The organism is Chitinophaga sp. W3I9 (assembly GCF_050434025.1).
Classification (GTDB): Bacteria; Bacteroidota; Bacteroidia; order Chitinophagales; family Chitinophagaceae; genus Chitinophaga.
In genome coordinates this window covers 3,309,398-3,540,083 of the sequence record NZ_JBNPWC010000001.1, presented here as the reverse complement: position 1 = coordinate 3,540,083, position 230,686 = coordinate 3,309,398, and the positions used below count along the sequence as shown (strand labels likewise).

Annotated in this window: 179 protein-coding genes (2 of these 179 cut by a window edge); 82 read left to right on the top strand and 97 right to left on the bottom strand. The window is 47.5% G+C overall.

The window, feature by feature from the left end:
* Positions 1–1,047: the 5' portion of a cellulase family glycosylhydrolase gene (locus QFZ51_RS14750; RefSeq protein ID WP_429046781.1), read on the bottom strand. 684 nt of this gene lie to the left of the window's left edge; only the first 1,047 of its 1,731 coding nucleotides appear in the window; it begins with the start codon at positions 1,045–1,047; its stop codon lies beyond the left edge, outside the window.
* Between the two features lie 184 nt (positions 1,048–1,231).
* Between QFZ51_RS14750 and QFZ51_RS14745 the strand changes: the two genes are divergently transcribed.
* Both QFZ51_RS14745 and QFZ51_RS14740 read left to right on the top strand, forming a co-directional pair.
* Entirely contained in the window at positions 1,232–4,090 is a 2,859-nt protein-coding gene (locus tag QFZ51_RS14745; RefSeq protein ID WP_429046780.1) for a triple tyrosine motif-containing protein, read from the top strand.
* A 113-nt stretch (positions 4,091–4,203) separates the two neighbouring features.
* Positions 4,204–5,442: a multidrug effflux MFS transporter gene (locus QFZ51_RS14740; protein ID WP_429046778.1), complete on the top strand. Its 1,239-nt coding sequence runs from the start codon at positions 4,204–4,206 to the stop codon at positions 5,440–5,442.
* Here the strand turns inward: QFZ51_RS14740 and QFZ51_RS14735 are convergent.
* Positions 5,439–6,164, bottom strand: a complete 726-nt coding sequence (locus tag QFZ51_RS14735; RefSeq protein ID WP_429046776.1) for an SDR family oxidoreductase — start codon at positions 6,162–6,164, stop codon at positions 5,439–5,441. The two genes, QFZ51_RS14740 and QFZ51_RS14735, sit on opposite strands and share 4 nt — an antisense overlap.
* Positions 6,165–6,235: 71 nt before the next feature.
* Positions 6,236–6,832, bottom strand: a complete 597-nt coding sequence (locus tag QFZ51_RS14730; protein ID WP_429046774.1) for a Crp/Fnr family transcriptional regulator — start codon at positions 6,830–6,832, stop codon at positions 6,236–6,238.
* A 58-nt stretch (positions 6,833–6,890) separates the two neighbouring features.
* Between QFZ51_RS14730 and QFZ51_RS14725 the strand changes: the two genes are divergently transcribed.
* Together QFZ51_RS14725 and QFZ51_RS14720 are read left to right on the top strand one after the other, a co-directional pair.
* The gene (locus QFZ51_RS14725) at positions 6,891–7,235 is read left to right on the top strand and encodes a TfoX/Sxy family protein (protein ID WP_429046772.1); all 345 of its coding nucleotides are present in this window, start codon (positions 6,891–6,893) and stop codon (positions 7,233–7,235) included.
* 106 nt (positions 7,236–7,341) lie between these two features.
* Positions 7,342–8,574, top strand: coding sequence for a cation:proton antiporter (locus tag QFZ51_RS14720; protein WP_429046770.1), 1,233 nt, complete (start codon positions 7,342–7,344; stop codon positions 8,572–8,574).
* 221 nt (positions 8,575–8,795) lie between these two features.
* On the opposite strand, the gene QFZ51_RS14715 is transcribed toward QFZ51_RS14720, so the two are convergent.
* On the bottom strand, positions 8,796–10,952 hold the full coding sequence (locus tag QFZ51_RS14715; RefSeq protein ID WP_429046768.1) for a glycoside hydrolase family 3 N-terminal domain-containing protein: 2,157 nt from the start codon (positions 10,950–10,952) through the stop codon (positions 8,796–8,798).
* A gap of 130 nt (positions 10,953–11,082) precedes the next feature.
* Here QFZ51_RS14715 and QFZ51_RS14710 point away from each other — a divergent pair, with 130 nt between their 5' ends.
* Positions 11,083–12,204, top strand: coding sequence for an aminotransferase class V-fold PLP-dependent enzyme (locus tag QFZ51_RS14710; RefSeq protein ID WP_429046766.1), 1,122 nt, complete (start codon positions 11,083–11,085; stop codon positions 12,202–12,204).
* Positions 12,205–12,415: 211 nt separating this feature from the next.
* Here QFZ51_RS14710 and QFZ51_RS14705 read toward each other — a convergent pair whose 3' ends face one another.
* Positions 12,416–13,249 (bottom strand): aldo/keto reductase, encoded by an 834-nt coding sequence (locus tag QFZ51_RS14705; protein WP_429046764.1) that lies wholly within the window; start codon positions 13,247–13,249, stop codon positions 12,416–12,418.
* A gap of 576 nt (positions 13,250–13,825) precedes the next feature.
* Here QFZ51_RS14705 and fusA point away from each other — a divergent pair.
* Positions 13,826–15,901 (top strand): elongation factor G, encoded by a 2,076-nt coding sequence (fusA, locus tag QFZ51_RS14700; protein ID WP_429046762.1) that lies wholly within the window; start codon positions 13,826–13,828, stop codon positions 15,899–15,901.
* A 55-nt stretch (positions 15,902–15,956) separates the two neighbouring features.
* Here the strand turns inward: fusA and QFZ51_RS14695 are convergent, their stop codons facing one another.
* A complete protein-coding gene (locus QFZ51_RS14695; RefSeq protein ID WP_429046759.1) occupies positions 15,957–16,553 on the bottom strand; it encodes a nuclear transport factor 2 family protein in 597 nt (198 codons plus the stop codon).
* A 67-nt stretch (positions 16,554–16,620) separates the two neighbouring features.
* Complete coding sequence (gene dusB, locus QFZ51_RS14690) at positions 16,621–17,658, bottom strand: tRNA dihydrouridine synthase DusB (protein ID WP_429046757.1); 1,038 nt, start codon at positions 17,656–17,658, stop codon at positions 16,621–16,623.
* Between the two features lie 305 nt (positions 17,659–17,963).
* Between dusB and QFZ51_RS14685 the strand changes: the two genes are divergently transcribed.
* From QFZ51_RS14685 to egtD, 5 genes are all read left to right on the top strand, one after another.
* The gene (locus tag QFZ51_RS14685) at positions 17,964–19,352 is read left to right on the top strand and encodes a mercuric reductase (protein ID WP_429046755.1); all 1,389 of its coding nucleotides are present in this window, start codon (positions 17,964–17,966) and stop codon (positions 19,350–19,352) included.
* A gap of 34 nt (positions 19,353–19,386) precedes the next feature.
* Entirely contained in the window at positions 19,387–20,325 is a 939-nt protein-coding gene (locus QFZ51_RS14680) for an ABC transporter ATP-binding protein (RefSeq protein ID WP_429046753.1), read from the top strand.
* A gap of 9 nt (positions 20,326–20,334) precedes the next feature.
* Complete coding sequence (locus QFZ51_RS14675) at positions 20,335–21,903, top strand: ABC transporter permease/substrate-binding protein (protein ID WP_429046751.1); 1,569 nt, start codon at positions 20,335–20,337, stop codon at positions 21,901–21,903.
* A gap of 12 nt (positions 21,904–21,915) precedes the next feature.
* A complete protein-coding gene (gene egtB / locus QFZ51_RS14670) occupies positions 21,916–23,067 on the top strand; it encodes an ergothioneine biosynthesis protein EgtB (RefSeq protein ID WP_429046750.1) in 1,152 nt (383 codons plus the stop codon).
* Between the two features lie 89 nt (positions 23,068–23,156).
* Positions 23,157–24,146: an L-histidine N(alpha)-methyltransferase gene (gene egtD, locus QFZ51_RS14665; RefSeq protein ID WP_429046748.1), complete on the top strand. Its 990-nt coding sequence runs from the start codon at positions 23,157–23,159 to the stop codon at positions 24,144–24,146.
* On the opposite strand, the gene QFZ51_RS14660 is transcribed toward egtD, so the two are convergent.
* Positions 24,143–24,613 carry a DinB family protein gene (locus tag QFZ51_RS14660; protein WP_429046746.1) on the bottom strand — a complete coding sequence of 157 codons (471 nt, stop codon included), beginning with the start codon at positions 24,611–24,613 and terminating at the stop codon, positions 24,143–24,145. The two genes, egtD and QFZ51_RS14660, sit on opposite strands and share 4 nt — an antisense overlap.
* 217 nt (positions 24,614–24,830) lie before the next feature.
* Here QFZ51_RS14660 and QFZ51_RS14655 point away from each other — a divergent pair, with 217 nt between their 5' ends.
* The gene (locus QFZ51_RS14655; protein ID WP_429046744.1) at positions 24,831–27,533 is read left to right on the top strand and encodes an outer membrane beta-barrel protein; all 2,703 of its coding nucleotides are present in this window, start codon (positions 24,831–24,833) and stop codon (positions 27,531–27,533) included.
* Positions 27,534–27,754: 221 nt separating this feature from the next.
* Here the strand turns inward: QFZ51_RS14655 and QFZ51_RS14650 are convergent, their stop codons facing one another.
* The gene (locus tag QFZ51_RS14650; RefSeq protein ID WP_429046743.1) at positions 27,755–28,615 is read right to left on the bottom strand and encodes an OmpA/MotB family protein; all 861 of its coding nucleotides are present in this window, start codon (positions 28,613–28,615) and stop codon (positions 27,755–27,757) included.
* Positions 28,616–28,898: 283 nt separating this feature from the next.
* Between QFZ51_RS14650 and QFZ51_RS14645 the strand changes: the two genes are divergently transcribed.
* On the top strand, positions 28,899–29,924 hold the full coding sequence (locus QFZ51_RS14645) for a LacI family DNA-binding transcriptional regulator (protein WP_429046741.1): 1,026 nt from the start codon (positions 28,899–28,901) through the stop codon (positions 29,922–29,924).
* A gap of 215 nt (positions 29,925–30,139) precedes the next feature.
* Here the strand turns inward: QFZ51_RS14645 and QFZ51_RS14640 are convergent, their stop codons facing one another.
* From QFZ51_RS14640 to QFZ51_RS14630, 3 genes are all read right to left on the bottom strand, one after another.
* Positions 30,140–31,369 carry an alkaline phosphatase family protein gene (locus QFZ51_RS14640; RefSeq protein ID WP_429046740.1) on the bottom strand — a complete coding sequence of 410 codons (1,230 nt, stop codon included), beginning with the start codon at positions 31,367–31,369 and terminating at the stop codon, positions 30,140–30,142.
* A 112-nt stretch (positions 31,370–31,481) separates the two neighbouring features.
* Positions 31,482–33,650 (bottom strand): DPP IV N-terminal domain-containing protein, encoded by a 2,169-nt coding sequence (locus QFZ51_RS14635; RefSeq protein ID WP_429046739.1) that lies wholly within the window; start codon positions 33,648–33,650, stop codon positions 31,482–31,484.
* Positions 33,651–33,686: 36 nt separating this feature from the next.
* A complete protein-coding gene (locus tag QFZ51_RS14630; protein ID WP_429046738.1) occupies positions 33,687–34,634 on the bottom strand; it encodes a hypothetical protein in 948 nt (315 codons plus the stop codon).
* A gap of 152 nt (positions 34,635–34,786) precedes the next feature.
* On the opposite strand from QFZ51_RS14630, the gene QFZ51_RS14625 reads away from it, so the two are divergent.
* The 12 genes from QFZ51_RS14625 (at position 34,787) to QFZ51_RS14570 (ending at position 44,058) form a co-directional block, all read left to right on the top strand.
* Positions 34,787–36,052, top strand: coding sequence for a dihydroorotase (locus tag QFZ51_RS14625; protein WP_429046737.1), 1,266 nt, complete (start codon positions 34,787–34,789; stop codon positions 36,050–36,052).
* 11 nt (positions 36,053–36,063) lie between these two features.
* A complete protein-coding gene (locus QFZ51_RS14620) occupies positions 36,064–36,612 on the top strand; it encodes a DUF4199 domain-containing protein (protein ID WP_429046736.1) in 549 nt (182 codons plus the stop codon).
* Positions 36,613–36,665: 53 nt separating this feature from the next.
* Positions 36,666–37,664, top strand: a complete 999-nt coding sequence (locus tag QFZ51_RS14615; RefSeq protein ID WP_429046734.1) for a glycosyltransferase family 2 protein — start codon at positions 36,666–36,668, stop codon at positions 37,662–37,664.
* Positions 37,665–37,694: 30 nt separating this feature from the next.
* Positions 37,695–38,831, top strand: coding sequence for a glycosyltransferase (locus QFZ51_RS14610; RefSeq protein WP_429046732.1), 1,137 nt, complete (start codon positions 37,695–37,697; stop codon positions 38,829–38,831).
* A complete protein-coding gene (locus QFZ51_RS14605; RefSeq protein WP_429046730.1) occupies positions 38,809–39,933 on the top strand; it encodes a dehydrogenase in 1,125 nt (374 codons plus the stop codon). Before QFZ51_RS14610 ends, QFZ51_RS14605 begins: the two co-directional genes overlap by 23 nt.
* Before the next feature lie 28 nt (positions 39,934–39,961).
* Positions 39,962–40,540, top strand: a complete 579-nt coding sequence (locus QFZ51_RS14600) for a D-sedoheptulose-7-phosphate isomerase (protein ID WP_429046728.1) — start codon at positions 39,962–39,964, stop codon at positions 40,538–40,540.
* Positions 40,537–41,232, top strand: coding sequence for a nucleotidyltransferase family protein (locus tag QFZ51_RS14595; RefSeq protein ID WP_429046726.1), 696 nt, complete (start codon positions 40,537–40,539; stop codon positions 41,230–41,232). Before QFZ51_RS14600 ends, QFZ51_RS14595 begins: the two co-directional genes overlap by 4 nt.
* Positions 41,229–41,750 carry a D-glycero-alpha-D-manno-heptose-1,7-bisphosphate 7-phosphatase gene (locus tag QFZ51_RS14590; RefSeq protein ID WP_429046724.1) on the top strand — a complete coding sequence of 174 codons (522 nt, stop codon included), beginning with the start codon at positions 41,229–41,231 and terminating at the stop codon, positions 41,748–41,750. Before QFZ51_RS14595 ends, QFZ51_RS14590 begins: the two co-directional genes overlap by 4 nt.
* Positions 41,751–41,776: 26 nt before the next feature.
* Entirely contained in the window at positions 41,777–42,751 is a 975-nt protein-coding gene (locus QFZ51_RS14585; protein ID WP_429046723.1) for a hypothetical protein, read from the top strand.
* A gap of 9 nt (positions 42,752–42,760) precedes the next feature.
* Positions 42,761–43,150 carry a hypothetical protein gene (locus tag QFZ51_RS14580; protein ID WP_429046722.1) on the top strand — a complete coding sequence of 130 codons (390 nt, stop codon included), beginning with the start codon at positions 42,761–42,763 and terminating at the stop codon, positions 43,148–43,150.
* Between the two features lie 100 nt (positions 43,151–43,250).
* Complete coding sequence (locus QFZ51_RS14575) at positions 43,251–43,622, top strand: VOC family protein (protein WP_429046720.1); 372 nt, start codon at positions 43,251–43,253, stop codon at positions 43,620–43,622.
* Positions 43,623–43,632: 10 nt separating this feature from the next.
* Positions 43,633–44,058 carry a MarR family winged helix-turn-helix transcriptional regulator gene (locus QFZ51_RS14570; protein ID WP_429046719.1) on the top strand — a complete coding sequence of 142 codons (426 nt, stop codon included), beginning with the start codon at positions 43,633–43,635 and terminating at the stop codon, positions 44,056–44,058.
* Between the two features lie 72 nt (positions 44,059–44,130).
* Here QFZ51_RS14570 and QFZ51_RS14565 read toward each other — a convergent pair whose 3' ends face one another.
* The 4 genes from QFZ51_RS14565 to QFZ51_RS14550 are packed head-to-tail and all read right to left on the bottom strand — an operon-like array spanning position 44,131 to position 49,863.
* Positions 44,131–46,668 carry a DNA gyrase/topoisomerase IV subunit A gene (locus QFZ51_RS14565; RefSeq protein ID WP_370911395.1) on the bottom strand — a complete coding sequence of 846 codons (2,538 nt, stop codon included), beginning with the start codon at positions 46,666–46,668 and terminating at the stop codon, positions 44,131–44,133.
* 17 nt (positions 46,669–46,685) lie between these two features.
* Complete coding sequence (locus QFZ51_RS14560; protein WP_429046718.1) at positions 46,686–47,090, bottom strand: hypothetical protein; 405 nt, start codon at positions 47,088–47,090, stop codon at positions 46,686–46,688.
* The gene (locus QFZ51_RS14555; protein WP_429046717.1) at positions 47,087–47,947 is read right to left on the bottom strand and encodes a DUF1835 domain-containing protein; all 861 of its coding nucleotides are present in this window, start codon (positions 47,945–47,947) and stop codon (positions 47,087–47,089) included. Before QFZ51_RS14555 ends, QFZ51_RS14560 begins: the two co-directional genes overlap by 4 nt.
* 8 nt (positions 47,948–47,955) lie before the next feature.
* Positions 47,956–49,863, bottom strand: a complete 1,908-nt coding sequence (locus tag QFZ51_RS14550; RefSeq protein ID WP_429046716.1) for a DNA topoisomerase IV subunit B — start codon at positions 49,861–49,863, stop codon at positions 47,956–47,958.
* 336 nt (positions 49,864–50,199) lie between these two features.
* Between QFZ51_RS14550 and QFZ51_RS14545 the strand changes: the two genes are divergently transcribed.
* Positions 50,200–50,349 (top strand): hypothetical protein, encoded by a 150-nt coding sequence (locus tag QFZ51_RS14545; protein ID WP_429046715.1) that lies wholly within the window; start codon positions 50,200–50,202, stop codon positions 50,347–50,349.
* A 290-nt stretch (positions 50,350–50,639) separates the two neighbouring features.
* On the opposite strand, the gene QFZ51_RS14540 is transcribed toward QFZ51_RS14545, so the two are convergent.
* Together QFZ51_RS14540 and QFZ51_RS14535 are read right to left on the bottom strand one after the other, a co-directional pair.
* Entirely contained in the window at positions 50,640–51,308 is a 669-nt protein-coding gene (locus QFZ51_RS14540) for a response regulator transcription factor (protein ID WP_079468073.1), read from the bottom strand.
* Positions 51,309–51,356: 48 nt separating this feature from the next.
* A complete protein-coding gene (locus QFZ51_RS14535) occupies positions 51,357–54,458 on the bottom strand; it encodes a triple tyrosine motif-containing protein (protein ID WP_429046714.1) in 3,102 nt (1,033 codons plus the stop codon).
* Between the two features lie 146 nt (positions 54,459–54,604).
* Here QFZ51_RS14535 and QFZ51_RS14530 point away from each other — a divergent pair, with 146 nt between their 5' ends.
* Together QFZ51_RS14530 and QFZ51_RS14525 are read left to right on the top strand one after the other, a co-directional pair.
* Positions 54,605–55,708 (top strand): WD40/YVTN/BNR-like repeat-containing protein, encoded by a 1,104-nt coding sequence (locus QFZ51_RS14530; RefSeq protein WP_429046713.1) that lies wholly within the window; start codon positions 54,605–54,607, stop codon positions 55,706–55,708.
* A 254-nt stretch (positions 55,709–55,962) separates the two neighbouring features.
* Positions 55,963–58,359: a glycoside hydrolase family 31 protein gene (locus QFZ51_RS14525; protein WP_429046712.1), complete on the top strand. Its 2,397-nt coding sequence runs from the start codon at positions 55,963–55,965 to the stop codon at positions 58,357–58,359.
* A gap of 646 nt (positions 58,360–59,005) precedes the next feature.
* Here the strand turns inward: QFZ51_RS14525 and QFZ51_RS14520 are convergent.
* From QFZ51_RS14520 to QFZ51_RS14435, 18 genes are all read right to left on the bottom strand, one after another.
* Entirely contained in the window at positions 59,006–59,605 is a 600-nt protein-coding gene (locus tag QFZ51_RS14520; RefSeq protein WP_429046711.1) for a toxin-antitoxin system YwqK family antitoxin, read from the bottom strand.
* A 352-nt stretch (positions 59,606–59,957) separates the two neighbouring features.
* Positions 59,958–60,869: a DUF4382 domain-containing protein gene (locus tag QFZ51_RS14515; protein WP_429046710.1), complete on the bottom strand. Its 912-nt coding sequence runs from the start codon at positions 60,867–60,869 to the stop codon at positions 59,958–59,960.
* 795 nt (positions 60,870–61,664) lie between these two features.
* Positions 61,665–63,599, bottom strand: coding sequence for a 1,4-alpha-glucan branching protein GlgB (glgB, locus tag QFZ51_RS14510; protein WP_429046709.1), 1,935 nt, complete (start codon positions 63,597–63,599; stop codon positions 61,665–61,667).
* 147 nt (positions 63,600–63,746) lie between these two features.
* Positions 63,747–65,546, bottom strand: coding sequence for a DEAD/DEAH box helicase (locus QFZ51_RS14505; RefSeq protein WP_370911385.1), 1,800 nt, complete (start codon positions 65,544–65,546; stop codon positions 63,747–63,749).
* Between the two features lie 123 nt (positions 65,547–65,669).
* Positions 65,670–66,986: a 30S ribosomal protein S12 methylthiotransferase RimO gene (gene rimO / locus QFZ51_RS14500; RefSeq protein WP_429046708.1), complete on the bottom strand. Its 1,317-nt coding sequence runs from the start codon at positions 66,984–66,986 to the stop codon at positions 65,670–65,672.
* Between the two features lie 217 nt (positions 66,987–67,203).
* Positions 67,204–68,085 carry a cupin-like domain-containing protein gene (locus tag QFZ51_RS14495; RefSeq protein ID WP_429046707.1) on the bottom strand — a complete coding sequence of 294 codons (882 nt, stop codon included), beginning with the start codon at positions 68,083–68,085 and terminating at the stop codon, positions 67,204–67,206.
* Between the two features lie 207 nt (positions 68,086–68,292).
* Positions 68,293–69,255: a signal recognition particle-docking protein FtsY gene (gene ftsY, locus QFZ51_RS14490; RefSeq protein ID WP_429046706.1), complete on the bottom strand. Its 963-nt coding sequence runs from the start codon at positions 69,253–69,255 to the stop codon at positions 68,293–68,295.
* A 360-nt stretch (positions 69,256–69,615) separates the two neighbouring features.
* A complete protein-coding gene (locus QFZ51_RS14485) occupies positions 69,616–69,789 on the bottom strand; it encodes a DUF4295 family protein (RefSeq protein WP_079468085.1) in 174 nt (57 codons plus the stop codon).
* Positions 69,790–69,863: 74 nt separating this feature from the next.
* Positions 69,864–70,046: a 50S ribosomal protein L33 gene (gene rpmG / locus QFZ51_RS14480; RefSeq protein WP_370911381.1), complete on the bottom strand. Its 183-nt coding sequence runs from the start codon at positions 70,044–70,046 to the stop codon at positions 69,864–69,866.
* 30 nt (positions 70,047–70,076) lie between these two features.
* Positions 70,077–70,313 (bottom strand): 50S ribosomal protein L28, encoded by a 237-nt coding sequence (gene rpmB, locus QFZ51_RS14475; RefSeq protein WP_079468087.1) that lies wholly within the window; start codon positions 70,311–70,313, stop codon positions 70,077–70,079.
* A 192-nt stretch (positions 70,314–70,505) separates the two neighbouring features.
* Positions 70,506–71,093, bottom strand: coding sequence for a carboxymuconolactone decarboxylase family protein (locus QFZ51_RS14470; protein ID WP_370911380.1), 588 nt, complete (start codon positions 71,091–71,093; stop codon positions 70,506–70,508).
* Between the two features lie 111 nt (positions 71,094–71,204).
* Positions 71,205–71,759 (bottom strand): peroxiredoxin, encoded by a 555-nt coding sequence (locus tag QFZ51_RS14465; protein ID WP_133810274.1) that lies wholly within the window; start codon positions 71,757–71,759, stop codon positions 71,205–71,207.
* Positions 71,760–72,762: 1,003 nt separating this feature from the next.
* The gene (bshB1, locus tag QFZ51_RS14460; RefSeq protein WP_429046705.1) at positions 72,763–73,491 is read right to left on the bottom strand and encodes a bacillithiol biosynthesis deacetylase BshB1; all 729 of its coding nucleotides are present in this window, start codon (positions 73,489–73,491) and stop codon (positions 72,763–72,765) included.
* 35 nt (positions 73,492–73,526) lie between these two features.
* Positions 73,527–74,021, bottom strand: coding sequence for a hypothetical protein (locus QFZ51_RS14455; RefSeq protein ID WP_429046704.1), 495 nt, complete (start codon positions 74,019–74,021; stop codon positions 73,527–73,529).
* A gap of 46 nt (positions 74,022–74,067) precedes the next feature.
* Positions 74,068–74,691 carry a DUF4294 domain-containing protein gene (locus tag QFZ51_RS14450; RefSeq protein ID WP_429046703.1) on the bottom strand — a complete coding sequence of 208 codons (624 nt, stop codon included), beginning with the start codon at positions 74,689–74,691 and terminating at the stop codon, positions 74,068–74,070.
* Positions 74,692–74,771: 80 nt separating this feature from the next.
* Positions 74,772–75,773 (bottom strand): alpha/beta hydrolase, encoded by a 1,002-nt coding sequence (locus QFZ51_RS14445; protein ID WP_429046702.1) that lies wholly within the window; start codon positions 75,771–75,773, stop codon positions 74,772–74,774.
* 132 nt (positions 75,774–75,905) lie between these two features.
* Complete coding sequence (gene ccsA / locus QFZ51_RS14440; protein WP_429046701.1) at positions 75,906–78,389, bottom strand: cytochrome c biogenesis protein CcsA; 2,484 nt, start codon at positions 78,387–78,389, stop codon at positions 75,906–75,908.
* A 72-nt stretch (positions 78,390–78,461) separates the two neighbouring features.
* The gene (locus QFZ51_RS14435; protein WP_370911374.1) at positions 78,462–78,860 is read right to left on the bottom strand and encodes a cytochrome c maturation protein CcmE; all 399 of its coding nucleotides are present in this window, start codon (positions 78,858–78,860) and stop codon (positions 78,462–78,464) included.
* A 239-nt stretch (positions 78,861–79,099) separates the two neighbouring features.
* On the opposite strand from QFZ51_RS14435, the gene QFZ51_RS14430 reads away from it, so the two are divergent.
* From QFZ51_RS14430 to QFZ51_RS14420, 3 genes are read left to right on the top strand one after another with little or no spacing between them, the layout of a single operon-like run.
* Entirely contained in the window at positions 79,100–80,143 is a 1,044-nt protein-coding gene (locus QFZ51_RS14430; protein WP_429046700.1) for an agmatinase family protein, read from the top strand.
* 16 nt (positions 80,144–80,159) lie between these two features.
* Entirely contained in the window at positions 80,160–80,747 is a 588-nt protein-coding gene (locus tag QFZ51_RS14425) for a hypothetical protein (protein ID WP_429046699.1), read from the top strand.
* Between the two features lie 19 nt (positions 80,748–80,766).
* Positions 80,767–82,062 carry a radical SAM protein gene (locus QFZ51_RS14420; protein ID WP_370911371.1) on the top strand — a complete coding sequence of 432 codons (1,296 nt, stop codon included), beginning with the start codon at positions 80,767–80,769 and terminating at the stop codon, positions 82,060–82,062.
* 59 nt (positions 82,063–82,121) lie between these two features.
* On the opposite strand, the gene QFZ51_RS14415 is transcribed toward QFZ51_RS14420, so the two are convergent.
* Both QFZ51_RS14415 and QFZ51_RS14410 read right to left on the bottom strand, forming a co-directional pair.
* Positions 82,122–83,009, bottom strand: coding sequence for an AraC family transcriptional regulator (locus QFZ51_RS14415; RefSeq protein ID WP_370911368.1), 888 nt, complete (start codon positions 83,007–83,009; stop codon positions 82,122–82,124).
* Between the two features lie 70 nt (positions 83,010–83,079).
* Positions 83,080–84,306 (bottom strand): MFS transporter, encoded by a 1,227-nt coding sequence (locus tag QFZ51_RS14410; RefSeq protein WP_429046698.1) that lies wholly within the window; start codon positions 84,304–84,306, stop codon positions 83,080–83,082.
* A gap of 142 nt (positions 84,307–84,448) precedes the next feature.
* Between QFZ51_RS14410 and QFZ51_RS14405 the strand changes: the two genes are divergently transcribed.
* The 3 genes from QFZ51_RS14405 to QFZ51_RS14395 all read left to right on the top strand — a co-directional run bounded on the left by QFZ51_RS14405 (position 84,449) and on the right by QFZ51_RS14395 (position 88,280).
* Positions 84,449–85,336: a hypothetical protein gene (locus QFZ51_RS14405; RefSeq protein ID WP_370911366.1), complete on the top strand. Its 888-nt coding sequence runs from the start codon at positions 84,449–84,451 to the stop codon at positions 85,334–85,336.
* A 183-nt stretch (positions 85,337–85,519) separates the two neighbouring features.
* Positions 85,520–86,989, top strand: a complete 1,470-nt coding sequence (locus tag QFZ51_RS14400) for a DUF5723 family protein (RefSeq protein ID WP_429046697.1) — start codon at positions 85,520–85,522, stop codon at positions 86,987–86,989.
* 1 nt (position 86,990) lies between these two features.
* The gene (locus QFZ51_RS14395; RefSeq protein WP_429046696.1) at positions 86,991–88,280 is read left to right on the top strand and encodes a bifunctional folylpolyglutamate synthase/dihydrofolate synthase; all 1,290 of its coding nucleotides are present in this window, start codon (positions 86,991–86,993) and stop codon (positions 88,278–88,280) included.
* Between the two features lies 1 nt (position 88,281).
* On the opposite strand, the gene QFZ51_RS14390 is transcribed toward QFZ51_RS14395, so the two are convergent.
* The 5 genes from QFZ51_RS14390 to fbp all read right to left on the bottom strand — a co-directional run bounded on the left by QFZ51_RS14390 (position 88,282) and on the right by fbp (position 91,899).
* On the bottom strand, positions 88,282–88,839 hold the full coding sequence (locus QFZ51_RS14390) for an NUDIX hydrolase (protein ID WP_429046695.1): 558 nt from the start codon (positions 88,837–88,839) through the stop codon (positions 88,282–88,284).
* Positions 88,840–88,851: 12 nt separating this feature from the next.
* Positions 88,852–89,379 (bottom strand): YfiT family bacillithiol transferase, encoded by a 528-nt coding sequence (locus QFZ51_RS14385; protein WP_429046693.1) that lies wholly within the window; start codon positions 89,377–89,379, stop codon positions 88,852–88,854.
* Between the two features lie 15 nt (positions 89,380–89,394).
* Positions 89,395–90,159: an ABC transporter ATP-binding protein gene (locus QFZ51_RS14380; protein WP_079468105.1), complete on the bottom strand. Its 765-nt coding sequence runs from the start codon at positions 90,157–90,159 to the stop codon at positions 89,395–89,397.
* Positions 90,160–90,241: 82 nt separating this feature from the next.
* Positions 90,242–90,730 (bottom strand): CAP domain-containing protein, encoded by a 489-nt coding sequence (locus QFZ51_RS14375; RefSeq protein ID WP_200817195.1) that lies wholly within the window; start codon positions 90,728–90,730, stop codon positions 90,242–90,244.
* A gap of 158 nt (positions 90,731–90,888) precedes the next feature.
* A complete protein-coding gene (gene fbp, locus QFZ51_RS14370; protein WP_429046692.1) occupies positions 90,889–91,899 on the bottom strand; it encodes a class 1 fructose-bisphosphatase in 1,011 nt (336 codons plus the stop codon).
* Positions 91,900–92,038: 139 nt separating this feature from the next.
* Between fbp and QFZ51_RS14365 the strand changes: the two genes are divergently transcribed.
* From QFZ51_RS14365 to QFZ51_RS14355, 3 genes are all read left to right on the top strand, one after another.
* Complete coding sequence (locus QFZ51_RS14365; RefSeq protein WP_429046691.1) at positions 92,039–93,307, top strand: aspartate kinase; 1,269 nt, start codon at positions 92,039–92,041, stop codon at positions 93,305–93,307.
* Between the two features lie 74 nt (positions 93,308–93,381).
* Complete coding sequence (locus QFZ51_RS14360) at positions 93,382–93,660, top strand: hypothetical protein (protein ID WP_429046690.1); 279 nt, start codon at positions 93,382–93,384, stop codon at positions 93,658–93,660.
* Between the two features lie 55 nt (positions 93,661–93,715).
* A complete protein-coding gene (locus QFZ51_RS14355) occupies positions 93,716–96,160 on the top strand; it encodes an outer membrane beta-barrel protein (RefSeq protein ID WP_429046688.1) in 2,445 nt (814 codons plus the stop codon).
* Here the strand turns inward: QFZ51_RS14355 and QFZ51_RS14350 are convergent.
* From QFZ51_RS14350 to QFZ51_RS14285, 14 genes are all read right to left on the bottom strand, one after another.
* Entirely contained in the window at positions 96,157–97,596 is a 1,440-nt protein-coding gene (locus tag QFZ51_RS14350; protein WP_370911357.1) for an NADH-quinone oxidoreductase subunit N, read from the bottom strand. The two genes, QFZ51_RS14355 and QFZ51_RS14350, sit on opposite strands and share 4 nt — an antisense overlap.
* Complete coding sequence (gene nuoM, locus QFZ51_RS14345; protein WP_429046685.1) at positions 97,583–99,034, bottom strand: NADH-quinone oxidoreductase subunit M; 1,452 nt, start codon at positions 99,032–99,034, stop codon at positions 97,583–97,585. The genes QFZ51_RS14350 and nuoM overlap by 14 nt, the downstream gene beginning before the upstream one ends.
* Positions 99,035–99,057: 23 nt before the next feature.
* Positions 99,058–100,947, bottom strand: coding sequence for an NADH-quinone oxidoreductase subunit L (gene nuoL, locus QFZ51_RS14340; protein ID WP_429046684.1), 1,890 nt, complete (start codon positions 100,945–100,947; stop codon positions 99,058–99,060).
* A gap of 13 nt (positions 100,948–100,960) precedes the next feature.
* Positions 100,961–101,269, bottom strand: coding sequence for an NADH-quinone oxidoreductase subunit NuoK (gene nuoK / locus QFZ51_RS14335; protein WP_079468113.1), 309 nt, complete (start codon positions 101,267–101,269; stop codon positions 100,961–100,963).
* On the bottom strand, positions 101,266–101,796 hold the full coding sequence (nuoJ, locus tag QFZ51_RS14330) for an NADH-quinone oxidoreductase subunit J (protein ID WP_370911354.1): 531 nt from the start codon (positions 101,794–101,796) through the stop codon (positions 101,266–101,268). Before nuoJ ends, nuoK begins: the two co-directional genes overlap by 4 nt.
* On the bottom strand, positions 101,793–102,308 hold the full coding sequence (gene nuoI / locus QFZ51_RS14325; protein WP_429046682.1) for an NADH-quinone oxidoreductase subunit NuoI: 516 nt from the start codon (positions 102,306–102,308) through the stop codon (positions 101,793–101,795). Before nuoI ends, nuoJ begins: the two co-directional genes overlap by 4 nt.
* 10 nt (positions 102,309–102,318) lie before the next feature.
* Positions 102,319–103,269 (bottom strand): NADH-quinone oxidoreductase subunit NuoH, encoded by a 951-nt coding sequence (nuoH, locus tag QFZ51_RS14320; protein ID WP_370911352.1) that lies wholly within the window; start codon positions 103,267–103,269, stop codon positions 102,319–102,321.
* Between the two features lie 4 nt (positions 103,270–103,273).
* The gene (nuoG, locus tag QFZ51_RS14315; RefSeq protein ID WP_429046681.1) at positions 103,274–105,967 is read right to left on the bottom strand and encodes an NADH-quinone oxidoreductase subunit NuoG; all 2,694 of its coding nucleotides are present in this window, start codon (positions 105,965–105,967) and stop codon (positions 103,274–103,276) included.
* On the bottom strand, positions 105,948–107,228 hold the full coding sequence (nuoF, locus tag QFZ51_RS14310) for an NADH-quinone oxidoreductase subunit NuoF (RefSeq protein ID WP_429046680.1): 1,281 nt from the start codon (positions 107,226–107,228) through the stop codon (positions 105,948–105,950). The genes nuoG and nuoF overlap by 20 nt, the downstream gene beginning before the upstream one ends.
* 2 nt (positions 107,229–107,230) lie before the next feature.
* Entirely contained in the window at positions 107,231–107,578 is a 348-nt protein-coding gene (nuoE, locus tag QFZ51_RS14305) for an NADH-quinone oxidoreductase subunit NuoE (RefSeq protein WP_429046679.1), read from the bottom strand.
* A gap of 129 nt (positions 107,579–107,707) precedes the next feature.
* Positions 107,708–109,453 carry an NADH-quinone oxidoreductase subunit C/D gene (gene nuoC, locus QFZ51_RS14300; protein WP_429046678.1) on the bottom strand — a complete coding sequence of 582 codons (1,746 nt, stop codon included), beginning with the start codon at positions 109,451–109,453 and terminating at the stop codon, positions 107,708–107,710.
* Positions 109,454–109,540: 87 nt separating this feature from the next.
* On the bottom strand, positions 109,541–110,179 hold the full coding sequence (locus QFZ51_RS14295; protein ID WP_370911347.1) for an NADH-quinone oxidoreductase subunit B: 639 nt from the start codon (positions 110,177–110,179) through the stop codon (positions 109,541–109,543).
* 45 nt (positions 110,180–110,224) lie between these two features.
* Positions 110,225–110,707 carry an NADH-quinone oxidoreductase subunit A gene (locus tag QFZ51_RS14290; RefSeq protein WP_429046675.1) on the bottom strand — a complete coding sequence of 161 codons (483 nt, stop codon included), beginning with the start codon at positions 110,705–110,707 and terminating at the stop codon, positions 110,225–110,227.
* A 253-nt stretch (positions 110,708–110,960) separates the two neighbouring features.
* A complete protein-coding gene (locus tag QFZ51_RS14285) occupies positions 110,961–111,404 on the bottom strand; it encodes a CBS domain-containing protein (protein ID WP_079468123.1) in 444 nt (147 codons plus the stop codon).
* A gap of 653 nt (positions 111,405–112,057) precedes the next feature.
* On the opposite strand from QFZ51_RS14285, the gene QFZ51_RS14280 reads away from it, so the two are divergent.
* From QFZ51_RS14280 to QFZ51_RS14265, 4 genes are all read left to right on the top strand, one after another.
* Complete coding sequence (locus tag QFZ51_RS14280; RefSeq protein ID WP_429046673.1) at positions 112,058–113,473, top strand: sensor histidine kinase; 1,416 nt, start codon at positions 112,058–112,060, stop codon at positions 113,471–113,473.
* Positions 113,460–114,149 carry a response regulator transcription factor gene (locus QFZ51_RS14275; protein WP_429046671.1) on the top strand — a complete coding sequence of 230 codons (690 nt, stop codon included), beginning with the start codon at positions 113,460–113,462 and terminating at the stop codon, positions 114,147–114,149. The genes QFZ51_RS14280 and QFZ51_RS14275 overlap by 14 nt, the downstream gene beginning before the upstream one ends.
* 81 nt (positions 114,150–114,230) lie before the next feature.
* Complete coding sequence (locus QFZ51_RS14270; RefSeq protein WP_429046669.1) at positions 114,231–116,738, top strand: outer membrane beta-barrel protein; 2,508 nt, start codon at positions 114,231–114,233, stop codon at positions 116,736–116,738.
* 25 nt (positions 116,739–116,763) lie between these two features.
* Complete coding sequence (locus tag QFZ51_RS14265) at positions 116,764–117,387, top strand: GLPGLI family protein (protein WP_429046668.1); 624 nt, start codon at positions 116,764–116,766, stop codon at positions 117,385–117,387.
* 54 nt (positions 117,388–117,441) lie between these two features.
* Here the strand turns inward: QFZ51_RS14265 and QFZ51_RS14260 are convergent, their stop codons facing one another.
* The 14 genes from QFZ51_RS14260 to QFZ51_RS14195 form a co-directional block, all read right to left on the bottom strand.
* Positions 117,442–119,253, bottom strand: a complete 1,812-nt coding sequence (locus QFZ51_RS14260; RefSeq protein WP_429046666.1) for a glycoside hydrolase family 35 protein — start codon at positions 119,251–119,253, stop codon at positions 117,442–117,444.
* A gap of 79 nt (positions 119,254–119,332) precedes the next feature.
* Positions 119,333–120,172 (bottom strand): endonuclease/exonuclease/phosphatase family protein, encoded by an 840-nt coding sequence (locus QFZ51_RS14255; protein WP_429046664.1) that lies wholly within the window; start codon positions 120,170–120,172, stop codon positions 119,333–119,335.
* Positions 120,173–120,174: 2 nt separating this feature from the next.
* Positions 120,175–121,140, bottom strand: a complete 966-nt coding sequence (locus QFZ51_RS14250) for a BT_3987 domain-containing protein (RefSeq protein WP_429046662.1) — start codon at positions 121,138–121,140, stop codon at positions 120,175–120,177.
* Positions 121,141–121,169: 29 nt separating this feature from the next.
* Positions 121,170–122,960, bottom strand: a complete 1,791-nt coding sequence (locus QFZ51_RS14245) for a RagB/SusD family nutrient uptake outer membrane protein (protein WP_429046660.1) — start codon at positions 122,958–122,960, stop codon at positions 121,170–121,172.
* A gap of 53 nt (positions 122,961–123,013) precedes the next feature.
* Positions 123,014–126,361 (bottom strand): SusC/RagA family TonB-linked outer membrane protein, encoded by a 3,348-nt coding sequence (locus QFZ51_RS14240; protein WP_429046658.1) that lies wholly within the window; start codon positions 126,359–126,361, stop codon positions 123,014–123,016.
* Positions 126,362–126,409: 48 nt separating this feature from the next.
* Positions 126,410–127,354 (bottom strand): FecR family protein, encoded by a 945-nt coding sequence (locus QFZ51_RS14235; protein ID WP_429046656.1) that lies wholly within the window; start codon positions 127,352–127,354, stop codon positions 126,410–126,412.
* Between the two features lie 64 nt (positions 127,355–127,418).
* Complete coding sequence (locus QFZ51_RS14230; protein WP_429046654.1) at positions 127,419–128,003, bottom strand: RNA polymerase sigma factor; 585 nt, start codon at positions 128,001–128,003, stop codon at positions 127,419–127,421.
* 289 nt (positions 128,004–128,292) lie between these two features.
* Positions 128,293–129,990: a GMC oxidoreductase gene (locus QFZ51_RS14225; protein WP_429046652.1), complete on the bottom strand. Its 1,698-nt coding sequence runs from the start codon at positions 129,988–129,990 to the stop codon at positions 128,293–128,295.
* A gap of 80 nt (positions 129,991–130,070) precedes the next feature.
* Positions 130,071–131,768, bottom strand: a complete 1,698-nt coding sequence (locus QFZ51_RS14220; protein ID WP_429046650.1) for a GMC oxidoreductase — start codon at positions 131,766–131,768, stop codon at positions 130,071–130,073.
* 30 nt (positions 131,769–131,798) lie between these two features.
* A complete protein-coding gene (locus QFZ51_RS14215) occupies positions 131,799–132,374 on the bottom strand; it encodes a gluconate 2-dehydrogenase subunit 3 family protein (RefSeq protein ID WP_429046648.1) in 576 nt (191 codons plus the stop codon).
* A gap of 179 nt (positions 132,375–132,553) precedes the next feature.
* Positions 132,554–133,303: a L,D-transpeptidase family protein gene (locus QFZ51_RS14210; protein ID WP_429046646.1), complete on the bottom strand. Its 750-nt coding sequence runs from the start codon at positions 133,301–133,303 to the stop codon at positions 132,554–132,556.
* Between the two features lie 263 nt (positions 133,304–133,566).
* Positions 133,567–134,400 (bottom strand): hypothetical protein, encoded by an 834-nt coding sequence (locus QFZ51_RS14205; protein WP_429046644.1) that lies wholly within the window; start codon positions 134,398–134,400, stop codon positions 133,567–133,569.
* 969 nt (positions 134,401–135,369) lie between these two features.
* Positions 135,370–136,500 carry a 4-hydroxyphenylpyruvate dioxygenase gene (hppD, locus tag QFZ51_RS14200; protein ID WP_429046642.1) on the bottom strand — a complete coding sequence of 377 codons (1,131 nt, stop codon included), beginning with the start codon at positions 136,498–136,500 and terminating at the stop codon, positions 135,370–135,372.
* Positions 136,501–136,549: 49 nt separating this feature from the next.
* Positions 136,550–137,707: a homogentisate 1,2-dioxygenase gene (locus tag QFZ51_RS14195; protein WP_429046640.1), complete on the bottom strand. Its 1,158-nt coding sequence runs from the start codon at positions 137,705–137,707 to the stop codon at positions 136,550–136,552.
* 820 nt (positions 137,708–138,527) lie between these two features.
* On the opposite strand from QFZ51_RS14195, the gene thrA reads away from it, so the two are divergent.
* The 5 genes from thrA to rpe all read left to right on the top strand — a co-directional run bounded on the left by thrA (position 138,528) and on the right by rpe (position 145,016).
* Positions 138,528–140,972 (top strand): bifunctional aspartate kinase/homoserine dehydrogenase I, encoded by a 2,445-nt coding sequence (gene thrA / locus QFZ51_RS14190; RefSeq protein WP_429046638.1) that lies wholly within the window; start codon positions 138,528–138,530, stop codon positions 140,970–140,972.
* A 65-nt stretch (positions 140,973–141,037) separates the two neighbouring features.
* Positions 141,038–141,964, top strand: a complete 927-nt coding sequence (locus QFZ51_RS14185; protein WP_370911326.1) for a homoserine kinase — start codon at positions 141,038–141,040, stop codon at positions 141,962–141,964.
* Between the two features lie 21 nt (positions 141,965–141,985).
* Positions 141,986–143,281: a threonine synthase gene (gene thrC / locus QFZ51_RS14180; RefSeq protein WP_429046636.1), complete on the top strand. Its 1,296-nt coding sequence runs from the start codon at positions 141,986–141,988 to the stop codon at positions 143,279–143,281.
* Between the two features lie 24 nt (positions 143,282–143,305).
* Positions 143,306–144,316, top strand: coding sequence for a tetratricopeptide repeat protein (locus tag QFZ51_RS14175; protein ID WP_429046633.1), 1,011 nt, complete (start codon positions 143,306–143,308; stop codon positions 144,314–144,316).
* Between the two features lie 34 nt (positions 144,317–144,350).
* Positions 144,351–145,016, top strand: a complete 666-nt coding sequence (gene rpe / locus QFZ51_RS14170; protein WP_370911323.1) for a ribulose-phosphate 3-epimerase — start codon at positions 144,351–144,353, stop codon at positions 145,014–145,016.
* Here rpe and QFZ51_RS14165 read toward each other — a convergent pair.
* Both QFZ51_RS14165 and QFZ51_RS14160 read right to left on the bottom strand, forming a co-directional pair.
* Positions 144,997–145,386 carry a response regulator gene (locus QFZ51_RS14165; RefSeq protein ID WP_370911322.1) on the bottom strand — a complete coding sequence of 130 codons (390 nt, stop codon included), beginning with the start codon at positions 145,384–145,386 and terminating at the stop codon, positions 144,997–144,999. The two genes, rpe and QFZ51_RS14165, sit on opposite strands and share 20 nt — an antisense overlap.
* 9 nt (positions 145,387–145,395) lie before the next feature.
* Positions 145,396–148,047, bottom strand: coding sequence for a PAS domain-containing sensor histidine kinase (locus QFZ51_RS14160; protein ID WP_429046631.1), 2,652 nt, complete (start codon positions 148,045–148,047; stop codon positions 145,396–145,398).
* A 174-nt stretch (positions 148,048–148,221) separates the two neighbouring features.
* On the opposite strand from QFZ51_RS14160, the gene purE reads away from it, so the two are divergent.
* From purE to QFZ51_RS14140, 4 genes are all read left to right on the top strand, one after another.
* On the top strand, positions 148,222–148,761 hold the full coding sequence (gene purE, locus QFZ51_RS14155) for a 5-(carboxyamino)imidazole ribonucleotide mutase (RefSeq protein ID WP_370911320.1): 540 nt from the start codon (positions 148,222–148,224) through the stop codon (positions 148,759–148,761).
* Positions 148,762–148,860: 99 nt separating this feature from the next.
* Complete coding sequence (locus tag QFZ51_RS14150; RefSeq protein ID WP_142685064.1) at positions 148,861–149,817, top strand: PhoH family protein; 957 nt, start codon at positions 148,861–148,863, stop codon at positions 149,815–149,817.
* A 262-nt stretch (positions 149,818–150,079) separates the two neighbouring features.
* Complete coding sequence (locus QFZ51_RS14145) at positions 150,080–150,562, top strand: hypothetical protein (RefSeq protein ID WP_429046630.1); 483 nt, start codon at positions 150,080–150,082, stop codon at positions 150,560–150,562.
* A 229-nt stretch (positions 150,563–150,791) separates the two neighbouring features.
* On the top strand, positions 150,792–151,331 hold the full coding sequence (locus tag QFZ51_RS14140; protein WP_370911317.1) for an inorganic diphosphatase: 540 nt from the start codon (positions 150,792–150,794) through the stop codon (positions 151,329–151,331).
* Between the two features lie 208 nt (positions 151,332–151,539).
* On the opposite strand, the gene QFZ51_RS14135 is transcribed toward QFZ51_RS14140, so the two are convergent.
* Positions 151,540–152,313: a C40 family peptidase gene (locus QFZ51_RS14135; RefSeq protein ID WP_429046628.1), complete on the bottom strand. Its 774-nt coding sequence runs from the start codon at positions 152,311–152,313 to the stop codon at positions 151,540–151,542.
* Between the two features lie 92 nt (positions 152,314–152,405).
* On the opposite strand from QFZ51_RS14135, the gene QFZ51_RS14130 reads away from it, so the two are divergent.
* The 4 genes from QFZ51_RS14130 (at position 152,406) to QFZ51_RS14115 (ending at position 155,079) form a co-directional block, all read left to right on the top strand.
* A complete protein-coding gene (locus QFZ51_RS14130; RefSeq protein ID WP_429046627.1) occupies positions 152,406–152,981 on the top strand; it encodes a hypothetical protein in 576 nt (191 codons plus the stop codon).
* Positions 152,971–154,053 (top strand): tetratricopeptide repeat protein, encoded by a 1,083-nt coding sequence (locus QFZ51_RS14125; RefSeq protein WP_429046625.1) that lies wholly within the window; start codon positions 152,971–152,973, stop codon positions 154,051–154,053. Before QFZ51_RS14130 ends, QFZ51_RS14125 begins: the two co-directional genes overlap by 11 nt.
* Before the next feature lie 73 nt (positions 154,054–154,126).
* Positions 154,127–154,708, top strand: a complete 582-nt coding sequence (locus tag QFZ51_RS14120; protein WP_370911313.1) for an RNA polymerase sigma factor — start codon at positions 154,127–154,129, stop codon at positions 154,706–154,708.
* A 17-nt stretch (positions 154,709–154,725) separates the two neighbouring features.
* The gene (locus QFZ51_RS14115) at positions 154,726–155,079 is read left to right on the top strand and encodes an anti-sigma factor family protein (RefSeq protein WP_370911312.1); all 354 of its coding nucleotides are present in this window, start codon (positions 154,726–154,728) and stop codon (positions 155,077–155,079) included.
* A gap of 37 nt (positions 155,080–155,116) precedes the next feature.
* Here the strand turns inward: QFZ51_RS14115 and QFZ51_RS14110 are convergent, their stop codons facing one another.
* The gene (locus tag QFZ51_RS14110) at positions 155,117–155,596 is read right to left on the bottom strand and encodes a nucleoside deaminase (RefSeq protein WP_429046624.1); all 480 of its coding nucleotides are present in this window, start codon (positions 155,594–155,596) and stop codon (positions 155,117–155,119) included.
* Positions 155,597–155,704: 108 nt separating this feature from the next.
* Positions 155,705–158,305 carry an ATP-dependent chaperone ClpB gene (clpB, locus tag QFZ51_RS14105; protein ID WP_429046623.1) on the bottom strand — a complete coding sequence of 867 codons (2,601 nt, stop codon included), beginning with the start codon at positions 158,303–158,305 and terminating at the stop codon, positions 155,705–155,707.
* Positions 158,306–158,509: 204 nt separating this feature from the next.
* Here clpB and QFZ51_RS14100 point away from each other — a divergent pair, with 204 nt between their 5' ends.
* Both QFZ51_RS14100 and QFZ51_RS14095 read left to right on the top strand, forming a co-directional pair.
* Positions 158,510–160,843: a right-handed parallel beta-helix repeat-containing protein gene (locus tag QFZ51_RS14100; RefSeq protein ID WP_429046622.1), complete on the top strand. Its 2,334-nt coding sequence runs from the start codon at positions 158,510–158,512 to the stop codon at positions 160,841–160,843.
* Positions 160,844–161,182: 339 nt separating this feature from the next.
* Positions 161,183–162,463: a DUF937 domain-containing protein gene (locus QFZ51_RS14095; protein ID WP_429046620.1), complete on the top strand. Its 1,281-nt coding sequence runs from the start codon at positions 161,183–161,185 to the stop codon at positions 162,461–162,463.
* Between the two features lie 44 nt (positions 162,464–162,507).
* Here the strand turns inward: QFZ51_RS14095 and QFZ51_RS14090 are convergent, their stop codons facing one another.
* Both QFZ51_RS14090 and QFZ51_RS14085 read right to left on the bottom strand, forming a co-directional pair.
* On the bottom strand, positions 162,508–164,421 hold the full coding sequence (locus tag QFZ51_RS14090; RefSeq protein ID WP_429046619.1) for a DUF3857 domain-containing protein: 1,914 nt from the start codon (positions 164,419–164,421) through the stop codon (positions 162,508–162,510).
* 3 nt (positions 164,422–164,424) lie between these two features.
* Positions 164,425–166,422, bottom strand: a complete 1,998-nt coding sequence (locus QFZ51_RS14085; RefSeq protein ID WP_429046617.1) for a transglutaminase domain-containing protein — start codon at positions 166,420–166,422, stop codon at positions 164,425–164,427.
* Between the two features lie 84 nt (positions 166,423–166,506).
* On the opposite strand from QFZ51_RS14085, the gene queG reads away from it, so the two are divergent.
* A complete protein-coding gene (gene queG, locus QFZ51_RS14080) occupies positions 166,507–167,421 on the top strand; it encodes a tRNA epoxyqueuosine(34) reductase QueG (RefSeq protein WP_429046615.1) in 915 nt (304 codons plus the stop codon).
* Here the strand turns inward: queG and QFZ51_RS14075 are convergent.
* The gene (locus QFZ51_RS14075) at positions 167,418–168,218 is read right to left on the bottom strand and encodes a hypothetical protein (protein ID WP_429046614.1); all 801 of its coding nucleotides are present in this window, start codon (positions 168,216–168,218) and stop codon (positions 167,418–167,420) included. The genes queG and QFZ51_RS14075 overlap by 4 nt on opposite strands.
* A gap of 456 nt (positions 168,219–168,674) precedes the next feature.
* Here QFZ51_RS14075 and QFZ51_RS14070 point away from each other — a divergent pair, with 456 nt between their 5' ends.
* The 10 genes from QFZ51_RS14070 to QFZ51_RS14025 all read left to right on the top strand — a co-directional run bounded on the left by QFZ51_RS14070 (position 168,675) and on the right by QFZ51_RS14025 (position 187,556).
* The gene (locus QFZ51_RS14070; protein ID WP_429046613.1) at positions 168,675–172,685 is read left to right on the top strand and encodes a two-component regulator propeller domain-containing protein; all 4,011 of its coding nucleotides are present in this window, start codon (positions 168,675–168,677) and stop codon (positions 172,683–172,685) included.
* Between the two features lie 486 nt (positions 172,686–173,171).
* Entirely contained in the window at positions 173,172–173,621 is a 450-nt protein-coding gene (locus QFZ51_RS14065) for a DUF4968 domain-containing protein (RefSeq protein ID WP_429046611.1), read from the top strand.
* Positions 173,551–176,019: a TIM-barrel domain-containing protein gene (locus QFZ51_RS14060; protein WP_429046610.1), complete on the top strand. Its 2,469-nt coding sequence runs from the start codon at positions 173,551–173,553 to the stop codon at positions 176,017–176,019. The genes QFZ51_RS14065 and QFZ51_RS14060 overlap by 71 nt, the downstream gene beginning before the upstream one ends.
* Before the next feature lie 70 nt (positions 176,020–176,089).
* Positions 176,090–176,644: a carboxypeptidase-like regulatory domain-containing protein gene (locus tag QFZ51_RS14055; protein WP_429046609.1), complete on the top strand. Its 555-nt coding sequence runs from the start codon at positions 176,090–176,092 to the stop codon at positions 176,642–176,644.
* A complete protein-coding gene (locus QFZ51_RS14050; RefSeq protein ID WP_429046607.1) occupies positions 176,577–179,219 on the top strand; it encodes a SusC/RagA family TonB-linked outer membrane protein in 2,643 nt (880 codons plus the stop codon). The genes QFZ51_RS14055 and QFZ51_RS14050 overlap by 68 nt, the downstream gene beginning before the upstream one ends.
* A gap of 12 nt (positions 179,220–179,231) precedes the next feature.
* Positions 179,232–180,791 carry a RagB/SusD family nutrient uptake outer membrane protein gene (locus QFZ51_RS14045; protein ID WP_429046605.1) on the top strand — a complete coding sequence of 520 codons (1,560 nt, stop codon included), beginning with the start codon at positions 179,232–179,234 and terminating at the stop codon, positions 180,789–180,791.
* Between the two features lie 26 nt (positions 180,792–180,817).
* Positions 180,818–181,576, top strand: coding sequence for a hypothetical protein (locus QFZ51_RS14040; RefSeq protein ID WP_429046604.1), 759 nt, complete (start codon positions 180,818–180,820; stop codon positions 181,574–181,576).
* Positions 181,577–181,837: 261 nt separating this feature from the next.
* Entirely contained in the window at positions 181,838–182,383 is a 546-nt protein-coding gene (locus QFZ51_RS14035) for an RBBP9/YdeN family alpha/beta hydrolase (protein ID WP_429046603.1), read from the top strand.
* Positions 182,384–182,625: 242 nt separating this feature from the next.
* Entirely contained in the window at positions 182,626–184,455 is a 1,830-nt protein-coding gene (locus tag QFZ51_RS14030) for an alkaline phosphatase (RefSeq protein WP_429046602.1), read from the top strand.
* 350 nt (positions 184,456–184,805) lie between these two features.
* A complete protein-coding gene (locus QFZ51_RS14025; protein ID WP_429046601.1) occupies positions 184,806–187,556 on the top strand; it encodes a glycoside hydrolase family 2 TIM barrel-domain containing protein in 2,751 nt (916 codons plus the stop codon).
* Here QFZ51_RS14025 and QFZ51_RS14020 read toward each other — a convergent pair.
* The 3 genes from QFZ51_RS14020 to QFZ51_RS14010 all read right to left on the bottom strand — a co-directional run bounded on the left by QFZ51_RS14020 (position 187,548) and on the right by QFZ51_RS14010 (position 189,303).
* A complete protein-coding gene (locus QFZ51_RS14020) occupies positions 187,548–188,252 on the bottom strand; it encodes an NUDIX hydrolase (protein ID WP_370911295.1) in 705 nt (234 codons plus the stop codon). The genes QFZ51_RS14025 and QFZ51_RS14020 overlap by 9 nt on opposite strands.
* Positions 188,253–188,329: 77 nt before the next feature.
* Complete coding sequence (locus QFZ51_RS14015) at positions 188,330–188,992, bottom strand: HAD family hydrolase (protein WP_429046600.1); 663 nt, start codon at positions 188,990–188,992, stop codon at positions 188,330–188,332.
* A gap of 152 nt (positions 188,993–189,144) precedes the next feature.
* Entirely contained in the window at positions 189,145–189,303 is a 159-nt protein-coding gene (locus QFZ51_RS14010; protein WP_429046599.1) for a hypothetical protein, read from the bottom strand.
* Between the two features lie 19 nt (positions 189,304–189,322).
* Between QFZ51_RS14010 and QFZ51_RS14005 the strand changes: the two genes are divergently transcribed.
* Positions 189,323–190,123: an alpha/beta fold hydrolase gene (locus QFZ51_RS14005; protein ID WP_429046598.1), complete on the top strand. Its 801-nt coding sequence runs from the start codon at positions 189,323–189,325 to the stop codon at positions 190,121–190,123.
* A gap of 22 nt (positions 190,124–190,145) precedes the next feature.
* Positions 190,146–190,991: a hypothetical protein gene (locus QFZ51_RS14000; RefSeq protein ID WP_370911293.1), complete on the top strand. Its 846-nt coding sequence runs from the start codon at positions 190,146–190,148 to the stop codon at positions 190,989–190,991.
* On the opposite strand, the gene QFZ51_RS13995 is transcribed toward QFZ51_RS14000, so the two are convergent.
* The 4 genes from QFZ51_RS13995 to QFZ51_RS13980 are packed head-to-tail and all read right to left on the bottom strand — an operon-like array spanning position 190,985 to position 196,887.
* Positions 190,985–192,091 carry a sensor histidine kinase gene (locus QFZ51_RS13995; protein WP_429046597.1) on the bottom strand — a complete coding sequence of 369 codons (1,107 nt, stop codon included), beginning with the start codon at positions 192,089–192,091 and terminating at the stop codon, positions 190,985–190,987. The genes QFZ51_RS14000 and QFZ51_RS13995 overlap by 7 nt on opposite strands.
* Positions 192,088–192,642: a chemotaxis protein CheB gene (locus QFZ51_RS13990; protein ID WP_429051589.1), complete on the bottom strand. Its 555-nt coding sequence runs from the start codon at positions 192,640–192,642 to the stop codon at positions 192,088–192,090. Before QFZ51_RS13990 ends, QFZ51_RS13995 begins: the two co-directional genes overlap by 4 nt.
* Before the next feature lie 38 nt (positions 192,643–192,680).
* The gene (locus tag QFZ51_RS13985) at positions 192,681–193,502 is read right to left on the bottom strand and encodes a CheR family methyltransferase (RefSeq protein WP_429046596.1); all 822 of its coding nucleotides are present in this window, start codon (positions 193,500–193,502) and stop codon (positions 192,681–192,683) included.
* A 7-nt stretch (positions 193,503–193,509) separates the two neighbouring features.
* Complete coding sequence (locus QFZ51_RS13980; RefSeq protein ID WP_429046595.1) at positions 193,510–196,887, bottom strand: response regulator; 3,378 nt, start codon at positions 196,885–196,887, stop codon at positions 193,510–193,512.
* Positions 196,888–197,153: 266 nt separating this feature from the next.
* On the opposite strand from QFZ51_RS13980, the gene QFZ51_RS13975 reads away from it, so the two are divergent.
* Genes QFZ51_RS13975 through QFZ51_RS13950 form a run of 6 tightly spaced genes read left to right on the top strand, consistent with a single transcriptional unit; the run spans position 197,154 to position 206,741 of the window.
* On the top strand, positions 197,154–197,525 hold the full coding sequence (locus QFZ51_RS13975) for a response regulator transcription factor (RefSeq protein ID WP_370911289.1): 372 nt from the start codon (positions 197,154–197,156) through the stop codon (positions 197,523–197,525).
* A 4-nt stretch (positions 197,526–197,529) separates the two neighbouring features.
* Entirely contained in the window at positions 197,530–198,684 is a 1,155-nt protein-coding gene (locus QFZ51_RS13970; RefSeq protein ID WP_429046594.1) for a HEAT repeat domain-containing protein, read from the top strand.
* Entirely contained in the window at positions 198,684–200,117 is a 1,434-nt protein-coding gene (locus tag QFZ51_RS13965) for a glycosyltransferase (protein WP_429046593.1), read from the top strand. Before QFZ51_RS13970 ends, QFZ51_RS13965 begins: the two co-directional genes overlap by 1 nt.
* 15 nt (positions 200,118–200,132) lie before the next feature.
* A complete protein-coding gene (locus QFZ51_RS13960) occupies positions 200,133–201,620 on the top strand; it encodes a glycosyltransferase family 2 protein (protein WP_429046592.1) in 1,488 nt (495 codons plus the stop codon).
* Positions 201,621–201,631: 11 nt separating this feature from the next.
* Complete coding sequence (locus QFZ51_RS13955; protein ID WP_429046591.1) at positions 201,632–204,493, top strand: tetratricopeptide repeat protein; 2,862 nt, start codon at positions 201,632–201,634, stop codon at positions 204,491–204,493.
* 22 nt (positions 204,494–204,515) lie between these two features.
* On the top strand, positions 204,516–206,741 hold the full coding sequence (locus QFZ51_RS13950; protein WP_429046590.1) for a DUF4838 domain-containing protein: 2,226 nt from the start codon (positions 204,516–204,518) through the stop codon (positions 206,739–206,741).
* A gap of 41 nt (positions 206,742–206,782) precedes the next feature.
* Here the strand turns inward: QFZ51_RS13950 and QFZ51_RS13945 are convergent, their stop codons facing one another.
* Positions 206,783–207,685, bottom strand: coding sequence for a helix-turn-helix domain-containing protein (locus QFZ51_RS13945; protein ID WP_429046589.1), 903 nt, complete (start codon positions 207,683–207,685; stop codon positions 206,783–206,785).
* Between the two features lie 66 nt (positions 207,686–207,751).
* Positions 207,752–208,756, bottom strand: coding sequence for an aldo/keto reductase (locus QFZ51_RS13940; protein WP_429046588.1), 1,005 nt, complete (start codon positions 208,754–208,756; stop codon positions 207,752–207,754).
* A 191-nt stretch (positions 208,757–208,947) separates the two neighbouring features.
* On the opposite strand from QFZ51_RS13940, the gene QFZ51_RS13935 reads away from it, so the two are divergent.
* From QFZ51_RS13935 to QFZ51_RS13915, 5 genes are all read left to right on the top strand, one after another.
* Positions 208,948–209,565 carry a TetR/AcrR family transcriptional regulator gene (locus QFZ51_RS13935; protein WP_429046587.1) on the top strand — a complete coding sequence of 206 codons (618 nt, stop codon included), beginning with the start codon at positions 208,948–208,950 and terminating at the stop codon, positions 209,563–209,565.
* A gap of 157 nt (positions 209,566–209,722) precedes the next feature.
* Positions 209,723–211,093: a TolC family protein gene (locus QFZ51_RS13930; RefSeq protein ID WP_429046585.1), complete on the top strand. Its 1,371-nt coding sequence runs from the start codon at positions 209,723–209,725 to the stop codon at positions 211,091–211,093.
* Between the two features lie 10 nt (positions 211,094–211,103).
* On the top strand, positions 211,104–212,147 hold the full coding sequence (locus tag QFZ51_RS13925) for an efflux RND transporter periplasmic adaptor subunit (protein ID WP_429046584.1): 1,044 nt from the start codon (positions 211,104–211,106) through the stop codon (positions 212,145–212,147).
* Between the two features lie 11 nt (positions 212,148–212,158).
* A complete protein-coding gene (locus tag QFZ51_RS13920) occupies positions 212,159–215,293 on the top strand; it encodes an efflux RND transporter permease subunit (RefSeq protein WP_429046583.1) in 3,135 nt (1,044 codons plus the stop codon).
* A gap of 65 nt (positions 215,294–215,358) precedes the next feature.
* On the top strand, positions 215,359–215,874 hold the full coding sequence (locus tag QFZ51_RS13915) for a hypothetical protein (protein WP_370911277.1): 516 nt from the start codon (positions 215,359–215,361) through the stop codon (positions 215,872–215,874).
* 46 nt (positions 215,875–215,920) lie between these two features.
* Here the strand turns inward: QFZ51_RS13915 and QFZ51_RS13910 are convergent, their stop codons facing one another.
* The gene (locus QFZ51_RS13910; RefSeq protein ID WP_429046582.1) at positions 215,921–216,790 is read right to left on the bottom strand and encodes an aldose 1-epimerase family protein; all 870 of its coding nucleotides are present in this window, start codon (positions 216,788–216,790) and stop codon (positions 215,921–215,923) included.
* Between the two features lie 103 nt (positions 216,791–216,893).
* On the opposite strand from QFZ51_RS13910, the gene QFZ51_RS13905 reads away from it, so the two are divergent.
* Positions 216,894–217,610: a 3-ketoacyl-ACP reductase gene (locus QFZ51_RS13905; RefSeq protein WP_370911275.1), complete on the top strand. Its 717-nt coding sequence runs from the start codon at positions 216,894–216,896 to the stop codon at positions 217,608–217,610.
* Positions 217,611–217,664: 54 nt separating this feature from the next.
* Here QFZ51_RS13905 and QFZ51_RS13900 read toward each other — a convergent pair whose 3' ends face one another.
* Both QFZ51_RS13900 and QFZ51_RS13895 read right to left on the bottom strand, forming a co-directional pair.
* Positions 217,665–218,447 (bottom strand): porin family protein, encoded by a 783-nt coding sequence (locus tag QFZ51_RS13900; protein ID WP_429046581.1) that lies wholly within the window; start codon positions 218,445–218,447, stop codon positions 217,665–217,667.
* Between the two features lie 30 nt (positions 218,448–218,477).
* A complete protein-coding gene (locus QFZ51_RS13895) occupies positions 218,478–219,218 on the bottom strand; it encodes a lysophospholipase (protein ID WP_429046580.1) in 741 nt (246 codons plus the stop codon).
* A 162-nt stretch (positions 219,219–219,380) separates the two neighbouring features.
* Between QFZ51_RS13895 and QFZ51_RS13890 the strand changes: the two genes are divergently transcribed.
* Positions 219,381–219,797: a hypothetical protein gene (locus QFZ51_RS13890; RefSeq protein WP_370911272.1), complete on the top strand. Its 417-nt coding sequence runs from the start codon at positions 219,381–219,383 to the stop codon at positions 219,795–219,797.
* On the opposite strand, the gene xrtN is transcribed toward QFZ51_RS13890, so the two are convergent.
* The 6 genes from xrtN to QFZ51_RS13860 form a co-directional block, all read right to left on the bottom strand.
* Positions 219,787–221,100 (bottom strand): exosortase N, encoded by a 1,314-nt coding sequence (gene xrtN / locus QFZ51_RS13885; RefSeq protein ID WP_429046579.1) that lies wholly within the window; start codon positions 221,098–221,100, stop codon positions 219,787–219,789. The genes QFZ51_RS13890 and xrtN overlap by 11 nt on opposite strands.
* A gap of 23 nt (positions 221,101–221,123) precedes the next feature.
* Positions 221,124–223,634 carry an XrtN system VIT domain-containing protein gene (locus QFZ51_RS13880; RefSeq protein WP_429046578.1) on the bottom strand — a complete coding sequence of 837 codons (2,511 nt, stop codon included), beginning with the start codon at positions 223,632–223,634 and terminating at the stop codon, positions 221,124–221,126.
* Positions 223,635–223,734: 100 nt separating this feature from the next.
* Complete coding sequence (locus tag QFZ51_RS13875; protein WP_429046577.1) at positions 223,735–227,691, bottom strand: alpha-L-arabinofuranosidase C-terminal domain-containing protein; 3,957 nt, start codon at positions 227,689–227,691, stop codon at positions 223,735–223,737.
* Between the two features lie 12 nt (positions 227,692–227,703).
* Positions 227,704–229,521, bottom strand: a complete 1,818-nt coding sequence (locus QFZ51_RS13870) for a glycoside hydrolase family 127 protein (RefSeq protein ID WP_429051587.1) — start codon at positions 229,519–229,521, stop codon at positions 227,704–227,706.
* Positions 229,522–229,546: 25 nt separating this feature from the next.
* Positions 229,547–230,119, bottom strand: a complete 573-nt coding sequence (locus QFZ51_RS13865) for a beta-L-arabinofuranosidase domain-containing protein (protein ID WP_429046576.1) — start codon at positions 230,117–230,119, stop codon at positions 229,547–229,549.
* 352 nt (positions 230,120–230,471) lie between these two features.
* Positions 230,472–230,686 carry the 3' portion of a putative Ig domain-containing protein gene (locus QFZ51_RS13860; RefSeq protein ID WP_429046575.1) on the bottom strand. The gene runs 2,026 nt beyond the window's last position, so only the last 215 of its 2,241 coding nucleotides appear in the window; the start codon falls outside the window, past its right edge; the stop codon is at positions 230,472–230,474.

Genomic DNA, 230,686 nt, shown 5'->3' with positions numbered 1-230,686 from the left:
GACCCCCATCTTTTTCAGCTGCCACCATGCCCAGCCGATATCATTGCTTTCTGCCATACTGATAGTATGGGTGAACCAGTTATTGGAGTTTTCCCCCGATTCCCCCAGCCACAACGGGAGGTTATATTGCGCCCGTAAATCCAGGAAATTCTGGATAGAAGCGGTATTGGTGAAGTTGCCGTATTTGTGAAAGCTGATCACCATGTTATTATCCCACGCAGGCAGTATGCCCTTGTAATTATTCCCGAAACCATTTCCTTCTATAATGATGATATGCTGTTGATCTACTTCCCGGATGGCTTTGGTGATGGCTGTCATCAGCTGTTTCAGGGGAATGTTCTTTGTTTCTTTGGTGCCCCTTTTATCCCCGGCGTCTTCAAATCCCCAGTTAGGTTCATTGATAATATCATAACCGCCTATCCAGGGTTCGTTGGCGTAACGCGCTGCCAACTTGCGCCATAAGGCAATGGTTTTATCCCGGTTAGCCTGGCTTTCCCAGAGAGATGGCTTTTCGGGGTGCCTGTCGGAAATAGGCAGATCGTTCCCCTGCCCACCAGGTGCAGCATGCAGATCAAGGATCAGGTACATATGATTGGCCTTACACCAGTTCAGTAGGGAGTCGGTCAGTGCAAACCCTTTTTCCAGCCAGGTATTTTGACCGGCAACCGGCTCCTCATCTGCCGGCAGCGTGTACAGGTTGAAGTGCATGGGCAGGCGAACGGAATTGAACCCCCATGCCGCCATCGAGTCAATATCCCTCCTGGTGGTATGATTGGTAAGCCACGCATCATAAAATGCCTGTGTTTTTTCAGGCCCTATCAGTTCCCGGATCTTTTCGCGGATCCTGTATTGCTGGCCGATATTACCCAGGCGGAACATATAGCCCTCCTGCAACATCCAGCCTCCGAGGCCCATTCCCCGGAGGATCACCTGCTCGTTTTTTTCATTAACAATAATGTGGCCGCGGGTTTTCAGATATCCCTGCCCGTTACCAGGCAGCACAGAAGCCAGCAATAACGTGAGTGCTATAACGTGGAATTTCAGCATGTACAGTGTCTCTTTAAAAAGAAAAATAAGAATATCCAAGATCCCTATTTAAAAGCATAAAATCATTTCCGGCACTACGTCATTTCTACTTCAAAGGACATTAAAACATTGATAGCTAATCTATCTTCATTACATCTTACCTACATCAGCAAAAAAATTTTACATTTAGTAAAACGCTTTTTAGATGAAGCATTTGTTGTTGCTGGCCCTTTTATTCCACGGAAAAATATTATTAGCCCAGAATACAATCGGACTACCCGCTGTGGTGAATTTCAGCAAAGCCCAATACCAGGGAAATGGGCAAACCTGGGACATTGATGTTGACCATAATGGCATCCTGTATTTCGCCAATAATGAAGGGCTTCTTACCTTCAACGGCAATTACTGGAAGCTTTACCCCGTACCCAACAACACCCGCCTGCGAGCAGTAAAAGTGGCGCCGGACGGGAAGATTTATGTTGGCGCACAGGACGACTTCGGGTATTATCTGCCCAATAAAAATGGTATCCTGGAATATACTTCTCTCAAAAAGTATATCCCCGCCGGGCAAACAGAATTTGCAGACATCTGGAATATTGCATTATTCAACAATGGCGTTTACTTCAAAAGCAACAATAAAATATTCGGCTGGCGTAACCGGCAGATAGACGTGTACGATGCCCCCGTAGAATGGAAAATAATGGGCAGCACGGCCCATGGCCTTTACGCGCAGGACCTGAAACAGGGACTGCTGAAATTATTAAACGGTAAATGGCAACCTGTTTGCACCGGCTTCCAGGGCAAATCTCTCCTGGTCACCGCTTTCCTGGAAGAAAAAAGTGATACCCTGCTGGTTGCCACCCTCAAGGATGGCCTTTTCCGTATCACCGGGCAACAGTTACTCCCGCTGCAAACAGCAGCAGATAGTGTTTTCCGGAGCAGCCGTATTTATTGCGCCATCCCGCTGGGTAACGGCCAGCTGGCGGTGGGCACCTTCTCCAAAGGATGCTTTATCATCAATGCCAATAATGGCAGCGTGATCCAGCAATTCAGCATGGACGAGGGCCTTCAGAATAATAATGTGCTCCGCCTGTTTGCTGATCCCCGCCATAATATCTGGCTCGCGCTGGACAACGGTATCGATCAGCTGCGTTACAATACCGCCATTAAACAGATACTGCCCGCCAAACATAATTCGCTTACCACTTATGCGGCAAAGGTGTTTAATCAGCGCCTTTACATCGGCACTTCCGATGGACTATACAGCACACCACTGGACACCGTTGCAGACCTCAGCTATTCCAAAGGCAACTTTCAGCCGGTGGCCAACACCCGTGGCCAGGTATGGAACCTTTCTGCTATCGGCTCCCACCTGCTGATGGCCCACCAGGAAGGAACGTTTGAAATCACCGGCAACAAGGCTGCTGCAGTGCTGAAAGACCTGGGCTGCTGGGCCTACCTGCCGCTTTCCAACAACATACTTACCGGCTGTTATAATGGCCTGGCTATTATCCGCTATAACGGCCCACAGGTGCGTGTCAACCGGCACGTCTCCGGTTTATACGAATCCCTCCGCTTCCTGGCGATGGACCCACAGCAACGTATCTGGTCCTCCCACCCCTACCGCGGTGTATACCTGCTCACCCTAAAAAATGACACCGCCCTGAGCTACCGCTTGTTCACGCAAAAAGACGGGCTGCCGTCCACCTACAATAATTACGTTTTCCGTATTCAACAACGGATGGTAGCCGCCACCATGAAAGGCATTTATGAATTTGATGAAGCCCGGCAGCAATTTGTTCCGTCGCAGGGATTGTTTGCCCCGCTGAAAAATGCAGCGGTGCAATATCTTTCGGAAGACAGCAGCGGCAACATCTGGCTGGTGGCAGATAAAAAGCCGGGAGTATTGAAACCACGGCAGCAAACAATTACCTGGTTCCCCGAACTCACCGGGAAGATCGTTGGCGGCTTTGAGTTCATTTATCCTTTTAATGAGGAGAATATCTTTTTTGGCGGCGACAAAGGCATTTATCATCTCAACTATAAAAAATACTCCCGTCATGATGCCGGCCTGTCGGTATTACTCGGACAAATAAAAGCCACCAACCGGAAAGACACTCTGCTGTATGGCGGCTACCAAACGGCCGGTACGCAGCCGCCAGTGGTACTCCCGAATGCGTTCAACAGTTTTCATTTTGAATATACGGTTCCCCCGGCAGAACAAGGCAATCATATTACTTACAGCTATCAGCTGGCCGGCTTCGATAAACAACCCGGCGAATGGACCGCCAAAACAGAAAAAGAATATACCAATCTCCCTTACGGAAAATATACTTTTTGGGTAAAGGCAAAAGATAACCTCGGCAATATCTCCGCTCCCGCCAGTTATTCTTTTACCATTTTACCCGCCTGGTATCAAACCTATATAGCGAAGACGGTGTATATACTGCTGCTCGCGGGGCTGATCTGGTACCTGTACCGGCGTCAGAAGAAAAAATTTGCTGCACAGAAAGACAAACATCTGCAGGAACAACAACATCTCATTTTTCAACACCAGCTGGAGCTGGAAAGAAACGAGAAACAGCTGATCCGGCTGCGCAATGAAAAACTGGAATCAGACGTACAACATAAAAATAAAGAGCTGGCCACCGCCACGATGCACCTGGTACAGAAAGGCAAACTAATATCCAATATCCGTGAAGAGCTGATACAAAGCGTAAAGAAAACCAATGACCCCGAAGCGCTTCCTTCTTTCAAAAAAGTGATGCGGTTATTTGAAGAAGCAGAGAATAACGAGGAAGACTGGGCGCAGTTCTCCCAACACTTTGATGAAGTGCATAACAACTTCCTGCGCACCCTTAAAAAACAATACCCGGATTTGACCACCACTGATCTTAAACTTTGTGCCTACCTGCGCATTAATCTTACCACCAAAGAAATAGCCCAGTCGATGGGTATTTCCGTACGCGGCGTGGAAACCAGCCGGTACCGGCTTCGCAAGAAACTGAACATCCCCGGCGAAACAGGACTGTATGATTTCCTGATCAATATTACACAGGAATAAATACGCGAATGCTTGTCTCCCCACGGTAAAATCAAAGAAGATAACAGTCACATCACCCGAAGGGGCGTATTTCTTCTTACTTTTGCAGGGAAATTTTTTAAAGCCATATTATTTTGACCAACGAACTTTCAAAATCGAAATATTTCTTTCTTATCCTGATTCTCGGTACGCTCACAGCACTAGGCCCTTTCTCGATCGACATGTATCTTCCCGGCTTTCCGGCTATAGGAAAGGATCTGGGAGTAGATCCTACCAGGGTGGCCTTATCGCTTTCGAGCTTTTTTATTGGGATTTCAGCAGGACAATTACTATATGGTCCGTTGCTCGACCGGTTTGGCAGGAAGAAGCCGCTATTCATAGGACTCGTGCTGTATGTGATTTCTTCTATCAGCTGTATGTATGTGTCTTCCCTGAACGGGCTTATTATCCTCCGCTTTATCCAGGCTATAGGCAGCTGCGCCGCGGCAGTAGCTTCTGTTGCGATGGTGCGTGACCTCTTCCCCGTGAAAGACAATGCCAAAGTATTTGCACTGCTGATGCTCGTAGTGGGAACGTCCCCCATGATTGCCCCTACCGTGGGCAGTTATGTAACCAGCGCCTTTAGCTGGCACGCAGTATTCCTGGTACTGGGCGTTATGGGCGCACTGATCCTGATAGCCACCATCCTCTGGCTGCCGGAAAGTTATAAGCCGGACACGTCGATGTCACTGAAGCCTGGTCCCATTATCAGCAACTTCCTGTCGGTGGTGAGTGAACCACAGTTTTATACCTACACTTTTGCAGGCGCAGTTTCTTTCTCAGGACTGTTCGCTTATGTATCAGCTTCCCCCCAGGTGTTTATGGATATTTATAAGCTCAGTGACAAAGCGTATGGTTGGATCTTTGCAGGCCTTTCGGTAGGACTGATCGGTTCCAGCCAGGTGAACAGCCTGTTGTTGAAACGGTTCAGCAGTCAGCAGATAGTACCGGTGGCGCTGCTTTGTCAAACCATCACCGGGCTTGTTTTCATTGTCTGCGCCTGGAATAATTTTTTATCATTACCCGGTATCATCGTATTGTTGTTCATCTACCTTTGCTGCCTGGGCTTTATCAATCCCAACACGACAGCATTATCGCTCGCCCCGTTCAGTAAAAATGCGGGCAGCGCATCTTCCCTGATGGGCGCCACACAAATGGGAATAGGTGCGCTTGCCTCCACGGTGGTAAGCCTGTATAACACGCACACGGCTACGCCGATGGCGATCACCATGTGCGGCACTTCCCTGCTGGCACTGTTTATATTACTGGTATGCCGCCGGAATATCAAAACGGCTGTGGCAGCGGCGCCTGGCGCCGCTACCATTGCGCATTAAACCAGTACGGCGCCGCCATCTGCCACTACTATCTGCCCCGTGCTGAATCCATTCTGCATCAGGTATAAATAAGTTTGCGCAATATCTTCCGGCTGCCCCACGCGGCCTGCCGGAAGCATGCCGGCAGCCTGTTGATACATGGCTTCGCGATCGGCCTCCGGCATTCCTGCCCAGAGTGCTGTTTTCACAATACCAGGCGACACCGCGTTTACACGTATAGGCGCCAGTTCGATGGCCAGCATGCGGGTGAAGCCCTCCATAGCGCCACAAATGCAGGCACCGGCGGCCCATCCCTGCTGTGGCCTTAAATTGGCGATGCCGGTAGTCAACACCACTGATCCCCCTGGCAATATATTTTTACTGCCATACTTTACGGCATTGAATGCACCGAAAAAACGTAATTGAAATGCTTCCTGCAATTCCGCGGCTGTAAGGCTTTCCACCTGCCCGAACGGGAAGGCGCCACCTGCTGTAAATACCAGATGATCAAAGGCGCCTGATGTGCGAAAGAAGTCACGCACCGCTGCTTCACTCCCCAGATCCAGCGCAAAGCCCTGCGCAGTTCCGGGTAACGTCGCCAATGCTTTATTTACTCTTTCAAGATTACTGGAAACAATGATCACCGTTGCACCCGCCACCGCTGCCGCCTGTGCCGTTGCCAAACCAATGCCGGCCGAACCGCCCAATACCAATACTTTTTTTCCTGTCAGATCCGTATTCATAATTATAATTTTTTATGAACACAAAATTCGGCAGCCGGCAGCAGGCGTCATTTAACAAATGGTAAAAAGCATTAAAGGCGGCCATTTTTCCTGATCCGGCTGAGCGACTGCTGCGTAATACCCAGGAAAGACGCAATAGTACTCAATGGTACACGGGAAACAATATCCGGTTCCTTTTGCAGGAAATACCGGTAACGCTCCGAGGCATCCAGTCCCAGGTATTCGTTCCGGGCCAGCACCTTTTCCAGCAAGCCTTGCCGGGTAATCTGATCTATCAGGGATCTGAGGTAAGGGATTTTTTCGTATAGCCTCATGAGGTATTCCTTATGCAATACAATTACAGCCGCATCACATACCGCCTCCAGTACGTAAGGCGAGGGCGTTTCTTCGAGGTAACTGCCCAGTATGGTGGCACACTTATTTTCTTTCAGAAAAAATATGGTAATATCCTCTCCGTCATCCGTATACTTTACCAGGCGCAATATACCTTCACAAATGAAGAACAGCTCCCGTGGCACTTTGCCCTCCGGCAATAACACCGCTCCTTCCTTCACCTGTTGCACAAATAACCCTTCGGATAACAGCTGCCAGTCGTCATCAGACACCGGATGCAGCTGCTTCAGGAAGCGGTAAAAAGTATCCAATCCTGCCATAGTTATAAATTTCATTACAATATTATGGTAATTAAAGGAAGTCGTACCTTTATATCTCCCAAAAAATAGCTCAATGGCATTCAATGAAAAACTCGCTGATCGCGTACGCGAAATTCTTTATGCTTCCACCGATAACATCACGGAAAAGAAAATGTTTGGTGGCCTGTGTTTCATGGTAAACGATAAAATGTGCGTAGGCGTACGGCCCGATAAAATGATGGTAAGAATTGATCCTGCTAAATCAGACGAGGCAGTCGAATCCTCTTCCGGCGCCGAAGCAATGATTCATGGGGGCAAAGAAATGAAAGGATTTATTTTTGTAGATGAAGGTGAGCTGCACACAAAAAAACAATTACAATACTGGATTAAAATGGCATTAGAATTTAACGTAAATGCTAAGTCTTCCAGGAAAAAATAATCCTATAATGCCGTGGGACTTTGATTTGCTACATTTTTTTCTACCTTTAAAACTACTGTAGCAACAATAGGAACCTGATTTTTTAACCGGCATTATTCGATTACTTATGAACACATTTACGCTGATAACGGCTTTAGTTACCATTAGTGCATTAATTTCCTACATCAACAACCGATTCATTAAACTTCCCGGAACCATAGGTGTGATCGTGGTTTCGCTGTTATTATCTTTACTGATTTCCCTGACGGGTAAAATTTTCCCCGGCGCATTCACTTTTATTAAAGATGTCACCAACGGTATTGATTTCACCGGTACGCTGCTGGACGTAATGTTAGGCTTCCTGCTTTTCGCCAGCGCATTGCATTTCGATTTCAATAAACTAAAAGCACAGCGGTATCCCGTGCTGGTATTGAGTACCGTAGGGGTTATCGGCTCCACTTTTATATTCGGATTCCTGTTGTACTGGGCCACTGAACTGCTGCACATCGACATCCCGCTGGTATACTGCCTGTTGTTTGGCGCACTCATTTCACCTACCGATCCGGTAGCCGTATTATCGATCTTAAAAAAATCAAAAGTCCCGCCCGCCCTTGAAACCATTATTGGGGGCGAGTCTTTACTGAATGATGGTACTGGCATCCTGTTATTTGTGATCCTGAAAGAAGTAGCCGGGCAAACAGATAGTCATGTTTCTCTATCACATGCTGCCGCCCTGTTTTCGCAGGAAGTATTCGGCGGCATCCTGCTGGGTGTTGTTTCCGCTATTGTGGCTTACAGGACCATGAAGCGTGTAGACGACTTCAATATCATTGTAATGGTATCCTTATCCATGGTAATGGTAATTTCTGTGGTAGGCGCTATACTGCACGTATCTATTCCACTGGCGGCCGTTTCCGCCGGATTGATATTGGGTAATACTTCCCTGGGAACAAAAAATGCAGAAGAAATACAACACTATTTTCACAACATATGGAGTCTCATCGATGAACTGCTGAACACCATCCTCTTTGTGATGATCGGGTTGCAGATTGTGATCATGCCCTTCCTGCAAAACTATTGGTTCACCGGTTTAATGGCCACCGTATTTGTACTGATTGCGCGGGCGCTGAGTATTACCATCCCCGCCATTGTATTAAAGCGCTCCCTGAAAACAAATTATAAAAGCATTACCATATTGGTTTGGGCCGGACTGCGTGGGGGCATCTCCGTTGCACTGGCGCTATCGTTGCCGGAATCTCCCTATAAGGAAATTATCCTCTCTGCCAGCTACTTTGTGGTACTTTTCTCTATCATAGTGCAGGGACTCACGCTAAAGAAAGTAGTCGACCGAATGGCGTAGAGCGGATGTTGTCTTTCCCGCTGATTACGCTGATTTTACTGATTACCCGGATTTTTACTTTTGGATTTTTTTCAGATTTTTAGATTTTCTTAAAGTAATAATTAAGGGAGATAAAAGCGAATATATCCGCTGCTATCTCCCTTAATCCTTTATAAAATCAAAAGTAAAAATCCGGGTAATCAGTAAAATCAGCGTAATCAGCGAGAAAGACAAAATCCGCGTTATCTCACGCGGAACTGCTGCGACAACACGAAGTTGTCTGAACTCTTTCCTATATTGATCGTATACGTGCCTTTGTATAGCTTCCACGCGTGTTGCTGCAAATCCCATTTCTGCAACTCTGCTGCTGGCAGTGCCAGTTCCACGATTTCTTCTCCGCCTTTGTTTACACGAACACGTTTAAATGCTTTCAATTCCTTTACCGGCATGCGTTCCATATCCGGATAGGTGATGTAGGCCTGCACTACTTCGTCGCCATCAAAGGCGCCGGTATTTTTAACGGCTACGGATACACGGATGGTATCTTTGCTGCGGTATTCTTTTGCAGGCGTTGCACGCCAGGTATAATCAAATTTCGTATAGCTGAGGCCGTAGCCAAAAGGATATGCTGATTTACCTTTAAAATAACGGTAAGTACGGTTCTTCATGCTGTAGTCCTTATAGTCGGGCAAGTCCTGCAGGGATTGATAAAATGTAACAGGCAACCGCCCTGCGGGCGAATATTTTCCAAAGATGATATCTGCGAGGGCATTACCACCCTGTTCTCCCGGGTACCACGCCAGGATCACTGCATCTGCATAGGGAGCAATGGCAGATACGTCTACCGCACTGCCGGCAGTAATTACCGCAATGATGGGCTTCTTATGCGCTTCCCTTAATTTTTTCATGAACAGAATCTGGGAGCGGGGCAGGCTCAGCGTATTTTTATCGCCGCCGGACGAGGACAGGAAAGCGTCACCTTCTTCTCCTTCCAGCAGAGGCGTTAAGCCGATCACCGCTACCGTTACATCGCAGTTCTGCGAAGCCCAGATACCACCAAAATGCAGGGTATCTGTAAAGTCGCATCCCTGGTCGTATTGCATGGCCATACCCGGACCTGCAGCCCTGGCCAGGCCAGCGGCAAAAGTGACCATGTTACCCGATACACCGTGATAGTTGCCCATCAGTGCTTCCAATGATGCAGAATTGGAGCCGGTCACCAGCATGGAAGCATATTTATCCGGACTTAAGGGTAATACACCATCATTTTTAAGCAATATCATGCTTTCCCTGGCCGCTTCACGGGCCAGTTGGGCGTGATAGCCGTTATTTACACTATCTGCGCCATATCCGTTATAAGGACTTTCCGCGGGCGCATCCAGTAATCCCAGCTTTATGCGCGTACGCAGTGTGGCACTCAGGGCACTGTCTACATTCGCGCTGGTTAACCAGCCCTTATCAATGGCTTTCATCACATCGTCCTGTAAAATATTGGCGCAATCGAGATTTACGCCTGCTTTCACGGCGGCTGCCGCCACTTCCTCACGGGTGGGAATGGCTTTATGACGCAGCCAGATATCGTCCAGTGCCCAGCAATCGGTAACAACCTGTCCGCCAAATTTCCATTCATGCCGCAGGATATCCTGCAACAGCGTATTACCGGTGCAGCAAGGCTCGCTGTTTACGCGGTTATAAGCGCACATGATCGATTCTACTTTGCCGTCCACCAGTTTTTTAAACGCATAGAGATAGGTTTCCCGCAGGTCTTTTTCGTCGATGATGGCATTAAAGCTATGCCGGTCAGCTTCCGGTCCGCTATGAACGGCGAAATGTTTGGCACAGGCCGCCGTTTTCAGCATGCCGGGCACATCTCCCTGTAATCCCTGCACAAAGGCGCCCGCCATGGTAGCAGTGAGATAAGGATCTTCTCCATATGTTTCCTGACCGCGGCCCCAGCGGGGATCACGGAAGATATTGATGTTAGGCGTCCAGAAATTAAGCCCCATATATTGCACATGCCGGTGTTGCTGCACGGCCAGGTTATACTTAGCACGGGCTTCTGTAGAAATGGTACTGGCTACTTCCTTTGCCAGTGGCGCATTAAAGGTAGCCGACAACCCTATCGCCTGCGGAAATACGGTGGCTTCTCCTCCCCTGGCAATACCGTGCAACGCCTCATTCCACCAGTTATACGCGGGGATTTGCAACCGGTCTATCGCCGGGCTGTTATATCCCAGCAACGATATCTTTTCAGGCAAGGTAAGGGTATGCAGCAGGTCGTTCACCCGGTCATTCAACGGCGCATCCGCCCGTTTGAACAATGCCGGCTGCTGTGCAACTGCGTTTGATGTAAATAAAAGTATGAAAGAACCAAAAATGAAAAACTGTTTTCTCCACATGCTAAACCTGATTTTTTTCTATAAGATGATCCACCTCTGCGCAAGTTATCATATAAAAAACATAATCGCATGCCGCCACGCCACCAATGGTTTATTTTGTTTATTATCGTGAAGAAATTAATAAAATAGTATGACTAAATGGGAGAATATCAGGGCCGATTACCCGGTATGCGATAACTGTACTTATTTTTTTACCAACGGCGGCGGCCCGGTAAGTATCCCCTTTGTACAAAAGGCAACGGCGCTTTTCACGGAACTCAGTGAAAAAGGCCGCGGGGTAATGCCCGGCTGGGATCAACAGGCCGACGAAGCCAAAGGCCTCATCGGTGAAATGATCCGCGCAAAGGCCAGTGAAATTGCTTTCATCACCAGCACCTCACAGGCCATGATCCTCCTGTACGGGATGTTTCCCAAACACTATGAAATCATCACCATGCGGGATGAATTTCCCAGCAGCTTTGTGGGCTGGATGCATAACGGTCATACCGTTCATTTAGTAGACAGTGATGATCGTAACCAGATCTCCATAGCAGATATTGCGGCTAAAATCACACCGGACACCCGTATCCTCATCACCAGCCACGTGATGTTCAGAACCGGCTTCCGTCAACACCTGAAAGCCATCGGCGAATTATGCAAACAGCATCAGCTGATCCACATCGTGGACGCCACGCAATCATTCGGCGTAAACGATATTGATGTACAGGAATGTAATATCGATATCCTCATCTTCCACGCCTACAAATGGGTAACTGCCGGCTATGGTACCGGCGCTATGTATGTATCACGGAAAATACTGGATCAATACCCTCCACAGGTGATGAGCTGGTATAATGTAGAGTATGAAATAGCAGATTTCCAGTCGGTAAAGGACTACACGAACTTCACTCCTAAAAAAACCGCCACCGCATTTGAACCCGGCACGCCGCCGTTTGTAAATATATTACTATTGGGAGAAGCGCTAAAATACCTTCATCGTATAGGCATTCGCGATATAGAGGCGTATGTCGGAGAGTTAATTGCCTACCTGGCGCAACAGGCTTCGGCACACGGTATCCGGCTGCTGTCTGACTATCCGCCGGAACACCTTTCTGCCATACAACTGCTGGAAATTACGCCGGCGCAAAATGAAAAAGTTGAAAAGAATAATATCCAGGCGCGATATAAAAATAACATCCTGACGGTAGCCCTTAACTTCTACAACAACAAAGCCGATATCGACAAATTATTTGCCGCGCTGGCCGGGGCTTAGAGCGAATTTTGTCTTGGCTCAGGATTACGCTGATTATACTGATTACCTGGATTTTTACTTTTGGATTTTTTTGATTTTTTTAAGATATAACTAAGGGAGATAACAGCGAATATATCCGCTTCTATCTCCGTTAATCCTTTATAAAATCCAAAAGTAAAAATCCAGGTAATCAGTATAATCAGCGTAATCCTGAGCCAAGACAATTTCCGCGTTAGAAATTGAAATTATCCGGGTCTGGTCCTACCCTTTCGCCACGGTCCAGTGCATCAATCTTCAGCGCATCTTCTTTACTGATCTCGAAATTGAACAGCTGCGCGTTGGAAATCACCCTGTCCTGGCGGATGCTTTTAGGAATGGTTACCACATCCTTTTGCAGGTCCCATCTTAATACCAATTGTGCTACCGACACTTTATATTTCTCCGCGAGTTCTTTCAGCAATGGCACGTCAAATGCTTTACCCTGCATCAATGGGCTCCAGGCTTCAAACTGCACGTTGTTTTTCTGACAGAAATCCAGCAGGGACGGCTGTACCAGGTAAGGATGAAATTCCAGCTGATCCACCATAGGTATTACCTTTGCGCTTTGGAAGAGATCTTCCAGTTGGTGTTGCAGGAAATTACTGACGCCAATGGCTTTTACGCGGCCATCTGCATATAGCTTTTCCAGTGCACGCCAGGTTTCCTTATACTTACCTTTCACCGGCCAGTGTATCAGGTACAGATCAAGATAGTCTGTTTTCAGTTTTCCAAGGGAGGTATCAAATGCTTTCAGGGTACTGTCGTAGCCCTGATCCGCATTCCATACTTTTGTGGTCAGGAAGATATCCTTTCTATCGGTGGCATTTTTTTCAATGGCAATACCCACTCCTTCTTCATTACCATAAATAGCAGCAGTATCTATATGCCGGTAGCCGGCATCCAGTGCATAAGTCACTGAATCGATCACTTCCTGTCCTTCCTTTGTTTTAAAAACACCCAATCCGAAATAAGGCATTTGTACGCCATTCGATAATTGTACCGTACCGTTAATGTCTGTAATATTCATATAATGAAGATTTTATTTTACTGGTTAAAACACCGGAAGGCCGGAGAAGCAAAATTACGACGAAACAACATCGTACCACCAGTATATATGAGAGATATTTTTGTACAAATAAGAGAAAAAGGACCTGCCGGCGCTCTTTCCTCAGATTAGTTTTTTCAATAAAAACCACCTATCTTTGCGGTGCAATTTTAAAAGTATATGAACAACTATCTCACATATCAGGCATGCAGTTACGCAACTACCGTTATCAGAGCGGTAATTGCAAGTACCCGCATTGTCTTAATTCAAGACGGGGAGGCAAATCCATCCCGGATATGAGAGGTTAATATATAACTCCTGAAATCTTTTTCAAGGGCCTCTTCATCCGAAGAGGCCTTTTTATTTGCTTCCCCAATGTCTTCAACAGTTTCTTTAGTAAACAATAAATCAATATGAACACCAACAGGAAATTTATTATTAAAGCATCAATGTCATTGACGCGGCTAGTCCGGTAATGCAGACTTCCTGTTGCATAAAGCAAAGGCCGCTCATTACCAGATGAACGGCCTTTTTTAATTCCTTTTTAAATAAGAATATATGAAACGCTTAGCGGATTTTAGAAATATAGGTATCATGGCACATGTCGATGCAGGTAAAACAACGCTCACTGAACGCATGCTTTACTTCACCGGCTTCACACATAAACTTGGCAACGTAGACGAAGGCAACACTGTGATGGATAGTGATCCGCAGGAAGAAAAGAGAGGTATTACCATTTCCTCTGCAGCGATCACCACCTATTGGCAACACCAGGATCATACCTGGCAGATCAATATTATTGATACGCCCGGCCACGTCGACTTCACCGCTGAAGTGGAACGGTCCTTACGGGTATTGGATGGCGCCGTAGCCGTGTTCTGCGCCCGCTCCGGTGTGCAGCCACAGTCGGAAACAGTATGGCATCAGGCGAATCATTATAATATTCCCCGTATTGCGTTCATCAATAAAATGGACAGGCAGGGCGCCGATTTCCGGCGCGTAGTAAGCGACATACGCCAACGGCTAAACGCCAATGCACTGCCCGTACAGCTGCCCATTGGTGCGGAAGATGACTTCTCCGGGGTAATAGACCTTATCACCATGAAAGCGCTCGTATGGAACACCGCAGACGGTAAAACATATGAAACGCTGGATATCCCGTCGGCCCTGCTGAACGAAGCGCTGGAAGCACGTAATTATTTACTGGAAGAATTATCCCTGCTGGATGAATCTTTACTGAATAAATATACCACTGCTCCCAACAGTATCCTTCCGGAAGATATTTACGCCGCACTGCGCGGCGCTACCATCCGCCTGGAGGCGGTACCCGTATTGGCCGGTGCCGCTTATAAAAACAAAGGTATTCAACCCCTGCTCGATGCAGTGGCTACCTACCTCCCTGCTCCGTCAGACATCGGCGATGTAAAAGCCGCCGATCCGGAAACGGAAGCAACGGTGATGATCCCGGTTAGTGAAAACGCGCCGCTCGCTGCCCTTGCGTTTAAGATCATAACAGACGATTACGTAGGGAAGTTAACGTTAGTGCGGGTATATGCAGGCGTATTACACAGTGGCGATACACTCTGGAACAGCCGCACCAGCCGCAAGGTCAGGATCAGCCGTCTCATGCGTATCATGTCCGATAAATATGAAACAGTGGAAGAAATAGGCGCCGGCGATATCGGTGCGGTAGTAGGACTGAAAGATGTAAAAACAGGCGACTCCCTTTCGCATCCGGATCACCCGGTATTGCTGGAAAAGATCAGCTTCCCGGAACCCATGATCGGCTATGCGATTGAGGCGAAATCTGCCAAGGACAACGACAAACTCGGCGATGCCTTAAACAGGTTGCTGGAGGAAGATCCTACGCTCACCGTAACAGTGGATAACGCTACCGGCCAAACGATTTTGAAAGGCATGGGCGAACTGCACCTCGAAGTAGTGCTGGAAAAGCTGGCAACGCAATATCATCTCGACATCAACAAAGGACAACCGCAGATTGCGTATAAGGAAATATTTACGCAGGCCGTTACCCATCGTGAAGTGTATAAGAAACAAAATGGTGGCTCCGGCAACTTTGCGGACATCCAGTTTGAACTATCACCCGGCGATGAACAGGCAACCGGACTGGAATTTATCAACGAAATCAAAGGCGGTGCTATTCCAAAAGAATTCATTCCTGCGATCAGTAAAGGGTTCGAGTCCGCCATGAACAACGGCGCCCTGGCGGGCTACCCGGTGAAGTCCATGCGCGTGAGATTGCTCGATGGGTCCATCCATAGCAACGACTCCCACGCCCTGGATTTTGAACATGCAGCCATCACCGGTTTCAAAAACGTAGCTGCCAAAGCAGTTCCCCGCTTATTGGAACCCTGGATGAAAGTAGAAGTAACCATGCCGGAAGAATTTACCGGCACCCTCACCGGCGATCTGAACAGACGCCGCGGTGTGATCAAACAAATGGAGATGAATGGAGCCGTGCAAACCATCACCGCCATGGTACCGCTGTCCGAATTATTCGGTTATATAACGGTACTGCGTACACTCTCTTCGGGAAGGGCCGCGGCATCGCTGACATTCGACAGCTACCAGACCGTTCCTGGTAATATTACCAGCCATCTGCTGGTGAAATAAATGAAAATGGTGAAGGACAATCCTTCACCATTTTTTTATGCGAGAAAACCATTTCCTATTGCAACACCTCACGATCGCTGTGAACATCCTGGTAAAATTTCTTTACCAGCCGGCTATCTGGCAGGGAGTTCAACACAGCGATAAACCATTTGCCGTCTTTCTTCACCACCTTGCCCTTATAATAACCGACCGACATCAGCTGGATCTGCCCGGTGGTAAGGTCTGTCCAGAGGTTACTGGCATACATCGTTACCCGCACCGTATCATTTGTGCCGGGGTAAAACTGCATATTAGAGATAAGGTGCCTCGACTGGTAATGCGTGTTCCGGATACTCAGCACCAGGGAATCCATCTTAGCGGTCCAGTTTTGTTTTCCTTTTAGCTTTACCCCATCAATTTCCCCGCGGATGTTATCGTCCATAAACTCCACACATTTATCCAGGTGACCGTTGTCGAAATGCTCACAGAAGCCATAAATCACTTTTTCAATCTGTTGTTGTTCCCGGTATCCCAGGTCGCGGATATGGTCAACGTCCGGAGTAACGGCAGCGGTGCTGTCGGCGGTAATTTTTTCTTCGGGAGATGTGTGGCAGGAAAAGAGGCCTATGGTGCTAAGAACAAGCGCAGTGGCAAACGGGAAAAATCTGGACATCTGAGAAATTTTATGATATAACAAAACAAACGCATAATTAGTTTTATTATATCATAAAATTTCCTGTCTATAACGGACACTTCTGGTGATAATCAATTAATTCAATCGGCGTGTTGGCCAGTTCAATGCCTTTATAATGGGCTTCAATCTCATCTAATACGGCTTCCACTTCTTCCACGGTTTTCATGGTCACCAGCCTGGTGCGGAACTGTTTGATATCAGGTAACCCTTTCAGGTAATTGGCGTAGCAGCCGCGCATTTCGTTGATTCCCTGCACAGGGCCTTTCCATTCCACCGACAGGCGGAGGTGTTTCTTACTTACGGCAATACGTTCTTCCAGGGTGGGGCCAGCCATAATCTCGCCGGTATTCACATAATGTTTGATCTCCCGGAACAACCACGGATAGCCAATTACTGCACGGCCGATCATAATACCATCTACACCGTAACGGTTTTTATATTCCAGCGCTTTCTGCGGGCTATTAATATCTCCATTACCAAAAATAGGAATATGTATACGGGGGTTATTTTTTACTTTACCGATGAGGGTCCAGTCGGCTTCGCCCTTATACATCTGGCAACGGGTACGGCCGTGGATAGCCAGGGCTTTGATGCCCACGTCCTGCAGCCGCTCTGCTACCTCTTCAATATTCTTTGAGTCGTCGTCCCATCCCAGCCGGGTTTTCACCGTAACCGGCAGCTTAGTGGCCTTTACGCAGGCTTCAGTGAGCCGTACCATCAGGTCCAGGTCCTTTAGTACACCGGCGCCGGCGCCTCTTCCGGCTACCTTCTTCACCGGACACCCAAAATTGATATCCAGCAGATCCGGGTTGGTAACATCCACGATCCTGGCAGCCATCGCCAGGCTATCCTCATCCCCGCCAAAGATCTGTATCCCCACCGGGCGTTCATATTCAAAAATATCGAGCTTCTTCCTGCACTTCATAGCATCACGGATCAACCCTTCACTGGAAATAAATTCCGTGTACATCAGGTCAGCGCCCGCATCCTTGCACACCGCCCGGAAAGGAGGATCACTCACATCCTCCATAGGAGCCAGCAGCAAAGGAAAATCAGGAAGCGTTATGTTATCAATCTTTACCAAAATCTATATCTTTTTGCAGAAGCCGCAAAGATAAAGAATAATTACGCGGATTTTGTCTTTCTCGCTGATTACGCTGATTATACTGATTACTTTGATTTGATCACTTTGGATTTTAAAGGATTTCGGGAGATATAAGCGATATATTCCGCTTCTATCTCCCGAAATCCTTTAAAATCCCCAAATAAAATCCAGGTAATCAGTATAATCAGCCTAATCAGCGAGAAAGACAACATCCGCTTTAATTCGCTAAATTTACTTACTTTTCGTTGGTATAATCTTTGGCCCCGCATCCTAAATCTTTCCGTATGCAAAAATTTGACGCCATAGTAATCGGATCAGGTCAGGGGGGAAATCCGCTGGCAAAAAAAATGGAAGAAAAAGGCTGGAAAACCGCGCTCATTGAACAACGCTATCTCGGTGGCACCTGCATCAACGATGGCTGCACACCTACCAAAGCAATGATCGCCTGCGCAAAAGTAGCACATACCGTTTTTCATAGTAAAGACTGGGGCATTCACAGCCACGGATTCATGGTGGATCTGCCGTTTATTGTAGCGCGGAAAAACAATATCGTAACGGAATTCCGCGGAGGAACAGCCAAAGGATTACAATCAGATAATGTAAACATCTTCATGGGAACAGCCGCCTTCACCGGGCATAAAACAATTACGGTGACCGGCCACAAAGGAGAAGAAGATATACTAACTGCCGATCACATTTTCATCAATACCGGCACCAAGCCGTTTATTCCCCCTATACCGGGCCTGGCTGACGTACCCTATCTTACCTCCACCACCCTGCTCGATGAAGTAACGGTTCCGAAAGAACTGATCATTCTCGGCGGCAGCTACATCGCCCTGGAAATGGGACAACTCTATCAGCGTTTAGGCAGTCACGTTACTATAATAGAATCCGCTTCTCAACTGGTATCAAAAGAAGACGCCGACGTGGCGGCGGTAATAAAAAAAATGCTGGAATCGGAAAACATGCAGATCCATACCGGCACACAGGTAACGCACGTATCCCTCAATGGGAAAAGGATCAGCATAGACATTACCACCGGTAATGATAAAGATACTATAACGGGCACGCATATACTGATTGCAACCGGGCGCACGCCACAAACCGCGGCACTGCAGCTCCAACAAACAAATGTACTTACAGATGAAAAAGGGTTTATACAGGTAAACGACCGCCTGGAAACTTCCCAACCGGGCATCTATGCCCTCGGCGATGTAAAGGGAGGCCCTGCATTTACACATATCTCCTACAACGATCATCTCATTATTTATAAGAACATTTTTGAAAATGCAAACATCAGTATAAAAGACCGGCAGATACCTTACTGTATGTTCACCGATCCGCAATTGGGACGTATTGGCATCACTGAAAATGAAGCGCGGAAAGAAGGTATCCCGTTTAAAACAGCATGCCTGAGTATGGACAAAGTTGCCAGGGCCATAGAAACAGGGCAAACAAGAGGTTTTATGAAAGCACTGGTACATGAACACACCGGTAAAATCCTGGGAGCCGCTGTAATAGGCACCGAAGGCGGCGAAATCATGTCCATCCTGCAGATGGCCATGCTTGGCGGTGTCACTGCCACGCAGATACGTGAAATGGTGTTTGCCCATCCGCTCTATGCAGAATCATTAAACAATCTCTTTATGACCCTGGAGAAACCTGCTCCATAATGAGCAATTTTTTCCACAATCTGATATATACCGAATGATCAAACTGTCGAATGTTTCCAAATATTTTGGTCCTGGGAAAAAAGCAGTCGATGATATTTCCTTTGAAGTAAAGGAAGGGGAAACACTGGTACTGCTGGGCACCAGCGGCTGCGGCAAAACCACTACCCTCCGCATGATCAACCGCTTACTGGAAGCCGACAGCGGCCAGATATTTATTAACGGGAAAGAAATACAGGAGCTGTCTCCTGAAATACTCCGGCGTAACATCGGCTATGTATTACAGAACACCGGGTTGTTCCCGCATTACACCGTGAGCGACAACATCGGCCTCGTACCCTCCCTGCTGAAGTGGGATAAAAAACGCATTCACGATCGCACCACCACGCTGATGGATAAACTCCGTTTACCTGCCGCCACCTACGCGGAAGTATATCCGCAGCAGCTCAGCGGCGGACAACAACAACGCGTTGGCCTGGCCCGCGCACTGGCGGCAGATCCGCCGGTACTCCTCATGGATGAACCCTTTGGCGCACTGGATCCGCTTACACGCATCAGTGTCCGGAAGGAATTTAAATCGCTCGATGAGATCAGCCACAGAACCATTATCCTGGTAACACATGATGTGGAGGAAGCCTTTGAACTGGGCCACCGGATCTGTCTCATGAACGAAGGACGTATCCAGCAACTCGGCACACCTGCGGAACTGATCTTCCATCCGGCCAACGATTTTGTAAGGTCCTTCCTCGATCCGCAGCGACTGCAGCTGGAGCTGAAGTCCCTGCAGATAAAAGACCTGTGGCAATGGTTGCCATCTTCCACTGTTGCTGCAAACGGGCAATTAACCGCCTCCAGCACCTGCTGGGACGCCCTGGAAGCCATTACGCAACAGCCGGTAGCCGTAACATACGAACAGGAACAAAAGATAATTGACGGGAATGGACTTATGGCGGCAATAGCTGCCTACAAAAATTAACGCAACGGCATGGAAGCAACCGAAACCTTATTTGAATTTGTACAACAACAATCCGGTAAACTGCTGGAGCAAACCCTCACGCACACCGGGCTTACCTTTATATCTGTGCTGCTGGCCGTAGCCATAGGCGTACCCGCCGGCATTTTCATCACCCGTAAAAAAAGACTGGCAGCACCTGTGCTGGGCTTCGCCGGCGTAATGCAAACCATTCCAAGCATCGCCCTGCTGGGGTTCATGATCCCGCTGTTGGGCATTGGCCCCAAACCCGCTATAGTAGCCCTGTTTCTTTATGCACTGCTGCCCATTATCCGTAATACCTACACCGGTATCAGCGGCGTAGATCCCAATGTAACAGAAGCGGCTACCGGTATGGGAATGAGCCGCAGGCAAATGCTGATGAAAGTACAATTGCCACTGGCCATGCCCGTTATACTGGCCGGTATCCGCACCGCAACAGTGATCAACGTAGGCGTAGCTACACTGGCTGCCTACATCGCCGCAGGCGGACTCGGGGAATTTATCTTCGGCGGCATCGCACTCAACAACACCAATATGATGCTGGCGGGAGCCATACCCGCAGCTTTACTGGCATTGTTGTTCGACTGGCTCTTGTCGCTGCTCCAGCACATCAATATCCGGAAAGCACGTAAAACATTATACGCACTGCCTTTTATCTTCCTGCTTCTCTCCTCCTTCTATCTTTTGCCCGATACCTACAGCGGTAAAATGCTGGCCGGATTCACCCCTGAATTTATGGGCAGAAAAGACGGTAACCTCGGGCTAAAATCCGTATACGGCCTGCATATCCGTACCCTCGTCATCAGCGACATGATCATGTATAAAGCCGCCTACGAAAAAAAGCTGGACGTTATAAGCGGAAGCAGCACAGACGGTAGGGTAAAGGCTTTTGACCTGGTTGTACTGGAAGATGATAAACATATTTTTCCGCCCTATTATGCAGCCCCCATTGTACGGGAAGAAACCCTGCAACAATACCCGGAACTGGAACCGGCACTCAACCTGCTGGTTGGTACAATTAATGATAGTATCATGACGGAATTGAACTACCGGGTGGACTATCTTAAACAAAATCCGGAAAAGGTGGCAAAGGATTTTCTTGTTGCCAGGCAACTCTGGAAACCAGCCGGCAACGGCGCTAAAGGCACTATCCGCATCGGCTCGAAAATTTTTGGCGACGGTTATATCCTCGCCGCCATGTACAAGATGCTGATCGAAGGTCATACCGGTCTTGCTGCAGTCACCAAAACAGGACTCGGCGGTACAAAGATTGTGTTCGACGCATTGGTAAACGACCAGATAGATATGTACCCGGAATACACCGGCACCGGTTTGCTCGTATTACTCCAGGCGCCGCAACAGGTCACAGACAGCATTATCGGCGACAGCCAGAAAGTTTACGACTATGTAAGCGCAGCATTTGAAAAACAATATCGTATCAAATGGCTGCAACCCATCGGATTTAATAATACCTACGCATTAATGATGCGGAGAGCCGCAGCAAAAGAACGGCACATCCGCAGCATTTCTGATTTTACAAAATATGTGAATCAACAGTAAGCACCTGTAATTATGTTACTGAAAGAACAATATGAAACAGTACGGCGGAGAAGCGAAAAAATTTGCGCCCCGCTAAAAACGGAAGACTATGTAGTGCAACCTATTGTGGATGTAAGTCCGCCTAAATGGCACCTGGGCCACACCACCTGGTTTTTTGAAACATTTATCCTGCTTCCTAACGCCAAAGGTTACACGGTTTTTGATCCTCAATATAATTATGTTTTCAACAGCTACTATGAATCCGTTGGCGCACGGGTGATCCGCACCAACCGGGGTAACCTGAGCCGCCCGGCAGTGGAAGATATCATGCGCTACCGGAAGTATGTGGATGAAGCCATGACAGATTTTTTGAAAGAAGAACTGTCCCCGGAGCTGCAGGAGCTGTTTATTCTCGGACTGAACCACGAGGAGCAGCACCAGGAATTACTGTACACGGATATTAAATACATCCTCGGGCATAATCCCCTGTTCCCTGCCTATGATATTCATCATAAAGATATACCCATAGTGAACAATCCCGGCGATACCTGGTTAAATATACGTGCCGGCGTATATGATATCGGCTTTGCAGGGGACGGATTCTGTTTTGATAATGAACTGGGCAGGCATACCGTATATTTGCAGGATTATAAAATCAGTACCACGCTGGTCACCAACACGGAATACCTGGACTTTATCCAGGCCGGTGGCTACCAGGATTTCCGCTACTGGCACGCGGAAGGATGGGACTGGGTAAAAAATAACCAGGTAACCACTCCGATGTATTGGTACAACATCGACGGGAAATGGATGCATTATACCTGGCAGGGGCTTCAGCCAATCATGCCGGATGCACCTGTTACGCATATCAGCTACTACGAAGCGGCTGCATATGCCGCCTGGAAAGGACAACGGCTACCAACAGAGTTTGAGTGGGAGGTGGCCGCACCGCAACTGGCATGGGGCCAACGGTGGGAATGGTGCGAAAGCGCTTATCTCCCCTACCCCGGCTTTGCAAAGGCGCCCGGCGCCATCGGTGAATATAATGGAAAATTCATGATCAATCAGATGGTACTGCGTGGTGGCTCTGAAGTAACTTCGCCCAACCATAGCCGTATCACTTACCGTAACTTTTTCCATCCTTCACTGAGATGGCAATTTACCGGGATAAGATTGGCAGGATGATTGAGACAACGTTGTGAAATGATCCGGATCTCCGGAAAATAGCTTCGCTGCTTTCCGTGAATCCAAGTTCAGAACATCAAAAAATAATTATGACTGTAATTCCTAATGTACTTGCGCCATGCAAGCGCAAACCGGCCACCGATATATTTTATCACGACGTGGTGCAGGGCCTCACTGCACCCCAGAAATACCTGGACCCGAAATATTTCTATGATGCGGCAGGAGATGCCCTCTTTCAGCAGATCATGCAGTGCCATGAATATTACCTGACCGGATGCGAGATGGAAATTCTCCGCGAACAGTCTGCGCAAATAGTACAGGCGTTACAGTTATACGCCGGCGATTTTGATGTGGTGGAACTGGGTGCAGGCGACGCTACCAAATCCGTTCACTTGCTGCAACAGCTGATCAATAACGGCGTCGATTATACGTATTTCCCCATCGACATTTCCGCCAACGTGATCACGCAACTGGAAAAGAACCTGCCCGCGCAGGTCGCAGGCCTTCAATTGCATGGCTTAAACGGGGAATATTTCCATATGCTGCAGCAGGCCAATAAGGTGACTGCCAAAAAGAAAGTATTGCTTTTCATGGGCGCCAACATCGGCAACTTCAGCGTGAGCGCTGCCCGTAGCTTCTGCCAGCAGCTGCGGCAATATATGCAGCCCGGCGATCTGCTGCTGACCGGCTTCGATCTCAAAAAACATCCGCAGGTAATCCTGAATGCATATAACGACTCCGCCGGCATCACCCGCGCGTTTAACTTCAACCTCTTACACCGTATCAACAGGGAGCTGTATGCAGATTTTGACACCTCAAAATTTGAACACTTCCCCACTTATGATCCGGTTACCGGCGCCTGCAAAAGTTATCTCATCAGCCTGGAAAACCAACAGGTACACATCGGGGAGGATACGACAGTAAATTTTGCAGAAAATGAATCCATTTATATGGAGATCTCACAGAAGTACAGCCTGGAAGAAACAGACCAGCTGGCAGCCTATGCAGGCTTCAGGCCGGTGGCCCGCTTCTTCGACCGCAAACACTGGTTCACCGATTGTTTATGGAAATGTATTTAATGCCAGGCATTTAGCATTCTTCTGACAGCTACAATCTCACCGGTGTGATAACTGGTGTGATCCAGCAACAATACGGCTTCCCGGAATAAGTGCTGCCCGGTGCCATGTGAAAAAGGCGCAAACAGATCATCGCTCTGTTCCAGCAGATCAATAAAGGCATGCAGGTCCTTATCCACCTGCTCCACGCTGTGCTTCCATGTGGCATCGTCCTTCGGAGCAGTTTCCTCCGGCCAATAGGCCTTTGGCCACTCAATTTCCTTATAGTCCGGGTTCCTGGAGAAATCGAGGATATCATATTGCGTAATCCTGATATGCTCCAACAATTGCCAGATGCTGTAAGGCATACCGGCAGGTACCACACCCCTCAGATCAGCTGGCAGCTTTTTTACCGAATCGCTGAAAGTGACGTGTGCATTGGGTTTAAGCAACATGTCCTTCAGCGATTTAACTAACGTAGCAGTATTCATAAAATAGTAATTTTATTTGTCGGGGTTCAAAGATCAAAAAAGAAAGACATCTCATCAAAAAATACTCCAATAATCATGGCCCCGGCATTTGTGAATCAATTGTTAATCTCGTTATCTTATTAATAATTCTTTAACCATTCTGACAACATTTGGTATTGATTAACGGGATGAGGATGCTTCCATACTATCATTGTATTGAAATAACCAAAATCCTCGCATGGCAAAATACTACGCATTATCGTTAACCGTACTGCTGATAGGAATGCATTTCACGCTTTCCGCACAAAGAGAAATAAAAGGCCATGCGTATGACAAAGATACCCGTAAACCACTGACAGGAGCAAATGTACTGCTCTTCACCGCAGAAAGATCCATTCTTAAAGCACAGGGCATCACGAATGAATCCGGCGACTTTATCCTCAAAAAAATACCACAGGGAAATTATGTGATCACGATCAGTTTCATGGGATACGATGCCGCTACCTCACTCATCATGATATCAGAAAAATCAGCCAAGGTATTTCAGGTAGACCTTCGCTTTTCCGGTCTTCAGCGTAACCCGATCAAACTAAACAGCGTTAACGTAAAAGTAAATAAATCGGCATTCACCATCCGGAAAGATACCGTTGAATTTTCTGCAGGCGATTTCCAGACAACCGAAAATGCTTCTGTAAGAAGCCTGCTCAATAAACTTCCCGGCATCACCATCGATGCCGATGGGAACCTGTCTTTCCAGGGCACCGCTATCAAAACCATCCTGGTAAATGGCAGACCGCTTTTCCAGGATGGCAATAGTGCAACAGGCGACACCAAAAAAATAACGCAGAACCTGCTGGCGGATATTGTCGATAAAATACAGGTCATCGACAGAAAAAGAATAGATGGTATGGTGGAAGGTGGTAAAAATGAAAAGGTCATCAACATCACCGTTAAAAAAGAATATAAGAAAGGACTCAATGGCGCTGCCGGCGCAGGCTATGGAACTGACAAACGGTATAACGCCGCCGCCAACGTTAATATGTTCAGGGATACCAGGCAGGCGGTGGTGATGGGATATATCAATAATGTCAATTCTTCCCGCGGCCCCGCTTCCACCGATGAAAACCTGAGCAGGGGAGAAAGTATGATGGGCGGCCTCTCCAGGAAAAATAATGTCAGCGCGAATCTCGGTACCGACATCTCCAAAAAAATAAAACTCAACGCCAACTTCCTCCATCAAAGCCAAAACGTCAATAACAGCCAGCAGCAACAGCGCGACAACGTACTTCCGGACAGTAACTTCCGCTACAACAACAACAATACCTCGGGAAGCACTGCCAACATGAATATCCTCTTTACCAACCTGAGCATCCAGGTCGATGAAAAAAATCTTGTCTCCATAGATATGTCGGCCAACACACAACATAACACTTTCCGCTCCTTCAGTCAATACGTTTCAACAGGCGGGGAAAATAATGACACCATCAACTTTGGCAACACCAATAACCTGGAAACAAGAAGGAATAATAATATCAACCTCACCACCCAATATAACCACCAGTTCAGTCCCGCAGCCGGCAGCGTAAGCATATCCTTCAATATTGATCAGAATAATACAAAAGACGAACAGCAGAATACGACCCTGAACACCTTCGCCGCTGCAAACCTGGCAGACACCATCAACCAGCAGGTAAATGCAAAAATAAATGTCCGGAAACTGATGGCCAGGCTTAACTACCAATATCCGCTGCTCACTTCCATGTACCTGAACGTATCCTATAAAATAACCAACAACTTCACAAAAAATAACCAGGACGCTTTCGATTTCGACAATGAAAAGAAAGGATATGATCTGGTTAACCAGGACCTGACCTACCGGTTTAAAAACAATATCAATGAGCAGTCGGTCGGCGCAGGACTCTTTCTTAATAAAACAAAAATACAGGGCCAGTTAAATATTGCCTACAACTTCACAAATTCAAAAAGCAATAACACCACCGCCGGCAATGAGTTCCTGCAAAGGATTCATTACCTGTCTCCCAACCTGTCCCTTTTCTATAAAATAGATAACTACAAAAGCCTGGACCTGAGGGTAAACAGGGAAACCCGCATCCCGCCTCCCAACGTATACTTGCCGGTAGTATCTACCCGGAACCCGCTGTATGTGCAGCTCGGCAACCCGGATCTGAAACCGTCTATTTATAACTCTGCCGCCATCGGCTACCGTTCCTTCAGCGTGAAAGGCCTTACGTTCAGTACCAACCTTGGCGCTGATTTGCCAAATAATGCCATGACACAATCCATCTACTCCGACTCTGCCGGCCGGCAAATCAATAAACCAGTAAATGTGGATGGAAATTTTAGTTTTAACCAGGACTTTTCAATAGGTAAAAGATTCAGTAAGCCCGCCTTAACACTTAACTATTCATTGTCCTATTATTTCAGCCGGAATAATTCGTTTATCAACCAGGTCAAAAGCCGCACTACTGATCTGAGTATCACACAAATGCTGAACGGCTCCTGGATGTACAAAAAAACGCTGGAACTGGAAGGATTTGTAAGCATGCTGTATATCAGCAGCGTTTACTCCATCCAGAACAACAAACATTCCGACTACCTCATGTACAATGTATCACTCACCGCTAACGTTTTTCTCCCTGCCAACCTCAGCATCGGCAGCGCAGCCCTGTATTTCAATAATACCAGTCAGCATCAGCAATTTGTAGTCCTCAACAGCTGGGTTGCCAAAGCCTTTGGAAAAGACAAAAGCTTCCAGGCAAAACTCTATGCCTACGATCTCACAAAACAAAATCAATCGCTGCTCACCATGCAATCCCCCACCTACATAGAACAGCAGCGGAACACCGTTCTCACCCAATACTTCATGCTAAGCCTCTCCTGGTTCTTCGGCAAAAAACCAGCGGCGAAGCCTGCGGTGTAAGCATCGCCTTCGGCGATGGAAATTGTCTTGGAGCAGGATTACGCTGATTTTACTGATTAGTTTGATTTTATTTTTTGGATTTTTCTGATTTTCTTAATAATAATTAAGGGAGATAAAAGCGAATATCCGCTTCTATCTCCCTTAATCCTTTATAAAATCCAAAAGTAAAATCCAGCTAATCAGTATAATCAGCGTAATCAGTGTTCCAAGACAACCTTCGCTTAATTCGCTGGTTTTTCCAGTAATTTGAAGAACTGATCCAGCTGTGGCAGTATTACGATCCTCGTTCTGCGGTTGGCTGCTTTGCCTTCAGCGGTGTCGTTGGAAGCGATAGGCAGGTATTCGCTTCTGCCCGCAGCGGTCATGCGTGCTGGCGGAATGTTATACTGGTTCTGCAGAATACGTACTACGGAAGTAGCTCTCTTCACACTCAGATCCCAGTTGTCCAGCAATACATTCGGACGGTAAGGCACGTTATCAGTATGACCTTCTACCATGAATTCAATATCCGGCTGGGCAATCAGCACTTTGGCCACTTTACCCAGTACTTCCTTGGCTCTTTCATTGATTTCGTAACTACCGCTTTTAAACAGCAGCTTATCGGAGATATCTATATATACCACCCCTTTGTCCACTTTAATATTGATGTCTTTATCATCCATATTTCCAATGGCGCCTTTCAGGTTCATCACCAGCTGCATGTTCAACGAGTCTTTACGGGCAATAGCTGATTGGAGATCTTTAATATAAGCATCCTTGGCGCCAATATTATCCAGGGATTTCTTGATGCTTTCTGCCTGGGCGCCGGAAATTACGGACAACTCCTTCAGGTGATCCAGCATCTGGGTATTGTTGGTTTTCAGTTGCTGTTGTTGCTCCGTTAAATTTGTCACTTTTTCTTTGTACGATGCAGCGGCACGGGCGGCATCTTCTTCGCAGGTTCTCAGCTTACCGTAAGTAGCGCGGTAAAGACTATCAAGTTGCGCATTCCTGGCCTGTGATTCCCTTAATTTACGAGGGGCGGAACAGGATGCAAAAATGGTTACTAAAGCTACCGGCAAGGCTAGTTGTGCTATTTTCATAAAATTACACTTTTTAATAATCTAAAGAATAAGTATATATAAATAGTGGGGTATACAATGGAAAGCAACCCCTGTATAGCAAATAGCAGGCCGAAGCCCCCTTCAGCCCGTTAGAACCCGGTTAGAATCCAGCGTGGTATTAGATGTTGACACGCATAAAAAAAATAAAGCCGTCATCCTAAACAAGCTTTATTCATAAAAAAAAGCTAATGTTTTCCAATATCTAAGTAACTTGTCCGGCAGAGTATACGCTGTATCTATTTTCTATTAATTGCTGAAATGTATGAGAAAGGTGGTTTCTTCGGGTCAACCAACAATAAAGGAAATTGCAAAAAGGCTGAACATCTCTGTATCCACGGTATCAAGGGCGTTACATGATCATCACAGTATAGGTTTAAGAACTAAAACCAGGGTAAAAGAACTGGCGGCCGAACTGAATTATGAACGCAACCAGACAGCTATCTATTTCCAGCAGGGTAAAACATTTACAATCGGTATCCTTTTACCCGAGCTGTCGGAGGCATTCTTTGCCAGCGCTATCAGCGGTATCGAAGACACGGCATACAGCAATAACTACACGGTACTGCTGGGACAATCACACGATGATGAAGCCCGTGAAAAACAGATCATCCAGAGCATGAAACAGCACCGGGTGGACGGCTGCATTGTTTCTATCGGAAAAAATACCAGCAATTACGAACACTTTGAAATGCTGCAGCAGGCAAGGATTCCGGTGGTTTTCTTCGACCGCATTCCCAACCTTCCTGATATGCACGCGGTTTCCTGCAACCTGGAATCCGGCACCGTACAGGCAGTGGATTTCCTGCTGAAACAGGGCCACCGCGTAATTGGTATGATCAACGGCCCCGAAACAATGGTGGCCAGCAAGGAACGTGCTACCGGCTACATCAGGGCACTGCAGAAACACCGCCTTAAATACGATCCCAAAATGATCGTCAACGCCGACCTCACCGCCGCAGGCACAGAACAAGCCATGCAGTACCTCCTGTCGCTCAAAAGAAAAGTAACGGCCGTCGTTACTTTCAATGACTATGTAGCCATGGATGCCGTACAGTATGCCCTGAAACAAAAATTGGAAATAAATAAGGATATAACTTTTGTATCTTACGCCAATACACCGGTAAGCGGGTATACAGCCTTTCCCCCTGCTGCATCTGTGGAGCAGTTCCCTTATGAACAGGGCCAGGCGGCTACTAATATGTTATTATCACTCCTGAACGGGGAACATGCCTTGAATGATTTTCAACGCACTGTCATGGAGTCGCAACTGGTGATACATCACCGCTGAGGCATTATCTTATCGATAACCTTGCCACAGTAGTTGACCGTGGCAGGTTATTCGACTTCATTGTTCGCTGTCTATAATTGCTGCTTTTCCAGCTTAGTTCACTTTCTGATTAATTGCTACAACGATTCTACATGATTTTTTTGGCATTCCATGTACGCAAACGCTTGCGTTATCCGCGCAAGCGTTTGCGTAAAGCCTGTTTTCGCTTGTTTTAGCTATTGTTGCACCACCCACCTGTTCACCGTGTTTAACGGCCCTTCCAATACAATCTTGTAAAATGAGGATGGAAGCGATTTTACGCTGATGCTGGCGCCTTCTTTTGATACAGGCACCTCTCCCAGCAGCTTATATTCATCGTGCCCGCCGGTTTTATAATGATTAGTTGTCGTAACCCATATTTTTACGCTTCCCTTTTTATCATAAGCTTTCCATCCCAGTTGCAACTGATCCTTCACTAAGCTGGCAGTAGGCTGCGCCAGTGAAATAGCGCCTGTCAGCGGCACACCATCCAGTTCACGCGCATTCTCCTTAGGAATAGAGATATTCATAAACCGCGCAATGGAAGGCAGGATATCTACAATACCCGGTTGCGCCGTTTTAAAGTAAGGATTCAATCCTTTTGCATTGGTAACAATCCAGGTAGTCCGCTCACGATCCGATTGCCCGCCGTGGCCATGTCCGCCATGCGCATCACGACCGTGATCCGTGGTAATATAGATCTGCCAGTCTTCGTTGAAATTTGCACGCCTGTATTCCATCGCATCCCAGATCTTACCCACCATGTCATCCGTCATCCGCACGGCAGTATCCAGCCGCTCACCGGTACCATAACGATGCCCCATGTCATCGCTGTATTCCAGGTATACCCAAGTCATATCAGGCGCATCGCTTCTTACAAAATCTGCCGCCTTATTCACCACCGTTTCATCAATAAGATGAATATACCAGCTGTCTTTATCATGCGGAAACCGCACGGTATCAAGCTCCAATCCATCCACCGCGTGATCAATATGCAGGTTGCCCGTTTGCGCTAATCCATCTCCCACCAGTTTGGTACGGTTATCCAGCCACGTGGAAAAAATAGCCGTCTTCTTTTCAGGATAAGCCGATTTAAAAAACCGGAAAATGCTGGGATAAGCATAATTCTGCGCGGCAATATCATTATCCCATACATTATGTTTATTCACCCAGGTACTGGTAAGTAAACTGTTGTAACCCACCGCTGAAATAGTAGGCGTCTGGGAATAACCATTCTTCTCTCCTCCCACGTAAGCACGGCAATACCCGCCTTCCTTTGCTATACGCTTCAGGTTTGGAGTGGGCTGCGACTCAATCACATCTGCCGGAATACCATCCGCAATAATAAATAACACTTTGTGTTTCTTCTGCTGTGCCGCTAACGTGGTAGCTGTCAGGAGGCTCATAGCGAGGAATAAATACTTCATCGTTGACTGTTTAAGATTAGCTGATCGCAATTAGCATAAAATAATAAAGCGAAGATAACAGCGAATATTAATTTTTCGCTATGATCTTCGCTTTAAAAAGAAATCTAAAAAACTATTTCAGATGGACGTCAAAATAGTCGGTGATCTTCTGCATCAGGTGAACCCTGTCTTTTCCCAATACATTATGTAAATGCCCCGGATATACGAAATAATCTACCTGTACTTCATTATCTACACAGGCTTTCAGGAAATCCAGCGAATGCTGCCAAACTACCACATCATCGTTGGTGCCGTGGATCAGCATCAGTTTACCCTGCAGGTTTTTTGTTTTGGTAAGCAGGTTGGAATTGGCATAACCTTCCGGGTTTTCCTGCGGCGTATCCATATAGCGCTCGGTATACATAATTTCATACATGCTCCAGTCGATCACCGGCCCGCCGGCTACTCCTGCCTGGAACACGCCCGGATGACGCAGCATCAGCGATGTGGTCATAAAACCACCAAAGCTCCAGCCATGTACACCCATCTTCTGCTGATTAATATACGGCAGCGACCTCAGGTAAGCCACGCCCTGTAACTGATCATTCATTTCCACAGTACCAAGCTGCCGGAAAGTGGCCTGCTCAAAAGCCTTTCCACGGTTATCACTGCCGCGGCCATCCATGGTAAAAATTACATAGCCATGTTGCGCCATGTATTCATACCAAAGGTTACCGCTGTAGGGATAAGTGTTACGGATCAACTGCACATTGGGCCCATTATACAGGTACACAATTACCGGGTAGGTTTTGGTAGAATCAAAGTTCACCGGCAGGATCAGTTTACCGTATAAAGGCGTGCCGTCATCCGCTTTCAGTGTCACCTGCCTGATTTGCGGACGCTGAAAGACTTTCAGCGGATCGGTGGCGGTGATAATAATTTGTTCAAATTTACCGGCGGTGGCAGTTACCCCCGCTACATACGGAGTGGTACCGGAACTGTAAGCATCCAGCACATAGCTGCCATCGGCGCTGGCCTGTGCATCGTGCCATCCCGCAGCTTTATCCAGTGGGGAAAGCGTTGCTGTTTGCTGCTTGTAATTAATCTTATACAAATGTTTCTCCATCGGGCTTTCTTTGGAAGCCGTGAAGATGATTTCATTTTTCTTCGGAATAAAACCCGTTAGTTCATTCACCACCCAATCACCGGTGGTAATTTCCCGCAGTTGTTCTCCTTTGGTATTATAGAGATATAAATGGTTATAGCCACTTTTTTCGCTCCACCAGATAAACTGATCGGTTGTGCCGGGAACAAAAGTTAACGGATGGGTAGGATGTACATATTTAGCGTCTGTTTCTTCAAACAGTGTTTTTACCAGTTCCCCGGTAGCCGCACTGTATTGGTTCAGCCATAAATGATTCTGTTCGCGGTTCAGCAGCGCTACATAAACAGATTGCTGGTCAGGCGCCCAGGTAACACATGTGAGATAATGATCTGCAGGCCCGCCGGTTTTCAGGAAAATTGTTTTTTGGGTAGATGGCCGATAAATACCCAGCGTTACTTCATGTGATTTACCACCCGCCATCGGGTATTTGATATTGGTATTATGCGCGGGCGTTACCGACCAGTCGATAACCGGGTAATCATTTACCATGCGCTGATCCATGCGGTAAAATGCCAGCTGATCGCCTTTGGGAGAGAAGAAAATACCTTTGTCGATGCCAAATTCCTCACGGTGAACGCTTTTTCCATTCACAATATTGATATCGGCGTCGTTGGTAACTGCCTGTACATGGCCATCGGCGGTACGGATAAACAGGTTATTGTTTTCGGTCCAGGCAACCTGGCCGCTTTGGTTGTTCACCGTCACATTCTCTGCTTCTTTGGGTAATTCACACCACTGGCTGAATTGCATGATGCCATTTTGCAGTTGACCTTTATACAGCGTGTTACCGATAGAAAACCAGGCACTGGTAGAAGACATCCAGTGCAGCGGTGGCACACCGCGTAAAGGTTTGGAAGAAAATAACTGTTCATTGAGCCGTGAAAGTGTCAGCAGGGTATCTGTTTTGCCGGCGGGTAGTGCTACCTTGATCCAGGCGTAATTATCTTTTTCCGATAGTACCCTGGTGTAGGCGTTTTCACCGGGCACCCATTCAAACTGTTTTAAGCGCTCGGGCGCCAGTTGCTGCCGAAGCCCGTTGGTGGCTTCCGCCATGGTATACTGACGTTGCTGGCCATAGGTATATTGCAGCCCACCCGTCATCCATCCTGTCAAAAGCAATAGGAAAGCTTTCTTCATCCTTCTTTTTGGGGAGCTAAATTAAGGTTTTACCCGTTACGCGCTCACAAGATGTTTTTTAACCCATTCCCTTTCTTCGGGCAACAGGTAGTCGGCCCGTTTCTCTGTAATCCAGGAAAATGTTTTCTTCACATCTGTCTTTGCAGTTCTGAAGCGGAACAGGAATTCCATGCCCAGCATCAGGTCTGTAAAGCCGTTCTTCACCGTTTCTATCGTCATCCGGGCGCTGCTGCGTCTTTTTGATAACAACTCGGTAATGCGGGCGGTCACCGCCTGGATCGCATTCTCATCGGCATACTTATAAATGGCTTCCATCGCTTCAAATTTGAGTTGTCCACGCATAAGGCAGCGTGTATAGAACATGGCTTCCTTCTCTTTTTCAATGTCAGCGATAGCGGCGAAAGCCAGGCTTTTTACATCCTGGCGGTGATATTCCAGGAGCCTGCGCAGTGCAGGCACACTTTTCTGCGTACCCACTTTATGCAGCAGCAGCGTGATATAATAGATATCGTATTCGTTTACGGTGCGCTTCAGCAGGTTCAGGGCCCAGTCTTCCACCGAAGGGTGGCGGGTACCTCTGAGCGCCAGCAGCGCAGAGCGGCGGATATTATTATTGAGTGAAAGCGTGTTATTAAACAACGGTTCCAGGTTAATATAGCCTGGTATGGCGAGTCCCCGTTCCAGGTCCTGCTGCATCGCTGTGATCATATCGGCATCCTGTTCCATTTTAAGCCGGTCCAAAAGAAAACGGATCACTTCGGGGTCGTTGGTATTCCTGGAAAGCTGGGTGATAATAAAACAGGCGGCGCGGCGCTTATCTTTGTCGGGCTCCTGCTCAATGTATTGATAAAGTAGGGGTATATAAGCGTGATTAGCGAGTTGTTCTGCTTCGCGGAGGGCCTGCCAGCTGGTCGTCTGGCCATTATGCAATTGTTCTGAGCGGTCGCATATCCGTGCTACGAGGTTAGAAAGATAGTCAATCATCAGTAGTTATTTTGATCTGCTACCCCTGCATTTTCAATTATCATACCAACCTGAACAGCCGTCCGAAAAGTAGGGGCCGCTCCCCTTCAACAATTAACAGTTTTATGTTACATTTGCCCCTGTATTTTCGGACCGGTTATAGAACGTAAAGCATGCACATACTACTCAAGAACGTAAAGATCATAGCGCCTTCCTCATCCTTACACGGGCAGCAAAAAGACATTTCTATTCAGAACGGCATCATTCAGCAGGTTGGTAACAACCTCGAAGATGCCCGGGCAACGGTCATTTCAGGTGATAACCTGCACGTTTCCGCTGGCTGGATGGATGTTTTCGCACATTTCTGCGACCCCGGACAGGAACACAAAGAGGATCTGCAAAGCGGTATCAAAGCTGCCGCCACCGGCGGGTACACAACCGTAATGGTGGTACCCAACACCCAGCCCGCCCTGCATACCAAACCGCAAATCGAATACGTACTGAGCAGAACCCGTCATTCGGCCGCCACGGTGTTGCCAATTGGCGCTGCTACGAAAAACCTTGAGGGTACCGGCCTCGCGGAAATGTACGAAATGCAGCAGGCAGGCGCTGTAGCCTTCTCCGATGGCCTCAAGCCATTGCAGTCGCCCGGCCTCATGCTCAAAGCGCTGCAATACATCAAAGCATTCGACGGCACCCTTATACAGCTGCCAGATGACCAGAGCATTTCTTCGCATGGACTCATGCACGAAGGCATTTACTCCACCCAGCTGGGAATGCCCGGAAAGCCCGCACTGGCAGAAGAACTCATCATTCAACGCGACCTGGAGCTGGCGAAATATGCCGACTCCCGCATCCACTTTACCGGTATCAGCACCCGTAAATCAGTGGAGCTGATCGCCGCCGCCAAAGCAGCAGGAATCAAAGTTACCTGCTCGGTAACACCTTACCACCTGTCTTTAACCGATGCTCAACTCATCAACTACGATACCCACCTGAAGGTAAATCCGCCGCTGCGCAGCGCAGACGATGTGAAAGCCCTGCAGGAAGCCGTTTTACATGGCACCATAGATTGCATTGCTACTCATCACACGCCGCAGGACTGGGATGCCAAACAGGTAGAGTTTGAATATGCCAAAAACGGCATGATCGGCCTGGAAAGCGCCTTCGGCGTAATAAGGCAATACCTGCCTCAGCTGCCGCTGGAACAGCTGATTAACATGCTCACCATCCAACCGCGGAAAATATTCGGCTTGCCACAGCCGGCCCTGCAGGAAGGCGCCGCCGCCAACCTCACGATCTTTGATCCGGAAGCCAGCTGGCAGTTTACCAAAGCCCATATCGCTTCCCGGTCCAAAAATTCAGCGTATATTGGCGAACAACTGAAGGGGAAAGTACATGCCACAGTGAATGGACCCGTATTTCATATAAATAATTAGAGCCTGTGCGTATGCAACAAAATTCGAATCCCGGTATAAAATGGGGTCTTTTAGTGGGATTGGCCATGATTGCCTGGAACGTTTTAATCTGGGTAGCCGGCCCTGATTATCTTTTTTCCCTTAAATTAAAATTCATCCAGTTTGTAGTATGGGCCGTACTTGGCATATTTGCGGGATTGGAAAGAAAAAAACAACTTGGCGGATATATTGGTTTCAAAGATGCGATTAAACCCATCTTTACCACCTTTGTTATCAGCTCGCTGATGATAGCCGCTTATAATTATGTCGTATTTACCTATATGTACGATAACAACCTGATGGAGCTGTCCAAAAAACACCTGATGGAAGATACTGCATGGTTATTGCGTAAATTCAGGGCGCCACAGGAAGAAATCGATAAGCAGTTGAAAGATCTGAAAAATGCAGATTACCGTGTAACTATTTCTTCTGCATTTATCGATTACCTGAGAAACCTGATAAAATTTTTCGTGGTATCTGCGATACTTGCAGTGATAATCCGTAAGAAACAGGCTTTTGAAGGTCAACGAAATCAGGCGTAAGAATCCGTAACTAAGCGCCTTTATTGGTGAAGTAATAATACTATTCTATTAAGATGAACATATCCGTAATCGTTCCTTTAAAAAACGAAGAAGAATCCTTGCCGGAACTCGCGGCATGGATTGAAAGAGTGATGGACACACACCATTTCACCTACGAGGTATGGATGGTAGACGATGGCAGCACAGACGACTCCTGGGCCGTTATACAACAACTGGCCGCGCAGAACCCCCTCATAAAAGGGATCAAGTTCCAGCGCAACTACGGCAAGTCCGCAGCCCTCAATGAAGGCTTCAGCGCGGCACAGGGCGATGTGGTGATCACCATGGATGCCGATCTCCAGGATAGCCCTGATGAAATACCAGAACTCTACCGCATGATCGTGGAAGAAGGCTTCGACCTCGTGAGCGGCTGGAAAAAGAAACGTTACGATAATGCTTTTACCAAAAACCTTCCTTCAAAATTATACAACTACACCACTACCCGCATGAGCGGCGTGAAACTGCACGACATGAACTGCGGTCTGAAAGCCTATCGCAAAAAAGTAGTGAAGTCTATAGAAGTATACGGGGAAATGCACCGCTATATTCCGGTTATCGCCAAATGGAACGGCTTCCGCAAAATAGGTGAAAAAGTAGTGGAACACCGCGCCCGCAAATATGGCGTCACCAAATTCGGACTGGAACGTTTTATCAACGGCTTCCTGGACCTGGCCACCATCATGTTTATCGGCAAATTCGGCAAACGCCCCATGCACCTCTTCGGCGCACTGGGCTCCCTCTCCTTCTTCGTAGGGTTTGTGATAGCTGCCTACCTCGCACTGGCAAAAATATTCTTTGATAAAGTAAACATGACAGACAGGCCCCTGTTCTATTTCGGGCTGCTTTGTATGATCATCGGTTCCCAGCTATTCCTCACCGGTTTTATCGGGGAACTGGTAACACGCAACGCCACAGAACGTAATTCATACCTCGTGGAAGAGCGGATGGACCATACCAGTAATGTTACGGATGAAGAGTTGCAGTTAGCACACCAACACAACCGCAGACGCTGATCCGCTCATTCATTATCGTTATCTGAATCTATGGCTGACAAAAAGAAAATACTTATTTTAGGTACAGCCTACCCCTTCCGGGGTGGGCTGGCTGCTTATAACGAGCGACTCGCAGAAGAACTCCAGCAAACGGATGAGGTGGAAATATGGACCTTTACCATACAGTACCCCAAATTCTTTTTCCCTGGAAAAAGCCAGTTCTCTACCGACCCCGCTCCGGCGCATCTGCGCATCAAAAGATTGATCAACTCCGTTAATCCTTTGAACTGGTTAATAACAGGCCGCAAGATCCGGAAAATGAACCCGGACATCATCATCACCAAATACTGGCTACCCATCATGGGCCCGGCATTAGGCTCCCTCCTGCGGTTAGGCAAAAGAAAACACACCAAAGTTATTGCCGTACTGGATAACGTAGTGCCGCACGAAAAAAGACCCGGTGACGTAGCTTTTACAAAATATTTCCTGAAACCGGTAGATGCCTTTGTAGCCATGAGCCAATCGGTACTCAACGACCTGCGGGTATTTGAGCCCGTGAAAAAAGCCTCGCTCATTCCGCATCCTATCTACGACAACTACGGCGCCCTGATATCGAAAGAAGATGCGCGCACCCAGCTGAAACTGAACCCGGGCAAAAAATATATCCTCTTCTTTGGCTTCATCCGCCAGTACAAAGGACTCGATCTGCTGTTGCAGGCAATGGCGGATGAAAGACTGAAAAAACTGGATGTTCACGCCATCGTTGCCGGCGAATATTATGAAGATGCAGCCCCCTACCTGGAACTGCTGAATAAATTGCAACTGGGCGACCGCGTGATGATGCACACCGATTTCATTCCGAACGAAGCCGTTAAAAACTATTTCTGCGCCGCCGACCTGGTGGTACAACCCTATAAAAGCGCTACCCAGAGCGGCATTTCACAGATCGCCTATCACTTCGAAAAACCGATGGTGGTAACAAATGTAGGCGGACTCGTGGAAATGGTGCCGGATGGCCTAGTAGGATTCCAGGCCGAACCGGAACCAGCCTCTATTGCAGCTGCCATCGAAAAATATTTCGTGGAAAACCGCGAAGCTGATATGGTGGAAGCCCTCCGCAAAGAGAAACTGCAATATTCGTGGGCACGGCTGGCAAAAGAAATTCATGCGCTGGCAACAGATCGCTGATGAATATGCCGGTGGTAGACACAGCGGCATCATAATTGTTGACTACATGGCCAGCAAACTAAACCTGACAACTAGCATGATTTACAGAAGTAAAGCACCTTTACGTATAGGCCTTGCCGGTGGTGGCACAGATGTAAGTCCGTATTCGGACTTATACGGTGGCGCCATTCTCAATGCTACCATCTCCTTATATGCGCGCGCATCCATAGAACCCCTCCAGAACGGACAAGTGGTTTTTGATTGCGCCGACAGAAGGGAAACCGCTACTTATGATGCCGTATACCCTTTACCGTTAGACGGGAAACTGGATATCCTGAAAGGCGTTATTAACCGCGTGCAAAAAGATTATGGCACCTTACCATCTGCCGGTTTTAAACTCACCACCTTTGTAGATGCACCGGCCGGCTCCGGCCTCGGTACCTCCTCCACCCTCGTGGTGGCCGTACTGGGCGCATTCGCGGAATGGATGAAATTACCGCTGGGGGAATATGACATGGCGCACCTCGCTTATTCTATTGAACGCGAGGACCTGAACCAGGCCGGCGGTAAACAAGACCAATACGCGGCTACCTTTGGCGGCGTAAACTTCATGGAGTTTTACCAGGGCGACAAAGTAATTGTAAACCCGCTGCGTATTAAAGAAGTAAATCTTCACGAACTGGAAAATAACCTGGTATTGTTCTATACATCTACCAGCCGCTTATCTTCCACTATCATCTCCGAACAACAAAAAAATGTAACCGATAAAAAAGATGCTTCCATTGAAGCCATGCACCAACTGAAAGAACAGGCGGTGATGATGAAGGAAGCATTACTGCGGGGAACCATCGATAAAATCGGTGAAATCCTGAACTACGGTTTTGAAAATAAAAAGAAGATGGCCCATGGCATCACCAATCCCCAGCTCGATGAAATTTACGAAGCTGCCCGCAAAGCCGGCGCCAGCGGTGGTAAAATTTCCGGCGCCGGTGGCGGCGGATTCATGATCTTCTATTGTCCGAAAAATACCCGCTTTGCCGTAGTAGACGCACTAAGCGGTTTTGGCGGAGATGTAAAACGCTATACCTTTACCAATCACGGTATTCAAACGTGGAGCATTTAAGGGCACAACAAATCAAAAATATCTGCTGATGAAACAATTCATTGCCAATAAGATCCGGGAAAGCATCGCTGTAAAAGAAGCCATTTGCCAGGATGAACCGTTGTTAAATACCATCAAACTGGTAGCAGAAGCCATTACCCACAGCCTGCAAACCGATCATAAAATCCTTTTCTGCGGAAACGGCGGCAGCGCCGCAGACGCGCAACACCTGGCCGCAGAATTCTCCGGCCGGTTTTATAAAGATCGCATGCCGCTGTATGCAGAGGCACTGCATTGCAATACTTCTTACATCACTGCGGTAGGCAACGACTACGGCTACGACCAGGTATATGCCCGCATCCTGAAAGGCATAGGCCGCCCCGGAGATATACTGGTAGGCATTTCTACCTCCGGTAACTCCGCTAATATCCTTGAAGCCATAAAGGTGGCAAAGGAACAGGGTATGATTGTAGTAAGCATGACCGGCGCCACCGGCGGCAAAATGAAAGAAGGCAGCGACTACCTGATCAACATCCCCTCCGGCGATACCCCCCGCATCCAGGAGGCACATATCACCGTGGGACATATTATTTGCGAAATAGTGGAAAACAACCTGTTTGGCGCATGACGAGAGAATGTATCGTACTCGCCGGGGGACTCGGCACCCGCCTCAGAAGCGTAGTGGCCGATAAGCCTAAATGCATGGCCCCCCTCGGTGAACGCCCTTTTTTATATTACCTGCTGCAATACCTGCACAAACAGGGCATTAACCACGCGGTACTGTCGCTCGGCTACTTGTCTGAACAGGTCATAAACTGGTGCAACAGCATAACACTCCCGCTGCGTGTATCCTTTACCGTAGAAACGGAGCCGCTGGGAACCGGCGGTGGCATCATCAATGCCCTGTCTGCCGTGAAAGGCAATGAGATCTTCATCGTTAACGGCGATACCTATTTTGATGTGGACCTCGCAGCGTTTAATAATTTTCACCAGGCGCATCAAAGCCCGCTGTCACTGGCGCTGAAACCAATGAAACAGTTCGACCGCTACGGCAGTATCCAGCTGGATGAACATCAGCAGATCACCAGGTTCCATGAAAAAAAATATTGTGAAGAAGGAGTGATCAATGGTGGCATCTACCGCACCTCTGCCGGTTTCCTGCAAAGCCTGGCCCTGCCGGAGAAATTTTCTTTTGAGAAAAAAGTACTGGAGCCCGGCGCACAGGCAGGAAAATTATATGGCTTCATCAGCGACACCTATTTCATTGATATCGGTATCCCGGATGATTACGAAGCAGCAAAAAAAGTATTGGTATCATGACCCTATTCCTCGACAGAGACGGTGTAATCAACGATGAAATCCACGATGGATACGTGCTCCGGCCGGATATGTTTCACTTCAGTGAAGGTGTGCTGGCTGCAATGCCCATCCTCGCCAGCCGTTTCAAACGCATCATTGTAATCACCAACCAACGCTGTATCGGCCGCGGACTGCTCACTACAGCAGGCTTACAAGAAATTCATACGCAAATGCAGCAACAGATTGAGCTGCACGGCGGTAAAATCGATGGTATCTATTTCTGCCCGGATGTAGACAGCAGCAGTCCATGCCGTAAACCCGCCACCGGCATGGGTATTCAGGCAAAACAGGACTTCCCGGATATTGATTTCAGCTCCTCCGTCATGGTAGGCAACACCCTCAGTGATATGCAGTTCGGGAAAAGCCTGGGCATGCAAACCATCTTTATCCCGTCTACCCGTCCGGAAACACCCTTTCCTCACCCGCTGATCGATCAGCGATATCAAAACCTGCTGCAGTTTGCACTGGCGGTACAATAATTCTAAGCCGTAACCGTATAATAGATATGGCAAAAAAAACACTACTGTCACTGCTCTTCGTCTTTACTTCGCTGCTCACCCTGGCGCAGCGGCCGGATGCCGCAGGGCTGAAACAGTTAATGCATAACCAGGATACCCTGCAGGTGCTCAGTCAGGATATCTTCAACGGAAAAGGCGACGAAGGCCGGCAACGGGCTACAGAAGCCTTCATTCCGTTGCTGGTAAGAACATTGAAAACAAAATACTCCTTCCGTTTTCCGTTCGATTCCCTGAAAACCATCTCTATTCAATATCCGCAGGATAGCGCCTTCCGTATTTTCACCTGGGCACTGGAACGCGAAAATGGCTTCTACCGGCATTTCGGGGCCATCCAGATGAATACTCCCGATGGACAGCTAAAGCTCTTCCCCCTGTTTGATGCCTCGGATTATATGACCAACACCGATACCATCGGCGATAATAAATCCTGGTATGGCTGCCTCTATTACAATATTGTGCACCGCCATTATTTCAACAAAGAATATTATACCCTCTTTGGCTGGGATGCCAACAATCCCCGCAGCCAGAAGAAAATAGTGGAAATGCTCACCTTCCAGAATGGTACACCTGTATTGGGCGGCCCGTTTTTTAGTTTTGCGGAAGATAGCACACCCAAACCCACACGCAACCGCTTTATCATTGAATATAAAAAAGAAAGCACCGCCACGCTCAACTATAACAAGGAACTGGACATGATCGTATTCGACCACCTCATATCCGAAACCAATGAGCCCATGAAGAAATTCACTTACGTAACCGATATGGACTACGAAGGCTTCAAATGGCAGGCCGGCAAATGGATGCACGTTAACAAGATCTTTCATGACGCCATCCCGCTCGGAAAAGGCGCTCCTACCCCGCAACCACTGGATCAGAAAAAGAAAAGTATGACCCAGCCTAAGTCGGCAGAAGATTTCCAGCAGGAATCACCTAAGAAACCCGCATCAAAGAAGAAACAATAAAACAATCACATGGCAGCAACGGACAACGAATCAACATATATCAGGGCTATCAGGTTATTCAATACCAATGAAACAGATTGTTCCTTTGAAACCGGTAAGATCCCGACCCGGAACAAAATTGACGCGAACTATTTCTTTTGCCAGACAGGAACCGGTGAGCTGGAACATATTCCCCATCCCGCCCCGCGGCGGCAATTTGTGATCACACTGAAAGGCAGGCTCCAATTTACCGTCACCAACGGCGATACCTTTATCCTTGAACCCGGCATTATCCTCATAGCTGAAGACATTAACGGCCCCGGCCATACCTGGGAGGTAACCGACGGCAACGAATGGGAACGGATCTACATCCCTGTGGACGGGGAAAGCAATACTGGCTTCCTCGCCGATCCCAGCTAATACTGTCTTAAAAAAAATGCGCTTTTTTTCTTTAAAAGAACAATCATTCTCTTATATTTGCATTTAAAAGAGCGAACATTCATTTATCATCTACACTGCAATGCAACTTAATCACTTAAACCTCAGCGTCAAAGATGTACCGGCAACCCGGGCATTATTTGAAACCTACTTTGATTTTATCTGCGCCGACCCAAAACTAAACGATACCCTGTCTGTTTTAAATGGCCCCGACGGATTTATCCTGGTATTGATGAACCAACGCATGAATGAGAAAGGAAATAACACCTACCCGGATACTTTTCACATAGGATTTTATCTGGAAGATAAAGCCGCAGTAACTGCCACCTGGGAGCGACTGCAAAGCGGAGGTATCGTACTGGACCAGGTTCCGCAGATCATGCGTAAGAACTTTGGCTTTTACTTTACTTTCGACACCTTCATGATCGAAGTAACCACCCCCATCAAAGATTAAAAACAATTTTATGCAATCCGAAATAGACCAAAAGCTGCCCATCGGCTGGTACCTGAAAGAAGCCGATTGTCTCATCACTAATTTCACCAATGCCGCCTTTGAATCCTTTGGCATCAACAGGTTTCACTGGCAGGTATTGAAAAATATAAATACGCACGGAAAGATCTCCAAAGACCTGTATTACCACCAGGTAAGCCGCTTCCTCACCGTTGCAGAGCTGGACGAAATACTGGAAACACTGCTCTCGCGCAACTGGATCCAACATGCCGATGATCTTTATTCCTTTACCGATACCGGCAAACAGGAGTACGCTGCCATCGACGCGCTCCAAATGAAAAACAGGGAAAAAGTAATGGAAGGCATCACGCCGGAAGAACATCTTACGGCGATCAACTTCCTGGAAAAGATGATCAAAAACCTGGGCGGCAAAATATAATCATCTTACAAAAACAAAAAAGCGGATAGCAATAAAATGCTATCCGCTTCTATATTTTCTGCAACAGGTGGGTTAGAATAATTCTCCCTGTCCGCCTGCCGGTCCTTCTTCATTCGGATCAGGATCCTCATCTTCAGACAACAACTCCGCACTGATCAGGTCATCCCCTGCAATCCTTGTTCCCACTGCTTTCCAGCCGGTAACCTCCACAAATTCGGACAAATCAATTTCCTCTTCTTCCGGACTGCGCTTCTTGCCTGTTTTCAACAACACAATTGGCTGGGTATGCGTTGTCACCATTTCCAGGTAATTATTCGCTCCCTCCTTAATGAAATTGAATTTATTGTTCAGCGTCTGCGTTTCAATCCGGAAACGTTTCACATTAAACTGCTTCTTATCAGCATCAAAGTAAATAGCCGTTACCGTTTTCTCCGGGTTGAACTTCTCAATGTACACGACATCATTCGACTCGTAACGGTTGGTGAGATCGTAGTTCGTGAGCTCATAGGTACCGTTTTTAAAGGCGACAAAGATCTTGTCTTCCCCTTCAAAAGCACCAATATACACGCCACGTTCTTCCGTATTCAAACGACCGGTTTCTGTATCATACCAGATCTTTTGTCCGGCCAGTGTAGAAACCCCTTTCTCCTTGAACTTCACGCCACGGATCGGGTATTTGGTTACCACGTTCCCCATGGAGTTACGCCCTTTGATTGCAATGGTTTCAAAGAATAAGTCGAACTCCTTGTTACGCGCGCTGCAGTTCGGGCTCAGCTTAATGGTCACCACTTCTGCTTCCCCGTTGGGATTCGAAGAGAAATAATGCACTTTGGAATTCTTCTCCCCTTTATGCGCCAGGTCGTATTCCTTATCGCGGGTAACACCCGTTACATTGAAACGTTTGGCATAGCTAACTCCCGTCTTACCTTCTACATAGATCATATTGTAAGTAGTACGCTCGTCATTCTTACGGAAAATGTCCACATGAATGATATCCTTGCCCACAAAGGTTTTATCCGCTACTTTGGTCACCAGCATTTTACCATCCCGGCGGAATACGATGATGCTGTCCAGGTCAGAACAATCTGCCACAAACTCATCTTTTTTCAGGGAAGTACCAATGAAACCATCCGCCCGGTTCACATATATTTTAGTGTTGGCAATAGCCACCTGCGCTACCTGGATGTTGTCGAACGTTTTAATCACCGTTTTACGTTCCCGGCCTTTACCATACTTCTTCAGCAGGTTGTCGTAGTAAGCAACGGTATAATCGGTGAGGTTCGCCAGGTTGTTCTTTACCTCTTTGATTTCCGCTTCAATACCCTTGATCTGTTCATTCAGTTCATTGATATCCAAACGGTAAATACGGCGTACAGGCTTTTCCGTTAATTTCACAATATCCTCGCGGGTGATTTCGCGTTTCAGTTGCTTCTTATACGGTGTAAATCCTTTATCAATAGCATTCAGTACGGTTTCCCAGTCCTTATGCTTTTGTTCCAGCTCCTTGTAAATTCCTTTTTCAAAGAAGAGTTTTTCCAGAGAGGTATAGTGCCATTTCTCCTGCAGTTCCGCCAGTTTGATTTCCAGCTCCTGCTTCAGCAGGTCTTTGGTATAATCCGCGGAGGATTTCAGCAGATCGGAAGCAGTGAGGAACTGTGGCTTATCATTTACGATCACGCAGGCATTCGGCGAAATAGAAATTTCACAATCGGTGAATGCATACAATGCATCGATCGTAATATCCGGTGAAATACCCGGCGCCAGCTGCACTTCAATTTCCACTTCCGCAGCCGTGTTATCCACTACTTTCTTGATCTTGATCTTGCCATTGTCGTTCGCCTTTACAATAGACTCCATCAGCTGCGTGGTAGTAATACCATAAGGTACATCCTTGATCAGCAGCGTCTTTTTGTCCTTCTCTTCAATATGTGCGCGTACTCTTACTTTACCACCGCGTTTGCCATCATTGTAACTGGCAATATCCACCATGCCACCGGTAATGAAATCGGGGAACAGTTCAAACTTTTTACCACGGAGGTATTTGATCGAAGCGTCTATAAGCTCAATGAAATTGTGTGGTAATATTTTGGTAGATAAACCAACCGCGATACCTTCCGCTCCCTGTGCCAACAGCAGCGGGAACTTCATCGGTAATGCCAGTGGCTCATTTTTACGGCCGTCGTAGCTAAGCTGCCAGGAAGTAGTTTTAGGATTAAATGCTACGTCCAGCGCAAACTTCGACAGGCGCGCCTCAATATACCTGGCTGCTGCTGCATCATCACCGGTTCTTACATCACCCCAGTTACCCTGGGTATCAATCAGCAGGTCTTTCTGTCCGAGGTTAACAATGGCATCACTGATAGAAGCATCCCCGTGCGGGTGATACTGCATCGTTTGCCCGATCACGTTGGCCACCTTATTATAACGGCCATCGTCCATTTCTCTCATGGCGTGCAGGATACGACGCTGTACGGGCTTCAGCCCATCTTCCATGCTGGGCACCGCCCGCTCCAGGATTACATAAGAGGCGTAATCCAGGAACCAGCTCTCATACATGCCTCCAACGTGGATGACATTGTGCAGAGATTCGTCTGATGTTTTATTTTCCATGTCCATGTATAATACACTTACGGTTTTACGTTAATCATTTTTTCAAAATCCTCCCGCCAGATACGTACACTGTCTTTTTGTACATCCTCCAGGGAGTTCAGTTCTATAAAGCAACAATCTGTAATGGCCACCAGCTGATGCCATACATTCACAGGTACTTCTACCCTTGCCGGCGCCGTTATCTCCGTAGTTACTATTTCATGGCCTCCCAGCGCACACCAGTGAATGGCTGCCTTGCCGGTGAACAGGTATAGCACCTCCGGGTTCTTATGGTCACTTTTACCTTCGTGATAATGCTGCCCGCTGCTGCTGCCCGCATTCCGGTAGCAAACCAGGAAATCACCCGTACGGTTGCAGTTCCAGAAATAACCGCTGCCGCGGTCATCAGCTCCCATCAATTCCAGTGGCGTTACGGTTATCATACAGTAGTTGTTGGATTTTCAGTAGTTTCTCCCGGCTGTTTCACTTCAAAATCACGGATCGTTTTCAGATCGCCCCTGCTTTCCAGTTTGCCTTCGCGGATCAGCTCTTTCAGCCGCCAGCCCAGGAACTGGTCCATCACAGGGTATTTCAGTTTACCGGTTACCTGCTGCACTACCCGCCATGCTTTCACAAACTCTTTTCCACTCTGCGCCAGTAACTCCTTGTCGTAAAACAGGGTAGGCTCTCCTTTGATCTTCTTTCCGCCTTCCAGTAAACGGATACCTGCGTTCTCATTCATCAGGCGATGCCACTCATCGCCATCCAGCTCATATTCTGCCAGTGAAATAGGACGCGCCAGCTTCTTTGCCTTCAGGAATTCCTTTGGCAGTATCTGGTGCAGATGGGTAGGATAAAACACCGCTCCCTTTTCATTAAGGAAAGGCAGGTTGTTGAGGTAAATAATATGGATGCGTCCTGCAAAATCATACAGCTGGCTTACCAGCCAATAGTACCCGCATACATCGCGGGCGTTTTGCCCGGCCCATATCCATACTTCCTGTTCGGGGTCTTCCTTTAATTGCGCTTTCAGGGATTTAAAAAGATCGGGATCGCCGGTCACTTCTTCTGCCGCCGGTTCTTCCCCGGCTGCCGGAGCTACCGGTTCAATACCCGCCAGCTGCTGCCAGAACTGGCGACGGCCGGCACGGCCCTCTTTGGTGTCCAGGATAAATAATGGTCCAACGGACAAGTCATCTTCAAAACAGCGGATCTCTCCGCTCATTTTCTCATCCATCGCAATCGCCTCTCCCAACACCGGAACCGAAGACTGACCAAAAACAATGTGTATTAAGCCCATATGCCTTTCTATACTGTTTCTTCTACTAAATCCTTTTCATACCGCAGGTTGTTGATGATAAACTCCTGGCGGGTCTGGGTATTTTTACCCATATAATATTCCAGTAACTTCTGGACATGAATATCTTTCGATAAAATGATCGGCTCAATACGGATATCTTCCCCGATAAAACGGCCAAATTCATCCGGAGAGATTTCTCCCAATCCTTTAAAGCGGGTGATCTCCGGTTTGTTGCCCAGCTTCTTTACCGCCTTCTGTTTTTCATCTTCATTATAGCAGTAAATAGTTTGCTGCTTGTTTCGCACCCGGAACAACGGCGTTTCCAGGATATATACGTGACCATTCTTTACCAGGTCAGGGAAAAATTGCAGGAAGAAAGTCAACAGCAGCAAACGGATGTGCATCCCGTCCACATCGGCATCTGTAGCCACCACAATGTTATTGTAGCGCAATCCTTCCAGCCCGTCCTCAATATTCAATGCATGCTGCAACAGGTTGAACTCCTCGTTCTCATATACTACCTTTTTGGTAAGACCAAAACTGTTCAGCGGTTTACCACGCAAACTAAATACCGCCTGCGTTTCCACGTTGCGCGATTTGGTGATAGAACCACTGGCAGAATCTCCCTCTGTAATAAAGATGGTGGAATCCAGCCGGCGGGCTTCCTGTTCTGCCTTATCTTTCCCGGTAAGCTCATCATTCAGGTGCAAACGGCAATCGCGCAGCTTCTTGTTGTGAAGGTTCGCTTTCTTCGCTCTTTCGTTCGCCAGTTTCTTGATACCGGCCAGCTCCTTACGCTCACGCTCACTTTGCTCAATACGTTTCTTCAACGCATCTGCAATCGCCGGGTTACGGTGCAGGTAATCATCCAGGTGCTTGGAAAGGAACTCCAGTACAAACGCCTTTACGGACGGCCCGTTTTCAAAAACAACCTGTGACCCCAGCTTGGTTTTCGTTTGCGATTCAAATACCGGCTCCTGCACACGGATGGATACCGCTGCACAAATAGAAGCCCTGATATCAGTAGCCTCGTAATCTTTCTTATAGAAGTCGCGTACCGTTTTTACAAACGCCTCCCGGAAAGCTGCCAGGTGCGTACCACCCTGGGTGGTATGCTGACCATTCACGAAAGAGTAATACTCTTCCCCGTATTGGCTTTCATGAGTAATCGCTACTTCAATATCTTCTCCCTTCAGGTGAATGATCGGGTAACGCAGGTCTTCTTCATTCGTTTTACGCTGCAGCAAATCCAGCAAACCATTCTTTGAAATGTATTTCTTGCCGTTGAAGCTGATGGTAAGACCCGCATTCAAAAAGCAATAGTTCCAGATCTGGTTCTCCAGGAATTCTGGTATAAAACGGTAGTTTTTAAATACCGTCTCATCCGGTGTAAACGTCACCAGCGTACCATTGGGCTCCGTTGTCGCCGTTTCTTTATGCTCTTTTATTAAAACTCCTCTCTCAAACTCAGCGGTTTTCATACGTCCGTCACGGATCGATTGCACCTTGAAATAGCTGGATAAAGCATTCACTGCCTTTGTACCCACCCCATTCAAACCTACTGATTTCTGAAAGGCTTTACTGTCGTACTTCGCGCCGGTATTAATCTTACTTACTACATCCACTACCTTTCCCAAAGGAATACCCCGGCCAAAATCGCGGATGGTGACATGATGCTCCGTTACCTTGATATCGACCTGTTTACCAAAGCCCATGGTATGCTCGTCAATACAGTTATCCGTTACCTCTTTAAGCAGGATGTAAATACCATCATCCATACTCGACCCATCTCCCAGTTTACCGATATACATACCAGGCCGGAGGCGGATATGCTCCCGCCAGTCCAGCGACCGTATGGAGTCTTCCGTATAGGAAGCAAATAGATCTTTGTTATCCGTTTTGTCCGTGTTTGCCATAATATATTATAATTTCCTAAATACTATTGTTTCGTAGGTCGCACCCTATTTTGCAAGGATACTAAATCTTTTAGCAAAATCTGATTGCTGGCAAAAATAAAGGATTCAGGGAATCATCCCAAGTATAAGTTATACACTATGCTTACATTATTTATTACCAATGTATTAAGACTGTTAAATTTTATATTTCCGGGAGATAATGAACAGTTTTGGGGGTTTTCGGGAAGTATCACATGAAAATGGTATAAAAAAAACTAATGTGAATGGATCCTTATATCAGATATTTCTTATATTTACATAAGTCAACAATTTTAAGATATCCTAACCTATGTCCCTATGAAAATACTATTTCTAATCCTGCTTACTGCAGTTTTTCTGGTAGCGCTTGTAGCTACCTACTTCATTAAAAAAGAAGAGGATAACAGCATCGGAAATAAATTCCTTCGCCTTATCCGGAAATTTGATTCATGGCAAATGATGCGATGATCAGTTTTACCTGCTTTTACCAACAATGGCTTTCATACAATATTCACAACTCGTCACATCAGCCTGGCAATAGCCATCAGGGAGTATTATGTCTTAACTATTATATTACCTATTAACCGTAAATCCCTATCCCATGAAAACCGGTCTGTTATTTAAACTCGCCTGTCTGTTGATTGCTGCTGTGGTATTATCTGTTCACCTGGTGTTCAAACCTAAAGCCGGACACCGGTGAAAAAAATTCAGGGATTTTATTGTTTCTCTTGGAAGCAATAAAATCCCTGAATTACTGATTATCTGTTATAATATTTATTTACAGCATCCGTACGGCTGCGCACGTGCAACTTCTCATAAATATTATGTACATGCCGTCTTACCGTTTCAATACTGATAAATAAGTTGCTGGCAATTTCCTTGTACAAATAGCCTTTCGACAACTGATCCAGGATTTCTTTTTCACGCGTAGTCAATGCTTCCAGTGCGGGATTAGGTTTAGCCTGCTTCTGGAAAAATGCTACCACTCTCCTCGCTATCTGCGAACTCATCGGGGAACCACCATCATACAAATCACGGATGGCTTCGAGTAATTCACCCGGAGATGTTTTCTTAAGAATATAACCACTCGCACCCGCCTCCAGCGCCATAAAAATTTTATCATCATCTTCATACACCGTCAGCATCATAAACTGCATATCAGGATGCTCGCGCTTTAACTGCGCAATACATTCAATACCATTCATGCCACCCGGCAGGTTAAAATCCATCAACACCACATTAGGCATCAGCTGAGGGATTTGCTCCACGGCAGTTTCCGCATTATTGAATGTCCCTACACAGGCATAACCGTCAGAACCATTAATCAGCAATTCCATAGCCGTGCGGATATCATGATTATCTTCTACTATCGCAATAGTGATAGTGTCCATGTTATCCTGGGACTTCTTTTTTGAGTATACCGTCATGTTTAAAAGGAATTATAACACTTAAATGTTATTAAAAACAAATGTATGTTAATTTAGTGGGATATCGAGAAAAACTATTGTTCCATTATTCGAACTGATATCCGCATTTCCGCCAACCGATATCATCCTTTTCTGGATATTTTTTAATCCGTTTCCAAACAATCTTACCTTCTCCTGGTCAAACCCTTTTCCATTGTCCTTAATCATGATCGTCATGTTTTTATGCATCTTCACTTCCACAATTACCTCCGTTGCCTTCGCATGTTTCACTACATTATGCAACGACTCTTTCACTGCCAGGTAAATATTCCTTCGCGTGCCACCACTCAGCTTAATATTTGGAATAGTTTCCGGAATATAAAACTGGTGCGTGATATGTGCATGCTCCAAAAACTCGGCCGCAAAACTTCTCATATAAGCAATCAGGTTAGCCAGCGAATCATTGGAGGAGCTCATCGCCCAGATGATCTCACTCATCTTATCCACCATCTCTCCCGCCGTTTCAGAAATCCGCTCTACTTCCCGCGTCTGCGAAGGATCCTGGATTTTCCGCTTCGCCACTTCACTCAGCAACCGGATAGTAGATAACCCCGAACCAAGATCATCATGCATATCGCTGGAAATACGCGCCCGCTCCTGGTCTACCGCCTGCTCTTTCTCCAGCTTCAGTTTCTCATGCCGTATCTTATAATCAAGATATAGCGTAGAGAAATAATAAGCAATTCCCAGCAGTAATAACAACAGTAAAAACCGGAACCACAGCGACTGCCAGAAAGGAATTTTGATTACAATTTCCAGCGTGGTAGGAACCGTACTCCAGATATCATCATTATTGGAAGCCCTCAACTTAAAAACATAACTGCCGGGATGCAGGTTGGTGTAACGCGCCATCCTGAAAGTACCCGCCTGCACCCAATCCTCATCCGCTCCTTCCAGCTTATACTGTACCTTGTTCTTTAATGGATTGGTATACTCCAGCGGCACAAATTCGATAGCAATAGTATTCTGATTATACGGCAATTCTATTTTCTTCAGCAATGAAATGGCCGTGTCAGATTCATAAGGCTTGTCCAGCACCTCCATCCGGCGGATGATCACTTTGGCATTGGATAAATTGTCCCGGAAATTCTTCGGGTAAAATCCATTCACCCCACGGATGCCGCCAAAAAATAATTGGCCGTCGATGGACTTATAAAACGCACCGGTATTGAACTCATTCGACTGCAACCCATCTTCATAATTATAAGTAGTGATTTCACCTGTCAGCGGGTTAATCTGTGATAACCCTTTATTATGGCTCACCCAGATCCTGTCTTTATCATCCAGCAACACACCATACATGTAATCATTGATCAACTTGGGATTATCATAACTGTTGTAATGCTGCTTAATGCGCCCTGTATCATCCAGAATGAATAATCCTTTGTTGGTAGCCACCAGCAACTCTTTATGCGCATTTTTATTGATGGATTTCACCGTAGTGCCGGGCGCAAGGAATACGTTTTTCCAGCGGGAATCAGCTACTCGCTTTATATATAACGCCGATTTCGTACCCACGTACTGGTTACCCAGGTAATCTTCATAAAAAGCGGTTAGTACTTCATCCGAAAAATTATGCACTACCGCTACTTCGTATCCTTTCTCGGTATTATCAAACATCAGCAGATAGCCGCCATAATTGAAATACAATTGTCCGTTGGTACGCTTAAACAGGAAAGGGAATGGCGCCAGCTGCGTCGGTAAACCCAACGCCGTTACTTTTCCGGTAAGATCCAGGAAAGACTTGGTTTCTACATTGAACAGGCCGATGTGCATCCCCGCAAAGTGCAGCCAGAGCTGCTCTGCATTCTCCCGGCAAATAGCGCCCAGGTCGTTGCCGGGAAATTTTCCGGGATATAATTCATTGGAAATGCGCTCCAGGAATTTTCCACCATCTTCATAAATATTCAATCCGTCCCTCATCAGCCCCACGTACAATTTTCCATCATCGTGCTTGTACACGGCCTGCACCATGTTATGTGTGATATAAGGCGAACGGTAAAGGTTAAATACTTTTTTATGCGGGGAATACTTCTTCAATCCATCGCCATCGGTGCCTACCCACATGTTATCAGCAACATCCCGGTAAAGCCACGACACATCGTTGAACGACCGCGTTTCAAAAGTATTAAAGCTTACAATATGCCGCACAATTTCATTACGCGCAATACTGTAAATCAGCACACCATCGCTTCCGCCTATCCATACATTGCCGTACTGATCCAGCTCAGATACCGCAGGAATAAACGGTTCCCCTTTTTCATTCTTCACATCAAAAACCAGGTCGCTGAATTTATTACGCTGCTTGTTAAAGAGCGTAATATGACCTGCACTGATGATGATCATGGAGTCTTTATTCAGATTGCGCAGCAACGGCTTATCGCCCACACCGGGCAGGCAATAGGTGGAGATGCGGAGATTTTTGATGTTCAGGGAAAAAAGCTCTCCCTGGTCGCCGTTCATCCAGATGGTATTCCCGTCTTTCATCACTACAGAAGGCAATATCCCTCTTTGTACAAACTGCGGCGGATACAAAATGATGCGGCGCGTGGCGTAAGTCGTATTATCCAGCACATAGATGCCTTTCATCGGACGCCATACCCACAAGGTGTTGGTGGCTGTATCTTCTCCCAGGATCACAAATTTCACATTATTATCACGTTCTGCGGCATTTACGATAGTAGTATCTTCCAGCAGCTTACTGAAGTTGTTCTTATATTTATCGTACACGCTGATCCCGTTGTTATGGGCCAGCAATAACTGGGAACGGCTGTCTTTATAAAAAGAAAATCCTTTATATCCTTTCAGATCAAAACGGTTGATTACCGCGCGGTTGCCGGTAGATCCGCGGGCTACCAGCTCTCCCCTGCCTTCGCCTGCCTTGTAAAGGGAACTGGGTTTATACCGGTATTCATTAAAGGTATACCCGTCAAAACGGTTGATGCCGTCGCGGGTGGCAATCCACATAAATCCCTGGTCATCCCGGGTGATATCGAATACCGTGCTCTGAGAAAGGCCTTCATTAACGCTATAGCTGTCAAAAATGTATGGTTTGTCCTGCGCATGCAGCATCTCGGAGAAGAGTCCCCATATACAGCATAGGATGAACATTTTTAAGCGATGCGGTTGATGCACTGGAATATTGTTAATGTGTAAGCAGGTTAGGTAATCTGCAAATATATAAATCTGTGTCACACTTTGTAGCAATTTTGTAATTTTCTTCCCGTTAACAGATTGGGAATAAACGAAATACTCTTATGAATACAGTCAACACAGCAGCCGGCCTGCCAGGCTTAAATACAGTACAGTGGCCATTTATCACCTGTAAACAAAGGGTGCTCCGCCGCCTGTTGCTGCTGGGATGTTATACTTTAATATTTGCTTTTCGCCCGGCTGCCTCCCAGGACACGGCAGCCGGTTACCATATAAACATACTAACAGCTACTCCGGTTCAAAGTATCCGCGGACTGAGCGTGGTAACAGACAAAGTGGTTTGGGCCTCCGGCACCGGCGGTAAGGTTGGTAACAGCACCGATGGCGGTGAGCATTGGAAATGGACCACGGTTACCGGCTGCGATAGCTGCGACTGGCGTTCACTGTATGCCTTTGATGCCCGTAAAGCCATTGTATTGAATGCCGGTGCACCGGCGTTGATTTTTTTAACGGAAGATGGCGGCAATTCCTGGAAGCAGGTATTCTACGATAACAGGCCGGGCATTTTCTTTGATGCCATGCAGTTTTTTAATGAACAGGAGGGCATCGCTATCGGCGATCCGATCGACGGGAAATTTACTGTCATACGGACACATAACGGCGGCCGCAGCTGGAAAGCTGATCCCATGCCCGCTTTGCCGGCCGCTGCAGAAGGGGAAGCCATCTTTGCTGCCAGCGGCACCAGCATGGTGCTGTTGCCGGGGAAGAACGTTTACTTTGCCACCGGCGGCCAGGTAGCCCGGCTTTTTAAAAGCGTGGATAACGGAAAAGCCTACACGATTCCGCTGATACAGGGCAGCAGTACCACCGGCGTGTTTTCCATCGCCTTCCGCGACGCGGCCACCGGGATCGCTGTGGGTGGCGACTATAAGCAGGACACTGCGCGGAAAGGAAACTGCATGCTCACCACCAACGGCGGCCTGAGCTGGGAAGCACCCACAGTACCTCCCGGCGGATACCGCTCCTGCGTAGCCTGGATCAGTCCCCGGCTGCTTATCGCTACCGGCACTTCCGGCACGGATATTTCAGAAGATGGCGGTCAGCACTGGAAAAAAATCGGGAAAGGCTTTAATGTGGCAGCCAAAGCAAGAAAAGGAACAACCGTATATGTAGCAGGAAAAGATATCGGTGTACTGGCAAAACGTTGATCAGGGCCACCGCCAATAAAAAGGTGCTCCTGGAAAGGTGCACCCACTAAAATAGGTTAAAGCAAAAAGTAAATTTATTGATATGAAGTTAATAAGTAATTTATTTACTTGTTAGGATTTTTTGCGAAGCTGCCAATTTAGAGGGTAAACGCCCAAAAAGGAGCATCTAACGCAAAAGGACTATCACTACTCTGATTTTTTTATGTAATTTAAGACCTCGGTAACGCATTACCGCGCATCCAGAAAAAGAGATTATGCAAGTTGAAACCTCGTCAAGTAAATACGGCGCCAAACACTATCCCGATGGTATCAGGGATTGGAAAAAAGAAGGAAATTATTTTTGTTTTTATACTACCGAAACAATTCTCGAAGTAAGGGTAATTGCCGACAAGATCCTCCGCTTCAGATATGCTGCGGAAGGCTCTTTTCAACGGGACTTCTCCTACGCCACCAGCGATACGCTGGAAGAATCACCAATCGCTTTTGGTATAAAAGAATGGGAAGAAACTTTTGAGATCTATACAGATGAATTAAAGGTATTTATTGCACGGGATAACCTCCGTATCACCATTTCAGATAAGGAAGGAAGAGTGATCAACCAGGATGAAATGGGTTATCACTGGCAACACTACCTGCTCAAAGGAGGTAAAATCCAGTATTGCAGCAAGTTAGTGCAGGAAGGGGAATGCTTCTACGGACTAGGCGACAAGCCTACTGAATTGAATCTCCGGGGCAAACGCCTGGAAAACTACGGAACAGATGCCTACGGCTATCAGAAAGATACCGACCCGCTGTACCGGAACATTCCTTTCTATTATGGCCTGCATCATGGCATCGGCTACGGCATTTTCTTCGATAATACCTTCCGCACCATCTTTGATTTTGGTAAAGAAAGGGAAGATGCCTGCAGTTTCTGGGCTCGCGGCGGTGAAATGAACTACTATTTCATTTATGGTCCCGACCTGCTGGAAGTGGCCGAATCTTATACAAAAATCACCGGTACCCCCGAACTCCCGCCACTATGGGCGTTGGGATATCACCAGTGCCGCTGGAGCTACTACCCCGATACCCGCGTAAAAGAAATTGCGAAGGAATTCCGGAAACGGAAGATCCCCTGCGATGTTATTTACCTCGATATCGATTATATGGACGGCTTCCGCTGCTTTACCTGGAATAAGGAATGGTTCCCAGACCCCGCTGGGTTGATCAAAGAACTGGCCGCTGAAGGTTTTAAAGTAGTAGTGATCATCGATCCCGGCATTAAGGTAGATGCCGATTACGCCGTATACCAGGAAGGCATCAAAAACAACTACTTCTGCAAACGCGCCGATGGCGCCCTGATGGAAGGAGACGTTTGGCCGGGCAAATGCGTGTTCCCCGACTACACCAACCCCGAAGTACGGGAGTGGTGGAGCAGCTTGTTCAAAAGCCTGGCCGAAACCGGCGTCCGCGGCGTATGGAACGATATGAACGAACCCGCCGTATTTGAAATGGGCTCTTTCCCGGAAGATGTCCGCCACGACTACGACGGCGAAGAGGTGAGTCACCGCAAGGCGCATAACGTATATGGCCACCTGATGAGCAAAGCCACCGCAGCCGGTATGAAAAAATACCTGATGCCCAACCGCTCCTTCCTCATTACCCGCTCCTGTTATGCAGGCGCACAACGCTGGTCTTCCGTATGGACCGGCGATAACGTATCCAGCTGGGAACACCTGTGGCTGGCCAGCGTGCAATGCCAGCGTTTAGCCGTTTCCGGTATTTCATTTACCGGCAGCGATATCGGTGGCTTCATCGGTGAACCCGATGGCGAACTGTACACCCGCTGGATTCAGCTGGCTGTTTTCCACCCGCTCATGCGAACCCACTCCGCCAGCAATGAAACAGGCTTTAACCAGGAACCCTGGAGCTTTGGGCCGGAATACGAAAAAGTGGTGACTAAGTTTATTACATTAAGATATAAACTGCTCCCCTACCTGTACACTACCTTCTGGCAATACGCTACCCACGGTACGCCGATGCTGCGCCCGCTGGCTTTTGTGGCGCAAACAGATGCCGCCACACACAACTGTTCTCACGAGTTTATGTTCGGCGACTCCCTGCTCATCAGCCATGTAAGCGAAAAAGGTATGCAGGAAAAAGCAGTATACCTCCCCGCCGGAAACTGGTATTATTTCTGGAACGATCAGAAATATGCAGGCGCAAAAGAAATTAAGGTAAAAACTCCCCTCGATGAAATACCCCTGTTTGTAAAAGCAGGCGCTGTATTACCGGAATTCCCGGAAATGCAGTACACCCAGCAAACACCGGTTACGGAAATGCTGCTACATGTTTATTTCGGAGATACAGAAGTAAAAAGCGTATTGTACGAAGATGCCGGTGATCACTATGGCTATAAAAACGGACAATATAACGTGATCCGCTTCAAGCAACGTTCTACCGCGCAACAATTCTATCTTAAAAAGCAATTTTATATCAATTACGAAACAACCTATAAAAATCACCGGATCATTGTGCATGGCCTTCCCTTCAAACCCACTACATTGCTGGTAGACGGACAAGCCATTGCCTTACGCCCGGAAAATATACTGGCAGATAACACCGTGTCATTTGTTGTACCAAGAAGCTTTGAAGAAATATCAATGAAGTAGAAAGATATCTAAAGTGGTAAGAAAAAAAGAAAGGCACTTCAGATAGAGATCTCGCGCCGGTTTCATAACCTATGCCAACTTTAGAACTATAAAAGTAGATGCTAAATATCATTGTACAAAATGTTCAGCGGCGATAAACGCACAATGAACAAAATGAATAAGTTGTTAACGTTGAATTAAGAGTTCCCGAATCAGAAATAAAAGTAAATAGCTTATAGATCTAATCTGAATAAGGATTACAGCTTAAAAAATCAATTTAGCAATGCTTACAAAAATCGTAAAGGCTCAAGGATGATAAATCATCTTTGAGCCTTTCTTACGTTGATGATCATTGTTTATGCTTAATAAAAAATAGACAAAAAGAAAATAGAAGTCAATGCACAAAACACTAAAAAGATAAAAACAGCCCTGAAAAGGATTTCCATCCTGTCAGTAGCATATTCTATTCCGTGTAATTCCTGAGGATTCTCCGTGTGGTTGATAGTAAGGCTTTTCATACAAACAAATTAAAAGGATTCTCAATAAAAAAATTATTGGTGACTTACGGGTTCTATAAGATCACATCCTGTTTGATGAAATTACATAAAAAAAAGCTAAAACGGACAAATCTTTTTGTTCATTTTAGCTTCCAAGCTGTTCACTTTTGTCAGCCCTTCTTTTTGTGCTTGCCGGTATTTTCATGCGGTAACTGCAACGGGGCTTTCTTTACCGCAGGCGCGGCCACCTCGGTACTATCGCCCAACTCATCAGCACTAACGGTTTCGCCCCGCTTGTAATACTCTTTCACCATCTTCCCGGTTTCTTCATCATATAGCTTCCATACCCCGTTACGAACGGAATTACCCAACCTTACAATCTCTGTCGGCGTTTCGGCATTCGTCACCGGATCTATGATCATGATCGTATCCCGCTGTCCTTCAATTTCAGTAGCCAGGAAAGCCCCTTCCTCACTGAGCTTCCCGTTAGGAAAATAATACTTGCAGTAACCATCCAGCACATTGTTTTTATAAGTTTCTTCCGCCAGTAAATTACCAATGGCAGAAGTCTTTTTCCAAACGCCTTCCTTCCGGCCGTTTTGGTAAACGCCTTCCCAGGTATACCCTGGCTCTCCCCTCATTTCTCCCACTTCCTCCACCCAACGCCCTTGCTTACGGTTTTGCGCATCACGCTGGTTCACCTTCACCTGGGCAATCGCCATACTGCAAACACTCAATAATAACAGGTATAAAAACAACAGTTTCTTCATAGATATTACTTTGTCACAAGTTAAATATTTTACGCGCGCGAATTTTGTCTTTCTCGCTAATTACGCTGATTATACTGATTACTTTGATTTTACTTTTGGATTTTATAAAGGATTAAATGAAAAGTCCGGGAAGATATAAGCGAATTTTGTCTTTCTCGCTGATTACGCTGATTATACTGATTTTAAGGATTTTATTTTTTTAGATTTTATAAATGATTTTAATAAAAATTCGGAGAGACATAAGCGGTTATCTTCGCTTACATCTCCCCGAATCTTTTAAAATCAAAAAGTGATCAAATCAGCGTAATCAGTGTAATCAGTTTAATCCTGAGTAAGACAACCTACGCTGCTACTATTTATGCAGCTGGATATTCCCGATCCGCGTGTCTTTCCCGCGCTCTACCTTTACGCCGGTAACGGTGGTGTCCTTATAACCGTTGGAGGCATTTACAAAAACGTTCCAGTCGTCGCCCACTTTCAAACCACGTACCTTATACTCACCGCTTCTCCATGGCAGTGCATATAAAGTGTCGCTGCTGCTGTTATAAATAGAAATCACCGGGTAGGCATCCCATGGGGTTACCTTACCGGAAATACTGCCCATTTTAAGAATGGTGAATACATTAATGTAGGGTTTGAGGATGAATTTTCCGTTCCATGTTCTGATAATAGAGCGTTGTACATCAAAGTCCAGCCACAACTGCAGGTTATCCGCGCTCAGCTCATCCCACTCGTTGTGACGCACTCTCACAATGATCTTCGATTGACCGGAGATCGATTTCACCGGGTAAGTAACACCGTCCTTCACCAGCGAATTCTGGTCGCCAATAGTAATACGGATACGTTCCATTGTTCCTTTCGCTACCACGCCGCCAGCCAGCAGGGTATCAGCTCCGTTTCTTAAAGTTAGCAGGTCATAAACACCAGGGTTAATATCCAATGAATCCCACAACTGGCAGGTATCCCGCCCACTGTTCCGGTCGTGGTCACGGTCCTCATCCCACCAGCAACGGTCCCGGTCGGACCAGTTGTCGTCATCCGTTTTACCGCAGGTGTCCACCAGTACTTCTACACTGCGGATATCCAGTAATACTTTGTCGAAGTAACCCGGATCATCTGATAAATAAAGACTTACCTTTTGTTTATTGTCCGGAATAGGCGTGGTGGAAGCGGAGTTATCCTTTTTACAGGCTCCCGCTAATGTAACAGCAGCCAACACTGCCATCACCAAACCATGCCCCGGTTTGCGGAGAAAGTTTTTCATAAAAAGAACGGTTTTATGTAACTAAATAAAAATATGGACGAATTGATCTGGTTGAAACACTGATACCACATAAAACGTACCACCATCACCGCTTATTGCAACAGGGATCAGATTGCTAATAGACGATGGAAATAAGAGAAGGTTTAATTTGGGGCGGATTTTTTCTTTCTCGCTGATTACGCTGATTATACTGATTACTTTGATTTTACTTTTTTGGATTTTATAAAGAATTTGTGGAGATGTAAGCGGAGGTTGTCTTTCTCGCTGATTACGCTGATTATACTGATTTAGGGGATTTGATCACGTTGGATTTTTAAGGATTTGTGGAGATGTAAGCGGAGGTTGTCTTTCTCGCTGATTACGCTGATTATACTGATTTAGGCGATTTGATCACGTTGGATTTTTAAGGATTTGTGGAGATGTAAGCGGAGGTTGTCTTTCTCGCTGATTACGCTGATTATACTGATTTAGGCGATTTGATCACACGGATTAAAAAGATTTTGGGAAGATAAAGCAGGTATATCCGCTTGTATCTTCCCAAATCCTTTATAAAATCCAAAAAGTAAAATCAAAGTAATCAATATAATCAGCGTAATCAGCGAGAAAGACAACCTCCGCTTACATCTCCCCAAATCCTTTATAAAATCCAAAAAAGTAAAATCAAAGTAATCAGTATAATCAGCGAGAAAGACAACCTCCGCTTACATCTCCACAAATCCTTTATAAAATCCAAAAAAGTAAAATCAAAGTAATCAGTATAATCAGCGTAATCAGCGAGAAAGACAACCCCCGCTGCTATCGCAGCTTCAATATAGTCGCACCCAAAGGAGGCAAGCGCAAAGAAATCGTATAGTCCCTGCCGTTATACGTCTGCTTAACGGTGCGGATAACACCGGTGTTCAACACACCACTGCCGTAATATTTCGGGGCATCGCTGTTCATTACTTCTTCCCACTCTCCCCCTACGGGAAGTCCTACCAGGTAGTTTTCCCGGACTACCGGCGTCATGTTCAATACCACCAGCAAAATATCGCCGGCTGCTTTTCCTTTCCGCACATAGGCCAGCACACAGTTATCATAATCGTTTACCGTGATCCATTCAAATCCTGCGGCATCAAACTGCTGCTCATATAAAGCGGTAGAAGCGGCGTAAAATTCGTTGATATCTTTTACAAAAGCCTTTAAACCCTGATGGGTAGGATGTTTCATCAGGTGCCAGTCGAGCTCCCCGCGGTAGTTCCACTCGGATGTTTGCCCGAATTCATCACCCATAAACAGCAACTTGGTGCCGGGATGGGTATACATATAACTATATAGCAACCGGAGATTGGCAAATTGCTGCCAGTCGTCACCAGGCATTTTATACAGCATGGGCGACTTCCCGTGTACCACTTCATCATGACTCAGCGGCAGCATAAAGTTCTCTCCGAACGCATACACCAGGCTGAAAGTCAGATCGTTCTGGTACCACTTCCGGTGGATAGGGTCCTTTTTAAAATAATCGATCGTATCATTCATCCACCCCATCATCCATTTCATACCAAAGCCCAGCCCACCCATAAAAGTAGGTCTGGATACGCCATAGTGGGAGGTAGAATCTTCCGCAATGGTTTGCACATCGGGGAACAGCGCATATATCGTTTCGTTCAGCTTCTTCAGAAAACTGATGGCTTCCAGGTTCTCATTACCACCCACTTCATTCGGTTCCCATGCGCCTCTCTCCCTGGAATAATCCAGGTGGATCATCGATGCTACTGCATCTACACGGATGGCATCTACATGGAACCGGTCGAACCAGAAAACGGCATTACTCAGTAAAAACGATCGCACCTCGTTCCGTGCATAGTTGAATATATAACTGTTCCAGTCAGGGTGATAACCCTTACGCATATCCGCATATTCATACACATGCGATCCGTCGAAGCGGAACAGTCCATGCGCATCATATGGGAAATGTGAGGGCACCCAGTCAAGTATCACACCAATACCGGCCAGGTGGAAGGCTTCCACCATCTCCATAAAATCCTGTGGCGTGCCATACCTGGAAGTAGGTGCAAAGTAACCAGTGATCTGGTATCCCCAGGAACCATCAAAAGGATGCTCCATAACGGGCATTAATTCCACATGGGTAAATCCCATTTCCTTTACATACGGCACCAGCATATCGGCTATTTCCTGGTAGGAATATACGCGCTCCGGATCAGAGGGATCGGGGCGGCGCCAGGAACCGAGGTGTACCTCGTATACGGCAAAAGGACTGTCGAGTGCATTGTTTTTCCGGCGATGATCCATCCACTTCTTGTCATCCCATTCATAATCAAGCGGGTATACCACCGATGCTGTTTTAGGACGTACCTCCCAGTGATTGGCGTATGGATCTCCCTTGATCAGCTCTTCCCCGCTGTTGGAACGGATAAAGTATTTATAGAGGGAGCCAGGCTTTACACCGGGTGCAAAACCTTCCCAGATGCCGGAGCTATCCCACCGGGGGTAAAGCGTATGGGTGTAATGATCCCATCCGTTAAAATCCCCCATTACTGCTACAAATGCCGCGTCCGGTGCCCAAACGGCAAAGTACGTTCCATGGGCGCCTTCCACCTCCATCGCATGGGCGCCAAACTTTTCGTATAGCCGGTAATGTGAGCCTGCCTGGAAAAGCGTTATATCACTGGAAGAAAAAAGAGTAAATGGTTCTACGTACTGTAAAGCGCGATTTGTATCTCCGGTCATAATAACGTGTGAATTGGGTGTCTTGATTAACAAGATAGTTTAAATTTGGGAAAATGACCTATACAATGAAACAGATATTTACATAAAAAGAAAAAGGTGCCCGATGGACACCTTTTCTCTTTTTATATTGCTATTCCGTTTTGCGGATTAGTATTTTTTCTTGTATGGAGGTTTGCCACCGCTGCCGAAAGACTCACGTCTGTCGCCACCGCTGCGGCTACCACCTGTGCGGCTGCCACCTTCTGCACTCCAGCTTCTTTTACGCGGACCATCTTCACGACGCGGGCCACGATCGCCTGCGCCGGCACCGGTGCGGGGACGTCTGTCGCCATCCTGGGACATTTCTATCCTCACGCTGCGGCCGTTATATTCCACTTTCTTGAAAGCTTCGGTTACTTTAGGCAGTTCTTCGTTCTCTACTTCAAAGAAGGAATAAACACCCTTCAGATCGATACGGCCGATTTTATTGCCACGCAGACCGGTATTGTCGCACAGGTAACGGAGCATATCGCCGCGGTTGAAATCATCTACTGAACCCAGGTTGATGAATAAACGGGTGAATTTGCCATCGCTTCTGCGCGGACCTCTGTCATCTCCCAGTGTACCGGCACGTCTGTCGTCTTTTGCATTCAGATCAGGCGCATCCTGGTAATATTCAAGGAACTGGTTGAATTCGAGGGAAGCAAAACGTTTGATCAGGTCTTCCTTGCTCATGGAGGCAAACTCTTCGTTGATGCGTTCCATGTAAGGTTCAATCTGCTCTTCGTTTACTACTACGTTATGTACTTTATGCACCAGGCCAAACAGCTGTTTTTCACATACTGCGAAACCATCCGGTACTTCAGACTTTACAAATTTTTTCTGGATCACACGTTCAATCTGGCGGATCTTTCCGGTATCACGGCTGCTGATGATAGCAATAGAGATACCTGATTTACCAGCACGGCCGGTACGGCCACTTCTGTGTGTGTAGTTTTCCACGTCATCCGGTAAATCGTAGTTGATTACGTGTGTTACGTTATCCACGTCGATACCACGGGCAGCCACATCTGTAGCTACTAATACCTGCAGCGCTCTTTCGCGGAAGCGTTTCATCACCTTATCACGCTGCTGTTGGGTTAAGTCGCCATGCAGGGCATCTGCATTGTAACCGTCCTTGATCAGCGATTCTGCAATTTCCTGTGATTCAATTTTGGTACGGGTAAAAACGATACCAAAAATTTCAGGGTTGAAATCCACGATACGTTTGAGGGCCGCATATTTTTCACGCGGGCGCACTACGTAGTATTCGTGTTCTATATTAACGTTACCGCTGTTTTTGTTACCTACAGTCAGTTCAAACGGATCCTCCATGTATTTCTTGGCGATACGGCGAACTTCCGTTGGCATTGTAGCCGAAAACAACCAGGTAGTTTTACCTTCAGGGGTGTTAGACAGGATGCTGTTGATGTCTTCCTGGAATCCCATGTTCAGCATTTCATCTGCTTCATCCAGGATAGCATAACGCACATTGTCGAAATTAACCGCACCACGGTCAATGATATCCAGTAAACGGCCGGGAGTAGCCACTACAATGTGTACTCCTCTTTTCAGTTCACGCAGCTGCTGAACAATGCTGGAACCGCCATATACCGCTACGATGCTCACATCGCCAAGGTATTTGCTGAAGTTTTTCAGATCATTGGTGATCTGTAAACAGAGTTCACGCGTAGGGCATAAGATCAGTCCCTGTGGTTTATTTATTTTCAGATCCAGTTGCTGCAGCAATGGCAGGCCAAATGCAGCAGTTTTACCGGTGCCCGTCTGGGCAAGACCTACGAAATCGCGGTCACCTCCTAACAATACTGGTATTGCCTGTTCCTGGATGGGAGTTGGGGAAACGAAGCCCAGGTCCGTAATTCCCTTTAAGATAGGCTCTTGTAAGCCCAGTGATTCAAATGTAGTCATATTTGCATTAATCAAGCTCCGTCGGGAGCTGTGTATATAGCTTCCAGCAGTGCGCTGTCAGCTGTTAAAAATATTATTTCAGCTTCCAGCGGTTAGCTATCGGCTGTTGGTTACCTTCAGTGATTAGCTGTTGGTTACCAGTTCTCCTTCGAGGTCGTAATCAAACGCCTTGGTGATACGTACTTCTACAAAGTCGCCCGGTTTCAGGCGTTTGGTAGTGTCAATGATCACTTCGTTGTCTACTTCCACCGAATCAAACTCGGTACGGGCAAGGTATCTGCCTGCCTCTTTTTTATCTACTACTACTTTAAAGATCTTCCCTATTTTCTCCTGGTTTTTTTCCAGGGAGATTTCCTGCTGTACTTCCATTATTTCCTGCGCCCTGCTCTCCTTTTCTTCTGCTGGAATATTATCTTCCAGTTCATAGGCGCTGGTTCCTTCTTCATGACTGTAGGTAAACACCCCTACACGGTCAAAACGCATTCTTTCCAGGAAACCTTTCAGTTCTTCCACGTCCGCTTCCGTTTCACCGGGGAAACCGGCAATCAGGGTGGTACGTAAACAGATACCCGGTACTTTGGCCCTGATGTCATGCACCAGCTGCTCAATTTCCTCCCTGGTAATCTGACGCTTCATGGCCTTCAACATGGCATTGGAAGCATGTTGCAGCGGCATGTCAATATACTTGCAGATATTTGGGAACTCGTTCATCACATCCAGGATCTCCATCGGGAATTTGGTGGGATAAGCATAATGGAGACGAATCCATTGCAGTCCTTCCACTCCGGCCAACGCACGCATCAGGTCTCCCAAACGGCGTTGCTTATACAGGTCCAAACCATAATAGGTAAGCTCCTGCGCAATGAGCATGATTTCCTTTACACCGGATTTCACCAGTTTCTGTGCTTCGGTTACCAACTCCTCAATAGGTTTGGAAACATGGCCACCCCGCATCAGCGGAATAGCACAAAAAGAACAGGTACGGTTACAACCTTCTGCTATTTTCAGGTAAGCATAATGAGACGGGGTACTCAGTAATCTTTCTCCAATCAGTTCTGCTTTATAATCTGCATCAAATTTTTTCAGCAGCAATGGCAATTCCATGGTTCCGAACCAGGCATCCACTCCGCCGATCTCTGATTCCAGGTCACCCCTGTAGCGTTCACTCAAACAACCCGTTACGTATACTTTATCCAGTTTACCACGTTGTTTCAGCTCTACCTGCTCCAGGATGGTGTTAATCGATTCTTCTTTGGCCTTGTCAATAAATCCGCAGGTGTTCACCACCACAATGTTATGATCGCGTTTTGCACTTTCATGCACCACATCGATTTCATTAGCCATGAGCTGACCGCTCAGTACTTCTGAATCCACCATGTTCTTGGAACAACCAAGCGTAATAATATTAACCTTGTCTTTCTTTAAAGTTTTTGTCTTCAAGCGCGAATGTTTTTAAACAAGCGGTCAATCATTTGTTGAGCCGCTACCGCCACGAAGACACACAGACACTGATTGAATGTAACAGCAGACTTACTGTATGTGACTTGAGTCTTAGTGGGGGTTAAGGAAGGTGCAAAGGTAGTAAAAAGAATTGACAATTGGAAATTAATGCTAAGTAACTGTTGACTAGCTACTTAGCATAACGTTGAAACCCAGGTCAGCTCAGCGTTTGTATGGCCTTGTCGGCACGTTCGCGGGCCTTCTGCCGTTTATAATGGTACCACCACTTGGGGGCCATCCTGATCATCAGGTTATTCATTCCCCGCAGGCCCACCAGGTGATAAAGCCCGTTTAGTTTATTGACGAAAGAAGGATCCAGCGCCCGGAGACTCATGGCGAAACCGCCATCCAGGTACTCCATATGATGCCAGTAGCCCGCCGGCATAAACATCGTGTCCCCGTGGTTCAGGATAGTAGTATATCCCCGCGCATGTTTCAGCGCCGGAAACTGGTCCTGGTCCAGCTGCTCATGCCAGTTGACGAAGTTCGCAGCGCTCTCTACGGTAAAAGGCATCCGGTAAATAAGCGGCGACTGATTATTCTCCAGCAACAATACCCGCTTACGGCCAATAAACTGTGTATGGAAAATGTGTGAAAGGTCGATGTCGTAATGCATATGCGCCACCGAACCGGCGCCGCCCACAAATAACATCGGGTATTTCTTCAGAAACCCGGAGGCAAATTCATCCGGGAAAGTAAAATCTTCCACCAGCTGGGGAGCATGCTGAAAAATGTTGAACAGGAAGATCCGGAGCGCTACCGGTCCCTGTTGTATCATATCGAGGTATGCTCCGAAAGTAATATAATCATCTGCTCCGTTGACAAGCGTATTCTCGTTGGCGCGCTCATTATTATATACCCCAACCGTCTTGTCTCCGACTATCGATTTGAAATAATCCCATGTCCACTTGTTGTAGGCCGGCCAGTGCTGGCTAAGCGCCGCCGCCGGTATAATTACAGGTTTACGTGGCTGGTAATAGTTCTTCTTGAATTCCGCTGGTGTAATATCTTCAACTCGATCTATGTGCTGTACTATCATACTTACGAATTGTTAAAAAGGGTACAAAAAGGGAACAAGTATTCAAATTTAATAAATGCAGTGCTATTTATAATTACAAACGAAGCGCTTTAATGTTAATCAAATAACGAGCCGGGCTCCTGTTGGGAGCCCGATTGTTTCACCTAAAGTAAAATATTAAATAAGATTTGTGCCAGTTGTTAATTAACATTCACAATAAACAGAAAATCAGGCATTTACACTGAATAGCGAATCTACGAAAGACTCTTTATTAAACACCTGTAAATCCTCCATTTTCTCACCGATACCAATGTATTTTACCGGTATTTTAAACTGGTTGGCAATGGCCAGTACCACACCACCCTTCGCAGTACCATCCAGTTTGGTAATAGCCAGGGCTGTTACCTCTGTGGTAGCTGTAAACTGTTTAGCCTGCTCCAGCGCATTCTGCCCGGTAGAACCATCCAATACCAACAACACTTCATGCGGTGCGTCCGGGATCACCTTTTTCATCACCCGTTTAATTTTTCCCAGTTCATCCATCAGGTGGAGTTTGTTGTGCAAACGGCCGGCGGTATCTATAATAATTACATCCACATCTTTAGCGGCCCCGCTCTGTACCGTATCAAAAGCCACCGCGCCCGGGTCAGATCCCATTTGCTGCTTTACAATCGGTACCCCTACTCTTTCACTCCAGATAGTCAGCTGATCCACTGCGGCTGCACGGAAAGTATCCGCAGCACCCAGCATCACCGACTTACCCGCTTTCTTGAAATTATAGGCCAGCTTACCAATGGTGGTGGTTTTGCCCACTCCATTTACGCCTACCACCATGATCACATAAGGCTTCTTACCGGCCGGTATATCGAAATCACGGAAACCACTATCAGGGGCATCTACCAGCAACGCTGCAATCTCTTCCTGCAACATTCTGTTCAACTCACTGGTTCCCAAATACTTATCTTTAGCTACCCGCTGTTCGATCCGGTCAATGATCTTCACAGTCGTGTCTACGCCAACGTCCGCAGAAATAAGGGCGTCTTCCAGGTTATCCAATACTTCAGTGTCTACACTGGACTTCCCTGCAATGGCGCGTCCTATTTTACTCAGGAAGCTCTCTTTGGTTTTTTGTAAACCCTGATCCAGATTTTCCTTCTTCTCCCTGGAAAATAGTTTATTGAAAAAGCTCATAGTTTAGATTAATTGGGTCCGGTACATCCCGGTTTTTTGGGTGCTAAAATACGCGAAAATTCGCGGATTTTGTCTTTCTCACTGATTACGCGGATTTTGTCTTTCTCAGGATTACGCTGATTATACTGATTTAGGGGATTTGATCACTTTGGATTTTAAAAGATTTTGGAAGATATAAGCGGGTATACGGATATACCCGCTTATATCTTCCAAAATCTCTTTAAATCCTTTATAAAATCCAAAAAGTAAAAATCAAGGTAATCAGTATAATCAGCGTAATCCTGAGAAAGACAAACTCCGCATAACGCAAAAAGCTGTCCCTTAACAGGACAGCCTTTCAGTATTATTAGTAAAGCCGAATTACTTTTGGGTCATGTACTCCTGGATCTTATCCTTGTGCACGATTGCTTCCTTAAAAGTATAAGCACCGGTTTTAGGAGAGCGGATGGCTCTGATAACCTTAGTCCATACCTTTGATTCAGCTGCTGCTTTAGTATCTTTTACTTTCGCGTTCTTTGAAGCTACTTTTGCCATGGTATTCTATTGTTTTTATGGTCCAATGGCTAATTGGCAGTATGCTAATACAGCCATTCACCATCAACAATTACTTATTTAATTTCTTTGTGTACAGTCACTTTCCTTAAAATAGGATTGTACTTTTTCAACTCCAGACGCTCAGGAGTATTTTTCTTATTCTTGTTAGAGATGTAACGGGAAGTTCCGGGTTTGCCAGAAGCTTTGTGCTCTGTGCACTCCAGAATTACCTGTACTCTATTACCTTTTTTTGCCATTGTGTATTACAAATTAAGTGAGTCTTAGAATTAGATTGCCTGACCAGCTGCACGCAATTCCTTCACAACTGCATACAAACCTCTCTTGTTGATGGTTCTTAAACCGTCAGCAGAAACTTTCAATGATATCCATTTGTCCTCTTCTGCCAGGAAAAAACGTTTCTTTTGCAGGTTAGGAAGAAACCTTCTGTTCGTCTTAATGTTGGAGAAGGAAACATGGTGACCTGTAATCGGCTTCTTTCCTGTCACCTGACATACTCTTGCCATGATCTAAAAATTTAGGAATGCAAAAGTCCAATTTATTTATGGATTTTGCAAATATTATTAAATGAATTTATTCACATATGCTTAAAAGACACGCGTGAAAAGCGGCTTCTTAAAATGTGAACACAATGCAAAATATTGATAACCATCCAGTTATCAGGCAAATTTACATCTGTCTTTTGCCGAAAATATTTTTTACAACAGAACGATCAGGCTACGTAAAACGGCTCCCAATCTTACCGATTCCAGCACTCTTTGCTGATCGGTTCCATGTTTCAACAACGCTTCTTCGTGCGAAGTTACACACATTTCACAACCATTCAGCGCAGACACCACCAGGCTCAGCAACTCAAAAAACTCTTTCCCCAAAACCGGGTTCGCCATAATGCTCATCCGGATACCCGCAGGAGTAGTCGTGTAAAACTCCTTGTTCACAAAATGCCTGAAACGGTAAAATACGTTATTGGCACTCATGAGGGAAGTACAACTGATTACCTCTGCAATCTCCTTGTCGGTTGCGCCTTCCTGCACCGCCAGCTTCTCAAAAGACGCCTGCAGATCCGTATGCTTCTCATTTACCGCCACGGCCAGCCCGATCATATACGCCTCTTTCTTCGACAATGTAGCCGCCGCCAGGGAATTGGATACATTGATCTTCAGATCCTTCAGGTAACGCGCATCCACGTTTACAAGCGACTGCAGCTTTCCTGAAACCGAATCCGCCGTTAAACCCACTGCTTCCAGCAATTGAACAGCCGTATCCTGATTTGTAGTTGCAAACATAATATCTAATTTTTTTATTTAATAATTTTATTACCGGAAGAAGTTGTCCCGCCACGCTTATCCCGGCAGGACAACCCTCTTTCTTAATAAAACCGTAAATGACTTGATTCATTAAGCTGTCAGCGTAGCTTCACCCTTCGTCCAGTTGCAAGGGCACAGCTCATCTGTTTGCAGCGCGTCCAGTACACGCAGTACTTCTTTCACGCTACGGCCTACAGACAGGTCGTACAAAGAAACCCAGCGTACAATACCCTGAGGATCTACAATGTAGGTAGCACGGTAAGCCACTTTTTCATTGGCTTCCAAGATACCCAGCTCAGTAGCAAGGGATTTGGAAGTATCCGCCAGCATAGGGAACTGCAGGCCACGCAGATCATCATGATCTCTTCTCCATGCAGCATGCACAAACTCACTGTCAGTAGATGCTCCGATTAACACCGCATCACGATCAGCAAAATCCTGCGCATGTTTGTTAAATTCAGCTATTTCAGTAGGACATACAAAAGTAAAGTCTTTAGGCCACCAGAACATCACCATCCATTTGCCGGAGTTCTTCAGTTCTTCAGAAGACAATTCATAAAATTCTTTACCTTTTTCAATTGATACTACAGCCGTTTTTTTGAATTCGGGAAACTCTGACCCTACGGATAAGATAACATTTTTCATAATTACTAATTCTCTTTTTGATTTACAGACTAATGATTTTATGCTTTGACGGCGCAAAGATCACATTACATTCATTATTAATCAAATAGATTTTAAAAATGTGGTATTGAGTTTCTCTATATATATGCCTTTCCCCTGCGGCAGGGCGGGCAACAACAAACATGGCAACTATAAGGAAAAAAAATGTTCCGGACTTAACATTTTTATGCTATTTCTGTAACATTTTGGCACGTTATTTAGTTATATAAGTGGACTTTTTTTAATCAATTTAGCATGGAAATGAAGAAAAAATACTTTTTACTGGTGGTTATCACGATTGGACTTGCTTTGATCCCGTTTATTAAAAACAGCATCATCAAACACGATGAATTCGACGCTACCCGAGATCTGTTCATTTAGTGTTTAGCGGGTCCCATTGACCGTTCCTGAAAACGCCCCAAAGCGGGGTCGGACTTTTATACGCCGGTAAGTACTGATGCGACCGGCCTGCACTCCTGCCCCCTCAACTTTTCACAACCTTACTCAGCGGCTGAACTGCCGCCAAACATATCGTCACTTTATCATTAAAAAGAGATGGGCAGACCATAGCGGATATCCCCGCCGTTGTCTTCCCATCTCTTCCAAATGCATAAACAGCCCTATCAAATTCCCCGCTAACCCAAACCAGGCAATGGTTTCCAGATCAAGTCCACATCACCTCCAGGTGACCTCCATCTTTACTGCATGTCAAAGGCTACTCCTAAGCATGTCCCAGGCGTGTTAGAGCCATTCTCCAGCGCAGTCCCCCGCGGATGTTGTCTTTCTCACTGATTACGCTGATTTTACTGATTACCTGGATTTTTATTCTTTGGATTTTATAAAGGATTAAGGGAGATATAAGCGGTTATATTCGCTTATATCTCCCTTAATTACATAATTATTAAGAAATCAGAAAAAAATCCAAAAGTAAAAATCCAGCTAATCAGTAAAATCAGCGTAATCAGTGAGAAAGACAAAATCCGCGTCACGTCGTTTCGCTAATCATATCCGCAAAATTTCGGATACCGATCATCTTGGCAGACGTATATCCCTCGGCATACTCCACTCCCACCATCTTACCCAGCATTTTTGCACGGTAAATAACACTGTCGAAAAAGCCCGAACCCGAAATGTAGGTTTGCGGTTCATGATCTTTCGGCGCCAGGAACTGTGAACTGAAGCTTTTAATCGCATCCAGCTTCTGCTCCATTACGGCACTGATATCTATTACAAAATCAGGCTCATGATAACGGTCCTGCAGGAAATGAAAAACCTGCTTCGGACGCCACGCGTCCTGCGTCTGCCCGTCTGCCATAGTTTCTATCTTTCTTAACCCTGCCAGGAAACAACTGTCGGCAATCAGTTTGCCGGCCCTTCCGTGGTCAGGATGACGGTCGTCCATTGCATTGGCCAGCACGATGTCCGGGCAGTACTTACGGATCGCCGTAATGATCGCCATTTGCTCCATCGTATCGTTTCTGAAAAAGCCGTCAGCAAGTCCCAGGTTCTCCCTTATTTCCAGTCCCATGATCTTTGCAGCCGCCTGCGCTTCCTGTTCCCGCAGCTCCGGGGTACCACGGGTGCCCAGTTCCCCCCGGGTGAGATCCACCACGCCCACCTTCATTCCCTGACGCGCATGCACCATCAGTGTGCCTGCACACCCCAGCTCCACATCGTCGGGGTGCACGGCTATAGCCAGTATATCTAGTTTCATATGCTGTAAATTGAGGTGCAAAGATGGGAAAATATTTAGTTATCTGAACTGGTGATAACGATCCCGGCTTTCCGGTCCATCACCTGGTACTTATCCTGTACCTCTTTCTCAGAAATAACCCGTACAGAACGGAAGGTTTTCGGGTCTAAGGTCATCAAACCGGTTTCATTGGTAGGCGTAACCGGTTTGCCGTTTACGATGAAGTAAAAGCTGCTGTCGTTCCCGTATTTCCGCAACAAACTGTCATATGCGGGGGATTCATTGCTCAATAACACATTCACCCTTTTACGGGCAAAGGGTTTCGTTTCTATATATATCACGCCGTTCTCCGCCTGGTTGCCATATTTCAGCACAGCCTTGGCGCCTTTGGCAATGGTAATCACGCCAATACGGTCGGGCGACACCTGCCCCATGGCCGACGGCGTCACGATCACGCTGTCCAGCACGTACACGGGATCGTCACTGGCTACCTGTGCCATCGCTCCAACAGAAATAAATAATAAGCTGATAAGTAAGATCCTTGCTTTCATAATAAGCCCTTTTTCATGACAGGCGAATATTACGAAGATAGCCCAATTAATTGTAGGCGCGGAATTGCTGGTACATTTCCAGCTCCTGCACAATCACCTCGATGTCGCGGTCTTCCTGCTTGTCGTAATCACTTTTCAGGTTACCTCCAAAAAAGAAAGCAACGGTTTGCCAAACACGGGCATTAAAGCCGCCTTTGAGTTCCTTGATGATTTCAAAGCAGTTCTGACCCGTTTCACGGTCGATCAGTTTCATCAATACTTTTCCCTGGTAAACAGAGAGGTTTTCCAGTTTATCGCCAAACTGGGCCTTGAGTTCTTTCTCTTTAGAGGCCAGGAAGGCTTTACGTTCCCTTTTATTCATGGTAGCCATGCGGCTGTTCACATCTTTCAGCACTTTTGCCGCCGATCTGGCAAAAGGATAGGTTACATATACCGCGTTGCGTAAACGGCTCCAGCGCTCGCGTTCTTTACGCAGCGCCCTTGGCATTTTAGCTACTACGTCAAATATTGCCAGCGTGATTACCGGAACGGTATCACGTCCTACTATCATGGCATGCAACGGTATCACATCAGCACCATGCGCCTCCTGGGCCATCGCATCCGTGTGACAGAGGGATATGACCAGTACCAGGAATAATGAAACGATGATCTGTTTAAAACGGATGCGCATAGTTAACTTAACGTTGCTTATGTACGGAATGTTACCACAAGTTATAAAAAGATTTGAAAATCCGGTTTAACTAAAAAGTGTTACTGTACCGGCCTCATATGTAACTTATTTACTACGAAATCATCTATGGCTTTCTCTACTGCGGGGATATCATGCCCGGTGAGCGCACAGCCCATCACATGGCTGCCGGCGCCGGGTATAGGCACCGCTTCCTTCAGGGAATCGGGCGTTCCCAGCTGCTTTTCCATCTCCAGGATGGCGGCTACCCGCACCGTTTTATCCTGGTGCGTTTCATCTTTATAATAATATAAATTGATCACCGGCTGATGCACCTTTTTAAAGGTCTCCTCCACCATACTGGATTCCAGCAGGTTTTGCAACTGCACCACTGCTTCCAGGCGGTAATTGTTGTACCAGTACTTTGCTATTTCGGGGTCTTTATCATCGCTCCGCCTGAAATCACCTTTGCTCACCGTTCTGGCCAGCTGCAATCCCCAGGGGTTATTGGCCAGGAAGGCCAGGTTGTCGTTGATCGCAACATTGGGCGACATATTGATCAGCGCATAAACATCACCCGGGTAGGCCGCTGCCAGCTTCAGCCCCAGTGTGCCGCCCGTGGAGGTGGTCATCAGGATCACTTTATCGCCCAGCGCCTTGCCTATGCTCAGCGCTTCTTCTGCATCTTTCCACAAACCCGCCGCAGTCATATGCAGCAATGGATCGCTGGTATCGATCCCATGCCCGTCGAGCCGCGACAGGTACAAATTACATCCGTAACGTGCCGCAAAGTTGCGATGCACCGGGTTCCCCTCTTCCTGGCTGGCGGAAAAGCCGTGCAGGTACACCACGGAATAAGGCGTTTTATGATGTCCGGAGTCCTGCCATACTATACGGGCTTCATTATCCGGTTTGAGCCGGTGCCCGGCTTCTTTATGCTGTATGTAGGCTTCCAGGGCCGGGCCGGCAACCGGTACTGCGGGCAGTTTGTGTTCGTAAACCGGTTCGGCCGGTTTGGGGCCAAGAAGATACACCACAGCTGCTGTGGCTATAACGATCAGGGATATACGTAACCACTTAGGCATCATAAGGATATTTATTCCAGCTAAATGTAGATAAGAATTCTGAAATGGCGCTGCCCGGCTGGTGATTTAACCAAGAAAAAATCCTTCAACAGCAACGCCATTGAAGGATTCTTTCAAAAAAATATCCGGAGGTTATCTTCTTCTTACTTTCTGATAAATACTCATGGCGGTACCAATCACCGTAATAATGATTCCCAGCCATAACACGTTGATATAAGGGAATATCAGCGCTTTCATCACGATGTAATCGCTGAAGCCCGACGCTTCTTTTACCTTCAGCTCTATTTTATTCTCCGCCGGCATAATCTTCGAGAACCGTACATTCAGTCCCAGTGGCGCCAGGGTGTCTTCCACGCTGTACTGGTAGCTGCTGTCGCGGATAAAATAGATCGGCTGCAGTTTAAAATGATCATCTGTTTGCGTATATACCTCCAGCTCTGCTCCTACGGCCAGGTCGCCATTCTGCGGAATGTAATTGCGGCTTTCCGGTTTGGTGTTTAATCCTTTCAGCACAATAAATCCTTTGGAGAAGAACACCGAATCGCCCTGTTTCATTTCATGGGTAACATAAGGTGTGGTATCTTCTTTGGCGGCTTCTTCGCGGTTAGGTGCGGCAGATACATAGGTGAAAATGTCCTTCGTGAGGTAATGCCTGGAAGCCGGGTTGGACGACAGCGCATTTTCCTTTTTATTCACAAACGCATCCGGGTAAAGGGTGAAACGCTCCAGCGCCTTGCCGGTTTGTTTATCCTTTTTCTCATAATGCACTACATAATACGTTTTGGGATCTCCCTGCGCTACGGAATCGCCGGTATAGGTAACATGATAGTCGCCCATTTCCACCGGCACATCCTTTGGCAGCATAATATTTTCCCGCGGATTCTGTTTGCTTTCCTTTGTAAAAATACCATCGCCCAGCATCTTCATGCGGTCCAGGGAAATCACTTCCATTTTGGCGGAGGAAATCAGCACGCCCAGCAACACCATCCCAAAACCGATATGCGCAACAGAAGCGCCTGCATTTTTGATTTTGCCTTTCAGGCCGGAGAAAATATAAAAGAAGTTGCCCACAATCGCATAAATGCTGGCAAACAACATCAGGTAAATAGCAGTAAGGAAACCGGCGCCGTAAGTATCGTAGGTAATAGTGCCTTTCCAGGCCACCAGCCCGGTTAATAAGAGCGCTACGATAGTAGGTACCAGCAGTTTCTTCGTGATTTCGCCGCGGGGAGTATCCTTGTACCGCATAAACTGCACAATCGCCGTTAATACACCCAGTACAATCGCAATCCAGATCTGGATTTTGTTGTAGTGGAATATACTGTCAGACGGCGGCGCAATATCGTTCATGTTGAACGCAGACTTCAGCCCGGTGAGGCTCAGTAATTTATTCCATACCGGAATAGAAGTAGTGAAGGTAATCTGGATGGCTGCAATCAGCAGGATCAGGGAACCTACAAACAGCCAGAACTCACGCGAGTAGCTGTTCTCTTCTTTCTTTACGGAAGGGATTTCTTTTCTGCGTACAATCAGCAGGGCGATGGCCGGAACCGTGAACACCAGCATGGAAATCAGCAGCTGTGCGCTCATGCCCATATCGGTAAAGGAGTGTACGGAAGTATCGCCTAGTACGCCGCTCTTTGTTAAGAAAGAGGAGTACAGGATCAGCACGTAGGAAATAAAGAAGAAGAAGAAGGTAGATTTCAGCGAGTGCCCGGTGGCTTTATACGCCAGAAGTGTGTGCACGCCTGCCACCATGGTAAGCCACGGCACCAGCGATGCATTTTCTACCGGGTCCCATGCCCAGTAACCACCAAAGTTGAGCGATTCATAAGCCCAGGCAGCGCCCATCATTATACCGGTTCCCAGCATCATTATGGCAAATAAACCCCAGGGCTGTACCGGTTTTACCCAACCGGTATAATCTTTTGTCCATAACCCGGCAAATGCAAAAGCAAACGGAATGATCATAGAAGCAAAGCCCAGGAACAATACCGGCGGGTGAATCACCATCCAGTAGTTCTGCAACGTCACATTCAAACCGTTTCCGTCGTGGATATGCTGCATATAGTCTGCTGTCTGGAAGATAGGCGCCAGTTGGTTTTCAGGCGCTTCCCTCAACAGCATGAAAGGATTGCTGCCCACTTTATAGCCCAGGATGAAAATACCCAGCAACATGCTGGCCATGATCAGCTGTGCAAGGGAGAAGATGGTCATTACCGGCGCTTCCCAGTTTTTGGAAGTGCGGATCAGGAAAATCCCCAGGATGCTGTTCCAGATGCTCCACAGCAGGAAGCTGCCTTCCTGGTCGGACCAGAGGCTGGATAACAGGTATTGGATAGGCAGGTCGCGGGAAGTATTGCGCCATGCGTATTTATATTCGAAATAGTGATTATACAGGATAAAGTAGAGGCAGCTGAATACGCCGATTACGGCAGCCGACTGTATAACGAAAGACCAGCGCGCCAGTCGTTTCCACGAATCCCTGATCAGCGGTTCTTTTCCTTTAACTACATTATAATAAGCCACGGTGGCTACCATAGATGCTACAAATGCCAGTATGGCAAAGAAGTGGCCTAGTTGGCCCGGCAGTAAATGTTCCCCTACAAACTTCATAAAATTCCTCTGAGAGATGTGAATATTGTGGCATTGATCATCCGACGGCGACAATCATATACATATAGCTAATTATATCTGTTTGTTGCTCACTGCAACCTGGTCGTCCTTATACTTGGAAGGACATTTCATCAGTATTTTGCTGCAGTGAAACTCAGTGCCTTCCATTTTACCGGTCAGTACAATGGATTCGGCCTTTTCAAAGTCGGTAGGTTTTGCGCCGTAGAAAACTACTTTATGGGATTCCCCCGTTTTATCGTGGACGTAGAAGCTGAACAGGTTGGCATCTTTAGTTGGATCGTAGTTCATCGCTTTTAAGGTATCGAGTTTACCAATAACATGGAACTCTTTCCCTTCTTTCTCGCGGGCTGTTGCAAAAGTTTCATAGGTGCTGAAATCACCCACCATAGTCACTATCACTCCAATTGCCACCGCAATTACCACCAGCAGAATAATATTTGTTTTTTTCATATGAAAATTATCTTCCCTATTGATTAGACACAAGCTGCAAAAACCCTTTACCAGCGCGACTTCAACAACTCCTCTCCTTTTGCCGTACTTTATTTGTTTCCGATTAATCGGCAAAATTAAGTGAAAATGACCTTCTTCCGACAAATTTTATATAAAAGGTAATTCTTTTTAGGAGAAGGACGGCTGTAAGTAAACAGAATCCTATCTTTGCGCGGAATTTAGAAAAGTACGACTTTATCATGGCAGATTTATCTCAATTTGACCCTAACTCGGTTGGCCTGCTGTCCAACAACGTTTTTGGTTTACCTTTTTCCGAAGAAGAGGCAAGGCTGGTATTATTACCTGTTCCCTGGGAAGTGACCGTTTCCTATAACAATGGTACGGCCCGTGGCCCGGAACGTATCTTCAGGGCTTCCTTCCAGGTAGACCTGTACGACGCAGATGTAAAAGACGGCTGGAAACAGGGTTTCTACATGCGGGAACCAGACAAGCACCTCCTGCTCCGCAGCGATTACCTGCGCAAGGAAGCAGAACTGTACCTGAAATTCCTGACCGAAGGGGGAGATATTTCTGAAAATGAATTCCTGAAAAAAACACTGGTAGATGTAAGTAACGGTACCAGGGCCATGAATGAGTGGGTGTACATCCAAACCAAATCGCTCCTGGAAAAAGGCAAGCTGGTAGGTTTGGTAGGCGGCGACCACAGTACGCCACTCGGCTTCTTCAAAGCCATTGGTGAACACAAGGGCGAGTTTGGTATCCTCCAGATCGATGCACACTGCGATCTCCGCGATGCATATGAAGGATTCAAATACTCCCACGCCTCTATCATGTTTAATGCCCTGGCAGAAGTGCCGCAGCTCTCTAAACTGGTACAGGTAGGTATCCGCGACTATTGCGAAGAAGAAGTGGATTACGTAAATAATAGTGAAGGCCGCGTAGTAACCTTCTTCGATAAACAGATCAAGGAAAGACAATTTGAGGGAGAATCCTGGAAAGCTATCTGCGACAGCATTGTAGACAACTTACCCCAACAGGTATACATCAGTTTTGATATCGACGGACTGGATCCGAAATTATGCCCGCATACCGGTACCCCAGTACCCGGTGGGTTTGAGGCGGAGCAAATATATTATCTCTTCAAACGGGTGCTGGACAGCGGCCGGAAACTGATCGGTTTTGATTTGAACGAAGTAAGCACTTCACACGACGAATGGGATGCCAACGTAGGCGCCCGTGTGTTGTTCAAACTTTGTAACCTGTTGATCAGTTCCAATTCTTAATCTCACATTCCTGTTCATGCATAGTTTGCGCATCCTGCATCCGAATACCTCCAGCAGAATCCGGTTATTACCGGTTATGCATGGGCTTACGGGCATACTGTTCCTGTTTAATGCGATCGGTATTTACCGCAGTCCGCAGCCGAACTGGTTCCTGGCGTTTTTTTTCCTGGTAGTAGGTGTATTGTGCATCGGCTTTCCTTTTACCATGAGAAGGTTTAAGAAATTCACCGAAGCCAATACCGTCGCACGGATGATAGAAGCGCTCATCTGCTTTACCGGCAGTTTGTATTTCCTGTCGCACCTCAACCCGGTTACCGCATTACTGCTGTTCCTGGTAGGCGCCGGGCTCGCCTACGTAGGCTGGATGGAACACCGTATTTTCCAGCCATCGTATGTAAAGATGGATACCACCGGAATTACCCTTCCTACCACCTTTTCAAAAAGGCTGGTTGGCTGGAACGAACTGAATAACGTAATTTTGCGGAACGATCTGCTCACAATAGACTTTAAGAACAACAAGATCCTGCAACTCGAAATACTGGATGAACCAGGCAACGAACAAAGGGAAGCACTGAATAACTTCTTCCGGAGCAGGGTGCAATAACAGTATATAAAAACAGAAAATGCTAAAACAAACACCTTACATATTATACTCAGACGGTAACGGTAATATTTTTGAAGATACCACCCTGTATGTAACCGGCCGCAGCGGCTGGGATGCATGGCCGGTAGAAGCAGACGAATGGATTGAATTACCGGAAGGAGGTAATTTGTATGAGTTGCCCGGCCGCCGTGGTATTGGCATCAACGCCGCCACCGGCGATATGCAGCTTTGTGATAAAGGATGGGCCGTAGCCGCATTTATACCGCCGGCGCATACCGGTTTTTACCTGGCTGCCTACGAAACCATGCCGGATGCACCTACCCTGCCGCTGTTTTGCTACACCGCAGTAGGCTGGCTGGATGGTAAGTTTTATGTGCCCGCCACCCGCATTGAAGCAGATATCCGCCAGGAATGCGCGGGTTTTGACGATAAAAAAGTGAAACAGGGCGTAAAAACCCTGGTGGAAGCATACCCGCATAACAGGCTGGTACAACACCTCGCGGAAAATTGCGCGCTCACCTATGAGTGTCCTGCTGCCCGTAATTATTTTATGGGAAGATGGGAGTGCCCTATTCCTTCCTCTCCTGCATGTAATGCCAATTGCGTGGGCTGCATTTCATTCCAGCCGGAAGAAGAAAGCATTGTTTCCACGCAGGACCGCCTCCGCTTTAAACCAACCGCGGAAGAAATTGTGGAGTACACCGTACCTCACCTGGAATCGGCCCCCTTCCCTATCGTAAGCTTCGGACAGGGCTGTGAAGGCGAACCACTGCTGATGTGGGAAACCATCCGCGAATCCATCCTGGAAATACGCAAACACACGCCTAAAGGCAGCATCAATATCAATACCAACGGCAGTAAACCGGATGCGGTAAGAGCCCTGTGTGAAGCAGGCCTGAACAGTATCCGCGTAAGCCTGAACTCCGCACAGGAAAAATATTACACCCCGTATTACCGCCCTAACAACTACGTTTTTGAAGATATCATCGAAAGCCTGAAAGTAGTGCGTGAATTCGGCGGCTGGACCTCGATCAACTACTTCGTATTTCCGGGCATGACCGATAGCGCAGATGAATATGAAGCGCTGCGTAAACTGATCAGGGAAACAGGGTTGAATATGATCCAGTGGCGTAATTTCAATATTGATCCCGACTGGTACCTCGGTAAACTGGGTGTAACGGAAACGGGCGAATGCTTAGGGGTAAAACAGCTGCAGGAACTGATCCATGAGGAATTCCCGGATCTGAAGTTCGGTTACTTTAATCCTCCGATGGAGCGTATTACGGGCGATTATATGAGCGACTTCGCTCACTGAGAATAGAACTCTTTATATTAAAAAAGGCTGACCGCGATGGTCAGCCTTTTTCGTTTAACTTACTTTAGTTCTTCCGCAAAGCGGTATTGCCTTGCATACGCCGAAGGCGACATTCCCGTTACCTTCCGGAATACCCGGTTAAAAGTAATCGGGTTGTTATACCCGGTAGCATAGGCCACTGCTGCAATACTGTCGAAGTCACCGTTAATAATATTCTTGCACGCCACATTGATCCTGATCTCATTCAGAAATTCGAGGTAGGTTTTGCGGGTATGTTTTTTAAAGTATTTGCAAAAAGCATAGGTAGTAAGATGCGCCACGCCGGCAATTTGTCCCAGCGAAATATTCTCCGCATAATGCTCCAGCGTGTATTGATAAATATCATTCATCCGCAGTCCTTCCGACTCGCTGTAAGATTGCCTGGAAAATCCCGTGGATAACGACTTCCAATCCTTCACCTGTTTAGAGAAATATACCAGCATGCCCACAAACGCCAGCAACCTTTCGGCGCCGCTGAGCCGGGAGATCTTTAATATATCGGCAGCTGTTTTTTCTGCGTATTCGGCCGGCAGTTGCAAGCTGTTGGCGCTGAGTTGCAGGAACTTTCTTACCGCCTCCATTTCTTTCAGGGAAAATAAGCCCTGTAATGCATGTTCATGATCGAAAAAGATATGGATGGCGTGGATATTCTTCTCCTGTAAATTTTCGAAATACCGCGCATCCCCTTTAAACATATGGGGCTGGTTGGCGCCAATCACATAAATATCTCCAGCCTTGAAAGGTTGGGTATAGTTTCCGGCAATCAGGGTGCCTTCCCCCTTTATAATAAGTGTTACCTGCGCCTCTTTGTGACGATGCAGGTAATTATAAAAGTAAGGGAGGATATCTTCCTGTATGACTACAGCACCTTCATCGGCAACGGGGACAGTAAATTGAATTACTTTCATTAACCAATATTACTAATTTACCTGCAAAATTAGCAATTATGTGGCAATAATGGTAAAGTGTTGGACAATATCATCCATTGATTTCTTTTCTGCCCGTCCCTATTTTTTGCTGCAACCACAAAAACCCGCCGCCCGACAATATGCACCCCAGCGCTGTAATCCCCCACCACGGCCTAAACCCAAGATGCTGCACCACAAACGCCCCCGTTGTGGGCGATACAATATTGGCCAGCGAATACGAAATGGTATACAACGCGGCATACTGTCCGCGGTTATGGTCCAGGCTCCTGCCGATCCAGAAACTGTTCATAAAGGGAAGGCAAAACATTTCGCCGAAGGTGATCACCACCATAAATACTACTGCCAATGCCCATACCGGCGGCAGGAAACAAAGTAACATATAAGACAAGCAAACCATCATGGCGCCGCGGGCCACAAAGGACAGGTTAGGCATTTTCCCGTCGAGGCGGTACACCATTACCATTTCCACCAGCGCAATCAGGATCCCGTTAACAGACATATTCAGACCAATAGCCCACTCTTCCAGGTGCATCACTTCTTTAAAATATAACGGCACAATGCTGGAAAACTGGAACAGGCAGATGGCATTTACGGTGGCAAAAAGCAGGAACCAGAGGTAAATATGATCCCTCCATACCTTCTCTTCTGCTTTTACGGCTGCCTTGGCAGCCTTTGGCGGCGCAGGTACCGGCGGCAGGAAAATCCGCATCAGGATGGCCGCCAGCATACAGGTGAACCCGTCTACCCAGAAAAGCAGCTGGTAACTGAAACTGGCAAGAATCCCGCCGATAGCGGGACCTACTGACCAACCCAGGTTCACCGCCAGCCGGTTCAGGGCGTACGACCGGGTCCGGTTTTCCGGCGAACTGTAGGCGGCAATAGCAATGCTGTTAGCCGGCCGGAAGGCATCTCCCACAGAACTCATTACAAATACGCAGATACATATTTGCTCAAAGGTGCGCATCTGACCCAATAAAATGAATAATAATCCGTTAGAGAAAAGACTCCAGAACTGTACCTGGTAGAAACCGATCTTATCAGACAGCCATCCGCCCAGCAGGGCGCCAACAATGGCACCGGTACCAAAACAGGCCATAACCAGGCCTGCCTGGGCAATACTGAAATGAAGATGTTGTGTAAGATATACGGTCATAAAGGGAATGACCATCGTTCCGCTCCTGTTGATCAGCAATACAAGCGAGAGCCACCAGGTAGCAGGAGCAAGACCAGTATAGGCATTTTGGTAAAGACGGATCGTTTGTCTGGCCAGGTTCATAAAATCGGTGAAAAATAATTTACGATAATTGGATTAACAGCACAGTTTTTGCAAAGATCCGGAATTCATCTTTTGATGAGCGATTATTTTTTCTGGATCAAAACATTAACTTTGGTCTGAACAGGCACTCAATAAGGTTATCATGGAGGAAAAAAACGGTAAAAAAAATATACAGGCTTTAGGAATCACTATCGGCGTGCATGCATTGCTGTTAGTAGCGCTGGTATTTACCGGTTTTTCTGCACCTCCGCCCTTACCGGATCAGGATCTTGGCATGGAAGTAAACCTTGGCACATCTGATGATGGCATGGGCGACGAACAACCATTGAACCCTAATCCGCCCAGTGCTGCGGCGCCAGAACCAGCAGCAGCTGAAAGTCCGGCTGCTACCGCTCCGGCCAACACTGAACCTCAGCAGGATATTGCTACCCAGGATGAAGAAGAGGCCCCGGAAATAAAAAAACCGGAAAAGCCTGTTGAGAAACCTAAAGAGATTCCAAAGAAATTAGAACCAAAACCTGTTAAGCCAACAAAGAAACCTGCAGAAACGCCACCGGCGCCCACACCACCCGCACCAAAACCAAAGGCGGTGTTTTCAGGCGGTACCGGCAACAGTGCCAATAGCGGTAACAGCGCCAATGGCTCCAATAATGCCACAGGAGAAGGTAATACCGGCAAACCCGGCGATCGCGGTCAACTGGGGGGTAACCCTAACGGCGGCGGATATACGGGGGGTGGACTCGGCGGCGGACGCTCCGATTTCCACCTCAATGGAAGAAGCCTTATCGGCAGGCCACAGGTTACTTACGACGGCACTGAAACAGGCTATGTAGCCATCAATATAAAAGTAGATCAAAAGGGAAATGTGACATCTGCCACTTTTAGTATGAAAGGATCTACTATCAGTAACCCCCGCCTGATTGAGATTGCCAAAAAGGCTGCCTCCAGCGGACAACTGAAATACAATGCCAACCCGGATGCACCAGAAGAACAGTTCGGAGTGATCCGCTTCTTTTTCAAAGCAGAATAAGCAGCGTAATATATACAGATTTTAAAAGAGGCTGTTTTATTTACCGGACCAGGAACTGATCCGGAACAGCATAGCTTCATCCTGAAATCTGTCGTTCCTACATCATCTTTACCTATGATTGCAACAACTGACAAGAGCAATTTTTTTGTGTCATTTCGAGGAACCTATTTTTTATCGCCAACGATGATTGTAAAACTTAACCGTATCTTTTCCGGCACCGCAATATTGCTCGTGCTGATGCAGGCCGCTGTGGCTCAAACTTTCCCGGGTTACAATAACAGTAACTACGCGGGTATTTATGGTGTATTCTCCAACCCGGCCAGCGCTGCCGGCTATCGCTATAAATGGGATGTAAATATTATAGGTGCGGATGTAAATGCCGGCAACACTTATGTGAGCGTTCCGAAATCATTGCTGTTTAATATTCCTGATACGCTGAAACGCAACCAGGATTATTTCCTCGATGAAGGCGCCAACAGGAAACAAATGGGCTGGCAAATGGCGGAAATTGCACTACCTTCTGTATTATATGCTATTGATGAAAAACAGTCTGTTTCCTTTGTATGGCGTATGCGCAGCAGCAGCAGCGGCGGTAATTTCACGACCCCCATCGCCAATTTCTTTGGGGTGGATTTCCCAAATCCAGGTTATATCAACACCAATTTAAGCATTCCGCGTGCAGGCGTTTCCTCGCATGTATGGCATGAACTGGGCTTCAGTTATGCACGCACCATCAAAGAAACTTACAGCGGCCGGTGGAAAGCCGGCGTTACACTGAAACTGCTCAGTGGCGTGGCTGCGGGTTACGCTGCTGTTAAGGGCGTTGACTTCAGGCTAAACTCATCAAAAAGTGCCACTATTACCAGTGGTACCCTCTATTATGGCTATAACAAAGAAATGGACGACTGGCAGTCGCCCGCACAAAAAAACCTCCAGTTATTCCATAACAACGGTATCGGTGCAGACATCGGCGTGATCTACGAATACCGCCCCGACAACGGCGGCTTTGGCGCCTCTGAAGGCTCTGATGCAGATGACTATAAATTTCGTATAGGCGCTTCCATTACCGACATCGGCAGGATAAAATATACCAAAGCGCCTATTAACACGGACCTCAGCCTGGTAAAAGACAATGTAGTACCAAAGGATGTGCAGTATAAGAAAAATGAAAGTCTGCAGCAATACGCCCGCCGGCTCAACAATTATTTTACGCCACTGGGCACCGATTCTACTTTCAATATGATGCTGCCCACGGCGCTCAACCTGATGGGTGATTATAATATCGACAGCCGCTTTTTTATCAGCGCACATGCGGTTATTGCATTAACCGCCGGCAACCGCGATATCTCCAAAACATATGCACTAACACAGTTTAATATTACGCCACGGTATGAAACCTACCTTTTTGGCGCCTATATGCCATTCACTATTAACCGTAACGGCCAGGCCGATGTGGGAGCGGGTATCCGCATAGGTCCCCTGCTGATTGGCTCCAGCACAATTTTCACCAACCTCTTTCAAAAACATGTCGATCGTGCAAATGCTTTTGTAGCTTTGCGCTTAAATTCAAGCATGTTCGAACGGGGTGAGGGCGGTGGGCTCTTTAAGAAGCGTAACCGCCAGTTGGATTGCCCGGTGGTTAATAATTATTAATATGGCCTCTTACAAAGAAACGCTGGACTATCTCTATGCACAGCTGCCCATGTTTACCAGAGTGGGCGCCAGTGCGTTTAAAACAGACCTGCATAATACCATTGCATTACTGGATCAGCTGGACCAACCGCAACACAGCTTTAAAACCATACACGTAGCCGGGACCAACGGCAAAGGCTCTTCCAGCCATATGCTGGCAGCCATTTTCCAACAGGCCGGCTACAAAACAGGACTTTATACTTCCCCCCACCTCCTGGATTTCAGGGAGCGTATCCGCATCAACGGGCAAATGGTTCCGGAAGATTTTGTAGTTAATTTCACAGAACAGATGCGCGGGCATATTGCCGACATCCAACCCTCTTTTTTTGAACTCACCGTTGCCATGGCATTCCGCTACTTCCAGCAGGAAGCAGTAGACATTGCCATCATTGAAGTGGGCCTCGGCGGCCGGCTGGACAGCACCAACGTCATTACGCCCGAACTGTCGCTGATCACCAATATCAGCTACGATCATAAAAATATTCTCGGCGATACACTCCCGCAGATTGCCAGTGAAAAAGCAGGCATCATCAAAGCCCATGTACCGGTAGTGATCAGCGAAACACAGTCTGAAGTACAGGACGTGTTTATTAATACCGCCAACGCGCTGAATGCCCCCATTCACTTCGCAGACCAGGAATGGATGGAAGCTTCCGGCGCCATTGAAAGCAATCACTTTACTATAACGTTACTGGATACACGACAACAGCAGATGCGCCGTTTACAACTGGATCTGACCGGTCAGTACCAGGAAAAAAATGTAATGGGCGTATTGTCGGCCGTAAAAATATTACAGCAAAAAGGCTGGCATATCACCTGGGATCACATCAGCCACGCCCTTTCCCACGTAAAGAAACTGACCGGCCTGAGAGGCCGCTGGGAAGTAATACAGCGGCATCCGCTCACTGTACTGGATGTAGGCCACAACGAAGCCGGCATCCGCGAAGTGATGCAGCAGCTCGGACATGTTAACTTCCAGCAGTTACATATTGTAGTAGGATTTGTGAAAGATAAGGAAGTAGAAAAAGTGCTGCCATTATTCCCGCCTACTGCGCATTATTATTTCTGCAAAGCACAGATCCCCCGTGCATTGGACGAAGTAGCACTGGCTGAAATGGCGGCGGCCAGCGGGTTACAGGGCCATGCTTACCCAACTGTTCAGGCGGCGCTGCAGGCGGCCAGGCAACATGCCCAGCCGGATGATATGATCCTCGTTTGTGGCAGCTTTTTTATTGTAGCAGAAGTGATGTAAGTTATTTCATCGTCATTTTACCGAGATACAGCAACGCGTAAAAGATACAGGTGGTGTGCAAACTGTGTACTATTTTGTTATCCAGTAACAGTTGCTGTAGTTCTTCCAGCGGCATAATCACCACTTCAATATCTTCGTTGTGATCCAATTCCTGTTCCTGTACCTTTACTCCTCCCGTTGCCAGGAACATATGCGTGTAGTTGTTGCTGGAAGCCGTATTAGGCGCAATGGTGCCAAGCGACACCCATTCCTTAAATGCATACCCGGTTTCTTCCAGCATCTCGCGTTTCATTGCAAATAAAGGATCCGGATCTGTGGGGTCCATCGTGCCGCCAGGAATTTCCAGCAACGTTTTGCCTACTCCCTGCCGGAACTGCCGGATCATGATCACCTGCCCGTCTTCACGAAGCGCCACACCGTTTACCCAGTTGTTATACTCCAGTACGTAATAAGGCGCCACAATTTTACCTGCGGGCGTTTCGCAGGTATCGATACGCGCCGTAAGCCAGGCATCTTTAAAAAGGTATTCCGATGACAGTAATTTCCAGTCCATATTCATAATAACAATGCTTTACCAATCCATTCGTTCTTTCAGGCGCAGGATATGCTCCAGGTGATGTTTACCATGCCAGGCGTAATTGGCGGCATGGGTTTTTAAATGATGACTGGTGCCATTGGCAGGATGTACAAAAGTACGTTCCCAGTCGGCATCCGATAAGTGCTCCATCAAACTTACCCAGCGGTTATGCAGGGCATGCAGCAGGGTGATAGATACGTTTATGGGTGTAAACTTCACATCAGGAAGTTCCGCCCATAGTTGTTCCTCGTAAGGTTTTATAACCGGCTGTTCTTCTGTGAGGGCCAGCTTCATGCGGGTGTATCCGTTCATATGGCTGTCGGCCAGGTGGTGTACCACCTGCGCTACTGTCCACCCATCCGGGCGGTAAGGCGTTTGCAGCTGGTATTCGTCCAGTTGCTGCACGGCGATTTCCACCAGCTGGGGCAAATAGCGGATGTCGTTAATAAATCCCCGCAACATTTCCGGTGTGTAGTCCGGCAATGCTTCAAAGCGGCCAATAGGATATTTCAGTGATTCCATCCGTTAGGTGTTGGTTTATTCTTCGCGTAAGTCTTTCCCCGTGAGATGAATGAATACATCTTCCAGGTTCGCTTTCTTCACTTCTTTCTTTCTTTCAAAGCCGGAAGATACCAGTTTATCAATCAATGCATCGGGCGAGTCGATAGCAATAATAAGACCGCTGTCGACGATAGCGCAACGGTCGCAGAGAAATTCTGCTTCATCCATATAATGGGTGGTGATTACCACGGTGGTACCCTGGCTCCGCACCTGCTGGATCAGCTCCCACAAGTTGCGGCGGGCCTGTGGATCCAGGCCGGTAGTGGGTTCATCCAGGAAAATGATCTGTGGTTTATTGATGAGCGTAGTGGCAATGGAAAACCGTTGTTTCTGGCCACCGGAAAGTTCTTTGAATTTTGCTTTGGCTTTATCTTCCAGGTTAAACATCCCCAGGAGCTTCATGGGCTCCACGGGCTGGTTATAAAGGCCGCCAAACATTTCTATGAGTTCTGTGAGATTTAGTCCGGGGTAATAGCCGGAACTCTGGAGCTGTACGCCGATGATCTTTTTAATATCGTTGGGGTCTTTGTCGAGGTCATAACCTCCCACCATCACTTTGCCGGCTGTTTTTTCCCGGAGGGTTTCAATAATTTCCAGGGTAGTGGATTTACCGGCGCCGTTGGGGCCCAGCAGGCCAAAGATCTCTCCTTCAAACACCTCAAAGCTGATTCCTTTTACCGCGGTAAACTCCCCGTATTTTTTTACCAGGTTGCTTACCTCAATGATCTTTTTCTTTTCCATGGGGCCAAATTACAGAAAGAATGCGAAAAAAAAGAGCCTCTGAACGAAGGGGACGGCCGGTGGCTGTCCCCCTTCGTTTCAATTATTGCTTGATAAACACCTGCGTAAAGAAGGTAATCCTCCCCTTATCGGCGGTGCCGATACCAATGAGCGTATAATCGCCCAGCATATTTTTGCGGTGCCCCGGGCTCTTGATCCATCCATTTACCACGGCTTCGGCGTCGAGGGTGCCATAAGCTACGTTTTCAGCGGCGCTGGCTACGCGGCCCATCTTTTTGGATACGTTGGCTACGCGTTCCTCAAATCCCTCATGACCAAAACCTGTGCTGCCGTTGGCCATATCCCGGCTGTGGCGGCGGGCCTGCTGACTGATGGTCGCATCCAGCTGTAAAGGCTTCAGCCCTTTGGACTGACGGAACTTGTTGGTGTAGTAAAGAATCTGGTCATCCATGCTGGCACCTGCATTACTGCTGTCTGCCGCATGAGTGGCACGTGAACACGCGCTAACCTGGAAAACGGCCAACAGGGCGACTAATAATGCAATGATCCGCTGGTTCTTCAAAATCGACATAGAAATAAAATGGTTAATAATTAAAAATGAATAAAGAGTACTAATATGACTATTAAAACCAGGCCAGGTTTAGCAAGCCGGGTGCCAGAAATTAAAAACGGTGTATAATGGACATTTTGTATCCGCTATACACCGTTTTTTGTAATATTTTTTTAAGCCTACTCGTTCATGATCCGCTGCCAGGTATCCATCATTGTTTTGGACCCTATAAAGATGGCCATCCGCTGGTGCAGCTGTACCGGTTTCAACTCCAGGAGCCGCTGTTTACCGTTGGCCATGGCCACGCCGCCCGCCTTTTCCATGATAAACGACATAGGATTGCACTCATAACAAAGCCTTAACCGGCCTGCCGGGTACTTACCAAAAGCCGGGTACATGAAAATACCACCCTGGATAAGGGTACGGTGTATTTCGGCCACCATACAGCCCACAAACCGGTGGCGGTAAATACGGTCATTTTCATTCCTCGCCATAAAATGATCGATCGATTTACGGATTTTCTGCTCGTATAAGTGGTAATAACCCACATTAACAGAGAAAATATCGCTGTCGGGCGGACATTTCAGGTTGGGATGCGACAGGCAAAACTCCCCGATAGACGGGTCCAGGGTGAACCCCTGCACACTGCGGCGGGTAGCATATACCATCATGGTAGATGAACCATAAATAATATACCCGGCGGCAATCTGCTTGGTGCCCGGCTGCAGGAAATCCTCCAGTTCACATTCAGAGCCCTCCGGCGTAAGCCGGCGGTACACCGAGAAAATGGTACCGATAGATACATTCACATCTATATTGCTGGAACCATCCAGGGGATCCAGTAACACCACGTATTTCGATTTTTTGGAATGCTCATCATGAAAAGGAATAAAGTTTTCATTTTCTTCTGAAGCCACGCCACAGCAGTAAATACTGGTTTCCAGTGAATCAATGAACTGCTCATTGGCAAATTCATCCAGCTTCTTTACTGATTCGCCCTGCACGTTGGTCCGGCCGGCTTCTCCCAGGATGTCGGCAATACCGGCTTTGTTTACTTCCACATTTACCCTTTTAGCAGCGAGGCCGATATCACGCAGTAAACCGGATAACTGACCGGTGGCTCCCGGGTAATTCCGTAACTCCTGGATAGTAAATTCATCCAGTGTCATTACTTTTTGCTTAAGATTCATAACGTTAGGTTGTATGGGCGAATTTAGTCAATTGAAACTATTTTAACGGAACTGTCATTTATCTGCAAACAGATTTTAAAACAATTCTAAACTTGTCTTACTTTGCCGAATAATTTTTTAAAAGAAGATAAACTATCATATGAAGGTTTTCAAGTTTGGTGGCGCAAGTTTAGAAAGTGTTGAACGTATCCGGCAGGTGGCTCAGATTGTACAGTCATTTCCGGACGAAAAACTCCTCATTGTTATTTCTGCCATGGCTAAAACAACCAATGAGCTGGAGAAAGTAGCACAAAACTTTTTCCTGCGCAAACGGGAAATTGCCGCGCAGCTTCTCTTTAACATCGAGGAGCAACATGTGAATGTAGCCGAAGCCTTGCTGGGAACAAAGGATCATCCATTATTTATCCAACTGCAGCAGTTTTTCACCGAAGCTGAATGGACACTGGGCGAAAAACCCCTACGCACCTATGATTACTATTACGATCAGCTGGTGAGCCTGGGTGAACTGCTCAGCACCTCTATTGTAAGCGCCTTCTTTAACAACGTGGGTATCCACAATACCTGGCTGGATGTGAGAGATATTTTCCGTACAGACGACAACTTCCGCGACGCCAATATCGACTGGATCTATACCCAGCGGCAGGTAACCGAAAAGGTGGTTCCCCTGTTCAGCAACACCAATATAGTAATTACACAAGGCTTCATTGGCAGCACCGACCAGAACGAAAGCGTTACGCTGGGCCGGGAAGGCAGCGATTACTCCGCCGCCGTTTTCGCCAATATGCTCGATGCCGAAAGCCAAACCATCTGGAAAGATGTGGAAGGATTGAAAAATGCCGATCCAAAACTGTTCCCCAACACCGTGAATATACCGGAGATCAGCTACAGCGAAGTGATAGAAATGGCCTACTATGGCGCCCAGGTGATCCACCCGAAAACCATTAAACCACTGCAGAACAAACAGATCCCCCTGCTGGTGAAATGTTTCCTGGATAAAAACCTGCCCGGCACCATCATCAGGGAAACCGCAGATGTAAAACAGCTGCCCCCTATCATTGTGCTGAAAAAGAACCAGGTGTTGCTGAATATTACCTCTAAAGACTACTCTTTTATCACAGAAGATAAGATCAGCGACATCTATGAGATCTTCCACGGGCTAAAGGTGAAAATTAACCTGATGCAGAACGGAGCCATCAATTTCTCCTGCTGTATAGATAATAACCCGGAGAAGATAGAACTCCTGATCAAAACGCTCCACGAGCAGTTTAAAATCGTTTACAACGAAGGACTGGAGCTGCTTACCGTTCGTTATTACCAAACCGGCCTACTCGAAGAACTCAGCGACGGTCACACAATATTATTAGAACAACGTTCAACCGCCACCATACAGCGTCTCTGGAAAAGATAAATTTATCCAGTAAAAATATTATCACCCTTCGTGCAACTTTTTTCGTACCCGTTCGTCTTTAGTAAAAATGTGGTATGAAAAAAGTTGCTATCGTTTTAAGCCTGAGTACCGTGGTGATGCTGATCATAGCATGCGGAGGGAAAATGGTCAACCGTGGCTACCTTTCCGCCAGCAACCCGGATGAATTGCCTATTTACCTGATCACCCTGGGATATTTCAGGGAAACACCTGCTTGTCCCACTACCCCATCGTCGTGTATGATGAATAAAACAACAGAGATGCCCCTCGGCAAAATACAGGATGTTTTAAGATCGGCGCTTCAATACTACCAGGAAAACTGCAGCAGGAAATAACAGACCCCCTTTTTTGGTACTAGCTTTTGAGAAAATTTACAACGGAAACGATAGTATGAGAACAATCATCGTAGCCCTGGGAATGCTTTTTATTGGTGTGCACGATACCCTGGCACAACAATCCAATTCCACAGGAAAAATAACACTGACAATTACAGACCATGAAGGCAAGCCGCTCCCCTTTACCAGCGTAATGGTGAGGAATATCAAAGATTCTTCCCTCGTAAAAGGAGAACTGACCACTACCAACGGCAGTTGTGCCTTTGAAAAAATAGCCTTTGGCCATTATTTCATCCAGGCCTCCCAGATGGGATACAACACCACCTACAGCAAAACATTTCAACTCAACGCCGCTCATAAAAACATTACCCTGGATACCATCCGCCTGAACACTTTAGGCAAAAACCTCCAGGCCGTGAATGTAACCGCCCAGAAACCTTTTATTGAAAGTTCTGCCGGGAAAACAGTCATGAACATCGAGAACAGCGTGAGTGCCGCCGGCAATACCGCGCTGGACCTGCTCCGCCGCGCACCGGGAGTACAGGTGGATAACAACGAAAACGTAACCCTGAAGGGGCAAAGCGTTACGGTAATGATCGATGGCAAACTGACCTACCTCAGTGGCGAACAATTAACCAATCTCCTGAAAACAACACCCGGAGAAAGCATTGCTTCCATTGAAATATTAACCAGTCCTTCTGCCAAATACGATGCCTCCGGTAACGGCGGTATCATCAACATAAAAACTAAAAAAGGAAAAATGACCGGGATAAATGGTAACGTGAATGCTACCCTTACCCAGTCGAGATACGGCCGCTATGGTATTTCCGGTAATGTTAACTGGAGAACGGAAAAATTCAACCTGTTCGGTAATTTCGACCAGGGCGACTATCCCCGCCAGGTTACCCGCGTATACAGCCGGAACGTAAAGGAAAACGATGGCAGCTCCACCTATCTTCAGCAGAATATATTTCAGCGTAACCGCTTTAAAAATAACTACCTGAAAATAGGAATGGATTACTTTATCACTGATAAACAAACCATCGGCGTACTGGCCAACGGCTATAAAAACGCCTTTAGTAACCAGATCTACAGCAATGCCGACCTTGGCCGGGTTAATATGCCGGCAGATTCCACCGTGAACTCCCTTACCACCAACAATAACAAGTTCGATAACATTGCACTTAACCTCAACTACAAACTGATCCTGGATACTGCAGGCGGAAGGGAAATCAGTTTTGATGGGGACTATGCACAGTTCAACAACCACCGCTTTATGCAGCTGAATGACAGCCTGTATGACGCCAAAACACAGTTGAACCGCAACCCCAACAGCATCCGCACCACCGGAGGTACACAGGTAATTATCAAAAGCCTGAAAGCAGATGTAAGCTGGCCGCTCGGCAAGGAAGGTAAACTGGAAGCCGGCGCTAAAACCAGCTTCGTTACCACCACCAACGTATTGCAATTCGACTCTTTGTTTCATGGTGGCTATAAACCTTCTCCCGGATTAAGTGACCGCTTTAACTACCAGGAAAATATTTATGCCGCATACGCCACTTACAAAAAACAAATACATAAAACGAATCTGCAGCTGGGGCTGAGGGTAGAGAACACCGAATCTACCGGGACTTCTTTTACGACCGGAACAAATGTGAAACGCTCTTATGTCGACTTCTTTCCAAACATCAACGTGGAGCAAAAGCTGAATGATAAAAATAAGCTGAGCCTGGCCATGTCGCGCAGGATAGAAAGACCGCAGTACGGTCAGCTGAATCCATTTATGTTTTACCTGGACAAGTATACCTACTTCCGGGGGAATCCTTACCTGCGGCCGCAATACAGCAACATCGCAGAAGTTGCCTATACGTTCAAAGACAAATACATCGCCACTTTCCGCTATAGCCGGATTAAAGATATGATGGAAGAATTCATTACACAGGACGACAGTACCAAAGCCTCCATCAGCACGGAACGCAACTATGATAAAACAGATATTTACAGCATCCTGTTTACGCTGCCTTTCCAGTTTACAAAATGGTGGACCAGCGACAACAACGCAGATTTCTCCTATAACAAATACCGTTTTGAAGATCCCGTAACGAATGATCCTTATTACCGCTATAACTTCAATTATTATATCAGCAGCACAAATACTATTACTCTTCCGAAAGATTTTAAGGTAGAAGTAATGGGCTACTATAACTCGCCTTTTATTTTTGGGATTTTCAGGGGCTATGCACAGTATAACCTGAACCTGGGCGTTCAGAAAATGTTCCTGAATAAAAATGCCACCGTAAAACTGAGCTATAACAATATCCTGCGGAATGAAAGCTATCGCGGGGCCGCAGAATTTGCCAACCTGAACATGAGCATCTTCAATACCTGGCAGTTCCGCACGGTGAACCTTTCTTTCAGCTATAAATTTGGCAGTGCCACCATTAAAGCGGCCCGTGAAAGAAAAACCGGTACCAGTGATGAACAGAATCGCGCAGGTTAAACCAGGATACGCATCATTTGCTGAATCAGCGCCATCATAGCAGTAGGATATACACCCAGCCCTATTAACAGTATGGTTAAAATCACCAGGGTAATATTACCGGCCATGGGCAGGGCCGGTATCACCGTTGTTTGTTGCCCTTTTGCAGGCACCGCAAACATAGCCGCCACCAGCCGGATATAGTAATACAACCCGATCACACTGTTAATCACCAGCATAAACAACAGGAACCACTGGTGCCCGTCCACGCCCGCCAGCACCACATAAAACTTACCGATAAAACCGGCGGTAAGCGGAATGCCCGCCAGCGATAACAGCATCGCCGTAAATACGGTGGCTACCCAGGGGTACCGCCAGAACAGCCCCCTGTAATCAGCAATCGTTTCCGCATCCTGCGAACTGCTAGACATTACAATCACCACCCCAAAAGCGCCGATGCTTGTAATAAAATAAGCTACCAGATAAAATGCCAGCGCCTCCAGCCCGGTTTGCACACCCGATAAAAAAGCAACCAGGATGTAGCCCATATGCGCAATAGAAGAATAGGCGAGGATACGTTTAATATTCTGTTGTGTGAGTGCCAGCCAGTTGCCCGCAAACATTGACGCTACCGCAATAATAGCTACTATCCACCACAACATCGGGTAGTCGTTCCCGTGAATGTCCTGGTAAAAGCGGATCAGCAACACCAGCATGGCTCCCTTGGAAACCGTGGCAATAAACGCCGCCACCGGCAACGGCGCGCCCTCATAAATATCCGGCGCCCACATATGAAAAGGAACAATGCCCAGTTTAAAACCCACGCCTATCAGCATCAAACCAAAACCCGCCATCACGCTCACCGGCAAATAACCTGCCTCACGTAAGGCTGCCCCTATTCCCGGGAAATCCATATGGCCTGTAAAGGCATACACCAGCGCCATTCCAAACAGCAGGAAAGCAGACGACAACGCCGCCAGCATCAGGTATTTAATCCCCGCTTCATCAGACCGCTCACGGGCACGCAGGTACGCAATTAATCCGTATAAACTGATGCTTAGTATTTCCAGTCCCAGGAACAGCGACATAAAATGACGGCTTACCACCAGCACCAAAGCACCGATAGTAGCCAGGATCAGGAGAATGTAGTATTCTTCCTTCCGCTCTTCCCTTTCTTCAAAATAATTAAATGACAACAACAGGATAATAAACCCCGACACGAGGATCAACCCGGAATTAAAGAGTGAAAACTCATCGATCACCAACAGCGGTGGCACGGGATGAGGAATATACTTAATGGCAGGAATCACCGCCGCCATCGCCATACCAAAAGCAAGAAGGGAAAAGCTGTACACGATGCGGTGATTACGCCAGGCTGCAACCAGCAACATGGCTATCACTGCCGCAGCACATAGGGTGATCAGCGGCCCCAGACTTAAAAAATCAGCGAACGACATAGTCAATGTTTTGGGAAGTATTCAATACCGGTTGCGGATGGAAGCCCAGCCAGCATATCACTATTACCAATGCTATTATGATCACCAGCTCACGCCCGTTCAGATCGGGCATGGCATATTGCCGGTCGCACGGACCGAAGAAAACTTTCTGCATAATACGCAGCGAATACGCCGTTGCTACCACCAGGCCAATAGTAGCCAGGATAGTGAGCACATGATTGGCCTGCCAGCTACCCAGCAGCACCAGGAATTCCGCTACGAAATTGCCTAATCCCGGTAACCCGAGAGAGGCCATCACAAAAATCATGGCAGCGCTGCCCATCATGGGAAGCCGCAGCCAAAGCCCACCCATTTGCCGGAGGTTGCGGGTATGTATGCGCTCATACAACGCGCCCGCAATAATAAATAACGCACCTGTACTAATGCCATGTGTGATCATTTGCATCACTACGCCCTGGTAAGCAATTTCATTCAGGGCAAAGGCGCCCAGCAGTACAAAGCCCATATGGCTTACGCTGGTGTAGGCAATCAGCCTTTTAAAATCCGTTTGCGCATAGGCCAGCATGCCCCCATACAGGATACCAATTACCCCCAGCAACATGGCCACCGGTGCTATGTCTGCTGCAGCAGTGGGAAACAGCGGCAACACAAACCGGAGGATACCGTAAGCGCCCGTTTTTAGCAGCAGCCCCGCCAGCACCACGCTGCCTGCAGTAGGCGCTTCCGTATGCGCATCCGGCAACCAGGTGTGAAAAGGTACTGCCGGCAGCTTTACCAGGAAGGCGATCAGGAAACCCAGCATCAGCCATCGCTCCATAGAAGGCGTCATAGGCGTATTCAACAGCTCAAAATAATTAAACGTATATACATTAGTGTTAGCTTTATGCACAAAGTAAAGACCGAGTATTGCCAGCAGCATCAGCAAGCCTCCCGCCTGTGTGAACAGGAAAAACTTGTTGGCCGCATACTCCCGGTGTTCATGTCCCCAGATACCAATCAGGAAGTACATGGGGATCAGCATCATCTCCCAGAAAAAATAAAACAGGAAAAGATCCATCGTCAGGAAAACGCCTGTGATACCACAAAGCACAAACAACAGGTTAAAGTGAAAGAACCCCACCCTCGTTTGGATTTCCTTCCAGGAAATTAATACCGCCAGCGCCCCCAGGAAAAATGTCAGCGCCAGCATCAGCATACTTAAACCATCCATCGCCAGGTGCAGGCTGATACCGAAATGAGGTACCCAATCCATCCGGAACTGGTACCACCAACGGCTGCTGCTACCCGTATGCTCCATCCATACCCCTGCGATAATGCCGAGGTTCACCAGCAGGCTGCATAGGGCTATCCACCGGCTGGCAGCGTGGCTTTTCACGCCAGCCACCCACGACAATAACGCCGCGCCAAAAAGGATCAATATCAATACCAGCAATATCATAATTGTTCGTTTAATCGTTCGGGTTATATGTATATCCGCCAGATCAGCACTGACAATATCGCCACCGCACCCAGCACTACGCCAAGTATATACCATCTCAGCAAACCACTCTGCGTACGTGCGAGCACGTTATGACACCATTCCATAAACGCCGCCAGCCCGGTATAAAACGTGTCTATCAGATCCCTTCTGTTGATACGCGACAGGTACACAAAGGGGCGTACCAGCAGCACATTGTACAATTCATCAAAGTCCCATCCCCTGCTCCAGTAGCCACGCAGCCACATAATAGCAGGCATTTCCAGGAAATCAGACATGCCTTTGGGATGCTTCACTACCCAGGCATACGCCAGCCCGATGCCGCCCAACGCCAGCAAGGCCGATAAGGCCTGTGAAGTCCATTCCATAGAAAGACTTTCATGCAGTACCGTCACCGCCGGCAATACCGGTTGCAGCCAGTTGCTGAACAACGTTACATGCCCCATCGTATGGGGCAATTCTATAAACCCGGCAACCGTAGATAATACCGCCAGGATATACAGCGGGATCATCATACTGCTCCCCGGCCGGTGATGCACCTTTGTTTTCTCTTCTCCATAAAATACCAGGAAAAACATGCGGAAAGTATACATACCCGTGAGTAACGCACCCAGCAGCGCCGCCAGCCAGAAGCCAATATGACCACCGGCAGCGGACCACGACAACCAAATGATCTGGTCCTTGCTGTAAAAGCCGGCTGTTATAAAAGGAATAGCCGCAAGGGAAGCACAGCCAACCAGGAATACCCAGTAAACGCCGCGCAACTGCTTTTTCAATCCTCCCATCTTAAACATATCCTGCTCGTGATGCAGCGCTACAATGATAGCGCCTGCGGCCATGAACAGCAACGCCTTGAAAAAAGCATGCGTAACAAAATGAAATACCGCCGCCGACCATGCGCCGCAGCCCAATGCCAGGAACATATACCCGATCTGGCTCACCGTGGAATAAGCCAGCACCCTTTTAATATCCGTTTGCACCAGCGCGCTGAAACCTGCCAGCACCAAAGTGATAGCGCCTATCACGGCAGTAGTGGTTTGCGCCGCCGGCGCCAGTTCAAATAAAGTATGCGTACGCGCAATGATATAAACCCCTGCCGTAACCATGGTGGCGGCATGTATCAACGCACTCACCGGCGTAGGGCCCGCCATGGCATCCGGCAGCCAGGTCTGCAACGGCAGCTGGGCCGACTTGCCCACCGCGCCGCCCAACAACAGCAAAGCGATGATGGTTACCACTCCATCGTTCACAGACCAGATTTGTATACTGTTTTCCAATATGCCGGGAATACTCAGTGTACCGGTATACTGAAATAACATAAACAAAGCAATGGCCATCGCGGTATCGCCTATGCGTGTTACAATAAAAGCTTTCCTCGCTGCATACCCGTTGGCAGGATCTTTATACCAGAAGCCGATCAGCAGGTAACTGCAAAGGCCCACACCTTCCCAGCCAAAGTATAACAACAATAAATTATCTGCCATCACCAGCGTAAGCATGGCGCCTACAAATAAATTCATGCAGGCAAAAAAGCGGGCGTAGTCCGGATCGTCGTGCATATAACCGGATGCATATACATGGATCAGGAAGCCCACAATGGTGATCACCAGCACAAATACCACCGACAGCGCATCCATCCGGAAATCGAAACCTGTTTTAAACCCACCGGCTTCCAGCCAGTTGCCGACATGCTGAACAATCGCCTGTTCACCATTTGCGGCAAATTGCATAGCGATGATAATAGCCACTATTGCAGCCAGTCCGATACTGCCGCATCCGATTACGGTAACGCCTATACGGTCGATACGCTTCCAGCCCAGCATGAGCAGGAAGGCGCTGATAAAAGGAATGAGCGGTATGAGTGCAGGAAACATACAATTGAATATTTTATCCGTTCATTTTTGCTGCTTCGTCGCTGTCCAGTGTTTTGAGCTGATGATATAACTGTAAGATCAATGCCAGTCCTACCGATACTTCTGCCGCCGCCATCGCCAGGATAAAGATGAACATCACCTGCCCGTCTGCTGTACCCCAGTGAGAAGAAGCCACAACAAAGGCCAGTCCTGCTGCGTTCAGCATTATTTCCACCGACAGCAACATAAAAATAATGTCGCGGCGAACCAGTATACTGATCAGCCCCAGCACAAATAAAACGCCGGCAAGCAGCATGCCCGCTGTGGTAGGATGTACTATCATGATTGATTATTTTCAAGGAACCGGTGCAATGTTTTCTCTTTCTGACGCCCTAAGTGGTAAGCCCCTACAATGCCCGCCATCAGCAACATCCCGGTAAGCTCCACCGCCAGGATATAAGGGCCGAACAAAGCAATGCCCACCTCCTTCGGATTCACGATCTGAATACCTGATACGGGCTGACGGTTCTGCAACACCAGGAAAACAAGCTCTCCAAGCAGGATGATACAAAGCAGCGATGGAAAGATCCAGATGCGCGGCTTCAGCCATAGCCGCTCCTGCGCGGCCGACTCTTTTCCCAGGTTCAGCATCATCACAAAAAAGATCAGCAATACCATAATGGCGCCCGCATACACAATCACTTCCAATGCCGCCATAAAAGGCGCGCCATAGAGATACAACACCACTGCCACCGCCAGTAAAGACACTACGAGATATAACAAGGCATGCATAATATTGTACCGGGTGATCACCATCACGGTAGATAACACTGCAATCAATGCAGCAATATAAAATGCAGTTCCTATCATGGTATCAGGCTTTTAATATCTACCGGTGGTTCTTCGTGTTGTGCATCGCCTTTGTCTTTTCCGCGAATGGCCATACCGGCTATATTGTAATAATTATAACCTGGATATTTGCCTTCACTGTTGATGAGCAGGTCCTCTTTTTCATATACCAGGTTCTGACGGTTATATTCTGCCATTTCAAAATCGGGCAATAACTGTATCGCGTAGGTAGGACAAGCCTCTTCGCAGAAACCACAGAAAATACAGCGGGAGAAATTGATCCGGAAAAACTCCGGATATCTTCTGCCCGATTCATCTTCCGTTGCCAGAAGGGAGATGCAGTCTACCGGGCAGGCCGCGGCACACAGGTAGCAACCTACACATCGTTCGCCTCCATCCGGATCGCGGGTTAACGCAATGCGGCCCCGCCAGCGGGCCGGCAACGGCGCCCGCTGTTCAGGGTACTGAAAGGTTTCCCGCTTGTGGAACATGTGCAGGAATATCAGCCACATACTTCTTACCAGACTAAACATGTTTTTTGTTTTAAGTATTTAACCACAGCTTAATGGCAGCTGTTACCATCAGGTTTAAAATCGATAACGGAAACAATACCTTCCATCCATACTCCATCAACTGATCATACCGCGGCCGCGGCATAGATGCCCGGAACAGGATGAACAACATGATAAAGGCAAACGTTTTTATTACAAACCATAATACCGGCGGCAGAAAAGCCGGTCCAAGCCAGCCGCCAAAATAAAGCGTTACCAGCATGCCGGAGATCAGCGTTACGCCCAGGTATTCACCGATGAAGAACATACCGAACTTCATCCCGGAATATTCCGAGTGAAAGCCTGCTACCAGCTCACTCTCCGCCTCCGGGATATCGAAAGGTAAACGGTGTGTTTCCGCTACGCCTGCCACCAGGAAAATGAGGAAGCCGATAAACTGCGGGATAATAAACCAGACCTTCCGCTGTGCCTCCACTATTTCGCCCAGATTAAAAGAACCACTCAGTACCACCACGCCCATCAGCGCCAATCCCATAAACACCTCATAGCTGATCATCTGCGAAGCCCCGCGCATAGCGCCCAGCAACGCATACTTGTTATTGGAAGCCCAGCCGCCCAACACTACACTGTATACGCCCAGTGAAGACATGGCCAGGAAAAACAACAGGCCGATATTCAAATCCGCCACCACAATTCCTGGTGCAAAAGGTATCACCACAAAGCTCATGAGCACACTCAGCATCACTACGCCGGGCGCAAATACAAACACTACTTTATCGGCAAATGGCGGAATCCAGTCTTCTTTAAAAAACAACTTGATAGTATCTGCCAACACCACCAACAGCCCGAAAGGCCCTGCCCTGTTGGGACCGTAACGGTCCTGCCACAGCGCCAGCATCCGGCGCTCCACCCAAATGAGACCGGCCGCCGTATTTAACAGTGCAAAAAGCACCCCGCCTATTACCCACCAAATGTTTATCATAGCATTATACTTTTATCAGTTGCGGCGCCTCTGAAATCTGCATGCCGGGAAGGCCTACAGGTATTCCGGCAACACCTTCCTGTAATGTATCGTTAATGATCACCGGCAACGTATAGTGATGACCGTTATCTGTGAAATGCAGCAGGTATCCCGCGGTTACCTGCAACCGTTTTGCGTCTTCACTGTGCAGCATAATGTAGGGGGCCGGAATGCGTTCTGCAATGCCCGGTGTATGCACACTTAGTTCTTCTGATCCGAAAATATGATAGAGGGGTACCAGTAACAGGTGTTCTTTGAGCGGCAGAAAAGGCTCCGGTACTTCCGTATAAAAAGGCGTTTGCCCGTTAGCGTGAGGTTCTATCAATCTCTTGCCGGAGTTGCCATCGTGCAGCGGTCCGCCTGTTTCCACCTGGAATTTGTTTACTGATTGCACAGAATTCCATCCGGGCGACCAGAAAAAGGGAATCATGGAAGAAGGCGGCTCTCCCCGGTACCCTTCCATGGTAAAGGACAGCGCGGTATCTGTGTCCTGTGGCGGACGGGGCTCGCTTACATCTACATTTGCCTGCATAGCGGTACGGCCGCTAAAGCGATGTGGTTCCCGCGGTACCTTCTGACCGGCAATCCGGAAATCAGCATGCGGCGCGAGATGATCTATACTTTCAAATTTTTCGTATGCGTGTGCAAGGTGATTCACTACTTCATCGAAGTGTTGCAAACCGGAGAGTGTAGCATGCCCGTTAATGCTGGCGATCTGCAACAGCCAGCGCCAGCTTTCCTGCACTGCGGAGTCGGGTGCAAACACCTGGAAAAAGCGCTGGGCGCGGCCTTCATTATTCACCAGCGTACCGTCCGATTCAGCAAAGGTGCCAGCCGGTAAAATGATGGTGGCTTTCTCCGCTGTGGGATTATAAAGATGATCCAGCAGGATCACATCTTTCACCTTTCCAAAAAACTGTTCTGCCCGGTGTTGGTTCAGCCGGCGGTACAGGTCATTTTCCAAAACGATCACGGTATCCACTTCGCTATTCAAGGCACGGTCTACCGCCGAATCCAGGCGGTGGCCACCCAGCATTTCAAGTCCTACGCTGTTGCATTCCGGCACCGTGTAGGTAAGCATGGCGTCGATACCAAGATCCCGCAGGGACCAGGCCACATTGGCGGCGGCTTTGATGATGGCTTCACTGCCACCGCCATAGCCTGCAATGATAAGCGGGTTCTTAGCGGTTTTCAGCACCGCTGCTATTTCTGCAGCAATGGCCTTCCCCTGCTCCGACATTCCTTTTACTTCGGGCATTCTACTGCTCAGCAGGTGACTAACGCCAAAGCCTATACGTGCGATATTGTCCGGCGCCGTGTGATAAGCACCCTTTGCAAGTTCATCGAGTTTGGTTTCCTGGACATTTAAAATATAGAGGGGGCCTTTGCTGTCCTGCACGGCTTCCCGTACGGCGGCATCTTGCCATGCGGGCATGTGAATATGATTGATGACATCTTCGACCGGGATACGGCGTACCGCCTGCCGCACCGACAAGGCCAGCATCGGCGCCGTATTGGTTACATCTTCACCGAGGATAAGCACTACATCCGCTGCTGCCGCTTCCTGCAGGGAGGCGCTGCGCACCGGTCCCTGTTGCAGTATTTTGAGGGAAAGGGATACCAGGTCGTGATCTGCTGCCGACACACCCAGGTAGAAGTTGTCTTCCCCAACCAGTTCTTTCAGCACAGCATTGGATTCCAGGGAAGCTCTCGGCGATCCTATGCCGATGGTCTTCCCTGGTTTCATCCGTTGATGCACATGCTGCAACACCGGGATGCCATTGGCCTTATCTGCAGGGCCGTGATGCACCATCGGTGTTTTGATCCGTTGTCCGCTGTTCACAAATTCGTAGCCATAGCGGCCACGGTCGCAAAGGAAATAACCATTTACCGCACCGTTAAACCGGTTAGTGATCTGTCGCACGGCGCCATAACGCTCGCCGGCGATGATATTACAGCCCAGTCCGCAGCCCTGGCATACAGAAGCAGCAGAGGTCAGATCCCATTTACGGGTATAATGCTGCTTGAGGGTTTTATCCGTAAACACACCGGTAGGGCATATTTCGGCAAGATTGCCGCTAAACTCGCTTTCCAGTGTACCCTCTTCCTGCCGGCCAAAATACACATGGTTATGCGCGGCGAAAACATCCAGGTCCTTACCACCGGCAAAGTCTTTATAAAACCTCACACAACGGTAGCACTGGATGCAACGGTTCATTTCATGATTCAGGAATGGTCCGAGATATTGGTTGTTGTAAGTTCGTTTTGTAAAATGGTAATCACGGTAAGAGTGGCCTGTCATCACAGTCATATCCTGCAAATGGCAGGAACCGCCTTCATCACATACGGCGCAGTCGTGCGGGTGATTGGTCATCAGCCAGCCGATCACATGCTCGCGGAAGTTGCGGGCATCGGTATCGTCAATGGATAAACGAAGCTGGTCTTTTACCGGCTCCATACACGACATAATGATCTTTCCCTTCTTATCATCTTCATCCTTAAACACCTTAACAGCGCATTGACGGCAGGCGCCTACCGCACCCAGGGCGGGGTGCCAGCAAAAGTAAGGAAGGTTCAAACCCAGCGACAGGCAAGCTTCAAGCAGGTTTTTTCCCTCCTTTACTTCGTAAGGTTTATTATCAATGTGTATGATCGGCATATGGACATTTTTTTTCTTTGATGTGTTGTTCAAAATCTTCCCGGAAATATTTCAGCGCACTTTGCAACGGTTCCATGGCACCGGGCGCCAGCGCGCAGAAAGTGTTACCGGGTCCTAACAGCTTCGTATGCATTTCCAGTTGCTCCAGGTCTGCGTAAGTTCCTTGTCCCTGCTCCAGTGCGTATAATATCTTCTCCGTCCAGGGCAGTCCTTCGCGGCAGGGCGTGCAGAAGCCACACGATTCCTGTGCGAAGAAATGCTCCAGGTTATGTACAAACCCCACCGGGCAGGTGCGGTCGTCGAGTATCACCATAGTGCCGGTACCCAGGCGGCTTCCCGCGGCAGCTACTCCTGCGAAATCCATTTTCACATCGAGGTGGGCATCGGTTAAGAAATCAGTGGAAGCGCCACCAGGCAAGACACCGCGAAAACGGAATCCCGCTTTCATGCCACCTGCATGTTCCTCCAGTAATTCCCGCATAGTAACGCCCATAGGTAGTTCCCAGGCACCGGGCTTGTTTACTCTTCCACTTACACCGTATATTTTCGTACCCCCGTCGGCGGTATAGCTCAATGACTTGAACCAGTCGCCTCCCTTGCTGATGATATGCGGTATATAAGACAACGTTTCCACGTTATTTACAATGGTTGGTTTACCAAACAATCCGCTTACCTGTGGAAAGGGCGGTTTGGCGCGGGGTACAGCGCGTTTCCCTTCCAGCGAATTGAGCAATGCCGTTTCTTCCCCGCACATATACCTGCCTACACCGGTATGCAGTTGCATTTCCAAACTATAATTTTTACCGAGTATATTTTTACCGAGATATCCCGCGGCATAGGCATCTGCAATTGCCTGGTTCATGATCGTCGCGGCTTCCTTATATGCCCAGCGCATAAACACAAAACCCTGTGTGGCCTGGATAGCATAAGCGGAAATGATCATTCCTTCGAGCAACTGGTGCGGGTTCCCTTCCAGCAGCCAGCGGTCTTTGAAGGTGCCGGGTTCCATTTCATCGGCGTTACAGATCAGGTAGCGCGGACCGGTTACTTCCGCGGGAACAAAGCTCCACTTCATACCGGTGCTGAAACCCGCGCCGCCACGGCCTTTGAGGTTGGCGTCTTTCACCCTGCCTGTTACTTCCGCCGGAGTGAGCTCCTGCAACACTTTGCGTAATGCGGCATAGCCGCCCACTGCTTCGTACTCCTTCAGGTGAAGAGGCGCTCCGGAAGCGGGTATATGTTGTGTGAGCGGTTTTTCCATCTTTATAAATATTGATCCAGTATTTGTAAAAGGGAAGCTGTTGTCAGATCCCTGTACAGGTCGTTGTCTATCATCATGGCCGGCGCATGGTCGCAGGTACCAAGACAGGCATTGGGCAGCAGCGTAAAACGTTCATCGGGTGTGGTTTGTCCGTACCTGATCTGCAGCAGGTCCATCAGTTGTTGTTTAATCTCCGTATAGCCCATCACGTAGCAGCTGATACTGTCGCACAACAAGATGACGTGCCTGCCTACCGGCCGCCGGAAGATGAGGTTGTAGAAAGTGGCTACGCTGTCTACTTCCGCGGTGCTCATTTCCAGGATAGCGGCGATATCCGCCCACGCTTTCATCAGATACCCAGCGGCGTTGCCCCTGTACAATTTTTAATGCTTCTATACAGGCGGCCTTTTTTACCGGCACGTGCTGCATTTCATGTGTGATCTGTTCTATTTCAATAGCAGAAAGCATATGTTGTTGTATTATCTGTCAATATCTGCGAGTACATAATCCATTCCTCCGAGTATCGATAACAGGTCGGCCACGGTATATCCGCGGCTGATCAACGGAATCATCTGCATGTGCGGGAAAGAAGGCGTTCGCACCCTGGTGCGGTAAGAAGCGGTGTTGCCATCGCTGATCAGGTAATAGCTGTTCCATCCTTTGGTGGCTTCCGTGCAAACAGCCGCCTCCCCGGCGGGTATTACCGGTCCCCAGCTTACGTTGAGAAAGTGATGGATAAGCGTTTCAATATCCTGCATGGTGCGCGCTTTTACAGGAGGGGTAGCCAGCGGGTGGTGCGACTTGTAATCGCCGGACGGCATGTAGGCCACGCATTGTTCAATAATGCGGAGGCTTTGTCGCATTTCTTCCACCCGTACTACCGCGCGGTCGTAACAATCTCCGTTGTGTGCGACCGGGACCTCGAAAGCAAAATTCTCATAACCACCATATGGCCGCTTCTTGCGCATATCCCACTCCAGGCCGCAGGCGCGGAGTCCGGGGCCGGTTACGCCCCATTCAATGGCTTCTTCCAGTGTATAGATACCGATACCTTTAGTACGGGCTTTAAAGAGATAATTTTTCATGACCATGCTGTCGTACTCTTTCAGCTGTTTGGGAAAATAGCTGATAAAGTTTTTCACCAGCGGCTCCCAGCCGTTGGGCAGGTCCTGGGCAACACCGCCAATACGGAACCAGTTGGGATGCATACGGCCACCGCAAATGGCTTCAATGATTTCAAAGATGCGTTCACGGTCGGTGAACATATAGAACACGGGTGACAGCTGCCCCAGATCCTGTGCAAAGGTTCCATACCACACCAGGTGACTGGCAATGCGGAACAGTTCGCAGAGCATAATGCGGATCACCTGCGCACGTAGCGGCACATCAATGCCGCCCAGCTGCTCCACCGATAACAGGTAAGCCAGGTTATTATTCACCCCGCCGAGATAGTCGATACGATCTGTGTAAGGAATGTAGGTATGCCAGGATTGCCGTTCTCCCATCTTTTCCGCGCCGCGGTGATGGAAGCCAATATCGGGTACGGCGTCCACAATATCTTCGCCGTTCAGCTGGAGGATGATACGCAACACGCCGTGGGTACCCGGGTGTTGCGGACCGATGTTGAGGAACATAAAGTCAGCGTCTTCGCTATGGCTTTTTAAGCCCCATTCTTCGGGTTTAAACCGCAGGGCCTCCTGCTCCCTGTCCTGCTTCTCGTCATAGAGCTTAAAAGGCCCCATTTCAGTAGCGCGTGCGGGGTGCTCCTTCCGGAGCGGATGCCCCTCCCAGGTGGAAGGCATGAGGATGCGTTTGAGTAAGGGGTGACCATTGAACCGGATGCCGAACATATCGTATACCTCGCGTTCGTACCAGTTGGCGGCCGTCCAGATGGGGGTGATGCTTTCCAGCGTTGGGTATTCGCCGTGCAGACCGGCTTTTAATCGCAGGAATTCGTTTCTGTCGAAGGAAAAAAGTGTGTAAACAACGGTAAAGTCATAGGGTTTATGCCCGTTCTGTTGCCGTTTATACGCACGCTCGTCGATGGCCGTGAGGTCATAGAGCATGCGATAAGGCATTTGTATTTCAGATTTAAGAAACTGTAGTACGGCCACAATATGCTCCTGTGGCGTCCAGAAGGTGGGCGTCCCATCCCGTGTAACCTGAGGTTCGAAGGTGATATCACCAAAACGGGAGCTTAATTCCGCTGCAATGCGCTCTGGCATGGCGTATTAAGTTTAGATGGGGGTAAGATAAAATTGTGGTCTTTTCCGGTTTAATCTTTCATATATCCGTTGATGTTAGTAAGTATTTTATATTTCATCGGGTGTTTTAAAATTTGTCATTTGTTGCCGTTTCTCACGGAGGGTATCTTTCATGGAAATCTTTTCCGGCCGGATAACGCCTTGTTCGCCGATCACCCAGCTGAGCGGCCGTTTTTCTTTGCCTACGCTGTCGCGCAGCATAACGAGTCCCGACATAAATGCGTCCGGGCGTGGCGGACAACCGGGTACGTAAACATCTACAGGCAGGAATTTATCTACTCCCTGTACTACGCTGTAGATGTCGTACATACCGCCGGAATTAGCACAGGAGCCCATGGATATTACCCAGCGGGGCTCCATCATCTGCTCATACAAACGTTGAATGACGGGCGCCATTTTTATAAATACGGTGCCTGCGATGATCATGACGTCTGCTTCGCGGGGAGTACCTCTGATTACTTCCGCACCAAACCGGGCCATATCATACTTAGGGGTCATAGCGGTAGCCATTTCTACAAAACAACAGGAAAGGCCGAAATGGAAGGGCCATAGCGAATTTTTCCGTCCCCATGCCAGCAGGCTTTCCACGGAAGTGAGCATTACACTTTGCTGGATCACTTCTTCCATAGAGGTATTGCCGGATATCTTACCGGTTACATCATTTGCGTTGGTCAGCCACCATTTCATATAAAAGTTGATTTACCATGAAATCATAAAATCAACATGCTGTTGCTACGTCAGTGCCTGTGGTGTTGGAGTCTTAATGTCCGTGTATCCGTTAACGTGAGCGGAGGTTTTCTTCTGCATTTTTTTATACGCGCGTAAAATCTTTTTCCCATCGGGCCCGAAGTCCAATGCGCCGTTACGCCATTCGTAAATAAGTACAGCCAGTAATATGAAGATAAAAACGGCAACGCCGAGGAAGCCGGTCCAGCCAACTTCTTCATAGGCAATTGCCCAGGATATGATTAATACCGTTTCAATGTCGAAAATAACGAAGAGCATCGCTACCAGGTAAAACTGGGAAGGGAACCGTAATCGTGCGGAGCCGGTGGAGATGATGCCGGACTCATAGGCCTCTCCGGTGGCGCGGTCTTTATGCCGCTGCCCCAGTACATAAGAGAGCCCCAGTATGATACTGATAAGTATCACAACGATAGCACCATATGCTAAAAACGGCCAGATGGGGGTGATGTCAGAAACAGCGCTTTTCAAAGTGTTCGCCCTCCCGAGCGATTTACTTAAAAGTCCGTCATGCCTGTCTATCAGTTAAAACCAGTAGTATGCTTTCCAATCTACTGAACATGTCTATTATTGGTAATGCTAGTCTGTAAACCGCCAAATCAAGAGGGAAGACCGGATACGGATCCGGTTTCATAACGTTTCAAGTGCTGCTATACGGTAAAGACTATATGAAACTGAAGTTACAAAAAATACAATGATAAAACAAAAGATTAAAATGCGATACTCAGGTATGCGTACCCGTAATATAGCATTCGAGACTGGTAATGATATGCTGTTGGTCGTCAATAATAAACTTTACCACGTCACCAATAGATATCAAACCCATCAGTCTGTTCTGCTGGTCAACAACCGGGAGGTGACGGATCCTTTTATCTGTCATCAATCCCATACAATCTTCAATGGAATCATCTTCAGTAACCGTAATAGGGCGTTCCGTCATGATTTCCCGGATCAGGGTTTCCTTTGATGCACGCCCCTTCAGGATAACCCGGCGGGCATAATCACGTTCGGAGAAAATTCCCATAAAATGTTCGTCTTCATCAACTACTGTCAATGCTCCCACGTTGTGATCCACAAGGAGTTGAAGCGCTTCAAAAACAGTGTTGTCGGGATTTATGGAGTATACTGCATGACCCTTTACCTGCAGGATATTACGTACCTTTCCCATGGCAAGATATTTAGAATAGTAAATAAATGAAAAACCACCATTTCTAAGTTACCAATTTTCATTGTTAAAAGCAAGGCAGTGAAAATAAATCGTTTGTGTAAATTGTACACAAAGCTCCACGCGGAGGTTGTCTTACTCAGGATTAAACTTATTTCACTGATTACGCTGATTTGATCACTTTGGATTTTAAGGGATTCGGGGGAGATATAAGCGAAAACGCGGAGGTTGTCTTTCTCAGGATTAAACTTATTTCACTGATTACGCTGATTTGATCACTTTGGATTTTAAAGGATTCGGGGAGATATAAGCGAAGAACGCGGATTTTGTCTTACTCAGGATTAAACTTATTTCACTGATTACGCTGATTTGATCACTTTGGATTTTAAAAGATTTGGGGAGATTAAAGCGGATATACTCGCTTATATCTCCCAAAATCTTTTAAAAAAATATAATCAGTTAAATCAGCGTAATCCTGAGTAAGACAAAATCCACGTTCTTCGCTTATATCTCCCCGAATCCTTTAAAATCCAAAGTGATCAAATCAGCGTAATCAGTGAAATAAGTTTAATCCTGAGAAAGACAAAATCCGCGTTTGTTAATGATTGTTAAAAAAAACGGGATATAAATACGCGGCCATTTATATTTGCCCCGGTATGAAACTTTCGGTTAAAAGAATTGGTCAGCTGGCAGTGCCCGCCGCCACTGTAGCATTGCTCTTTCAGCTGTATTGGCTGAGACAAACCTGGCTTACTGCCCGGCAGTCGTTCCGTAGTACTGCGACGGAGTGCCTGCAAAAGGCCTATGATGCAGCCATGATGAGCAACCTGGGCCACATAGGCCGTACCAACGACTCCCTTCAACAAATGAATATATCCTCTTCCATTAACTTTGAAGAACTGGAAGATGATGAAAATGAAACTGTGGAGCAGGCCGCGAAACGCGACAGCATGATCAATACACTCGCCGCCCGGCTGCATCTTGACACCGGTAAATCCCACAGCATACCGGTACCCAATGTGGAATATGCCCAAATGTCCAATATTCTTTCCCGCATGTTTTCATCTTTTGGCTTACAGCTGGTGCATATCGACAGCCTCCGGCACGAATACCGGTTGTTACTGCATGAAAAAAATATCGACCTGCCTTTCCGCCTGTACACCGACACCACCCTGACCGCGGTAAAGAGTAATCCACGGCTGCTGCTCATTCATCCCGCATTGAATACCCAAACCAATACCATCGGCGTACTGTTTTCCGGCGAAACCATCTATCTACTGCAACAAATATTCCCGGCTATCATCGTTTCTTTCTTTATAGGACTGCTGATCGTGGGCTGCATATGGACACTCTGGCGCATCATCGTAAAACAAAAGAAACTGGAGCAAATGAAACAGGACTTTATCAGTCATGTTACCCACGAACTGAAAACACCGGTAGCCGTACTGCAGGCCACCAACGAAGCGCTGCTCAACTTCGGCGGCAGCAACAGCCCGGAAATGACAACACGGTATCTCCATCTCAATAAAACAGAACTCGACAAACTCCAGGGACTCATCGATCAGATCATGACCATCACCCGGCTGGAACAACAACTGCATCAACGGCAAACAACCGCCATGCCGCTGGAAGAGAGCCTCAACGGAATTATTCAGCGATTCGCCTACCAGGATAGTGTGCAAATTCACATAGATAACCGATCAGGACACAACAGTATAGAAACCGATAAACAGGCGTTTGAAATCATCTTCAGTAACCTGCTCGACAATGCCATTAAATACAACAACAAACCACAGAAGCTGATTACATTAACAATAAAAGATAACAGGGACCGCATCTTTATTACGGTAACCGATAACGGCGAAGGTATTTCCAACAGCCATCTGCCCTTTATCTTTGATAAATTTTATCGTGTTACCAGTGGTGATACACAGGATACCAAAGGCCACGGACTTGGGCTCAGTCACGTTAAAGCACTGGCACAACAACTGCAGGCCACCGTTGAAGTAAACAGCACTCCCGGCACAGGCACTACGTTCACCCTTCAATTTCCACGCTATGCAAAAAATTAAACTACTGCTGGTAGAAGATGAACTTACCCTGGCAGGCGTTGTAAAGGAAACGCTGGAGTTGAACGGATTTCATATTATGCATGCCGCAAATGGCCAGCAGGGCTGGGATGCCTATCTCTCCTTCCGGCCCCATGCCTGCGTGGTAGATATTATGATGCCAAAAAAAGATGGCATCTCCCTCGTAAAAGATATCCGTAACGTAGACGAACATACGCCGATCATCTTTCTCACTGCCAAAAGCGAAACCTCCGACGTGTTGCGCGGATTACAAAGCGGGGCCGACGACTATATCAAGAAACCCTTCAGCATGGAGGAACTGATCCTTCGCGTTAAAGCACTCATCAAACGCGCACACAGCAACCCATCCCTCAATGCCCCCAAAGGTATTTACCGCATCGGCCAATATGTTTTTGATCATAACCGCCAGGAACTGAAACATGAAGCAGCTACCATCCGGCTCTCCCTCCGGGAAGCAGATATGCTGCGCATGCTGGCAGAACGCCCCAACACCACCACCCACCGGAAAAGCATGCTGCTGGAATTATGGGGCGATGATAATTTTTTCAATGCCCGTAACATGGATGTATATATCAGCAAACTCCGGAGATACCTGCAACACGACGCCACCGTGCAACTTATCAATGTAAGAGGACAGGGATATAAGCTCGTCTTTTAACAATCATTCACACTATACTCAGGTTCGTTAACGGTTACGTGTACACGATGATCCTACTTTCGTATCGTTCAATTACAAACGATGATACAAAAAGCAGCGATCCTTCTTTGTACCCTGCTGGCAGCGGCTGTCAGCAGCCATGCACAGGCCACCAAACAACTGAAGGAAGTAGTTATAAAAGGTAAAGCAGACATCCGCGCGAAAGGAGATACCCTGGAATATGATGCCGCGCGCTACAAAACAAAAGACAATGCCGTAGTGGAAGAACTGCTGCGCAAGCTGCCCGGTGTCCGGGTAGACCGCGCCGGCAACATCATCGCCCAGGGTGAAACTGTACTAAAAGTATTGGTAGACGGAAAAGAATTCTTTGGCAACGACCCCGCCATCGCCACCCGTAATCTCCCGGCCAACATGGTCGCCAAAATCCAGGTGCTGGATAAGAAAAGCGACCAGGCCGCCTTTACCGGCATCGACGATGGTAACAGCACCAAAACCATCAACATCGTTACCAAAAAAGAAATGAAAAAAGGATACTTTGGCAATGCTTCAGCGGGCGGTGGCACCCATGAACGCTATGAGGCCGGGGTAAACGTTAACAGCTTCGCCGGTGATAAACAGCTCTCTCTTTTATTCAAAGCCAACAACGTAAATAAGTCGGGCTTCAGCGCAGGCGAACTGCTTCGCCTCGCCGGCAGCAACCCCGAAATATTTGACCAGCTTCCTTCCTACGCAATGGCCGAAATCCTTAAAATGAAAGGCGTACAGGCAACAGCAGATAACCCGGAGGAACTGGCGCAGCTCTCTAATCCCACAGGATTAAACAATACCCAATACGGCGGCGTGAACTTTAACAACGACTTTAGCAACAACACCGCTCTGCGCAGCAGCTATTTCTTTAACCGGTTCGCATCACGGAATAATTATGATAACCACCGGTTTTATCAACTCCCCGACACCAGTTATCACTACTACCAGCAAGGCCATCAAACAGATATCAATAATAACCACCGCGTAAATGCCAGCATCGATATACCTGTAAATGCACAGAACAGTATTAAAATCTCCCCGGTATTCAACAGCATCCAGTCTTCCGGTGTCAATCAACTCTCCTATCGCTCCCTGAATGAAGCGCAAACACAATTGCTGAACAACGGCACCCAATACCATGAAAGCAATGCCAGCAGCTGGCAGTCGGCCACCGATATTCTTTTCCGGCACAAATTCCGGCAAGAACGGCACACCTTATCACTCACCGTAACTCCCGCCTGGCTGAAAAACAATAACCAGGTACGAAATATCTCCCTCAACAATATCTATAACATTAAAATACCCCGCACAGATACTATTAATCAACAGCTCTGGATACAGGGCCATGGCTTTTCGGTAAATAATCAATTCGTATATACCCTGCCGTTATCACGCACACATACGTTGCTGATCAGTGAAAACTTCTTCTACAGCAATACCCGGCAACAACAAACCGCATTCAGCTTTGATCCGGTGCAACAACAATACACATTGCCCGATGAACGCTACCACGACGACTTCTCCACAACCAACACCCGCAGCACACCCGCTGTGGCGGTGTCCGCAAAGTATAAGCGTTTTAGTTACACCGCGGAAGCAGCACTGCAAATCAACTGGCAGCAAAGTAATTCGCGGGTACAGCACTACCAGGTGAATAACACCTATCATAACCTGCTGCCCCGTATCAACGCCCGGTACCAGTTTTCTCCGGCACGCAAAATCAGCGTCGATTACCAGACCAGCGTTCAGCTACCTGCCATTTCGCAGCTACAGTCCCTCCCCGATATCAGTGATCCGATGTATGTGCGCCAGGGAAACCCTGCCCTGAAACCGGCTATCAGGCGCAGTATACGTGCATCTTATCTTTTCACAAACGCAGATAACGGCAGTTATACCAATATTATGGCGAATGGCAGCATAGTAGCCCGCCAGTTTACTGACTATGCCGTTACAGACAGCAGCGGTAAACAACTGATCACCACTATTAATGCTAACGGATACGCCAACACGAATGTATCATTCCAGCACTTTTTTAAAACAGACGACGAAGGATCAGGTATCACCTATGGTCTGCAGCTGGCTTACAATGCCTATCCATCGCTATTCAACAGCATACAACGCAACAACCGGCAATACAGCGTGGCGCCCGATATCAGCTTTAATTACTATCCTGCGGCATTCCTGAATATTTCAGCGCACCTCAACACTGCCTGGAACAACACCACAATGCTGCAAAAACCCTACTGGTTGTTTAACTACGATCTGTCCGCTGTCGCTACGCTTCCCTGGAACATGCAGGCAGAAAGCGAATGGACAGGTTACACCACCTCCGGCCTCAGTAACAACTATAACACCACCGCCCTGTTATGGAATGCTTCCCTCAGCAAAAACATAGGCAAAAAGTATACACTGAAAGTAGCCGCCACCGATTTGCTGCGGCAAAACAAAAATGTGATGCGGATGGTGCGGGGCGGATATACGGAAGATCAGCGGAACAACATGCTGGGGCAGTATTTCATGGCAAGCCTTGTTTACCAGCTCCGCTCTTTCAAAAAAAAGTAATTCATCTCACTAAATATATATTATCATGAAAACAACTTTCATCTTAACATTTGTATTACTGGCCGCTGCTTATATGCCAGCGGCTGCGCAGGACAAAAGCAGCGGAAAAATAAGCTATACGCTTACCATGAACCTGCACGCTAACCTGAAGCCGGAACAAATGCAATACAAAGACATGATTCCCGAAACTGCTACGCAGGACGCGTCATTGTGGTTTAACAAACAGCGTTTCAAAACATTCTATAACGCTAACCAGAAAAAGGAAGGAGACGACGTGGAAGTAAACGTAAACATTCAGTCTGATAACGGGGATGAATTGTATGTGGATCTCGACAGTAAAAAACAATGGGCAAAGAAAAATGGCAAACTGAAAGAAGCGCCGTTAGACATACGTAAAGGCGAAAGCATTGCCACCGGCGCAACAAAGGAAATCCTCGGTTATCCCTGCCAGCAGCTTATCCTCGTTAATAAAAAAGATTCCACCACAATATGGTACACCACTGCCCTGCCGTTACATGCAGGCAGTCCTATTGGCATGTTCACCGACAAAGGCGTGGTACTGGAAATGCAGCACAGGAAAATGAGTTTCATGGCAACCGCGATTGAATTTATGCCCATCAGGGACGAAGAGTTAGCCATCAGCCGTTAAATAAAAAAACGCAGCGGGAGATGATCCCGCTGCGTTTCCTTCTCAAAAAAAATATTATAAACTCACTACTCCCTTTACCGGTGCAGCTGTTTCCTGGTGCAAATCAAACACTACAATTTCATTGGCGCCTTTCTTTAGCCATGGAGCAGGACAGTACAGATTTTTCTGCGGTCCTATTTCCCAGTAGCGGCCAAGATTGTGACCGTTTACCCAAACAATTCCTTTCTTATATCCCGACATATCGATGTAGGTATCACCGGGTTTATCCAGGTTAAAAGTGGCTTTAAAAAACTGGCCGGGTTTAGCAGCGTTACCGGAAGAAGCGCTCAGTTCCTGTACGAATTTTTCCGTCATAGGCAGGCTGTACACTTCCCAGTTCATCAGCGTCATACCGTTCAGGACTACACGATCTGTGATTCCTTTACGGTCAATCAGCGCTTCTGCAAAGTTGATGCGGCCCATGCCCTCAACGAGGATTTCCAGTACGGGATCTTTCACATCGCTTACCGGCAGATCAATTGTTTTCTCCCCAAGCCGGCGGTCAATTTTCCCGATGTACTTGCCATTGAGAAACACGGTTGCATAGTCGTGCAGGTCTTTTACACTCAGCTTGCCGCTTTTATGTCCTATCAGCGTGGTTTTATACACCATAAAGCCATAGTCCTGCCCATAGGCTTCAAATGGCTTTGGCTGCGGGGATTTAACCGGCTGTGGTAAATGATCCCATACCGAAGTGAATGGGGTAAGATTAAATTCAGGAATTGTAATGGCCGGAACAGGCTTTGGTATGGCAGGTAATTTTTTGCCCTTCGGGAGATAGGAACCGATCAGCTGACGCAATGCCTGGTATTTAGGCGTCGCATTTCCCTGCTCATTGATAGGCGCATCATAGTCGTAGCTGGTTACATCGGGTTCATAGCCCTTTCCGCCGGAATTTGCGCCGGCAGTATAGCCGAAGTTGGTACCGCCATGAATCACATACAGGTTGAATGAACGTTTGGTATCCATCAGGAATTTCACTTCCTTCGAAATGCCGTCTATGCCCGGCCGTTGCCATTGTTCGCCCCAGTGGGTTAACCAACCCGGGTAAGATTCGCTGCTGAAGGCGGGTACATTGGGGTTTTGTTTTTTGGCGGCGGCGAAATCAGCTTCCGATCCGCCGGAGTCCAGCCCGATGGCAGCGCCTTCCACGCCTCCTGCTTCCAGCATATAGGCGGTAGCGCCATCGGCCGTGTAGAATGGAACATTGATGCCATTCTTTACCCACATATCTTTCAGCGTATTTAAATATTCTTTATCGTTACCGTAACTGCCGTATTCATTTTCAATCTGCACCATTACTACCGGTCCGCCGTTAGTTACCAGCAACGGCTTTATTTCTGCCGCCAAACGATCTACGTAGGTGGATACCGCGGCTATATAGCGCGGATCCATACAGCGCACCTTTATATCCGGTGTTTGCAGGAGGTAAGGAGGCAAACCACCAAATTCCCATTCTGCACACACATAGGGACCGGGGCGCAGTAATACCCACATGCCTTCTTCCTGGGCTATTTTAATAAATTCCGCAATGTTGTGATTACCGGTACTGAAATCAAACTGGCCTTTCACCGGTTCGTGATAGTTCCAGAACACATATGCCGCAATGGTATTACAACCCATTGCCTTCGCCATCTGAATGCGGTGACGCCAGTATTCGTGTGGTATACGGGCCGGGTGCATCTCTCCGCTGATCATCTGGAAGGGTTTGCCATCCAGCATAAAATCAGTTTTACTTAATGCAAAAGAATGTTTGTTTTGCGCCTGCACTGCCTGCCCCATCCAACAGGATAGCGCCAGCATGCCGCTTAGGATTACTTTCTTCATTGTTCAAATAAGTTGCAGATAAGCGTACAAAATACACCAAAATATTTGATTGGAAATATTTTTTATAAGACGCCTGGCTTTACTCCTGAACACTGATATCCGCTACTATGGCCCGGTGGTCTGATACATACACTTTCAACACCTCGTCATAACCGCTGATATTATTATACCGGGTTACTGAGAAGCGGTTTACCGGGGTGGTCATGATGTAATCAATGGTGCGATCCGGCTTATCTGAAGGAAAAGTAAGCGGACATTGCTGGAGGCAGCCCAGGTTCATGAAACTCCGCATAATGCCTATGGTCTGCGATGCGGGAATAGCATTAAAATCCCCGCCCAATATCAATGGCTTCCCCAGTTCCGTTACTGCCTTTTTTAATTCCGCTGCCTGTAATAAACGGCTGTCTTCCTGCGCCAGGTGGTCGAGATGAGTGGATGCAAAATAAAATTCCCGGCCGTCTTTTTTCACGCGGATCATAGCCATTGTCCGGAACTCGCCACCTATATCCGGCGCCACCGGCAAGGCATAGCGTTTCCGTTCAAGAATGGGTAACCGCGAAAGCACGGCATCGCCATACTCTCCTCCGGTTACATCCATTGCTTTTGTAAAGTACCAGTCCATTCCTGTAAGCTTTGCCAGTTCTGCTGCCTGGTGAACGTTCACACCGGTACGACGGGTATACACATCTACTTCCTGCAATGCCACCAGGTCCGGCTTTTCCTGGTTGATCACTTTGGCCAGGGCCTCCAGGTTGGCCGGCGGACCGGAAGAAGCCCGGGCGCCGTAAATGTTATAAGTCATCACTCTTACCATTATTTTCGGACGCGCCGGTTCTTCCGGTGAAGTATTTACTGTTTTCCGCTTGCCACAGGACAACAGGCAGCTGGCTAAGCCTATCAACCAAAATATCTTTCTCATCATCAAAAGGCGTTGATCTCCGCAATATGCGTCAGGTAGATATCTCCCTGGCTGGTGTTCACGGTCAGTTTCACAAACCTGGCCTGCTGCGCATACGCCAGGTAAACGGTGCTTACTTTATCATTGGCCAGCGTAAAGGATTCGGCATAGTTCCAGGTGGCGCCGTCGCGGCTCAACTCCACGATAATATTTTTGGGGTTGCCGGTAGCCTTTACCTCCCCGGTATTTTTATCTGTCCGGCCAGTAATACTGATACCGTGTATCTTTTGTTCTACCTGTGTATCAATGGTAATATAATGCGGAGGGCCGGGCTTCGACGCTTTCCACCGGGTGCTCCAGAAGGTGGCTGTATCGCCATCCAGCGCGTGGATAGCATGGCCGTTGGTTGCCCCTTCGCCGGTGGTTTCCTCCGATGAGAAGCCGGTAATATTCCAGTTGCTGCGATCCAGCATAGGAAACGGATTGGCAGCATAACGCCCGCTGATCAGGAAGTAAGCAGTGCGTAGCTTCTCATTTACTTTCATGCTGGTTTCAATAGTCACCGGCAGCAGGTAGCTGCCTACGCCATCCAGTTTATCCATATGCACTACCAGGTTTAACGGCGCCGTGCTGAATCTCCCTGCCGGGATTGTGGCGGAAGACTGTTCCAGCTCATAGCTTCCCTCGGGTAATACCGGGTAACTGGTAAAGTTGTTAGTGTTGAAATGATCTGTCAGCGAAGCATCTACTTTGAATTTTACATTTATATCAGATGCCGGTGAATGCGGCCCGCCATAACAGGCGCCATAAACAATACTGTCGCCCTTTCCGGATATTTCAAATGAATACACTGCGGGAGCAATAACTGCCTGTGGCATGTACACAACAGCGGTGCTGTCGGATATATTTTCCAGTTCGGCACTGTTGTTCCGGCAACCGCTCCAGGCAGTGGCCGCAGCAAGCGATAATATCAATAATTTTATCTTCATTTTTCTAATATTGATCATCAGGAAATAATTTACCAGCCTGGATTTTGTACCAGCTTTCTGTCACGGTCTATTTCCGATTGAGGAATAGGGAACAGGTAATAATTCTTCAGGAAAACCCTCCGCTCAAATATGGTTCTTTGATAAAAAACCTGGTCGGTAAGTTTGGTACCTGCGTCTACGTTCATGCCGTAGAAGTTTCCGCCATCGGTTTGTTCAGCGATCTTCCAGCGGCGGGTATCGAAGTAACGGAGGCTTTCCAATGCCAGTTCCACTCTCCTTTCATGCCTGATCTTTGCGCGCATGGCGGCCTGCCCCAGCCCACCTGCAACATCAGGTACGCCGGCCCTGTTACGGATTTCGTTCAGGTATTTAAGGATATCCGGGTTACCAGGCTCGTACTCGTTCAATGCTTCGATATAGTTCAGTAATATTTCCGCATAACGAATCAGTATAAAAGGCCTGGCCACATACTGGGTGATCCTGGGATTACTGTCGGGATGCACGTTTTTCCGGGCGATGTAGCCGGTACGCGGAAAGTCCCACGATCCTTTCTTACCGGTATTGCCGGTGAAGAAAGTTTCAATCACTTTATTGCCTTCGCTTTTATTGATCCAGAGACTGCCATTGTAACTAACATTTACATAAAACCGGGGTTCTCTGTTTACATACATGTTATAGGTACCGGCAGTTGTATATTTAGTAGCAGTAGAAGAAAAACCGGTTTCTTTATAACCCGATCCGGATTCATAGATCCCTTTTCCATTTTCCATTTCAAATTCATCTACCAGTTGCTGCGTAACAGCCACCGCGGCGTATCCGCTGGCTAAACGGGGTGTTACGGAACGTTCCCAGTCTTTCAGCCCGTTAGAAGTCCTGGTGAAAATCACTTCCGAATTCCAGGGATCCAGGAATACATCGCGGGTAGAGAGATAAGGATCAAAGTTTCCGCTGGTATCATTCTTACGGTACAGGGAGAAACTGAAACCGGTCATTACATCTTTGGCGGCATCGGCGGCACGTTTCCATTTTTCACGATCATATTGCGCGCTTACCAGCTGTTTGCCATCCAGGTTGCGGAAGCCGGCGTAGTCGGGGTTACCGTTGAACTGCGGACTTGCCGCCAGTAACAGCACCCTGCTTTTAAAAGCTTTGCATGCGGCCTGTGTGGCGCGGCCATAATCATTTTCGCCCTGTGCGGTAAAATGTTTGGGAAGTTTCTGCGCGGCGAGGTCCAGCTCTGATACAATGTAGTTAACACATTCGTCGTACGAATTCCGTGGCTTTTGCATCTCTTCATCGGTAGGCGCCAGGTCGCCCGCAATCGGGATATCCCCCAGAATAATAGCGGGGCCATATTGACGGATAATACCGTAATAAAAGAACGCCCGCAGGAAACGCGCCTCGGCTTTATATTGGTCAATAAGATCCTGGCCGTTAGGCAGCGCCAGTATCTCTTTATTCCCATCAATATGCTGCATAAAATAAGTAGCCGAACGGACACCCTGGTAGAATTTAGTCCAGTTGTTCATGTAATCGGATGCCGCACTCCAGTTACCCAGGTTCATGGGATAGGTGTTATAACCGGAACCGGGCCGGTCGTAGGTAATATCTGCATCATCTGAACATCCTTCCCAGGCGCAGGTATTGCGGTAGGCTTCATTGGGAATGGTAACGTAAATATTAGCAAGGTATTCTTCAGAATATCTTCTTCGGTTAAATACCTGCTCAATAGTGATACGGTCGCTGGGAACCTGGTCAAGGAAGTTACTGTTACAGGAAGCCGTTTGTAAAGAAACGCCGACCAGTAAAATGTGAACCATCTTTTTTATTTTCATCCGGAGAGAATTATAATGTTTAGGAATGATCGTTGTTATCAGAAGTTGACGGCAACGCCGGCAGAATATGATTTAGTACTTGAATAAGAGGCGCCTCTTCCATTGCCTACCTCTACATCCCAGAGCTTAAACGGTGAGAAAGTGAGGATGTTTACCCCTTGCAGGAAGATGTTAGCGGATTTAAGTTTCGCGCGTTTCATCCAGGCAGCGGGCAGGTTATAACTTAGCTGTAAAGTCTTTAACCGGATATAGTCGCTGTTCTTTATCCACCAGGTGCTGGCGGCGTAGTTATCATTCAGTGAACCTGCCATCAGGCGGGGATAAAAAACGTCCTGGCGTGGATTTTCTTCGGTCCACCGGTCGTTGATATTGCTGAATAAATTTCCGCGGCTCAGTCCCTGCTGGAAAGGCATGGTGCCTTCACCGTTCAGCAGTACATCCACATGAGCGGCGCCCTGGAAAAGGGCCGACAGCCCAAACGCTTTGTAGCCGAGTGTAAAACCGAAGCCATATACCATTTCAGGAACATCGCCATATCCGATAGGCGCCTGATCATAGGAATCGATCACGCCGTCGCCGTTGATGTCTTTGTATTTAATATCGCCGGCCCGCACATCGCCTGTTTGCCTGGGTGAGTTCTGTACTTCCTTATCGCTTTCAAAAAGTCCGAGTGCGATGTACCCGAACCGCTGTCCTACGCGCAGCCCTTTGCGGTCCAGCCAGGGATACTTCCAGCTGGGATCATCATTCTCCACTACTTTATTCCTGTTATAAGTAAAATTGCCCAGCAGCTGCAGGGAGAAGTCGCCGAAGCGGCGGTTATAGGTGACGGATGCATCTATTCCTTTGTTGTCAATAATACCCACATTACCAAACGGCGCGTTGATCATCCCTATATAACCCGGTAACGATTTCCGGCGCAGGAAAATGCCGCTGCGGTATTCCCGGAAAAGATCCACCTGCAACGTGAGATTATCATGCAGTAGCCCGATATCAAAGCCTAGGTTGGTTTTGCGGGAGGTTTCCCATTGTACATCCACGGCATATTCACCGATTTCCTTACCGGTAAATTTCTGGTTGATGTTCTTTCCAAAATAATAATCGCTGGTATTGGCTACGGTTGCCAGGTAGGCAAATCTTCTGCCGTCGATGTTGCTATTGCCTACGATACCATGCGAAAAGCGGATCTTAAAAAGTGATACTGTATTTTTAATACCGGAGAAGAAATTCTCTTCAGATACTACCCAGCCCAGGCCTGCGGAAGGAAAAAGGCCATAACGCTGATCGGGGTAAAAGTTTTCCGATCCGTTATATCCAAAATTTATTTCTGCAAAATACCGGCTGCGGAAACCGTAGGTGAAACGCCCCGCCAATCCCTGGAACCGGTAAGGCAATGATGTTTCCAGGTCGGCCGCATAGGTGTTGGCTTTGTCGCTGCGGTTGTAGAGCAACATGCCGGATACATCGTGCTTACCAAAACTCCTGTTATAGTTGAGTCCAAATTCAGAATAGAAGGTGCGTTCGCCCTGGTTACTTTTTGTATACTGGAGAAACTCTGTACCAATGGCCACCTGGTCAAACACCAGGTTACCATCGGCATCCCGGCCGGTGGCCAGCCAGGTGTCCGGTATTTTCGTATAGCGGTTGCTGGTATAGTTATAGGCGTCGAATGAAAACATACCCGTTACAGATAATCCTTTAGTGAGGAAGGGCAGCTCCTGCGTGAGGCGCAGATTAGAGTATACCTGGCTTCTCCACTGGTTGGCATAACCGCCCTGGGTGAGGCTTGCCCAGGGATTGGACAAACCGCCGGAACGCACGTCTGCCACTTTACCATCCGGGTAACGGGTTGGAATCTGCACCGGCGTCATAAAATATGCGTCCGTAAAAATATCGGATACGCCGGTAGTGGGCAGGTTTACATTACTCAGGTAACCTTGTATGCCTAGCTTAACAGTAGTAGTGGCGGAAGGCTTCAGGGTGATATTGGAAGTAACGTTATACCGTTTCAGGAAAATAGAGGAATTGTATTTGGTGAGTTCATCTGTTTTATACATTCCCAGCTCATCGTAGTAACCAAGACCGATATAGTATACCGCTTTTTCTGAACCGCCGCTGATATTGGCGTTCGCATTTCGTACTTTTCCATTGTTGCGGAAAAGTTCTTTAAACCAGTCCACATTAGGATACAGGTAAGGATCACTGCCATCGGCGGTTTTCCGGATAGCCTCGTCAGAATACACCGGCGCGCTGCCACGGGTGGTCAGCGCTTCGTTTGATAATTTCATATAGGTAGGGCCGTCTGCAAACGAAGGCAATTTGGTAAACTGGGTGATGCCTTCTGTATAACGCAGGTTATAGGCGGGCTTACCGGGCTTACCTCCTTTGGTGGTGATCAATATAACGCCGTTGGCGCCGCGCACGCCGTATACTGCGGTAGCGGAAGCATCTTTGAGTACAGAAAAACTTTCAATGTCTTCAGGGTCTACATTGGAAATACTCCTGGGCACACCGTCCACCAATGTGAGCGGTGCGCTGAAGCCCTGCGTAAAAGTGGAAATGCCGCGGATGTAAATATTGGCATCGTTGTAACCTAATTCCCCGCTGCGTTGTACGGATACCATTCCTGCTACGCGGCCTCCGAGCGACTGTGTAAGATTGGATACCGGCTGTTTCAGTTCCTTGGGGGTGATAGTAGCCTGCGCACCTACCAGGCTGATTTTTTTCTGCTCACCAAAACCCACTACCACTACTTCTTCCAGCGCGGAAGACGCTTCCTCCAACACTACGTCTATTTTGTTTTTCCGCTGTACCGGAATTTCCTGTTTACGGAATCCCATCAAACTAAACACCAGCACTGCGTTATCATCTACCGATAAAATAAATTTTCCGTTGCCGTCGGTACCGGTGCCCAGGCGGGTGCCTTTGATGGCAACGGTTACGCCTACCATCGGCTGACCCGTAGAATCCACCACTACGCCGGTGATTTCCCTTTTGCCTCCCGGAGAAAGATTAATGGCAGGAGGCACTTCTTTTGTCGCTACTGAAATATTCTGACCCGAAGTTCTGAACTGCAAACCGGTACGGCCTTCCAGGTCCTGTAACAGTTTGGCAACTGCCATATTTTTATAGTTCACGGTTAACTTCTTTCCAAAAGCTTCCAGTGACTTATCATACAGGAAACGGAAAGTGGTTTGTTTTTCAATGGCGCGAAAGAGGGTGGTCACCGTGGCATCTTTCAGCTGGATGGTGACTGTTTTTGTTTGGGGGTCCTGTTCCTGTGCGTGCAGCGGCGCCATATAAACGGCTGCCGCCAGGAATGAGCACAGAACGACCCTCACGGCCTTTTTCAGGCCGCGTGAAGCGGATAATAAAATTAGGATCATACGTTAGGTTTTGTTAGCGTAGTATGTATTAAAACAGGATTAAGCGGTTTATTTTTTATCTATACGGATTATATTTCCCTGGCGATGATATTGCAGATGATAAATAAAACAGATGGATTCCAGCACAGAGTCCAGCGAAGTGTTAGCCTGTTGCCCGGACAATACATGCCGCCCCATTTCCGGTGTGCCCAGCACAATACTAACACTGTACCATCTTTCCAGCACGGTAGTAACTTCCTTCAATGTAAGATTGTCCATCGTGATAATACCCTGCTGCCAGGAGTTCATTTTATGCGGTTCTTCCCTGAACCTGGTGAAACCGTTGCTGGCGCTGTCGTAACTTACTTTGCTGCCTTGTTCCAATATGGCCTGTTGACCTTCAGCCGCCATTACTTTTACTTTTCCCGTGGCAACGCCCACTACCAGCTTTTCGCCGGGATAATGCTTCACATTAAAAGAGGTTCCCAATACCTGCGTTTGTACATGCCCGGTGTGTACGATAAAAGGGGCCTGGCGGTCGGGATGTATCTCAAAAAAAGCCTCGCCATCCAGCATTACCTCCCTGGATGTGCCGGTATATGCTTCGCTGTAACGGATCACCGACCGGGCGTTTAATATTACCGTAGAACTATCGGGAAGCACTATACGTTTTATTTCTCCGTCGCCTGCAGCAATGGTGGTATATGACGGCTGATGACGGGGCCATAGTAACATCAGGCCCAGCAACACCAGCAGCATGGCGGCATAGGGCAACCAGCGGCGGAATTGACCGCCGCGGATATTTCTTTGCAGCGCCATGTTCACTACTTTATTTTTCAATCCGGCAGATAGTGGTTGCGGCTCGCTTTGAAACCATTCTTCAGCCGGCATCAGGTCGCCCTGGTTGTTTTCTTCGAGCAACTGTAAAAGCAACCGGAGCTCCTCCCGGCTGGCAGTGTTATGTTGTACTTTTTCTATCAGCTCCTGTAACAGGCCGGCATCAGGTTTCATCATATACAGTTCACTTCTACCTATATATACACTAAAAAAAAGGAGGCTACTTAGTGGAAGAAAAAAATTATTTCAGGAAGAATAATATCAGCAGCAAAATATAGGAATCTTTCAGCTCAGCTTTTATTACTTTCAGACTGCTGTGGATGTGCGCTTCTACAGTACGTATGGAGATACCCAGTTTATCGGCAATTTCGCGGTGCGATAATCCTTCTTCCCTGCTCATACGGAACACAGCCCGCTGCTTGTCGCCCAGCGAGTCCAGCACGCCCTGGTATTGCTTGTACAGCTCATTATAATCCAGCCGGTGTAAAATACTGTCGGCCGGCTGCAATAAGGCATTCTCAGGATCCGTAGTCATTAGCCGGCGGCTGACTTTATTGCGGATAAAATTCAGGATATGATTTCTTGCGATCGTGAATAGTAATACCTGTATATCAGCAGTCTCATCCAGCTTTGCGCGGAAATGCCAGAGTTTGAGGAAAATGTCCAGCAGTAATTCTTCTGCATCTTCCTCAATACCCACCTTTTTCCTGCAATAGCCTAAAACGCGCGGGCCCAGCAGATCCAGTAAAGAACGCAGTGCTTCTTCGTCGCCTTCACGGAAACGGCGCAACAGGAAAGGTGAAATAAGAATAGTTGTATTGTCCATGCAGGAGACAAAATTAATAAGCCATTGTTAACGTAAGGTTATGATATGATTAACAGCGTGCAGTCTATAATTTTCATTGTTCGTCTGGTGGAATTTTACGTCCATCAATATTAATAAAAATAATCTTGTGGAGAAAGAAATTCCGGTGATCTCTTTTATTAAAATATACAGGTCAGTGGCCGGTTGCTAATTACTACTCCGGGGATTGTTCGGGGTCAACGGTAATCTTTGCAGTATGCCTGCTAAAAACAAAAGGGAAACCGGTAAGCTGGTTTCCCTTTTGCGCTGTTTAAATATTTCCTTTCTTCAGTTCCTTAACGGCATGATCACATGCCCGCGCAGTAAGCGCCATATAAGTAATGGAAGGATTCACACAGGAGGAAGACGTCATGCAGGCGCCATCTGTTACATATACATTTTTAGCGGCGTGTACCTGGTTAAAACCATTCAGTACAGATGTTTTGGGATCTTTACCCATGCGGGCGGTTCCCATTTCATGAATGCAATGTCCCGGAGGAGGCGCACCGTCGTAGCCATGCACATTTTTCAATCCTGCTGCTTCCAGCATTTCTATTGCACTGGCCTGCATATCCTTGCGCATGGCCATCTCATTGCCTTTAAATTCGCAGTCGATATCAAGTGTAGGCAATCCGTATTTGTCTTTCTTATTTTTATTCAGCACTACCTTATTTTCAAAATAAGGCAGGTGCTCACCCCAGGAACCTATGCCCATGCTCCATTTGCCAGGTTCACCCTGGGCTTCTTTCAACTGAACGCCGATACCCTCCATGCTGGTGCCACGGCCCCTTCCTGCGCCGCCCTGGTAGCCAAAGCCACGCACATAGTCTTTTTGCATGGTGTTGGCGTTGGTGTTACGGAAACGGGGAATATAAATGCCGTTGGGTCTGCGGCCGCTACTGTAATACTGGTCTTCAAAACCTTCATAATCGCCGCCGGCGCCTACGCCATAATGATGATCCATGAGGTTATGCCCCAGTTGTCCGCTGTCGTTGCCAAATCCATCCGGGAACCGGTCTGACACCGAATTGAGCATGATCCAGCTGGTACCTAATGTGGAACCGTTCAGGAAAATAATATCAGCATAGTATTCTACCGTTTTCAGGGTATGGGAATCCATCACTCTTACACCGGTAGCTTTACTTTTATCTTTATCATATAATACTTCCAGTACAATGGAATCCGGGCGCAGGGTCATATTACCTGTTTTGGCGGCAGCAGGCAGGGTAACGCCGTTGCTGCTGAAGTAACCGGTAAACGGACATCCGCGGGCGCACAGGTTACGGTACTGGCACGGACCACGGTCCTTTAATCCTTTTGTGAGATGTGCCACGCGGCCTATGGTCAGGATACGGTCGTTATACTTCTCTTTGACGCGTGCCGCAACATGCTTTTCCAGGCAGTTCATTTCCATTGGCGGCAGGAAAACGCCGTCGGGCAGCTGTGGCAGGCCTTCCGCCTGGCCGCTTACGCCGATATATTCTTCCACATATTTGTACCAGGGGGCAATATCTTTGTAGCGGATAGGCCAGTCAACACCATGACCATCTTTCGCGTTGGCTTCAAAGTCCAGGTCGCTCCAGCGGTACACCTGCCGGCCCCACATGAGGGATCGGCCGCCTACCTGGTATCCACGCAGCCAGTTGAAGGGCTTTATTTCGTTATAGGGGTTCTCAATATCATTTACCCAAAACTGCTGCGTGCCTTCATCAAAAGCATAGCAACGGCTCTGGATGGGATGCTTCTCCCGCATTTCATTGGAGGTATTGAGATGATGAGCAAATTCCCACGGCGCTTTCATCGCGGTAGTGTAGTCCTTGATGTGCTCTACATTGCGGCCTCTTTCCAATACCAGCGTTTTCAGTCCTTTTTCACTGAGTTCTTTGGCAGCCCATCCGCCGCTGATACCGGAGCCCACTACGATGGCATCATACGTATTTTCCTTCTCTGCCTTTATATTCAGGTTCATATCGTTGTGTTTAAAGCCGCAAGCGGCCAGGAATGAGCTTCTGAAAAGCTATCCCTGACCGCTACGCACCTATTGTATTTTTAAATATTGCCTTTCTTCAGTTCTTTCACGGCATAATCTACTGCGCGGGCAGTTAACGCCATATAGGTGAGAGAAGGATTTACACAGGAGGCGGAGGTCATAGCCGCACCATCTGTTACAAAAACGTTCTTCACCGCATGCATCTGGTTAAAGCCGTTGAGCACAGATGTTTTAGGATCGCGGCCCATACGTGCGGTACCCATTTCGTGAATGGCCATACCCGGATAAGATCCGTTGTCGTATGTTTTCACGTTTTTAATACCTGCTGCTTCCAGCATTTCTGCGGCATCATTCATCATGTCTACGCGCATTTTCTTTTCGTTCTCCTTGAACTCTGCATCGAATTTCAGTACAGGCTGGCCCCATGCATCTTTCACGGAGGTATCCAGGGTTACCTGGTTGGCTTCATAAGGCAAACATTCACCGAAACCACCTAAGCCAATGCTCCACTGACCGGGTTCGGTGATCATTTCCTTGAAGTCTTTACCCACGCCCATTTCGGCAATACCGCGGCTCCATCCTGAGCGGCTGGCGCCACCCTGGTAACCAAATCCGCGGATATAATCACGTTTATCGTCGCCGATGTTGCGGTAACGGGGAACATAAATCCCGTTGGCACGGCGGCCGAAATAGTATTTATCTTCATATCCTTCTGCAGTACCGGAAGCGCCTGTACGGAAATGGTGATCCATCAGGTATTTGCCCAGTACGCCACTGTCGTTACCCAGTCCGTTCGGGAAGCGGGAAGAAGTGGAGTTCATCATCACAAAGGTAGAACCGAGGGTAGAACCATTGATGAAGATGACCTTCGCATAGTATTCCACCATTTCTTTGGTGTGCTTATCTATCACTTTTACACCTGTTGCCTTGCCTTGCTTTTCATCATAGATGATGGAATTTACAATGGAATCAGGACGAAGTGTGAGGTTACCGGTAGCTCTTGCTGCCGGCAGCGTGGAGGATTGTGTGCTGAAGTAAGCGCCAAACGGGCATCCGCGGCTGCAGAGATTGCGGTACTGGCATTTCTCACGACCAGGAAGCGGTTGGGTGATGTTGGCTACGCGACCCATCGTAATGTTACGGCCTTTGAATTTTCCTTCTACGCTGGCCTTCAGATCTTTTTCCACGCAGTTCATTTCCATGGCGGGCATAAACTGGCCATCAGGCAGTTGTGGGAGACCTTCGCGGGTACCGCTGATACCGGCAAATTTCTCTACGTAGTCGTACCAGGGTGCAATGTCTTTATAACGGATAGGCCAGTCCACCGCAATGCCATCTTTCAGGTTGGCTTCAAAATCAATATCGCTCAGGCGGTACGACTGACGGCCCCACATAATGGATTTGCCACCCACGATATCCGGGCGGTACCAGTCGAAACGTTTTACTTCATTATATGGACTTTCGGAATCGTTGATCCAGTATTTTTCGTTGTGTTCACTGTAGGGATAGTCGCGACTCAGTTTAGGATGTGTTTCGCGCTGATCTACCGTGATACGGCCGCGGTGTTTAAATTCCCACGGATCTTTGGTGGCCGTTTCATAGTCTTTCACATGTTCCAGTGGTTTACCACGATCCAGCATGAGTACTTTCAGGCCTTTTTCTGTCAGTTCTTTGGCTGCCCATCCACCACTCACACCTGAGCCAATTACGATGGCATCATAAGTATTTTCAGCCTGTGCTTTTATATTCAGGTTCATTTAATTCAGTTTTAAAAAGTAAAGAGAAGATTACACTGCCCAGGCCTTTTCTCCTTTGGTGTAAGGAGTACAACCTTCGTACTTGCCCGGAACGGGAACATAGCGCAACGCTTTGGTGGCACCCGGTTCGGAAGTGAAATAACCCAGCAGGGTTAATTCTTTCAGGTACTGGAAATAATGGGTAGGATCTCCTTCTTTTTTATCTTTACGCTTGTTGTAGTCTACGCGCTCTTTTTCAATCCCTGTGAGGAGCTCGGTGCGCTGTTCCGGTGTAATGTCCATGAAGCCTTTTTTGAATTGCTTCTCACTTGCCTCATTGATTTTTGACAACCCATCGAGGAATGCCTGCTGATCTTCTTTCTTGTAACAATCGTTCATCATTACAATGATAAAGTCTTCTACTTTGGCATCTTTTGCTCCAGGAGTGCTGGTTCTGGGTATGATGGTTTCCGCTATCTCCGCCAGCAAAGCTTTGGTTTCCGGCTTATGAAGATCGTAGTTCTTAGGACCAGAACCTGTGCAGCTTTCTAAAGCTGATAACGTGGAAGCGGAAATGGCAGTACCCAACAAAATCGCCACATTCCTTATTGCGTCTCTTCTGTGCATAAATAGTAAGTTGATTTGACCTTCGAACAAGTTGGAAAAAATTCTTCTAAAAACCAAATAAACAGGGGTGAAATATGCATGAGCGGCTAAAAATAGGAAGAAGTAAAAAAGAAGATGGGTAGACGTAAGTCTGTAATGCGACTTCCATCTACCCATCGGCCTGTACAGTGTGGCAACTGTTACAGGATATATTTTCCTTTGTCGTCTACCAGTACAACCGGCAGGCGGTGGTGTTTTTCGAAATAATCATAAGCCGACCGGAGTTCCGCCCAGAATTGTTTGGAAGAGCTGTCGGTCATGGTAAAAGTGCCCAGGTAGTTCATGGAACCGGGGTTGCCGAACTTCACGGGGAATACATGCACCGGTATGAAATCCTGTCCTGCGTTCTTTGCATTTACCGCCAAAATGTATACCTCATCAATGAATTCATCGGTTAAGGGAATACAACCTACGGTGATGCAGTTGCCGTGGATATAGATTTCACCACCGGGGTTCTTCGGATCGCTCAGGATGCGGTCGGAGAAATTCGGGTAGTTGATACCCAGCGACAGGTGATAGTTGCTGTTCGGGTTAAAATCGTTGATATAATAGAATCCTTCCGGCACCTGGCGGTCCCCTTCCTTACGCTTGGGTCCCATTTTACCGGAAAGTGTACACACCCGGTAAGATTTGAACAAACGGAAAGTGTCCTGGGGGTTATTTTTCACCCAGATCTCCATTTCGCTGTCCAGTTTGAAGGAACGGACAAACATATATCTTGCAGGGTAGGCAAGGCCCTTCTTTTCGAATTCTTTTTTCAGCAACTCCTCTTTTTCACGGTATGCCTCCCCTACTTTGGGAAACATTTTCTGGTTGTCGAGGAAAGATTGCTGGGCAAAAATTTTACCTGCACCCAACAAAATCAGGACGATTACAACAAGTCGCTTCATAATATTATTCAACAAAATTTTAATATTTATACCAGGTTTATATAAGCAAGATAAAACAATAACAGGGTAAAAATAAAATATATCACCATACTCACTTTCCTGTTGGCTATCTTTAAAATATAGTGTTTGTGCCCCTGATAGATCAATATCGCCGTAAAGGCCTGGAAAATCCCACCTAACAAAAACAATACACCGAACAGCGTTTGCATCCTCATAAAAACGGAACTCTTATTTTAATATTGTAAAGTTACAAGTTTATTGCTTTACTGTAGCTTTATCCATTCCAGTTTTATGGTAGTCTCGTCCATGCCGGAGCTGAAAGTGGCGCGCACCGGGTACTTCCCGTTATAGGCGTAGGTATAGGTGTTGGTGATCACCCTGGAAGTGTTGGGACTGCTAATGTTTTCGGTGAGCACGTTGTGGGCCGAGAGGCTTCCGCCACCGCCATCCAGCAGGATACCCAGCTCTGGTTGCAGCTGCTGCGGGTTCCGCATGCGGTCGTAGGTGTAGCTAACAGAAGAGGTATACACAAACTTGCTGTATCCCGGCTGTTTGCCATAGGTATCCATCCGTTCCACGTCTCCTTCCTGGTTCCAGGTATACTCCAGGTATCCGCTGTTTTCCCACGCTGCTTTGGCGCCATTATGGCCAAACTGGTAGCGCCGGGCTATTTTGCCACTGGCATCATACGCCAGGGAATCATAGGAATACACGGCGTTGTCGCGGTAATAACTGATCCTGGACACCTTGTCGCTGCTGTACTCAAACGACAGGTAAGGATCGCCGGTAACGGCTTTTTCATCGGCAGCCGACAGGCACTTCACCAGGCGGCCATTTTCATATACCGGCAGCTGGACATCGCTGTAGGTAGCATTTTCCGATTTCCGCAGCTGTATGATCCGGCGAATGGATTTGTCGGGGTTATATTCCACCGTTGTTTGTCCTGCGGGCGATACCACCTTGTGCAGGTAAGTTTGCTGATCGCCACCATTACGGAAGCTGATATGGTTGCCTTCGCTACGGAAAGCAGTAAGGATGGTGAACGATGTCACCAAAGCGGCATAGATAGCCCTGCGGGCTATGGAAGTTGTGTGCATAGGTTACAAATATTAAATATAAATATACTGTATAAAAATAACTAAAGTGTGGCTAATGTGGGAAAAGACGCAATATATACGCGCATTTTGACAAGTTGGTTTAAAATAACAAGTTATTTACATATCGTTAACATTCACATGCGTAGGTTGTCTTACTCAGGATTAAACTTATTACACTGATTACGCTGATTTGATCACTTTTGATTTTTAAAGGATTTGGGGAGATGTTAGCGTAGGTTGTCTTTCTCAGGATTACGCTGATTTTACTGATTACCTGGATTTTACTTTTGGGATTTTTTAAAGGATTCGGGAAGATATAAGCGTAGCTTGTCTTTCTGCCTGATTGCGATTTTACTTTTTTCTTTGGGAGATGGGTATTTAAAAAAGCTGACGTGAAGACGGAATAGCCCATGCCTTACATCTGCTTTGTATATGCTTTGCACATGCTTTGCATTTGCTTTATATGTGCTTTTGATTTGCTGTTAATGTGGAGGTGACGTGGACTTGATCGGTAACGTATTGTGCATCAATGCGCCAGAGCGGGTTTTAAGATATTCTTTAGACAGGTTCCTCAGAAAAAGAACCTGGATATCAACGCTTTAGGCATATTATAAAGATAAACATAATCAGGCAAAAAGACAACACCTGCATTTTTTTAGATTTAAAAAATCAGGGAAGATGAAAGCGCATATTCCGCTTCTATCTTCCCTGATCTTTTAATCTAAAAAACTCAAAAAAATAAAATCAACTTACGCTTATATCTCCCCAAATCTTTTAAAATCAAAAAGTGATCAAATCAGCGTAATCAGTGTAATAAGTTTAATCCTGAGTAAGACAACCTACGCTAACATCTCCCCAAATCTTTTAAAATCAAAAAGTGATCAAATCAGCGTAATCAGTGTAATAAGTTTAATCCTGAGTAAGACAACCTACGCGTTTAATCCTGAGTAAGACAACCTACGCGGCGCATTATAAATTGCCGCGCAGTGCCTGTTCTCTTTCTATAGATTCAAACAAAGCCTTGAAGTTGCCTTTACCAAAAGATTGCGCACCCTTGCGCTGAATAATTTCGAAGAATACCGTTGGCCGGTCCTGGATAGGCTTGGTGAAGATCTGCAACAGGTAGCCTTCATCATCGCGGTCTACCAGGATGCCCAGCTTTTGTAACGGCGCAATGTCCTCATCAATCTTACCCACCCTGTCCAGCAGGGTTTCATAGTAAACCGGTGGCACCGTGAGGAATTCCACGCCCCTGTTTTGCAGTTCAGTCACCGTGTTCACGATGTCGTTGGTGGCAATGGCCACGTGCTGAACACCGGGTCCGCCGTAGAAATCAAGGTATTCTTCAATTTGTGATTTCTTCTTTCCTTCGGCGGGTTCGTTGATGGGGAATTTCACACGGCCGTTGCCGTTACTCATTACCTTGCTCATCAAGGCAGAATATTCGGTGGAAATATCGCTGTCGTCGAAAGAGATCAGGTTCCTGAAACCCATCACGCGCTCGTAAAATCCAACCCAGGTATTCATCTCATTCCAGCCCACATTACCCACGCAATGATCTACATATAACAGGCCGGTATCTGTTGGATTGTAATTCGTTTTCCATTCCTTGTAACCCGGCATAAACAATCCTTTATAGTTTTTACGTTCTATAAAAAGATGCACGGTGTCGCCGTAGGTATGGATACCACTCCGCACTACTGTGCCAAATTCATCCTTCTCTGTAACCGGCTCCAGGTAAGGCGTGGCGCCCCGTTTCACGGTTTCTTCGTAAGCCGACCGGGCGTCGTCTACCCACAGGGCCAGTACTTTCACACCATCGCCATGTTTGGCAACGTGACGGGCAATTTCGGTATCGGGCAACAGGGAGGTGGTGAGTACAAAGCGCAGTTTGTTTTGCACCAGCACATAGGAAACCCTGTCTTTTACACCGGTTTCAGGACCGGCATAAGCCACCGACTGAAAGCCGAAAGCAGTTTTGTAATAATGTGCCGCCTGCTTGGCGTTGCCTACATAAAACTCTACGTAGTCGGTACCATTGAGTGGTAAAAAGTCCTGCTGACCGGTTAAGTTGTCCGCATTCACTAATGCTGTTTCCATAACATTCAATTGTTTTGGTTTTATAAGTTGGTTGGTTTTTGTGAATCATTTATTCTGCCCAGCTCATGACGTAGCTGCCATCTTCAATACCCAATGCTGCTTCGGTGATCTGCAAAGGGTGAAAGGTATCTACCATCACTGCCAGCTCTTTTGTTTCTTTTGCGCCGATACTTTTTTCCACGGCTCCGGGGTGAGGCCCATGCGGGATGCCCGCAGGATGTAAAGTGATCATCCCCCGCACCACATGCTTACGGCTCATAAAATCGCCGTCTACATAATATAATACCTCATCACTGTCGATGTTACTATGATTATACGGCGCAGGGATTGACTGCGGGTGATAATCAAATAACCGCGGACAAAAGGAACATACTACAAAGTTGTTCCCTTCAAAGGTCTGATGCACTGGTGGCGGCTGGTGTACCCGCCCGGTGATCGGTTCAAAGTCGTGGATGGAAAAGGCAAACGGGTATTCACATCCATCCCAGCCGATTACGTCGAAGGGATGATGTTTATAATGAATGGGATAGATCACCCCTTTCTTTTTTATACGAATGAGGAAATCGCCTTCCTCATCAATGGTTTCCAGGTGCTGCGGCTGCCGGATATCCCGCTCGCAGTAAGGGGAATGCTCCAGTAATTGTCCATATTTGCTCAGGTATCTTTTTGGATAACGGATAGGACTAAACGATTCCACTATAAACAGGCGGTTATCTTCCGTATTAAAAGTGATCTGGTAAATAGTACCGCGGGGAACCACCAGGTAATCGCCATAGCCAAATTCCAGCTGGCCGTATTGTGTTTTCAATACACCGCTTCCTTCATGCACGAAGATCATTTCATCCGCATCCGCATTCTTGTAAAAATATCCTTCCATGCTTTTGCGGGGCGATGCCAGTACAATATGAAGATCACTGTTTACCAATACTGCTTTGCGGCTTTCCAAGAAGTCGTCTTCCGGTTTAATATTAAACCCCATGAAGCTCCGGTGCTTCAGCATCTTTTCTTCCGCCACCTTTGGTGCAACGGAATAGGGTTCATCTACTTTTACAATCTCCGTAGGGGGGTGACAGTGATACAACAGGCTGGAGTGGGAAGAGAATCCTTCTGTAGAAAACAACTGCTCCGAATACAGCTGGCCGTCCGGTTTGCGGAACTGGGTATGGCGCTTATGCGGTATTTGTCCTAGTTTATAATAATGTGGCATGACAGGTGGTTTGAAAAAATTGTTCTGGTGTACAATTAAAAGATTGAATAGGTGTATGATTCATTGTACTGGTGTACGATCCATATTTATATGATACAGTGCAACCTGCTGAATTTATATGATACAGTGCAACCTGCTGATGGCAGCAAAAAATTATGATACACATGCGCAGGAATAGCAACTGAATACTATTACAAAGTTACGGTATATAAATACGAAGGATGGCCGGTAGCGGCCGTTGGGAAAGGTTATGCCAAAGTCGAATCCATGGCAAGCGTGGCCATGAGAAAGTAGTAGTTAAGCTGACTATTGCTTGTATATTTCAGTGAAATGGACAAGTGGCAATTGTTTAGGCGACTAAGGTAAGGAAAAACTGTGATTCCAAAATGATTTTTGTCACGGGCAATTATCAGTCACACAATTGTCACAAAACAACCATTTTGTCCAATGTCAGGAATTATAAAATCGCAACTATCTTATTTATATTTTGAATATAATTCTAAAAAATAACCATAATAAGTATCAAAAATCAACAAACGACCCTAAATTTAAAACATTTCTAAAAATCGCCACTGCACTTTTATTTACCAGTGTAATTGTAGACTTTTGTTACACAATCGTCATATTCCAATAGTGATACCGTTCTACACATACCAGTTCTCTTCGGTTTCTGCCTCCAGGCGGATAGCGGACACTATGGCGACAACGACCACCATTATTACAACCCCACTGCGGGGTTAGTTTTCACATATTATCCAACGACCACAAGGGTGGTACATAACCGGGAGGACCCGGACTTATCTACGTATAAATTTTCCATATGCAAGTATTAAAATTTGGCGGCACTTCAGTGGGAAGCGCCAAAGCAATAGAACAGGTTTGCAACATCCTCAAACAATATAAACCGGCCGGTAAATATGCCATCGTCGTATCAGCTCTCGGCGGGGTAACGGATAAGCTTATACGCTGCGGACAACTCGCGGAGCAAGGCAACGAAGACTATAAAAGTATATTACAGGAAATTGAAGCACGGCATCTCGATACCATCCGTGAATTATTCCCTATCACCGCACAAAGCGGGCAAATCAGCCAGCTGAAGAAAAAACTCAACACCCTCGAAAACCTCTGCGACGGCATCTTCCAGGTTGCAGAACTCAGTCCGCGTACCCTGGATAAAATCATGAGCTACGGCGAACTGATGTCCTGTGTTATCGTCGCTGAAAAGCTAAAACAGCAGGGATTCTCCGCTACCTGCAAAGACAGCCGCGAACTCATTGTAACAGATAATCACTTCGGCCACGCCACCGTTAACTTTGTTGCCACCAATCACCATATTACGCAGTTCTTTGCACAGTCGCCCGCCGATTATGTAGTACTGCCAGGCTTTGTAGCCGCTACCCCCGATGGCGAAACCACCACCCTCGGACGCGGCGGCTCCGACTACACCGCCGCCATCGTGGCGGCCGCCGTTAACGCCACCGTACTTGATATCTGGACAGATGTGAGCGGCATGATGACCGCCGACCCGCGCATGGTGTCACAGGCTATTCCCATCTCACACATTTCTTATGTGGAAGCAATGGAGCTGTCGCATTTTGGCGCCAAAGTCATTTATCCCCCTACTATTCAGCCGGTGATGAGTAAACGCATACCCATCTGGATCAAAAATACTTTTGCCCCCGAAGATCATGGCACCCTCATACAGGACAGCGCCGACCGCAGCTTCCCGGTAACAGGCATCTCCGGCATTCCCAACATCGCCCTGCTCACCCTCGAAGGAAGTGGCATGGTGGGCATCCCCGGCTTCTCCAAACGGTTATTTGAGTCCCTCTTACGGGAACGCATCAACGTAATTCTTATTACCCAAAGCTCATCTGAACACTCTATCACTGTAGGTATTCATGAAACAGACATGCTGAAAGCCAAAACTGCGGTGGACAGTGAGTTTGCACAGGAGATAAGCGAAAAACGCATTGAACCCCTCCTGGTGGAAAAAGACCTCTGCATTGTGGCTGTAGTGGGAGATAAAATGAAAAACCATCACGGCACCAGCGGTAAGCTCTTTGGCACCCTGGGCAGGAACGGGGTGAACGTAAGGGCCATCGCACAGGGATCTACCGAGAAAAATATCTCCGCGGTGATCAACAAAGCCGATATCAAAAAAGCGCTGAACGTTATGCACGAAACCTTTTTTGAAACACCCCTCAAACAGGTGAACCTCTTTATCGCCGGCGCAGGAAATGTGGGCAGCAAACTGCTGGAACAACTGGAACAACAGCAATATTACCTCCAGCACGAGCTGGGTTTGCAGATCCGGGTAACCGGCCTGGCCAACAGCCGCCACACCCTCATCAGCGAAACCGGCATCACCTTACGTGAGTGGCGCGAACAACTGGAGCAGGCCAAACATATCAGCACCGCCGATTTCGTGCAGCAGATAAAAAACCTGAACCTCCGCAACAGCGTATTCGTGGATAATACTGCCAGCAGCGACATTGCAGCTGTATACCACGAGTTCCTGCAACACGGTATCTCCGTAGTTACCTGCAATAAAATTGCCTGCTCATCAGACTATGCTTATTATAAACAACTGAAGGACCTCGCCCGCAAATACAACGCCTCCTTCCTGTTTGAAACCAACGTGGGAGCAGGACTACCGGTCATCAATACACTGAATGACCTGATCCGCAGCGGCGACAAAGTACACAGCATCGAAGCCGTGCTGTCCGGCAGCCTCAACTTCGTATTCAACCATTTCTTAAATGGCACCAGTTTCCGTGAAGTAGTAAAAGCCGCGCAGGACGAAGGCTACACCGAACCAGATCCGCGCATCGATCTCAGTGGTAAGGACGTTATGAGAAAGATCCTCATCCTGGCCCGTGAAAGCGGCGCCGCCATTGAAATGGATGAAATCACCAACTACTCATTCCTGCCCGCCGAATGCCTCGACGCCCCTTCTGTACCCGCCTTCTACGAAGAGCTGGATGTACACGCCGCTCACTTCCAGGGACTGCGCGAAACCGCAGAGGCTGAAGGTAAACGCCTGAAGTTCGTGGCCCGCTATGAAGATGGGAAAGCCTCCGTGGGCCTGCAAAGCGTAGCCCCCGATCATCCGTTCTTTAAACTGGAAGGGAAGGACAATATTGTGCTGTACACTACCAGCAGGTATAAAGACCAGCCACTGATCGTAAAGGGCGCGGGCGCAGGAGCAGATGTTACCGCCTCCGGCATCTTTGCAGACATCATCCGGAGCGCCAGATTGTAAACTTTCCATGAAATGAGTTGCAATCCTGACAATCAATTATTAAATTAAACTAACTTAAAGGTGATATGGACAGTATAAAAGTATTTGCGCCGGGAACAGTGGCCAATGTAGCTTGTGGGTTTGACGTGATCGGCCTGGCGCTGGACGCGCCGGGAGATGAAATGATCCTTCGCAGGAGCAGTGAACCAGGCATCCGCATTACTGCCATCCATGGCGCAGACCTGCCCCTGGAAACATCACGTAATGTGGCCGGCGTAGCCGTTCAGGCATTATTACAGAAATACGACCAGCCGGATATCGGCATTGAAATAGAGATCTTTAAAAAGATCCACCCCGGCAGCGGCATCGGCTCCAGCGCCGCCAGCAGCGCCGGCGCGGTAGTAGGCGTTAATCATTTACTCGGGGAACCCTTCACCAAAAAACAACTGGTAAGGTTTGCCATGGAAGGAGAACGGCTGGCCTGCGGATCAGCGCATGCAGATAACGTAGCCCCGGCCATCCTCGGCGGCTTCACCCTGGTAAGAAGTTACCGTCCATTGGATATTACCACCCTCCATACACCGGAGCATCTGTGGGTGACCGTTATACATCCTCAGATAGAAGTAAAAACGTCTGACGCCCGCGAAATACTGAAACAAAAAGTGCTCATGACAGATGCCATCCGGCAATGGGGCAACGTGGGCGCATTGGTGGCGGGACTTTACCAAAACGATTATGAACTGATCAGCCGGTCGCTGGAAGATGTGATCGTGGAACCGATCCGTTCCATCCTCATCCCGGCCTTCCACGAGCTGAAACTGAAATGTAAGGAAGCCGGCGCCCTCGGCGGCGGTATCTCCGGCTCCGGCCCCTCTGTATTCATGCTCAGCAAAGGAGAAGAAAATGCCCGCAAAGTAGCGGCTACGATGGATAGCGTTTACGCACCACTTGGCGTGGATTATAAAATCTACGTTTCCCAGATTAACACCGCCGGTGTAAAAGTGATTGACTAACTAATTAACAACGTTTTATTCATGCAGTATTTCAGCTTACAGAACAAGCAGCACCAGGTAAATTTCGAAACAGCAGTAGTACAGGGATTGGCGCCAGACAGGGGACTCTATTTTCCGGAACAGATACCAGCACTGGATAAAGACTTCATCAATAACCTGCATAATTATACGGACCACGAGATCGGACTACAAGTTATCCGCCTGTTTGTTGGCAATGAAATACCCGAAGAGGCTTTAAAAAAGATAGTAACCGATACACTACATTTTCCTTTCCCGGTGCAGAAAGTGACCGGTCATACCTACGCCCTGGAACTGTTCCACGGCCCTACCCTTGCATTTAAAGATGTGGGCGCCCGCTTTATGGCCGGCTGCCTCGGCTATTTCCGCCGCAACAGCACCACTCCTGTAACCGTACTGGTAGCCACTTCCGGCGATACCGGCGGCGCCGTAGCCAGTGGTTTTTATAATGTGCCCGGCGTGGAAGTGGTGATCCTCTACCCTTCCAAAAAGGTGAGTGTATTGCAGGAAAAACAACTCACCACACTCGGCAATAATATTCATGCACTGGAAATAGAAGGCACCTTCGATGACTGCCAGCAGCTGGTAAAAACTGCTTTCCTGGACCAGGAACTGCAGGCACGCCGGCCGCTTACCAGCGCCAACTCCATCAATGTAGCCCGCTGGCTGCCCCAGATGTTCTATTATTTCCTGGCATACAAACAAATGAAGGCAGCACATCCCAGGCTCGTGTTCTCCGTACCCAGCGGCAATTTCGGCAATATCTGCGCAGGCATGATGGCCGCTGCCATGGGATTGCCGGTATCACATTTTGTAGCCGCCACGAATATCAATGACACCGTGCCCCGCTTTATGGACAGTGGTAAATATGAACCAGGCAAAGCATCGCCTACCATGTCTAACGCTATGGATGTGGCAGATCCCAGCAACTTTGTACGTATCCTGGAACTATTCGGCAACAGCCTCCCTTCCCTTGCTGAAAAACTCACCGCCTACAGCTTTAATGATAAAGATACCGCCCGCACCATGGAACAGGTATGGAAAGAAAACCATTATATGCTGGACCCTCACGGCGCCGTAGGCTTCATGGGACTGCAACGTTACCTGGAACATTCCCCGGAGCTGACAGGCGTTTTCCTGGAAACAGCCCACCCGGTGAAATTTGAAGACACAGCCCCTAAATCTATCCGGGAGGAAATATATACTCCGGCGAAAGTGATGTCTTTATATGGTAAAGAAAAACAGGCTACCCTGCTGGCCGCCGATTATCCTGCTTTCAAAAACTGGTTAATGCAATAATGATTCTGTAGTTTTGGCGCCAGTATGAAGTATTTACCTATCCTCCTGTTATTAATGGGTGCGCAGGCATGTAATAATGCCGGCACCCGGCAGCAAAATACTGCCAGCCGCCCGGACTCCGTGTTGTACAGCGATATCATCCGGCCGGTAACAGATTCTATTTCACAGTTTCCCGACCATCCCGATCTGTACTATCACCGCGCACTGCTGTTGTTTAATACCAACCCTGCACTGGCGCAGGCCGATTTTGAAAAGGCCGCCTCCCTGATGCCGGAAAATACCGACTACTGGGCAGGGGCAGGCGAAGCCGCCCTGATCGTAAATGATTATAAAAAGGCAGCCGCAAATTTTCAGAAAGCGCTGGCTACCGCTCCCGGCTATACGTACCTGGAATACCGCCTGGCCACTGCACTGATAGAAAATAAACAATATGCCCAGGCAGACAGCATCGCTAACGTGCTCGCACAAACGACAGATGCCCGCGATAAGGCATTCTACCTGAAAGCCCGCATGGCAGAAGATAAACAGGATACCACCTCGGCTATCCGTCACCTTACCTCCGCCATTCATGCCGCCGGGAAACAGCCTGAATTTGAGGCGGTCATGGAACTGGGCGACCTGCTCCGCAGCCGCAAAGCCACTGCCGCCCTCAACTATTACCAGCAGGCATGGCAACTGGATACTACCAACGCGTATCCTTTATTTGAAGCCGCTCAATTCCAGGAAGAACTGGGCGACCTGCCCGCCGCGCTCGGCGCGTACCGGAAATGCATTGTAACAGATCCCGGCTTTGAACAAGCCTACCTGGCACTGGGGAAAATTTACAGCAATAAAAAGGACTGGAAAACGGCGTACACCTATTACAACCTGGCCGCCAAATCAGCGCCAACAGACGCATGGGCCTATTACTACAGGGCTATGGCACAGGAACAACTAGGCAACAAAGCACTGGCTATAGAAGACTATACCAAAGCTACTTCCTTTAAAAAAGATTTCAGCGAAGCAAAGGAAGCCCTGAGAAGATTGAACCCGTAATTACTTAAATTTACATCATTCAAAAATAGAGCACTTGGAAAAACATCCTGTTTTAGTGGCGCCATCTTTACTGGCAGCAAATTTCCTGGAGCTGGGAAAAGAAGTGGATATGGTGAACCGCAGCGAAGCCGACTGGTTCCATCTCGATGTAATGGATGGACGGTTTGTACCTAATATCAGCTATGGCTTGCCCGTGATTGCACAGATCAAAAAGAAAGCGCAGAAACCCTGTGATGTGCACCTGATGATCGAAGAACCGGAGAAATACGCAGCCGACTTCAAAAAAGCCGGCGCCGACATACTTACCGTACACTTCGAAGCCTGTATCCACCTGCACCGGAACATCCAGCAGATCAAAGGACTGGGCATGAAAGCCGGCGTGGCACTGAATCCGCACACACCGGTAGGGTTGCTCGAAAATGTGATCCGGGATATTGACGTAGTGCTGATCATGAGCGTGAATCCGGGCTTCGGCGGACAAACATTCATCGAACAAACCTACCAGAAAATAAGGCAACTGAGACAACTGATCACAGACAATCACGCACATGCGCTCATTGAAGTAGATGGCGGCATAGGCACAGATAACGCCGGACAACTCATCCAGGCGGGCGCAAATGTATTAGTGGCAGGCAGTGCCATCTTCTCCTCTGCCGATCCTGAAAAAACCATTCACACGCTCAAGACAAGTGTGAAATAATTTCCTTTGATAGTGGCTTGGTGAGATATCCTGTTACAAAATTGTAAGCATTCACACGCTCCCTGTCCTTTTCATCAATGGAGGAAGTCAGTACAAAGATCCTGATTTGCTTCGGCAACTCCGCCTGGAAAACGGCATATTCTTCCAGGAACTCCCAGCCATCCATCACAGGCATATTGAGATCCAGCAATATAAGATCCGGCAAGGCCTGTGCTTCTCCTGCATTTTCCCGGAGAAGGTCCAATACATCCTGTGCGTCGGAAAATACACGGATATTACTGCTGATAGCCTGACGTTCGATCATGATTTTGGCAATCTGCTGGTGAATCGGGTCATCATCTACAATAAAAATCGTATTGATTAAACTCATAAAGGGGGTTTATTCTGATCTAAAAGTAATAATAAATTTGGTTCCCTCTCCGGGATGACTTTCTGCTCTTATATTACCACCCATCGCTTCTACCTGCGTTTTCGTGATAAATAAGCCTATTCCCTTCGCATCTTTATTTTTATGAAAGGTTTTGCGGAAGCCAAAAAGCTTGTTGCCAAACCGCTCCATATCTATCCCCACACCGTTGTCTTCCACACTCAGAATGATGTTATCATTTTCTTTCCAGCTCCGCAGATGCAGTGCAGGCGTACGTTCTGAAGAACGGTAGCGGATAGCGTTGGTAATAAAATTCAGCAGGATACTGTCGAGGTACACCCGGGGATATTCAATCACCGGCTCCTCCTCAAAATCATAGGTGATCTGGATATTGCTGGTTTCTATATCTACCAGCAAAATATCTTTTACCTTCTGTAATCTTTCGGCAAACGACAGTTTTTCTTTTTCCACATTCACATCTTTCCGGATCTGCACTACCTCCACCAGGTCGTTCAGTGTTTCATCAATCTTCTTTATCACCTCGTGTACCATGCCCAGGTAAAGATCCTTTTCCTGCTGGGCGGCAGCTTCATTGTGCATCTGCATCAGCGCCTTCAGGTTGGCAATAGGCGCCCGGAGGTTATGGGAAGTGATGTGGGCAAAATCTTCCAGCTGCTTGTTCTGGTTCAGCAGGTTTTTGTTCAGGTTAGATAACTGCTCGTTGGCCTTCCGGAGCTCTTTCTGCAATTTCCGGCTGTCCGTGATATCGCGCATAAACACGGAGATCCCGCCGTCCTGCATCGGGGTAAGCAGGAAATCGTACCATTTGTCTGCCCCCGGGAAGTAGATGCCGAACGACTGTGATGCCTGCTGCTGGATGCATTCCTGCAGCCGTGCATAAAACACGGTGCCGCTTAAGCGCGGAAATTCCTTGAAGATATTGCTGCCCATGGCCACAGGGTGACCAATCATTTTCTCGGCCTTCCGGTTCAGGAAGTTGAGGTTCCCTGATTTCTCCATAGCGGCATATCCCATATCGATGGTATCAAAGAAAAGACGCATCAGCTCTGTGTTCCGGGTGAGTGCGTCCCTGATTTCCAGTTGTTCGGTGATATCCTGCACTACCCCGTACATGCGTACCAGCCGGCCGTTTACATAACCGGGTTGTCCAATAGACCGGACCCTTTTTACCTGTTGTTTGGAAGAAATGATGGTGAGCTGGGCATCGAACGGCCTGCCTGTTTCCATACATTGCTGCATCAGCGCTTCGAGGCTTTCACGGGCCTCTGGTGTGTAATAGCCCAGTGCTTTTTCAAGATCGACGGGGGTATCTACGGGGCAGTCGTGGATGTGATACGACTGGTCCGTCCACCGCACCTGGCCGCTGTCTACATCCAGTTCCCATCCGCCTATCTTACCGATGGTACCTGTTTGCTGCAGGAATTCCTGGTTCTTCTTAATCTCCAGCTCCTGCAGTTTTTTGTCGGTGATATCATTTACCAGCGCTACCACAATCATTTCCTTGTCCACCGGTTCAATCACCGGGAACACGGTCAGGTCGAGGTATACTTCCCGGCCTACGGTCGTCCATCGCTTGTCCTGGGAGAAGTCGATCCGCTTTTCCACGCGGAGTGATTTATTCTGTTCCAGCGCCTGTACAAACAGTTTGTCCAGTTCAAACATGGTGGCCAGTTCATCGTTCATCACGTTGAAAGGCTGGCGGCTCATGGGATGCGGCGAATTAAAGAAGAAGCGTTGTGTTTGATTGATCCGGCGGATAAAGCCAAAATTATCAAACTGGATATAACCGATGGGCAGGTTTTCGATGATATTGTCGAGGAGTCGTTCGCTTTTCTGGAGGCTGAGTTCCGATAATTTTTTCTCGGTGATATCATCCAGTATCAGGAAGATATTATCCATATTCCTTTGCTGGTCTGTGAGGGGGAATATGGTCGCTTCGAAATATACGGGATAAAGCCTGGTGATGTTTTCGTGGTGTTTCTCGCGGTAGCTGAGGAGGATTTCCCGCTTGATCGTTTTCCCTGTTTTGCGGGCTTCCTCGAACATAACGGCGAGACCATTAAGCCGGTAGAAAGGGTCTTTCAGCCATTTATAATCCGGTTGGGTAAAGAAGGCGTGGTGTTTGCCCCAGATCTGCCGCTGGCGGGTGTTCATGTCCATACTATCACCATCGGGCGAGAACTGTTGCAGTCCGAGCGGAAGATTTTCCAGCACCTGGCCATAGTACACTTCATTACGGGCGCGTTTTATTTCGGTGAGTTTCCGCTCTGTGATATCGATGCCGATGAGCATACAATGCGTAAGGGCGCCGGCTTCACTGAAAAACGGGGTAATGCCGGCTTCCAGCCACAGTGGTTTATTTTCGGAATTGATAAGAAAGCAGAGCTGTTCCTGTACCGGTTCCCCTTTCATCAGGGTAATCCAGAGATCCTGCCAGTGTTCCGGGTTATCAGGCCGGAAGAGGGCGGTAAAAGGGCGGCCGGTAAGGGGGCCTTCTGATGGCTGCAATGCCGCTATCACCTGCGTATTAACCGCAGTCACCGTACCTGCCGCATCTATGGTGACAGAGAGTGCAAAGGCATTAATAGCGGTTTCAAGATGCTGTAAGTGGCTGTAATGCTGTTGCAGCATAACTACATTCATATGATAGCAGAATCTAAAATCGTTGTGTCAGGAAACGCCTAAAGTAGGCATTATATAATAAAAAACACTATTGGACAGGTAAAAGTAATAAATTGTTAGATATTGGTCAATTCCCTATAAACGCAGAATTAACAAGGGAAAGAGTGGATTGGTTCAATCATTTATCCACCTGTTGTGGATTTTGAGTTTTCCGAAATTGTTAAACGATCAATATCTTTGGGGTATCTTATTACATTATTATTTTTAAAATATTATCAGATGAAAGTTTTGATTATCATGGGTTCCGAGAGTGACAAGCCTGTAATGGAAGAATCACAGAAGCATTTACAGTATTTTGGAATTGAAAATGAGATGATAGTGGCTTCTGCTCACCGCAATCCTGATAAAGTAAGAGAATTGTGTATAACCGCTCAGGAAAAGGGTTTTGGCGTAATTATTGCCGCAGCGGGCATGGCAGCAGCCTTACCGGGAGTTGTATCAGCTTACACTTCGCTGCCTGTTCTTGGAGTTCCTTTAGATGGTGGTTTACCGGGCGGAATCGATGCCTTGTATTCAATTGTACAGATGCCTGCGGGATTACCGGTAGGTACATTGGCGGTTGGAAAAGCGGGTGCGCGTAATGCGGCTATACTGGCTGCACGTATCCTGGCTTTGGGAAATAAAGATATCGCCGCTAAAGTAGAAGGCTTCAAACAGAACGGGTACAGAATTTAGTGATAGCTTAACAATTGCGTTCTCCAGGTTATACTAGATTTAAATATATTCGGATTGAAAAATACCGATCATTTCCTGGACAATTAAACCTTAGAATCATTGACTGAATCCATTATCAATTTAGACAGTATTAATCCCATTGAGTTTTTCGGCGTTAACAACGGAAAGCTTGATCTGCTGAAAAAGAAATTCCCATTGCTTAAGATCCTGTCCAGGGGCACCCAGTTAAAATTGAGTGGGGCACCGGAAGAAGTGGCTACAGCGGAGGAAAAAATCGGTCAGATCGTTAAATACCTGGAGCGGAACGGTAACCTGACAGAGAACTATTTTGAACAGATTCTTGGAGATGAGGAAGGCACTAAAATCGACAATTTCAGTGAGCGCAATCCCAACGAAGTACTGGTATTTGGGCCCAACGGCAGAACCGTAAGGGCCCGTACAGCCAACCAGAAAAAGATGGTAGCGCTGGCGGAAAAGAACGACATCATTTTTGCGATAGGTCCTGCCGGTACCGGTAAAACCTATACTGCCGTTGCTTTGGCGGTTCGTGCTCTCAAAAACAAAGCGGTTAAAAAGATCATTCTCACCCGTCCTGCGGTAGAAGCAGGAGAAAGCCTCGGTTTCCTGCCGGGAGATCTGAAAGAAAAGATCGATCCGTATCTGCGGCCATTGTACGATGCGCTGGATGATATGATCCCTGCGGAAAAGCTGAGTTACTACATGACCAACCGCGTGATTGAAATTGCACCATTGGCGTATATGCGTGGACGTACCCTGGATAACTCCTTTATTATCCTGGATGAAGCGCAAAATGCCACCGACCTGCAGATCAAGATGTTTCTAACCCGTATCGGTGCATCTGCACAGGCCATCATCACAGGTGACCTTACACAGATAGATTTACCCAAAAATCAGCAATCCGGTCTGGAAAGGGCTACCCGCATCCTTCGTAACATCGATGGTATCGGTCATGTGGAACTTGATGAGGAAGATGTGGTAAGACACCGGCTTGTTAAAGCCATCATCAAGGCTTACGAAGCCAATAAGGAAAAATAAGACAGTTGATATCCTGTTATCTGATAGCTGGTTATTTGTTTGGACGGCACAACCGCCACCAGACAAGCAATCAGCTATCAAAATAACAATTATCTAAATATTTAACTCTTTATTAACGGCGATTGCCGTAAGTTCACCTGTTTTTATCCAAGGGAGACATTCAGTCCGGAAGCCTGTGAATGTGCTGAGCTATAGCCGATGACTTTGCAGTATTGAAGTTTACCCCTATTTTTGTTGTGATATATTATAATTTATCGACCGCATGACCAATTTTTTTCGAATCATGACACTGGCATTGATTACAACCTTGCTGTTAGGCAGTTGTAAGAAAAGGGCTTCCCCTGAAGAGGTGGCGCTGGCGTTTATGCATGCGATTCAGGATTCGAACTACGACCAGGCCAGGGATTATGCCACAAAAGAATCCCAACAGGTATTACAGATCTATGCCATCTTTGACGGCCGCCGCAGTGGCGCTGAAAGAGAAAAAATTAAAAACGCCCGCATCGAGGTAGTTAATATCGAAGAAAACGGCGATAAAGCGGCTGTTACAATACTGAATTCCTCCGCTCATCAGAAAGAAGTTTTGCAGATGGTGAAAGAAAACGGCCAATGGAAAATATCCCTGACGTTCGACAGCATCATTCCCAATTACACACCGCAAACCGGTGGTAATGCAGCCTTCGACTCTACCGCGTTACCGGCAGACAGCGCACCTGTCAACGGTTTAACGGCGCCGGGAAACTAAATAACTACCCTCTCTTTTATATTTTACATAAAAGGAAAGGATAATTTTTAGCTATTAACGGCTAGTTCCCTTAATTTTGCCACGCATTAATGATCAGATGTGTGGCTTATTCCTGTTTTACTTACCGGAAACCTGACCATATCTCCATGAAAAGTGAGGTGAATACTTTATTCACTTTTCAACATTAATCCAATATTGAACAATAAACCTTAAAGTAAAGTAGATTATTATGATGACAAATCCCTGGCACAGTGTGAGTCCCGGCTCTGAAGTGCCTAATGTTGTAAATGCAATTATAGAGATTCCAAAGGGATGCCGAGCTAAATATGAACTGGATAAAGAAAGCGGTTTGCTGAAACTGGACCGGGTTTTATATTCTTCTGTATACTATCCTGCCAACTACGGTTTTATTCCACAGTCTTACTGCGATGACCATGATCCGCTGGATATCCTCGTTATCTCCCAGATCGAATGTGTTCCCATGTGTATCATCGATGCGAAAATAATCGGTGTAATGCAAATGATAGACGGCGGCGAAGCAGATGACAAAATCATCGCAGTAGCAGCCAACGATATGAGTGTAAACTACATCAACGATATTACCGAACTGCCGCCTCACTTCATCGACGAAATGCGCCATTTCTTCGAAGAATATAAAAAGCTGGAAAAGAAAACCGTTGTGGTGGAAGAATTCCAGAATAAAGAGAAAGCAAAACAGATCATTCTCCAAAGCTTTGAAGATTATAAGAAGATCTTCAGACAGAGCTAGCGGATTTTGTCTTTCCCACTGATTACGCTGATTATATTGATTAGCTTGATTTTACTTTTTTGATTTTTTTTGATTTGAATAATAATTAAGGGAGATAAGAGCGAATATATCCGCTTCTATCTCCCTTAATCCTTTATAAAATCCAAAAGAATAAAATCAAGCTAATCAATATAATCAGCGTAATCAGTGGGAAACAAAATCCGCGCTCTTAAAAGTATCTCTTTATGATCCGCAGGTGATGCGTACGCAACCCCGTATCTGCGTTTATAATTCCTTCGTTATCTATCGGATCAATCCGTACCTTTCCGGAGGAATGGATAATTTCATGATCGTTCAGCAAAATACCAACATGCGTAATCCTCCCCTCTTCGTTGTCAAAAAAGGCGAGATCCCCCAGGCGCGCTTCCTGTAAAAAGCCAACAATTTCCCCCTGGGTGGCCTGCTGGTAAGCATCCCGCAAAAGCGGAATACCGGACAGCTTAAACACCTGCTGCGTAAAACCGGAGCAGTCCACACCAAAAACGCTGGAACCTCCCCAAAGGTAACCGGTGTTCAAAAACTGCTCTGCGGCGCTTTTTAAGGCAGTAATATCTACAGGGCTATGATGGGTAAGCGGAAGCGGTTTATCCTCAAATTTTACAGCAATAGTTCCCCACTGCGTGGAAATATCGCTATCGCTCTTTACAAGGCAGCCAAAAGGTACCAGCATGGGACGGTTATTCATGGTAACCCGGTTTACCCAGGCCGGGAAATAGTATTTCGCCGGAGCCAGGTACAGCGATTCATCTATCGTTTCCAGGTGGGCCGCTGTGGCCCAGCCGGCATAACCGTCGTACTGGTTTATAACTTTCACCCAGCCGTCGGGAGCCGTTTCGGTGATTTCCACCCCTGCTCCCCATAAGAGCTGGGAAATCATTTCGCTTTTATGTGAGGTAGCACTCCTTAATGGCGCAACTGGCACAATGACAATGGCGTATGGCATATTAATTGTATAAATCCCTTTTACTATTCAATAATCTTATGCGCTAAATGAACTTTTTCCGCTTTTGTACGTAAATATAAAGTAATAAGTTTATGCAACAACAGTTAACCAATTTATCGGACAAGGAGTTAATATCCCGCGCCAGGAAACAGCTTGACCGGGAGGCGGAAAGCGTATTGATAGACAGGTACAGTCATTTACTGGTGGCTGTTACCATTCCTCATTTGAGTAGCCAACCGAATCTCGACCCCAACATTGTTTTCCCGGCCCTTCTGCAAAGATTAAATGCCAGTCTTAAAACACAAACCATCTATAAAGCCAACGAATGGATCCTGCATATACAAAAAGGATACCTCGGGAAGCCTGAAAAGAACACCCCCTTCTATCCATCCCGCGACGGAAGAGACCTGCTGCATATCGAAAATACGGTAGACAAAGCCGCTACCCATATCATCGACCGACAGGACCTCATTGTGCGGCTGGAACAGGCGCTTCAACGGCTGAGTGCAGATGACAATGCACTGATCACGCAATTCTATCTTGAAAATAAATCCTTTGCCGACCTTACAGCTGCTACCGGACTTCCAAGAGAGAAGTTAAGATCGCAACTCAAAGCCGCCAAAGCGAAACTTGCCAAGTTATTTATGAATCAGGGATATGCTAAGTAACAAACCGAATAATGAGAAAGTACTGAAGATCTTTTCTGCCATCCGGTGCCTCAGCAGGGACCAGCTGCCCCGTTATATGGAAGGCAGGCTGACCGATGTGGAACGGCACCTGGTAGAACAACACCTCACCGACTGCGATCTCTGCTATGATGCATTAACCGCACTGGAGCAGGAAGAGAATACCGAAAGATACCAGGACCTCACCAATAAGCTGCAACGCTATGTACAAAACAGCATACAGCCTGTTTCGCACGTACAAAAAGTAGCGCAATACACCCGTAAGGAAAAGAATAAGGAACACATGCTGGCCTATTTCTGGATCATTGCCTTCATCGGCCTTGGTGTGGGCAGCGTGTATGTGTTACGCGGACATATGCGTAATCAGCCACCGGTGCGTATCATGGCGTCGTCACTGCCGCAGAAAGACTCTGTGCGTGAAGAGGTGGCTACCGGCGTTCCACTGGTAACAGCTGCAGAAAATAATCCCGGAACAACTACGCCGGCCCCTGCTGCTACGCCTGCCATTCAAACATCAGCAAAACCAGCGGCAGCCCTGGTTGACTCCGCCGCGCTGAAAAAAGCAGCCGCTTTAAAAGCGCTGCAAAAGAAAGCCGCGGCAGACAGCATCAAAAAACATACACTATTGCAAAAACAGGCAGACTCCCTTAAAAAGGAAACCGCCGATAAAGTACCCGCCAAAGCAGAAGAAAAGAAACCGGAACAACGATCAGAACAAAAACCTGCGGCGCCCAAAGAAAAACAGAAAGAACTGGCGCCACCACCGGACCCTCCAAAAAAAGAAACACCCTCCACAGCTGTTAACAGCGATGAATACCTGTACAAAGCAGCCATGGTATACCAGCAACAGGGAAACCTTAATGAAGCCATCAACAGGTACAAAAGAATAGAGTCCGTGAGCTCAGGCAAATACGTGGAAATGGCCCGCTACCAACTCGCTATCTGCTACCGCAGCAAAGGACAGGCCGGCAAGGCCCGCCGCATGTTTAAAGAAGTGATCAGGATGGATGGTTCCATGAAAGCCGCTGCCCAACAGGCATTGGATGGTATGTAAAAAATAAAATATCAAATAATTATGGATTTTTGCAAATGCTGCATCTTAGATGCAGCATTCCATTTATTAGCCTGTGAATAATCCAGATATACAACAACTAACAGACCAGGAGCTATTGCAACGGTTCAAAGCTGATAATAACAGTGATTGGATAGGTGTGCTGTTTGACCGCTATGCCCTGCTTTTGCTGGGTATGTGCATGAAATACCTGAAGAACGAAGAAGATGCACGCGACGCCGTGCAGCAAATCTTTCTCAAGATGTTATCCGACATCAACAGGCATGAAATCCAGTATTTCCGGGCCTGGATTTACCAGGTGACCAAAAACTACTGCCTGATGCAACTGCGGCAGAAACATATGAAATACAAGGAAGAAATCTCCGACAAACATATGGGTGGTATTGCCGCTGATCCCGAAGATAAGCAGGTGTACCAGGAAAAGGATATCTTGCTGGAAAATATGGGGCAGGCTATGAGCCAGCTAAACCATGAACAAAAAATCTGTGTTGAATTGTTTTACCTGCAAAAGAAATCCTACCAGGAAATTGCTGATCAAACCGGGTATAGCCTCCTTCAGGTTAAAAGCTATATTCAGAATGGAAAGAGGAACCTGAAACTTTTATTGGAAAAACAACAACGCGCAAACAAAAGTTAATTTGCATCAATAGTGATATGAACGAGCATTTCAACGATATCTTTGTAACTACAAGCTGTCCTACGCAACAGCAGCTGCTTGACTATGTTCAGGGTAAGCTGTCTGCGGAAGAACAACATGAAGTAGAAATGCACCTGTCTGACTGTGAGCTTTGCAGCGATGCATTGGAAGGGCTGGCGGCTATAAAAGATAAGGAGAAGATTCCCGGATGGATTATCCAGATGAGATGGAGTCTTCTTAAAAAAATACACAAACGCTACAGGACCAGGAGAAAATCAGAAAATTATATATCCCTGGCCGTTATTATTCTCTGCATCCTTTTTTTACTGCTTGCATTGTTCTGGGCATACCATTTCTCTGTAAAACATTAGCGGGGGGAAGTATTTTTTCCTCCGCCACATTTAGCTGCTAATACAACTTTTTATCCCCCTTTTCTTTCCATCTCCGGAAAACATTCAGCGCCTCCTGATCAGGTAAAGCAATCAGCGGAATTTTTTTATCCGCATGATCCTTCTCTATTTCCCGGTAAATAAATGAATCATCAAAATCAATGGCAGCCGCATCTTCCTTTGTATTGGCGTAGTAAACACGTTGTGGCCTCGCCCAGTAAATAGCACCCAGGCACATCGGGCAGGGTTCACAGGAAGTATATATTTCACAGTCGTGCAATTGGAAAGTGCCCAGCTTCTTACATGCTTCGCGGATCGCTACCACTTCTGCATGGGCAGTAGGGTCTGTGTTTGCCAGCACCTGGTTCCAGCCCTCTCCTACAATCTCATCTCCCTGCACCACTATTGCACCAAAAGGACCGCCGTCACCATTATCCATTCCCTTACGCGACAAGGCAATGGCATGCTGCATAAATCTTCTTTCTCTTTCTCCCGGCATACAGTTACTTTTTGATTCACTCAAATTTAACGAAAGCTGGCCACACATAAAAAAGCCCCGCGAAGAATCGCGGGGCTTATCGTTAACTATGTATCGTCGTATTTAGAATTACTTGTTTCTGATTACTACTACGCCATCAAACACATCAATTAACACTGGTTTGGATTTATCAATATCGCCTGCCAGTATCTTCTTACTTAACAGGTTAATGATTTCCTTCTGGATGAGGCGTTTCAGCGGTCTTGCTCCAAACTGCGGGTCGTAACCCTGTACAGAAAGATACTCAAGCGCATAGTCTGAAAAGTCCAATATCATGCCATTCTTTGCTACCATATCCTTCAGTTGCTGTAACTGAATGTTAATTATTCCCTTAATTTCACTTCTCAGCAACGGCTGGAACATAATCACCTCATCTACCCTGTTCAGGAACTCCGGACGGATGGTTTGTTTCAGCAATGTCATCACTTCATCTTTCGTTTTATCTACTATCTCTTCCCGGTTGGTATCGTTAATGTTCTCAAAATTTTCCTGGATAATATGGCTACCCATGTTACTGGTCATGATGATGATCGTATTCTTGAAATTCACCACACGGCCCTTGTTATCCGTTAACCGGCCATCGTCCAATACCTGTAACAAAATGTTAAAGGTATCCGGGTGTGCTTTCTCAATTTCATCGAGCAGTATCACAGAGTATGGTTTACGGCGTACCGCTTCTGTCAGCTGGCCACCTTCATCATATCCCACATATCCCGGAGGCGCTCCTACCAGGCGGCTTACGGAGTGTTTTTCCTGGTATTCACTCATGTCTATCCGGGTCATCATGTTTTCATCGTCAAACAGGTACTCCGCCAATGCTTTGGCCAGTTCTGTTTTACCAACACCGGTAGTACCAAGGAAGATGAATGAACCGATAGGTCTGCGCGGATCCTGCAATCCTGCGCGGCTGCGGCGGATAGCATCAGACACCGCGATGATAGCTTCGTCCTGTCCTACTACACGCTGATGCAGTTCTTCTTCCAGGTGCAGTAATTTATCCTTTTCACTCTGCATCATTTTTGATACCGGGATACCCGTTGCCTTTGCCACGTTTTCCGCGATATCTTCCGCGTCTACTTCTTCTTTAAGAAGACGTTTATGATTAGCAGATATTTTATTTAGTTCTTCTGTAAGATCTGTTACCAGTTTTTCCTGTTCCTTTATTTTACCATAGCGGATTTCTGCCACCCGGCCGAAATCGCCGTTACGCTCTGCCTGTTCTGCTTCCAGCCGCAGGTTTTCAATCGCTGATTTGGCACTCTGGATCTGGTCAACCACTTCCTTCTCTGCCTGCCATTTTGCTTTGAATGTATTCCTTTCTTCTCCAAGCCGTGCTATTTCTTCACCCAGCTCACGTAATTTATCTTCGTCGTTTTCTCTCTTAATCGCTTCTCTTTCAATTTCCAGCTGACGGATCCTTCTTTCCAGTTCATCCAGTTCTTCCGGCATGGAATTCATTTCCAGCCTCAGTTTAGCCGCGCTTTCATCGATCAGGTCAATAGCCTTGTCCGGTAAAAAGCGGTCTGTTATATAGCGCTGCGATAATTCTACCGCAGCAATAATTGCTTCGTCTTTGATGAGTACGTGGTGGTGACTTTCGTATTTCTCTTTCAGTCCACGCAAAATGGAGATGGCATCTTCCACGGAAGGTTCATCTACCAACACCTTCTGGAAGCGGCGTTCCAGGGCTTTATCTTTCTCAAAATATTTCTGGTATTCGTTCAGGGTGGTAGCACCAATGGCCCGGAGTTCTCCTCTTGCCAGGGCCGGTTTCAGGATGTTGGCCGCATCCATTGCGCCTTCCATAGCGCCTGCGCCTATCAGTGTGTGGATTTCATCTATAAAGAGGATGATTTCCCCGTTACTTTCGGCTACTTCCTTTACCACGCCTTTCAATCTTTCTTCAAACTCACCACGGTATTTAGCGCCTGCCATCAAAGCGCCCATGTCGAGGGCATAGATGATCTTTGATTTCAGGTTTTCGGGTACGTCGCCATTAATGATCCGGTGGCCCAATCCTTCTACGATAGCGGTTTTACCGACACCTGGTTCACCTACCAGGATGGGGTTGTTTTTAGACCTGCGGGAGAGGATATGCAGGGTTCTGCGGATCTCCTCATCACGGCCGATCACCGGGTCGAGCTTTCCTTCCCGGGCCATTTCATTCAGGTTCTTGGCGTATTTCTGAAGCGTGTTATACTGGGTTCCACCGCTTTGGGAATTAACGGTATCTCCTTTACGGAGTTCCCGGATAGCGGCTTTGAGACCTTTTTCAGTAAGACCGGCATCTTTCAGTAATTTGGCCGTATCATCGTTACCGCCGAGGATGCCCAGGAGCAGGTGCTCCACGCTTACAAATTCATCTTTAAATTCTTTGATGGCCGCTCCTGCACGGAGGATCACGTTATTGGCGTCGCGACTGAGCGACTGGCCGCCTTCACCTCCTACCATGCGGGGGTATTTATTGATCTGCTCATTTAGCTTATTGTTTACAAATGAGGTGTTTACATCATTCTTTTTCAATAAGTATTCAATCGGGCTATCTTCATCATTTAACAAAGCTTTGAGCAGGTGCCCGGTTTCAATCGACTGATTCTGATTATTAAAGGCCAGTTGCTGGGCCTGTTGCAGTATTTCCTGCGATTTTATAGTGAAATTATTCAAGTTCATATCTGTTGTTTTTTCTCCTTTTTTGATGTTATCAAACGTCTTCTGGTAACAACAAACCATGATCCAATGTTGCAACTCCGGAAATTATGACATATAAGGGAAAGGATTACTGCATTTTTAGCAGAAAATTAGCCTAGTAACTGCTAATTTTTCATTACAACCACCCGTTTATTCCGGGTATATTTATGGTTTACCTCAGATGTTATGAAAAATATATTTGCCTGTATCGTATGTACAGTACCGTTATTCCTGCTTTCCCCTGTGCTGCTGGCGCAAAAGAAGCCGGCCATGCCACTGCTGGTATCTGCCCATCCCTCTGCAAAGGATGGCAAACCGCCTATGAGTTTAAAGACCGCCATGGGGTTGGCGCATACTTACCAGCAACAGCAACCCGGAAGAAGTATTGAAATACAATTCCAGCCCGGTACCTATTTCCTGGATAGCACCCTGCTGATAACCGCGGGCTATTATAATGGTAACATTACGTTCCGGCCGGCCGGAAAACCAGGCACGGTAACTTTCAGTGGAGGAAAGCCATTGCAGTTGCAATGGACACCCTGGAAGAATGGCATATACAAAGCCTCCGTGGACATTCCTTTTGAGTTCAGCCACCTTTATATTAACAATAAACAACAGATCCGGGCACGTTATCCCAACTACGACAGCAGCGCAAAACATTATAACGGTACCGCTGCAGATGCGTTGAGTCCTGCCAGGATAAAGACCTGGCAACATCCCGAAGGCGGCTATGTACATGCCCTCCACCGCTCAGAATGGGGTGGTTATCATTACCGCATCACCGGCGTGAACACAGATGGTACGCTCCAACTGGAAGGCGGCTACCAGAACAATCGCCAGATGGGTATGCATGAACAGCATCGCTTTGTAGAAAATATTTTTGAAGAACTGGACGCAGAAAAAGAGTGGTTCTATGATAAAGCCACTAAAACGCTTTACTATAAACCGGCAGCGGACATTAACCTGAAAACGGCTGGCGTAGTGGTTTCCAGGTTCTCTGAAATCGTCGTTCTGAAAGGAGATGCAGCGCATCCGGTTAAAGATATCACGTTTAAGAATATACGTTTTGCGCATACCAATGCCACGTTTATGGATACACGGGAACCGCTGCTGCGGAGCGACTGGGCCATTTACAGAGGTGGAGCGGTGTTGTTGGACGGTACGGAAAACTGCGTTATCAACGGTTGTGAATTTGACTATAACGGGGGCAATGCTGTATTTGTCAGCAATTACAACCGCCATGCTGATATCAGTCATTGTAACATCCATGATGCCGGTGGCAGCGGTATCTGTTTTACGGGCAACCCCGATGCCGTAAGAGCGCCCTTATTTGAATACCAGCAATCCCCCGTATTTGCCGGCATGGATACAGCAGCAGGTCCGCAAAGCCTCAACTATCCCGATTCCTGCCTGGCATACGATAATCTTATTTACCGTACCGGCCGCATAGAAAAACAAAGCGCCGGCGTGCAGATCTCTATGGCAATGGACATCACTGTTTCACATAATACCATATACGATGTGCCGCGTGCAGGCATTAACGTTAGTGAAGGTACCTGGGGCGGGCACCTCATCGAATACAATGATGTATTCAATACTGTGCTGGAAACCGGCGACCACGGGGCGTTCAACTCCTGGGGCCGCGACCGCTGGTGGTATCCCGACCGGCAGGTGATGGACAGCATGGCTGCATTGCATCCATGGCTGGTGAAACAGGATGCTGTGAAAACAAATATACTCCGCAACAACCGCTTCCGTTGTGATCACGGCTGGGATATTGACCTGGACGATGGCTCTTCCAATTATCACATTTATAATAATGTTTGCTTAAACGGCGGGCTTAAACTAAGGGAAGGATTTTTCCGTACTGTAGAAAATAATGTGATTCTCAACAACTCTTTTCATCCGCATGTGTGGTTTGAAAACAGCCACGATATTTTCCGCTATAATATTGTAGGCAGCAGTTATAAACCGATTGGCATCAGGTATTGGGGAGATATCATCGACTTTAACGTATTCCCGGATGCAGCGGCCATCAATACTCCTACGGATAAACATTCACAGGCAGGTGACCCCTTGTTTGTGTCCCCTGCAACGGGCGACTACCGGGTAAAACCAGGATCACCGGCGTTGAAAGCCGGGTTCAAAAATTTCCCAATGAACCAGTTTGGCGTGGTATCGGCTAACTTAAAAGTGCTGGCTAAAAAAGCACCGCTGCCGGTACTAAAAGCAGCCACTGATGCTTCATCCACCATCAGCAACTGGCTGGGCGCGCAGGTGAAGAACATAGAAACACTGGGCGAACGCTCGGCAGCGGGTTTACCTGATAATAAAGGCGTGTTCCTGGTGGCCGTACCCGGAAGTTTTAAATATGCCGTAAAAACAGGCGATGTGATTTTACAGCTTGGAGAACGAAGCGTGAATAACGTGGATGACCTGCTAAAAGCAAGCACTTTCTATACAGATAAAAAAGTACCGCTGGTAGTATTCAGAAATCAACAGCGGGTTACTGTCAATTGACATAGGGGGTTGTTCCTTTGAGCGCTCAAAGGAACAACCTTTCTTTTATTCCCGTCCTTTAGCCAGCTCCTGGTTTTTACCTCTTCTGCAGCTTTGTTTAATTATGCCTCGCCGGAATTACCGGAAAATATACATCTTGTTATAAATCAACATCTTGCGGACAATCATTTAGATGTTAGAACTTATATCCGGATGTTTATTATTGAGGTAATCAAACAACACGGCGGCCTCCGTTGTTATAAAAGTCCTTGAAACACAAACTGTACATTCCTGCTTACGGCCGGATGATTCAGCCTAAAAAACTGGTCACCACATTCTTCATCACTAAACCCTACAATTATGTCTTTCGATTTACTGGAAAGCGCTAAAAGTATTTTCAACAGCAATGTCGTTAGTCAGGCCTCCTCACAACTTGGAGAAAGTGAAGGCGGCATTCAGAAAGCCATCAGCGGTATCATACCGGTTGTTTTAACCGGCCTTCTCAATAAGGCGGGGTCCTCCGGAAACGCCGGCGGTTTGCTCGACCTCGTGAAAGGGGCAGCGGGTGATGCCAACCCTTCCGCCATTACGGGTGCGCTGCAGGGTGGTGCAGGGGGCCTGCTCAGCAAAGGCGCCGATTTGTTACGCAGCCTGTTCGGCAATAAAGTGAATTCCATTATCGGTATGTTATCTTCCTATGCCGGTATCAAGGAATCGTCTGCCAGTACCCTGCTGCAATCCGCTACTCCTGCTACGCTTGGTACAGTAGGACAATACGCCGCCCAAAACAATCTATCTCCCAATTCCTTTCTTTCCCTGCTGGACTCACAAAAAGATAAAATACTGGGCGCTATACCCGGAGGACTGAACATTGCCGGCGTACTTGGTTTGGCGAATATCGGCGACCTCGGTAAAAAGCTCGGCAGCCTGCTGCATATGGACACCGCTACTACCACCGGCGGCGCTGTAAATATCAAACCGGATGCAAAACCCGGCAGCAGCCGCTGGATATGGTCACTGCTGCTCATTCTCATTGCCATCATCCTGTTGTGGTACCTGATGCGCGGTTGCGGTGCCAATAAACACGACGGCGTTCCTGTTACGGACAGCGTTACTACCAGCCAGATTGCAGATTCAGCTACCATGGCGGTTACAGAAGGCGGTCCGGTTATTACCCGTGAAAGCATTAAGGTTACCCTTCCCGATGGCGTTGTATTGGATGCCTATAAAGGGGGTATAGAAGATCAGCTGGTGGTGTTCCTGAAGGATAACAGCCGTCCGGCCGGCAAAGATGTATGGTTTGACTTCGATAATCTCAACTTCAAAACCGGCAAGGCTGAACTAACAGAAGAAAGTATGAAACAGGTGGGCAATATTGCCGCTATTATGAAAGCGTTTCCCAAAGCTAAAATAAAGATTGGTGGTTATACTGATCGCACGGGCGACAGCACCAGTAATCTGCGGCTGTCTAAAGAACGCGCGGAGTCTGTAGTTGCGGCATTAAAGAAAAGTAACACCAATCCTGCACAGTTACTCGGCGCAGAAGGCTATGGTTCACAGTTTGCAAAGGCAGCAGCTGATGCTTCTGAAGAAGAAAAGAAAAGAGACCGGCACATTTCTGTAAGTGTTCGCGAAAAATAAAATCCTATAAGCAAAAAGGGAAGGCCATTCAGCCTTCCCTTTTTTTATTCTTTTACCAGCACCAGCCGGCTTCTGTCTGATTTTAGCATAGTAGCATAGAACTTCACCAGCTCGGGGTAGTCTGCCGACGGGAAAATCCCCGCTTTTCTTTCCACTTTTCGTATATAGTTCAGCGTATTCCCTTTGATAGAAACCGCCGCATTATAACTGCCAAATTTAGCGGTTACAGATACCGGCGCCGGGAGCGATTCCGGTTTATATCCCGCTGGTAAAGTGATCGTCACGCTATCCACATCCCGGTAAGCAAAATCAAACTGGATATCCGATTTGCGGCTGGTGTCAGGTTCCAGCTTCACCCCATCGCGTGTGAGAATATTGGGAACAAGGAACATTCGTTTACCCGTTACCGTTGCGTAGTTGTTTCCTTTGATGCCTAATTTCTCTTCAATGGAAGGAATAGGTGTTTCCAACTCTGTGCAGTGATAATTATTGATATCATAACTGGAAAGACTCAGTTCTTCACGTAGCTCTTCCAGTTGCTTCTCCCTACTCAGAGAATGCAGCTTGTCACGTAAATCATCCTGCTGAAGCCCACTGTAGACGGTTCTTGCTTTAATATCGATGTTACCCGTAGGATCAATAACGGCATCCACATGGCGGATCTGTTCATTGCAATCCATTCCGTAAGCGGGGGTACGTATTAATTTGCTGTCGGTTGCATCTACCAGGAGTACCGGCCGGTTGTCGGTAAAGGAGCCGAGGTAGCCGGCGGGGTTCGTGTTACTGGTACATTCCAGCCAGGTGGTATCTTTCTCACCCGGTACACAGAGTATCTCGTGATTAAACTGGGAAGACGGGAAATCTTCACGCAGGGTATGCTCATCGTCTCCTGCTTTTACCAGTACACAATTTGATTTAATGCCAGCTTCTTTCAATAACGCCATCATATAATTAGATAAGGCCTTGCAATCGCCATAGCCATTAGCAGCCACAGATGCCGCATCAAAGGTTTGCCATCCGCCTATGCCTAACTGAATACTGATATAACGGTTATTTTGCTGAAGAAATTTATACAGTACCCTGATCTTTTCCTGGCGGCTGCTGATACCATCAACCAGTTCATGTACTTTGGCTTTGATATTGCCGGGCAACACATCCCGGCCTGCATTGAGCTGGTATGCAAAGTTTCCGAAATCTTTCCAGGTGGTCATTTTGCCCTTATAGCTTCCCAACTCAAAATCCGTTGGAGCCAGGAAAACGCACGGAGTCCGCTGGTACAATTCAACCGGGTAAACTTCATATTTCCTGGCAGGCAACTGGTTGACTTCCCACGTGATCGTTTTGTTGCCTTTCTCCGTGGTGATGACCGGTTTACCTTCATAGAGATAACTGCGGTAACGCAATTCATAGTTCTCCGGGTAAATAACCGTCAGCCTGCTTTTTTCAACAGCCGTGTAAATACTTGCCTGCGCCTGCAAACCAGGTATCCCGTATATTGTATTGAGGCGCAGCTCAATAGTATATTCCACCGTATAGGGGTATACGTTATAGTAGAACTGGTGAAGCTTCGCACGGGTATCAGACATCAGGCTGCCATCCCCTACCGCACTTATATCGCGGATATCGCTTTGTTTCAAACGTTTCAACTGCTTGCCTTCAGCATCATATAACGCGCCACTAATAGAGCGGATCTCTGACAGCTTATCATAATACATCCCCATTTTCATATGTTCAGCTCCTGTCTCATCCAGTACAGTAACCACGTAATGAGAAACAAAACGGGCATCTGTGAGATCGTTTATTTTCAAAGTAGCCTCATTTAACCTTTTTACCAGGTGCGCATTGGCCCTCAATGAATCAGGAATAGCGCTCACCGGATAAAACGGATCTCCTGCCAGCACTGTATGCGACACGGTAAACAGGAAAAACAGGATGGCTATCGACAATTGCTTGCGCATATTTTATTTTTTCTTTTTTAACACAATTTGTTCTGCTTCTTTCTTTACCACCAGGTCATAAAAATCGCGCAGGGTCGGGTATTCTTCCGGCCCAAAGTTCGCTTTGTTTAATTTCACCCGGCAGCGCAGCTGTATGTGGTTTTCTGTTTGCTGGATAAGGTATTGAAACAGGCCCTCATCTCCATTATAATTCGCTGCAGCAGATTTAGGCATTTCATCTACTATATATCCTTCGGGCACTTCCATATTAAAGGAATATACTTCATCAGACACGCTGTTCATTTCTACGGGGAACTTACGCTCCATCGCTTTAAAAGGATTGCTTTTATGGGCTTCCGACAACAGCGGGTTGATGTATATTACTTCGCCGTCGCCTACCTGCATTTTAAAATCGTACTTTACCATCACGGGTGACTCCAGTTCTTTCAGATCCTCTACCGCCTTATTCTCCAGTTCTATTTCACCGGTATAGGATTTTGCTATCCGTTTAAAAAATTCTTCGGGGTCTTCATCTTTTACGGCTGTCCTTATTCTGTAAGACTCAAAGTAGGTGGGCCGTTGCATAAACGTGCCTGACACTATGCCGTTTTCTATCTTCCCCAGAATTACACTGGTAAACCGCTGTTCTTTCAGGGAATCCGCTCCCAGGATCACAGGGGTGGCAAAGTCATCCAATGAACGGGCGGCGCCATTGTAGCATTCTGCCGGGAGCTTTCCGAAGCCCAGCAAAGGTTTTGAGGCATCCAGTTTCAGGTATTCTTCTCCCAGGTTCACGCCGGCAATCACGTAGTTAAAGTGGGTATATAAAGGATAGAACTGGTATACATATCCATTGCTGCGGGTACTCAGCAGCAGTGGGGTAGCAAAAAGGTTTGCTTTCTTCAGCATCGCCACCAGCAACATGTTGATGTCGGATACGTTGCCGTTCTTTGAATTAAAAACGTTTTTGAGCGACTTGCCCATCCACAGGGCGCTGTGATCCGTGCAGGTAAAATTATCGCGGACCCAGGTATAAATTTTCTGTACTTTCTTCTTATCGGTTTTAGCGTCTTTGACCAGCTCTTCTACTTTATCGGAAAGAAAACCGTTGTTTGTGGTCAGCACTTTGCCCAGCTCTTCTTCCTTCATCAGGTCTTTCATCAGCTCTTCCCAGGTACTCTGCACCGGCTTACGCGGCTCTCCCGGCCAGTTGTAGGCAGATAACTGGAATTCCACCCTGTTAACATAGTTATCGGTAGTAGTGATATAGCTCTCGTTATAAATCGGCGGCACATCTTTCAGCGCCCATTTATAGGTGGTGATAGAAGGCGTTACCGTTACCAGGTTGGAAGGCCCGGTAGACCCCTGCGACTCATTCCGGAAAGTAAAGGTAGAACGGGAATAGGTTTTCGTTTTTACCACATAGGGCTCATATCCCTGTGGAATGAGCATATAGTCGAAGTATTCCGGGATGGCTACGCTGTATTCGCTCCAGAGGCAGGGATATTTTCCCTGGAAATCCCAGGCGCGTAAATGCCGGTAAAAGGGAGAGGCGATAGAAAAGGTGTATTCAATAATAGACCCTTCCTTTACAGCGGGCAGGGTGAATTTCTTTACCAGCAGGGATTTATCCTGCTTGTCGTTGAATACGTTTTTGCTTTCCATCCTGGTTTCTACCACTTCCCCGTTTTCGAGGTTGTAGGCAGCCGCTTTCAGGTTCAGTAATTTCTCTTCCGATGTTTCTGATTTATATATCGGTACGTGAACGGTGGCCTCATCATAGCCGTTTTTATCAACGATCTTAATGCGCCGGTGTACTTTGTACACCAGGCGAAGGTCGTTTCCATCCGACTCAAAAATGGAGGAGCCTATCTCAGACAGGATAATGGCGTGGGCGCCGGTATCTTTCTCTGATCTATTAATAGCAAATTCTTCTTTGGACACTTTTCCAAATTTCATTTTACTTCCGTCCTGGGCAAAGGTGGACAGGGCGAACAAACAGCTGGCAATGGGAGCCAACATAACAAAGGTATAGCGCATCAGTTAACAGGCATATGGGATATATATGCGGGTCGAAGATATAAATAATATGCTAATTTTGCCCGGATGACCCACACTTTATTCATAAAAGAGCTGGCAAAAGAGTTAGGATTTGACCATTGCGGCATTGCGAAGGCAGTGCAGCTGGACGACGATGCCCGCCGGCTGGAAACCTGGCTGAATAAAGGCATGCATGGTAACATGCAGTATATGGAGCATCATTTCGACAAAAGGATAGATCCCCGTAAGCTGGTCGACGGCGCGCAGTCGGTGATCACCCTGTTGTTTAACTACTTCCCTTCCGAACAGCAGCGTGCCGACGCCCCGCGCATCTCCAAATATGCTTACGGCCAGGATTATCATGAGGTGATCCGGGCGCGGCTCAAAACGATGTTGCTGCGGATGCAGGAGCGGATAGGTCCCGTTCAGGGCCGGGGATTTGTGGACTCCGCCCCCGTGCTGGAACGCGCCTGGGCCACCCGCAGCGGATTAGGCTGGATCGGCAAAAACGGGAACCTGATCCATAAACAGGCCGGTTCCTTCTTTTTTATAGCGACCCTGATTACCGACATCGAACTGGAATACGACGGTCCGGTGGCCGATTACTGCGGCTCGTGTACCCGCTGCCTGGATGCCTGTCCTACGGAAGCGCTGGTAGCGCCGGGTGTAGTGGATGGCAGTAAATGTATTTCTTACTTTACCATAGAGCTGAAAGAACAACTGATCCCCGATAAAATGAAGGGACAATTTGATAACTGGATGTTTGGCTGCGATACCTGCCAGGACGTTTGTCCCTGGAACCGCTTCTCCAAAGCCAACCAGGAAGCGGCGTTTACACCTGTGCCGGCGATCCTGAACTTTTCTACCCGCGATTGGGAGGAGCTGACAGAAGAAGCTTTTAAAGACATCTTCCGTCATTCTCCTCTCAAACGCAGTAAGTTTGCCGGTATCAGGAGAAATATCAACTTCCTGAACACCTAGCGACTGGTGGCTTTAATCAGCCATTGGGTCAGGTCTGTTGCTGCTTCATAGTTTTGGAAAGATGCCGGCAGCTTCTTTCCGTCCACATATTCGTTATAAAACCAGGGGTCGCCAACGGCGAAAACCTTGCCTTTTCCCACTTCAGCTACTGCCATAACAACATATTCACCATCCTTGTAAACCGCTCGCGCAGGGGCTTTCAAGGTCAAAGTGGATAATTCCTTGATATACACCTGCCGGCCAGCCTGGAATATTTCATGTCCGGCCGGGATCCGGAAAGTACCCTGCTCCCAGTTTTTGCCTTTTACACGGTTGCGACTGTCGCCATTAAAATGGATCCCGAATTTTTCACTCAGCTTGTTAAAGTGCGAAAATTCCGCGTTGGCAGAATCGTTCTCCAGCAATACCAGCACCCCGCCAGCCTTTACCCAGTTATAAATACTACGGGCGTCCTTTTCGTTCATATAGTTGGGCGTGGGCGATTCCTTGTCCGTGTCCGGATCAATGATCATATAAATATCCGTGTGTTTCAGGTTGGCGGCCGTGGGCGCCTGCAGCAGGCTATCCCTTTTCACCCCGAGGGAGTCGAAAATATGCCCCCAGAGCGACACGCCGCCGTTGTCTGTTTCGCCCCAGATGTAATGCCACCTAACCGGATTACCGGCATTGTCCTTTTTGAATTCATTATTGTAATAATAATCCAGCGTCACGGTGAGTTCCTTTGCAGGCGACTGCTGCGCGAAGGCGGTCAACCCCGTTCCTCCCAGCAGCATCATACATAAAGTAATACGTTTCATGGTTTTCATATTGGCAAAAAAGTACTCAATAATCTCCAAAGATTATAACCCTCAAAGCGTGAAATTATCCAGCCAGCGAAAAAAATATCGCCCTGTGGTGTTTTTTACTTTTTTTTAAATAATGTTTGCTAATTTCTTGACAATCGTTTTACCTTAACCTACTTTTGTAGTAAAGTGAACGCAAAACCCCATAACAAACCGCAAAATATCATTTATCATATACCGGCTATGCCGGATTTTAGCTGATTAACTTTTTATGGACCTGAGTGCCATAACGTGGAATTTTAGCAATAAAGGTCGAATTCTTTCGACCTTTCTTTTTTTATATCCGTTTTATGTTATATTGCCGGGCAATTCTATTAATTGTCAGACCAACAATTTTTCAACCAGGTAAGGCGTGTGTACATGCGGAAGCGGGTCTTAATATTCATCTTGTTATTCCTCCATACTTCGGTAATGCGGGGACAAACTCTGCCCTATCAATTCAACCGGATTGATATCAACCAGGGGCTGTCCAACAACCAGGTTAACTGCGTTTTCAGGGATAGTATGGGTTTCATGTGGATTGGTACCGTATCTGGACTGAACCGGTTCGACGGGTATCACTTCACCGTATACCAGCATGATCTGCGCGACACCACTTCTGTTTCCGACAATAACATCAATAAAATCATGGCCGGCCCGGGGCAGCAGCTCTGGATCCGGACCCGCTCGGGGATGAATATCTATGATCCTGTAACGACCCGTTTTAACCGGCGCCCCGAAAACATTCTGCGTCAATGGGGCTTTTCCGGAAACGTGGTTACCGATATTGTGAAAGACCCGTCCGGCGGATATTGGTTCCTGCATCCTTCAGCAGGCATTTTCCTGGTAGATAACGGCAACAGGGCGCAACAGTTTACACATACCAGTGATGGCGGCAGCATTGGCACCAACAGCGTATCGGCACTGCTACCCGGCGAAGCAGGTCATTACTGGCTGCTGCATAGCAATGGCCTGCTGGAAAGGATGGACGCCCGCAGCCACCGCATCGGCTACCGCAACAACACGCTCGTCAGGCCAGATATTGCCGGCGCCACCTGGTCGATGGTGGCGGATGCCGATGGCGACCTGTGGTTGTTCAGCACCAATGAAGACAACGGCGTTTACTTTTTCGATATCCGCTCCCAACAGTTCCGGCATATTGATCAGAATACCCCCGGCCTGGCGCTGAACAACAACATTGTAAGAGGCGTGGTTGCGGACAATAACGGGTTAATATGGATAGGTACCGATCATGGCGGCATTAATATCATTAATAAGAAAGCACAAAGCATCCGTTATATTGAGAATATCAACGAAGATGAACGCAGCCTGAGCCAGAACAGTATTAATGCTCTTTATAAAGATAATACCGGCATTATATGGATCGGGACCTTCAAAAAAGGATTGAATTACTACCATGAGAACATGGTAAAATTCCCGCTCTATCAATACCAGGCGTATAGCCGTAACAGTTTGCCCTATAACGATGTAAACAGGTTTGTGGAAGACGCGGCCGGCAATTTATGGATAGGCACCAATGGCGGCGGCCTGATTTACTTTGATCGCAGCCGCAACACATTTACCCAATACCGGCACGAAGCCGGTAACAACAACAGCATCGCCGGCAATGTAATTGTAAGCCTCTGCATAGATCACAACAAACAACTATGGGTAGGCACCTACTTTGGAGGCCTGGACCGGTTCGACGGCAGCCGGTTTATCCATTATAAACATGACCCGGCAGACAGCACCAGCGTGAGCGATAACAGCATCTGGGAAATACTGGAAGACAGCCGCCACCAGCTGTGGATCGGCACCCTCGGTGCGGGACTTAACCGGATGGACCCTGCCACCGGCCGGTTCCAGCGTTTCCCGCAGGTAAAATCCAAGTATGTTTCCGCCCTGCTGGAAGACCGCCAGGGAAACCTCTGGATAGGCACTTCCGATGGTATCGATGTGCTGCACCTGGCCACCGGCGTTTTCAAACATTACAACAACGTTCCCGGTGTAAACGGCAGCCTGAGTCATAATAACGTAGTATGCATTTTCCAGGACAGCCAGCAACGCGTATGGATAGGCACCCGCGAAGGACTGAACCTGTTCAGTCCAAAAAACAATAACTTCCGCACCCTTCGCAAAGAAGACGGTCTGCCGGACAATTCTGTCCTGAATATCCTTGAAGCCAACGATCACAGCTTGTGGATGAGTACTCCCAATGGTTTGTCTAATATGAAGATCGGGCCGGACGCCTTTACCTTTAAAAATTATGACGAATCCGACGGCCTGCAGGGAAAAGACTTCAACGAAAACGCCGCGTTGAAAACCAGTCGCGGGGAACTGATCTTTGGCGGCGGCAACGGGTTTAACCTGTTTTATCCCAACGCCATTGCCCTGAACAACAATATTCCGCCGGTAGTGCTCACGGATCTGCAGATATTTAACAAAAGTATACTGCCGGGCGAAAAGATCAACGGGCGGGTATTGCTGAAAGCGGCTATCCCGGAAACACAAAGCATTACCCTGAAACCGGGTGAAAACGTGTTTTCCATTGAATTTGCCTCTCTGAATTATTTCCACCCGGAGAAAAACAGGTATGCCTATATGCTGGAAGGATTTAATAAAGACTGGCTCTATACCGACGGTATGGAAAGGAAAGCCACCTTTACCAACCTGGACCCTGGGGATTATACCTTCCGGGTAAAGGCTTCCAATAACGACGGCGTATGGAATGAAAAAGGGATTACGCTGAAAATAAAAGTACTACCCCCCTTCTGGAAAACCTGGCCTGCCTTCCTGGGTTATGTGTTGCTGATACTGGGCGCCCTGTTACTGGCCCGCCGCATCATACTGGAACGGGAAAGACTGAAGTTCAGGATGGAGCAGCAAACACAGGAAGCCGCGCGCATGCATGAGCTGGATGCACTGAAAATCCGTTTCTTTACCAACGTAAGCCATGAGTTCAGAACACCGCTCAGCTTAATCATCACCCCGCTGGAAAAGATTATCCGGCAAACATCTGAAAGTACCTTAAAAGTGCAGCTGGAACTGATGCAGCGGAATGCACGACGTTTACTCAACCTGGTGAACCAGTTACTCGACTTCCGTAAAATGGAAGTCCAGGAAATAAAACTCCATACCGCGGAAGGCGATATCATCGGTTTTGTAAAAGACCTCACCTCGTCATTTTCAGACTTGTCTGATAAAAAGCATATCCAGCTTAACTTTCAGAGCAATGTACAGGAGCTGAAGATGTTGTACGACGCAGATAAAATAGAGAAGATCATCTTTAACCTGCTTTCCAATGCCTTTAAGTTTACGCCTGAAAATGGCAGTATATCCGTTCACGTTAGCTACCAGGAAACAACCGCGCAATTGGAAATTGCGGTAAAAGATAATGGTATTGGCATTCCACCGGAGAAGCAGGAGTATATCTTTGAAAGGTTCTTTCAACATGAAGTACCGGCATCTATGGTAAACCAGGGCAGCGGGATCGGGCTATCCATCACTAAAGAGTTTGTGAAATTGCATGGTGGCAGCATTACGGTAGACAGCGCCCCTGAAATGGGCAGCTGCTTCACTGTATACCTGCCGGTTAAAACGGCTGCTGTTGCTGTTCCCGGCGCTGTACAGGAAACAATTCGTACTACCACCGCCGTTACACCGGCCGCTACCGTGAACAGTAACTCTAAAAAACCGGTGGTTTTACTGGTAGAGGATAACGAGGATTTCCGTTTTTACCTGAAAGATAACCTTACCCAGTACTTCCAGATCATAGAAGCCGAAAACGGGCTTGCAGCCTGGAAACTGCTGCAGCAAACACTCCCGCACCTGATTGTAAGCGATATTTCGATGCCGGAAATGGATGGATTGGAATTGTGTAAAAAGGTGCGCGCACAACAACGCACGGCACACTTACCCATTGTATTGCTTACGGCCAGGGCCGAAGAAGCCCAGCAACTGGAAGCGCTGGAAACCGGGGCATCCGATTACATCACTAAGCCTTTTAACTTCGAGGTGCTGCTTTCGCGGATCAAAAACATTATCTCCCAGCAATCATCTCTCAGAAAAACATTCCAGCAATATATAGAAGCCAACCCGGGGGAAATAGCTATTTCATCTGCCGATGAACAATTTATCCAGCAGGCTTTACAAATTGTAGAGAAGAATATCTCCAATCCCGACTTCTCGGTGGAAGAACTGAGCAGGGCGCTTTTCATGAGCCGGGTATCTGTGTATAAAAAGATCCTGGCCCTTACCGGCCGGTCGCCCATTGAATTTATCCGGGGCATCCGCTTAAAGCGGGCCGCCCAGCTGCTCGAAAAAAGCCAGCTTACTGTAGCCGAAGTAGCTTATGAAGTAGGATTCAACAACCCAAAATACTTTACAAAGTATTTCAAGATGGAATACAATGTACTCCCCTCCGTTTATGGGAAGAAGAAATAATACCACTACTACAATCCTACATCATTCGCCTAAACAACAAATTTGCCCTATTAAATAACGAAATGCGCCCCCTGCCTACGGGATGCAATGGATAATTTTGTGGACTGACTATTAAACCTGACTATGTTCAAGCAAAACTTTAAACGAAGCAACCGCCTGTATCTGCTGATTGAAATCCTGCTGTACTGCGTGATCACCGGTTTGCTCATTGGCCTCTTCTTCTTATAACAGCCTTAAAACCAGCCTGTTCCTTCTCTATACGTTAACATTTAATGCCCTAACCGGAATCAATTAATTACCTCGCTGCTACAAACGGTTAACATAATCGCCCTACATCTAAAACATACCCATCCCCTCTGATTCCGGAGCTCCCTTTACATTTGTTTTTACACGTTTTGAAGTAACACGTTTTGAAAAATAGCTCGCGGATACCACATCCGTAATTGTAACAACCACGTTCAACCGACGAAAAAAATCCATTCAAATATGCACATAAAGAGGGCGATACCGATCGTACTTATGACGTTCCTCACTTCCTGGTGTTATGCCGGGCAGGTGGAAAAACTGTCTGATGGCCTGTTGATTCATTTAAAAAATCCTGCCCCGAATGGCGCCCGGCAGGTGAAGCTGCAAGTGGTTTCCGATAAGGTGATCCACGTAACCGCTACCCCCGACGACCATTTCACCGGCTCTCCCAGTCTCATGGCGGTAGATGCACAGGGTAATAGTATTAAATGGGATTCGGAAGAACGAAATGAAACCGTGACTTTAAAAACAGCCAGCATCACCACCACAGTGGCGCTGAATACAGGAGAAGTAGTATTCCGCGATAAAGCCGGCAACATTATATTACAGGAACAACCCGGTGGCGGTAAAAAGCTTTACCCCGGTTACCATTGGCAACAAATCATTATACCGGATCCAGCAGGTGTTTGAATCGCCCGCCAATGAAGCGTTCTATGGACTGGGGCAACACCAGACCGGTTTAATGAACTACAAAAACCAGGACGTGGATCTCACACAGTATAACTCCGTAGCAGCCGTACCTTTTGTAGTATCTAACCGTAACTATGGCATTTTATGGGATAATTATTCCGTTACCCGTTTTGGCGACAACCGTCCTTATAAACAAATGTCCGAATTACACTTAACGTCGGCCGACGGTAAACCCGGATTCAGTGCAACCTATGGCGACCGGTATAATAATACGGTGTATGTAAAAGCGGTGGAAGATAAAATTGACTATGAGTTCCTGGATCGCCTGTCGTCGCTGCCTGCAGCTTTTCCAATGGTAAAAGGAAAAGTAACCTGGGAAGGCACCGTGAATGCAGATGAAACCGGCGAGTATAAATTCTTCATGACCACCTCCGGTTACACCAAAGTATGGATCAATGGTCAGCTGAAACTGGACCGGTGGCGGGAAAGCTGGAACCCCGGCGCTTCCGTTTTCCGGCATCTGCTTCAGAAGGGACAACCCACTACCGTAAAAGTAGAATGGATCCCGGAAACAACCCAGTCCTTTATCTCTCTTAAATTCCTCCCTCCCACTCCCGTTGAAGGTGCGGATAAAATGCAACTGACTTCAGAAGCAGGTGAAAAAATTGACTACTACTTCATGTATGGTCAGCATATGGATGAAGTGATCAGCGGCTACCGGCAGGTAACCGGCAAAGCCACCATGATCCCGCGCTGGGCGCTGGGCTTCTGGCAAAGCCGGGAACGGTATAAAACACAGGACGAGATTGAAAATACCGTAGCAGAGTTCCGCAAAAGGAAAATCCCGCTGGACAATATCGTGCTGGACTGGAGCTACTGGAAACAGGATGAATGGGGCAGCCAGCAGTTTGATCCTGCCCGTTTTCCTGATCCTGTGGGCATGATCAGCCGCCTGCACAAACAATACCATACCAATTTCATGATCTCCGTATGGCCGAAGTTTTATGAAGGGATCGACAACTATAAACTTTTCGACAGCAAAGGCTGGTTATACAAACAGAATATTAAAAATAAGCAACGCGACTGGATAGGTAACGGTTATGTATCTACGTTTTATGATGCCTTTAACCCCGAAGCGCGTAAACTGTTCTGGAGCCTGTTGCAGAAGAATCTGCTCACCAAGGGTGTGGATGCATGGTGGCTTGATGCCACAGAGCCGGATATCCTGTCCAATGCCTCTATTGAAGAACGCAAAAAGCTGATGGATCCTACCGCATTGGGATCAGCCACCCAATACTTCAACACCTATGCACTGGTAAATGCGCAAGGTATTTATGAAGGGCAACGTGCGGCCAAGCCGGGTCAACGTGTATTTATCCTTACCCGCTCCGCCTATGCAGGGTTGCAACGCTATGCTGCTGCCACCTGGAGTGGGGATATCGCCGCCACCTTTGAAGAGTTCAAAAGACAAATCCCCGGCGGACTAAACTTCAGCCTTTCCGGTTTACCTTACTGGACTACAGATATCGGCGGTTTCTTTGTGGAAGATAAATACGATCAGCCCAACCCACAGGGTCCTGCACTGGAAGAATGGAGAGAACTCAATACCAGGTGGTTCCAATATGGCGCTTTCTGCCCGCTGTTCCGTTCACACGGCCAATATCCTTACCGCGAAATGTTCAACATCGCGCCCGACAGCAGTATAGCGTACCAGTCGATGTTATACTACGACCAGCTGCGTTACCGCCTGCTGCCTTACATCTACTCCGTAGCTGGCAATACTTACCACCACGACTATACGATGATGCGTGGCCTGGTGATGGACTACGGCCAGGATACAGCAGTGCTGAATATCCGCGACCAGTATATGTTTGGTCCTTCACTGCTGGTAAACCCTGTAACCGAGTACCATGCCCGCAGCCGGGAACTGTACCTGCCTGCAGGCAACGGCTGGTATGATTTCTACACAGGAAAATATGAAACAGGTGGTCAGCATATTACCGCAGCAGCGCCTTTGCAGCGGATGCCTTTGTATGTAAAAGAAGGCGCTATCCTGCCGGTAGGCCCTGCACTGCAATACACCAATGAGCGCAAGGCAGATACCATACACCTGTATGTGTATACCGGGAAAGACGGGGAATTTACTTTGTATGAAGATGAAAATAATAACTATCAATATGAGAAAGGCGTTTTCAGCAACATTTCCTTTAAATGGAATGAAGCAGCGCAAACACTGACGATAGGACAACGGGAAGGCCGTTTTCCGGGTATGCTGCAGCAAAGGCACTTCCTGGTAACGTTTGTAGGTAAACAAACCGCCGCAGGACCGGATATCAGCAATAAGACAGGTAAAATGATAACATATAATGGAATAGCAAAAACGGTCCGGGCCATCTGACCTGGACCACTTCTTCTAAAAACATTTAAACATTATTCAACCTCCTTTGCCTAAATAAAACACGTTAAACATGAAAATCTGGTACACAATCAGCAATTATTTTCCGCGGCAAACCGTTCTAAAGACGTTTGCTGTATGCAGTTTGGCTACAGCAGCGCCTCCGGCACTGCATGCAGCTGCCAATAACGGGAAGGCATATACGCAACCTGTAAAACAAGCAATCACGGGCAAGGTAACCGACACCAAAGATGGCGCCCCCCTGCCCGGCGTTAATATCATTGTAAAAGGAACTAACCGGGGCACCGTAACAAATGTAAACGGCACTTTCACCCTGCAGGCAGATGCGGGAGAAATACTCGTAGTGTCGCTGGTAGGCTATAACAAACTGGAAGTACCCGTTCAAACGGGCAGCCCGATGACGATACGCCTGGAATCGGCGGCTACAGGACTGGATGAACTGGTGGTAGTAGGTTATGGCGTGCAAAAGAAAAAAGTGGTGACCGGCGCTACTGTGCATTTAAATAATGATGACCTGATAAAAAACCCACGCCATCAGCGTGGAGCAATCTTTACAGGGACAGGCCCCCGGTGTGCAGGTAACTTCCAACTCCGGTCAACCCGGTGACGCGCTGAAATTCACCATCCGTGGTATCGGCACCAATGGCGATTCCCGCCCGCTTTTCATCATTGACGGTTTTCCGGCGGATGATATCAGCTTCCTCAATCCAAATGACATTGCCAGCGTAGATGTGCTGAAAGATGCCGCCTCCACTGCCATTTATGGAACCCGCGCAGCGAATGGTATCGTAATGATCACCACCAAAAAGGGCCGCGCCGGTAAAATGAATGTCAGCTTCGACGCCTCCTACGGATTGCAGAATCCTGCCCGCAAGCTGGACCTCCTCAATGCGCAGCAGTATGCCAACATTATGAATGAGGCATCCATCAACTCCGGCTCTGTGCCTATCTATACACCAGACTCCATTGCGAAACTGGGTACAGGCCCCGACTGGCAGAAAGCAGCTACCAATAAAAATGCACCCATACAAAATTATAGCCTGAGTCTTTCCGGCGGTAATGAAAAGTCCGTTTTCTCTTCGTCCTTTTCCTTCCAGGGACAGCAAGGCGTGATGGGGCTTCCCGGCAGGTCTAATTTTGAAAGAACTTCTTTCAGGATCAATTCAGAACACAAACTGTACAAAGACCTGATCAAAACAGGAGAAAACCTCACCTTCGCGCATACACGCCAGCGGGGTATCGGTACAGGTAATATCTACAATAACTCTATCCGTGGTTTATTAAACGCCACTCCCATTTACCCGGTGTATAATGCGGATGGCAGCTATGGCAAATCGCCTTATGCGGATGAACCCAATCCGATCGGTTCCATTGATTATACACAAAATAATCAAACCATTACCGACAGGATCATCGGTAACATCTATGCGGAAGCTATCCTGGCTAAAGGATTGACCTTCCGTACGGATTTTGGCGCGGATATCTCTTATAACTACAACAATGCTTTTATTCCCGTATATAACCTGGGAACCAATAACAGCAACGAACATTCTTTTGCCAGTCAGGGTATGTACCGCAACCTTACCTGGAACTGGGATAACACCCTCACCTACCAACTCACTGCCGGCAAACATAACCTGAACGTAATGGTGGGTACTACCGCCAAAAAATACGAAGGCTATAATGTAAGCGGCAGTAAAACAGACCTGATCATCGCCGACTTTGATCACGCTATTATTGATAACGGCAGGAATGATTCCACCCGTAAAGTATTCGGCACAAGAAGCATGAATGCACTGCAATCTTACTTTGGCAGGGTGTTTTACAGCTACGACGATAAGTACCTGCTTACCGCCACGCTTCGCCGGGATGGTTCCACGAAGTTTGGCTCCAACAACCGCTATGGCTACTTCCCCGCTTTCTCTGCAGGATGGATCGTTACCAACGAATCGTTCCTCAAAAACAGCAGCTGGATTAACTTCCTGAAGATCCGCGGCGGATGGGGACAAAATGGTAGTGACAGGATTGATGACTTCAGGTACCTGGCCACCATCAACTCCACCTACCGCGATTATTATTTCAACGGACAAAAAGCGATCGGCGCGTCTCCTGATAAAATACCCAATCCTGATTTGCATTGGGAAGCATCCGAACAAATTGATCTCGGATTTGACGCAACATTGTTCAAAGACGTAACCGTTACATTCGACTGGTATCAGAAAAATACCCGCGACTGGCTGGTAACCGCTCCTATCCCCGATTTGGTGGGTACCGGCGCACCTACCATCAACGGCGGTAATATTCAGAACAAGGGTATTGAACTTGGTATTAATTATAACCACACATTTGGAGAAGTAAACATTGGTATCGGCGGCAACATTGCTTTCAATAAAAATACCGTGATAGATATTCCAAACCAGGAAGGTGTATTGCATCCTTCTTACAACGGCGTACTGTCGTCCAACATGGATGAATACTTCCGTGCACAGAACGGAATGCCTATCGGCTATTTCTATGGCCTGAAAACAGCCGGTATCTTCCAGAACCAGGCAGAAATTGATGGTTACACCAGCAAAAGCGGCCAGAAAATACAGCCAGGCGCACAACCCGGCGATGCCCGTTTCGTAGATCTGAACGGCGACGGCGTCATCAATGGTGATGATAAAACAAAGGTGGGTGATCCCAATCCTACACAAACGTATGGTATCTCTCTGTCGGCAGGCTGGAGAGGATTTGACCTGAGTGTATTACTCAGCGGTGTGGGTGGCAATGACATTGTGGATGGTACCAGGGCTTACGACCGTTTTTATAACAACTATACCACGGCTGTTTTCGACCGCTGGCATGGTGAAGGAACGTCCAACAGCACGCCCCGTGTAACACTGGGTAATGAGGCCAACCAGAACTACACCCGTTTCTCTGACCTGTATGTACACAATGGCGCTTTCATGCGTGTAAAGAGCATCAACTTTGGATACGATCTTAAGAAAACTTTACTGAAACGTTTACCGGTTCAGCAGCTCCGGTTGTATGTATCCGGATTGAATGTATTTACGTTTACCCATTACCGTGGGTTAGATCCTGAAGTAGGTTATGGAATCGACAGCTGGTCGTCTGGTACTGACCTCGGTTATTTTCCACAGCCAAGAACTGTTTTATTCGGTCTTAATGTTAAATTTTAAACTCCGGCAATCATGAAGAAAATAATAGCAGCTATCATCATAACGGGGTTAATGAGTTCCTGTTCCAAAAGTTTCCTGGAAACATTGCCCATCAATACCATTACAGAGGAAGATTTTTATAAAACACCGGGAGATGCTTACCAGGGACTGGTTTCCGCGTACAGTGTGTTAAACTGGGATGGTTACGGCAATATTGCGCTGACGTCAGAAATTGCATCCGACGATTGCTTTGGCGGCGGTGGCGCTTCCGACAACGGATGGAACCAGTGGGACAAGAGCATTAAAATGAATGATCTCAACAGCGCTGCCTGGAAGAAATACTACACTGGTATTTACCGCGCCAATAAACTGATCCAGAAAATTGAAACGGTAGACTTTAAAGGAGATGATGCTACAAAAAACCGTTACATAGGTGAAGCTCATTTTCTTCGGGCTTACTTTTACTTCGACCTGGTGCGGATGTTTGGTCATGTGCCATTGATCACAACGCCACTGGAACCTGGTAATTACAGCATCCCGCAGGCCAATCCGGACAGTGTATACATGCTGATTGCCAATGATCTGAAAGTAGCCGCAGCGAATATTCCGGCTACGCCTTTTGCCAGCATCCCTTCGGGCGAATATGGCAGGGTTACCAAATGGGCTGCTGAAGCCTTGCTGGGCAGGGTATTCCTGTATTATACCGGCTACTACAGCAAACCTGATATTGCCGGCGTATTTTCACAGGCAGATGCTATTGCCGCCATTGAAGATGTGATCAACAACAGCGGGTACAGTCTTGTTCCAAAATACCGGAACCTGTTCCGTGCTTCCGCTGAAAGCACCACTGACTATGCCGGGCAGAATAACGCAGAAGGCGTGTTTACCATTCAATATACTTACCTCGGTATGGGCGACCAGAACCAGCAGAACGGAAACCGTATGCAGGTGATGATCGGCATCCGCTCGCAGGTGCTGGGACCTTACTACAAAGGATGGGGCGGTGCTACTGTGAATGAAGCGCTCTTTCATTCCTATGCTCCGGGCGACAGCAGGCAAACAGCTTCCATTATTTCTATTGCCGGAGAAGGATTTGCAGATAGTTATAAGCTGGATGACCAGGCGCAATACACCGGCTTCTTCATAAAAAAATATACGCCGCTGAAAGATAAAAATGCAGATGACCTGGGTGGTAGTTTCCAGTGGGACAATTTCGATAACTATATGGTGATCCGTTTTGCAGATGTGTTGCTGATGGGGGCAGAGTTAAATCTCACGGCGAATGCAGGCAAGGCACAGGGTTATATCGACCGGGTGCGCGACCGTGCATTTGGTGATCAAACGCATCGCATTACACTGAGCAGTAAAGCACAGATCATGCAGGAACGCAAGCTGGAACTGGCTTTGGAAGGGCACCGCTACTGGGACCTGCTGAGGCAGGGAATGCCTGCAGCTAAACAGGCAATAGACAATGCTTCTTCCCAGGCGGCTTTCAACGTAAGCTTCCGTCCGGAAACAAATGGTTTGTTTTCTATTCCTGAAACACAGATCAATTTATCAAACGGCACGCTCAAACAAAACACCGGCTGGTGATATTGTCCACTTTAAAAACTACAAAAATGAAACGTCTGCATATATATTTTCTCGGATTAATTACTGCATTATTTTATGCGTGCAGTCCTTACGAAGACAGGATCACCCCGGCAGATCCTGCCGGTATTAAACTGGATTTTTCTGTCACACAAAACCCGGATTACGATAACCAGGTAACGCTGGAAAGCAAAACGAAAGATGTGATTCCATTCTGGGACTATGGTTTTGGTACTACCAAAGAAGCGAAGGCGGTAGTGATCCTGCCTTTTGCGGGCGACTTCTTTGTTAAATATTCGGCTTATGGCACAGGTGGTCCTAAAACAGATTCTGTAAAAGTTACCGTGAGTGCAAACGATCCGAAGTTCTTTGCCAGCAAGCTGTATAATTTACTCACCAATAGCGCCGACGGTAAAACCTGGGTATGGGCCATCGATGTTCCGGGTGGTTATTGTTTTGGTAATGGTCCTGGTGATACCGAAAGGCCGGCATGGTGGACTGTAGGAAAAGCAGGGCTGCAAACCCAGGGTGTGCTGGATGATGAGATGACATTTGATCTCAATAAGAACGCAAATTTTTCCATCACGCATAAAGGTGTTACCACTAAAGGGTCGTTTACGCTGGATACTTTAGCGCAGAAGATCAAGATCAATGGCGCTGATATCAGTTGGGGAAACAACGTGGCCTACAATATTATTAAGCTGAACGCTAATGAAATGACGCTGGTACAGCAAGGTGATGGCTGGCGTAATATCTGGATGTTCAAGCGCAAGGGTTTTGTATTTTAAAAATCCACATTATGGCCCCCGGCGGGAATTTCCCCGCCGGGCTTTTTTAACAATTATTTTATGGAGATGATAAAAGCGTATCACATATATCACAAATAATTAAAATACTCAGTATTAATCAATGCTGTTTTGGTTGTTACCTGTTGCCGGTGCTTTTCAGCCCCGGCTATTTTTTTGGGTATATACTACTTTTCTGCGGATCACTTAATTCGTATTTGGTGATTCTTTTTACTATCTTTCAAGACACAACGCCTCTATGTCATGGAAATAAAAGTTCTGACCGCGCCGGGGCTGGGTAGCTCCGGAAAATTACACTGGCAAACATTATGGGAACAATCTATACCCGGAACAAAGCGGATTGAGCAAACAGATTGGAATGCGCCGGTTTGTGCCAATTGGGTAGCGCAGATAGAGAAGGCCGTAGCAGAGGCCGGGCCGCAGGTAGTCATCGCTGCGCACAGCCTGGCTTGTATTGCACTGGCGCACTGGGCGGGGCAAACAAACAGGAAGATCCGGGGCGCATTGCTGGTGGCGCCGGCAGATGCAGAACGACCGGGATTCCCTGCTGAGGCAACCGGCTTCTCTCCTATTCCATTGGTGAAGTTGCCGTTTGAAACTATTATTGTGGCCAGCACCAATGATCCATTCTGTTCCCTGGAAAGAGCTGCATTTTTTGCCCGTCACTGGGGAAGCCGCTTTGTAAACGCAGGCGCCAAAGGCCATATTAACAGCGAATCCGGGCTGGGAGAATGGCCCGAAGGACAGAACCAGCTGAAGGAACTGGTACAGAACTGGCCAACCCTTTAATGTTGTTACCGCCGGTATTACGCTATTCACTGCCGCAACGCTTAACCTGTAATTTCACTTTTCATTCCACTTTTCCACCTTTTTTTTGAGATCTGAATAGGATATGTTGTTGCCGGAAGTCTTAACTAAATCGATTTTTTTAAATAGATAATTAACATAAAGATAAACACGGCAGCGCCGCCGGCTAACAGGATTATACCACCTTTGCCCGCTGAATCTTTAAAACTACCTTTTACTATACAATGAAAAAAGCACTGTTCATTTTATCCGGTGTAATGATGGTTACCGGGGCATCCGCACAAATAAAGCAGTATACAATGGCGCAGGCGCACTCTCATAATGATTATGAGCGGGCCACTCCTTTTTACGCAGCGGCTTCCCTGCAGTTTGGTTCTATTGAAGCAGATATACACCTGAAGGACGGTATTTTATACGTGGCACATAATGCCAGCGCCATAGAACCGTTCCGCACCTTTAAGGAAATGTACCTGCAGCCTGTGCTCCGGCAGTTTTCTCTTTACAACGGTAAACCCTATGCCGGCAACGCCCCCATGCAGCTGCTGATAGACCTGAAAACAGCAGGCACGCCTACCTTACAGGCATTACAGGAACTGCTCCTTCCCTACCGCAAGTATTTTGATCGCAACACAAACCCTGCTGCCGTAAAACTGGTGATATCCGGCAACCTGCCGCCGATGACAGAATGGGACAAATATGATCCTATCTTCTTTTTTGACGGCCGGCCAGATAGCGTATATCCGGCAGCGTTACAGCCACGCATTGCCATGCTGAGCGTGGATTTTCACGCTTACAGCACCTGGAACGGCAAAGGGACACTGGTACCGGCGGAAATGCAGAAAGTAACCGCCGTCATCAATAAAGCGCATCAGCAGGGATATGCCTTCCGCTTCTGGGGCGCGCCCTCCACCCGGTCCACCTATTACAAACTAATGGACCTCGGCGCCGACTGGATCGGAACAGACCACCCGGAGGAATTGTATGATGTAATGCACAACACAACCCGTACCACCGCTTCCAATATGCCGGTACATGAAGTGTATATCCCTTCCTTTGCATCTGATGCCACACAGGTGCGGTCTAAAAACGTGATCCTGCTGATTGGCGATGGCACCGGCCTGGCGGAAATGTTTTCCGGCTATACTGCCAACAAAGGCGCACTGAACATATTCCAGATGAGGCAACTCGGCTTATCCAAAACCCAATCGACCGACAACTACCACACCGACTCCGCTGCTGGTGGCTCCGCCATGGGCGCCGGCACTAAAACACATAACCGCGCTATCGGGCTCGACAATACCTACGTATCTATACCCCTAATCCCTGAAATACTGGCGCCTAAAGGCATTCAGAGTGGTGTTATCGTCACCGAAGAAATTACCGGCGCCACGCCTGCTTCTTTCTATGGTCATACCGCGGACCGGGATAGCACCTATACGCTGGAAAAACAACTGCTCAGCAGCAAACTGCAACTGGCCGTTGGCGGCGGAAGGGAAGAACTGGAAAAAAACTTCGGCCGGCAGCTGGCCTCCTCCGGCATCCGCATCTACGACAACCTGGATAACTGGGACGCCACTACGAAAAACCGTACGCTCGTGATCCTGAGCAGTAAAGTAGTTACCTCTATGCGCAACGGGCGGGGCAACTACCTGAAAACTGCACTGAAAAAGGCCTTACAGCAACTGAATGCTTCCGGCAAAGGATTTTTCCTGATGGTAGAAGGTTCCCGGATAGATCAAGGCGGGCACCTCAACGACCTGGACTACCTGGTCCGTGAAATGCTCGACTTCGATGAAACAGTAGGAGAAGCCCTCCGCTTTGCTGACCAGGACAAGCAAACCACCGTAATTGTTACCGCTGACCATGAAACCGGCGGCCTCGCCCTGATGGATGGCGATATCGCCAAAGGCTCCTTACGCGGTCATTTTGCCACCAACGACCACACCGGTATCCCGGTAATGGTATTCGCCTACGGACCCAACTCCAACCTGTTCCGCGGCGTTTACGAAAACAACGAGATCTTTCACAAGATGCTCAGATGCTTCGGTAAATAATGCAGCGGAGGAGCGCCTTTGGCGCTTTTAAATTGTCTTGGAGCAGGATTACGCTGATTAACCGTGATTACGCTGATTTTGATTCTGTTTTGATTTTATTTTTTTGATTTTATAAAGGATTAGAGAAGATATAAGCGAATATATCCGCTTATATCTTCTCTAATCTTTTATAAAAATCAAATATAAAATCAGATATAAAATCAAAACAGAATCAAAATCAGCGTAATCACGGTTAATCAGCGTAATCCTGCTCCAAGACAATTTAAAAGCGCCAAAGGCGCACCGCGAAAAAACCGCTCCAACTCTGCGTTTCTTTTTTGTACATTTAAAGGCATTTTAAAATTCCCGACATGTTAGCAAGAATCCTATTGCTGCTTACAGGTGTGTTGTGCCTGCATGCAGCGTTTGCCCAGGAAACCCGGTACATCTATCTTTCAGGCACCGATAAAGATCATACTGTTAACTGGGACTTTCATTGTTCCGGCGGACAACGCCGTGGCAAATGGACAACGATTCCCGTTCCATCCAACTGGGAACAGCAGGGGTTTGGCAGCTATAACTATGGCCATGATAAAGAAAAAGCCAGTGAAGAAGGGCTTTACCGCTACCGTTTCTCCGCACCGGACAACTGGCGCGAACGGCAGGTGAATATTGTATTTGATGGCGTGATGACCGATGCCGAAGTAAAAATCAACGGGCGCCTGGCCGGTGAAATTCACCAGGGCGGCTTTTACCGGTTCCGGTATGATATCAGTAAACTGCTGCGTAACGGCAGCAATCTTCTGGAAGTAAAGGTGAGCAAAATGTCGGCGAATGCAGGCGTAAACCGGGCAGAACGGAATGGCGATTTCTGGGTGCTGGGCGGTATTTACCGGCCTGTTTTCCTGGAAGTGAAGCCATTGATCCATATTGATCACGTGGCCATTGATGCCACCGCCAAAGGCCATTTCTCCGTGCAGGCTTTCACTACCCCATTGCCGGAAGGATACTCTCTCAGCGCGCAGGTGACCACCCTGGCTGGCCAGGCCGTTCAGCAGGCAGTGACCATACCTGCCGCAGCCACCCACCCTGCCGCCTATACGTTGCAGCAACAACTCGACCATCCCGCTACCTGGAGTGCAGAGTTTCCCCAACGCTACCTGGCAGTAGTAGCAATTAAAAAAGATAACCGGACCATACACCGTATCACCCAGCCCTTTGGTTTCAGAACCATTGAAATAAGACCACGGGATGGCATATACGTAAATGATACCAAAGTAATACTGAAAGGCGTAAACCGCCACAGCGCCTGGCCGGAAACAGGACGCACGCTCAGTAAAGAGATCAGCATACTGGACGTGAACCTCATGAAAGACATGAACATGAACGCCGTGCGGATGTCGCACTACCCGCCGGATGAACACTTCCTGGATGTATGCGATTCGCTGGGTTTATTTGTACTGGATGAACTTACCGGCTGGCAGGCCGCCTACGACACCGTAGTAGGACACAAACTTGTAAGAGAACTGGTGGAGCGGGATGTTAACCATCCTTCTATTATTGCATGGGACAATGGCAATGAAGGCGGGTTTAACCGCGCGCTGGATGGCGACTATCACCTGTACGATCCACAGCTCCGTCCCGTACTGCATCCGTGGGAAAGATACAATGGCGTGGACACCAAACATTACCCCAACTTCAACTACCTCGTTAACTCCAGCCTGTACGACCAGGACATTTACCTGCCTACCGAATTTATGCATGGCCTTTACGATGGCGGCATGGGTGCGGGCCTGAACGATTTCTGGGATCGTATACTACAACATCCCCGTGGCGCCGGCGGTTTCCTGTGGGCATTCAGCGACGAAGGACTGGTACGCACCGATAAAAACGGCATCATCGATACAGACGGTAACCACGCCCCCGACGGCATAGTAGGCCCCCACCGCGAAAAGGAAGGCAGCTTCTATGCCATCCGGCAGTTGTGGTCGCCTGTACATATATCCCTGCCCGTTATTACATCCGCCTTCGATGGCCGTATACCGGTGGAGAACCGTTATGACTATACGCCTTTGTCCAGGTGCCGGTTCAGGTGGCAGCTGCTGCGGTTTCCATCTCCCGGAAAAAATAACCAAACAGACACCATTGCCGCGGGCACAATTGCAGCACCGGATCTGGCGCCCCATGCCAAAGGCTTCCTGCAGCTGTCACTTCCAAACGGCTGGCAGGATGCAGACGCATTATATGTCAGCGTAGAAGATGGTTACGGCCGCAATATCCTCACCCGCAGCTGGCCACTACAACCGCCTTCCCGCATTGTACGGCAGTTTCCCGGGGTAAACGGCCGCCTGAATATTGTAACCGATCATGATACACTGGCCGTAGATAACGGTACCGGCACTTATTATTTCAGCCGGACAACTGGTCAACTGCTGCAGATTGTTACTGCCAAAGGCAGGATTTCATTAAGTGGAGGGCCTGTGCTGGCAGGCGTTTCACAGGAACTGAAGGAGTTCAGGCCGGGTACCGATTCCAGTGGTTATTTTATCATCGCCCGTTATGAAGGCAATGGCTACCTCCAGGTAAAGTGGACTTTCAAACCCGGCATCCCGGTACAACTGGATTACAGCTACAGTATCAAAGGCGCTACGCCTTTCAGCGGTATTACGTTCCGGTACCCGGAGGAAAAAGTAACGGGACTGTCGTGGACAGGTGAAGGGCCATACCGGGTATGGAAAAACAGGCTGCAGGGACAGCTGTTCGGTAGCTGGTATAAAGCCTATAATAACACGGTGACGGGGGAAAGCTGGGAGTATCCCGAATTCAAAGGCTACCATGCCAATGTGTACCAGGCCACCTTTCATACGAAGGAGCAGCCATTTACCTTTTATACCGGTAACGAGGGTACGTTTTTACAGGTATTTCATCCGCAGGCGCCAAAGGGAGCCGCTAACAACAATACTACGCCGGCGTTCCCCGACGGGGATATCGGTTTCCTGAGCGCCATTGCGCCCATAGGCACCAAATTCCAGGATGCCGCACAGATGGGACCTGAAAGCCAGGATAATATGATGCTGAACTATACGCCGGTGAAAGGCACTATCTGGATCGGCTTACCGTAAGTTGCCGGGATCTGTTACAAAATTGAGGAAAGCATTGAACTTGGCGTTGTACTTACGTTTATCCAGCTTGAAATAGAAGGCGCCCCGCTTGGAGCTGAGCCGGTCTTTATCTTTTTGTTTGATCAGCAGGCCGGTAGACAAGACCTTACGGCTGAAGTTACGTTTATCGAAAGTAACGTCATACACCGCTTCATACAGCAGCTGTAACTGGGGAATGGTAAACTTCAGTGGCAGCAGTTCAAAAAGGATGGGGTGTATGGCGGCCTTATAGCGGAGTTTCTCCTGGGCCATCTTCACCATTCCGGTATGGTCGAAGATGAGATCGGGCAGCTTATCAAGCGAAATCCATTCTGCATGGTACTCGTCATTGATCTGCAGTTTGTATTGATTGATATCAATGAGGGCAAAGTAGGTGATAGAAACCGTGCGTTCTACCGGGTCACGGGCCGGGTCACCGAAGGCAAACAGCTGTTCCATGTATACCCCTTCCAGGCCGGTGAGCTTCTTCAAAATCCTTGCAGCGGCGGCTTCAAAGCTTTCGTCGGCCTGCACAAATCCGCCCATCAGGCTCCATTTATTCTTTTGCGGTTCAAATCCGCGCTTGATCAGCAGCAGCTTCAGCGCCTCCCCGTCAAAACCGAAAATGATGCAATCGACTGCCACCAGCATCCTTGATTGCCCTGAATAACGTGTCATACCAGCAATTATTTATATAACCCGGCAATTTATGGTTCCCTGCTGACATTAGGAAATTATATTACAATTTTCCTTGTTTATCTAAACAGCTGTTGCAACACAGGATCGGTATAATCCGCCACAAAAGCCCTGATATTATTGTAAGCGGCAAACTCTTCACGTGTATGCATGGTCGTTAACACAATGGCCTCCATACCGGCGTTCAAAGCAGCCTCCACACCTTTGGGCGCATCCTCAAACACAATACAACCGGCCGGTGTCACGTCCAGTAACTGCGCACATTTCAGGAATACTTCCGGGTTGGGCTTGCTGGTAGCCACGTCATCTGCACTGACAATTGCCTTCAGGTAATGCCGGAGATGCAGGTTATCGAGCACATAGTTAATGTTAAAAGTATTGGCAGCAGAACCTATTGCCATCGGGATACCGGCAGCGGCAGCCTTTTCCAGGAAAGCCGGGAGGCCAGCAATCAGCTCAAGGTGAGGCCTGAATGCTTCCTGGTACAATACTTCTTTTTCATGGGCAATTTCCTCCATCTGTTGTGCTGTAAAATGGTCTTTCCCAAAAACACGCACCAACAGTTCCTCATTCTTCCCGTACATGTGGCTTCTTACAATCTCCCGGGGAAGATTGGCGCCCAGCTTATTCAACATGTTGTACCAGCCTTCCAGGTGATACTCCATGTCATTGATCATGGTACCGTTAAGGTCAAACAGAAATGCTTTTTGCTGCTGTGTCATAATGCCTTTTTTTGTAAGGCGCAAAGATACAGGCGAATTTTGTCTTTCTCGCTGATTACGCTGATTATACTGATTTTTGGATTTTACTTTTTTGATTTTTTTATGATTTAATAATTAAGGGAGATAAAAGCGAATATATCCGCTTAAATCCCTTAATCCTTTATAAAATCAAAAAGTAAAATCCAAAAATCAGTATAATCAGCGTAATCAGCGAGAAAGACAAAATCCGCGGAATTACCTATATTTGATACACCAACAGACAAATCCGGCATCTCAAAATAACCTGTCTTTTCAGCAGCTATAGTTATCATTTTCAAATATTATTGTAGTATGGACATTATTCTAAGAAACAACATCCATGTTACCGGTAACCTGGAAAGCCCTCAGACGCTGGTTTTCGCTCACGGATTTGGCATTGATCAAACTTCTTTTTCAAAAGTAATTCCCTCATTTGAACATGATTACAAAATTGTGCTGTTTGATAATGTGGGTGGCGGAAAGGCCGATATAAAAGCGTACAGTCCCAAACGTTATGAGGCTATCAATGGCTACGCTACTGATGTTGCCGGTATTATCCAGGCACTGGATTTGCGGCAGGTGACTTTTGTGGGACATTCGGTAAGTGGTATGACAGGTATGCTCACCAGCATCCACTATCCCGGCATGATTGATAAGCTGGTACTGCTGGGTTCCAGTCCACGCTATCTTAATGATCCGAAAGACGGCTATACCGGCGGGTTTGATCATGCAACGCTGACGAGTTTATTTGAAGCAATGGAAGCAAACTATCACGCCTGGGCTGCCGGCTTTTCAAAAGTAGCTATGCGAAATGAAGACAGACCGGAATTAGCGGCCGCCTTTGCCAAAACCCTGAATGACATCCGTCCGGATATTGCGATCCAGGTAGCCAAAGCCATTTTTTACCTGGACTACCGCGGGGAGCTACCCAAAGTAACACTGCCTGTGCTGGTAGTGCAAACCGCCAACGATATTGCCGTACCGGCCGTAGTGAGTGAGTACCTGGAAGCCAATATTCCCAACAGCCGCCTGACCAAAGTGGAAACAGAAGGGCATTTCCCCCAAATATCGGCGCCAATGGAAGTAGTAGCCGCCATACAATCGTTTCTTTAGTTCATCTTTTCAATTTCATATTGTGAGCACCTGGGAGCACAAAGCTTTAAACTTTATTAATCAAACCGGCAGATGGGATAAGGATAAACATATCTCCTCCTTTCTCGCATTCAGCATCTCCCTGGTAAAAAACCTGACGGAAGCAGACATTGCGCTGCAACTGGAATTTGAAGATGAAGAAACAGCCAAGGTGAAATGTGCCTCTCCCCTTCACCTGAACGATATGGTACTGAACCCTGAACCCATCAAAAAACTACTGTATACACAGGGCTTTAAAACCATTTACTGGCGCGAGATACCGCCTCCAAAAGAGAATGTATTTAAAGAAATACTACTGGCCCTGTCATCTGCCATTATCATCCCGGTAAATACCAGTCCCAATAACAGCCTGCTTATTCTTGGATGGAGTGAGCCACCTTCCTTTGAACCCGGTTTCCTGGAGTGTATAGAAACAATCCGGTTACGGTTGAAAGAAATACTGGTGCAATCCCAGCAACAGATCTATTTCCAACGTATAGCCGTGCGGTTTGCCGCTATCCTTCATACTATTCCGCATGCGCTGGTGTTCATCAACAACGACGGATTTTCCGGGTGGGTAAACCAGGAAGGCGCTGCCCTGCTGGGCCTGTCAGGCCCGGGAGAGCAACTGCCCGCCGTACTTTCAGATGCCATGATGCAACTGCGGAACAAAACATTGAACCTGGAAGCTATTGACAGGGAAGCGATGCACCTGTTTTCTTCCCCCGAAAATTCCATCAGCAACTGGCGGTGGCAAATGGAAAATAAGGTACTGCTGGTATCCTGTTTACCGGTTACCACGCAACAGATCAGCGGAAGATTATGGATTTTTGAAAACGGTGATCAATAACGCTGGCGCCAGAGAAAATAAAAAGTGCTGCCTTCACCCGGCTGGGAATCTACCCATACTTTACCTCCCTGTTCTTCTACCAGCAATTTGAAAATATTAAGACCGATACCGGTGCCTTCTTCTTTTCCTTCGTTGTCCAGCCGCTCAAATAGTTTGAAGATACGGTCGGTGTCACGTTTAGCTACCCCCGGACCATTGTCTTTTACATAAAACTCATAGAACTCTCCTTTGTCAGCTCCTCCAATGGTAATGACGCCGTCCTTCTTGTCGTTATACTTGATAGCGTTGGAAACCAGGTTCTGAAATACCTGCTGCAACTTGAGTTTATTGGTTTCCAGTACCGGCAGGGTGCCCACCGTTTCAATATGGATATTGGCAGGTGGAAATAACAGCTTTGATAACTGTGTTACCAGTTCGTGGACGTTCACCTCTTCAATGGTTTGCTCCATATCGCTTTGCCGGGTATAATCCAGCATAGACGTAATCATTTCTGTGAGGTGATTGGTAGCGCCCAGCACTATTTTCATATACTCACTCAGGTCGGGCGCATTCTGAATGCGTTCATCTTCGTTGATCAGCGCCAGCAAGCCAATAGCGCCCGACAGCGGGGATTTCAGATCATGCGCCACCACATACATAAACCGCTCCAGCTGTTTATTGATCTTTTCCTTTGCGGCCATGGCTTCTTTCAGCTCATATTGGTAGCGGTATAATTTTTCAAATACACTCACTTTTGCGCGGGTAACATTTACGTCGAGGGGCTTCGACAGGTAATCTACCGCTCCTTCTTCAAAGCCCCGCATTACGTATTGCTCCTCTTTATTGATGGCAGTTACAAAAATGATAGAGATGTCTTTTGTTTTAGGATTTGTTTGTAAGAGACGGGCTACTTCATAACCATCCATATCCGGCATTTGTACGTCCAGCATAATAAGACCTATGTCATCATGCCGGAGTACTGTTTTCAATGCTTCATTACCCGAATCAGCCTTTAAGATCTCTCTGTTATCGCCTTCCAGCATATGTTCCAGGGATACGAGGTTTTCTGCTTTATCATCTACCAGCAGTATGGTGAATGTTTTTGGTTTACGCTGCTTCATTTATCGACGTTTATTTTCGTGCTAATATTTCTTAAGTAACGAATGATATCATTAACGGACATGGTCTGAATACCGGAGCAAAGATCCAGGGCAGCCTGGGGCATCGTGTTAAACTCGGCGGTCTGCGGATCCTGTACAATCGCCGTGCCACCGGACGCGGCGATATGGCAAAGTCCTGCTGCACCGTCTTTATTGGCGCCACTAAGCAGTATTCCCACGGCGGCGTTGCCAAAGACAAGGGCCGCACTCTCGAAGCTCAGATCTATAGCAGGCCGGCTGAAATTTACCAGTTCGGAATAGTCCAGCGAAATAGTTCCATCGGCTTCTATCAGAAAATGATAATTTTGCGGGGCCAGGTAAATATGCCCCGGCAATAATAGTTCTTTATCATCCGGTTCTGTAATTTTTTGTTTCCCGGATAGTAAGGTACCCAATTCACTTTGTACATTTTTCAAACGGTGGATAACGATCATCACTGGCATAGGAAATGTTGCTGGCAGCTCTTTGATCAATTTGGTGAGCACTGTCATACTGCCGGCAGAACCGCCAATAACAAGGATCCTGTATGAATGGGGCGTTGTCAGCTTTCTTACATTTTACGCCTGAAAATTTTATTAGCCTGGTTTATTGTTTCAAATTTTGTCCTTTCTTCATTATATAATAGTGATTCTTTAATCCCTAATGCCAGGTAACCTAACGAAGTTAAGCTTTCATAAAATAATTTTACTACCCGGTTCTGCAGTGTTCTGTTAAAATAAATAAAAACGTTCCGGCAACAGATAAGTTGAAATTCATTGAACACCTGGTCTGTCACGAGGTTGTGCTGAAAAAAAATAATGTTGCGCCGCAGGGCCGGGTGGATGATCGCATTATCATAACGTGCCGTATAGTAGTTGGAAAAGTCGTTGATACCGCCGGACCGCATATAATTAGCGGTATACTCTTTCATGTCTTTCAGGGCAATAATCCCGCTTTCTGCTTTGTCCAGGTTGGCTTCATTGATATCTGTGGCGTATATCCTGCAGCGGTCGAGCAAGCCGGCTTCTTCCAGCAATATCGCCATGGAATACACTTCTTCGCCTGTAGCGCAGCCGGCATGCCATACTTTAATGATCGGGTAAGACGCCAGTCGTGGTAGTACCTGCTCCCTCAATACCTTATAAAACGAGGGGTCCCGGAACATTTCGGTTACATTCACCGTGATATACTGCAGCATTTCCCTGAAGAAGTTTTCTTCATTCACCAGGCGGTGTTTCAGTTCAAAGACGCTGTCGATTCCCGCCATGCCGGTAAAGCGGCTGAAGCGGCGCTTCAATGAAGCGCTGGCATAGTCTGAAAAGTCATACCCGTAGCGCTGTTGAATGATCTTCACCAGTTCTGTAAAATCTCCATGACTGATTTCCTCTACCATATAATTTTTATGACAACCATACCCGTAACAGGGAAAGCAGCTTTATATTATCTACGGGTTTGGCGATATAGTCGGATGCACCTGCCTCCAGGCATTTCTGCCGGTCGCCAGCCATTGCCTTGGCAGTGAGGGCAATTACCGGCAATTGCTGAAACCGGGCGTCAGCGCGGATATGTCTCATAGCCTCATAACCATCCATTTCCGGCATCATGATATCCATCAGTACCAGGTCGAGTGTTGGATGCTGTTGCAATACTTCCAGTGCTTCCCGGCCATCGGCGGCGGTGAGCACCGAAATACCCTGTTCTTCCATCAGTGCGCTGATGGAAAAAACATTACGCATATCATCATCTGCCAGCAGCACGGTTTTGCCGGAAAGATTGCCTTCCGTCCAGGTAGTGGCCGTATCTTCTATGTTTGTTTTCTTCTGCAGTTTGTAAAGGAAAAGCTCGAGTTCATCCATCAGCCGGTCGGTGGCATGCGTGGAGTTGCGCACAATAGCAGAAGCATACTTTTTCAGCTGTTGCTCTTCGCTGCCGGTAATATCCTGGTCGAGGTACACAAGGAGCGGCGTATCACCTGATTCGGGGATCTGCGTCAGCGCTTCCAGTTGTTGTAAACCGGCCTGGAGGTCCTTACCAATTTCCACTATTACTGCATCATACTTTGTTCCGGCGAGCAACGCCTGCGCCTCCGGAATGCCTGCGGCAATATCATACCTGCTGCCAAGATTCCTTTCGGCACTCATGGTTTCAAGTGTGGCGCCTGCGCTCAGCGGTCCTACCGACACCAGCAGTACTTTTTTCAGCCGTGCTTGCAGTTGTGCGCTGATGCTGGTGAATACTGCTTCAAGGTCGCTCAGTTCAAGCGGCTTCCTCGTATAGCCATGTATGTTATCTTCCTTAATAGCCTGTATATCTGCGCCGGTTACAACGTGTACAAGGATTTTACTCAATTCCTCACTGCTTTTGAGGATTTTGAGAATGCTGCTGCCGTCAATTACCGGCAGGTTCATATCCAGGATAATGGCTACCGGCAAAAATTTGCGGGCATAGGCCAGTCCGTCCTGCCCGTTATGCGCCACGATGGTTTTAAATCCCTTGTTACGGGCAAAGTCGCGCAGGATATCCGCAAAATGAACGTCGTCTTCAATAATCAGGATCAGTTTATCCTGTTTGGTGAGGTTATCGCGGTCGTCGTTCACAGCAACGGGAGATTGTATCTGCGGGGCAATGTCCTTTACCGGTGTTACCGGCACTGCGCCCGGTATGGTAGCGTTTACCGGTAATACAATGGTGAAAGTGCTGCCGGTAGGGCCGCTGTGATCGAGGCGGAGCGCTCCATGCAGCAGCTGCGTCAGTTCCCGGCTGATGCTCAGGCCAAGGCCGGTGCCACCGTACTTACGGCTGGTACTGCCATCTCCCTGGTGAAAGGCGTTGAATATCAGCTCCTGCTTGTCTGCCGGTATACCCGGACCGGTATCTGTAACGCTGATACAGAGTGTGCCGGGAGTGCTTACATAGAGGGAAAGACTGACCACGCCTCCTGCTGGTGTAAATTTAAATGCGTTTGACAGCAGGTTGCGGACTACCTGTAACAGCCGGAGTTTATCGGTATGGATAGCTGCAGGAACATCCGGCGCTAAATTTTTGGCGAAGGAAATCTGCTTCTCGTGCGACACCACATCGAACAGGTCGGAAAGGTCGTCCACAATGCTCTGCACCGGCACATTTTCAAATTCCATCTCTACTTTACCGGCTTCTATTTTAGACAGGTCCAGTACATCGTTGATCAGGTGCAGCAGGTCGGAACCGGATTTATAGATGATACCGGCATACTCCACTTGTTTTCCTGTGAGGTTTTTATCTTTGTTTTCCTGCAACATTTTCGCCAGGATGAGCACACTGTTCAGTGGGGTTCTCAGTTCGTGGGACATGTTGGCGAGGAACTCTGATTTATAACGGTTGCTGGCTTCCAGTTCAGTAGCCTTGAGGGAAAGCGCTCCCCTGGCCATTTCCAGGTCTTTATTTCTTTCTGTTATTTCTGCGTTTACCTGCCGCAGTTCTTCTTCCTGCACCTTTAGTTCTTCTTCAGATGCCTGTAATACTTCCGACTGCCTGCTCAGTTCCTCATTCGACTGCCGCAGTTCTTCCTGCTGGCTGATCAGGATTTCCCTTTGTTCCTGTACCTGTTGAAGCAGATGCAGGATCTTTTCACGGGCATTGGCTGCATTAACGGCAACGGCTATATCTTTTGACAATACTTCCAGCAACCGCAATTGTAAAGGCGTTACTTTCCGGAAAGAGGCGAGTTCAATAACGCCCAGCAATTCATTTTCTATCCACAGTGGCATCATTACCAGGGAGCCTGGCTGAAGGTGTCCGCTGGAAGAGTTCAGTTGCCAATAGTTAGCCGGCACGTCGCTGATAACGAGGATCTCCTTTCCGGAGACGGCTGTTCCCAGGAAACCGTCGTTCAGTGACACCGCCTGTGGAATAGCAGCAGGCATGCTAACAGCAGCGTACAAACGAAGATCCTGGTATTTATCGTCGTAGCAATAGAAGGCGCCTGCCGTAAAATCCGCGAATGCAGTAAGGGTATGCAGGCATTTCCGTACCAGCTCATCGCGGTTATTCACGCCCTGGAGGCTGTCGTTCATATTATTGACGCCAGTCAGCATCCAGTTCTTTTCATTGGCAGCGGCGTTGATTTCCACCACTTCATCCAGTTTGCGGTTCAGCGCCTGTTGCACGCGCAGACGGCGTTTAAACTCTGCGTAGGTGACTCTCATGAGGATAGAACCTACCAGCAGGATGAATGCATTGTTGATCAACAGGGTTCTGACAGCTTTGGTAAAAGAACTGCTTTTTACGTTCTCGCGAACAGCCAGCAAACGGCGTTCCTCTCCATTTACCTTGCCTACCTGTGCCCGCACCCTGTCCATCAACAGCGTTTCTTTTTCTGTAATGTCCCCATTCTGTTCGAAGCGTTGCTGTACTAAGGTATGATCCAGTACATTCCAGTAGCTGAGCAGGGCATTGATATTATCTTCCAGGGAGTCTATATTTTTTAGCTGGTTCGGGTTGTCCGCTACCATGGTACGCAGATCGTTTACGGCGGGCGGCACTTTGGGAAGCGCCAGCTCATAGGGTTGCAGGAATTTTTTATTAAAAGTGCCCCGGAAACCCCTGCGGGAAGCTTCCATATCAAATAATAAACGCTGTACCCTTTCGGAACCATTGAGTACGCGATAAGTGTGCTGTACCCATCCCGCCTCTTCTGTTTGCTCGGTAAACGTTTGCCACGTTAAAAATCCGCCGAGTAAAACAAGCAATACAATAACGGCAAATCCGAGGTACAGTCTGTTAACTAATGAAATCTTCATATAATATTAATTCCTTAATATAGCATAAAAATACCTAAATGCACTCACATTCAATACCTTTGGGGGGAGCAATAAATCTGTTTAAACAGTAATGTAACCATTTGTTTTTATCAATGGAAAACTATTCATTTATTTTTAAAGTATATATCCATATAACATCAGCCATTTCAAATACCACGAAGCGCATCTTTAGAAAACACAATAAAAGTATCACCCTGCCGAACAATTAAATATCAGTTTTGTTTAGCGGATTAAATTCAGCCACGATGAGTAAAATTTTGTTAGTAGAAGATGATGAGATAATGCCCAAAATAGTGGCAAGGATTCTCCCTTCTGCAGAGTATGAGCTGGACCACGTATCAAACGGAAAAGAAGCATTTGAAAAACTGGAAGCCACCAATTACGGTTATGACCTGATCATTACGGATATTATGATGCCGTATGCCAACGGGTTTGAAATTCTGAGCCGGGTAAAGAGCCAGCCCAGGCCGATCCCGGTGATTATTGTTTCCAATGCCGGTAACGAAGACATGATCATGGAGGGCTTTAAACTGGGAGCAGATGATTTCCTGAAGAAGCCGATCATACCTGCAGAATTACTGATCAGGGTCAAAAGATTGTTAATGAAGAATAAATAGCTGCATGTTCGATATACCCATTCCTGCTTTCCTGGATCCCGCGCTCAGCACATTCAGGGAAGCGCCATTGGCCATCAGGCTGGCAATGATATTTATTATAGTGGCTGTCCTGGTTACCCTGCTGGCTTATCTTTCTATATTAAGAAGCCGGTTCCTGGGGCATCAGCGGAGAAAAAGACTGGATTACCTGCTCCCAAAGATCGATAACCTGATCATTGATGAGATCATGGCTAATCCCGAAGTAGCCGCAGGCACACCGGCCAGCCAGATACAGCTGAACCTGGATGGATTCCAGGAACTGCCTTTACATAAGAAATGGGCCAGGCAGGCTACCACGGACCGCATTATACATTTCCGCCGCAATGTAGGAGGCAATGCCGGCCACCTGCTGCGCAACCTGTACATCCAGCTGGAACTGAGCAAGGATACCATGAAGCAGATGAAGTCGCCCAAATGGGCCCGGAAAGTACGGGCACTGACAGAGTTCATCGACATGGATATCCCCGTGGCAGATGTAACCATTCTACCATTAACGAATAGCCGTAACCGTGAGTTACGTGCCGCCGCGCGGCATGCGTATATCAAGCTCAGTAAAAATGAGCCCTTTAAATTCTTTGATGTGGTAACCGATCCCCTGCTGATGTGGGACCAGGTGGAATTATTCCGGATCATTACCACTACGGAAGATATCTCCATTCCCAACTTCGCCAGGTGGGTCACCTACTCTTCCAATAAAAGCGTGGTTTCTTTTTGCCTGAAACTGATCGTTCATTATAACCAGCTGCCCGCTGTACCTGCAGTAACCCAGCTGCTGGACACGAAAGATCATTACCTGCGCGCAGACGCCATTAATTGTCTTGGTAAACTAAAGGTCCCCGACGTGGAAGACAGGCTGGTATCCATGTACAGCAGCCAGCCACTGCAATGCCAGATCGAAATACTGAAGGCCATAGGCCGCATCAGCAGCGGACGTCAGATCGACTTCCTGAAGCAGGAATTCCTGCATTCTACCAACTTCGATCTGCGCAAAGCTGCCGCCAAATCCCTGGTACGAAACAACCAGCTAGCCGGCAACGTAATACAGGAACTGCTGGAAACCGCTAATCGCGAAAACCTGCTGATACTGAAGCATTGTATGAACCCTTTAATTAAATACTGATGGAGGGCATTTTATCATGGCTGGGCAGGGCCTACGAAAATACACTTTTCGTATATGGGTTGGTTTTACTACTGGTATACGCCTTACTGGCCCTGCTGTCGATGCTGGCTATCCGCCATTACACCCGGAAAAGCACCCAACATCAGCTCGACATACTGGCCAGCTCGCCGATGGCGCCTGGTCTTACTATCCTTGCACCTGCCTTTAATGAAGGCCTCACCATTATTTCCAATGTGCGGTCGCTCCTTACGCTCAACTATCCACGCTATGAAATCATTATCATCAACGATGGCAGCACCGATAATACCATGGAACAGCTGGTCTCGGAATTCAGGATGGTGGCGGTGGACTTTGCCTATAACCCCAGGATACTGACGCAACCTGTGCGGAAGATCTATAAATCCACTGACCCCGCTTATTCTGCCCTGATGGTGATTGATAAAGTGAATGGTAAAAGTAAAGCTGATGCCGTGAATGCGGGGATCAACATCGCCACGTTTAAGTATTTTGTTTGCACCGATGTTGACTGTATCCTTCATAAAGATACCTTGCTGGAACTGGCGCTGCCGGTAATGCAGGAAGAAAAAAGAAAGGTGATTGCCGTTGGCGCCACTTTGCGCATCGCCAACTCATCCGACTTTGACGAAGGAGTGCTGATCCGTATGCGGCCTCCCCGGCAGCTGCTCCCCCGCTTCCAGGAGGTGGAATATATCCGTTCCTTCGTATTGGGGAAAATGGGCTGGAGCTATATTAATTGTGTACCCAACGTTTCCGGCGGACTGGGTTTATTTGATAAAGAAGTAGCCACCCGCTGCGGAGGCTATGACCACAGCTCTTTCGGGGAAGATATGGAATTGCTTACCAGGATGTGCCGCTATGCACACGACAATCAGATTGACTATGCAGTGAAGTATATTCCCAAAACCCTCTGCTGGACGGAAGGACCGGCTTCTGTAAAAATATTCAGCCGGCAGCGCACCCGCTGGGCGCGCGGACTGGCTCAACTAATGTATGCCCATTTCAGTATGTTCCTGAATCCCCGCTATGGAAAAATGGGACTGATCGTATTTCCTTTTAACTTCTTCTTTGAATTACTGGCGCCTTTGGTAGAGTTCAGTGGTGTCATTATTTATATATACCTCGCCGTAACCGGCCAGGTAAACTGGCCTTATGCATCGTTGCTGCTGCTTTTCGTATATACATACGCCGTTATGATCACCACTATCGCTATCCTATGGGATCAGCTTTCTTTTGGTTATTATAAGAAGTGGTGGGAGGTAGCCTATTTGTGCCTGACACCTTTTATGGAGTTTTTACTATATCATCCGCTCATTGTATTTTTTTCCCTGCGGGGATATTATTATTTCCTGACGGGCAAAAAAAGTACGTGGGGAAATATGCAGCGGCAAGGCTTTGGAAAAAAGAAGAAATAAAGAAAACAGTGTGCTATGCTCAGAACAATTTTTGAAGGAGGCGTATTTATATATGGTTGCGTACTGTTGTGCATGTACGCCTTGCTGGCGTATTTGTCTTACCGTGGTATTATCCGTTTCCGTAAAAAAAGCAGTTTCACCGACTATAATCACCTGCTCGATTCCCCGCTCACGCCGGGCATATCCGTGATTGCGCCTGCCTACAATGAAAGCGTTACCATTATCATGAATGTACGTTCGCTCCTGACGCTGAACTATACACGTTATGAAGTGATCATTGTAAACGATGGCAGTACAGACGATACGCTGGAAAAGCTGATTATGGAATTTGAACTGGTGCCCGTGGATTTCGCCTACAACGAAAGGATAGTAACACAACCCGTGCGGCAACTGTTTAAATCTACCAACACCGCCTACGATAAATTGCTGGTGGTCGATAAAGTAAATGGTAAAAGTAAAGCCGATGCTGCCAATGCAGGGATCAATGCGGCCGCCTTCGACTATTTCCTGAACACAGATGTGGACTGTATCATTGAAAAAGATACGCTGCTCCGTATGATCAAACCATTCATGGATGAAGAGCATAAGAAAACCAAAGAGATCGGGGAACCTTGTCCGCAGTGCGGATATGTGCATGTGATGGAAGACAGCCGACAGGTGATAGCCACCGGCGCTACGTTACGCATAGCTAACTCCACGGAAATTGATGAAGGCGTGATCATACGGGTACGCCCCCCCGAAAAAGTGCTGCCCCGTTTCCAGGAAATGGAATATATACGGTCTTACGTGCTGGGGAAAATGGGATGGAGCGTGATGAACAGTGTACCCAATGTTTCCGGCGGGCTGGGCTTATTTGATAAAGAAGTGGCTATCAAAGCCGGTGGCTATGATCACAGCTCTTTTGCGGAGGATATGGATATTGTAACCCGCATGTGCGCATTTATGATCGATAACAAACTGAAATACGCCATACGTTATATTCCCACCACGCAATGCTGGACCGAAGGCCCTCCGAACATGAAAGTTTTCAGCCGGCAGAGGACCCGCTGGGGTCGCGGATTGGCGGAGATCATCACCCTGCACCGGAAACTCATTTTCAATCCGCGTTACAAGAAACTCGGACTGATTGTGTTGCCTTATAACCTGTTCTTCGAGTTTCTGGCGCCCATCATAGAGTTTACCGGTATCCTTTATTATATCTACCTGATTATTACGCACCAGGTAAACTGGCCTTATGCACTTATATTATTACTCTTTGTATACCTGTTCTCCGTGATGATCAGTACGCTGGCCATCTGTTGGGACCAGCTTACCTACGGCTATTACAAAACCTGGCGGGAAGTGATTTCACTGTCGCTGATGGCCCTTTTTGAACCGCTGATCTACCATCCGCTGATTGTATTTTTTGCACTGCGAGGATACTGGTTCTTCGTGACGGGGAAAAAAATCATCGTGGGGAAATATGCAAAGACAGGGATTTGGAAAGAAAAAATAAACTTATAAATGACAAGCAAATGGCTGTATTAAAACATCTGTTAACCGGAATACTGGTGTGTTGGGCGATGCAAACGCAGGCGCAGATTTTAAAACAGAAGAATAATGCAGAAGCACTGTATAACCAGGCCGTCCAGGAAACAAAACTGCAGCACTATGATAAAGCCATCAGCTTATCGCACGAAGCGCTGAAGGCACAACCTGATTTTATTGATCAGCAGCTGTTACTGGCGCGCCTGTATATGCTCACCAAACAATATGACCTGTCCAGGAAATATACCAAAGCAGTACTTGCCAAAAATCCGCGTTACCGCGATGCCTATTATTATGCGATCAATGTAGAACTTACCACGGGAAAATATGCAGAAGCGGAATGTTATGCAGATGAAGCCCTGGCGTATTTTCCCGGCAGCCGGGAATTTATGCTGAAGAAGCTGGGCATACTGGATTTGCAGCACAAAGTATATCGTGGCAATGAACTGGCCGAAACCATCATGAGCAAATATCCTGAAGACACCACCGTGCGCAATGCCTATATTGAACACTACCTGCAAAGCGGTAAGTACTACCAGCAATTAGGCAACAGCGGCATGGCACGTCAGAGTTACGACCGGGTACTATTGGCTGATCCTCATAATCGTGATGCGCGGGAAGCCAACCTGGGCGTGGCATTAAAGGGCGGAAATTACCAGTCGGCGCTGGAGCAGGTGAATGATGAACTTGCCGCTCATCCCGGCAGTTACGACCTCCTCATGCGGAAGCTCAGCATCCTGGAAGACATGCACGCGTATGTAGAAGCGCTGAGTACCTTACAGGAAATACAACGGCGGTACCCGGGAGATCCCAAAGCACGCACTATGGAAACTTCCCTGCGCATGGAAGCCGCTACTTACTATGCTAACATGGACCCCTATACGCTTTATGGCAGTGTGCTGGAAAAAAATCCCGGCAACCGCGAAGCGCTCGATAAACTCATTGGTTACAGTATGGCCCGTGGCGCTTACCAGGAAGCCCTGGCATGGATTAACAGGGGCCTGAAAGCCAATCCCAACGACAGCCACCTGCTGGCATTGAAGATGGATGTATTGGAAGGTGACCGTAAGTATGGCAGCGCCGCGGCACTGGCAATGATACTGTATCAGCGCTCACCCAATCCGGTGCTCAAAGAAAGACTGGTACAGCTGCAAACCGTCACCGGGCGCGAATACCTTGCACAGCAGCAGTACGACCTGGCACTTGCCTCCTTTGAGTCGGCCCTGAAGGTAAGTCCTGGCGACTCTGCGGTGCTGCACCTGCTCGCCAATACCTATATCTCTCAAAAAAACACCTCCGCTGCATTAAAAGTACTGGACCAGGCACTCACTTATTACCCGGCCAATGAATCTTTTCTCCTGAAAAAATCCGGTGTGCTGGCAGATGCCGGCAGGTATGAAGAAGCTGCCGCCATTGCCGGTGAACTGGCAACCCGCTATCCTTCCGATGAGCGCTTCAGCAACAACTTTGTTGATATGCGTTTAACAGCAGGCCGTAATTTAATGAAGGCAGAAGAATATGACCTGGCCAAGCAACAGTTTGAACAGGTACTGGCCATAGTGCCTTCCAACCAGGAGGCGCTCGATTATATGATCAACATGCAAAGCGCCACCGGTAAGCCCGACAGCGCCCTGTACTTTGCAGATAAAGCGCTGACCTTGTATCCCGGCAACCGTGATTTCCTGCTGAAAAAAGCATCCGTGCTTCAGGACATGCATGCGTATAACGAATCTGCTGCCATTACCGCCGACCTGGTGAACCGCTATCCCTACACACTCAAATACAAAAATGCATACCTTACCAGCCTGATGTCGGCCGGTACTGATTACCAGCGTAATCAGCAACCCGACAGCGCGCTGGCCGCGTTTAACCAGGTACTGGCCTTGCGCCCGAAAGATTCAATGGCGCTGTTGTACAGTATCAATATCCTCAACGGGCAGCAACGCTACGACAGCGCCCTCGCCTACACCGCGCAGGGAATAAAATATTACCCGGACAATGAAACCTTTTTAATGAAACGGGCCATCACCCTGGAGAATAAAAAAGATTTCACGGCCGCCGCACTGGTAGCTGATTCGATCGTAAAGCTGCAACCCACTGCCGTGAATACCGACTACCATGATTACCTGGCGAGTAAAACACTGAAGAACCAGTTCGGATTGTATTACCTCAACTCCAGCTATGATTACATGTCCGACAAATATAACATTGCCACTATTGAATACCGGCGCTACATCAAACGGGGCTCTTACGCGGTGCAGTTGAACTATGCCGGCAGAAAAACCGGCAATGGCTTACAGGGACTGGCAGAAATGTATTACACCCACACGCCTAAACTGTATTCTTATGGTATGCTGGCTTACTCCAACAAAACGGTGTTCCCACAATTACGGGCAGCCTACTCGATATTCAAGACCTTTAAAAAAGATATAGAAGTGGAACTGGGAGGCCGTTACCTGAACCTGGACAGTACCAATAGCATTTCCGGTGTGGTTTCTGTGGCAAAGCCTTTCGGCGATTTCTGGGTAAACCTGCGGGGATATGCCATCAGCGAATCTTCTGATTTTTACACGTCCTTTAATCTCACCACCCGTTATTTTATGAACCGGCGGCAGGACTATCTGCAGGTAGTAGCAGGATTAGGTACCTCTCCGGACGACAGGAGCCGGCTGATTAACTTTCCCAATCTTACCGGTTTACTGACACATAGCATTGGTGCAGGCTACCAGAAAATGATCCGGTACCGGACCACACTCGGACTTTTCGGCACCTGGATTAACCAGAAGATCAGTGATACCGGGTACCAGAACCAGTACGATATTTATGTAACGCTTCAGCGTAAATTTTAACGGAATTACAATGTGCAGAATTATGAACAGCCTTTTGTTAATGATCACTACGTTGTTATACAGTGCCTGTCGGCCTCCGGCAGAAGAGATTACACTGGTACGGCAGGGACGCAGCGAATACGTGATTGTGCTGCCGGAACAGGCTACCAAAGCAGAAAGCAAAGCGGCAGGTATTCTCCGGGATTATATCCAACGTATTTCCGGAGCTGCGCTACCCGTGATATCAGAACCTCAATACAAGGACCAGCCGGCGGTGTTTATTGGCAATACCACCCATAGTGCAGGCCCGGCTGAAATTCATGGAGAAGGTTTTTTCACCGGCAGCAAAAGCAGGCAGCTCTTTATCCGTGGTGGCAGTGGCCAGGGAGTGGTGTATGGGGTATATTATGTGTTACAAACGTATATGGGTTGCCGTAAGGATGCTGCGGGTCCGGCAGTAATACCTACGATGAAGGATATACGACTAAACGGCGCTATCTCCGATTTGCAGGAGCCTGCATTTATTTACCGGGAAAGCTACTACCCTCCTTCCATGGATGCCGAATACCTTGCCTGGCATGGGTTACACCGGTTTGAAGACCTTTGGGGCGTATGGGGACATTCCTTTTTCAAGATTCTTCCACCGGATACTTACTTCAGGGATCACCCGGAATACTATTCAATGGTAAATGGTAAAAGGCAGCCGTTGCAGCTTTGTTTAAGTAATGAAAACGTATATACTTTAACGGTAGACTGGTTTAAAAAAGCGATGGCAAACAACCCGGATGCCATGTACTGGTCTGTTGCCCCGCAGGATGGCGGCGGCGGCTGTACCTGCGATCTATGCCGCAAGGCAGATGCAGAAGAGGGCGGTCCACAGGGTTCATTGATCCGTTTTGTAAACCGGGTAGCCAAACAATTCCCGGACCAACGCTTTACCACGCTGGCTTATGGCTATACGGCCAAAGCCCCGTTAAAAACAAAACCGGCGGCCAATGTGTACATTATGCTGAGCACTATTGACGCATTCCGGCAGCAACCACTCGCCCAGGCATCTTCTGCAGCCGGGTTCCGCAAAAACCTGGAAGACTGGGAAGCCACTACCGGCAACCTTTTCATCTGGGATTATACCACGCAGTTTACCAATTACCTGAATCCGTTCCCCGATTACAGCAACCTGTCATCCAACCTCCAATTTTTTGCGGCTCATCATGTAAAAGGCGTGCTTTCCCAGGGCAGCGGCGAAACCTATGGTGATATGGCAGAATACAACAGCTACGTACAGGCGGCCTTGTTATGGCAACCGGCTGCTGATATGAAAAAGGTCAACAGTGACTTTTTAAAGGGCTATTACGGTGCTGCCGCGCCTGCGATGGGGCAATACCTCGACGCGCTCACGAATGCTGTTAAAAGCACCCGTGCGGTGCTGGATATCTACGGTAACCCCATCTACTCATCGCGCGATTATTTATCGCCGGTGCAAACAGACCAGTATTCCGGTTTTCTCGATAAGGCCGAAGCGGCAGTAGGTAACAACCCGCTTTATCTCCAGCGTGTATATAATACCCGGTTATTCCTGGAATATGCGGTGTTGCAGCAATCGCGTTTTTATGGCACCGACAAATATGGCTATCTCCAGCCTGATGGCACGGTAAACCCGCGGTGGCCGCAACGTGTACAGAAATTTGTGGCGCAATGCAAAACAGCCGGTGTGCAGGAACTGGCAGAAGGCGGGTTATCCCCTGATGCCTATGCGCAGGAGTGGCAGGAGTTGTTTTCCCGTAAATGGGTGAAGAGTCTTGCGTTAGGTGCGGCGGTTACCCTTGTAAATCCGTACACGCCGGAGTATACGCCTAAAAAGGAGCGTACGCTTACCGATGGATTAACCGGTGGCAACGACTTCAGTTACAACTGGCTCTTTACTTATGGTAAGGATATGGTAGCTACTATTGACATGGGCAGCAGTAAAACTATCCGCCAGGTCCAAATGAATTTTTTACAGGATGCACGGCATTATATTTTCAATCCTGCACAAGTGTTGGTGGAAACATCTGCAGATGGTACTCACTTTACATCTGCCGGCGTAAAGGATATTCCTGTTCCGGAGGAAGAATACGCAGTACGTATTCATCACTATAGTTTCTCCATCCCGGGCGTTTCGGCCAGGTATATCCGGATCACTGCCAAATGTCCGGCTACACTTCCCGATTGGCGCCTGGTGGAGGGAAAGAAGCCCTCGCTTTGCTGCGACGAGATTACCGTGGAATAACCCTTACGCAAAGGCGGACTTAATACGGTGTATCTTAATTATCAGTTAAATGCCTGCCGGAATTCAAGAGGTGACAAACTAGTTTTCTTCTTAAACAGCGTACTGAACGATTGTGCATGTTCAAAGCCCAAAGCATAAGCAATTTCGCTTACCGATAAATTTGTAGTCGAGAGTTTTTCCTTCGCCTTTTCAATCAATCGCTGATGTATATGTTGTTGTGTATTTTGCCCTGTATGCATGCGCAATAGATCGCTCAGGTAGTTTGGAGACAGGTTCATGAGTTCGGCCATGCGTTGTACCGTTAATAGTTCCGGTTGCGTTGTCGTACTGGTGCTGTCAAAATACTCATCAACAAGGCGTTCAAATTTGGCAAGCAGTTGATGATGGTGGTTTTTCCGGGTGATAAACTGCCGCTCGTAAAATCGATTGGAATAATTGAGCAACAACTCAATTTGCGATAGGATAATTCCCTGGGTATATTTATCAATATGCAGGCATTCCTTGTCGATCTTGTTCAATATTGTAATAAGATCATCTTCTTCTTCAGCAGAAAGATGCAGCGCCTCATTTACAGCGTAGGAGAAGAAGTTATAACCGTTGATGTTGCTTGCCAGAGGATGGGTCAGCAAAAAGTCAGGATGGAAAACAAGCAGGTAACCGGATCCGCATTCTACGTTTTTCAGATCCAGGTATTGAACCTGATTAGGTGCAGTAAAGCTCAGAACACCCTTATTGTAATCATAATGTTGCTGACCATATCGTATTTTACCCTTGACTTCCCTTTTGAGGGCAACACAATAAAATCTATTCACAAAACCTTTCCATACATCATCTTCCAGGAAAGTACTTTCGGCGAGGTTAATCACACTTACCAATGGATGACGTGGCTCGGGCAAAGAGAGCAACCGGTGAAATTCTGAGACTGATCTGATGGCATTCATCATACTAATTTAAACATTTTAAGGTGTAGAATAGCGGTTGCATTCTTAAAAATGCAACCGTACAATACGCTAGTCAATAAGCCCCATACTAAACTCATCGTATGGATTACCGGTATCAGTACCCAACGGCACAATGCTTTCGAGTTTCGACAGATCAGCTTCGTTTAATTCAATTCCGGTGGCCGCTATGTTTTGCTCTAAATATTTTCTTCGTTTGGTACCCGGAATAGGTAAGATGCCCTTATTTATAATCCAGGCCAGTGCCAACTGTGATGTGGTTATTTTTTTCTCTCCGGCCATTGCCTCAATGGCTTTAACCAACTCAATATTCTTGTAAAAATGAGCTTCCTGAAAACGGGGAATTGCCCGGCGAAAATCACTTTCCGGTAAGTCATCCATGGTCCGGATCTGCCCGGATAAAAAACCACGTCCTAATGGGGAATAGGCAACAAAACCTATCCCAAGTTCATTCAAAGTATTCAGTATGCCACGTTCTTCTGTTGTACGCTCAAATAAAGAATATTCACTTTGTACCGCCGTAATCGGATGAACGGCGTGAGCTCTTCTTATAGTTTCTGAAGATACTTCTGATAGTCCGAGATAACCCACTTTTCCTTCCTTCACCAGCTCACTCATCGCCTCAATGGTTTCTTCGATAGGCGTGTTTTTATCGAGTCGGTGCATGTAGTACAAATCAATGTACTCCGTGTTAAGATTTTTAAGAGAACGTTCCACCGCTTTTTTCACATATTCTTTTTTGCCATTAATAGCCCAGGTCACTTTGTTGTTATCATCTATTTCCCAACCGAATTTTGTCGCGATAATATACTTATTCCTATTACCAGCTATTGCTTTAGCAATCAACTGCTCATTTTTGAAAGGACCGTACAAATCGGCAGTATCTAAAAAATTGCCACCTAATTCGAGCGATCGGTGAATGGTAGCAATAGCTTCCTGCTCATCTGCCTCTCCATATATATTTCCTTCTTCAAAACCCGTCATACCCATACAGCCCAAACCTATAATTGGTACAGTCAAACCTTCGCTTCCCAAATTTATTTTCTTCATTACCATACTGTTAATTTTAATAGGTCAAAGTTCGCTAAGAACACTTTAATAGCTGTATGCAAAGCCCTGAAAGTTGTATGCAAATCAAGGACCTGACACCTGGTCTCCCCCTTCCCGGAGGCCCAGAATCGCTCTTCCTAAAAATAAATTTGGAAAATAAACACTGTTCAGTATATTTGCACTGTAAACAATTCAACGTGGGCATAATAGAAAGAAAAGAACGTGAAAAGGCGGAAATGCGCAGGCGTATTGTAGACGTAGCTATTCAAATGTTCGTGGAGGACGGATATGAAAAAGTATCTATCCGCAATATTGCTGATAAAATAGAATACAGTCCCGCAACGATTTATCTTTATTACAAGGATAAAGATCAGCTGTTGTATGATGTGCAAACAGAAGCATTCGCGACCCTGGCAACCGAGTTCCAGCAAAAAGTGAATAGTAACGAACCGTTCAGAAGATTGGAGCAGCTTACGCATGCATATATAGAGTTTTCAAGAAATCATCCGGAGCTGTATGACCTGATGTTTATCATAAAAGCGCCGATGAATGCGGTGATGAAAGAAGAAAAGTGGATGAACGGAGATCCTGCCTATGATGCTTTATATCACCTCATGCAGGAATGTATCGACAAAAAATTAGTGAAGTTTAAAGATGCTACTATAGGCACTCTTTCTGTGTGGGGCTTTGCGCATGGCCTTGTGAGCCTGCACCTGCGGGGAAGATGTTCCAAAGTGTCCAGGGTTTCAGATGAAGATATGCCGGGAGTGGTAGACGAAGCCATTAAAGAATACCTGCGAATGATTAAAGCATAAGTACTGCTTTGTGAAGATGAAGTGAAACCAAAATTTACTTAAAAGCCTTGACGGCTTTTTTTTAAGAACATCATTAAACACTGTTCATTATATCAACAACGATTAACAGAAAGCCAGCCGGCTTTATTTTTTTCGGCATCAATAAACACCGTTCATTATGTACACATCAATCACAAAAGGAGCATTGTTAATAGGCCTGATCACAGCGGGCTTCAGCTCCTTTGCACAAAGTTCTGTGCTGGATCAATACATACAATCCGCTTTCAGCAACAATAAAGGATTAAAAGATCAAAACTTCCAGCTAACCAAATCAATGCTCGCCTTACAGGAAGCAAAAAGCCTTTTTGGACCGAATGTATCGGTACTGGGCAGCTACACCAAATCAGCAGGCGGCCGTACCATCGATTTTCCCATCGGGGATATTATGAACCCGGTGTACAATAGCCTGAATCAGCTGACCAACAGCCATGATTTCAAAAACATCGACAACGTATCGGTGCAGCTAAACCCCGATAACTTTTATGATGCCAAAGTAAGGGCGAGTTTGCCGCTGATCAATGCAGAGATTTATTACAACCAGAAAATCCGGAGAGAACAGATTACACAACAACAGGCCGCCCTGAACGTATACAAACGGGAACTGGTACGCGATATTAAAACGGCCTACTACCAATACTACCAGGCCGCACAGGCGGTGGCTATTTACAACAACGCCTTGTCGCTTATCAATGAAAACATCCGGATCAACGAGAGCATGGTGCGTAACGGCATACGTAACAACACCGCCCTGTACCGCGCACAAACGGAAAAACAAAAAACAGATGCCGATATCAACAAAGCCATTAACGCCCGGCAGAATTCCAAAGCCTATTTTAATTTCCTGCTGAACCGTGGACTGGATGAAAATATTACGCTCGACAGCACCCTTCTTCAGATGCCGGCACAGCTGCCTGGCAAAGATATCAACGGCCGTGAAGAACTGGCCCAATATAAAAGCGCTACTAACGTATACCGCTTAAACGAACAACTTCAACGCTCCTACCTGGTACCCAAGCTCAGCACATTCATCGATCTCGGCTCACAAGGTACCGGCGCGCGTTTCGATAAAGATACCCGCTACTATATGTTTGGCGTAAACCTGGAATGGAACCTGTTTGCCTCTCACAAATACAAATACAAAATCAAACAGGCCGCCAACGAGGTAGCCACCATCACCAATGCCGCCGATCAAACAAGTGACCAGCTACGGTTACAACTATACGAAGCAGTAAACAATTACCAGACAGCAATTCTAAATTTTAAAACAGCACAAAGCCAGCTGTCCTTTGCCGAAAGGTACTATCGCGACCAGATGAAAGTGTATAAAGAAGGACAACTACTGTATATAGAACTGCTCGACGCACAAAACCAGCTTACCCAGGCCCAGCTGCAAACGGCCGTAGCACAGGCTTCCGTGCAAACGGCCTATGCGTCGGTAGAACGCGCACAGGCATCTTATGATATTAACAACAATCACAACAACCAATAAAAACACACCCATGAAAAATACATTGCTCCTGCTGCCCTTTTCCCTGTTGCTGTTTTCCTGCGGCAGCAAACCGGCAGCAACCACCACTGTTTCCGATACCATCCCGGTAAAGATCATGCCGCTGGAAAAACAGGGAACCGCCGTTACGATCAATGCTTCCGGTCAGTTTACCACCGACGATGAAGTATATCTTTCTTTCAAAACCAACGGTATCATCAGCAGCATCCTGGTAAAGGAAGGTGATAAAGTACATAAGGGACAACTACTGGCGACGCTTAATCTCACGGAAATAAATGCACAGGTGCAAAAAGATCAGCTGGCATTTGAGAAAGCCCAGCGCGATTATCAGCGCATTGTGCGGTTACATAACGACAGCGTGGCTACACAGGAACAGCTGGAAAACAGCAAAACCACTATGGACCAGGCAAGACAGCAACTGAGCACCACCCAGTTTAATCGCAGCTTCTCCGCTATCCACGCCACCCAGGATGGTTATGTACTGCATAAGCTGGTTAGCAGCGGCCAAATGGTAAATGCAGGTACGCCGGTATTAGAAACCAACGGCGCCAGCAGCTCCCACTGGTTACTTCGTGTAGGCGTGAGCGATAGGGAATGGGCGCAGGTGAAAAACGGTGATAAAGCCAGTATCGAAATATCCGGTATCCCCGGCGACAGCCTCACTGGCATGGTTACACGTAAATCTGAAGGCATTGATGCACAAAGCGGCACCTTCCTCATTGATGTACAACTCACCGGCAGCAAGCCCCCCGCTATCGCGGCCGGCATGTTTGGCCGCTGTCATATTCAGGCCGGCGCAGCTTCCGGCAGCACTGCATGGAGCATTCCATACGCCTCCCTCCTGGATGGAAACGGCAGCAGTGGTTTTGTATTTGTAACCAACGACAATAAAACCGCACAGAAGATACCCGTTACCATTGCAGGGATGGAAAAAGAAAATGTACTCATCAGCACCGGCATGGAACAGGCAAAGGCACTCATCATTTCCGGCAGTGCCTACCTGAAGGATCAATCACCTATCCGTATCATCCAATAACTATTACGATCATGAAAATAGCCAGATATGCCGTCAAAAATTACCAATTCACGCTGGTAATATTCATAATGATCATTGTGCTGGGCATCACCACCATCCTCAATATGCCCCGCTCGGAAGATCCGGAACTGAGATCCCCACAATTTAATATCGTTGTAGTGTATCCAGGTACAAGTCCTAAAGATATGGAAGACCTGGTGGTAGATCCAATGGAAAAAGAAATCTACGGACTGGACGATATGAAACGTGTTCGTACCTCCATCAGCGACGGTGTGGCCGTTATGCACGTGGAATATAAATACAGCTCCAACGTAGACCAGAAATACCAGGAGCTGGTGAGAGAGGTAAACAACAAACGGCAGGAACTGCCGGCAGATATTTACAGTATTGAAGTGCAGAAACAGGAACCCTCTGATGTAAATATCCTGCAGATAGCGTTAATCTCTGAAAATACCTCCAGGGACAAACTCCGCTACTACGCTGATAAGCTGCAGGACGAACTGGAAAAAGTGCCTTCCCTGAAAAACGTAAAGCTGCATGGCTTACCGGAACAACAGGTAAGGGTAGAACTGCAATTAGATAAAATGGCGCAGCTCCACCTGCCGGTGAATACCGTAATGGCAGCTATGCAAAGTGAAATGGCCAATATACCCGGCGGCAGTATCGATGCAGGTGATAAAAGCTTCAATATCAAAACCAGCGGTAATTATCAGCACCTCGATGAAATCAGCAACACGATTGTATCTGCCGGTAATGGGAAAAATGTTTTCCTGAAAGATATCGCACGTGTATACTATGGTTTTGAAGATGAGAAGTACTTTGTACGGCTGAATGGGCACCGGTGCGTGGTAGTATCTGCTGCTCAGAAATCCGGTGAAAATATTACCAAAACACAGATCGCCTACAAACCGGTGATCGAAAAGTTCAAGAAAACCTTACCTGCCAATATCGATATGGTGCAGTACTTCGACCAGGCCGACGCCGTAAACAGCCGTTTAAGTGGCCTGGGAAAAGATTTTATCATTGCTATCCTGCTGGTAGCCTTTACCCTGCTCCCGCTGGGTCAGCGGCCTGCACTCATTGTGATGATCTCTATTCCACTGTCACTGTCGATCGGTATTGTATTGCTGCAGCTGTTTGGCTATAGCCTGAACCAGCTGAGTATCGTAGGACTGGTAGTAGCATTGGGATTGCTGGTAGATGATAGCATTGTGGTAGTGGAGAATATAGAAAGATGGATGCTGGAAGGGCATAGCCGTATGGACGCCACACTGAAGGCCACCTCACAGATAGGGCTGGCGGTAATAGGTTGTACGGCGGCATTGGTGATTTCGTTTATGCCGCTGGTATTTATGCCGGAAGGCAGCGGTGATTTCATCCGCAGTCTGCCGCTGGCGGTGATCTTCAGTGTACTGGCATCTATGGCTGTGTCACTGACTATTATCCCATTCCTTTCCAGCCGTTTGCTGAAGGAGCATACCGGTAATCCTGAAGGCAACCTGTTTATGCGTTTGCTCAAAAAGCTGATCCATGGCAGTTATGCAAAGCTGCTCGACAAAGCACTGCATCGCCCGGTGATCACGATTGTGGTATCACTGGTAATTTTTGGCGCCTCTATCGGGTTGTTTAAGGTGATTGGTTTCAGCCTGTTCCCTGCGTCAGAAAAGCCACAGTTTCTGATCAATATTTTTGCACCGCCACAGTCGAACCTGCACTATACCAACAGTATTGTACAGCAGATAGAAAAAGAGCTGAAGCAGGAAAAGATGGTAAGCTCTTATGCCAGTAATATCGGCAAGGGCAATCCCCGCATCTATTACAACGAATTACAGGAAAATGAAAAAAGTGACTATGCACAGCTCTTTGTGCAACTGGCCCCCCATACCAGTCCGGCTGACAAAAACAAGCTGATTGAATCGCTCCGTAAAAAGTGGACGCCCTATCCCGGCGCCAAAGTAGAAGTAAAAAACTTTGAACAGGGTCCGCCGATGGTGGCGCCGGTAGAGGTGCGGTTATTCGGAGATAATCTGGACACCTTACGATCTTTAGCCGGTAATGTGGAAAAGATGCTGGAGAAAACCCAGGGCACTATCTATATCAACAACCCGGTAAGTAATCTGAAATCGGATATCCGGGTGCGGATAGACCGTGAAAAGGCGCAGCAGTTGGGTATTCCCACCGCCAATATTGACAGGGTAGTACGTTTAGCCGTGGCCGGTATTAACCTGGGCCAATATAATGACCAGAATGATAATGACTACGACATCCTGCTTACCAAGCAGAAAACGGCCCAACCCACACTGGATGTATTCAGGGATCTGTACGTGAACAACAGCCAGGGAACTGCGATTCCGCTTTCACAGGTGGCACAGCTGCAGCTGGAAACATCTCCTTTAACTATTAAACACCAGGAGAAGAACCGGGTAGTAGCAGTAAGCGCCTTTATAAAGAAGGGCTTCCTGACCGACCGGGTGATAGAAGATGTGGTAAAACAAATGGATGCGCTGAAACTGCCTGCGGGATATACTTACGAGATGGGAGGAGAAGTAGAAAGCCGGAAAAATTCCTTTGGTGGATTTATGAGTGTGATCATTGTGACGATCTTCCTTTTTGTGGCGGTACTGATCCTGCAGTTCAAAACGTTTAAGAGTATGCTCATTGTTTTATCAGTGATACCTTTGGGTATTGTGGGTGCTGCCATGGGGTTATGGCTCACCGGCAACTCGCTGTCGTTTGTAGCGATCATCGGGCTGATAGCACTGGCGGGTATTGAAGTGAAGAACACCATTTTGCTGGTAGACTTCACCAACCAGTTGCGGATGCAGGGCAAGCCCCTGGAAGCCGCTATCAGGGAAGCCGGCGAGGTACGGTTCCTTCCTATTGTGCTCACTTCCCTCACGGCTATTGGTGGATTAATTCCCGTGGCGATATCCACCAATCCACTGATTGCGCCGCTGGCCATTGTATTGATCGGTGGTTTGATCAGCTCTACTTTGTTGTCGCGTATCGTTACACCGGTGGTGTATAAACTGATTCCCCCAAGGATTAAAGCTATCAACAACAACGGACATAGTTCACAAAAACGGCAGGACCTGGAAGAGGAGGAAGTGATATTAGCGCCGCATGCTATAATTCACAATTCGTAATTAGCAATTAGTTCCTTACTTTTATGGCTAATTTGCAGTCACCAATCCTCTGAAAATTAGTTCTTATGAAAAAAATCTTCCTGGCATTTGCAACCATGCTCCTGATGATCTGTATCAGTTCACAGTCGTCACAGGCACAATTGAAACGATTCAGTATCGGTCCTTTTGTTGAAGCAGGCTTCCCGGTAGGCGACTTCGGTGATACCCACAATACCGGTTATGGTGTTGGTTTGGGCGCTGATGTAAAGCTGATAGCAGGTTTAACTGCTGTGGGTTCCGTAAGCTACTTTCATTTTGGCGGTAAGAGCTTTAACACAGGCACTGTAACCGGCGACTATCCGGACTACAACGTAGTACCTATCCGTTTGGGATTGCGGTACAACCTGATCTCTATTCTTTATGTGAAGTTAGAAGGCGGTACTGTTCAGTATACCGGTAAAAACTACAGCGGCGTAGGCGGACTGGTAGCTCCCGGTGTTGGTATCCGCGTACTGGGTTTGGATGTGGAAGCCAAGTATGAAGCATGGTTTAAAGATGGCACCAGAAGTTTCTTTGGCCTGAAAGCCGGATATAATTTTTAAAGATAAAAAAAGCTGGTAGTTACAACTGCCAGCTTTTTTTATCTCTTTAGAATATCGTTGCTGTCCATGTTCTTTCAAACAGTCCATCCGGCGCCAGCCGGTTGATCCCCTCTTTCTCTTCCAGTTCCCCGGTCGCATTTACGCTATCGGCAATGCCGCACCAGGGTTCAATACAAACAAAGTCCGCATCTTTAGCCGCCCATATGCCCATGTACGGAAAACCTTCAAAGGCCAGTGTTAAGCCGTGTGGTGTACGGTTGCTTTTAATGCTGATGGCCGTGGAGGCCAGGTTTTTAAATACCAGGGCATCATTATAAAACAGGGATTTCTTAAGCGGCAGTTCATGCGTATGCTGAAGATACGGAACAGGTGCGGTTTCTACCTGTCCGCCGGCCGACAATGGCCAGATCCCCGCTTCTTCTTCTTTATTAAAATACAGGTAATAATCTTCATACGTTGTATCCGGCACCAGTGGCAATTTAAAGGCCGGGTGGGCGCCTACCGAGAAGAACAGGGTTTTATCATCGCGGTTGAGCACCTGGTAGGTTACCTGTAACTGATCGTCCTGCAGGAGGTACTGGATGGTAAAGTCGAAACGGAAAGGATATACTTTACGGGTAGTTTCATTATCCGAAAGACGGAGACTGATGTATTCCGCTCCCTGTTCTGACACCGTAAACAATTGTTCCCTGGCAAAACCATGGCGGCCGAGCGTGTAGAGCTCTCCGCGGTATTGATAGGTATTCTCTTTCAGGCCGCCGACGATGGGGAATAACACGGGGCTTTTTTTACCCCAGAAGGCGGGGTCGCCACTCCATAAATATTCGAGGCCGGTATCTTTCCTCACAATGCTCTGCAGTTCTGCTCCCTGGGGGTTCACCAGTACGGTGAGTTTTTCGTTGGAAATCTGTATCATAGTCTGAAGCTGTTATAATGGATCCATGCGAAGATAGGCTGTAAATGGAACAAAGCTTTGTACCTTTGCCAGGTATTTTTTAACCTTACAAAGCGAAGGCATTATGGAATCATTAAAAGGAAAAAAAGCCCTGATCACCGGTGGGGGCAAAGGTATAGGCCGGGCGCTGGCAGTGGCGCTGGCACAGGAAGGCGTGGATATAGCCCTGTTGGGGCGTAGTGCCGGTTCACTGGAGGCCGTGGCAAAAGAAATCAGTAGTATAGGCGTAAAAGCAGCTTACGCAACTGCAGATGTGAGCGATCTGCTGGCGGTAAATGAGGCAGTGGCCCAGCTGACAAAAGAGCTGGGGGAACCTGATATCCTGATCAACAATGCCGGCATTGCTGCTTTTGGCAATTTCATGGAACTGGAACCTGCTCAATGGGAGCAGATCATCCGGGTAAACCTGCTGGGCGTGTATTATGTAACCCGGGCGGTATTACCGGGTATGATAGAAAGAAAAACCGGCGACATTATCAATATATCTTCTACTGCGGGACAACGGGGCGCACCACTTACCAGCGCTTACAGTGCCTCCAAGTTCGGCCTGCTGGGCTTAACAGAATCGCTGATGCTGGAAGTAAGGAAACATAATATCCGGGTAAGCGCCTTAACGCCGAGCACTATTGCGACGGATATGGCAAAAGACCTGAACTTAACGGATGGGAACCCGGACAAAGTATTGCAGCCGGAAGACCTGGCGGAGTTTGTAGTGGCGCAGCTGAAGCTGAACAGAAGGGTGCTGGTGAAATCAGCGGGGTTATGGTCTACCAATCCATAAACGCGGGGATCCTTGTTTCAGCAGGCGCTGTTCTGCTGAAACAAGATAATCCGCTTATTTATTACAAATACGATAGGCGTATCCGATAGAGGCAGTAGCGGCGCCGGTATTATTTTTACCATTAGCACTGCCTTCCTGGATATTGAGGAAGCCATAGTTTCCACCCCCTTCCACAAATACCTGGTGACGGCCAAAAATATAGGCCAGTCCTACGTTTCCACTTACCCCAAGATTGAAAGTATGTAACTGGTCTTTGATGTCTGTTGTTCTGTCGAAAGACTGAGGCTGCTGCGTAATCGGCTGTTTCCCTTCTTCATCGAGGTAAAGGATGCTGCTGCCGCTGGTAACCTGTTTAGCGCTCAGGAGGAAGCCGAAAAACGGGCCGGCATCCACGTAGAGGCGTAACGGTGAGGTAGGTCCCAGGTTCCAGCCAAATTTGGCCAGGATGGGGACCATCAGGTAGTTCAGTTTTGCCTGGCTTTCGAAATTGGCATACAGGTAGGTTGGCGCAGGCATACCGGGAGGCAATGCGGCTGCCATTTCAGGCGGGAACGGGAATGCCTGAAGCCCTTCTTTTTTACCACCCTGCGAAGAGTAAGAAATCATAGCTTCAATAGAAAACAGTTTGCTGACGTGGTATTCACCGAGGATACCGAAATCCGGCCCCTGGCGGGAGCTGTAACCGGTGTTGAGTGGGTTGCTCTCACTACCGCCGGCAGTAAGATTCGGAATACTGATGCCTCCGCGGACACCGAGATCGACCTGCGCCTTTGCCTGTAAACCGAAAAATAGCAAGAGGGCAGGCAGGAGCCATTTGTAAGAGCGATAGTGTTTCATAGTAAATAGATTGTATATCGAATTTAACACTTATCTCACATTACTCAGCCAACCTGCTACAAACAATAATACCTCACGGCTGGTGGGTTCGTTATGCATTTCATGGTACATGCCCTCCCACTCGCGGTAGGTAAGCAAGGCCGATGGCGCCCTTTCAGCAAATAAGCGGGAGCCTTCCACAGCGGTAAATTCGTCGGCATTACCGTGGATAAGCAGGGAAGGCACGCATAGTTCAGCCGCATGCAACAGGCACCAGGCGCCGTTTTGGATCATATCATTGGCCAGTCGCAGGCTCAGTTTATCATGCCGCAGGGGATCTGCCCTGAATTTTTCTACTTCCGCCTTATCATGTGAAATTTTGTTGATGTCCAGCCCCTGTTTGATCCGGATATTGGGGGCGATGGCACTGGCCACTTTCAGTACTCCTTTCAGGAAACCGCCGGGGCGCATGCCAATGATCAAAGCCGGCGCGGAGATCACCGCCGCCAGTATATCGGGCTGCCGCCGGAGTAAAAAGCCCGTGAGCACGCCGCCGCCCATACTATGGCCGTACATCACCACCGGTTTGTGGTAGGTATTCGCTACGTAACGCACGAAACTTTGCAAATAATCGAACATAAAATCAAAGCCTTTGGAAGCGCCTTTGGCGCCATCACTTTTACCGTGGCCATAATGGTCGATGCCGATCACTGTATATCCTTCCTTCATGAAAAAAGAGGCTACCTGGTCGTAGCGGCCAATATGCTCTCCGATGCCATGTACAATGATCATAACCCGCCCGGAGTTTTCTGGGCTCCAGATGATACCGTGAAACCTGGTACGCTGATAAAACCAGTGAAATTCATTCATAGCCGGAGATGCTGGTGCAGAAACGAAGATAAAGAATATCTTTACGCCCTATTTCAACCAGATAAAATTAACTGAATAACACACATGAGCAAACAAGCCACCACTTCGCCGGTATACAGCATTCCTTTAAGTTACCGTAAGATGGAAAACCTGCATATTGTTTTCTGGCTATTGAAAGATATCAGCTGGTGCATGATATGGAAGCCCCTGGGCGTAGCGATGATCTTTCCCACCCTGATCATTTCTATCGTGATCGCCTGGCGTACCCGCCAGTTCATGTCGGAGCTGTGTCATAATGTGGCGATCTCTGTGTGGATTGCGGCCAACTCTTACTGGATGATCAGTGAATTTTTTCATTTCGACACACAGGTAATTACAGGCGATATTACCTTTAAACACCTGGCGCTGATTCCTTTTGTAACCGGGATTCTTATACTGGCCTATTTCTACCTGTATTATCAACCCAGGCATAAAGAAGAAGCAGAAGTGATCACTGAATAAGGCGTGTATGCAACAAGGTTTGTATTTCCGGTTCCAATAGTGATTTCTTTTCCACCGTAATATTTACCAGGTAATAATTATTCCCGCTGCAGAGTGCATCCCATCTCCATTCGAGCTGGCTGTTGCTGTGGCGGGTACGGCTTTCGTACCACCAGGCAGTGTATAACGTAGTGTTCTCTTTTTGTAATTCGGCAGTATATACTTTCGTGTCCGCTATCGTTACTTCCGCTATTTTATAAAACCCAAAGCCACTTCCTTTCCAGCAAATCATCGGTTGGTGATCTGTAAAATAAAAGCCCGGAATTCCTTTTACATACAATAATGCGTTGGCCCTGGTTTGTTTGATAACATGATCGTCCAATACAGCGTAGCTGTAGCCGGGCAAATGTTTTACCTGCTGGTCCATTTCGCCGGAAGCAGCGCGTTTTCCCGGTATAAAAAAGTGCCCACCGATAATGCCTGCGGCCAGCACTCCGTGTAACAACCAACCATATAACGGTGGCGGGTGTACGCCGGTATGTACTGGCTTTGCCTTTCCATAGCGTTGCAGCATCCATTTAACACCCGGTAGCAAGGGAAGGATTACATAGATCAGCAGTGTGGCAATCCCCATAGCATCATGCGCCATTGCTTCCGGTGGCAAAGCAAACTGCACCAGCAGTATAATACGGAACAGGTTAGCAGTTATATTTAACTCGGCAATAGCCAGTAATACCACCAGGACTCCGGTAAACGGCAGCACTTTCTGATAACGGCGTTGATAAAGGGCTATCAGCATCACGCCGCAGAGCAGCGAGGTGAGCATCATCTGTAAACCCATACAGGCAGGGTCTACACTGAACTCATTACTTCCCAGCAGGATCATATTACCTGCGGTGGTAACAGCGGGGTTTATGCCCGCCAATATGTTACCAGCTACACCCGTGAGCCATAGCCTGATCGGGAAGGTGAATACATTGACCATAAAATCAATTGCCGGCGCAATGAGCGCAGCCGTGATGAAAGTGAGCGTTTGTAATCTCCCGAAGAAATATTCTGTTACAAAAAATAAGGCGGTGATAATCGTGGCATACCGGATAGTTAATACGGGGATCTGCCACAACAGTAACAAAAAGAGTAATGCTATCCAGCCGCAACGGGTACTCCCGGGGCGTGACCGGTCGGGCTGAAACACCACTCCCATCGCTATTACACACAACATAAAGAAAGTACTCTTCCAGGAAAAATAATGTTGCAACTGCAATACACCGGTTATCGCATAAACCACCGGCAGTATCAATACCGGCAGTTTTGTTCTTCCCATTAATAACCGTATATGCGGTAACGTTAGCATACGCTTCTTTTCCGATTAAATAATTTTTCGAACCGCACATAGGCGAGTATACCTATCGCTATTATGAAGAGTGCCCATTCATGCGGTTCGGGTACGGCCCCATGTCCCTTAAGAGAGGCGTTCTTCAGGCTGTTTACATCATCGCTTATCTCAAATTTATCATAGTCGGCCTGCGCTTCGAGTACAATCAAACTCGACAATGGTGTTACCACGTAAGCAGCTTTTGCAGTATTGATCAGCGCTGTTTCTGAAGACAGATCCTCTCCTGTAACTTTTGGTCCCAGATCCTTCAGAATGGAATTATAGGCAAAGAGGCGCGCCAGGTGGTCGGGTCCCTGTGTTTGCATACTGCCCGTGCTCCGGGCAATGCGGATACGCGCATCTTCCATGATCAGCTGCTTGCTATCCTCCTCTTGCTGCAGGAAGCTGTTGTTGCGTAATTGTGACAGCAACTGATTCGTGGATCCATTTTCGTATACCAGTGACCGTGATTCTTTCAACGTAGCCAGGTAAGGGCTCAGGATGTTACCTATATGATATAATCTTACTTTCCCGTGAGATAAAAAACTGCGCAGATTACTCCTGAAAACGGAACTTTCCAGGTCGCTGAGCTGAGGCGAAATATTGTCTGAACTGCTGATCACCAGTGCTGTTGGAGGATTTATTATTTTATAAAACGGAAAGAGGGAAAAACGCTGGTCGTGCAATTCGTTAAAAAGATCCTTCCTGTTTTCTTCGTTCACTGCTATCATTCCGTTCCGGGGATGAAACATCCATACTTTCTTACCTTTCAGTTGGGTAAGGATCTCCCGGTAATTATCATAATTCCAGCTATGATTTACATCCAGGTAATAGTTCTCCGGTGCAAAAAATTCATAAGATGGCTTGTAAGGTAACAACGTATATCGCTCACCGTTAAAGCTGAAGGCAGCATTGTTTATTGCCTCATCAGGCATTGTTAACTCCCAGTCCGCATTATACTTCCCGATTTTGCCAACCGTCTTCCCTTTATCCCTATAAAACCCGGCCGGATAATTCAGTCCTCCGGGCCATTTATCCATATTCAGTTTTACTTCATAACGCGCCCCCTCATATGCCGGCCCTTCAAACCATACCGGTTGATACACCAGTTTACCCTGTTGTACTTTCAGCGGAGAGGTAACCCCGATCTTAAATTTCCGTTCTTCATTTTGTGGCACCGGAAATACACGCACTACTACGCGGTTGCCTTCCTGCCAGTGTACCACCGACGGATCACGGCGTTGCCTGCCAACGATTTCCGAATAGGCTTCTGCAGCTTTTGCCTGGGTAGTGAGGATGGCTTTTTCTTCATGGTTATTGATCCATAACGAGAGGGAAGTAACCATTGCGCCTTCCGGCAAATGCAAGGTATAGATCGCCTCCTGGCTGTTACTCCATCGCTGTTTCGGAATATTTTTAACCGTGTAGGTATTTTCCGTGTATGCCAGGTGATACTGTGGCCAGATGTCGGCGGTTGTGCCCACACTGGTAGTTACCAGGTCTTTCCCGCTCCAGTAGCGGTCTACTGCATAATGTCTTTTATCAAACATTACATTCAGCATCTTCAGCCGGTCTTCTTCAGGGATAGCAATAGTGCCAAACAGGGCGCCCGCGGTCATAAACAGGGGATCATGCGTCAGCTTTTCACCGAACTCCCTGGTAGGCGTACTCCAAAGATTGAAACCCGACCGGATACCCGGGCTGGTATAAACAATACCTGTTTTCAGCAGCTGTGCTGTTATAAAATCAATCCGTGCTTTCTGCGCGGCCCTGATCCAGGGCGGCAACTCTTCCCTTACTGCAACATGGCTGTTGTTGTAGGCCTGCTCCATTCTACTTTTGTCTGCTATATATATTACGGAATACAGCACCAGCATCATGAATGCCAGTGCGCCCGACCATAAATAAATGAGCCGGTAACGGTACACCGGCCATATGAGCTTTCTCACCATCCGGAAGTTAAACCATAGTACGAAAACCGGAGAAAATGTAACGATGGAAAGCCCGATAGCAATCAGGGCAATCATGCTGACAAGATACACCGGTACCAGGTAAACGGCGAGGTAGAAAGGCAAAAGCATTGTAAATCCAAGCACCGCGCATTGCAGGTATTTCATCCATTCCGGCCATCTTTCAAAAAATGCAAATGCCAGTATATTGACACAAATAAAAATCAGCATGACCACTAACCAGGTGGCTGACGACTCAAACAGACGGATACTGTCATTTACTGTATAGGCATCAGTGAGCAACAGCACCACGAATACAGACATCACTTTCCTTCTCCCCTCCCATGGTTTAAGAAAGCCGCCGATCCAGCAGCTGAAGAAATAAAGTAACGTTAGCAGGTGTGTAATGATGAATGAAGCTTCTGTGCCTTCCGGTAAAAAGCAGGAATAGCACTTCGCGAAAAGGGCAAAACATAACAGTGTCAGGCCGAACACATAAGGCGCCGGCAAGGTTCTGGAGGTAGTGGCTTCCATTATAGATGATTTGAATACGCCTCAAATGTATGAAACAAAAAGTACTTTGCATTACAAAGCATAAATAAAAGATTCACTAGATCAGAAGACGCAGGGAGAATTAATCCGTTATACCGTATGCTTTACGGATATCCAGTTGGAGGGTGTTGGCAGCAGGAAGTGCATGTATGCCGGCCTTATTCATCGTTAATCCAGCGTAAGACAGGTATTGCTGATAGTTAACAGGAGCGGGCGTTTCCACATATATGAAGAAGTCGGCCAGGGATTGGCCGGCAATGGTTTCACATGTCTCCCGGAACTCTTCCGGTGTAAATCCACGTTGCAGTTGCAGGTAATATTGCCGGTATAAAGCCCGCATCACATCATCCAGCGATTGCTGATTGTGCGTAGTGTGACGGATCCGCAGATCCAGCAGGAAGGCAAGCACCGGTCCTTTTTCATAGCAGGAAATAGTTTTGGCCGGATCACCGCCAAAAGGACCATCATCCCAGGTTTCATAGCTGGCAGCGGTAACAGATTGTACCCTGTTGCCCGGACGTTGCTCACACGACTGTATATGCCCGTGCAACGCCTGCAGCAGGTTGGCGCCTGACATTAATCCAGCCCTTTGCAGCACCAGGTACTCATAGTAGACAGTGAACCCTTCCGACACCCACAACAGTTTTGTACGATTAGCGGCATCATAATTAAAAGGTCCCAGTTCCACCGGGCGGATCCGCTTTACATTATAGTGATGAAAATATTCATGTGCCAGGAAACTATAGGTCCGCTGACGCGCTGCCTGATCATTTAATTCGTCGCCGGTAAAAGATACTGCCGTTGAATTCAAATGCTCTATCCCACCCTGGCCTGGCCCGATTCCCAGGAATGTGTAGTGGTTGTAGGGAATATCCCCGATGATTCCGGCTGCTGTGCTGACTATCTTTTCCAGGTCGTCCATGAACTGGGCGCGGTTGAAGTTACCTGGCTGAAAGGCCGTAAAATAATGAGGGATCCCTTTTACTTTAAAAGCGGGAAAAGATTCCAGCTCCCCTATCAGCAAAGGACTATCGTACAGCACATCATAGCTGGCAGCTGTATAAGTATGCTTACTAAGTGTATCCATTCCCGTTGCCACCTGCCAGTTGCCATATGGCTGTACGGTGAGCACAATGGGGCTCCCTGTTTTCCCCTCCGGATGCATAAAAACACCCGCCGGTGTAATATAGCCGTGATCTTTATCCAGGTAGCTGGTCGCTACAAAATTGCGGTGGGCGCCTATCTTATAAGTGATCTTTATTTCAGCGCCGGGTGTATGAACGATCTCCCAGCTGTTGGCGTTTGTTTTGTGCCACCGCAATGTATCATTAGCAGTGTTATATACATGAAAATCTTTTACCTGCCCGGCATAGTCCATCAGTTGATAGTAACCGGGTGTCCACACCGGGAGCTTCACCGTGGTGCGGGTGGTGCTGTCGGTTTTATAGTTCATTTCCACTTCGTATATACCGGCAGCCGGCTCGGGCATGCGCACATTGAACGCAATGCGCGGTGATTTCAGGCGGATAATATTCACCGACAATGCGGGTACGCTCCAGCTGAACTGTGCCGCCGCGTTTTGAATAGTAGAAGTATGCGGCGTATACGCTTCCGGCGATGCAAATGAATTCTCTGCATCCGGTTTATCTGCCGTCAATGTAATCACTTGTGCAACGGGACTCACAGAAGCTCCCTCCAGCCGGATATCTGCATCTACGACACTTTCACCGGCATTCACGATCTTGAGGATGATATCGCCGTTCTTTTCATCCCGGCCTGCAATGGAAAATAATTTTTGCGGCTCGCGGTAGGTCATGAGCAGTGAATTATCTACAAAACATTTCACTTCATCATTGCTTACCTCGAGGCGGATATCATACCAGCGGCCGGATTCTAACGGGGCTTTCAGGCGCACCGGATTACTGATACCGGCCACGTCGTATCCGTTGGTAAGACTTTCGAACATGGCATTGGAATTCAGCCAGGAGCCTATATGTGCGCGTAAGCAGGTATTGGTATCCTTTACTGCGAAAGGAATAATAAAGGCATTGACCCCGCCGGTTTTACGGGCTTTGAGCGACAACGTATAGGCGTTAAAGTGGCGACCTTTCAAGATAGCCAGTTGTTGTGCACCGGCAGCTGTTTGCGCCAGCAGGCCGGATTGTTTTTCCCACTTGCCCCTTACCGGGAGCCAGCCGGTTAGCTGCGGATCAAGGCGACTGTTATACACCGTATCTCCCTGTTGTACGACGGTGATATCTTTATATTCTGCTTCTGTATCCCAGGTAGCGAGACCAATACTTCCTGAAAATTTCGGTGTTACATTCTTTTCCGGCAGCAGGGTGGTTGTTACCGGGTAGTTGAAAGTGGCTTTATGATCATTGAGCATGTTGAGCGTGTAATAGGAGATCCTTGCGAAGCTGGCGCCTGCGTTGAAGTGAATGAGGTTCACCGGCCAGTCCACATCATGTTCATTGACCAGTAAAGGTGCATAGCTACTCATCTTTACCAGGTCGGCATTTTTCTCCATGCTCATTACATACACGGCATCGCTGAGGGCCGCCTGCATGTTACCGTTGCCCACACCGGCGTTGGTGGCATACTCCCCTACATACATCTGCCAGCTGCCACGTTTGTATTTATCGAAGTGATCAAAGTTGCGCAGGCTCCAGCCGGTATCTTTATAGGCATGTTCGTCCACGATATCTGTATGCTGCATACTATCGAGGGTATGGCGGTTTACATCACCGATGCCCATGCTGGCAATAATTTCTATTTGCGGGTATTTCTTGTGGATGGCGTCATAAAAAAGGTTATACCGCTTTGCATAATCAGGGCCATGTTGCTCATTCCCCACCTCTACGTACCTGAGCGGAAACGGCGCCGGGCGGCCATTGGCGGCACGTTGTTTTCCCCAGCGGGAAGTAACCGGACCAACCGCATATTCAATTGCATCCAATGCACTTTGAATATAGGGCGCTACGCTATCATCTGGCACAAAGGTGCCGCTGCGGTATTCACAGGAAATGCCCACATTAAAAACATACAATGCGGCGGCGTTGATATCTTCACAGAATTGCAGGTATTCATGATATCCGAAGCCATTACTGCTCCAATAACCCCATGGGCTATACGAAGCCGTGCGCTGCTCCACCGGGCCAATCGTAGTTTTCCAATTGGGGGCACTTTCCACGGTGATACCTTCCACGTAACAACCGCCCGGCCACCGTACAAAGGCAGGCTTCATTTTTTGGATGAGCGTGGCGATATCCGCCCGCATGCCGTTGGGGCGGTCACGGAAGGTATGCACCGGGAACAGGGATACCATATCCAGCAGCAGGGTGCCGTTTTGATGAAAAGTGAGTACCAGCCGGCAGGCAGGATCACTTCCCTTCGCCGTAAAAGTAGCGTTATATTTTTTCCAGGAAGAGGAACTGCTGATCTGCAACACGGTATCTGCCAGGACTTGTCCTGATGCGGATTGCAGCGAAGCAGTTACTTTTCCCGTATAGCCTTTAACGGTATTTGCGAAGAAGGACAACCGGTAGGCGGCTCCCTTTTCCACGTTCATGCCCCAGAAGCCTTCATTCACCAGGGCTGCACCTCTCCCGGTTATCTTCACCTGCATCGCATGCGGCGTTGCGGCATTCAGCGGATGATCCGTTACCAGCGACAGCTGTGCATTGCTTTCCGCATGCCAGGCCGGCCACCGGCTTTGCAGCGGCCATTCCATTTTCCAGTCCGATACCTGGCCATGCAGCATAAAATGCGGCTTTTGCGGGAAAGGCACCAACCAGCCATTTTCCAGCTTTGTGCCGGCGGGAATGCGGTGATCTTCAAAGCCGCGGTTTTGCACCATTTCAGCATATAGTCCTCCTTCGCCGGCATGACTGATCTCTTCAAAGAAAACGCCGTGCAGGGTAGCCGGGATAGCGGCGCCCTTTTCCGTGGCATTTACAGTGATTGCAGCCCTGTTCTGGGCAATGGCGGGGCTACTTCCTGCAAGCAGGCAGATAACGGCCAGAAAGCCTTGTTTCATGCGATTCATATATTACTCAACGATCCATTCGTGTATTCCGGTGGCATTATCTGCCGGTAATTGTATTTCCAGTTTTAAGGCGGTAGTAGTTACCGGCTCAAAAGTGATCACATTATACTTATCCTTTTCCACCGTGTAGGGCGTTTTGGCATTTACCGGTTTCCATTCGGCTCCCTGCTTGTAATACAGCTTCCAGGCAGCAGGCACCCTGCATCCACCAAAAGGACCGTCGTCGTACCAATACACTTTGGAACTGCTTACGGTATGAGTGCTGTCGAACGTATACTGCACCCATTCTGTAGTGCCTTTGGCGGGCCACCAATGCAGGTAAAGAGCGCTGTTATCCTTGGAATCTTTTGGCTCGTACTGATCGTTCAGGGCCATATACATGCGCTGATTTTTTACAGACGCTGTTACCTTACTTTTGGAAGCAATGGTGGGTGCAGGTTTTGGACGGGCAGCCGAAGCTTCAAATGGAATCCATACGGTCATTTCAGCAGGACCGCGGTTAGCCCAGGAAAAATAGGGTATAGCCGTTACCGTTTGACTGCTGTTAATCAGCGAATCGGAATGCAGTTGCCGGCTGGCGGAATTGCCAGGCATTTGGAGGGTCATTACCCCACTGAGCAGATCCGGGCGATACACGGGAGAAACCAATGCCTGTTTATCCACTACAATATTCTGTACGGTAGCATCTTTATTATCCGGTCCTTCCAGGCAATACATAATAGGGCCGCGTTCCAGTGCAAAGCGGGAGTGGTCGTCCTTTACTGCATCGGCAGCCAGGATCTTTCTTACTTCCATCGGGAACTCTAGTGTCACCTTATCTCCTTTCTTCCAGGAGCGGCTGATCACCGCATAACCTTTTTCTGTCTTGTAGTCGATAGGGCTGCCATTGAGCAGGATGGGGATTTTTACGGCTGAACTGTCGTCTTCAAAATACAGGTTGCCTGGTACCGGCCTGTTTTCCGCCCAGCCCGGAATACGCACCCGGAGCGAGAATGTGGTAGGTTTGGCAGTATTGATAGTGATGTCATCTTTTCCATTCCAGGGATAATCCGTTTGCTGTACGATATTTACTTTACCGGCTTTCAATTGAATAGTAGCGGAGTCGCCCACAAAAAGATTTACGTACAGGTCATTGTCTTTCTGTGCATACACATACCCCGGCATAGAAGGCAGGAAGCGGGTCATATTGGAAATGCAGCAGGCGCATCCAAACCAGGCGCTTCGCTGATGCTGTCCCATAGAGGCCAGCGGGTTGGGATAAAAGAAACGGTCGCCGCTGATGGATACCCCGGAGAGCAAACCGTTGTACAGTGTACGTTCCAGCACATCAATATATTTCGAATCGCCGTGCAGGAGGAACATGCGGCTGTTCCAGTATACGTTGGCAATGGCGGCACAGGTTTCCGCGTAAGCCGACATGTTCGGCAATTCATATGCAGCACCAAAGGCCTCTCCTGCGCCGGTGGCGCCAATACCGCCGGTGATATACAGTTTCCGGTCCACCACATCATCCCAGATATCATCAATGGCTTCCAGGTATTTGCGATCACCTGTTAAGGCGGCTACATCGGCCATACCGGTGTACATATAGGTAGCACGTACGGCATGTCCTACTGCTTCGTGCTGATCTGTTACTTTCTTGTTCGATTGACTGTATTCCTGGCTGTATTTGCTACCTGGTCCGCGAACGTCCAGGAAAAATTTTGCCAGGTCGAGATACGACTTATTGCCGGTTACCCTGTACAGGCGGGTGAGCCCTGTTTCCACGATCTGGTGGCCTGGGAATTTTTCCTCCTTTCCCCAGCCGAAGTCACGTACCAGCAGGTCGGCATTGCGGATCGCAATATTAAGCAGCGTTTTTTTTACCGGTAGCCTGGTAATGTGCTACCGCCGCCTCAAACAGGTGACCTGAATTATATAATTCATGGCTCAGGTCCTCTTCCTTCTCCCATCTCTTGCTGCCAATCCATTCATGTGGTTTTGCCGCTTTCACCGTGCGGAAGGTATAGAGATATCCATCTTTCTCCTGGGCGGCGCCGATAATACTGATCAGTGTATCCAGGTACTTTTCCAGACCGGGATTAGGCTGCATCTGCAACCCGTAGGAAGCGCCTTCTATTACTTTATACAGATCGGTATCATCAAAGGTGTATTCGGTGAGCTTATCCCCAGGGATTTTACCTGCCGCGCGTAAAAAGTTATCGATGCGACCTGTCTTTTTACATTGCTCCAGCGTATACGGAATCGTTACACTGGCGTTGGTTCTTATTTTCGGCGCCCAGAAATTGTCATTCACCCTTACCTGCGTAAAGGCCACCGGTTTAATCGGATAATCTTTCTGCAACTGCGCCTGCACTATAGTGTTGGCCATCAGCATACCGGCGCCGGCCAGCGCCGCCTTTCCCCAAAATGATCTCATACCTTTTGTCTTTATAGTCTTCGAATATAATGTTTTATAACTGTCTAAATAACAATTATTTGTCATACCGCAGATGCTGATCCAGCACGGGATTTTACTGATTTTGCTCCTGACAATAGGAAAATAGATAGTTATTCATAACATGAATGGATTCACGGTCGGCAAAATATATCCATCAAATATAATTGTCACAATGACATTTAAAAGTATTGATAAAAAAAGAGGAATACTGCGTAGATATTAACGAGTATTCCCAACATTTTGTCAATCCCTGAAATCCTGTCTGTCACGAAGTTTCCTGCAATCGATTACTACCTCCGCCAGGATAACTATGCTATCAATTTACCGATTATTAGTCGCTGCAGCGAAGCAGCACTACCCCATGCGGGGGGATATCTGCGGTGTAGGCAACGGGAATAGCTCCCAGGTTCCGCTGGGTCCATACATTCCTTGCCTGTGGCCGTGCAGGCATACCGATATCTTTCCACGGCACGGTGACGCGGCGGTATTGCCGGTCTTTATTAAAAATACCTATCGCCTTACTCCCATCAGCCAGCGGTTTCACCC

Coding starts and splice junctions, on each gene's coding strand:
- QFZ51_RS13975 (WP_370911289.1), top strand. CDS start 197,154: ATGAGTAAAATTTTGTTAGTAGAAGATGATGAGATAATGCCCAAAATA.
- egtD (WP_429046748.1), top strand. CDS start 23,157: ATGACTGTAATTCCTAATGTACTTGCGCCATGCAAGCGCAAACCGGCC.
- QFZ51_RS14400 (WP_429046697.1), top strand. CDS start 85,520: ATGATTGTAAAACTTAACCGTATCTTTTCCGGCACCGCAATATTGCTC.
- QFZ51_RS14230 (WP_429046654.1), bottom strand. CDS start 128,003: ATGGACAATACAACTATTCTTATTTCACCTTTCCTGTTGCGCCGTTTC.
- QFZ51_RS14255 (WP_429046664.1), bottom strand. CDS start 120,172: ATGAGAAAGATATTTTGGTTGATAGGCTTAGCCAGCTGCCTGTTGTCC.
- QFZ51_RS14055 (WP_429046609.1), top strand. CDS start 176,090: ATGAAAATCTGGTACACAATCAGCAATTATTTTCCGCGGCAAACCGTT.
- xrtN (WP_429046579.1), bottom strand. CDS start 221,100: ATGGGAAGAACAAAACTGCCGGTATTGATACTGCCGGTGGTTTATGCG.
- QFZ51_RS14245 (WP_429046660.1), bottom strand. CDS start 122,960: ATGGTTCACATTTTACTGGTCGGCGTTTCTTTACAAACGGCTTCCTGT.
- QFZ51_RS14575 (WP_429046720.1), top strand. CDS start 43,251: ATGCAACTTAATCACTTAAACCTCAGCGTCAAAGATGTACCGGCAACC.
- QFZ51_RS14530 (WP_429046713.1), top strand. CDS start 54,605: ATGAATACAGTCAACACAGCAGCCGGCCTGCCAGGCTTAAATACAGTA.
- QFZ51_RS14455 (WP_429046704.1), bottom strand. CDS start 74,021: ATGAAAGCAAGGATCTTACTTATCAGCTTATTATTTATTTCTGTTGGA.
- QFZ51_RS13905 (WP_370911275.1), top strand. CDS start 216,894: ATGGAATCATTAAAAGGAAAAAAAGCCCTGATCACCGGTGGGGGCAAA.
- QFZ51_RS14270 (WP_429046669.1), top strand. CDS start 114,231: ATGATACAAAAAGCAGCGATCCTTCTTTGTACCCTGCTGGCAGCGGCT.
- QFZ51_RS13945 (WP_429046589.1), bottom strand. CDS start 207,685: ATGATGAATGCCATCAGATCAGTCTCAGAATTTCACCGGTTGCTCTCT.
- QFZ51_RS14745 (WP_429046780.1), top strand. CDS start 1,232: ATGAAGCATTTGTTGTTGCTGGCCCTTTTATTCCACGGAAAAATATTA.
- QFZ51_RS14005 (WP_429046598.1), top strand. CDS start 189,323: ATGGACATTATTCTAAGAAACAACATCCATGTTACCGGTAACCTGGAA.
- QFZ51_RS14560 (WP_429046718.1), bottom strand. CDS start 47,090: ATGATAACCGTAACGCCACTGGAATTGATGGGAGCTGATGACCGCGGC.
- bshB1 (WP_429046705.1), bottom strand. CDS start 73,491: ATGAAACTAGATATACTGGCTATAGCCGTGCACCCCGACGATGTGGAG.
- QFZ51_RS13955 (WP_429046591.1), top strand. CDS start 201,632: ATGGCTGTATTAAAACATCTGTTAACCGGAATACTGGTGTGTTGGGCG.
- QFZ51_RS14275 (WP_429046671.1), top strand. CDS start 113,460: ATGCAAAAAATTAAACTACTGCTGGTAGAAGATGAACTTACCCTGGCA.
- nuoC (WP_429046678.1), bottom strand. CDS start 109,453: ATGCCAGAGCGCATTGCAGCGGAATTAAGCTCCCGTTTTGGTGATATC.
- QFZ51_RS14635 (WP_429046739.1), bottom strand. CDS start 33,650: ATGAAGAAAGCTTTCCTATTGCTTTTGACAGGATGGATGACGGGTGGG.
- QFZ51_RS14355 (WP_429046688.1), top strand. CDS start 93,716: ATGAGAACAATCATCGTAGCCCTGGGAATGCTTTTTATTGGTGTGCAC.
- QFZ51_RS14485 (WP_079468085.1), bottom strand. CDS start 69,789: ATGGCAAAAGTAGCTTCAAAGAACGCGAAAGTAAAAGATACTAAAGCA.
- QFZ51_RS14680 (WP_429046753.1), top strand. CDS start 19,387: ATGATCAAACTGTCGAATGTTTCCAAATATTTTGGTCCTGGGAAAAAA.
- QFZ51_RS14725 (WP_429046772.1), top strand. CDS start 6,891: ATGGCATTCAATGAAAAACTCGCTGATCGCGTACGCGAAATTCTTTAT.
- QFZ51_RS14515 (WP_429046710.1), bottom strand. CDS start 60,869: ATGAAAAACTTTCTCCGCAAACCGGGGCATGGTTTGGTGATGGCAGTG.
- QFZ51_RS14720 (WP_429046770.1), top strand. CDS start 7,342: ATGAACACATTTACGCTGATAACGGCTTTAGTTACCATTAGTGCATTA.
- QFZ51_RS14735 (WP_429046776.1), bottom strand. CDS start 6,164: ATGAATACGGATCTGACAGGAAAAAAAGTATTGGTATTGGGCGGTTCG.
- QFZ51_RS14095 (WP_429046620.1), top strand. CDS start 161,183: ATGTCTTTCGATTTACTGGAAAGCGCTAAAAGTATTTTCAACAGCAAT.
- QFZ51_RS14385 (WP_429046693.1), bottom strand. CDS start 89,379: ATGGAATCACTGAAATATCCTATTGGCCGCTTTGAAGCATTGCCGGAC.
- QFZ51_RS14390 (WP_429046695.1), bottom strand. CDS start 88,839: ATGAATATGGACTGGAAATTACTGTCATCGGAATACCTTTTTAAAGAT.
- QFZ51_RS14260 (WP_429046666.1), bottom strand. CDS start 119,253: ATGAAGAAAGTAATCCTAAGCGGCATGCTGGCGCTATCCTGTTGGATG.
- QFZ51_RS14360 (WP_429046690.1), top strand. CDS start 93,382: ATGAAAAAAGTTGCTATCGTTTTAAGCCTGAGTACCGTGGTGATGCTG.
- QFZ51_RS14205 (WP_429046644.1), bottom strand. CDS start 134,400: ATGCACACAACTTCCATAGCCCGCAGGGCTATCTATGCCGCTTTGGTG.
- QFZ51_RS14295 (WP_370911347.1), bottom strand. CDS start 110,179: ATGAAATGGTGGCTGACCAACGCAAATGATGTAACCGGTAAGATATCC.
- QFZ51_RS14145 (WP_429046630.1), top strand. CDS start 150,080: ATGACCAATTTTTTTCGAATCATGACACTGGCATTGATTACAACCTTG.
- QFZ51_RS13995 (WP_429046597.1), bottom strand. CDS start 192,091: ATGAAGCAGCGTAAACCAAAAACATTCACCATACTGCTGGTAGATGAT.
- QFZ51_RS14470 (WP_370911380.1), bottom strand. CDS start 71,093: ATGTTTGCAACTACAAATCAGGATACGGCTGTTCAATTGCTGGAAGCA.
- QFZ51_RS14125 (WP_429046625.1), top strand. CDS start 152,971: ATGCTAAGTAACAAACCGAATAATGAGAAAGTACTGAAGATCTTTTCT.
- QFZ51_RS14110 (WP_429046624.1), bottom strand. CDS start 155,596: ATGCCGGGAGAAAGAGAAAGAAGATTTATGCAGCATGCCATTGCCTTG.
- QFZ51_RS14045 (WP_429046605.1), top strand. CDS start 179,232: ATGAAGAAAATAATAGCAGCTATCATCATAACGGGGTTAATGAGTTCC.
- QFZ51_RS13890 (WP_370911272.1), top strand. CDS start 219,381: ATGAGCAAACAAGCCACCACTTCGCCGGTATACAGCATTCCTTTAAGT.
- QFZ51_RS14420 (WP_370911371.1), top strand. CDS start 80,767: ATGCTAAAACAAACACCTTACATATTATACTCAGACGGTAACGGTAAT.
- QFZ51_RS14115 (WP_370911312.1), top strand. CDS start 154,726: ATGAACGAGCATTTCAACGATATCTTTGTAACTACAAGCTGTCCTACG.
- QFZ51_RS14675 (WP_429046751.1), top strand. CDS start 20,335: ATGGAAGCAACCGAAACCTTATTTGAATTTGTACAACAACAATCCGGT.
- QFZ51_RS14445 (WP_429046702.1), bottom strand. CDS start 75,773: ATGCCTAAGTGGTTACGTATATCCCTGATCGTTATAGCCACAGCAGCT.
- fusA (WP_429046762.1), top strand. CDS start 13,826: ATGAAACGCTTAGCGGATTTTAGAAATATAGGTATCATGGCACATGTC.
- QFZ51_RS14540 (WP_079468073.1), bottom strand. CDS start 51,308: ATGACGGTATACTCAAAAAAGAAGTCCCAGGATAACATGGACACTATC.
- QFZ51_RS14130 (WP_429046627.1), top strand. CDS start 152,406: ATGCAACAACAGTTAACCAATTTATCGGACAAGGAGTTAATATCCCGC.
- QFZ51_RS13900 (WP_429046581.1), bottom strand. CDS start 218,447: ATGAAACACTATCGCTCTTACAAATGGCTCCTGCCTGCCCTCTTGCTA.
- QFZ51_RS14025 (WP_429046601.1), top strand. CDS start 184,806: ATGTTAGCAAGAATCCTATTGCTGCTTACAGGTGTGTTGTGCCTGCAT.
- QFZ51_RS14225 (WP_429046652.1), bottom strand. CDS start 129,990: ATGAACCTGAATATAAAGGCAGAGAAGGAAAATACGTATGATGCCATC.
- QFZ51_RS13920 (WP_429046583.1), top strand. CDS start 212,159: ATGAAAATAGCCAGATATGCCGTCAAAAATTACCAATTCACGCTGGTA.
- QFZ51_RS13875 (WP_429046577.1), bottom strand. CDS start 227,691: ATGAAACAAGGCTTTCTGGCCGTTATCTGCCTGCTTGCAGGAAGTAGC.
- QFZ51_RS14655 (WP_429046744.1), top strand. CDS start 24,831: ATGGCAAAATACTACGCATTATCGTTAACCGTACTGCTGATAGGAATG.
- QFZ51_RS14615 (WP_429046734.1), top strand. CDS start 36,666: ATGAACATATCCGTAATCGTTCCTTTAAAAAACGAAGAAGAATCCTTG.
- nuoL (WP_429046684.1), bottom strand. CDS start 100,947: ATGTTTCCTGCACTCATACCGCTCATTCCTTTTATCAGCGCCTTCCTG.
- QFZ51_RS13950 (WP_429046590.1), top strand. CDS start 204,516: ATGAACAGCCTTTTGTTAATGATCACTACGTTGTTATACAGTGCCTGT.
- nuoG (WP_429046681.1), bottom strand. CDS start 105,967: ATGCCGATCATACACATTGATAATAAACCTTACGAAGTAAAGGAGGGA.
- QFZ51_RS14620 (WP_429046736.1), top strand. CDS start 36,064: ATGCAACAAAATTCGAATCCCGGTATAAAATGGGGTCTTTTAGTGGGA.
- fbp (WP_429046692.1), bottom strand. CDS start 91,899: ATGAATCTTAAGCAAAAAGTAATGACACTGGATGAATTTACTATCCAG.
- QFZ51_RS14140 (WP_370911317.1), top strand. CDS start 150,792: ATGATGACAAATCCCTGGCACAGTGTGAGTCCCGGCTCTGAAGTGCCT.
- QFZ51_RS14035 (WP_429046603.1), top strand. CDS start 181,838: ATGGAAATAAAAGTTCTGACCGCGCCGGGGCTGGGTAGCTCCGGAAAA.
- nuoJ (WP_370911354.1), bottom strand. CDS start 101,796: ATGATAGGAACTGCATTTTATATTGCTGCATTGATTGCAGTGTTATCT.
- QFZ51_RS14545 (WP_429046715.1), top strand. CDS start 50,200: ATGAAAATACTATTTCTAATCCTGCTTACTGCAGTTTTTCTGGTAGCG.
- QFZ51_RS14075 (WP_429046614.1), bottom strand. CDS start 168,218: ATGAAACGTATTACTTTATGTATGATGCTGCTGGGAGGAACGGGGTTG.
- QFZ51_RS14235 (WP_429046656.1), bottom strand. CDS start 127,354: ATGATGAAACCTGATGCCGGCCTGTTACAGGAGCTGATAGAAAAAGTA.
- QFZ51_RS14040 (WP_429046604.1), top strand. CDS start 180,818: ATGAAACGTCTGCATATATATTTTCTCGGATTAATTACTGCATTATTT.
- nuoI (WP_429046682.1), bottom strand. CDS start 102,308: ATGTTTAGTCTGGTAAGAAGTATGTGGCTGATATTCCTGCACATGTTC.
- clpB (WP_429046623.1), bottom strand. CDS start 158,305: ATGAACTTGAATAATTTCACTATAAAATCGCAGGAAATACTGCAACAG.
- QFZ51_RS14505 (WP_370911385.1), bottom strand. CDS start 65,546: ATGACTACATTTGAATCACTGGGCTTACAAGAGCCTATCTTAAAGGGA.
- QFZ51_RS14250 (WP_429046662.1), bottom strand. CDS start 121,140: ATGAAGATAAAATTATTGATATTATCGCTTGCTGCGGCCACTGCCTGG.
- QFZ51_RS14135 (WP_429046628.1), bottom strand. CDS start 152,313: ATGCCATACGCCATTGTCATTGTGCCAGTTGCGCCATTAAGGAGTGCT.
- QFZ51_RS14375 (WP_200817195.1), bottom strand. CDS start 90,730: ATGTCGATTTTGAAGAACCAGCGGATCATTGCATTATTAGTCGCCCTG.
- QFZ51_RS13865 (WP_429046576.1), bottom strand. CDS start 230,119: ATGAGATCATTTTGGGGAAAGGCGGCGCTGGCCGGCGCCGGTATGCTG.
- ccsA (WP_429046701.1), bottom strand. CDS start 78,389: ATGAAGTTTGTAGGGGAACATTTACTGCCGGGCCAACTAGGCCACTTC.
- QFZ51_RS14085 (WP_429046617.1), bottom strand. CDS start 166,422: ATGTTGGCTCCCATTGCCAGCTGTTTGTTCGCCCTGTCCACCTTTGCC.
- nuoK (WP_079468113.1), bottom strand. CDS start 101,269: ATGATAGTACATCCTACCACAGCGGGCATGCTGCTTGCCGGCGTTTTA.
- QFZ51_RS14625 (WP_429046737.1), top strand. CDS start 34,787: ATGCACATACTACTCAAGAACGTAAAGATCATAGCGCCTTCCTCATCC.
- rpmG (WP_370911381.1), bottom strand. CDS start 70,046: ATGGCAAAAAAAGGTAATAGAGTACAGGTAATTCTGGAGTGCACAGAG.
- QFZ51_RS14010 (WP_429046599.1), bottom strand. CDS start 189,303: ATGATAACTATAGCTGCTGAAAAGACAGGTTATTTTGAGATGCCGGAT.
- QFZ51_RS14020 (WP_370911295.1), bottom strand. CDS start 188,252: ATGACACGTTATTCAGGGCAATCAAGGATGCTGGTGGCAGTCGATTGC.
- glgB (WP_429046709.1), bottom strand. CDS start 63,599: ATGACCGGAGATACAAATCGCGCTTTACAGTACGTAGAACCATTTACT.
- QFZ51_RS14175 (WP_429046633.1), top strand. CDS start 143,306: ATGAAGTATTTACCTATCCTCCTGTTATTAATGGGTGCGCAGGCATGT.
- QFZ51_RS14415 (WP_370911368.1), bottom strand. CDS start 83,009: ATGAAAGTAATTCAATTTACTGTCCCCGTTGCCGATGAAGGTGCTGTA.
- QFZ51_RS14570 (WP_429046719.1), top strand. CDS start 43,633: ATGCAATCCGAAATAGACCAAAAGCTGCCCATCGGCTGGTACCTGAAA.
- QFZ51_RS14160 (WP_429046631.1), bottom strand. CDS start 148,047: ATGAATGTAGTTATGCTGCAACAGCATTACAGCCACTTACAGCATCTT.
- QFZ51_RS14705 (WP_429046764.1), bottom strand. CDS start 13,249: ATGAATATTACAGACATTAACGGTACGGTACAATTATCGAATGGCGTA.
- QFZ51_RS14240 (WP_429046658.1), bottom strand. CDS start 126,361: ATGATCCTAATTTTATTATCCGCTTCACGCGGCCTGAAAAAGGCCGTG.
- queG (WP_429046615.1), top strand. CDS start 166,507: ATGACCCACACTTTATTCATAAAAGAGCTGGCAAAAGAGTTAGGATTT.
- QFZ51_RS14600 (WP_429046728.1), top strand. CDS start 39,962: ATGAAACAATTCATTGCCAATAAGATCCGGGAAAGCATCGCTGTAAAA.
- QFZ51_RS14425 (WP_429046699.1), top strand. CDS start 80,160: ATGCATAGTTTGCGCATCCTGCATCCGAATACCTCCAGCAGAATCCGG.
- QFZ51_RS14015 (WP_429046600.1), bottom strand. CDS start 188,992: ATGACACAGCAGCAAAAAGCATTTCTGTTTGACCTTAACGGTACCATG.
- QFZ51_RS14215 (WP_429046648.1), bottom strand. CDS start 132,374: ATGCACAGAAGAGACGCAATAAGGAATGTGGCGATTTTGTTGGGTACT.
- QFZ51_RS14520 (WP_429046711.1), bottom strand. CDS start 59,605: ATGAAGAAACTGTTGTTTTTATACCTGTTATTATTGAGTGTTTGCAGT.
- QFZ51_RS14265 (WP_429046668.1), top strand. CDS start 116,764: ATGAAAACAACTTTCATCTTAACATTTGTATTACTGGCCGCTGCTTAT.
- QFZ51_RS14565 (WP_370911395.1), bottom strand. CDS start 46,668: ATGGAAAATAAAACATCAGACGAATCTCTGCACAATGTCATCCACGTT.
- QFZ51_RS14550 (WP_429046716.1), bottom strand. CDS start 49,863: ATGGCAAACACGGACAAAACGGATAACAAAGATCTATTTGCTTCCTAT.
- QFZ51_RS13940 (WP_429046588.1), bottom strand. CDS start 208,756: ATGGTAATGAAGAAAATAAATTTGGGAAGCGAAGGTTTGACTGTACCA.
- QFZ51_RS14580 (WP_429046722.1), top strand. CDS start 42,761: ATGGCAGCAACGGACAACGAATCAACATATATCAGGGCTATCAGGTTA.
- QFZ51_RS14685 (WP_429046755.1), top strand. CDS start 17,964: ATGCAAAAATTTGACGCCATAGTAATCGGATCAGGTCAGGGGGGAAAT.
- QFZ51_RS13925 (WP_429046584.1), top strand. CDS start 211,104: ATGAAAAATACATTGCTCCTGCTGCCCTTTTCCCTGTTGCTGTTTTCC.
- QFZ51_RS14595 (WP_429046726.1), top strand. CDS start 40,537: ATGACGAGAGAATGTATCGTACTCGCCGGGGGACTCGGCACCCGCCTC.
- QFZ51_RS13930 (WP_429046585.1), top strand. CDS start 209,723: ATGTACACATCAATCACAAAAGGAGCATTGTTAATAGGCCTGATCACA.
- nuoM (WP_429046685.1), bottom strand. CDS start 99,034: ATGATATTGCTGGTATTGATATTGATCCTTTTTGGCGCGGCGTTATTG.
- QFZ51_RS14280 (WP_429046673.1), top strand. CDS start 112,058: ATGAAACTTTCGGTTAAAAGAATTGGTCAGCTGGCAGTGCCCGCCGCC.
- QFZ51_RS14715 (WP_429046768.1), bottom strand. CDS start 10,952: ATGTGGAGAAAACAGTTTTTCATTTTTGGTTCTTTCATACTTTTATTT.
- QFZ51_RS13970 (WP_429046594.1), top strand. CDS start 197,530: ATGTTCGATATACCCATTCCTGCTTTCCTGGATCCCGCGCTCAGCACA.
- QFZ51_RS14590 (WP_429046724.1), top strand. CDS start 41,229: ATGACCCTATTCCTCGACAGAGACGGTGTAATCAACGATGAAATCCAC.
- QFZ51_RS14065 (WP_429046611.1), top strand. CDS start 173,172: ATGCACATAAAGAGGGCGATACCGATCGTACTTATGACGTTCCTCACT.
- hppD (WP_429046642.1), bottom strand. CDS start 136,500: ATGGAAACAGCATTAGTGAATGCGGACAACTTAACCGGTCAGCAGGAC.
- QFZ51_RS14070 (WP_429046613.1), top strand. CDS start 168,675: ATGCGGGGACAAACTCTGCCCTATCAATTCAACCGGATTGATATCAAC.
- QFZ51_RS14380 (WP_079468105.1), bottom strand. CDS start 90,159: ATGGAAAAGAAAAAGATCATTGAGGTAAGCAACCTGGTAAAAAAATAC.
- QFZ51_RS14695 (WP_429046759.1), bottom strand. CDS start 16,553: ATGTCCAGATTTTTCCCGTTTGCCACTGCGCTTGTTCTTAGCACCATA.
- QFZ51_RS14165 (WP_370911322.1), bottom strand. CDS start 145,386: ATGAGTTTAATCAATACGATTTTTATTGTAGATGATGACCCGATTCAC.
- QFZ51_RS14660 (WP_429046746.1), bottom strand. CDS start 24,613: ATGAATACTGCTACGTTAGTTAAATCGCTGAAGGACATGTTGCTTAAA.
- QFZ51_RS14405 (WP_370911366.1), top strand. CDS start 84,449: ATGGAGGAAAAAAACGGTAAAAAAAATATACAGGCTTTAGGAATCACT.
- QFZ51_RS14030 (WP_429046602.1), top strand. CDS start 182,626: ATGAAAAAAGCACTGTTCATTTTATCCGGTGTAATGATGGTTACCGGG.
- QFZ51_RS14210 (WP_429046646.1), bottom strand. CDS start 133,303: ATGAAGCGACTTGTTGTAATCGTCCTGATTTTGTTGGGTGCAGGTAAA.
- QFZ51_RS14220 (WP_429046650.1), bottom strand. CDS start 131,768: ATGAACCTGAATATAAAAGCACAGGCTGAAAATACTTATGATGCCATC.
- QFZ51_RS14195 (WP_429046640.1), bottom strand. CDS start 137,707: ATGCCACATTATTATAAACTAGGACAAATACCGCATAAGCGCCATACC.
- QFZ51_RS13880 (WP_429046578.1), bottom strand. CDS start 223,634: ATGGAAGCCACTACCTCCAGAACCTTGCCGGCGCCTTATGTGTTCGGC.
- QFZ51_RS13980 (WP_429046595.1), bottom strand. CDS start 196,887: ATGAAGATTTCATTAGTTAACAGACTGTACCTCGGATTTGCCGTTATT.
- thrC (WP_429046636.1), top strand. CDS start 141,986: ATGCAGTATTTCAGCTTACAGAACAAGCAGCACCAGGTAAATTTCGAA.
- QFZ51_RS14100 (WP_429046622.1), top strand. CDS start 158,510: ATGAAAAATATATTTGCCTGTATCGTATGTACAGTACCGTTATTCCTG.
- QFZ51_RS14465 (WP_133810274.1), bottom strand. CDS start 71,759: ATGAAAAATGTTATCTTATCCGTAGGGTCAGAGTTTCCCGAATTCAAA.
- QFZ51_RS14555 (WP_429046717.1), bottom strand. CDS start 47,947: ATGGGCTTAATACACATTGTTTTTGGTCAGTCTTCGGTTCCGGTGTTG.
- QFZ51_RS14650 (WP_429046743.1), bottom strand. CDS start 28,615: ATGAAAATAGCACAACTAGCCTTGCCGGTAGCTTTAGTAACCATTTTT.
- QFZ51_RS14435 (WP_370911374.1), bottom strand. CDS start 78,860: ATGAAAAAAACAAATATTATTCTGCTGGTGGTAATTGCGGTGGCAATT.
- QFZ51_RS14410 (WP_429046698.1), bottom strand. CDS start 84,306: ATGAACCTGGCCAGACAAACGATCCGTCTTTACCAAAATGCCTATACT.
- rpmB (WP_079468087.1), bottom strand. CDS start 70,313: ATGGCAAGAGTATGTCAGGTGACAGGAAAGAAGCCGATTACAGGTCAC.
- nuoH (WP_370911352.1), bottom strand. CDS start 103,269: ATGATAAACATTTGGTGGGTAATAGGCGGGGTGCTTTTTGCACTGTTA.
- QFZ51_RS14450 (WP_429046703.1), bottom strand. CDS start 74,691: ATGCGCATCCGTTTTAAACAGATCATCGTTTCATTATTCCTGGTACTG.
- QFZ51_RS14585 (WP_429046723.1), top strand. CDS start 41,777: ATGGCAAAAAAAACACTACTGTCACTGCTCTTCGTCTTTACTTCGCTG.
- QFZ51_RS13960 (WP_429046592.1), top strand. CDS start 200,133: ATGCTCAGAACAATTTTTGAAGGAGGCGTATTTATATATGGTTGCGTA.
- egtB (WP_429046750.1), top strand. CDS start 21,916: ATGTTACTGAAAGAACAATATGAAACAGTACGGCGGAGAAGCGAAAAA.
- thrA (WP_429046638.1), top strand. CDS start 138,528: ATGCAAGTATTAAAATTTGGCGGCACTTCAGTGGGAAGCGCCAAAGCA.
- nuoF (WP_429046680.1), bottom strand. CDS start 107,228: ATGGAAAAACCGCTCACACAACATATACCCGCTTCCGGAGCGCCTCTT.
- QFZ51_RS14640 (WP_429046740.1), bottom strand. CDS start 31,369: ATGAAGTATTTATTCCTCGCTATGAGCCTCCTGACAGCTACCACGTTA.
- QFZ51_RS13910 (WP_429046582.1), bottom strand. CDS start 216,790: ATGATACAGATTTCCAACGAAAAACTCACCGTACTGGTGAACCCCCAG.
- QFZ51_RS14610 (WP_429046732.1), top strand. CDS start 37,695: ATGGCTGACAAAAAGAAAATACTTATTTTAGGTACAGCCTACCCCTTC.
- QFZ51_RS14525 (WP_429046712.1), top strand. CDS start 55,963: ATGCAAGTTGAAACCTCGTCAAGTAAATACGGCGCCAAACACTATCCC.
- QFZ51_RS13985 (WP_429046596.1), bottom strand. CDS start 193,502: ATGGTAGAGGAAATCAGTCATGGAGATTTTACAGAACTGGTGAAGATC.
- QFZ51_RS14710 (WP_429046766.1), top strand. CDS start 11,083: ATGACTAAATGGGAGAATATCAGGGCCGATTACCCGGTATGCGATAAC.
- QFZ51_RS14630 (WP_429046738.1), bottom strand. CDS start 34,634: ATGATTGACTATCTTTCTAACCTCGTAGCACGGATATGCGACCGCTCA.
- QFZ51_RS14185 (WP_370911326.1), top strand. CDS start 141,038: ATGGACAGTATAAAAGTATTTGCGCCGGGAACAGTGGCCAATGTAGCT.
- QFZ51_RS14395 (WP_429046696.1), top strand. CDS start 86,991: ATGGCCTCTTACAAAGAAACGCTGGACTATCTCTATGCACAGCTGCCC.
- QFZ51_RS14730 (WP_429046774.1), bottom strand. CDS start 6,832: ATGAAATTTATAACTATGGCAGGATTGGATACTTTTTACCGCTTCCTG.
- QFZ51_RS14605 (WP_429046730.1), top strand. CDS start 38,809: ATGCGCTGGCAACAGATCGCTGATGAATATGCCGGTGGTAGACACAGC.
- QFZ51_RS13895 (WP_429046580.1), bottom strand. CDS start 219,218: ATGATCATTGTACATGGCATCGGAGAGCATATTGGCCGCTACGACCAG.
- QFZ51_RS14365 (WP_429046691.1), top strand. CDS start 92,039: ATGAAGGTTTTCAAGTTTGGTGGCGCAAGTTTAGAAAGTGTTGAACGT.
- QFZ51_RS14535 (WP_429046714.1), bottom strand. CDS start 54,458: ATGTTCATCCTATGCTGTATATGGGGACTCTTCTCCGAGATGCTGCAT.
- QFZ51_RS14350 (WP_370911357.1), bottom strand. CDS start 97,596: ATGTCGTTCGCTGATTTTTTAAGTCTGGGGCCGCTGATCACCCTATGT.
- QFZ51_RS13965 (WP_429046593.1), top strand. CDS start 198,684: ATGGAGGGCATTTTATCATGGCTGGGCAGGGCCTACGAAAATACACTT.
- QFZ51_RS14645 (WP_429046741.1), top strand. CDS start 28,899: ATGAGAAAGGTGGTTTCTTCGGGTCAACCAACAATAAAGGAAATTGCA.
- QFZ51_RS13915 (WP_370911277.1), top strand. CDS start 215,359: ATGAAAAAAATCTTCCTGGCATTTGCAACCATGCTCCTGATGATCTGT.
- nuoE (WP_429046679.1), bottom strand. CDS start 107,578: ATGAAAGCGTGGGCGGATATCGCCGCTATCCTGGAAATGAGCACCGCG.
- QFZ51_RS14285 (WP_079468123.1), bottom strand. CDS start 111,404: ATGGGAAAGGTACGTAATATCCTGCAGGTAAAGGGTCATGCAGTATAC.
- ftsY (WP_429046706.1), bottom strand. CDS start 69,255: ATGAGCTTTTTCAATAAACTATTTTCCAGGGAGAAGAAGGAAAATCTG.
- QFZ51_RS14090 (WP_429046619.1), bottom strand. CDS start 164,421: ATGCGCAAGCAATTGTCGATAGCCATCCTGTTTTTCCTGTTTACCGTG.
- QFZ51_RS14430 (WP_429046700.1), top strand. CDS start 79,100: ATGGCAGATTTATCTCAATTTGACCCTAACTCGGTTGGCCTGCTGTCC.
- QFZ51_RS14495 (WP_429046707.1), bottom strand. CDS start 68,085: ATGATAGTACAGCACATAGATCGAGTTGAAGATATTACACCAGCGGAA.